Consider the following 202,511-nt stretch of genomic DNA (forward strand, 5'->3'; position numbering starts at 1 on the left):
CGGAAACGATCTCCTGTGTCATCGGGCTGCACTTCTACAGGATCGCCTGTGAATAGACCTCAAGATCGCCGAGGTTTGGTGATGTGTCAGGCGGGAACGTCGGGACGATGCGGGCACTGTTGATGAAGATCGAGCAGGCGACCGGGCTGGACCGGATCGGCGACCGGCTGCAACAAGGCGTCCAGCGGCGGATCAGCGACGAACGGGTCCGGGACCTGCTGCACGGGGTCTGGCTGGGGCATCCGCTGCACCCGGTGCTGATCCAGGTGCCGATGGGCGCCTGGCTGAGCGCCGCCGTACTCGACATGCTGCCCGGCCAGCGACGGGCCGCCACCACCCTGGTCGGCGTCGGCACCGCCGCCGCGCTGCCGGCGGCGGTCACCGGAGCGAACGACTGGGCGAGCCTGTCCCGCGAGCAGCGCCGGATCGGTCTGGTGCACGCGATCGCCAACACCATCGGCCTGGCCTGCTACACCGGATCGCTGGTCGCCCGGCTGCGCGGCCGGCACCAGACCGGCCGTACGCTCGGGTTCCTCGGCCTCGCCGCAGTCGGTGCCGGCGGCTTCCTCGGCGGTCATCTCGCCTACAAGCAGGCCGCCGGGGTCAACCACGCGGTACCCGAGCTGCACCGGATCTCCGCCGGCTGGCACCCGATCGCCGAGTTCGCCAACCTGCCCGAATCGGGAATGATAAGCCGGCAGGTGGACGACGTACCGGTGCTGGTCTACCGGCACGGCGAGGACGTCACGGTGCTGCTGGCCCACTGCGCCCACCAGAACGGACCCCTCGACCAGGGTGAGGTGATCAGCGCGGACGGCCACGCCTGTGTGGTCTGCCCGTGGCACGGCAGCGCGTTCCGGCTCACCGACGGCACCGTCGCCCACGGCCCGGCCGCCACCGATCAGCAGGTGCTGCGCAGCCGGGTGGTGGCCGGCGTCGTACAGGCCCAACTGCCCTGACCCGGCGGTGCCGGGGCGGCCGGCAGCCGTACGGTGAACCTCGCGCCGGCACCGGGGTGGCCGGTGGCCTCGATGGTGCCGCGGTGCGCGGTCACCACCTCCCGCAGCAGCGCCAGACCCAGGCCGATGTGCAGCCGGTCCGACCCGGCCCCCCGATGGAACCGGTCGAAGATGCGCTCGCCGGGGTCGAAGCCGTCGCCGGTGTCCGCGACGGTCAGTTCGACCGTGTCACCGACAGCGGCACGGCAGACGACGTCGATCCGGCCGCCCGGTCGGGAATGCCGCAACGCGTTGGTCAGCAGCTCGGACACCACCCTGCGCAGCGCCGAGGAGACCCCGGCCACCGGCAGCGGCCCGTCCGACCGGTCTAGGGCGATGACCACGCCGTACTCCTGTGCCCGGTCGCTCTCGGCGAGGACCGCGTTCTCGACGACGGCGGCCAGGTCGACCGGCACGTCCGACGCCCGGTCGGCCGGGGCGGCGCCGAGCCGGGCGGACAGCAGCAGGTCGTCGACCACCTCACCGAGTTGCCGGGTGGTGCCGACCAGCCGGTCCAGGTCGGCGGCGTAGTCGGAGGGGACGTTGCCGTTGCGGGCCCGGCGGGCGAGCACCTGCGCCCTGGTGTGCACCTGGGCGATGGGCGTACGCAGCTCGTGGCTGGCATCGGCGATGAACCGCCGCTGACGCACGAGCGCCTCGGCCAGTGGCGCGACCGTGAGCCAGCCGACGACCATCCCGCTGGCCAGCGCGGCCAGCAGCCCGATCCCCTCGGTGATGGACAGGGCCAGGAGCAGCTGGCGACGGTCGGCGAGGTGGTAACGGGCGTCGAAGACGGCCTGGATGGTGTCGTCGCCCCGGGGCTGCGTGAGTACGAAGTAGACGGTACCATTGCGCTCGATCTTGGTCACCTGCTCGGTTCCGGTCGCGGCGACCGTCTCCATCACCTGACTCAGCGGGAATCCCTCCGGGGCGGGGACTCCTGCTGTCTGCAGCGCGGGGACCGCCGCGTCCTGCGGTGCCGGGGCTCCTGCTGTCTGCTGCGCGGAGGCCGCCGCGCTCCGCGGCTCGCCGCCGCTGCGCAGGAACAACCAGGTGCAGCCCGGCGGGCCGGACGGGTCGCCGCGGCTGGCCGTGTAGCGCAGCTCCCGGTCGATCTGCTTCTCCTGCCCGTGGACGAGCATGCCGTAGGCGATCCCGCCGACCAGGGTGACCAGCGCGGTGACCGCGAGGCCGACCAGCGCGCCGACGCGCAGCCGGGCCCGCGCGATGACCTTGCGTTCGGCGGCGGCCCAGGAGGTGCCGAACGGCTCGGCCGACGATCGGGGCATCAGAGCTCACCGAGCCGGTAGCCGAGCCCGTGGACGGTCCGGATCACCGAACGACCAAGCTTGCGGCGCAGGTAGTAGACGTACGTGTCGACGATCGAGGTGGCGTGGGCGTCCTCGAAGACCTGCCGACGCAGCCCGGACCGGGAGTGCACCCTTGTCGGCGCCGTGGCGATCACCCGGAGCAGGTCGAACTCCCGCAGCGACAGCGCGACCCGGGACCCGTCGGGCAGCACCACGTCCCGCAGCCCCAGGTCGAGCCAGCCGTCGCCGACCCGTACCGTCTCGGCCGTGTGCAGGCTCCGCCGGCACAGTGCTCGCAGCCGGGCCGCCAGCTCGTCCAGTTCGAACGGTTTCACCAGATAGTCGTCGGCGCCCGCGTCGAGGCCGGCGACCCGGTCGTCGACCGTGCCGAGCGCGGTCAGGATCAACGCACGGGCCTGCACCGCACGCGATCGCAGCCGGGCTAGCAGGTGCAGCCCGTCGATCGCGGGTAGCATGCGGTCGATCACCATGACGTCGTACGGTCGGGTCAGCCCCAGATGCAGTCCGCGCTGTCCGTCATGGGCGGCGTCGACCCGGTAGCCTTCGTCGGCGAGCGTCTCGCTCAGCAGGCTCGCGAGGTCCGCGTCGTCCTCGATCAGGAGCAGGCGGTGTGCCGGTGGCGCCGCCACACTTGCCGTCATCACCCGTTGAGAATCGCACACCCCGACCCGGTTATCCCATAGACATTCGTCTATTCCTAGTAATCTCGGCGGGTCGCGGGCACGACTAAGCTGCGCCGGGCCGCGGCAGCGTCAGTGGTCGGCGTGCTGGAAGTGGTTCGCGCACAGTCGCAGCCGTCGCGCGTGGATCACCATCACGCTACCGAGGACCAGCTGGACCAGGCTGCGCCAGACATCGGCCCACCGGTCGCCGGTGCGCATCAACCACATCCGCAGCCGCCCCGGAACCCCAACCGCCGCCGACCCGGCATCGGGCGCCGGCCCGGCGTCAGTCGCCGGCCCGGCCGGGATGATGAAGCACGGACCCCGGCTCGGCAACGACCGGTCGTGACGCACCGAAGAGGCCAGCGCGTACCGGCGCAGCACCTCACGGGTCACGGCGCGCATCATCACCGGCGCGACGCCGCGCGCCGGACATGCCCGGTTCGCGGTGACGCCGAACGGCACGAAGTGTGCCTCCCGCCGGGACACCCGCAACCAGCGGTCCGGGTCGAATTCGTCATCGGCGGCCGGCCCGGTGCGCTGGTACGCGAGATAGTTGAACAGCAGCACCGATTTGGCGGGCAGCGTGGTACCGGCGTCCACCTCGATCGGCGCCGAGGTGATCCGGTGCGCCACCCCGAACAGCGGATGCACCCGCAACGTCTCGTCGATCACCCGGTCCAGCAGCCGGTCCGCGTCGGCCGCCGGCCCGTCCAGCGCCCGGCGTACCGCGAGCTGCGTCGGCGGATGCTGGGCGATGGCCAGCAGCAGATGCGCCATCGCCTCGGACATCTGCACCACCGCCGTGTTGAAGAACGCACCCTGCAGCCACCAGGCGGTCTCCTGCGCGGTGAACGGCTCCGGCAACACGACCGGGGCGGTACCCGCGTCGACCCGGGCCCGCAGGTAGCGGGTCAACCGGTCGCGCCGGTCCATGTGCCGCAACCCGCAACACTTCAACGCGGTCACCACGTCGTCGGCGTTCGCGACGATCAACGCCCGGGCGTCCGGCGGGCACGCCTCACCGAAGACCAGCTCGTAGTAGACCTCGGCCCAGACCGGCAGCATCATGTCCCGCAGCCGCACCCGGCTGACCTGGCCGGCCGGCAGCTTGTCCAGCTGTCGGCGGGCGGCGGCAGTGGCCAGCTCTGTCGACCGTTGCTGCGGCACGGCCAGCACCCGCCGGGTGGTACGGGCCACCGCAAGGTACCGCTCACCCGGTTCCAGATGCTCCTGGTGCATGTGCGGGCCCGGGGCCAGCCAGTACCAGAATAGGTCGGACAGCCCGGCACCACGGCTGCGGCCGTCCGCCGCCGGATGCGCGTACACCTTCTCGAAGTTTTCCGCGCCGACCAGCGGGCCAGGCACCGGGATCCCCTCGGTCCCGTTGACCCGGGCGAACACCCACTGCCGCAGGCCGATCACCGCCGGCGGCAGCCACCGGGGCAGCGTCCACAGCAGCACCGCCGCCGCGACAGCCAGCAGCACCGGAACGGCGAGCCCGGTCACCGCCGTACCGCCTGGGTGATCAGGTCGGCAGTGACCTCGGCCGGGCGGGCCGCCCCGGCCAGCGCAAGCGTCCGGTCCAGGTCGGCCCGCAGCAGCTCCAGCACCTGCCGCACGCCGGCCTCACCGGCGGCGGCCAGACCCCACAGGACCGGCCGGCCGACGCCGACGGCGGCGGCGCCCAACGCCAGCGCGGTGAGTACGTCGGTGCCGCGCCGCACCCCGCCGTCGAGCAGCACCGGTAGGCGACCCGCCACCGCGTCGACGACGGCGGGCAGTGCGGCGAGGCTGGCCGGTACGCCGTCGAGCTGCCGGCCACCGTGGTTGGACACCAGCACCGCGTCGGCGCCGTGTTCGACGGCCAGCGCGGCGTCGGCGGGATGCAGGATTCCTTTGAGTACGATCGGCAGCCGGGTGATGCCGCGCAGCCACTCGATCCGCCGCCAGTCCAGTCCGGCGTCCATCGTGATCGACCGGAGCTTCCCGGTCGCCGGGTCGCGCATGTTCTCACAGCACAACCCGTCCGGCAGGTCCAGGAAGCCGTTGCGCAGGTCCCTTTCGCGCCGGCCGAAAACCGGCGAGTCGACGGTGACCACCAGGGCGCCGCAGCCGGCGGCCTCCGCGCGCCGGATCAGCGACTCGGTGAACGCCAGATCCGGCTGCGGGTAGAGCTGGAACCACAGCTTCGGTGGCCGGCCCGTGCCGCTGCTCGCCGATGGCCGGGACGTCGCCGCTGCGGCCGCGGCCGCGATCTTCTCCACCGAGGTGGTGGCGGCCATGCTCACCACCATGATCGTGCCGGCCGCCGCAGTCGCGCGGGCGGAGCCCACCTCACCGTCCGGATGGGCGAGCCGGTGGAACGCCGTCGGTGCCACCAGCACCGGCATCGACAACGTCTCGCCGAACAGCTGCGTGCGCAGGTCACGGTCACCGACACCGCGCAGCACCCGAGGCAGTACGCGGTAGGCGTCGAAGGCGGCCTCGTTGTCCCGTACCGTCCGTTCGTCGCCGGCACCGCCAGCGAAGAAGTCGTCGTGTGCCGGGTCGAGCCGGCGACCGGCCGCCGCCCGCAGATCGGCAAGGTTCACCGGGGCAGGGCCGCCGGCCAGGGCGTACCCCTTCATCGGCGCACGGCGACCGGGTGACGGGACGGATGGTGACCCTGCACCCGGCCGCGTATCGCCGCAGTGACCTCGATGTGCACTGCGGCAGCCACGCGCCGTAGGTTGGCCGGGTGCAAGGAGCCAGTCAGATCGAAGATATCGATCCTGGTCGCCGTATGGCTGATCACCTCCCTGACCGTAGCCACGGATTCTCAGAACGGTCTCAGCCCGACCGTCCGGTGTGGTGCCACAGTCCGGGATCCGGCCTCCCGTAACAGAATCCGGATCTGAGTAATTTCTGATTTCGAGCCGCTAGCATCGCCGCATGCCGGCCGCGTCCATCAAGGAGCTCGTCGACCATGCCAGCAACTGAGCCGGGCACCCCGCCTGCAGCGTACCCACGGCAGATCCTGGACCTGCTGGCAGCCGCCGCCGACCGGACAGTGTTCGAGCACGGCACGCGCGAGGTCACCGGCGCCGAGCTGCTGGACGCCGTCGGGCGGATCAGCACCGGTCTGCGTACGGCGGGAATCGGGCCGGGCGACGGGGTGGCGATGACGCTCGGCGTCTCGCCGGAGGCGTTCGCGGCCATGATCGCCGCCCAGGTGGTCGGTGCCCGGGTCTCCGGGGTGCGATCGGGTCTGACCCCCAAGCAGTTGCGTCACGTCCTCACCGGTGCCGGTACCGCTACCACGCCGGCCAACCGGGCGGTGGTGGTCGACCGGTCGACGGCGACCGGCGAACTGCAGCTCGCAGCCGACGGGCTCGACCTACTCGCCGTCGGCGACCTGCTCGCCGGACCACCGTCGGCGACCGCGCTGGACTGCGCCGGCCGTCCGGCCGACGCCGGGCGCATCGTCTACACCAGCGGCAGCACCGGCGACCCGAAAGGCTGCGTCGAGACGTACGCCGGGCTCGGCGCGGGATGGGCGGCCTACCCCGACCGGTGGCCGACAGCCATCCGCGACCTGGCCACGAAGCTGGACCGCTTCCTGGTCTTCGGATCGCTGAGCAGCCTGGTGATGATGGAGTACACCGTGCTGACCCTGGCCGCCGGTGGTATCAACGTGATCGCCGAACCCACCGGCGGGCCGGAGCCGTTCCTGCCTTCGGCGATCACCCGGCTGCGGGCGACCGCCAGCGTGGCCGCCGTACCGCGACTGCACCAACTGGTCACCGGCCAGCGCACCGACCCGGTCGACCTCAGCACCTTGCGTGCCCTGCTGGTCTCCGGGTCGCCGCTGGAACCCGGCCGACTGGCGCAGGCCGAGGCGGTGCTGGGGCCGATCGTCTACAACGGGTACGGCCAGACCGAAGCCGGCCTGATCTCGATTCTGACCCCGGCCGAGACGGCCGGGGCACCGGCCCGGCTGGCCAGCGTCGGCCGGCCCGCCGAGATGGTCCAGACGCAGATCCGGGACGGTTCCGGCAACCCGGTGCCGGACGGCGGTGAGGGCGAACTGTTCGTCCGTAGCCCTGGCCAGGCCGCCGGCTACTGGGGCGACCCGGTCGAGACGGCGGACGTGTTCGCCGACGGCTGGGTACGGACCCGCGATCTCGCCCGCTTCGACGCTGACGGCTACCTGTACCTGCTCGGCCGGATCCGGGACGTGATCATCGTGCACGCCGACGTCCGGTACGCCGGCCCGATCGAGCGGGTCCTGGCCAGCCATCCCGGGGTGGCCGAGGCATGCGTCGTCGGGATGCCCGACGAGCAGAGCGGGGAGGCCGTGCACGCGTTCGTCGTGCCGACCACCGCCGATCGGCCGGACCCGACCGAGCTGGGCGAGCTGGTGGCCGACCGGCTCGGCCAGGCCAGCCGGCCCCGTACCGTCACCTTCATCGACGTGGTGCCGGTCGGGCCGAGCGGCAAGCCGGACAAGCGGCAGCTCCGGCCGGGCGGCGGCTGAACAGCCGGGTCAGCCCCGGTCGCGGCGGTGCCGGCCGGTCTCGCCGGAGGTTCCGGCGGTACGCCGCTTCAACCCGAGCATGGTGCCGATCTGCGCGCCGACGATGCTCGCTGCGGTGATCACCGCAGTCACCGCGAGCGGACGGTTCAGGTTCTGCTCCGGGCCGGAGCGGCCGGCGGAGACGCCGCCGCCAAGGTTGCCGGTGGCGTCGTTGTCCACCTGCCAGGCGGGGCGGTCGACATCTGACGGTACATCGACCGTCGGCGGGGTCTGTGGAGCCGCCGGCTGCTCCGGCGTCGGCTGCGACGGCGTGGGCGTCACCGCCGGGGTGACGACCGTGCCGGTGGCGTGCGGCCGTACACCGGTGTCCACCGCCTCGGCCGGCAACCGCAGCAGCTGTCCGGCCCGGATCCGGTCCGGATCGCCGATCTCGTTGAGGTCGGCCAACTCCCGGTAGTCACTGAACCCGCCGAGGTAGCGGTCGGCGATGTGGCCGAGGTAGTCACCCTTGGCGACCCGGTACACGGCCGGCTCCGCCGCCTCGTCCGGCTGATCCGTCGGCGCTGTGTCGCCGCCTTCCGGACCGGTGGGTGCCGACGCGAGCGTGTGCAACGCCGCTGGCGAGACCAGCGGGGCCGGCGAGCCTGCGGCGGCCGGTGTCGACGCGGCGGACCGCCCGGAGGCACCGACGAGCTGGTTTGGTGTCGCCTGCTGGCCGGCGGGCGCGGCAAGCTCAGGGGCGCTGCCGAACCCGGTGCCCACCACCGCCGCCGCCGAGGTCGCCTCGACCGGCCCCGGTGCGGCGTACGCCGCCGCCGGACCGGCCACCAGGATCAACGAGATCGCTCCGACCAGCGCGGCGGCGACCCGCTGCTGACGGCCCATGCCGGGCAGCTTCGGCGCCGGCCGCCGCAGCAGTCGGGCCGGCACCTCCACCAGCACCGACAGTAGGAACGTCGCCCAGCCCAACCAGCCGGCAACCGCCAACACCCGGATGAACAACTGTCCGTCGTCGCGGCTGGTCAGCGCGGTGCCGATCTCGTCGACGCCGGGCAGGTGGTCGGGCAGCGGGTTGCCGGCGAACGCGATCAATGCGACCGGTGCGCCGGCAAGCAGGATCAACAGGACGGTCAGCGCACCCAGGCCGGTGAGGACCTGCCCGAGCCGCCGGACGGGGGAAACGCGGGTCGCGCGCATTGTGCCGCTCCTCTCGAGGGGTCAGCTTCCCGTCACGGGTCGGTCCGGAGCACGGCAGTGGCCTGACCGGTCACCGCAATCCCCGGCGGGAAACCGAAGAGGCTGAGCATGGTGGTCTCGTAGGTCATGTCGACGGTTACCGTCATCTGCTGCTGATCGGGGGCGACCTCGACCGTGTACCCGGTCACCCCGGGCATGTCGTCGAAGTAGTGGTCTACCGCGGCGGTGGCCGCCGGGACGTCGATGAACTGGCCCTCCCCGCTGACTGCCAGACCGATGTCGATCTGCTGCCCGCCGGTGCGAGCCGCCTCAGCGGCCAGGTTGTCCGCCCGTTGTTTGGTGCGGTACTTGCCGGCGGCGTCCACGGTGATCCCGAGGACGGTCGCCACGGCGAGGAAGGCCACGGCGAGAAAGACACTCACCCGCCCCGCGTCGCGGTGACCGGACACGTCGCCGTCAATGCCCGGCCGCTGGCGGCTCATCCCCGCCCCCGGTAGCGGTCCAGTGGGGATCGGAAATCGGCGCTGAGCAGCCGGTCCTGCGCCACCCAGGGCAGCCCCAGATCACCGAACTGGACCGTGCAGCTGACCCGGACGTGGATCAGCGCGGTGGTGCTGCCCGGCGCGGTGGCGAACGCATTGGTCAGGGTGTCCACCCCGTTCGGGGCGAAGTCGGCCGCCGGCTCCCCGGTGCAGGCGATGCCCTCCCAGTCGAGGCGCTGCTGTGCGGCGTACTCGGCGTTGGTCTGCGCCTCGGCCACGGACCGGGAGATGGACGCGGCGCGGGCGGCGTCGTGCGCCGCCGCGTCCAGGGCGTTGCGGGCCAGCACCGTCCGCCCGGTCACCCAGGCGACGACGACCAGCAGCAGGAACGCCGGGGTGAGGATGGCCACCTCCACCGAGACCGATCCCCGGTCGCGGCACCGGTCGGAGCCCTGGTCGCGGCCCCGGCCGCCGCCCGCATGGCGTCGCCGCACGATCAGCCTCCCGCGACCTGCTCGAACCGCTCGATCTCGCCGTTGGCGGTCTCGCTGACGGTGAACGTCACCCCCGGCACCAGCGACAGCGCCTTGCCGCTGACGGTGTACGACACGTACCGCCCGTCCGGGCCGACCGACGGCTCCGGCAGCGGATCCGGGTCGAGCCAGTCGCCGGCGTCGGCGAGGAACGCGGCGGCGCGTTGCGCGCCCACCCCGGTGTCGGCGTTGCCGCTGCCCAACGCGTCGTAGCCGCGTTCGGCGGTGACCGCCTGCTGGGCGGCGCTCAACGCCACGGTGCGGGCCAGGAACAGCGCTGCGACCTGGATCGACGCGAACAGCAGCAGCAGGATCGCCGGCAGCAGGATGGCCAACTCGACCGGGGCCGCGCCCCGGTCCCGGGCATGCCGGACCACCGGGGTGGGTGCGGGCCGGACCACCGGGGTGGGAGTGGTCCGGCCCGCCCGGCCGGCCAGCAGTCGACGCATGTCGCCGATCAATCGCCGCCACCCGGGAAGTTGCCCGAGTCCGGCAGGTCGCTGGTCGGATCCGGGTTGGCGTTCATGAAGTCGAACGCCAGGTTCGACGCCCAGGCGAGGACGGCGATCGCAACCAGCGCCAGGCCGACGATGATCACCGCGGTGGGGACCGGGCTGTCGCCCCGGTCCCGTTCGTCGGCGGTGCGCAGCTCGCCGAGTCGGCCGGCCACCGCGAGGTAGAGGCGGGTGAATATCTGCATGATGGCGTGTCCTTTCGGGGGTCTGCCCGGCAGCCGCCGGGCGGTCAGATCCGGGCGGTCAGATCCGGGCCAGGAAGGGATAGAGGACGAATCCGATCAGGACGAAGACCAGGAACGCTCCCGGGATGTCGAGCCGGCCGGTGACCGCCTCCGCCCGAGCCAGGTTGTCGGTCCTGATCTGGTCGCGCAACGAGTCGGCACGGCTCCGCAACGTCTCGTGCACCTGGGCACCTTCGGTGCCCGACGACTGCATGATCGACCCGACGTCGCCGAGCTCCGGCACGCCGATCTGGTCGGACAGGTCCCGCAACTCGTCCCAGGGCGAATGCATCTGCAGCTGGGCCAGCCGCAGCGCCTCCCGGATCCGTTCGAAGACCCAGCCGTCGCACACCTTCGCCGCCCGTTCCAACGCCTGCACCGGCCCGTGCGCCGCGGACAGCTGCAACGCGACGAGATCCAGATAGGTGCAGACCGCCCGGCTGAACTCCCGCCGGGCCTGCCGGGCCTTGCTCACCACGTCCTGGTGAGCGATCAGCGCGGCCGCCGCCGCCAGCACCAGGCCGGCGGCCACCGGTACGGCGACCGGCAGCTCGATGCCGACCACACCGAGCGCCATCGCCAGCACCGGCGGCGCGACCAGCCCGATCAACGCCGACAGCAGCAGCGACAGGGCGTACTGCTCCGGGGTCCGGCCGAGCAGAGCGAGCTCCTTGTGCGGTGGCCGCAACCACCGGACCACACCGGTCAGCCAGGCCAGGTCACCGTCGGCGGCGACCACACCCGGCCGGCCCTGGGTGTGGTGCAGTCGGCGCAGCGCCGGCCCGAGCGCCGGCGTGGCCGGGCTGGTCTCCCGCAGCAGCAGGAAGACCCCGAGGCCGATCAGCGCCCCGCCGACCACCGCGACGGTCAACTGCCAGTTGAGGATCATGTCAGCACCTCGTCCGGGTCCGGGGCGGCGAGGAACCGGGCCGGTCGGGGCGGGATGCTCATCTGCCGCACCCAGACGAGCAGCGCGACGAACAGGCCGCCCAGCGAGACCATCACCAGTTGCCCGGTCGGCGTGCCGTACGGCGCCATGTAGTCCGGGTTGACCAGCCCGTACCCGAGAACCAGCAGGGTCATCACGGTCAGGAACCGCACCGCGAACCGGGGCTGGGTGCGTTTCGCCTCCACCTCGCGGCGGGTGGCGACCTCGGCGGCGGCCGCGTTCGCAATCGACGCCAGGACGTCACCGAGCCGCTCACCCCGGTCGGTGAGGTGCAGGATCAGCGCCGCCACCACCTGGTCGCAGACCGGGTCGCCGATCTCGTCGGCGAACGCCAGCAGTGCGGTCCGGCCCAACCAGCCGGCCTGCAACCGGGACGCCAGGTCCCGTACCTCCGGGTTGATCTGCTCAGGGGCGGTGCTGACCGTGCCGATGATCGCCTGCTGCAGCCCCTGGCCGGTGCCGGAGACGTCCTTGAGCCGGCGGGTCCATTCACCGACGGCCTCGATCCGGGCGATCGCCCGCCGCTCGGCCTTGCCGACGTTGAACAGCCACGGCGCCCCCGGCACGGCGACCGCGACCAGCACGCCGGCCACCGGCAGACCGGTGATCAGGAAGGCGAACGCGCCGACCAGCCCGGCGGCGACCAGCAGCGCCTGATGCTGGCGCTGTTCGCGGCGGCTGGGGCCGGAGCCCAGCCACAGCCGACGCACCAGCAGCCCGGCGCGCGACGGCGGACCAGGTGGTCGGCTGGTGCCGATCAGCGCGACGACGGCGAGGACCAGGCCGCCGATGCAGGCGGCGCCGGCGACGACCGCGATCACCTCGATGTTGGCGGGCAGGTTCACCGGTGCCCCCGCAGGACGGTGTGTCGTGGCCGACGCCAGGCGCCGACGCCGGCTTCGATGTAGCGGGACAGCATCCGGGCGTCGTAGCCGACCCGCAGCAACTGCTCCCGGATCCGTTCCGGCAGATGTCGGGGGATCGCCCGGCCGTCCGGGCCGGGGCCGAAGACGGTGGTGGTGGCGATCCGACCGCCCTCACCGACCCCGATCACCTCCTCGACGTGCGAGACGAACCGGTGCTTGCGCCCGCCGATGCCGGTCTCGTCCTCGACCGTGACGTAGACGATCAGGTCGAGGGCGTTGCCGGCCATCCGGCGGGCCTGGTCGACGGTCATCTCCCGGCCGTGTGACAGGGCCAGCTCGACGATCCGCTCGCCGACCCCGGACGGGGTACGGGCGTGGATGGTGCACATCGAGCCACGGCTGGTCGTCATCGCCTGCAGCATCGGCACGATCTCCCGGGACCGGACCTCACCGACGATGATCCGCAGTACGCCCATCCGCAGCGAGACCGGGATCAGGTCGGCGATGCTCACCTCACCGGCCGGACGGCCGTCGAAACCGCGTTCGCCGTGGCCCTCGCGGGCCTCGAAGCTCATCACCGCCCGGTGCCGATCGGTACGCCGGGCCGGCAGCAGCTCGCGGCTCTCCTCCAGCAGCACGTACGGCTCGTCGGGCGGGATCTCGTCCATCAGCGCCCGGATGATGGTGGTCTTGCCGGCCCCGGCCAGCCCGGCGACCATGATGTTCAGCCCGGCCCGCATCGACGCCCGCAGGAAGTCGCGGACCAGCACGTCGATCATCTCGTCCAGGTCGGGCCGGCCGCCGGCCACATCGTCGAGGCTGATGTCCAGGGTGTTGTGCTTGCGGATCACCGCGTACGGGCGGTGGCTGACCAGGTAGACGGCGGCCAGCCGGCTGCCGTCGGGCAGTTGCAGGTCCAGCGTCGGCTTCGAGGTGGACAGCGACCGTTCGGTGGCCCCGGCCCGGCGGGCGGCCGCCTGCAGGATCTCCACCAGCTCGTCGTCGCTGTCGGCGATCGGGTCGTGCCAGTCCACCTGCCCGTTGCGGCGGGTGATCCGCACCTGGTCACAACCGAGGATGTGGACCTCTTCGATGGTGTCGTCGACCAGCAGGGTCTGCAGCCGGCCGAGCCCGACGAGTTCGGCGGTGACCTGGTCGAGCAGCACCCGTTCCTCGTACGCGGTGAGCGGGGTGCCGGCCCGGCGGACCTGGTCGGCGTACTCGGCGACGACCGCGACGGCGAGCCGGGCCCGCTCGACGTCCTCCTCGTCGATGGTGAACTCGCGACCCCGTTGCCAGCGGGTGAGCCGGGTGCTGAGCTCCCGGCGCAGCTCGCGGACCAGTGCGAAGTCGGTACGCGGCCGGGCCAGCGCACCGGTGCCGGTGGTGTCGGGGGTGGCCGGCGGCGTGGCCGCTGGGGCCAGCGCGGTCGGCGGCGGGGCGACGAGGCGCGAGGCGACGGGTGGCGCGGCCGTCGGCGGCGGGGCGGTCGGCGGCGGGGTCACCGGGGGCAGGGTGGTCGGGGCGGCACCGGGCTGGATGCCGGGCCGGGGTGTGCCCGTGGGCCGGGCGGTGGGCGGCGCGGCCCACGCCGGACCGGACACCGGCGGAGCCGACACCGGCGGAGCGGCCGGTGTGTTGCCCGCCGGTGCCGCGCTGACCGGGACGACCAGCGGCCAACTGTGCCGCGCGCTGTGGCCGTGCTGCGCGGGACGCAGCGGCACGCCGCTGTGCCGCGTCGCGGCGGGCGGTACGGCGTCGCCCGGGGCGGCTTCGCCCGGGATGCCGTTCGGACCGAGCGGCGGGGTGATCGAGGTGAGCGGGTCCGGCCGGTCCCGGGCCGGTCGCGGCGGCTGGCCGGACTGACCAGGCCCGCCATGACCGGACCGACCGCGCTCGACGGGCCGGCCGGTGCCGTTCTCGGACTCGTCCCGGGGGTCGCTCAGCACTGGCTCAAATCGCATTCGGCACCCCTTCCGGCGTGGCCCACCGCAGCCGGGCCTGCCGTCGTTCGATCAGCGAACGGACCGGGACCTCCAACGCGCCGGCCGCCCGCAGCAGCGGCCGGTTGAGCTTGACGGTGCCGCCGTGGCTGAGCACCTCGGCGGTACGGGGGTCGGCCGGCAGCCGGGAGATCACCGGCAACTGCAGGGCCTTGCTGATCTCGGCTCGGCTGTGGCCGTCACCGACCAGCAGCAGCCGCAGTGAGCCGGGCGGCACCCGGTGCTCGGCGAAGTCCCGCTCGATGGTGGTCACCGCTGCGCGGGCGCTGGACAGGTCGGGCAGGTGCGCGGCGGCCACCACCAGGACGATGGTCGCCGCCCGCAGGATCGGCCACGGTGGATTCGCAACGTAGAGTCGGCCACAGTCGACGATCACGTCGTACGGTGGTCGGCCGTGTTCGAGACCGACGAAGAAGTCGGCGAACCGTTGCCACAGCGGCGTGACGCTGCCGATCTGCGTCGGGTCGACCACGCCGGGCAGCAGCAGCCGCTCCCGGTGGGGGGCGTCCAGGTCGACCAGCTGGCTCCAGAAGGCCTCCTCCAGGTTGCCGTCGCGCAACTCGCTGACCGCCAGTTCCCCGATCCCCCGCGGGCCCTCCAGGGCACCGCCGAGGTAACCGGCCATCAACGTCCCGCCGGCCGGATCGCACTCTGCCAGCACCACCCGGTGGTGCCAGGAGAGCGTGCAGGCGAGCGCGCTGGTGGTGACGCCGGGGGAACCCTTGGCGGAGACGAGCGCGACGATGGCCATCCGTCAGGCCGCCGGGGCCAGCACGACCGCGATCCTGTCCTCGGCGGCGAGCACCACCACCGCCGGCACGTCCCGGGCGGCGAGTGCCAGGTAGGCGATGACCCCGCTGCGGTCGTCGGCGGCCACGTCGATCACGGTCGCGTCGAACCGGGTGACCGCGTTCTCACTGGCGTTACGCGTCGGGGTGCCGACGAGGATCAGCTTGTCGCCGGGGTTCAGCTGCCGGGCCGGCACCTGGTCGGCCCGCAGCCCGACGGCGATCTGCTGCTGGTCCGGCCCGATCATCGGCTCGTTGGTCAGCTGCGCCGGGGTGAGCAGGCTGCCGGGGACCAGGGCGACCGCGGCCCGCAGCCCGACGACCTGGTCGAGCTGGCTGGCCGGCACCGGCTTGATCGCCTGCCCGCCGGCCACCTGCACGGTCACCAGGTCGTCGGCGGACAGGACCGTACCGACCGACACGTCCCGGGCGACCGCCAGGTAGGAGCCGGTGGCCCGGACCGAGGTGACCGCGAAGGCGGACCCGAGCCCGCCGAGGGCGATCAGCAGCACCGCCAGCCCGAGCAGGCCGGGCCGGACCCGTCGCTGCCGGACGATCTTCGGCGGGGTGACCGGGGCGTCGACGCCGCCTTGGCCGGTACGTGTCGTCGCCACGGTCATCGCCGTACCACCTGCAGTTCGTCGATCTCGATCTCGATGGGGTCGCTGCTGACCTGCGGGCTGGCGAAGATGTCCTGTTCCACATCGTTGATGAACCAGGTGACGTCCCAACTGACCGTGGCGGTGATCCGGTAGCTGCCCGGCGTCAGGTAGCCGTTGTCGTAGCCGCAGCCGGGGTTCCAGGGGTTGTCGACTGCCGGGTCGTACGCGTCGAAGACCTCGTCCCGTTCGCAGCTGAAACTGTCGCCGTTGCCCATGTTGAAGGTGATCTCGTCGACTTCGGCGACCACCCGGACGCTGACGTCGCGGTCCGCCTCGTCCTCATCAAGCGGCCCCCAGACGGCGTTGGACTCCTCGGACCACACCCAGACCGGCAGACCGACCAGGCCGGGCTTGTCCGGGTCGGGCGCGGTGTGGATGACCGGCGGTACGAACTGGATCCGGGCGTACGCGCGGCGACGCAGCTCGTACGGGTCCGGTGGTGCCTCGTAGCCCGACGGAGGTTCGGACAGCCACTCCACGTCTTCTGAGACCTGCCCGGCGACGCAACTGACGTTGTACGCGACCTGCCCCGGCTCGCCGCCCGACGGCTGCGGCTCGGCCCGCATGTAGTAGCACTCGTCCTCGCGATTGAACCAACCGACGATGTCGTCGTAGCAGTCCAACTCGACGCCGTCGCGGTAGCACGGGCCGGCCCCGCCGTCGCCGCCATTGTTGCCGCCGCCGTTGTTGCCGCCGCCGCCGTCGTGGCCGGGGCCGCCGGGCTGCTCGACCCAGCCCTCGCACTCGGCCTGGGTGACGCCGCCGCAGCCGCCGCCGGACGACTGTGCGGCAGCCGGCCCGGCGGCGGCCAGCCCGGCAGCGGCCAGCAGAGCGACTGCGGCCAGCCCGACGAACATACGGCGGCTGGCGGCAGCGACGCCGGTCAGCATGGCTGGTCCCGGTGTGCGACACCCCGGCTGATCAGCCAGCGACCGTCGTCGTAGCGGGTCGCGGTGGCGGTGGCCAGGTAACGACCCACCTCGGTGCCGGGAACGACCGTGTCGGTGTCGTTGGCGTAGACCATCCGGTAATTCGTGGCGTCCAGGCAGTCCTGGATCTCCACCGCCATCGGCACCGAATCCAGATTGATGTCGGTTATCGTGGGTTCGGAGGTTAGTGAGCCGATACGCACGGCGCCGTGCTCCTTCGCGTCTCGAATGCTCAGCCTGACCCGGGTCAGGAGTGGGTCGCCGAGATATTTCTTCAACTCGGGGTGATGGGGGTCGGCCGCGTGTTCGGCCTTCTCTGCAGCGGCGAGGTAGCCGTTGTACGCGGCGAGCGCGGCTTCGGCGGCCTCGGCGGCGGCCGGGTCGTCGGTCGCCGCCGGTACGCGCAGTGGTGGCAGGGTGGCGGACTGCTCGCTGGCGCAGCCGGCGAGTGCGGCAGCCGCGAGCACCGACGCGGCCAGCATTACCGCTGGCCAGGGGCGCTGACTAGGCCTCACGTCCGTCCTCCTCGGTGCCCGCCGGGCCGGCCAGGGTGGCGCAGGGCGACAAGCACTATTGCCAACATCGATGTGTTGGGGTGTTGCCGTACTGTCCGCTGGAATGATCCAGTGCTGCCTCCGGCTGGTCCGGCCAGGTGTCGACCGACGCATTTCCGCCGGTCGGTCGGATGTTTCCCGGCGGTAGTGCATCGCTCAAGGGGGGAGCATAGGCTGACGCCCGCGACAGCAACAGGGGCAATTCAGAACAATACTCAGGGTTACGATCTTCGAGTCCGGTCCCGATGGAGGGCGGTGCGATGCCCGGTCATTCCGATCACCGCCCTAAGACGCATCCGAGTACGTCTGTCAAGTGGGCAGCGGTGATCGAAAACCGACAGTCGCCATCGCGAATTGCCAGCCTGCGCCGGATTCTGTCCCATTTGGAAGTCGACGGTCGGCGCGACCGCTGCCAGCCGGCGAGCCGACCACGGTGCGCGCCGAAACCGGTCGACCGGACTCCGCCAGGCCGGTCGACACCGAGAGTAAGCGATCATGAAAACACGGACCGTGACCGGCGTCGCGGACGCCGGGAGGGGGCGCAGGGATGATCACCGGTAACGAGCGCCCGGTCGGGACCGAGTCGGCACCGGCCCCCGCCCGGCGACAGCCCGGCCAGGCCGGCAGGCTGCTCGGCGTACTGCTGGTGCTGCCCGTGCTGCGCCGGGCCGTCGCCGTCCACTCGGTGGCACCCGGCGAACCGTGGCGGACCGGCTGTCCACGGTGCGGCACGCCGTTCGGCGCGGCCGGCCCGGCGGGGTCGTTTTCCCCGCTGGCGTCGGTGTCCCCGCTGGCCAGATGCGGGGGCTGCGGCACCCGGGTCGGCCCGCCGCCGTTCGCCGTCGAGGCGGTCGCCGTCGCGGCGCTGGCGGCGTTGGTCTCCGCCGGCCATCCCTGGCCGGTCCTCCTGGCACTGATCTGGTGGGCGGCCTGGATGGTGCCGCTGGTCTTCGTCGACCTCGCGGTGCACCGGCTGCCGGACCGGCTCACCTACCCGGCCGCCGCCGGGACCTGGGCGCTGCTCGGCGCGGCGGTACTGCGGGGTGAGCCGTCCGATGCCTGGCTGCGGGCGGTCATCGCCGGTACGGGCGTCGCAGCGCTGTTCGCCGCCACCACCCTGGCGTTCGGCGCCAGAGGGTTCGGGCTGGGCGACGCCAAGCTGGCGCTCAGCGTCGGCGCGGTGCTCGGCTGGTTCGGTTGGCCGATGGTGCTGCTCGGGCTGCTGGTCGCCTTCGTCGGCTCGGGCGGTGTGGCGGTGGTCCTGCTGGTCGCCCGGCGGATCCGCTGGACCCAGCAGCTGCCGTTCGGGCCGTTCCTGGTGCTCGGAGCCGTCGTCGGGGTGCTGCTGGCCGGTCGACTGCCGACGGCCTGAGCCGTCCATCGCCCCAGACCCATCTACAGACGCCGCTGAAGCCCGACGGGCCCGCGTCGTGCCGACGGGTTCAGAGGCGGCGGATGACCAGCCCTGGCTTGACGTCCGAGGCAGCCGACAGGTGCGCGATGTCCTCCGGGTCGCTGGTGAAGACGATCGCGCCGCAGGCAAGCGCGATGGTGACCACGCTGGCATCGACCACGTCACGCGTACCGGCCTTCCCACACAGCACCCCGGCCGATTTTGCCAGTTCCAGACCGACTGGAACGATTTCGCAGCTGCTCAGGAACCGTCCGAGCTGGACCTGACGGCGGGCATCTCGCCAGGCCTGGCCGACCACGACGGAAGGGACGAGCAGACGTCGCCCTTCCTCCACGGCCAGGTGGTGTATCGCCCAGATCCGTCGGTCATTGCTGTCGATCGCCAGCAGCACCCCTGTGTCGTAGACGTAAGGGATGGTCACGCGGCCGCCCGGCCGGGCGCGCTGAGCGCCTGGGCGTCGGCGGCGGCCATCTCCGCGCGTGCCGCAGCGATCTCTTCTACGGTGAACGCCCCGTGCTCGGCCTGCCAGTCGGCGACCAACCGCCGCCCGACCCGCCGCCGGAGCTCACTTTCCGCAGCGCTCGCCACCAGCCGCGACAAGGGGACGCCATCCTCGCGAGCAGCCTCGCCGAGCGCCTCGACCAGTTCCTCGGGGAGAGTCACAGTCACCTTCTTCGCCGCCACACATACACCATACAGCGATATGGCGGCGCCTGAGGCGAGTGCTGCCGCCCTCCCGGCCCGTTCGCCACCTGCGAACCGGGGCAGGATGGGGTGCATGGGCAGGGCGAACGAGCGACGCACCGTACTGCGGATCGACGTCGGCAGTGGGTCGACCCGGCGGGTCCGTCGGATGGACACCATTTCCGGGGAGGAGCCGCTGGAGATTCGGGTCGGCTCCGCCGGTGCGGCGCGACGTCCCCCGCTGGCCGTCACCATGCGTACGCCGGGAAACGACATCGACCTCGCGATCGGTTTCCTGCTGACCGAGGGTCTGATCGGGGCCGCCGAGGACGTGGTGACCGCCCAGCTGTGCGCCGGCACCGACACACCCAACACCTACAACGTGGTCGACGTGACGCTCGCCGGGCACGTCCCGCCGCCGCAGACCGACCCGGCCCGCAACTTCTACACCACCAGCTCCTGCGGGGTCTGCGGCAAGGCGAGCATCGATGCCGTCCGCACCCGGTCCCGGTTCGACGTGGCCGCCGACCAGGCCACGTTCAGCCCGCAGACCCTGGTCGGTCTGCCGGACCAGCTGCGCGCCGCCCAGCAGGGCTTCGACCGCACCGGTGGGCTGCACGCCGCCGGCCTGTTCACCGCCGACGGGCAGCTCCAGGTGGTACGCGAGGACGTCGGCCGGCACAACGCCGTCGACAAGCTGATCGGCTGGGCAGCCCGAGAGGACCTGCTGCCGCTGCGCGGTCATCTGCTGCTGGTCTCCGGGCGGGCCAGCTTCGAGCTCACCCAGAAGGCGTGGATGGCCGGCATCCCGGTGCTCGCGGCGATCTCCGCGCCGAGCAATCTGGCGGTCGCCCTCGCCGAAGAGGCGGGGATGACCCTGGTCGGGTTCCTACGCGGATCGACGATGAACGTCTACGCGGGCGCCGACCGCCTCACCGACTGAACCGGACGTGTCCGACGCTGCCGTTCGCCGTACGGCTCGCCGGGCTCCGGCGTGCCCGATAAGTTCACGTCTATCGCCGGTTCTCCTGAATCCAGCGCTCGACATCCGACTTCAGCCACACCGAGCCCATCGCGAGGACCGCGACCGGGTCGGGGAAGCCCTTGCGCCGGCTGATGATGTGCACCCGCTGTCGACTCACACCGAGCATCTTGGCGATCTCCTGCGCCCCGACCAGCTCAAAGTCCACAGCGTTGATGTTGTGGGGTTACGACAGGGGTTGACGCAGGTAACCCTTGAGTCATCCTTCCCGCGTAGATGGGTCAAGACAGGCCGTGTCCGGGCGGGTCTCCCGGCCAGCTACAGGAAGGAGGTTCGATGCTCGGAGCGGTCTTCGCGGCGTTGCGGGGCTTCGGTGCGGGGCTGTGGTCGTTCAAGGTCAAGTCGAGGTGGTGCCCGGACTGCGGGCGTACGACGTACCCGATGGCGGATCGGCGTGGCGGGTAGCCGGCTACTCGCCACGCCGGAGCCAAAACCCGGTGACGTACTGGTCATCGGCCGGGAAGCCAGCGTCCAGTTCGCCGACGACCGCGCCATCCGACTCCGGGTCATCGCCGTCGACCGGAAGTGGACCTACGACGGCTGGATCTGGCCCACCGGATACGTCATCGACCGTTACGGCAACGCAGCCGAACGGCGGGAGATCTTCGTTCAGCGCCACGGACTCTACCGACTGCCCCGGAACACCGAAACCTGACTATCGATCAAGGGAGAAAAATGATCACCGAGATGATCCGTGACTGGTGGCTACGGCGGCTCGACTGGCGCTCCGGCCGGTCGACGGCCTCCCAGCGGCTGCACCACCTGCGCCGCGAGTTGCGCCAACAGCGGCAGACGACATCGGCCCGCCACCGCCGACTCGTCGGCAACCGGGGACACCACTGGACCACACAGGCGACCGAACTGGTCCCCACCCTGCGCCCACTGATGACATACGGCCAGCAACTCGGCTACCAGGTCCTCGCGCACGGCTCGCCCTGACCGGCTCGCGCGCCGATGTGAGGCTGAGATACCTATCGACCAAGGGATTACGTATCTCAGCCTCACATCGGCAAACAGCAGCTTCCGCGAATTGTCCGGAAAAGTGCGATTCTGTGCTCAAGCTCGTCGCCGGGGTGCCTTCCCCGGCCCGGCGAACCAACTGACCGTTGACACCGCAGTAGGCCCGGCGGCATGCGGGCGCGGCGACGGACCGAGTGGGCCGTCGGGCGATCCGACTCGAGCAAGACGCCGGGCACCCGGCCGGGAGGCCGAAGTATCCACGTAAGGCACCTGATGAGCCACTGCCACGCGTTGGCGAAGTGCACAGCCTGAGCAAGGCCGGCCGGGCGTACGGCGACCGTGTGGACGGCGGCGCGACCTCGGGACGCGCCCCGCGTACCCCCGCAAGATCCCTGCCGTGTCTATGCTCGGCCCTGAACAGCGCAGACAGCCTCAGATCGGAGACGGGGACATGCAGGTCGCCGAAGTCTTGGACGTGCTCGAAGCACTGTTCCAGACCAGCAAGCACCCGGACATCACCGACGTCCGTCGGTACGGGCAGGACACCGAGCCCGGCGGCAATTCGCCAGCCGGGGTACGGGTCTACTACTCGACGGGATCGACCGGGATGCTGTGGGCGGCCGTCGGCAAGCCCGCGCCGGCACCGGCGTCGTTGCCGGCCGGGATGCCCGCACCTCGCGAGCGTGCGCGTCGCACGCTCGCGTTCGCCGTCCAACTGCTGGACTTCGCCCGACCCGAGGAGTTCACCTCGTGGGAGCCGTGCGCTTTCACCGGGGTGCACAGCTCCCCGTCCGGGGTGAAGATCACCTGCCGGGACGGCGGCACCGTCTTCCTCCGGGCGACCGCCACCACCGGACCGGGCGGCATCGCAGGCGAACCGCAAGAAGACCCGTACCCGGACTATCAGATTCCGGAAGGAGTCCGTTCATGGCGCCAGGAGGTAGGTGCCCGGTCTGCGGTCAGCAGGTGACCACCGCCCCCGGCCAGCCCGCACCGCTGCACCAGGGCCGGGGAAGCCGGACCAGATGTGCCGGATCGGGGCAGCCTACGTCCTGACACCGGCGCGACCGCGGAAGACCCCGGGGCGAGCCCGGGGTCTTCCGCGTCATGCCCGCGCGGAGCGGGTTCACGGGCGGCGTCGGCCAGCGGGGCGGGCCCGGTCGAGCCGCTCGCCGTCGGGTCGACGGCGCGGGCGGGTGTCCGACCGGCCCTTACGCCCGTTGCGGTCCGGCTTGGGCCACGGACCCAGCGCCGCCGGTGGGATGCCGCGGACCAGCACGTCGTCCATCAGTTTGGCCATCGAGTAGCCGGGTTCGACGTCGAGTGCCCGGTCGAGGGCGACCCGGGCCAGGGCTCCGTTGCCGGCCCGCCAGGCGGCGAAGGCCAGCAGGCTGGCCGGCCCGGCGGCGAGCTCCGGCTCGGCCCGGCGGGCGATGTCCTGCCAGAAGGTGACCTGCCACAGCTCGTCGGTGACCCGCTCCCAGGCGTAGTCGCGCACCTCCAGGTCGGTCAGCAGCAGACTGAGCCAGGCGATGTCCTCGTCGGTCGGGGCGATGCCCCGGCCCTGCCGTTCCAGCAGCATCCGTACCGTCTTCTCCCCTGCCCGGCGCAGGGTGCGGGCACCGAGCAGGTCGGCCGGCGGAGCGTGGTCGACCAGCGCGGAGCGGCGGGTCCGGGCGCGTTCGGTGGCGGCCCGCATCGCCGCGCGGGCCGGGCCGGTGACCGGTTCCACCTGGCGACGCAGCGCGGCCCGGTCGGGCAGGGCGACCTGCCCGGCGACGGTGGCCGCGACCGCGACCGGATTGATCTCGGCGTCGAACCGGTGGCCCTCCGGCGGGCAGCAGGTCGGATCGTCGCAGAAGGAGGACCAGTAGCGACCGTCGGCCACCCGCAGCGCGTCAAGCAGCACGGTGCCCTGTCGGCGCAGCGCGTCGGTGGTGTCCCGCAGGACCGGGTCGACGGTGTCGGCCGGACCGTAGCCGAGCACGACGGCGGCGCTGACCTGCTGACGATCGACGATAGCGGTCAGCTGGGCGGTTGCCGCCGCGCGGACGTCGGCCGGGACCGTGGCGTCCGGCAGGTCGGCGCGGGCGGCGATGACGACCGTGTGGTCGCGCATCCCGACCACCACCACGCTGTCGGCGGGGTGGAAGCCGATCAGGTAGGGCACGGCGGCGATCAGGTCGGCGGGTTCGCGGACGGTGAGCGCGGCGCCCGGAGACGTCCCGGCAGCCAAATCAGCGGCCGGGTCGGGAACGGAATCGGGGGTGGGTACCGGTTCGGTAGGTGTCATGCCGGAAACTGTCGCGCCGGACGGTGACCGGTTGTGGCCGTCCCGTCCCGACCTGTGGACGACACGCCGGGTTATCCACAGGCACGCAGAGTAGTTTCCCTGGTGACGGCGTTTCTGCTCACCACTGGTTGCGCCACTGGATCGGGTGGCGGGTGGCGCGGGTTACCGTGCCGCCATGGATCTGGCGTACCTGCGGGCCCACCCGGAGCACCTGCCGACCTTCCTCACCCATCAGCGGATCCGGGAGACGCCGGTCTCCGGCGGGTCGATCTGCGCGGCGAGCCGGCTCACCCTCGACGACGGCAACTCGGTGTTCGCCAAGTCCTGGCCGGAGCGGTCCGCCAGGCCGCTGCCGGACGGCCTGTTCGTCGCCGAGGCGGCCGGGTTGCGTTGGCTGGCCGCCGCCGGCGGGGCACCGGTGCCGGAGGTGCTGGTGGCGCTGCCGCAACTGCTGGCCCTGGAGTGGGTCGAGCCGGGCGAGCCGGACCCGGCCGCCGCCGCGCAGTTCGGCCGGGAGCTGGCGATCACCCATCGGGCCGGCGCAACCGGGTTCGGGGCGGACTGGCCGGGGTTCGTCGGCGCGCTGCCGCAGGACAACGAACTAACGACCGACCGACCCTGGTCGGCCTGGTTCGGGCAGCGCCGGCTGCTGCCGTACCTGCGGATGTCGGTCGACAACGGCGCGCTCACCGCCGCCGAGACCGGCCTGGTCGAGCAGGTGGTCGACAACATCGACGGGTACGGCGGCGACGAGCCGCCCGCTCGGATCCACGGCGACCTGTGGCCCGGCAACCTGCTCTGGGGTGCGGACGGGCGCTGCCGGCTGGTCGACCCGGCGGCGCACGGCGGGCACCGGGAGACCGACCTGGCGCAGCTGGCGCTGTTCGGCGGCGCCCCGCACCTGGACCGGATCCTCGACGCCTACCAGGAGCAGTGGCCGCTGGCCGACGGGTGGGCGGCCCGGGTGCCGGTGCACCAGCTGCACCTGCTGCTGGTGCACACCGCCCTGTTCGGGGCGGCGTACCGCTCGGCCGTCGCGGACGCGGCACGCGACGCGCTGCGATCCTGACGCACCGGCGCGCTACGGTCGGCGCATGGCATCGAGCGCACGGCCCGCCGACGGCCGGCTCACCGATCGGTACGGGCGGGTCGCCACCGACCTCCGGGTGTCCCTGACCGACCGGTGCAACCTGCGCTGCTCCTACTGCATGCCGCCGGAGGGTCTGCCCTGGCTGCCCAGCCCGGACATCCTGACCGACGACGAGGTGACCCGGCTGATCGGGGTCGCGGTGTGCCAGCTCGGGGTGACCGAGGTGCGGTTCACCGGCGGCGAGCCGCTGCTGCGCCCCGGGCTGACCCGGATCCTCGCCGCCGCGGCGGCGCTGCGGCCCCGGCCGGTGCTGTCGCTGACCACCAACGGGATCGGTCTGGACCGGTTGGCGCCCGGCCTGCAGACCGCCGGCCTGGACCGGGTGAACGTGTCGTTGGACACTCTCGACCCGCAGCGGTTCGCCCAGTTGGCGTACCGCCGGCGGCTGCCGGACGTGCTCGCCGGGCTGGCCGGCGCGGCGGCGGCCGGGCTGACCCCGGTCAAGATCAACGCGGTGCTGCTGCGCGGGGTCAACGACGACGAGGCCCCGGCGCTGCTGCGGTACGCCCTGAGCCACGGCTACGAGCTGCGCTTCATCGAGCAGATGCCGCTGGACGCGCAGCAGTCCTGGGACCGCGACCGGATGGTCACCGCCGCCGAGATCCTCGACCGGCTGCGGTCCGAGTTCACCCTGCTGCCGGATCCCGCCGAACGGGGTGCCGCACCGGCCGAGACCTGGCTGGTGGCCGGCGCCGAGCGGTCGGACGGCAGCCCGGCCAAGGTCGGGGTGATCGGCACGGTGACCCGGCCGTTCTGCGGTGACTGTGACCGGACCCGGCTCACCGCCGACGGGCAGGTACGCGACTGCCTGTTCGCCCGGAAGGAGTCGGACCTGCGTGGCGCGTTGCGGTCCGGGGCCGACGACGAAGAGTTGGCGCAGCGGTGGCGGCGGGCGATGGCCGGGAAGCTGGCCGGGCACGGCATCGACGATCCGGCGTTCCTGCAGCCGGCCCGACCGATGTCGGCGATCGGCGGCTGACCGTGGGCGACCCGACACGGGATGGAGCCGAGCAATCGGTGACGGTGCGTTACTTCGCCGGGGCGCGGGCGGCGGCCGGGCGGACCACCGAGTCCGTTCCGGCCGGGCTGGACCGGGCCGGGCTGGTGATCGAGCTGACCGGTCGGCACGGCGACCGGCTGGGTCGGGTGCTGGCGGCGGCGAGTTTCCTGGTCGACGGCGTCGTCTGGCATGATCGTCACACACCGTTGCCGGCCGGTGCCACGGTCGACGTGCTGCCACCGTTCGCCGGCGGCTGAGGAGGACCGCGTCCGTGCTCGCCGTACTCGGGTTCGTCGCAACGCTGACCCTGATCACCGGCCTGATCCACGGTTACCTGTGGTGGCGGCTGGTCCGGGACACCACGCGGCCGGGGCGGTGGCGACGGGCCGGCACGCTGCTGGCCGTCGGGTTGGCGGTCCTGGTGCCGGTGACGATGGTGAGCACCCGGTCCGCCGGGATGTCCTGGCTGGCCTGGCCCGGCTACGTCTGGCTGGCGGTGATGTTCTACCTGCTGGTCGTCCTGCTGGTGCTGGAGCCGCCGATGCTGGTGGCCCGGCTGGTCGGCCGGGCCCGCAGCCGCCAACTGAGCAGGGTGGGCACGGTGCCGGTGACCGTACCGGCCGAGACGTCCGCCCCGCCGCCGGCCGAGCTGCCCGGCGGCCGGCCGGCCGACGACTCGGTGCCCGACCCCGGCCGACGGCTGCTGCTCGCCCGCAGTGCCGCGATCTTCGCCGGGCTGACCGCGACCGGCGTCACCGGCTACGGCATCCGGACCGCCCTCGGCCCGCCCCGGCTGGACCGGGTGCAGGTGCCGATCGCCCGGCTGCCCCGGGCCATGGACGGTCTGCGCATCGCCACCGTCTCGGACATCCACATCGGCCCGCTGACCGGGCCGGCGCACACCGCCCGGATCGTCGAGCTGATCAACAGTTTGGACGCCGACCTGGTCGCGGTCGTCGGCGACCTGGTCGACGGCACCGTCACCGAGCTCGGCGGCACCGCCGCCCCGCTGGCCGACCTGCGCGCCCGCTACGGCAGCTTCTTCGTCACCGGCAACCACGAGTACTACTCCGGCGTCGAGGAGTGGGTCGCCGAGGTGGACCGGCTCGGCCTGCGGGTGCTGGTCAACGAACGCCGGGAGATCGTCACCCCGGGCGGGGTGCTCGACCTGGCCGGCGTCAACGATCCGACCGCGGAGACCGCGCGGCCGGCCGGGCAGGCCGCCGCCGGGTCCGGGCCGCTGGCCGGTCCGGACTACGACCGGGCGCTCGGCGACCGGGACCCGGACCGCCCGGTGGTGCTGCTCGCCCACCAGCCGGTGCAGGCCCACGAGGCCGCCCGGTACGGCGTCGACCTGCAACTGTCCGGGCACACCCACGGCGGTCAGATCGCCCCGTTCAACCTGGCGGTACGGCTGGTGCAGCCGGTTGTCTCCGGCCTCGCCACGGTCGACGGCACCCAGGTGTACGTCACCAACGGCGCCGGGTTCTGGGGGCCGCCGGTGCGGGTCGGCGCACCACCACAGGTCTCCCTGGTCGAGCTGCGCAGCGAGTGAGGCTGCGCAGCGAGTGAGAGTCACGTCTCGCGGGTTTCCGCGCGTGGCGACACGCCGGGCGGCCCGGTCACGTGACAGGATGCGGCGTGCCCCCGTACCGCGCCGTGCCCTCTCCCGGCTCCGCCACGGGACCCGGGCCCTTCATCGCCGACCTGCACATCCACTCCCGGTACTCGCGTGCCTGCAGCCGGGACCTGAACATGTCGAACCTGGCCTGGTGGGCCCGGCGCAAGGGCGTCAGCCTGCTCGGCACCGGTGACTTCACCCACCCGGCGTGGTTCGAGCATCTGCGCGAGTCGCTGCGCCCGGCCGAGCCGGGGCTGTTCCGGCTCAGCCCGGAGGCCGAGCGGGACGTCGCCCGCCGGCTGCCGCCCCGGCTGGCCAGCGAGGCCGAGACCAACCCGGTGCGGTACATGCTCAGCGTCGAGATCTCGACGATCTACAAGCGCGGGGACCGGACCCGCAAGGTGCACCACCTGATCTACCTGCCGGACCTGGATGCGGTGGCCCGGTTCAACACGGCGCTGGGCCGGATCGGCAACCTCGGCTCCGACGGCCGGCCGATCCTCGGGCTGGACTCCCGCGACCTGCTGGAGATCACCCTGGAGGCGAGCGCGGACGGCTACCTGGTGCCGGCGCACATCTGGACGCCGTGGTTCTCCGCGCTCGGCTCCAAGTCCGGCTTCGACGCGATCGCCGACTGCTACGCCGACCTGGCCGGGCACATCTTCGCCGTCGAGACCGGGCTGTCGTCGGATCCGGCGATGAACTGGCGGGTGTCCAGCCTCGACGGCTACCAACTGGTGTCGAACTCCGACGCGCATTCGCCGCCGGCGTTGGCCCGGGAGGCCACCGTGCTGGACAGCCCGCTCGACTACTACGCGGTACGTGAGGCGCTGCGCACCGGCGACGGGCTGGTCGGCACCATCGAGTTCTTCCCCGAGGAGGGCAAGTACCACGCCGACGGGCACCGCAACTGCGGCGTCAGCTGGGCCCCGGAGCAGACCCGACAGGCTGCCGGTCGCTGCCCGCAGTGCGGCAAGCCGCTCACCGTCGGGGTGCTCAGCCGGGTCGAGGATCTCGCCGACCGGCCGGACGGGCACCGGCCGGCCAACGCCAAGCAGGTCACCCACCTGGTGGCGCTGCCGGAGATCGTCGGCGAGATCAACCGGGTCGGTGCCCGGTCGAAGACCGTCGAGGGCCAGGTGGTCAACCTGGTCGCCGCGCTCGGCCCCGAACTGGACATCCTGACCAAGGTGCCGGTGGACGACATCCGGCGGGCCGGTGGCGAACTGCTCGGTGAGGCGATCACCCGGCTGCGTCGCGGCGAGGTCCGTCGGGTGCCGGGCTACGACGGCGAGTACGGGGTGATCACCCTGTTCGCGCCCGGGGAACTGGCCACCGGTGGTGGTGCCGGTCAGCCGGAGGCGCTGTTCGACGTACCCGTGCCGGCGCAGCGCTCGGCCGACGGGCCAATGGCCGCCGACGAACCGGCACCGGCCGGTGTCCGACGCGGCGGACAGTCCAGGGCCGGGACCGGACAGTCCAAGGCCGGGGCCGGCCGGTCCGGTTCCGGTGGGCGGCCGACGCGGCCGGGCCGGGCCGGGCGGTCCGGGCAGGAGCCGGCGGCACCGCCGATCCCGCCGCCACCGACGCCGTCGCCGCACGAGCCGTTCGAGCCGATGCTGGCCGGCATGGAGGAGGTCGGCACCGGGCTGCTGGACCGACTCGACGCGATGCAGCGGGTCGCCGCGTCCGCGCCGGGCGGGCCGCTGCTGATCGTCGCCGGGCCGGGTACCGGCAAGACCCGGACGCTCACCCACCGGATCGCGTACCTGTGCGCCGAGCTGAACGTCTTCCCGGAGCGCTGCCTGGCGATCACCTTCACCCGTCGGGCCGCCGAGGAGCTGCGCCACCGGCTCGACGGGCTGCTCGGCCCGGTGGCCGAGGACGTCACCGTCGCCACCTTCCACTCGCTGGGGCTGACGATCCTGCGGGAGAACCCGAAGGCGGCCGGGTTGCCGGCCACGTTCCGCATCGCCGACGACGCCGAGCGGGAACGGGCCCGCGCCGAGGCCGGCGAGGACGACGCCACGTACGCCAAGCTGCTGCGCGCGGCCGGCCTGGTCGACCTGGACGAGCTGGTCGCCCTGCCGCTGCGGCTGCTGCGCGACGACCAGAAGCTGGTGGCCCGCTACCGGGACCGCTGGCGGTGGATCTTCGTCGACGAGTACCAGGACGTCGACGCCGACCAGTACGAGCTGCTGCGGCTGCTCAGCCCGGCGGACGGCAACCTGTGCGCGATCGGCGACCCGGATCAGGCAATCTACTCGTTCCGTGGCGCCGACGTGAGCTACTTCCTGCGCTTCTCGGAGGACTTCGTCGACGCCCGGCTGGTCCGACTGGCCCGCAACTACCGGTCGGCGGCGCCGATCCTGGCCGCCGCGGTGCAGGCCATCGCACCCGGCTCCCTGGTCCGCGGCCGGCGGCTGGAGCCGGCCAGACTCGATCCGCAGGCACCGCTGATCGGGCTCTACCCGGCCGGTACGGCCGCCGACGAGGCGGCGTTCGTGGTGCGTACGGTCGACGAACTGGTCGGCGGGATCTCGCACCGCTCGTTGGATTCCGGGCGGATCGACGGGCAGACCTCGTCGGTGTCGTTCTCCGACATCGCCGTGCTGTACCGCACCGACGCGCAGTCCGGTCCGATCGTGGACGCACTGACCCGGGCAGGTGTCCCGGTGCAGAAGCGGTCACACAACCGGCTGCGGGACCGGCCGGGGGTGGCGGCGATCGCCCGCGAGCTGCGACACGCCGGTGGTGGGCTGGACGGTTCACTGGCCGCCCGGGTCCGGCTCGCCGGGCAGGTGCTGGCCGACCGGCTCACCACGCCGACGCTGGACGTGCCGGCCGGTCCGCAGCTGTCACCGGCGGACGTCTGGTCGGCGGTGGAGTTGCTCACCCCGCTGGCCCGCCGCTGCGGCGACGACCTGCCGATGCTGCTGTCCCAGCTGGAGACCGGCGCCGAGGTGGACGCGCTGGACCCACGGGCCGAGGCGGTGACCCTGCTCACCCTGCACGCGGCGAAGGGCCTGGAGTTTCCGGTGGTCTTCCTGGTCGGCTGTGAGGACGGCCTGCTGCCGCTGCGCTTCCCCGGTACTACGCCGACCGACGACGACGTCGCCGAGGAGCGGCGGCTGTTCTTCGTCGGCCTGACCCGGGCCCAGGACCGGCTCTACCTCTCGCACGCCCGTCGTCGGGTCCGGCACGGCAGCGAGCGGGAGACCCGGCCGACGCCGTTCCTGGACGCGATCGACGCGGGGCTGTTCGACCGGCTCGGCGACGAAGGACCGCGCCGTCCCAAGGACCGTCAGCTCCGCCTGCTGTAGTGGATCTGCTGTCCTTTTGCTGGCGGGCCTGCGGTACGGACGAGGACAGCTGTCACGTGTCCGACAACGCCCTATCCGGACATTGACTCCCACCGTTGGAGTGGCACACGGTGTAATTACCGTGCGACTCGTACGGCGCACTCTCGGCATCCGCGACCTCGTCCGGATCCGGGTCTCCAGCAGCAGGGAGTCAGCGACCGGAGTCTGACCATCAACGACCGCGGTCAGGTCCTCGGATCCGCTACCGGGAACGGTTATCTCTGGCAGGCCGGGCAGGTGACGCGGCTGGACCCGCCGGCCGGCTTCGAGCGGTTCACAGCTTCCGTTATCAACGAGGCCGGCACCCCGTGGTGGGCACGGTGTGGGGCGGCGGCTCACACGCCGCGACCTAACACCGGGGCGACTTCACGGTGATCGACCGGCTGCACCCTCAGGCCACGGCCTCCTACGGGATCTCGATCAACGACCGGGGGTGGTGTTCGGCACCGGTGAGTCGACGTCGCCGGACCAGAGCTTCACGTGGCACCGGGGCACCCTGCCCCCCTGTGGCACAACAACCAGTACGCGGCGCAGATCGGCATCAACAACTGGGGCGACATCGTCGGCGAGTACGAGCCGACTCCCAGTGGCTTTCCCTGCTACTGCCGGGGCGCCCGCTGGCATCGGGGGGTGCTGACCGATCTCGGTGACCTGGGCAGCGACGGGGCATGGTCGAACCGGCCGGCGGACGTCAACAACCGGCGGGAGATGGTCGGTTCCTCGACCACGCACGACGGGAACTCACACGCGTGCCTGTGGCGGGCCGGCACCATGATCGACCTGACCACGCTAGGTCTGCGGGCGACAGACGAGGTCGTGGAGATCAACTCCTCCGGGCAGATCGTCGGCATCCGGGACGGTCGGGCGACCCTGTTCGTCCGGTGAGCCGGGCGGCGGCACACAGCTGAACCGGACGGCTCGGCTGAACCGGGCGGCTCGGCGGCGGTTGGCGCGCTTCGGGGAGGTGAGCAGTTGGGGTGCTCACGCTACGGTGACGTTTGTCATCGCCGACCCGAGCGGACAGCCGGGGCCGGAACCGCCGCGCAGGAGGACAGGAAATGTCGCAATACGGACCGCCCGGCGGGCCGTACCCGGGTGAGCAGCCAGACCGGTGGCCCGAGCATCGGCAGCCGTCCGAGCCGTACCGGGAGCCGTCCGATCCCTGGGGCCGGCCTCCCGGACCCTGGGGTGACGCGCCCAGCGAGGCACCGGGCCAGCAGTGGCACGGCGGGGCGCAGCCGGACTGGTCGACCGGGCAGCCTCCGCCCGCCGGCCCCGACTGGCAGGGGTACGGGCAGCACACGTCGGCCGGCGACCAGAATTGGCATCCGCCGACCCAACCGGCCCAGGGCTGGGCCGGGGCCGACGACCAGACGTGGCGGCAGTCCGGCGGTGACCAACCGTGGCAGCAGCCGGGCGGGGGCCAGCAGCCGTACCCCGACGGCGGCCAGCAGCAGCCGGGCGCGGCACCAGCGTGGGAGCCGGCGGCGGAACCACGCCGTTCCGGGCGCGGTGGGCTGAGCGGCGGGCTGCTCGCCGTGTTGATCGGTCTGACGGTGCTGCTCTGCGGGGGCGGCGCGGCCGGCATCTATGTTCTGACCCGCGACGAGACGCCGGACACCGGGACGGAGTTGACGGCACCGACCACCGCGCCGGACGACGCGCCGTCCGCGGCCCCGTCGGAGCAGCCCGAGCCGACGGTTGAGGCCGACCAGCCGAGCCCCACTCCGACACCGACGTCGTCGAACGACGCCCGGTTCGTCGACGTCGGGCAGTGTGTCCGCAACGAGGCCGAGGCGGAGGAGGAGACGCCGGTGCTGACGATCACGGATTGTGACTCCGGCGCGTACGAGGTGCTCGCCCGCTTCGATGGCGTCACCGATGGCGAAGAGGACGCGAAAACCAAGTGCGCGGACGTCGAGGGCTACACCAACTGGTACTTCTTCAACAGCCAGCTCGACGCCCTGGATTTCGTGCTCTGTCTCAGGCAGCGGTGAACTGACCGGTGAGGCTGCCGCCGGATGGCAGCCGTTGGTTACCGTTCCGATAGCACAGTTGATCCGCTGGACCCCTGCCCGGCGGGTGAGATCCGTGCCAGGCGGGCAGCGCCCCGCCTGATCCAGCGACGACGCTAGGGAGATCATGTCCAGCTACGGTCCGCCGGGCTACCCCGGTCCGGGACAGCCCGACGACCCCGCCGGTCAGTCCGGTTACCCGCCGCCGGGTTCCGGTTACCCACCCCCGGGCTCCGGTGCCCCTGATCCGACCACGCCCTACTCCTCGCCGTACCAGCCCGGCGGCTACCCACCGCCGCCCACTTCAGGTGGCGGCGGCTACCCGCCGCCGCCCGGATCGGGTGGTGGCTTCCCACCGCCACCGCCGCCAGGTTGGGGTCCGCCGCCGCCCGGGATGCCCGGTGCCCCACCGCCGAAGAAATCTCGCACCGGGCTCATCATCGGGCTGGTGATCGGCGCGGTGGTGTTGCTGCTGTTCTGCGGCTGCGGCGTGATCGGGTTGTTCGCGTTGGCCGACAGCGGCACCTCGACCGTCAGCGAGGAACTGCCGACGGTCGACGTTTCGACCGGGGCACCCGACGATCAGCAGGGCGAGGACCCCGGCTCGGCGCCGCTGCCCGGCGGCAGCGACGACCTGATCGTGGTCGGCGACTGTGTGGTCAACGACGGTTCGGACGAGGACGCCGTGCTGCGCAAGGTCGCCTGCGATCCGGGCACCTTCGAGGTGCTGGCCCGCATTCCGCTGACCACCGACACGGAACGCTGTGACGATCCGATCTTCGGCCACCCGGACACCGACACCACCTACACGCACGACACCGGTGAGCAGGTCCTCAACTACGTGCTCTGCATGAAGGAGCTCTGACCGGGGCGTTCTCGACCAATGACTAGGGCTCTCTAGCGTGACAGCTAGAGAGCCCTAGTCATTGGTCGAACGTCGGACAGACGCCCCCGGCGGGCGGGCCGGCCGAGGTGCCGACAGGACGTTGGCCGACACGATCGGGACCTATACCCGGTTCTAGCGCAGACGCTAGACGGCCCGATACGGTGCCAGACATGGATCCGATCCGGAATCCGTACGCTCCCGGCGCCGGCCAACGTCCGCCCGAACTCGCCGGCCGTGGCCGCGAGCTGGACGTCTTCGAGGTGGTCCTGGAACGCGTCGCCCGAGGCCGCCCGGAGCGCAGCCTTATGCTCACCGGCCTGCGCGGGGTGGGCAAGACCGTCCTGCTCAACGCGCTCCGTTCCCAGGCCATCGCCCGGCTCTGGGGCACCGGCAAGATCGAGGCCCGGCCGGACCAGTCGCTGCGCCGTCCGGTCGCCGCCGCACTGCACATGGCGGTACGCGAGCTCGCGCCCCGGCACCGGGCACCCGAGCGGATCGACGACTTTCTCGGCGTACTGAAGGCCTTCGCACTGCGCGCGAACCCGCCGGCCGCCGGCGGACGCGGCAACGCCCAGCCTCGGCTGCGCGACCGCTGGCAGCCGGGCATCGACGGGCCGGCGGCGACCGGGCGGGCCGACTCCGGCGACATCGAGATCGACCTGGTGGAGCTGTTCACCGACGCCGCCGCGGTGGCCACCGACGTCGGTACCGGGATCGCGCTTTTCATCGACGAGATGCAGGACGTCGACCCGACCGACGTCTCCGCGCTCTGTGCGGCCTGTCACGAGTTGTCGCAGCTCGGCGGGCCGCTGATCGTCGTCGGAGCCGGGCTGCCGCACCTGCCGGCGGTGCTCTCCGCCGCCAAGTCCTACTCCGAGCGGCTGTTCCGCTACCAGCGGATCGACCGGCTGGACCGGGTCGCCGCCGACCAGGCGCTCACCGCGCCAGCCGCCCGCGAGCAGGTCGAGTACGAGGCGAAGGCCCTCGACCTGCTCTACGACAAGTCCGGCGGATACCCGTACTTCGTGCAGGCCTACGGCAAGGCGACCTGGGACCATGCCCCGCGCTCGCCGATCACCGCCGCCGACGTGCGGGTCGCCGCGCCGGAGGCGGAAGCGGAACTCGCGGTCGGGTTCTTCGGGTCCCGGTTCGAACGCGCCACCCCGGCGGAGCGCGAGTACATGCGGGCGATGGCCGTGCTCGCCTCCGCGACCCCGCAGGACGGTCCGGTGCCGGGCGTCGAGGACGGATCGGGCGATGGACCGCCGGACCCGGCGGCGGCGGACATCGACCCAGCGGTCCCGACCGCCGAGATCGCCCGCTCTCTCGGCCGCAAACCGGCCAGCTTGTCGCCGGCCCGGGACGCCCTGATCAAGAAGGGGCTGATCTACTCGGGCGAGCGCGGCACGGTCGCGTTCACCGTGCCGCACTTCGGCCGGTACCTGCGCACCCAGCCCGGTTGACCACGCCCGGTGCGGCCCGGCAGCCCCGCCGCTACCCGACAGCTCACCGGTTTGCCGGGTAACAGACCGCCCAACCGGGTATGACAAGGAGCATGACACCCGTACGCACCACTGCCCGCGCTCTGCTCAGCGGCATCTTCATCGTCAGCGGCGCCCGTGCGGTGGCCAGCCCCGCGCAGTACGCCGACCGGGCGAAGACGGTCACCGACCGGGTCGCTCCGATGATCGAACGGGCCGCGCCCCGGCTGCCGACCGATACCGAGAGTCTGATCCGGCTGCACGGTGCCACCCAGCTCGCCGGTGGCCTGCTGCTGGCGACCGGTCGGCTGACCCGGCCGGCCGCGGCGGTGCTGGCGGCCTCGCTGGTGCCTACCACGGTGGCCGGTCATCCGTTCTGGTCGGCGACGGACCCGACCGAACGACAACTCCATCAGGTGCACTTTCTCAAGAATCTGGGCCTTCTGGGCGGGCTGCTGCTCGCTGCCGCGGATACTGAGGGCCGACCGGGTCTACGCTGGCGAACCACCCGGGCCGTCCGGCAGGGCCGGCGGTCGGTGCGGCGGGCGGTGCACTCGGCGCGGCGGGACGCCCGGATCGCCGTCCGGTCCGCCGCCACCGCCCGGCGACTGCCCGGCTGACCTGTGGATACGGCCGAACGATGACCCGAACGATGGGCGGTAAATATCGGACTTCAGTGCGTAGTTGGGCATCGAAAACCACGAAACAGATAGAACGCATCACACAGCGTTAACGCGGTGGAAATATCGCGAACTAGTGTGGGATCGGACACGGTAGGGTAACGCGCCCGCCTCCGGACGCCGCTGCGTTCTAGGCTCGGACGGGCACTGGGCAGACTCTGCAGTCAACGACCGGGGGTGGGTAGACCATGGTGACGGACGTCCGCTCCCGGGTCCGTCGTCTCGCCCCACTGGGTCGGCGCCGTCTCGCACCACTGCGTCGTCTCGCACCGCTGCGCCGCCTGGTTCGCGACGTCGAGCGCGGCACGCTCGTGCGGCTCGGCCTCGTCGCGCTGACCTGCTACGCCGCCTGGTACGCGATCGGCATGTTCGGCCGGCCGTACAACTTCTTCGACATGCGCATCTACCACGGCGCGATCATGTGGTGGGCCAACGGCGGCGACCTGTACGCCTTCATCGCACCGGAAACCACCCTGGGCTTCACCTACCCACCATTCGCCGGCCTCACCATGCTGCCGATGGCGGTGGTTCCGATGATCACCGCCGGCTGGCTGAACGTCGCATTCGGTATCGCCGCCCTCACCATCGTGCTGGCGGTGCTGCTCGGCCCGATCGCGGACCGCTGCGGCTGGCCGCGCTGGTTCACCGTCGGTCTCGCGGTGCCCCTCGCGGTGGCCATCGAACCGTCCCGGGAAACCCTCGGGTACGGGCAGGTCAACCTGCTGCTGTTCGGCCTGATCATCGCCGACCTGGTCGCGTTGCGCTGGCGCGCCGCGCCCACGCCGCACCGGCTGGCCACCGGCGGCCCACTGCGCCGAATCTTCTTCAGCGGCATCTGGGCCGGCGCCGGCATCGGCCTGGCCAGCTCGATCAAGCTGACTCCCGCCCTGTTCATCGTCTACCTGCTGATCACCAAGCAGTGGCGGGCGGCCACCACCGCGATCGGCACCGCCGCCGCGGTCACCGTCGGCGCGATGATCGTCGCCGCCGACGAGTCGGCCACCTACTTCACCTCGGTGCTGTGGGACACCGGCCGGGTCGGGGTGTCGGACATGACCCCGAACCAGTCGCTGGCCGGCCTGCTGGCCCGGCTCTACGACTCGATGGAGACCCCCGGACTGCTCTGGATCTCGTTCGCCCTGTTGCTGCTGGCGCTCGGGCTGTCCCGGGCCGCCCACGCCCACGCCGACGGCGACGAGTTGACCGCGTTCACCCTGATCGGCCTCACCGCCAACGTGATCAGCCCGATCAGCTGGTCGCACCACCTGGTCTTCGTGATCCCGGCGATCATCGTGCTGGCCGACGCGGCGCTACGTCGCCGCAGCGCCAGCAAGGGGCTGATTTCGCGGCGCACCTACCCGCCCACCGGCGCCGGTATCAGCGGCGTGGCCGGGCTACGGACCCCGATCTGGTTCCCCGCCCTCACCGGTATGCGGCACGCCACCGCCGCGATCGCGCTCTACCTGCTCTTCCTGGTGTCGCCGATCTGGCCGTACGAGCACCAGTTGCCGCAGGTCTCGCACTACCACGACGGACTGTTCGGCGTACTGATGGAGAACTCCCTCGCCTTGGCGCTGATCGCGCTCGTCGCGGCACTGCCCTGGCGCCCCGGAGCCGAACCGGCGTTCTACACCGACCCGCGACCGCAGATCCGGCACCGCCAGCCGGCCGGTCCGACCGGCACCGGCGTTACTGATGCCCGGACCGGCACCGGGCGGCCCGACCCTCGGACCCCCGGTCAGGTCAGGGGCAGTTGACCCACTCCTCGGTGCCGTCGGCGAAAATCTGCCGCTTCCAGATCGGCAGCCGGGCCTTCGCCTCGTCGACGAGCCGGGCGCAGGCGGCGAAGGCCGCCGCCCGGTGCGCGGTGCTGACCGCCGCCACCAGGGCCACCTCGCCGACGGCAAGCGGCCCCAGCCGGTGCGACACGGCGACGGCGTGCACCGCCGGATCGGCAGCCACCTCGTCGGCGACCTCCCCCAGCACGTCCTCGGCGCTGGGATGGCCCTCGTACTCCAGGCTGAGCACCGACCGGCCGTGATCGTGGTCGCGGACCACGCCCTGGAAGGACACCACCGCGCCGGCCCGAGGGTCGGCGACCGCCGCCTCGTGGGCGGCCAGGTCGAGCGGTTGCGCGGTCACCGACACCAAAACAACAGGTCGGGTGGTCGGAACGGTCACGGCAGATGCTCCCCAGGCAGCAGTGGCAACGGTACGACAGGCACCTCGTCGTCGGGGCGGCCGCTGCCGCCCGGTGGGATCACCGCGAAGCCGGCGGCAGCGGCCAGCCCGCGCAGCATCGCCGACCCGACGTGCCGCAACGGGTACGCGGTACCGGTCGCCGGATCGACACGTACCAGGGCAAGGTGGGTGAAGTCGCCACGGCCCGGCACCGCCGCCCCCAGCCGGTGCCGGGACAGGGTCGGCAACGGCCTGCCCTGCAACCCGGCGAGCAGCGGCGCGACCAGTGACACCAGGGCGACGATCGCGGACTGCGGGTTTCCGGGCAGCCCGGCGACGAACCGGTCCCGCCCGTCGGCGCCGGCCACCCGGGCGACCAGCATCGGGAACCCGGGTCGGACCGCGACCGTGTTGACCACGTACTCGGCCCCCAGCTCGGCCAGCGCCGGATGCAGGTGGTCCACCGGGCCGTGCATGGTGCCGCCCGTGGTGCAGACCAGATCGGCCCCGGCCAGCGCCGACCGCAGCCCGTCGACGTGCGCGGCGAGGGTGTCGGCGACCGGCCCGGTCACCGCCTCGGTGGGCAGTTCGCAGCCGTACCGGCGCAGCCATCCGGGCACCGCCGGGCCGAGCGCGTCGCGTACCCGGCCGGCGCCGGGTGGCCCGGTGGTCAGCAGTTCGTCGCCGAAGACCAGCAGGCCGGCCCGGATCCGCTGATACACCGGCAGGTCGTCGTAGCCACAGGAGGCGGCCAGGCCGATCACCCCGGGGTCGACCGGCGTACCGGCCGCCAGCAGCTCCTCGCCGGCCGACGCCTCTTCGCCGGGCGAGCGCCACTCCGGCTGCGGCCGCGGCTCGCCGCGTACCAGTCCGGTGTCGTCCAGCTTCGACTCCTCGACCCGCAGCACACTGGTGGCCCCGGCGGGGACCATCGCGCCGGTGGCGATCTGCACCGCGGTGCCGTCGTCGGACAGCTCCGGCGGCACTCCGCCGGCCAGCACCCGGCCCACCACCCGCCACGGGGCGCCGCCGCGCACCGCCCAGCCGTCGACGCTGGCGGTGCGGAAGGCCGGCAGGTCGGTCAGGGTGGTCAGCGGCGCGGCGAGGGTGGTCCCGTCGGCCTGCGGCAACGGCAGCCGGACCAGCGGGCGGCGGGCGGCCCGGCCGGCGGCGTATACCAGGGCGCGGGCCTGCCCCCAGTCGACGGGTGGGTGCCCGGCGGCCGGGGCGGCCGTGCCGGTCGTCGGTTCGGCGCTCACCGGCCGAGCCTATCCGCCCGCCGGATGCTGCCGGATGCTGCCGGGTGCGGTGGCGTCAGCCGCGCCGGGGTGCGGTCGTGCCGGGTGCGGTGGTATCAGGCGCGGGGGTGGTCGCCGCCGGCCAGCTGGTCGAGCGCGTGGCGCAGGATCGGCCCGAGCACGGCCAGGCCGTCGCGGGCACCGCCGGTGGAGCCGGGCAGGTTGACGATCAACGTACGACCGGCGACCCCGGCAATGCCCCGGGACAGCGCGGCGGTCGGCACCGCCGACCGGCTGACCGCCCGGATCGCCTCGGCGATCCCCGGGATCTCGTAGTCGAGCACCGAGCGGGTCGCCTCCGGGGTGCGGTCGGTAGGGGTGATCCCGGTACCGCCGCTGGTGACGACCAGCTGCACCCCGTCGGCCACCGCCCGGCGCAGCGCCTGCGTGACCGGTTCGCCGTCGGCGACCACCAACGGGTCGTCGACCCGGCAGCCGAGGTCACGCAGGCCGGACACCAGCAGCGGACCGCTGGTGTCGGAGTAGACACCGGCGGCGGCGCGGTTGGAGGCGACCACCACCCGGGCGTACGGGCTCACGACCGGTCCGCCGGACGCTGCCAGTCGCCGGTCTTGCCGCCTTCCTTGGACAGCACCCGGACGTCGTCCAGCGACGCGGCCGGGTCGACCGCCTTGATCATGTCGATCAGGGTCAGCCCGGCGGTGGCGACCGAGGTGAGGGCCTCCATCTCGACACCGGTCCGGTCGGCGGTCCGCACCGTGGCAGTGATCTCGATGGAGTCCGCGGTCAGCGCCAGGTCGACGACCACACCGTGCAGGGCGATCGGGTGGCACAGCGGGATCAGGTCGGGGGTGCGCTTGGCGCCCATGATGCCGGCGATCCGGGCGACGGCCAGCGCGTCGCCCTTGGGCAGGCCGTCGCGGCGCAGCAGTTCGACGACCTCGCCGGTGGTACGCAGTCGTCCCGCTGCCACGGCACGGCGGACGCTCGGCGGCTTGGCGGTGACGTCCACCATCCGCGCGGCGCCGGTCTCATCGACATGGGTCAGGTTCGGTACCTCGGTCACCTGAACGAGCCTATCGAGCAGACCAGTCGGCCCTGGCTCGACCGCCACGGTTGGCGGCAGAGTTGGCATCAGGCCGGTTGTACCGGCGACCCTGCCGGCCCGGATGTCACCTTCCACTTCTCCACCGACCCGCACTTCCCGGATCACCTTCGCGGATACCTACTACAGCCCCAAATCGTGCACGCCTAAGGAAACCATAAGGTTATGAGCGAACCTGTTCGAGTGCATTCCGTCGGCGATCAATAACCAACGGTGACAAAGCGCCGCCATCTTCACTAATCGTGCGCATATGGACATTTATCCGTATGCAAGTGGCATATCGCAACTCTATGGTTCTCCTGTCAGCAAGAGCCGGCAGCACCAACTGCCCAATCGAGTGGAGGGGAAGACCATGCGCAGCAACGAATGGTACTGATACTGTCGTCTACCGATGACGAGCAGTAGTTCTGCGGGCCACGCAGCGCAACAAGATCAGGAACGGGTGTGACCCGCACGGTTCGACGCGACAACGAGACCGATCGGCAGCTGGTGCTGCTCGTCGGTCTCGTCGCCGTTTGTGCGGTGGCCGTCGGCGTCTCGTCGCTCTACCTCGTCGCCGGGTCGCTGGACAGCACTGCCGACGAACTGGCGCTCGTCGCCGCCTTGGTCTTCCTCGCCGCGGTCGGGGTCACCGTCAAATGGTTCGTCCGTATCCGGTCGACGGCCCACGCCATCGCCTGGAGTGAAGTCGCCATCCTGGTCGGACTCGCGGTGGCACCCGCCACCCTGGTGGTGCTCTGCACCGGCCTGGGCGTCGGCCTCGCGATGATCGTGCAACGGATGGCCCGGATAAAGGCGACTTTCGCCGTCGCGAAGAACATGCTCGTCGCCGCCGCCGCTGGTGCCGTCCTGCACACGCTGAACTGGGATCCGGAGCTGGCGATCTACAGCACGGCGTTCTTCGGGCCACTCGTCACCGCCTATGTCGTAGCGGTCGTGCTCGACGAGGTACTCACCATCCCGGTCATCGCCCGCGCCACCGGAACCAGGCTATGTGCCATTTTTCGGCACAATCTCGGAGTTAGAATCTCCAGCGCGGTGATCCGGTTCCCGCTGATCGTCGCCATCCTGCTGATCCTCAAGGCGGACCAGTGGCTGCTGGTGACGATCCCACCCGTAGTGCTCTGCATCCACCTGGCCTACGCCGGACATGCCAGGGCCCGCGACGACCAGCAGGCCTGGCAGCGGCTCGCCCGGGCCACCGACGCGCTCAACGTCGTCGACCTCGACGCGGTGCTGTCCATCGCGGTGGTGCAGGCAGCCGACCTGTTCTCCACCGACCGGGTCGAGGTCGAGCTCAACGAACCTGCCCGGCTGGTCCAAGGCAACAGCGACGGTGTGCAGTACGACGGCCCCACCGGCAGCGCCCCCACCCCGCACATGCGGACCGTGATCGCCGTACCGCTCGCCGGTCCGGGCAGCACCCTCAGCGTAGGCACCCTGCGGCTCTGCCTGACCGGCCCGGTCAAGTTCTCCGACCGGGAGCGCTACACGCTGCGTACCTTCGCGTCCGCACTGTGCACGGCGGTCCGCAACGCCTCGCTCTACCGGCAGCTGAACCAGGTCGCCGAGCGACACGCCCGCGAAGCCGCACAGGACGAACTCACCGGGCTGGCGAACCGGCGCCGGCTGATAGAGCACGGCTCCGACCTGCTCGGCCGACGGCGCACCGGCGGGATCACCGCGCTGCTCCTCGTCGACCTCAACCATTTCAAGGAGATCAACGACACGCTCGGCCACGGCGCCGGCGACAAGGTGCTGATCCAGGTCGCCCGGCGGCTGTCCGCGAACGTACAGCCCGGTGACCTGGTGGCCCGGCTCGGCGGCGATGAGTTCGCCGTACTGCTGACCACACTGCCGGCTCCCGCGATCGCCGCGCACCGCGCGGACGCGCTACTCACCGCGATCTGCGAACCGATGGAACTCGACGGCATGCGGATAAACGTCGAGGCCAGTGGCGGCATCGCCGTCGCACCGGGCAGCGGTGGAATGGCCGAACTGCTGCGCCGCGCCGACGTGGCGATGTACCAGGCGAAGCGATCCGGCGGCCGGACCGCCGTCTACGCCCGCAGCCGGGACACCGCCGACGTCGGCCGGCTGGCGCTCGGCGGAGACCTGCGTCGGGCGGTCGCCCAGCACGAGTTCAACGTCGACTTCCAACCGATCGTCGACCTCGGCACCGGGGAGGTGATCGCTGCCGAGGCGCTCGCCCGCTGGCAGCACCCCGACCGGGGCCGTCTCGACCCGAAGCGCTTCCTGGAGACCGTCGAACGATCCGGTCTACTCCCCGCCTTCGCCGACGCGGTCCTGGAGCAGTCCCTGATCGCCGCCGCCACCTGGCACGAAGCCGGCTTCACGCTGCCGGTGGCGGTCAACCTGTCCCCGCGCAGCCTGCTCGACCGGCGGTTCCCCGGTGCCGTACTGGCTCGGTTGCAGGCCCACGACGTCCCGCCCGACCGACTCATCCTGGAGCTGACCGAGACTCTCACCCTCAGCCAACTCGAAGTGGTCGACCAGGTGCTCGGCCAGCTCCGCGACGCCGGGGTACGGCTCGCCTTGGACGAATTCGGCACCGGCTACTCGTCGCTGTCCATGCTGTCCCGGGTTCCGGTGCACGAGCTCAAGATCGCGCGTTCGTTCGTGATGAGCATGGAGACCTCCTCTGAGGCGGTCGCCGTCATCCGGTCGACCGTCGACCTCGGCCGCAGCCTCGGCTTGGCCGTCGTCGCCGAGGGGGTGGAGAGCGAGCCACAGCGCCGCGCGCTGTGGACGATCGGCTGCACCGCCGGCCAGGGACACCTGTTCGCCCGGCCGATGCCGGCCCACCGGCTGCTCACCGCGCTGCAGTGCGGTTCCGGCGGCCGACCCGGCAGCCTGGCCAACCCACTGCACGACGAAGGCGCCGTGGTCCGGATCGACCAGACCCGCCGGGCCGGCCAACGGCACCGGAACGAGAAGGTACCGCACCTGCCAGCCTGACCGTTCTGTCAGACTTGCCGGCGTGACCGTCACGGCGGCCGGACCCGCAGCTCGCCAGCGCCGCCCGGCTGACCCGGCCCGGCGGTGGTGGGCCGCCGCCGCCCGCCGCTGGATGCAACTGGACCGGGGCGCCGACGGCCTCGTCGGCGACCTGACCCTCTATCTGCTCTCCGCAGTCTTCGCGGCGGTCACCGCAGTCGCCTCCACGCTCGCCCCGCACCGAGCCTGGGGAGCCGTCGCGGTCGTCGGATACGCGGCGGCCGCCGCCGTCGTGGTCGGCCAACTCGTCGTCCGGCGCGCCACGGCCCACCAGCGGCTGACCGGTGGCGCCCCGGCCCATCAGCGGCTGACCGGCGGTGCCGCCCGCGCGTGGCTGACCGGGATCACCTGGGCTGCGGTGGTCGCGGTGCCCCTGGTCCTGCAGGCCGAGCAGCGGGCCAATGGACGCACCGACCGGGCCCAGGAAGAGGTAGTCGTGGTTGACGACGGCGGTGCCTCCCGGCTACTCGCCGACGGCAGCCCGTACCTGTCCGAACAGCAGATCGCGGCGCTGCCGGCGGACGAACGGCTGCTCGGCTACCTGCCGTACCAGCCTGGGATGGCAATCTTCGGGCTGCCCCGGGCGCTGGCCGGCACCGGTTGGTGGACCGACGCCCGGGTCTGGTTCGCCGTCGCCACCCTCGCCGCCCTGGCCGCGGCCCTCACCCTGGCCCGCCGCCGGGCCGGCCCGGCCGGCGATCGGGTACTCGTGCGCGCCGCTCAGCTCGGCACCGTACTGCCGATCGCCGCGCTGGCCATGAGCACCGGCGGCGACGACCTGCCGGTGCTGGCCCTCGCCCTGCTCGCCCTGGTGCTCTGCGCCAGCGGCCGGTACGCGTCCGCCGGGACGGCCATCGGCGCGGCGGCCGCGCTCAAGCTGTTCGCCTGGCCGATCCTGCTGGTGCTGCTCTGCCACGCCGCCACCCGTGGTCGACGGGTCGTGGGCCGGGTCGCGGCCGGTGGGATCACCCTGCCGCTGCTCGCCCTGCTGCCGGTGGCGGTGGTCGACCACGCCGCGCTGATCCACAACGTGCTCGGCTTCCCACTCGGTGCCGGCATGGTCTCCAGCCCGGCCGCCTCGCCGCTGCCCGGCATGCTGATCGCCACCTGGTTGCCCGGCGGACGGATCGTCGCCGGCGGGTTGCTGCTGCTCGCCGGGCTCGCCATCGCGGTGCGGCTGATCCGCCGGCCGCCGCGGACCGCCGCCACGGCGGCGCTGATCTGCGGCCTCGGCCTGCTGGCCGCGACGCTGCTGCTGCCGTCGACCCGGTTTGGCTATCTGCTCTACCCGGTCGCCCTGTTCAGCTGGGTCCCCGTGCTCCGGGTCGCCGAGGCACAGCCGCAGGCGTTCGCGCCGGGCCGTGACGGGCTGGTGCCGGCGTACCGGCCCGACCGGTGATGCCCCGGGGGTCGGCGGCACCGGCAGTCCTCACCGCGGTGGCTGTCGGCGGCGCGGCCGGGGCGGCCGCCCGCTACGGCATCGCCGCCGGCTGGCCGGGCCCGGCCGAAGGTGGACTGCCCTGGCCGACCCTGGTCACCAACCTCGTCGGATGCGCGTTGATCGGTGTCCTGATGCGGGTGGTCACCGCCGTGCCCCGGCCGCACCGGCTGCTCCGGCCGTTCCTCGGTGCGGGCGTACTCGGCGGCTTCACCACCTTCTCGGTCCAGACCCTGGAGGTCGCCGACCTGTTCGCCGCCGGACGGCCCTGGCTGGCCGCAGGCTACGCGCTCGGCACCCTGGCGAGCGCGCTGGTCGCGGTCTGGCTCGGCGGTGCGACGGCCCGACCGCTCGCCGACCGGATCGCGCGGCGGGTCCGGTGACCCGCCCCGATCATCCGGAAAATTCGGGAGGTACAGGATGAGTCTGCTCCTGGTGATGTGCGGCGGGGCGGTCGGCGCGCTGGGTCGCTACCTCACCGACCGGGTCGTGGTGGGACTCGGTCGGCCCAGCTTCTGGGGCACCTTCCTGGTCAACCTGGCCGGGGCCGCGCTGATCGGCCTGCTCGCCGGTGCCGGACTGGCCGGTGCCGGCTGGCTGGCCCGGCTGCTCGCCACCGGCCTCTGCGGCGCGCTGACCACGTACTCGACGTTCGCCTACGAGGTGGTCCAGTTGTCCGGCGGCTCCGCGCGGGATCGCTGGACGGCCGCCGGCTACGCCACCGGCACCCTGCTGGCCGGATTCGCCGCGCTGCTGGTCGGCCGCCTGGCCGGCGACGTCCTGGCAGGGTGACCGCGACCGTCGGTGCGGAAAGGGTGACCCGCGACCGTCGGTGTGGAATCCGCCGACCGCGCGGCGGGCGGGCGGGAAACGGCGTACACCTTGAGGACATGGAGATGGAATACCGGGACCGCCGCGACGCCGGGGAGCAGTTGGCCGGGCAGTTGGCGCAGCTGCGGGGGCGACCGGACGTCGTCGTCCTCGGACTGTTGCGGGGCGGGGCACCGGTCGCGGCGGTGGTCGCCGACCAGCTCGACGTGGCGTACGACGTGCTGGTCATCCGCAAACTCGGTCTGCCGTCGGCGGCCGAAGTCGCCTTCGGCGCGATCGGGCCGGGCGGGGTGCGGGTGCTGAACCGGGAAATCGCCGACCAGCTCGACCCGGGACAGATCGCCCAGATCACCACCGAGGAGACCACCGAGTTGCGCCGCCGCGAGCGGCTGTTCCGAGGCGACCGGCCGCCGCTGGACCTACGTGGCCGGACCGCCGTCCTGGTCGACGACGGGCTGGCCACCGGCGCGTCGGCCCGAGCGGCGGTCACGGTGAGTCGAAGCCTCGGCGCGGACCGGGTGGTGCTGGCGGTGCCGGTCGGCTCGGCCGAGGCCATCGGCACGCTCCAAGACGTGGTAGACGAGGTCGTCTGCCCGCTGCGGCCAACGGACTTTCGCGCCGTCGGTTGTTACTACCAGGATTTCCACCAGGTGTCCGACGACGAGGTCACCGCGTTGCCAGTCGGCAGGTGAGGATCCCAGCCGGTACCGTCGAGTCATGCAGATGAACTGTCCCAAGTGTCACGGCGCCATGCGGCAGTACGAGCGCAGTGGAATTACCGTCGACCAGTGCACCGAGTGTCGCGGCATTTTCCTGGATCGGGGCGAGCTGGAGCGCCTGCTGGACGCGGAGGCAGCCTGGAACGGTGGTGCCGGCGGCCAGCAGCCCGGTCAACCGCCCCGCCCGGCGCCAAGCCCGGCCGGCGGATACCCGCCGCCTCCGCCACCCCCGCCGACGCACCACCAGCCCGGCTACCCGCCGCCGGCCCCGGCCTACCCGCCGGCTCCCGCCTACGGGCACCACGGCTACCACGGGCACTACCGGCACAAGCGGCAGAAAAGCTTCCTCAACCAGCTCTTCGACTGAGCCTGTGCCCCCGGCGGTCCGGAACTCTGCGGTGGTCCGGGCCGCCACGCTACCCGGAGCGGACGGCCGTCCTGGCATGGTCGCTCAGATCGCCATGTCGACGAACCGGGAGAGGTGCAGCTGGGCGGCGACGGTCACCGTGTCGGTCGGCCCGTTACGGTGCTTGGCGACAATGAAGTCGGCCTCGCCCGCCCTGGGCGACTCCTTGTCGTAGTAGTCATCTCGGTGCAACAGAATGACCACGTCCGCGTCCTGCTCGATTGACCCCGACTCGCGCAAATCGGATAGTTGCGGCCGCTTGTCGGTACGCTGCTCAGGGCCACGGTTCAGCTGGCTGACCGCGATCACCGGGCACTCGACCTCCTTGGCCAGCAGCTTGAGCCCACGAGACAGGTCCGCGACCTCCTGCTGACGGCTCTCGGTGCGTTTCGGTGAGGTCATCAGCTGCAGGTAGTCGACGACGATCATCTTCAGGTCGTGCCGCTGCCGTAGCCGCCGCGCCTTGGCCCTGATCTCCATCAGGTTCATGTTGGGCGTGTCGTCGACGAAGAGCGGTGCCTCACTGATCTCGCCCATCCGCCGGGCCAGCTTCGTCCAGTCGTCGTCGGATAGCTGACCGGAGCGCAGGACGTGCAACGGCACCTTCGCCTCGGCGGAGAGCAGCCGCATGACGATCTCCACCTTGCTCATCTCCAGCGAGAAGATCGCGCTGGCATGGCCGGCCCGGATCGCCGCGTTGCGGGCGAAGTCCATCGACGCGGTCGAGTTGTGCGTCGGGATCATCGTCCGGCCGGCGAGATACAGGTGATCGGGGTTGTCCACCGTGACGCAGCGCACCGGCACGCTCCGGACCGGTCGGACCGAGGTGATCCGTCGCTGCTGGTCGTCGTCGGTGTGGATGGTCACCGTGTAGACGGTGGATGGCGAGGTCATCCGGCCCTGGACGGTGGCCGCCGACACCGTGCAGTGCAGCCCGAGGCTCGCCACCAACTCGCGTACCGTCTCGACCATCGGACGCGAAGTGGTCCGGTACTCGTCCAGCCCGCCCGGGTTGCGGGTGCCGGCGGTGTCCAACAGACCGGCCAGCAGCGCCCGCCGCTGCCGCTCGGAACTCCGCAGGTACGCGTCCGGGATCCGCCGGTCGACCTGGCGGTGGTCGGCAGCCGGGTCACCACCGGCAAGATCGACCCCCAACTGGTACGGCGGCACCGGCAGGTCGTCGCGGTCGGGCAGCACCAAGGCACGGCAGTTCGTGACGGTGACGTCGAGGTGCTCCGCCGGTGACCGGTCGAGTAGCTCCAGGATCTCTTCGGTGGTCAGTACCTGGGTGGACCGTGCAGGTGCGGACTGGGCCGGTCGTGGCCCGGACCGGCCGGCCGGTGCCGGGGCGACAGCGGCCAGCGCCGCGGTGGCCGCTGCCGGTGCCGGCACGGCGGGCCGGTGCGTCACCTGCCAGAGGTGATCGCCGTCGGCGACGATGGCCGAGCCGTCGGAGAACTCGACCCGGAAGGACCGTCCGCCGAGCAGGACGGCAGAGGTGCCGACGACCGTGGTGGGTCGACCGGCGGCGTCGAGTAGTCGGTCACCGACCACGACCTCACCCATCGTGGTCCAGCCGGTCGGGGTGGGCAGCGGGGTGTCCAGCGCCAGCGCCTTGCCGAGGCCGGGCCGGCCGGCGACGATGATCAACTGCCCGGGGTGCAGCCCGTTGAGCAACCGGTCCAGGTCGGTGAACCCGGTGGGCACCCCGGTCATCATGCCGGCCTGGGCACCGACCGCCTCGATCTCGTCGAGGGTCGGCTGCAGCATGTCGGCCAGGACCGCGAAGTCCTCGCTGACCCGCCGTTCCGTGACGTCGTATACCGCCTGCTGGGCAAGGTCGACGACGTCGTCGATGTCCCGGCCGCCGCCGGCGGCCGAACCGTACCCGAGCTGCACGATCTTGGTGCCGGCCTCGACGATGCGGCGCAGCACCGCGCGCTCGGCCACGATTCTGGCGTAGTAGGAGGCGTTGGCCGCGGTGGGCACGCTCGCGATCAGGGTGTGCAGGTACGGCGCGCCGCCGATCCGGCCGAGGTCACCCGAGTTGGCGAGCGCGGCGGAGACGGTGATGGCGTCCGCCGGCTCGCCTCGCCCGTACAGGTCCAGCACCGCGTCGAAGACCGTGGCGTGGATCGGGCGGTAGAAGTCGTTCGGTTTGAGGATCTCCACGACGTCGGCGATGGCGTCCTTGGAGAGCAGCATTCCGCCGAGGACGCACTGCTCAGCGGCGACGTCCTGGGGTGGCGTGCGGTCGAAGGGCTCACCGCCGGTGGGTGGACCGGGTGGCTTGGCCGGCGGGCCGGGCGGGCCGGACGGGCGGGTCGGTGGCCGGGGCTCGGTCTGCAGGTCGTCCGTGATGGACATCCGGGCACCCCCCTTCACTACATCACTGCCGCGAACTGCGCGGGTACGACATCGTCTGCTCGTGCGTCGTCGACGACCTGCGGTCGGGCCCACCAGGGACCGGGCGACCGGGGGACGTCGCATCGGCGTGGGAGGGCTCCGGGAAACGATACGGACTTGCGGCGGCATGCCCAAACACGGCGGTGGATGAACCTCTGGACAAGCTGTGGACAGGAGGGCACAGGCTGTGCACAACCTTGTGCACAGCCTGTGGAAAACTCGCCGCCAACCCGAAGAGATACCCGCTGAGCTGGGACTTCGCGATCCACAGCCGGTGGACAAAAATCTGCGCCGGGCTGCCCACCGGGCTACCGGCTACTATCGGGCGGGAACTGATTCGCCGGCCCAGCCGATCACGGCTCGATAGCGAAGGGGCGAGGCTCCGGCGGTGGACTACCGGGACTGGGAGTACGGCGACCGCCCTCCACGCGAGCGGCGGTCGGCTGCCCGGTGGCCCGACGACACCGATGCCGACCCGGCTCCACGCTCTCGTCGGTCACGGCGCTACGACCCGGCCGAGGATGACGCGGCGCCCCGCGGCCGGCGCCGCTACGAGGACCGACGTGGCCGCGACGAGGACCAGCGCGACGGTGCCCGGCACCAGGCAGACCGGGGCAGCCCGGCGTCGGGCCGGTGGGCGCTGCCCGCCGGCCCGACGCCGCCAGCGGGTGAGCCGATCCACCGGGATCCGCCGGCTGGCCGGGCCGGGCGGCACCGCGACGAATCGTGGCAGATCCCCGAACAGCCGGTACGGAGCCGCCGGTCCCGTGCCCGTCCGGCGCTGCCAGCGGCCGGGCCTGAGATGGACGCCCCCGCCTGGGACCGGCCCCGGCGGGCACCGGGCCGGCGCCGCGCGGCCGAGGACCCTATCTCGGGCAGCCCTATCTCAGGTAGCCCCATCTCCGGGAACCCGATCTCCGGCAGCCCGGTGTCCGGCGATCCGGCGGGCTGGCGGCGCGAACCGCCGGGAAGCCGTGCCGGGCCGGTGTCGGGCGCTGGTCCGCTCGACCCGGACGGTCCAGCCACTGCGCCACCCGCGACCTGGTCGACCGCGCCGGCTCGGTGGTCGGCAGCGCCCAGTGATTTGGGTGACCCCGGTGACCTGGAGGGGTACGGCGGCCGCAGCCGTCGGTCGTCTCGTCGTGCCGGCCAGCCGTCCGATGCTGACCGGCCCGGTCGCCGACGGCGCGACCGCGACGACATCCGGCGTCGCCTCGACGACGACCACGCGGCACAGTGGTTACGCGACGACGAGCCCGCCAGCGGGTGGTCCGGTGGATCGGACCACACCGGCCAGTGGTCGAGGCGTTCCGACCCCACCAGCGGATGGTCCGGCGCGACGGACCACACCAGCGAATGGTCCCGGGGTGCCGACTACACCAGCGAATGGTCCCGGGCCACCGAGCGCACCGGCGGGTGGCCGCGAGAGCCTGACCAGGCCGGGCGATGGGACCGGCCGGCCCGTCGCGAGATCGACCCGCCCCGGCGGGAGTTCACTGACGAGACCGGCACCTGGCCGCGTACCGCGTCCTCGCCGCGGGCGATCGGCGCGGGCCCGGCGCAGCCGCCCACCCGCCGGGCTGGGGAGCGCAGCCGCAGGGCGTACCGCCCGGAACCGGTCGACAGCTGGCGCGAGATCGGCGACCAGACCGATCAGTGGCACCGGGGCGACGATCCGGAGAGCTGGCCGGCCGGTAGCCGCACCGGGGCACGCAAGAGACGCGCGGCCGAGGTCGGCGATGTCGACGACGTCCTTCCGCCGGTCGACCCGTGGCCGCAGGTCGAGCCGGGCCGGGAAGGCACCTTCTGGTCGGGAACCCGGCTGGCCGCGGACGACCCAAGGTGGGTGGAGACGCCGGCTTCGGCACCCCGGTCACCGATCGCCCTGCCGAGCGCGCCCCGCTCCCGGGTGCTGCCCGAGCAACGACCACGGCCGAGGTACGAGCCGCCGTCTCAGCGTCGGCTGACGTACCGGATCGACGACGAACTGATCGACGCCGACCAGGGCGGCTACTTGTCGTCGCTGCTGTACACGGCTGCCTGGTACGCCCTGCCGGTGGTGGCGTTTCTGATCTGGAGCCTCACCCTGGACGGCACCCCGGCGACCACCGACTGCGTCCTCGGGGTGGACGGCGACTGCCTCTCCGCTCGGGCGCAGGCGATCAACTCGCTGCTGGCCGCCGCGCCGGACTTCGCGTACGCGCTGATGATCTCGCTGGTCCTGGCGGTGTCGATCAGGTGGGTCAGCGGCACGTGGCGCGCCTCAAGTGTCGGCCTGGCGTCGGCAGTGATCGGCGGCGGCATGTCGACCGTGCTCGCCAGCGCAATCACCGGCCAGCCGATCGGTTGACGCCGGACCTACCGGGCGGCCCCGGATCCCCGACTGTTCGTGCTGTTCGTCGCGGGTGCCGTGCTCCTAGGATCGACCAGTGTTCAGCCGCAGCCGAAGGATCAACCTGACCGTGGTTGGGCCGCTGCTCGCCGGGCTGGTGACCGGGCTGGTGACCGGGTGCGGCGCGGCCGGCGACGGCTCGGCGGTCGGTGACGGTCCTCCTCCCAGTGGGGCGCAGCCTGGGGCGTCGTCCGCTACCACCGCGCCGGCCGCTGTCCCGTCGGACGGCACACCACCACCGTCCGGCGCGGCCGGGCTGGGCGCGGCCCCGGTGCCGCCGGAGGCTCCCGACCGGACGACGGCGGCCGGTCCGGCGGCCGGCAACCCGGATGGACGAGCTCAGGTGCCGGCGCGGGCCCGCGCGGTGGACACCAGCCGGCCGACCCGCACGATCGGCGACGGTACGCCGGCCAGTTGCACCTCCCAGGCGGTCGTCGCGGCGGTCGCAGCCGGCGGGATCATCACCTTCGCCTGCGGGCCGGAACCGGTGGTGATCACGATGGACCGGACGGCGAAGGTCCGCAACGCGGCGAGTCGACAGGTGGTGCTGGACGGTGGTGGGCTGGTCACGCTCAGCGGTGGTGGTAGACGACGAATCCTGTACATGAACACCTGTGACGAAGCGCAGGGCTGGACGACCTCGCACTGCAATGATCAGGACCATCCCGAACTGGTCGTACAGAACCTGACCTTTGCCGACGGCGATTCCACCGGTGAGCAGGTCGACGGTGGTGGCGGTGGCGCGATTTTCGTCCGGGGTGGCCAGTTCCGGGTGGTCAACTCCCGATTCGTCGGTAACCGGTGCGACCCGACCGGACCGGATCTCGGGGGCGCGGCGATTCGGGTGCTGGACCAGTGGCAGGACCAGCCGGTGTACGTGGTGCAGAGCACCTTCGGCGGGGCACCCGGCGACGGTGGGGCGTGTGCCAACGGCGGTGCGTTGAGCAGCATCGGTGTCTCGTGGATCGTGCTGAACAGCGTACTGACGCACAACTCGGCAGTCGGAAACGGTGCGAATCCGGCCAAGCCCGGCACACCGGGCGGCGGTAGTGGTGGGGCGATCTACGCCGACGGCAACCGGTTCACCGTCTCGATCGCCGGCACCGTCATCGCCGACAACGAGGCACGGGAAGGTGGCGGGGCCATCTTCTTCGTCAGCAACGACCGGTCCGGCACGCTCGAACTGACCGACTCGGTGCTGCGCCGCAACACCAGTCACGGTTTCGCCACCGCCGGCTACCCGGGCATCTTCTACCTCGGGTCCGGGGATCCGGTCGTCGTCGACAGCACGCTGCGCTGAGCCTGGTTCAGGGGCCACACCGTCTGATGTGACCCCTGAGCCGGATGTCTCGCTCGCCGTGCCGGCCCGGAGCTACCTGGCCTGCAGCACGCTGAGGTCGAACTTGGCGGTGACGTCCGGGTGCAGCTTGACCTTCACCGGGTAGGTGCCGACCGACTTGATGTGGCCGGGCAGCTCCAGCCGCCGCCGGTCCAGGGCCGGACCGCCAGCGGTACGGACGGCGTCGACGACCTCGGCCGGGGTGACCGAGCCGAACAGTCGACCGCCTTCACCGGCCCGGGCGGTCAGGGTGACCTTCAGGCTCTCCAGCTGACCCTTGACCTCGTTGGCGTGCCCAAGGTCGCGGATCTCCCGGGCGGAACGGGCCCGCTTGATCGAGGTGACCTGCTTTTCGGCACCCTTGGTCCAGGAGATCGCGAACCCCTGGGGCAGCAGGTAGTTACGGCCGTAGCCGTCCTTCACCTCGACGATGTCCCCGGGGGAACCGAGCCCAGACACCTCCTGCGTGAGGATGATCTTCATATCGGTGCCTCCGCTCAGCGGGCCGTCGTGGTGTACGGCAGGAGCGCCATCTCGCGGGCGTTCTTGACCGCACGGGCGATCTGTCGCTGCTGCTGGGAGGTCACTCCGGTCACCCGCCGGGCACGGATCTTGCCCCGGTCGGAGATGAACTTGCGCAGCAGCGCGGTGTCCTTGTAATCGATGTAGGTGATCCCGTCCTTGTCGAGCGGGTTCACCTTCTTCTTCGGCTTGCGAAGTGCCGCAGCCTTGGCCATTGCTCGTGCTCCTGGTTTGCGATCGCGGGCGTTGGAAGCCATATCAGAATGGAGGTTCCTCGTCGAAGTTCCCGCCGCCCGAACGGGCGGACGAGGCGGCCGGCGCAGCCGGCGCGGCCGTGGCCCATGGGTCGTCGAAGCCGCCGCCCTGGTTGCCTCCGCCGCCGGAGCCGCCGAAGCCTCCGCCGCCGGAGCCGGAGCGGGACATCTTCTGCACCTTCGCCGTGGCGTACCGCAGCGACGGGCCGATCTCGTCGACTTCCAACTCGATGACGGTCCGCTTCTCGCCCTCACGGGTCTCGTACGACCGCTGCCGCAGCCGACCCGAGACGATCACCCGGGCACCCCGCTGGAGCGACTCGGCGACGTGCTCCGCCGCCTGGCGCCACACCGTGCAGGACAGGAAGAGCGGCTCGCCGTCCTTCCACTCGCCGGAGGCTCGGTCCATGTACCGGGGGGTGGAGGCCACCCGGAACTTGGCGACCGCCGCTCCCGACGGGGTAAAGCGCAACTCAGGGTCATCGGTCAGGTTGCCGATGACCGTAATGGTGGTATCTCCTGCCATGACCATCTCCTCGCGCACTCGGTCAACGTCCTCGTCACCAGGCTGCCAGAGCCGTGTGACAGGACCGACGAGGGCTGTCGGGTGGACCGGTGGGACGCGGTCAGCGCGTCTCCGGCCGAATGACCTTGGTGCGCAGCACCGACTCGTTGAGTCGCAGCTGGCGGTCCAGCTCGGCGACAGCATCCGGGGTGGCCTGCAGGTCGATGACCGCGTAGATGCCTTCCGCCTTCTTGTTGATCTCGAAGGAGAGGCGACGGCGGCCCCAGACGTCGAGCTTCTCGACCGAGCCTCCGGCGGTGCGGATCACGTTGAGGTACGTGTCGAGCGAGGGCGCGACCGTGCGCTCCTCGAGGCTGGGGTCGAGGATGACCATGATCTCGTAATGACGCAAGACGTACTCACCTCCTGTGGGCTGACGGCCACGGTCCTTCCGTGGCAGGAGGTCCAGCGTCGTGACGCCGACGACCAGTCAGGCAACTGACGCCAGCGCAACCGGACAAGGATAGCCGGCTGAGCGCACCAGCCGCGGGGCGCCCCCTGTCCGCATTCTTTGGGTGGGACCTGGGGAGGAACGACCACACCGACGAGGTTGGACGTGAGGCGCCCCGCGGAGCCTGTGCAGTTGTGCGCTGGTCAGGGCAGGTGTTTGAACTTCTGCCCGTGTTGCACAACTATAACCCTTATTGCTGCTACAGACACGCCAATCACAGCAATTAGCGCAAGGAGCGCTAATAGTCCGATTGGATGATCTTGTCCGGTCAGACCGGCGAGCCAGGGGGCCGCCACGCCCTCCGCGAGCGACAGTTCGATCGGCACGTCCTCTCCCAGCACGAACGGTGGCGCCGGTCCCGGCACGAAGACGAGGACGAAGACCTCGGTGTCTCCGCCGATCGGCGGAGACACCGAGCCGGTTCTCTACCGGGAGCAACGACCGCGATCGGTGACGGTGACGCGGCCGGCTCGCCGGGCGGCCGGCCCACGTCCACCGGTACGAACCGGTGGACGCACGAACCGCCGGTGTCCGGATCGTCAGGCTTGCCACGTAGGCTCGGCCCATGCGTATCGGAGCACACGTCGACCCCAGCGACCCGCTCACCGCAGCCGCCGACCGACGGGCAGACGCGGTCCAGTTCTTCCTCTCCGACCCGCAGGGCTGGAAGGCCCCGCAGCCACGCACCGACGCGGATCAGCTGACCAGCTCGGACGTGGACCGGTACGTGCATGCTCCGTACGTGATCAACGTCGCCACCTCGAACAACCGGATCCGGATTCCGAGTCGCAAGCTCCTGCTGAGCCATGCCACCGGTGCCAGCCAGGTAGGGGCGAAGGGTCTGATCGTGCACGGCGGCCACGTCAGCCGGGGCGACGACGCAGCGGTGGGTTTCGACAACTGGCGCAAGACCTTTGCCTACGCACGGGACCAGGGCGGATTCCCGGTGCCGGTGCTGATCGAGAACACCGCAGGCGGCGAGAACGCCTGCGCCCGACGGTTCGACGCGCTGGCCCGACTGTGGGACACGATCGGCGAGTTCGGGCCGGGTTTCTGTCTGGACACCTGCCACGCCCACGCCGCAGGTGAGGAGCTGCTCGGCATCGTCGACCGGGTCAAGGCGATCACCGGCCGGATCGACCTGATCCACGCCAACGGGTCCAAGGACGCCTTCGACAGCAGCCGGGACCGCCATGAGAACCTCCAGGCCGGCATGATCGACCCGGAACTGATCGTCGCGGTGATCCGATCCGCCGACGCACCGGTCATCGTCGAGACTCCGGGTGGCGCCGACGGCCAGGCTGCGGACATCGCCTTCCTGCGAGATCGGCTGGGGCAGCAGGATCGGGCCCGATGACCGGCAAGCGGGCAGCCGCCGACGGCGACCGGGCCAGCACGGCCGACCCGGTCCGCCCCGACCCGGCATCGACCAACGGCACCGAACAACAGCTCGACGAAACGACGGTGGGTCGGCCGGAGGCCGAGCCGGTCACGATTGACGACCCGCCGCAGACCAAGGTCGAGCCGACCGACGACCCGCCGGAAACGGAGGCCGAGCCGGCTGCCGATCCGTTCGCCGCGTTCGGTCCCGCGCCGGAGCATCGGCCGGGTCGGCTGGTGCGGGCCCGCCGGGCCGTCGTCCGGGTACTGATCCACGAATGGAGCCTGGCCACCGTCGCGGCGCTCGTCGTCGCGGTGGCGATGACCTGGCCCACGCTGCGCTACCCGCTCTACACAATCCCCCAGGACACCTGGGATCCGACCTTGCAGGCCTGGCAGATGGCCTGGTCCGGGCATATCCTGCTGACCGACCCTACCCAGCTGTGGCAGTCGAACACCTTCTACCCGCAGTCGTGGAGTTTCGCCTTCTCCGACACCCTGCTCGGCTACGCACCCGCCGGCATGATCGGAGACGGGCCGGTGGCGGCGGTCCTGCGCTACAACATCATCTTCGTGCTGGCCCACGCGCTGGCGGCGCTCGGCGCGTACGCGCTGATCCGGCAGCTCGGCGCCGGGCGGACCGCGGCAGCCGTCGGTGCGGCCGGCTACGCGTACGCGCCATGGCTGCTGTCCCAGGCCGGGCACCTGCACATCGTCTCCAACGGCGGCATCCCGTTGGCGCTGGCCATGCTCGCCCGGGGACACGGCTGGTCGCTCCGGTACGGCTACCGACCGCAGCGGCGCAGCGTCAGCTGGGCGTTGGCCGGCTGGCTGACCGCAGCATGGCAGGTCAGCCTCGGTTTCGGCATCGGACTGCCGTTCATCTACATCCTGGCCGTCACCTGCCTGGTCTCGCTGGCCATGTACCTGGTCCGGCGTACCTGGTTCTGGCCGCAGCGGAAGCCGTTCGGAGCCGTACTGCTGCTCACCGACCTGGCCGGCGGCGCGCTGTTCACCGCCGTCGGGGTGCTGCTGGCGATCCCGTACTTCCGGGTCGCCGAACTGCACCCGAACGCCGCCCGGACCATGGCCGACCTGGCCGCGTACTCGCCGCCGGTGTCCGGGTTCTTCACCGCGCCGGCGGAGTCGCTGATCTGGGGCGACCGGCACGCCGATGCCCGCGCGGCACTGCCCTGGCACCCGGAGATGACCCTGTTGCCCGGCTTCGTGCTGTACGCGCTGGCGCTCGCCGGGCTGGTGTTGTCCATCTGGACCTGGCGGCAACGGCTGTTGCTGCTCGCCGGGGTGCTGCTCACCGGGATCCTGGCGATGGGCAGCAGCTTCTTCGGCGGCACCTACAGCTACGGTCTGCTCTTCGAGTACGTACCCGGCTGGGACGGAATCCGCACACCGGGCCGGATGATGCTGTGGACCACGCTGCTGCTGGCGATCCTCGCCGCCGGCGCGGTGGCGGCGTTCGTCGGCCGAGTCGACGACATCGCCCGGCAACGGGTCACCGAACGGCCCGGCGCGCTGCTGCGGCTGGCTACCCTGCTGCCCCTGCTGCTGGTCCTGGTGGAGGGACTGAACGTCACCCCGCACCCGGTGGTGCCCGAGCAGCCGCAGATCATGCGGGTCGACGACGGTCCGATCCTGGTGCTGCCCAGCAGCCAGAATCTCGACCAGCACGTGATGCTCTGGTCGACGACCCGGTTCCAGCCGGTGGTGAACGGCGGCAGCGGCTTCACTCCGGACCAGTTGGCCGAGGTACGGGAGATCACCCGGACGTTCCCCGATCAGTCCAGCATCGGGTACCTGCGGGAGTTGGGCGTGCGTATCGTGGTGCTCCGGCGTGACGAGGTGCCCGGTACGCCGTGGCAGACCACCATCGACCTACCGGTTGACGGGCTCGGCATCGACCGAGTCGACATCGGCGACACCGTCGTCTACCGACTGTGATCCACCGGCGGCCGGCCGGGGTTCGCGTTCGTCGTTGAACCAGCGGCGGACCTTGGCCACCCAGTCGGCGTCCGGCGCGCCGTCGAAGACACCGCCGTCCGGGTCGTCGGAGTAGTTGCGGCGCACCACGTCCCGCTCCGGGTGAAGGATGTCGCGGATCACGAACACGCACAGCGCCACCACTGTCCCGAGCCGCAGCGTGGCGGCCAGCACGAAGACCCCGTCGGGAATGACCTGACTGCCGGTCGCGGTGCCGAGCAGCTGCCCGTAGAAAGCAAGGAAGTACCCGACCTCGGCGGCCTGCCAGGCGAGGAAGGCACCCCAGCGCGGCCGGGCCAGCACGATCAACGGCAACAGCCACAGGGTGAACTGCTGTGACCAGACCTTGCTGAAGATGAGGAACGCGGCGACCACCAGGAAGGCCAACGCGGCCAGCCGGGGTCGACGCGGCGCGAGCACGGCCAACGCGCCGACACCGAGGCAGGCCAGGCCGAACAGGACGTACGACAGGGTGTTCAGCGTCGGAATGTTGTCGCCGAGCCACTGGAACGGACCCTGACTGCCGGGCGCGCCGCCGGCCCACTTGCCGTCCAGGTAACGTCCGATGTACCACAGCGTTCCCCAGTCGATCGGCCGTTCGGAGTTGAGTTCGAAGAACCGCCGCCACCCGTCGTGGGCGAAGAGGTAGACCGGCAGGTTGACCGCGACCACGGTGCCGACCGCCGCGACGATCGCGGTGACGGTGGCCCGGATCCGGCCCGACCGCAGGCCGAGGACGAGGATCGGTCCGAGCAGGAACAGCGGCCACATCTTGGCGGCACCGCCGATGCCGAGCAGGACGCCGGCGAGCAGCGGACGCTGCCGAACCCAGGCGAACAGGCCGAACATCGCGAACCCGATCGGCAGCATGTCCCAGTTGACGGTGGCGGTCAGCACCAGCGCAGGGGCGAGGGCGAACATCGCGGCGTCCCACGGCCGGCGGCGGCGCAGGGCGAGGATCGCCGCCACGGCGGCCACCCCCAGCGCGCAGAGCACCAGGGCGTTGGCGTTGTAGAACCACATCGCCTGGTTGAGCTCGGGTCGGTCTGTGCCGAGCGCGTGCACCGGCAGCCCGATCGCCCCCATGAAGTAGCCGGTCACCACCGGGTACTCGACGGGATGGTCGAGGTAGGGGACCTTGCCTTCGTTGAGCCCCTCGGCGTAGTAGAGGGCGAGCACGTCGGTGTAGCAGAACCGGGTGTACTGGATGTTGTCCTGCCAGGCGCCGTCCATGCAGGGCGACTTCTGTACCCAGTGCGCGGCGAGACTGAGGCAGATCAGGGCGAGGACGATCCGGGCGGCGGTCCAGAACCGACCGGGCCGACCAGCGGCACGGTCCTGCCCGGCGGCGTGCCCGCCCAGCGGGCCACCGATTGCTTCGGAGAGGCCGCGGACGAACCGGTCAGCGCGCGACGGGTGGTCGACGGGCGGCCGCTCGACCGTCTCGCCCTCGGCTGCGGTGGCCGGTCCAGGTTGCTTGGCCCGCTCAACTCCATCGATACCGTTCGGCCGCTGCACGCTCATGAACAGGCATCCTGCCGTACTCGACCTGCTTTCGTCTGCCCAGGACCGGCATGTCGAGTTCACCGATGTACCGCGCCGGCCGGTGACCAGGTCAGTTGACCTGGTCACCGGCCGGCGCGGTGGTTGGTGATCTACGTCCGTCGATCAGCGTGTCGGCGGCGGCAGCGTCGGCGGCACCGTGGTGCCGCCGGCACCACCGCCGAAGTCGAACCCGATGCCGCCGTCGCCACCCTGGTCGTCACCGTCGTTCGGGTCAGCCCCGTTACCAGGAGTTCTGGTGGGGTTACCGGCGCCGTCGTCGCCCTGGTCGCCGTCGTTGTTCCCGTCGTTGTTCCCGCCGCCCGGGCAGAACAGGTCGCCCAGCGGACCGTCACAGATCCCGCCCTGTCCCGGCTGTCGCGGATCCGGCGGCGGCGGGGCCGGAGACTTGCCGTTGCCGGCGTCGACGCTGCCGATCTCCCGGGCAGCCGGGAACTGTTCGACGTCCATCCCCTTGTGTGCCTCGTTCATAAAGCGCTGCCAAATGGTGGCGGGCAGTCCGCTACCACCGATCTTGTTGTTGTTCTTGTCGCGGATCGCCTTGCGGTCTCCGACGTTGCCGACCCACACCGCCGTCGCGATCTGCGGGGTGTAGCCGACCATCCAGGCGTCGCCGTTCTCGCCGCTGGACTCGTTGAGCTCCCAGGTGCCGGTCTTGCCGGCGACCGGACGCCCGCCGTTGAGGTCCTTGCCGATGTTGTCCGGGATCTGGGTCAGCACGTCGGTCAGGTCCGCCACGACCTCCTGCCGGATCCGCTGCTCCGGCTTGAGCTGCTCGCCTCCGGCCGTCACCCATTCGCCGCTGACCAGGTTCTTCTTCTCGACCGATATCACGAAGTGGGCCTTGTTGTAGACCCCACGGTTGGCGAACGTCGCCACCCCGTTGGCGTGGTCGAGCACCGTCACCGGGTACTGCCCGTACCCGACCACGTTGAAGAACGGCGACGGGGCGACCTCCTTCGGGTCGGCCGTGGTCAGGTCGTACGGCTTGTTGTCGGCGGTGTTCCACATGGTGGCGACGCCGGCCGCCTTGGCCATGCCGACCACCTTGTCGGCGCCGATCTGCTCGGTGACGTGGTAGAAGGGCACGTTGTAGGACTGGACGGTGGAGAAGTCCAGCGAGCACCACTCGCCGCAGCTGGCGTTCCGGCCGGCGTTCTGCACCTGAATCTCGGTGCCCTCGACCTTGAACGGCTTGGCCGTCCAGTGCGAGTCGACCGAAATGTCGTTGTCCAGGGCGGCGGCCAATGTGTAGATCTTGAATGTCGAGCCGGGCGAGTGGCCGCCGGTCCACTGGCCGTTCTCGTAGTTGCGGCCGGCGTAGTCGTGCCCGGTGCCGTTGTCGCCGCCGAAGTAGGCGAGCACCCGGCCGGTCTCCGGATCGATCGCGACCATCGCCGCCATCAGGTTCTCCGGCTGGCCCTCCATGGCCGACCCCTTGGCCTTACGCCAGATCGCCTTCTCCGCGGCGTCCTGCATCTTCGGGTCGATCGTCGTGACGACCCGGTAGCCGCCCTGCCGCAGCTCCTGTGAGCAGGTGTCCGGTGTGCAGATGCCCATCTGCACCATCTCGTCGCGGACGTAGTTGATGACGTTGCCCTCGGGGGTGTTGATCCCGCAGTCGATGATGCAGCTGTTCGGGTCGATTTCCCGAATCTCCGGATACTCGGTCGGTCGCTCGGCCTCGGGCAGCCAGCCCATCTCGACCATGCCACCGATCACGTACTCCCAGCGGGCCTTGGCCTCGCCCTCGTTGACCGCCGGGTCGTAGCCCTGGTGCCCGGTCGACGCGTCCGGCTCCGGCTGCTTGATCACCGCTGCGATCACCGCGCCCTCGGCGACCGACAGGTCGGCGACCGACTTGCCGAAGTACTGCTGCGCGGCGGCCTCGATGCCGTAGGCACCGCGGCCGAAGTAGATGGTGTTCAGGTAGAAGCCCATGATCTCGGACTTGTCGTACCGGTCGGTGAGTTTCGAGGCCAGCACCGCCTCGCGGACCTTCCGGGCGTAGGAGACCTCCTGCAGGTCCATCGCGTTGCGGGCGTACTGCTGGGTGATCGTCGAGGCACCTTGCCGGGTGCCGCCGGTGAAGTTGTTCCAGGCCGCCCGGGCGATGCCGACGTAGTCGACGCCGGAGTGCTCGTAAAACTTGCGGTCCTCGGCGGAGGCCACCGCCCGCTGCACGTGCTCCGGGATCTGGTCGACGGTGACGAACACCCGGTTGAACTCGCCCAGCTTGGCGATCCGGGTGGTGCCGTCGCTGGCGTACATCGTGCTGGCCAGCGGCAGCGGCAGCTCCTCGGGCAGGGTGACCGTCGTCGAGTAGTAGGTGCCGCCAACGACCGCACCGCCGGTGAGCATGATCAGGACCGCGAACGACGCGATCAGCAGGTTGATCCGCCGACGCTGCTTGGCCCGTTTCGCCGCGGCAGGGTCGCCGCTGCGCCCGCCCCGGCCACGGCGTCCCGGTCCGGACGGGCCACCCGGACCGCCGGGACCACCCGGACCGCCGGGACTACCCGGACCGCCGCCGAACCCACCGGCCGGCGAGACCGGTCGTACGCTGGCCCGCCCGACGGTCGCCCGGCCGACTCCGGCGCGGCCAGCGGCACCACCGACCGAGGCGCTGCCACCGACCGGGGCGCCGCCGCTGACCGGAGCACGGCCACCGACCGAGGCCCGACCGGCTGGGCCGCCGCTGACCGATGCGCTGCCCACCGACGCTCGTCCGGCGGAGGCCCGTCCGGCGGAGGCGCCGCTGACCGGAGCACGGCCACCGACCGAGGCTCGACCGGTACCGGGGTTGGCCGGTCCGCCGTGCCAACCTGCTTCGGAGTCGTCCCGCGCGGAGTGGCCGCGGGCCGGCCCGGCGTCGTCCGCCCCGGCCCAGTGGTAGTCATCCGGCTCGGATCCGTATCCGCCACCGCTGCCTGGACTGTAGGCACGCCCGTGGGCGGAGTTGGGGTCGCCGTACGAGTTCATGTGTCACACCCTGCCGGTTGCGGTGGTGCGCTCCAGCGCCACCACCGGTCTGCCGTGAGTTGGCCCACTACCGGTGCCGGAGCGACACCAGCAGCCGAAAGCCACTTCATCAGAAATATCGTGACTTGTCCGGTTAACCAGTAACGTTGCCCTGCCTACTCTCTGGTGCCTACGCAGCGACCGGGCAATCAGGTTCACCGTTGGGCCTCTCGCCTTCGTTTGGTCATCGATGGACGGCCGCCGCCGGACACGGCGACCGCGTCGTCAGCCTCGCCGTCGCCGCCGGCGGCGCCTAGTCCGTCCCGGCCGAGAAGATACTGCTCCACCAGGTGGTTCCAGTTGCAGACGCGACACACCTCGACGACGTACACCTGGAACTCACGCAGCGTCATCGCCAGCAGCGACAACTCGGCCCGGTTTCGGGCCTGTCCGGCAGACTGCTTCAGCTCATCGCCATAGATGTAGTGCACGTGGGTCAGGTTCTCGCGGTGACAGATCGGGCAGCTCTCGTCGGTCGGCTCGCCGTGGAACCGGGCAGCGCTCTTCAGGTAAGGCGAGGCATCACAGACCTCGTGGCTGCTCACCCGGCCGGAGAACACCTCGCGCAGCACGGCTCGCCGCTGAAGCGAGTAGTCGACGACCTGACGCTGCGAACGCATGGCCACGAGCGTACGCGGTCCCCGCTGACCTTGGCGACCACGGTCACGATCAGTAGCCGACCGTACGCAAGGAACCATTTGCCCGGTGTCTGGTTTCCGTCTACCGTGTCGATGTATCGGCTCGATACATCGAGTCGACGAAGCCGGGTAGACCACGAGGTAGGAGGGGCAGCGTGCTCGAACTCGCCATCCTCGGCCTGCTTCAGGAGTCCCCTATGCACGGTTACGAGCTCCGCAAGGAACTCACCGCCAAACTCGGGGCGATCCGTGCCGCGATCAGCTACGGCTCGCTCTACCCCACCCTGCGCAGGCTGCAGGCCAACGGCCTGATCGCCGAAGCCGACGACCCCACGACCGCCGACGCGGAGATCCCGGCGCTGACCAGCCGCCGCGGCCGGGTCGTCTACACCATCACCGCCGAAGGCAAGGAACGGTTCGCCGACCTGATCGCCCAGACCGGCCCGGAGACCTACGAGGACACCGGGTTCGGCGTGCACTTCGCCTTCTTCTCCCGGACCGACCGGGCCACCCGGCTGCGGATCCTGGAGGGGCGGCGGCGCAAGATCGAGGAGCGCCGGGAAGGGCTCCGCGAGGTGCTCGGCCGAGCCGCGGAGCGGCTCGACGCGTACACCCTCGAACTCCAGCGGCACGGACTCGACGCCTGCGAACGCGAGGTCCGGTGGCTGGAGGAGCTGATCGCCAGCGAGCGGTCCGGCCGGGCCCCACGCACCGGCCACCCTGATCCCATGAAGTTCGAACCCGCAGAGAACGATCCGCCCCCGCCTGGACAGACCAGGGAGGCTCCGCCCGGACAGCCCGGAGACGAGCCGGAGCGGCCGTGAAGAACAAGAAGGAGGCAAACGCGATGGGCTCCGTCCGCGTCGCCATCGTCGGTGTCGGAAACTGCGCCTCGTCCCTGGTCCAGGGCGTGGAGTACTACCGCAACGCCGACCCCAACGACCGCGTCCCGGGTCTCATGCACGTCACCTTCGGCGACTACCACGTCTCGGACGTGGAGTTCGTCGCGGCGTTCGACGTGGACGCCAAGAAGGTCGGCATGGACCTCGCCGAGGCGATCAACGCCAGCGAGAACAACACCATCACCTTCTGCGACGTACCGCCCACCGGGGTGCTGGTGCAGCGTGGCCCCACCCTCGACGGTGTCGGCGAGTACTACCAGGAGGTCATCCAGGAATCCGACCAGCAGCCGGTCGACATCGCCCAGGCGCTGCGCGACGCGCGCGCCGAGGTAGTCGTCTGCTATCTGCCGGTCGGCTCCGAGCAGGCCGCCCGGCACTACGCGCAGGCCGCCATCGACGCCGGTTGCGCCTTCGTCAACGCCCTGCCGGTGTTCATCGCCTCGGACCCGACCTGGGCGCAGAAGTTCACCGACGCCGGGCTGCCGATCGTCGGCGACGACATCAAGAGCCAGGTCGGCGCGACCATCGTGCACCGGGCACTGGCCAAGCTGTTCGAGGACCGGGGCGTCGAGCTGCTGCGCACGTACCAGCTGAACTTCGGCGGCAACATGGACTTCATGAACATGCTGGAGCGCACCCGGCTGGTCTCCAAGAAGATCTCCAAGACCCAGTCGGTGACCTCCCAGGTGCCGCACGAGATGGCCAAGAGCGACGTGCACATCGGCCCGTCCGACCACGTGCCGTGGCTCGACGACCGCAAGTGGGCGTACATCCGGCTGGAGGGCCGCTCGTTCGGCGACACCCCGCTGAACGCCGAACTCAAGCTGGAAGTCTGGGACTCGCCCAACTCCGCCGGCGTGATCATCGACGCGCTGCGCGCCGCGAAGATCGCCCTCGACCGGGGCGTCGGCGGGCCGGTCCTGTCGGCCTCGTCCTACTTCATGAAGTCGCCGCCGGAGCAGTACGCCGACCACGACGCCCGCCAGGCCGTCGAGGACTTCATCGTCAACAAGATCGAGCGCTGATCCCGGCAGATCGCCGACAGATCGGCACCTCGCGTCACCGGGCGGTCCCGCTGTAGCGGGGCCGCCCGCGCCGCGTCGGGCAGGTGCTGTCCGACGCCGCTCAGGTCCATGCCTGGCGCAGCGCTACCGCCGCCTCCAGCTCCAGCAGGTGCCGTTTGCGGGGCAGCCCACCGCCGAAGCCGACCAGCTTGCCGCCGGCTCCGACGATCCGGTGGCAGGGCACGATCACCGGGATCGGGTTGCGGTTGCAGGCCACCCCGACCGCCCGCGCCGCCTGCGGGTCGCCCACCGCCGCGGCGACCGCGCCATAGGTCTCGGTCTGGCCGTACGGGATGTCGGTCATCCGCCGCCACACGGCCCGCTCGAACTCCGTGCCGCGCCGCACCGACAGCGGCACCGTGAACCCGGTGGACGCACCGGCGAAGTAGCCGCCCAGCTGGTCGAGCGCCGTGCGCAGCATCGGGTCCGTCGGCGCGGTGTCGACCACCTCGTCGGTACGCCCGAACAGCACCCGGCACACGCCGACGTCGTCCACCGCCACCGAAAGCTCACCGATCGGTGAGTCCAGCACCGCCCATCGCATCCGCCGATTGTCCGCCCGTCGGCTGTCGAGCCGGGTCACCGGGTGCGGGCGGCACCGCAGCCGACATGAACAGGGCCACCTCGTCGGCGTACGGCGGCGGGTAGCGGGTGGTGTCGATACCGGTCAGGGTGAAACCGAGCCGGCGGTACGCGCGTACCGCCGCGACGTTGACGTTCTGGGTCTCCAGCCAGATCTCCCGGGCACCGTTCTCCCGGGCGGTGACCTGTGCGATGCCGATCAGTTCCCGGGCCACCCCGCGCCGACGGTACGTCGGGGCCACGTGCAGCTCGTTGACCACCTGCCGCCCGTTCCACCGCTGGTAGGTGGTCGCCATGAAGCCGGCCGGCTGGTCGTCGGCGATCGCGAGCGCGTACAGGTCCCACGGCCGACCGCCCTCGGTGACTCCTTCGGTCAGGTCGTACCGTTTGCGCACCGGCGGCGACACCGGGACCTCCCGCAGCGTAAACCCGTTGTCACGGGCGACGACGTGGTACATCGAGGTGGCGACGAACGATGTGTCGAGTAGCCGGATCGCGGCCAAATCGGCGGTGGTCAGCACCGAGCGGACGAGCACCTGCACCCACCGATTGTCCCACCGGGCCGGCGGCTGGACGGCCCGTCCGGTCCCCGCCGTCGTCACCTGGCACGCAGCGCGACCGGCATTCGGACCTGCGCTCGGTAAGATCTTTTTCAGCCGATGAACCGCAACCGCTCCCGGGTGCCGTCCGGGTAGGTGATGTGCAGGGCACCGCCCTCACGTTCGACCGCATCGAGGATCGCGTCGTAGAGCAGCACCGACCGGTTGAGGATGTCGGTCTTGGAATCGCCGGTCTCACCTGCGATCCTCTCTAAGGCCGAGATCGCCCTCGGAGTGAAGTTCGCCGTCACGCGGGTCAGCGCTCCGACTGCAGCGGTCCCGCCTGCGGATGATTCTTCGCGGCGGCCTCCAGTACCGGTGTGGTCGGTCGAACCGTTCGAGGGCCGATCCGATCCGGCCGACCGCACTCCGTCAGGAGCATTTGGTAGTGGACTCATGACTGCTTGTCTCCTTTGCGCGACGAGCTGGTCACGGACGTCGTCCCGACAATCAGGACACTGGGCCCTGCGCACGACACTACTCAGGGTAACCGAACGGGCGTACGTTGTAGATGATGCCACATCTGCATCGAATATGTGCCCCTCTTACGTACGAGTGATGCACCTCAGACACACGATCTGACATCCGCCAACCTGCTAGATCTTGGTCTGGTCAAGTTAGCGCCTCCTGAGTTGCGAATCAATCTCGAGTTCTACATCCCACAGCCCGTGACCACGACAGGTGGACCTCCGGCTTCACCCAGAGCGGTTGAGTGCGCTCCACAGCGGGCCAGCAGGGATCGACTCGATGGTCACTCAGGAAGAAGACTACGGTGCGTGATGTTGAGATCACCTCGGGATCGAACGGATTGTGGCAGCAAGATACGTGCTTCATGCGTGTATCGTCAGCGTGTCGCGCGCCTCAGGGAGCACTCTCAGTTGCATAGACTGCTACACGAAGACCGATCACGTTCAGTTCACTTCTGCTACGAGGATGCGAGAAGTACGGATGGCAGACGGAGCCCAGCGGGACACCCGGGAGATCGACCTCGCACACGAGGAGCCCAGCGCCAAGGCTGAACAGGTCCCGATACAGCCCGACAAGATGATGGTCACCGCTCGCAATCACTTACTGACCCTGAGTGGCGCTGTTGAAGTCAAGGGACAACTCCACCAAACGATCAACCTGGCGATTGTCTGCGCGTCGACTCTGCTCACCACGGTCGTGGCGGCCGTAGTGTGCCGCGCGGCATCCGTGCCGTACTGGTGGCTGACCCTGGCAGCGGCGGCTCTGGCCGGGGTCTGCGTCTTCCTCGTCGGGCTGCGTCTCCTGGCACCGACGCCCCACCCGCGCGCAGGAGCCGGCCGGCGCTCCGGCCGACCAGGCTGACCGCCCTCGGCGCCCGCCATCTGTCGACGGCGTCCCCGATTCCATCAGGAAGGATCCCACTAATGTCCCAGACCCGGGTACTTGACCTGAAATTGGACCGACGGTGGCGGCTCCAGGTCACCTGGGGCCCACGACGGCTCCTCCGTGAGGACTACGTCGAGAGCATCATCGTGGACAGCGACCACGAGCTGCGGTCACAGCTGATGTCACTTGCGTCCGACCCGTGGGTGCAGGACATCCATTGCGAGCGCTACTACGGAACCTGGCCGGCGCGGCGCTACCGGACAGCGGACTGCTGAGCGGATCGGTCACCCGACGGTCAGCGCTTGGACATCTCTGCGGTGTAGAGCGTCGTACGCTGCGTCATGGTGTCGCCGTCGCACTGGTAGCTGGCCGGGTCGAACTCGACGACCAGGGCCTGGCTCTCCGAGTCGACACCCGAGGCGCTCAACGTGACCGTGCCGTCCGCGTCGACGTCGCTGAAGGAAACCGTGCCGTCCAGGGCACGGAAGCTGTAGGTGATCCGTCCGCTGATGGTGAGGGTGACGACGGTCCCGGCTACGAATCCTTCGAAGGTGGTGCCGTCGCCGTAGTCGGTGGTGCCCGACCCGTCCTCGCGCAACTCGACCCGGGCACCGGTGCCGACGCCGCTGAACCTGGTCTTGCCGAACGGCTCTTCCAGCGCGATGTCCTCCTCGTACGAGTCCACCTGCCAGGTGCCGACCACGCAGGGGTCGACCAGCGGCGAGGCTTTCCTCGGAGTCGGCAAGGCGCTGGAAGTCGCGGACGCGCTGGGGCTCGGATCGGCTGTGACCCGGTTGCCGTCGCCAATGCCGCGGACCGCGATCACCACGCCGATCGCCGCCACCAGCACGACGAACGTCGCGCCGAGGGCCACCAGCGGGACCAGGTAGGACCGACCGCGGTCGGGCGGCTGCGGCGCCATCGGGTAGCCCGGATAGCCCGGCGCGCCGCTGCCCGGGTAGCCGGGCGGCGCACTGCCGGGGTAGCTGGGTCCCCCACTGCCGGGATAGCTCGGCGCACCGCTGCCGGGGTAGACCGGTGCCGGCGGCTGCTGCGGCGGGTGTCCGGGGTAGCCGGCCGGGCTGGACGGAACGCCGCGGAACGTGCCGCACTGGAGGCAGTAGCCGGCCTGGTTGACGGACGTACCGCCGCAGACCGCACACGGCTGCATCTGGGCCCTCCCGGTTGATCAGCTGTCGGTGGCGCGCGACCGCCAGCAAGATCGCCGCACCCGTCCGTCCTGCGACGGTAGTCGAGCGGCACAACGCCCGGTAACCACCGGTCCGGGCGCGACGGATGGCTAACCGGCGTCGGGCAGGATCCCTTCGGCCCGTGCCCACCGCAGCAACTCCGCCTCGGCCTCGTCGCGGTCCAGCGGCCCGCGCTCCAGCCGGATCTCCTTGAGGTGCCGCCAGGCCCGACCGACGACCGGTCCCGGCGGTACGCCGAGCAGCTCCATGATCGCGTTGCCGTCCAGGTCCGGCCGGACCCGGGCCAGATCCTCCTCCGCCTGGATCCGGGCGATCCGCTCCTCCAGCGCGTCGTAGTCGGCGGCCAGCGCAGCGGCCTTGCGCCGGTTGCGGGTGGTGCAGTCGGACCGGGTCAGCTTGTGCAGTCGGGGCAGCAGATCCTCGGCGTCGGTGACGTAGCGGCGGACCGCCGAGTCGGTCCACTCGCCCCGGCCGTACCCGTAGAACCGCAGGTGCAGGCCGACCAGCTTGGCCACCTGGGTGGTGACCTCCTTGGGGTAGCGCAGCGCCTTCATCCGGTGCCGGGTCATCCGGGCACCGACCACCTCGTGGTGGTGGAAGCTGACCCGGCCGTCCGACCCGACCGCCTTGGTCGCCGGCTTGCCGACGTCGTGCATCAGTGCCGCCATCCGCAGGACGAAGTCGCAGCCGTCGCTTTCCAGCCGGACGGCGTTGCTCACCACGGTCAACGTGTGTTCGTACACGTCCTTGTGCTGGGCGTGCTCGTCGATCTCCAGCCGCAGCCCGGACAGCTCGGGCAGGAACCGGTCGGCCAGCCCGGAGTCGACCAGCAGCCGCAACCCGGCGACCGGGTCGGCGCCGCACAGCAGCTTGCTGAACTCGTCCCGGATCCGCTCGGCGGTGATCCGGTCCAGGTCGGCCGCCATGGCGGCCATCGCCGCACGGACGTCCGGATGCACGGCGAACCGCAGCTGCGCGGCGAACCGGGCGGCCCGCAGCATCCGTAGCGGGTCGTCGCCGAACGAGTCCTGCGGTGTCCCCGGGGTACGGATGATCTTCGCGGCCAGATCGCTGACCCCGCCGTACGGATCGGTGAACCGGTGCTCGGGAAGGCTGACCGCCATCGCGTTGATAGTGAAGTCGCGCCGCCGCAGGTCGTCGGCGAGGCTGGTGCCGTAGGCGACCACCGGGTTGCGGGTCACCCCGTCGTAGGCTTCCGCCCGGTAGGTGGTGATCTCCAGGGTCAGCCCGCCCCGCCGGGCACCGATGGTGCCGAACTCGCGACCGGTCTCCCAGATCGCCTCCGCCCAGCCCTTGAGCACCCCCAGGGTCTGGTCCGGGTGCGCGTCGGTGCAGAAGTCCAGGTCGCTGCCGAGTCGGCCGAGCAGCGCGTCGCGGACCGAGCCGCCGACCAGGTGCAGCTCGTGGCCGGCTGCGGCGAACCGGTTGCCCAGTTCGTCGGCGACCGGTGAGACCCGGAGCAGTTCGGCGACGGCGTTGCGTTGCACGGCGGTCAGGTCACCCGGGGTCGCCGCAGTGGGCGACTCGACGGTGGCGCGAGCATCGGTGGCGCGAGGCGCGGAGGTTTCGGACATGGGATCGCCAGAGTAGCCGCTGTGGCCGTCGCCGCCCCCGCCGGGCAGGATGAGTCACCGTGCCGATTCCCGAACCGTTGGCCAGCCTGACCACCGATCCGACCTTCTGGGCGGCGTACCTGCCGCCGGTGGACGGACCCGTACCGGCCCATCACGCGCAGACCCGGGTCATGGTGCCCGTCGCCGACGGCTACGGCCTGGTGCTGGAGATCGACCTCGGGTACGGCGAATGCCTGCTCGGTCTGCGCCAGCCGGGAGCGACCGAGCCGCTGCCGCTGGCCCGGCTGGATCCGGGCCGGCCGTACGCGGCGGTGCTGCGCTGGGCGGAGCTGGACCTGATCGGCCGGCTGCTCGCCCTGGACGATCCGGCGTGGCCACATCCCGGTCTGCTGGTAGCGCTGCTGCACCGGTACGCACCACCGGCCGGTGACCCGCCGGAAGCGGACCGGGCAGCTACCATGCTGGCCACCGCGCTGCGCGCGCTACGCCGCGACGACCCGCCGGTTACCGATGGCGCGGCGGCACCTCATGGCCCGGCGATCACTGGCGACGGTCCGGCGGGCGACCCGGACGGCACCGATACGGCGGCCCGGGCGACGACGGGTCCGGTGCAGCCGCCGCTGGAGCTGTTCGCCGACCCGTCCTGGTGGCCGGCACCGGCCACGGTCGACCCCCGGATCTTCGACGACGAGTCGGTGGCCCGGCTGGTGCGTGACCATCTCGACCACGGTGCCCGGACGCGCTGGCGGTACGCCGCCGGCTGGGGCTGGGTGGCCGCCGGGCAGCCGGACGGCCCCGGCACACCGGCGCGCGTCCTAGGCGCCGAGTCTTTCCCGTTCGACGAGGTCACCGAGTTGGTACGCCGGGCGGCGTCCCGGCACCGCCGGCTGCTCGACACTCCGTGGCTGCGTACTCCGGCCGTGGCCGAACTGGCCCGGCGGGCCCGCGACACCGGTGACCTGGCGGCGGTGCCGGTGCTCGGTCGGACGCTGGCCGACGCCGGCTGCGACCATCCGACCGTGCTGGACGCGCTGACCGAGCCGGTGGTGCCGGCCGAGGCCGCCTGGGTGGTCGACGCACTGGCGGGCATCGTCCCGGCCGACGACGACGGCCGATAGGCTCGAGCCTGCGTCCGGCGCGGCGGTTCCGGCGTACCGGCGGGGTGGAGGTCCGATGAGTGGCGGGTTGTACCGGAGCACGAACGCCGACCCCGGTCGGGGCGGCCCGGAGCCGGACGGCGCGACGCTGATCTCTGTCGGACCGGGCGGTCAGCCGGTGGTGGAGTCGACCGCGCCACCGTCCGAGCCGCCGGCGGCCATGCCGGACCCGGCGGGGCAGGAACCGCAGGAGGGCGGCAGCGCCGCCACCAACAGCGCGGTCATGGCGCTGGGTAGCCTGGTCAGCCGGGGCACCGGTTTTCTGCGGACGCTGGTGCTGGCGGCGGCGCTCGGCGGATCGTTGGTCGGCAACGCTTACACCACGGCGCAGATCTTCCCCGGCATGGTCTACGAGTTCCTGCTCGGCGGGATTCTGACCAGCGTCCTGGTGCCGGTGCTGGTCCGGCGGCGCAAGTCGGACCCGGACCGCGGTCAGGCGTACGCGCAGCGGCTGCTGTCGCTGGCGGTGCTGGCGTTGGCCGTCGCCACCCTGGTCGCGATGGCCGCAGCGCCACTGCTGACGCTGCTCTACTCCAGTGACCGCACCACGGAGGAGTTCCGTGACCTGGTCACTCTGCTGTCGTACCTGATGCTGCCGATGATCTTCTTCACCGGGTTGTCGGCGCTGGTCAGTGCGTTGTTGAACACCCGGGGGCACTTCGCGGCGCCGATGTGGGCGCCGATCCTCAACAACCTGGTGGTGATCGCCACCCTGGGCACGTACATCGCGATCTTCGGTGCCCGGGTCATCGAACCGGGCGAGATGACCCCCGGCCGGATCGTGCTGCTCGGCGGCGGCACCCTGCTCGGCGTGGTGGTGCAGGCCGCCGGCCTGGTCCCGGCGCTGCGCAAGGTCGGTTTCCGGTGGCGCTGGCGGTTCGACTTCGGCCAATTGGGCCTCGCCGAACTGGGTCGGCTCGGGGTCTGGATGTTCTGCTACGTGGCGGTCAGCCAGCTGGGCCTGGTAGTGGTGTTCAACCTGCTGAACCGGGCGGGCGACGAGGACGAAGCCGGCCCGCTGATCTACAACAACGTGTTCCTGCTGTTGATGATGGCGCACGGCATCATCGCCGTCTCGGTGATCACCGCGCTGATGCCGCGGATGAGCTCGGCCGCTGCCGACGGCCGCTACTCGGACATGGCCGTCGACCTGGCGCGCGGCACCCGGACGGTGACGGCGGTACTCGCGCCGATCGCCGTCTGCTACGCGGTGCTGGCCACCCCGGTTTCCTTTTCTCTGTTCCGGTACGGCGCGTTCGACACCGAAGCCGCCGACGCCACCGCCGTGGTGCTGCTGGCGGCGGCGGTTGCCCTGGTGCCGTTCGCGGTCAGTCAGCTTTTCACCTTCGGCTTCTACGCCCTGCCGGACACCCGCACCCCGGCGTTGATCAACATTCCGGTGGTGGCGCTGCGGATTCTCGTCCAGATCGGGCTGTTCGTCGCCCTGTCGGTGCAGTTCGCGGCGGCCGGCCTGATGATCGGCAACGGGGTCTCGTACCTGGCGGCGGCGGTGCTGTCGGCCTGGTTGCTGCGCCGCCGAGTCGGTCGGATCGGGTTCGGCGGCATCATGGTCACCTTCGGCAAGGTGGCGCTGGCGGCCGGCGGTGCCGCCCTGGCCGGCTGGCTGGTCGTCACGCTGCTGCCCGGTGGCGACACGCCGAGCCAGCCGTTGGCGATCCTGCAGCTCGTGGTCGGCGGGACCGCAGTCGGGCTGGTCTACCTCGGGTTGGCGGTGGTCCTGCGGATCCGCGAGATCGTCGACGTGCTGGCGATGGTGCGCCGTCGCCTCGGCCGCTGACCGGCGAGATCAGCCTGTGGACCGACCTGTGGATAACCGGGTCGGACACGCTCGACACCAGGTCAGCGCCTGTGGATAACTCAGAACCGGGATCCTCGTTACGGGCGGTGTCGGAGCCGTGGTGATGCTGTCGGAACGGGCTGTCGCGGCGGGCTGGGAGCGGCACCCGGGCGGTACAACGTATATTTGCGATGGAGGTTATGCGTCCGGGCCAGTGTCACGCCCGGTAGCTACTCACCGGCCGGGCGTGGGGCTGGCCGTACGGGCAGGGCGGCATTGACCGGATCCGGTCGGCGCGGGTCCGCCTGACGGCAGGTCGACCCCCGGTCGGCATTGCGGGAGCTGCGGGAAGCTGAGATGTTGGTGTTGCCGCAACGCAGGTAAGGTCGTTCTGGACGGATACGTGCGACACCGGGTCGTGAACGCTGGCGTCCCATCGATGCGGAGCCGGCCGGTGTCGGCAGCACGACGACCAGCACGGCAAAGGGCAACCAGCAGGACAACCGAACAACCGGCAGAACCGGACGACCAGCACCAGGGTTCGACCGAGACGAGCAACAGGGAGGACGGGTGACCCAGGTCGGCGAAGGCCAGGAGGCGGACGAGGTCAGTCCGCCGATGATGGCCTTCGATGCGCCCTCCGCCGGCGAGATCCTCGCCGAGCGATACCAGCTGGCTCAGCACGTCAACAACGACAGTGCGGGCCGGCAGGTCTGGCGTGGGGTCGACGTGGTGCTGCGCCGTCCGGTCGCGGTGGTGCTGCGCTACCCCGGTGGCGATTCCGCCATGGAGATGCTGCAGGCCGCGGTACGGGCCAGTCGGGTCATCCACTCCAACCTGGTCGGCGTCTACGACGCCATCGACGAGGGGCAGCGGGCCTACGTGGTCCGCGAGTGGGTGGAGGGTGACTCGCTGCGCGAGGTGATCGCCGCCGCCGGTCCGTTGGACGCGGCCCGGGCCACCATGATCGCCCACTCGGTCGCCTCCGCTATCGCTGCGGTGCACGCCACCGGGATGGTGCACGGCAACATCCACCCGGGAACGGTGATGATCGGCCATGACGGCCGGGTGGTGCTGGCCGACGCGCGGGCCGACAGCTCCGACACCTACGAAACCGACATCCGGGCGATCGGCGGGGTCCTCTACTTCGCCATGACCGGCCACTGGCCGCAGCACGAGGCCGGCAGCACCGCGCTGCCGGACGCGGTCCGGGACGCGACCGGGGCGGTCGCCGCGCCCCGCCAGGTGCGCTCCGGGGTGCCGGCGTACCTCGACGACCTGACCATGGACCTGCTCGACCCGCGACTCGCGCTGCCCACCTCCGAGGTGCTCGCCGCCGAACTGGGCCGGCTCGACGCCAGCACCGAGGAGCACTACCTCGACAGCGTCGGGCCGCTGCGGTTCTCGGCGGCCGACGACGACGAGCCGGCCGGCACCCCGCTCGCGTCCCGCCGCAAGATCGCCGCTGGTGTCGCCGGCCTGCTGGTCATCGCGGTGACCGGGCTGTTCTTCGGGATCAGCGCGCTCGGCAACGACGGTGACGGCGAGGACGGTCAGCCGACACCGCCGCAGACCCAGGTGACCTCGACCCCGGGCCCCACCGAGACCAGTGCCCCGGCCCAGCCACAGCCGATCGCCCTCTCCGGCGACCAGGTCCGCATCGTCGACGCCGACGGTGCCCGCGACGAGCTCGACGGGGCGGAGGCCGCCGTCGACGGCGACACCAACACCGGCTGGGAGACCGACGCCTACGAGCGCAACCCCAACTTCGGCAACCTGAAGCGGGGCATGGGGGTGCTGATCGACCTGCAGGAGCCCCGGGCCGTCACCAGCGTGAAGGTCGAGCTCTCCGCGTCCGGTGCCACCGCCGAGCTGTTGGCCGGTCCGAACGACCCGGGCGCAACCCGGGAAGGTGACGACGAGATCCTCGAGACGTTCACCGACCGGATCGGCGCCCGATTCGAGAACGCCGACGGTGCGACCCTCACCTTCAGCGGGTTCTCGCCCGACGAGACCTACCAGTACCTGCTGGTGTGGATCACCAAACTGCCTCCGATCGGCAACGACAAGTACCAGATCGGCGTTCAGGAGATCACGGTCGAGGGGCCATGACCGGACGCCGGGCCGACCTCGGCGACGAGGAACTGCTCCGGGCACACGTCGACGGCGACCCGGAGGCGTTCGGCGAGTTGGTACGGCGGCACCAGGACCGGCTCTGGGCGGTTGCCCTGCGTACCCTCAGCGACCGCGAGGAGGCCGCCGACGCGCTGCAGGACGCACTGCTGTCGGCGCACCGCGCGGCCGCCCGGTTCCGGGGCGACGCGGCGGTCACCACCTGGCTGCACCGGATCGTGGTCAACGCCTGCCTGGACCGGGTGCGCCGCCGCAAATCCCACCCCACGGTGCCGCTGCCCGACGGCGGCCGGGACGACGACGGCGTACGCGGCACCGAGCCGGCGGCACCCCCGGTCGATCACGACACCGCCCTGGTCGTCCGCCAGGCGCTGGCCGAGCTGCCGGCGGAACAGCGGGCCGCGCTGATCCTGGTCGACGTGCAGGGCTACCCGGTCGCCGACGCGGCGGTGATGCTCGGCGTCGCCGAGGGCACAGTGAAGAGCCGCTGCGCCCGGGGGCGGGCCCGGTTGGCCGGGCTTCTCGGGCATCTGCGGCCGCAGCGGGCGAACGCGCAGGTGGCACCGCCACGCGCCGAGGTGTCGTCGCTCACCCCACGGAACCCGCAGCGGCTCGACGACGTCCCATCAGGGTCCGCACGTGGCGACGGTGGCAAGGAGGAACGGTGACCGCCGACCGGTTCCAGGAGGTCGATCGAGAGCTGCTCGCCGACTACGTCGGTGGGGCGCTCGACGGCACCCCGGACGAGGTCGCCGTGGCCCGGCTGATCGCGGAACGGCCGTCCTGGCGGGCGGCCCACGACGAGCTGGTCGAGGCCACCCAGCTGGTCCAGACGATGCTCGCCGAGTGGGGCAGCGTCGTCGAGCCGATTCCACCCGACGTCGCCGACCGGGTGCACGCCGCCCTGGCCGCCGAGCCGCTACCGCAGCCGGCCCCGGATCCGGCGACCGTCGCGGCTCCGGTGCCGCTGGCGGTGGCCCGCACGCGGCGGGACCGCCGCCGCTGGCAGCGGTACGCCGCTCCGATCACCGTCGCGGCGGCCGCCGTGGCGTTCGCCGTGGCGTTCGCCGGCCTCGGGGTCGGCCAGCTGCTCGGTGCCGGGTCCGCCGACGACTCGAGCACCACGGCGGGTAGCGCGCCGGACGGTGCCGGCAGCGCCGAAAGCCAGCAGAGCGCCGAGACCCGGCAGGAGGACCAGCCCGGCACGATGATGGACGCCTCCGCACCGCGGCTGCTGGCCAGCGGCAACGACTACCAGCGGGCGACGATCGTTCCAGCGTTCGAGGCCGTCGGACGCAGCGGTGTCGACGGGGGGGAACCGGCGGCCGGCGAGGACACCGTACTGCAGGAGCTGCCCGCCTCGACCGCGCTGGCCAGGCTCGCCGACCCGGCCGCGCTGGCCGACTGCGTGGCCGCGGTGACCGCCGAGCACAGCAACGGCGTCCTCGGCGTCGACCTGGTGGACTTCGCGGCGTTCGAAGGTGAACCGGCGCTGGTCCTCTCGTTCAGCGACAGCTTCGGTGCCAGCTGGATCTGGGTGAGCGGCACCGGCTGCGGTACGCCCGTGGCCGGCGCGGACACCAGGTACTCGACACAGGTAGGGTGACCCTGCCGGCCGCGTGACATGGGACACGCGGCACCGGAGCGGGATTACCCACCGGCCCCGCGGCGTTGTCGTCAACGGTCGCCGTTGGGCAGAAATCAGACTTTGGGAGTCGGCAGTGGACGAGGTCCGCAACCTGATCATCATCGGCTCGGGGCCGGCCGGTTACACCGCCGCGGTGTACGCCGCACGCGCCAACCTGCGCCCACTCGTCATCGAGGGGGTGCAGTCCGGCGGGGCGCTGATGACCACCACCGAGGTGGAGAACTTCCCGGGCTTCCCCGACGGCATCATGGGTCCGGAGTTGATGGACTCGATCCGCAAGCAGGCCGAGCGCTTCGGTGCCGAGTTCATCACCGACGACGTGACGCGGGTCGAGTTGGCCGACACCGGAACCCCGGGTACCACCGAGGCCAGCACCGTCTACGTGGGCGAAACCAGCTACCGGGCCAAGGCGATCATCCTGGCCACCGGCTCCGCGTGGCGTCCCTTGAACGTCCCAGGTGAGCAGGAGTTCCTCGGCCACGGGGTCTCCTCCTGTGCGACCTGTGACGGCTTCTTCTTCCGCGGGCAGCACGTCGTGGTGGTCGGCGGTGGCGACTCGGCGATGGAGGAGGCCACCTTCCTCACCCGGTTCGCCGAATCAGTGACCATCGTGCACCGCCGCGACGAGTTCCGGGCCAGCCAGATCATGGCGGCCCGCGCGCTCGGCAACGAGAAGATCCGGGTCGAGTGGAACAGTGTCGTCGAGGAGATCCTCGGCGCCGACGGTAAGGTTTCCGGAATCCGGCTGCGCAACACGCACACCGGCGAGTCCCGGACACTCGACGTCACCGGGGTCTTCGTCGCGATCGGTCACGATCCGCGGAGCGAAATGTTCCGCGGCCAGGTGGAGCTCGACGAGAACGGCTACGTGCTGGTCGACTCGCCGAGCACCCGGACCAGCGTGCCGGGCGTGTTCGCCGCCGGTGACCTGGTCGACCATACCTACCAGCAGGCGATCACCGCTGCCGGCAGCGGTTGCGCGGCGGCGCTCGACGCCGAGCGTTACCTCGCCACACTCGAAGAGGTCTGACCGCCGGCGCACCGGCGGTCGAGGAGGAGGATTTTCCGTGGGAGCTACCCGAGCGGTCACCGAGGCCAGCTTCGCCACCGACGTACTCATGTCCGACAAGCCGGTGCTGGTGGACTTCTGGGCCGAGTGGTGCCAGCCGTGCCGCAAGGTCGCACCGCTGCTCGAGGAGATCGCCACCGAGATGGGTGACAAGGTGTCGATCGTCAAACTCAACATCGATGAGAACCCGGAGATTGCCCGCCGGTACCGGGTGATGTCGGTTCCCACGCTCACCGTGTTCAAGGCCGGTGAGCCGGTGCAGTCAGTGGCCGGTGCCCGGCCCAAGGGCGACCTGGTCAAGCTGATCGAGTCGGCCTTCTGAACCTCAGCGGGGCAGCCCCGCGCGGCACGGCGACCAGCCGGTCCTACCCCGTCGGGTGGGACCGGCTGGTCGGCTTTTGGGCCGCCGGCTGGTCCGTCTCCGGACTGATCGTCCGGGCACCGGGCGCTCCCCGTACGGTCCGCTTCGCCGCAACCCGGGTACGGGCACCTGCCGGCCGGGTTACGCTCCGGATCGTCCGCGCCTGCAGGGGGGAGGTCCACGTCCCGTGCGCCCGATCCGCCGTGACGATCAGGGTCCCGCCGTGGCCGAGATCCGCTCCATCCTGGTCAACCTGGAGCTGCTCGAGCCAACCCCGGGGGCCGACGTCTTCGACGCCCGCACCGAGCACGCCGTACGCGCCTTCCAGCAACTCCGTGGCCTGAGCATCGACGGCCGGGTGGGCGCGGAGACCTGGCGGGCGCTGGACGCCGCCCGCTGGCGGCTCGGCGACCGGGCGCTCTACCACTCGATACCGCAGCCGCTGGTCGGCGAGGACGTCCGGGCGTTGCAGGAACGACTGCTGGAGATGGGCTACGACGTGGGCCGCGCCGACGGCGTGTACGGCGGACGCACCGCCCGTGCCGTCACCCAGTTCCAGCGGGAGGTGGGACTGACCGCCGACGGCAGCTGCGGGCCGTACACCATGCACGCGATGCGTAGGTTGGGCCGCAAGGTGGTGGGCGGGCGCCCGCAGTGGCTGCGGGAAGCGGACGCGTTCCGCGAGTCCGGCCCCAACCTGGTCGGCAAGACGATCGTCATCGACCCTGGTCACGGGGGACCCGATCCCGGCGTGGTGGTCATCGACAGCGGCCGACGCTGGTCCGAGGCGGAGCTGGCGTACGACCTCGCCGCCCGGTTGGAGGGGCGGCTGGCGGCAGCCGGGATGCGGGTGCACCTCACCCGTGGTCCGGCCACCACCTCGGTGCTCAGCGACCCGGCGCGGACCCAGCTGGCCAACGACGTCGGCGCGGACCTGTTCATCTCCCTGCACGTCGACGGGCATGCCAACCCGGCCGCCGACGGGGTGGCCACCTACCACTACGGCACCGGCAACGGGGTCACGTCGACGGTCGGCGAGCGGCTGGCCGGGCTGGTGCAACGGGAGATCGCGGTGCGTACCGGCCTGCGCGACTGCCGGGTCCACGCGAAGAGCTGGGAGTTGCTACGGCTCACCCGGATGCCGGCGGTACGGGTGGACGTGGGTTATCTGACCTGCTCAGCCGATCGGGCCCGGCTGATCCGGCCCGGATTCCGCGACCAGGTGGCCGAGGCGCTGGTCGCCGCGGTGCAGCGGATGTACTACCCGGTGGAGCTGGACGTGCCGACCGGGTCGATCGACGTACACACGCTGCGGGCGGTGGTCGACGCGACGGCGGAGGCCTGAACCTCGGCAGTCAGTTCGTCGCCGCGCGGGTGGCCGGGCGCAGCAGGCTCTCCGGCGTCATCGAGCCGAGCAGCTTCTCCAGGGCGTACTCGACGTCCGACTTCCACGACAACGCGGTCCGCAACTCCAGCCGTAGCCGGGGGAACCGAGGGTGCGGCCGGACCGTCTTGAAGCCGACCGACAGGTAGAAGTCGGCTGGGGCGAGACAGCCCCGACCGGCCGTCTCCTCCGGGTCGGCGGTGGTGTCGCCGAACGCCTCGATCGCCTTGATGCCCCGTTTGGTGAGATCCCGGGCCACGCCCTGCACCAGCATCCGCCCGAGGCCACCGCCAGCGAACGGCTGCACCACGTGCGCCGTGGTCAGCAGTACCGCGTCGGCGGAGACCGGGGACGTCGGGAACGCCATCGACCTCGGCAGGTAGGCCGGCGGAGCGTACATCACGAAGCCGGCCGGCATGCCGTCGACGTAGGCGAGCTTCCCGCAGGAACCCCATTCCAGAAGGGTCTGGGAGACCCATGCCTCCTTCTCCAGCGCCGGGTCGCCGGAGGCCCGGGCGCGGTCGGCCGCCACCGGATCGAGCTCCCAGAAGACGCACCGCCGGCAGGATCTGGGTAGCTCCTCCAGCGTGTCCAGCGTCAGACTGACCAGACGTCGCGACATTGACGATCCCCCACCGAACCGGTCAAGCGTTGAAACCCGCCGAGCTTCACCACGCGCCGTCTCCTGTCCCCAACGAGCGATCGTACGCCGCAACCTCGCGTCCGGGGAGAGGTCGGGCACCCATCTGCGGGCGTTCGCAGGCCAATCCGGGTTCGCTGGTCCGACATGTGGTCGGTGTGGTAATGCCCACGCCGGACGGCGACACGCCGGACTACCATCAGACGATCAGTGCGTGTCGCGGCCCGACCCGGCACCACCGGTGCGACGCGTTTCGAGGTGAGGTCATGACCGGCACGACGCTCGACGACTACACCGACCGCTATGCCCGCCGGGTCCGGGGGATGACCGCCTCGGAGATCCGGGCGCTGTTCGCCGTCGCCAGTCGGCCGGAGGTGGTGTCGCTCGCCGGCGGAGCGCCGTACGTCGCCGCGCTGCCGCTGGACGCGGTCGGCGAGATGCTCGGCCGCCTGGCCGCTGAGACCGGTACCTCGACCCTGCAGTACGGCATCGGCCAGGGCACCCTCGACCTGCGGGAACGGATCTGCGAAGTGATGTCGCTGTCCGGGATCGACGTCTCGTCGGGGGCATCCCCCGAGGACGTGGTGGTGACCGTCGGCGGGCAGCAGGCCCTCGATCTGGTCGCCCGGCTCTTCCTGGATCCGGGCGACGTGGTCCTCGCCGAGGGCCCCACCTACGTCGGCGCTCTCGGCGTCTTCCAGGCGGCGCAGGCCCAGGTGGTGCACGTGCCGATGGACGCCGACGGGCTGGTCCCCGAGGCGCTGGAGCAGGCGATCACCGACGTGGCCCGGTCCGGCCGACGGGCGAAGTTCCTGTACACCATCCCGACGTTCCAGAACCCGGCCGGCGTGACGCTGACCGACGAGCGCCGCGACCGGGTACTCGACATCTGCGAGCGCGCCGGCCTGCTGGTCGTGGAGGACGACCCGTACGGCCAGTTGAGCTTCGACGGTGAAGCGCCGGCGCCGCTGCGGGCCCGGCGCCGGCACGGCGTCTTCTACCTGAGCACCTTCTCCAAGACCTTTGCGCCAGGGCTGCGGGTCGGTTGGATTCTCGCTCCGCACGCGGTACGCGAGAAGCTGGTCATCGCCAGTGAGGCGCAGATCCTCTGCCCCAGTGCCTACGCCCAGGCCGCGGTCGCCACCTACCTGGCCACCATGCCGTGGCGGGAGCAGCTCAAGACGTACCGGGAGGTCTACCGGGAGCGGCGGGACACACTGCTGTCCGCGCTGACCGACCTGATGCCAGCGGGGACGACCTGGACCCGACCGAGCGGCGGCCTGTTCGTCTGGGCGTCGCTGCCGGACGGGTTGGACGCCAAAGCCATGGTCCCCCGGGCCATCGCCGCCCGGGTGGCCTACGTTCCCGGCACCGGCTTCTACGCTGACGGCTCCGGGGCCGGCAACATGCGGCTCAACTTCTCCTACCCCCCGCCGGAGCGGATCCGGGAAGGCGTCCGGCGGCTGGCCGGCGTAATGGAGCGGGAGTCGGCGATGCGCGAGGTCTTCGGACCGGTCGCCGGCGGATCCGGCCGACGCCAGCGCCCCGGCGCGGACGCGCCCGGGCCTGACTTGGCATGATTCGGGCATGAGCCCAGCGCTGGACCCCACCGCAACCGAATCCTCGTCGTCGTCCGCCGCCCCGGATCCGCGCGTGCTCGTTCTCGCCGGCGGGTTGTCGTACGAACGCGACGTCTCGCTCAAGTCCGGTCGCCGGGTGCTGGACGCGCTCCGCTCGGTCGGCGTCGAGGCCGAGATGCGCGACGCCGACGTCTCGCTGATTCCAGCGCTGCGCTCCGACCCGCCGGACGCGGTGGTCATCGCGCTGCACGGGGCGACCGGTGAGGACGGCTCGCTGCGCGGCGTACTGGATCTCTGCGGCGTGCCGTACATCGGCTGCGACGCCCGCGCCGCCCGCCTGGCCTGGGACAAGCCGTCGGCCAAGGCGGTGCTGCGCGAGGCGGGCATCCCGACTCCGGACTGGGTCGCACTGCCCCACGACCGGTTCTCCGAACTGGGTGCGGTCGCCGTGCTGGAGCGGATCGTCGAACGGCTCGGCCTGCCACTGATGGTCAAGCCGGCGCAGGGTGGCTCCGGGCTGGGAGCGGCAGTGGTACGCGAGGCGGCAGAGCTCTCCGCGGCGATGGTCGGCTGCTTCGCGTACGACTCGACGGCGTTGGTGGAGCGCTATGTCACCGGGATGGACGTCGCCGTGTCGGTCGTCGACCGGGGCGCCGGCCCGGAGGCACTACCTGCCGTCGAGATCGTGCCGCGCAACGGTGTCTACGACTACGCTGCCCGCTACACCGCTGGACTGACGACCTGGCACGCGCCGGCCCGGCTGGACGAGCCGGCTGCCGAGCAGGTGGCGGCGACCGCCGTCGCCGCTCACCAGGCACTCGGGCTCCGGGACCTCTCCCGCGTCGACATGATCGTCGATGCCGACGCCCGGCCGCACGTCCTGGAGGTCAACGTCTCGCCCGGGATGACCGAGACCTCGCTGTTGCCGCTGGCGGTCCAGGCTGGCGGACTGGACCTCGGCGAGCTGCTCGCCACGCTGGTGGTCCGGGCCGCAGCCCGGACCTACGATCCGGCAAACTGATCACCGGGCGCTGCCAGTCGGCGACACCGTCGAATCGCCCGCAGTTGGGACCTCGGACCCGCCCTGGCCGGTAGCGCCGTTCTGGTCCGGGTCGTCGTCCTTCTTCGCCTCCGTACCGGCATCCGCGTCGGCGCTGTCGTCGGCGTCGACGGCGGCATCCTCGGCACCGTCGGCGTCGGCGGTGCTGGCCGGGTCGGCCGGGTCGGCAGCAGGAGGTTCCCCCTGCTGGGTCGTAGCGACGTCGCTGGCGAGTTCACCGAGATCAGCAGCTGGTTCGATGCTTTCCATCGGCACCAGGAGCTCGGCTACGGCCGGCCCTGCACCGTCGATCTCGTCGAAGTCGTCGACGTTGACCGGATGGCTCGCCTGTTCGGTGAGGTTCGACGGCGCCCGCCACTGAATCCGCGGTGGCTCAGCGAGCTGACGACCGCCAAACTCCGCCAGCCACGCGGCGACCAGGGCCAGGTTCTCCCGCCAGCGCGACTCGGAGATCGGCGGCAGGATGCTGTCCCATAGTGAGAGGAACGTGCCACGGAGCTGCAGTTGCCCGTACGGCCGGGCCAGGAACCACAGGTGCAGGTGCGCCGAGCCGTCGCCCCACCGGTTCACGTGAACCCGGGCCACGCCGTCGAGCGACCGGATCGCCCGCTCGAGCCGGACGGTCATCACGCCGAGCTCGGCCGCGAGCAGGTTCGGCAGATCGCCGAGGTCGAAGTGGGACCGGGACTCCAGGATGAGGACCATCGGTAGTCCAGTCGGGCGGTCCATCGCGCGGACCCGCCAGCGTTCGCTGACCCAGATGTACGCGTCGTCCGGGGCGGAACAGGACGAGCACTCCGCCGTGCCCTCACCCTTGCGAGGCGGCTCGACGTCAACCGGGTCGTCGAGTCGCTTGACCCGCAGGTCGCCCTCGAAGGGGAAGGATGGCCATCGCGCGAAGTCGGGAACCGAGGCAGGGGTGTCTGGCACGACGCTGACCCTAACCGAGTCTGCGCCGCCTGTCGTTCCCCGTTTCGGCCGGCCCGGAACTCTCGTCCGGAGGGACGATCTGTCTCTGGTCAGCGGCCGGACACGGCCCACCGCCCCAGTTTTCCACAGGAGTTATCCACAGGGCGACAACCCGGTCTACCCGCTGTTTCACGTGAAACGAGGCTCCCTGTGGAAAACGCCTGTGGAAAACTCGGCCCCGTACCGGATCGATCACCGGGAGCGCTCGGGGCCCGCTCGGTCCGGCGGCGGATGGTCTTGGTGCCTCCGGGGGGCCCGGTCTTCTCAACGATCCACTCGCCGAGCGGTAACCGGGCTCGGTGAGCCGTCCGGCACCGCCCGGAACAGTCGCAGGGTGCCTCGGCGGCCGGGCGGGGTCCGCGTTCTGGTTTCACGTGGAACATCGCGCCCGGCCCGCGACCGGCCCCTACCGGTTTCACGTGAAACGGCCCGCCCGGTCGCCTCCGCCCGCCCGGTCGACCGCCCGGCGAGAAGCGGGTGGCGCTCCCGGCCGACCGCCCGGCGGGGGTGGACCATCGGCAACGGCAGAAGGGCCGGGGGCCGTTGGGCGGCACGGCCAGGGGCCACAGCCAAAATGGGCTGGTGTTTCACGTGAAACACCAGCCCTTGCCAGATGTGTCAGCCGGATTGACGGACCGGCCCGGCAGATCAGTCGACGGCTCCTTGAGCGTCGTCCCCGTCGCCCACCCCGATGATCCCGACGATCCGCTCCAGGTCGTCGACCGTGGCGAACTCGATCGTGATCTTGCCCTTGCTCCGCCCGATGTCGACCTTGACCCGGGTGTCGAATCGGTCGGACAAGCGATCGGCGAGATCGGTGAGAGCCGGGGCGTGGGCCTTCGGGCGTCGCTGCGGACTGGTCGTACGCTTCGCCGAGTCCTCGGTCCCGGCGAGCGCCACCAGTTCCTCGGTGGCCCGGACCGAGAGCCCTTCGGCGACGATGCGTAGCGCCAGGGCGTCCTGGGCGTCGGAATCGTCGAGGCTCAGCAGCGCCCGGGCGTGGCCGGCCGACAGCACGCCAGCGGCCACCCTCCGCTGCACCTGAGCCGGCAGATTCAACAGCCGAATCGTGTTGGAGATCTGTGGCCGGCTCCGGCCGATGCGCTTGGCGAGTTCCTCGTGGGTCGCCCCGAACTCGTCGAGCAACTGCTGGTACGCGGCCGCTTCCTCGAGCGGGTTGAGGTTGGCCCGGTGGATGTTCTCCAGCAGCGCGTCCCGGAGCATCGCGTCGTCCTTGGTGTCCCGGACGATCGCGGGGATGGATTCTCGGCCGATCGCCTGCGCGGCACGCCAGCGGCGTTCCCCCATCACCAGCTCGTACTGCTCACCGTCGTCCAGCTGGCGTACGACGATCGGCTGCAGGAACCCGACCTGCTCGATCGAGACCTTCAGCTCCTCGAGCGCCTCGTCGTCGAAGACCTGCCGGGGCTGCTTTGGGTTCGGGACGATCGCGGCGACCGGCAGCTCGGCGAACCGGGCACCGGGCACCGGCGACAGGTCGGCGGGCAGCGCCCCAGCCGGTTCCGTGGCGACGGCAGCAGAGGTTCCGACGCTGCCGGAGACGGCCGCGGTGGCGGGGGACGGAGTCACCGGAGCCGGGGCCGGGGCCGGCTGTGCGGCACCCGGCTGAACCGGAGCGGTGGTAGGGATGAGGGCACCGAGCCCGCGCCCGAGCCCGCCCTTCGGACGGTTCTTCATGCCCTGCCTCCCGATCCAACCACCGTGTCAGACATTGCGACCGAGCCGAGCGACTCCGCGCTCGGCGATTTCCTGGGCCGCCTCGAAGTAGCTTGTCGCACCCCGCGATCCGGGATCGTAGGTCATCACCGACTGGCCGTAGCTCGGTGCCTCCGACACCCGGACGTTGCGGGGGATGACCGACTGGAGGACCTTGTCCCCGAAGTGGTTTCGCACGTCCTGCTCGACAGCGTCGGCCAGCCGGGTCCGGCGGTCGTACATCGTGAGCAGGATGGTGGAGACGTCCAGGGTCGGGTTGAGATGCTGCCGGACCAGGTTGATGTTGTTGATCAACTGGTTGAGTCCTTCCAGCGCGTAGTACTCGCACTGGATCGGGATCAGCACCTCTTGCGCGGCGACCAGCGCGTTGACCGTCAGCAGACCCAACGACGGTGGGCAGTCGATGAACACGTAGTCCAGCTCGACCGGGTACGCCGTGATGGCCCGGGACAGCCGGGACTCCCGGGCCACCACGGAGACCAGCTCGATCTCGGCGCCGGCCAGGTCGATCGTCGCGGGAACACACCAGAGGTCGGGTATCCCCTCGACGGGCTGCGCCACCTCGGTCAGCGGCACGTTGTCGATCAGGCAGTCGTAGACGTCCGGCACGCCTGCGTGATGCGGGACGTTGAGTCCGGTCGAGGCGTTCCCCTGGGGGTCGAGGTCGACGACCATCACCCGGTTCCCGTGCAGCGCCAGCGCTACCGCGAGGTTCACCGTGGTGGTCGTCTTACCGACGCCCCCCTTCTGGTTGGCCACGCACATCACCCGGGGCCGGTCCGGCCGGGGCATGGTCACCTCGCCGCTGGGGTTCAGAATCTGCACGGCGCGCAAAGCCTCCATTGCCAAGGGGGGATCATCCTCTTCCCGATTCGGTGTTTCACGTGAAACGTACGGCTCGTCGGCGGCCGGGGAGGTCGGGTTGGGTGCCGGTTGCTCCGGCGGCGGGGCGGTGCCGACCGACGTGTCCGCTACCGGCGGCACGCCGGCCAAGGTCGGGGTGCCCGGCATAGGCACCGGCGCCGTCGTGGGTGGCTGAAGTGCCCCACTGACCGGCGCCGTCCCACCCTCCGACCAACCCGGGGGGTACGCCGTTTCACGTGAAACCAACGTGGGGTCGCCGACACCGTGGCGCTCGCCGGTCAACCGCGGATCCTCGTAACTACCGTTGTCATGCACCGTGTCATCCCTGCCCGCGTTGGATGGATCGGCACCGCCAGCGCTCACGACCGCGCTTCGGGCGTGGCGTGCGGACCGGCATGGGGCGGCAGGAGTCGTGCAACTTCGCGTTGCCGCCCGGTCCAGACTATCGACGCGCGGCCAGCCTACGGGGATCAGGGCCGGTGTGGCCACGGCCGACTGTCCGACGTGTCGCAGCCTTCGCGTCGTTCCACCCCGCCATCAGGGCGGGTCCGGCGGTCACCCCCGAGTCCGCCGCGACGAACGCGACCGTACTCGGTCACCGCGCTCCGCCCGGCGTCGACCACCCGCCCCGGGCACCGGAGCAGACCGCTCGATCTCCACCACGGTGGTCGGCGGATCGAGCCATCGTTCACCGCAGCGACGCAGCACCGGATCACCGCCACCCGACCGGATCACCGCCGCTCGGTGCTCGGTGATCTCCGCCCCGGCCGAATCACCCTTCATGGCGAGCAGCCGCCCACCGGGCTCGACCAGCGGTAGACACCAGCCGGCCAGCCGGTCGAGTGGTGCCACCGCCCGCGCGGTGACCACCGGTGCCGCCCCGGCGGGAAAATCCCGGCGCACCTCCTCCGCCCGGCCACGAATCACCTCGACCCGGTCGGTGAGACCAAGGACCGACACCGCCTCGACGAGAAAGGCGGTGCGCCGGGCCAACGGCTCGACCAGGATGACGGTGAGATCCGGCCGCGCCACGGCCAGGACCAGCCCGGGGAGACCGGCCCCGGAGCCGACGTCCAGCACCGTCGCTCCGTCGGAAAGGAGCTCGCCGACGACCGCACAGTTCAGCAGGTGCCGCTCCCAGAGCCGGGGCACCTCACGCGGCCCGATGAGTCCACGGAGCAGTCCTTCCGAGGCCAGCAGGCCGGCGTACCGGACCGCTAGCCGCAGCTGCTCGGCGCCGAAAATCTCGCGGGCGGAGTCGGGAGGCGACGCCAGCATGGCCGGTCCTGACGGAGCCGGCGCTCCCGACGGAACCGGCCCGGACGGGTTCCCGTCCGGGCCGGTGGCCACCCGATCGGTCTGCTCGGGCAGATCAGTCATCGTGTTCAGTCGGCCGGACGGACGACGATCCGCCGGGTCGGTTCGACACCCTCGGACTCGCTCAGCACGCCGTCGAGCGCGTTCACCACGTCGTGTACGCACTTGCGCTCGAAGGCGGACATCGGCTCCAGCCGCACCGGCTCGCCGTACTCCTTGACCTTCTCCACCGCGTTCTTCGCCACCGCGGCCAACTCCTTGCGCCGGTTGTTGCGGTAGCCGCCGACGTCCAGCAGCAGCCGGCTGGGCGATCCGGTCTGCCGGAAGACCGCGAGCCTGGTCAGCTCCTGGAGCGCCTCCAGGGTCGCACCCCGCTGCCCGACCAGGGCACTGAGCTGCCCGCCGACCACCTCCACTACGGGACGGCCGCCGGAGACCAGCTCGTCGATGTCGCCGTCGTAGTCGAGGATGTCCAGCAGTCCCTCGACGTAGTCGGCGGCGATTTCGCTCTGCTGGAACAAGTCGTTGTCGGTGGCGGCGGAAGCGGGCGCTGACGCGTCCTTGCCGGCCGCGTCCTCGTCAGCCTCGTCGGTGCCCGCGTCGTCGGCGTCACCGGGACGGTCGTCGGCGCTGTCGGCCGCCCGGGCCGGGACAACCTCCTCGTCGACAGACGGGTCGGCACTGGGCAGGCTGGTATCGGTCACGGTGTCATCTCCGTACTCGCTCGGCGGAACCGGTCGGTCCGCTGGTTACCGAGGACCGGCGGACGGGCGCCGTGCCCTCGGGGAGGTCTACGTTGCCGCCGCTGCGGCCGTGCGGGACGCCCCGCCAGCAGCCGGGCACGCCCGCCAGCGGCAGCCGGCCACCGAAACGCCTGCCCGGTCAACCCGGACGCTTCGCCGGCCGCCGCTTCTTCGGGTTGACCGGCTTGGCGCCGGGCTTGGGCTTGAGACCCTCGCGGACCGGGGCCGGCTCCGGTGCGGCGGCCTCGGCGCCGTTGCCGCGTCGGGCGAAGACACCGGCCGACTTGGGCTTGGCGTCGGTCGTGCCGGGCTTGCGCGACTGGGCGGCACCGGACTTCGCCGCCGGCCGTCCGGTCGATTTCGAGGTCGAGGTCGACTTCGCAGCCGGCTTCCCCTTGCCGGCCGGCATCGGCGGGGGCGGGAACTTGCGCAGTACCCACTGCTGCTGTCCAAGCGTGACCATGTTGTTCACCACCCAGTAGATGATGACGCCGATCGGGAAGATCGCGCCGGAGATGAGCAGCGAGGCCGGGATGCCGTAGAGCATCAGCCGCTGGATCATCTTCTGCTGCGGGTCCTCCGCCCAGCCGGTCTTGAGGATCATCTGTCGGCTGGTCAGGTAGGTGGTCACGATCATGACGATCACCAGGATCCCGGCGATCACCTTGACCGTGGTGCCGCTGGCACCCATCGCCGCCAGCTCGTCGGCCGTGGATCCGAACCGCCCGGCGAGCGGCGCGGTGAAGAGACTGGCCCGGGAAGCCTCGTAGAACTGGTCCGCGGTCCAGCCGTAGAGGTCGACGTTGCGGGTCTGCTCCGGGTTCAGCCGGCGCAGGATGTGGAACAGGCCGAGGAAGACCGGGATCTGCAGGAACATCGGAAGGCAACCCATCAGCGGGTTGGCCTTCTCCTTCCGGTAGAGCTCCATCATTTCCTTCTGGAGCGTCTCCCGGTCACCCTTGTGCTTCTCCTGCAGCTCCTTGACCTTCGGCTGCAGCGCCTGCATGGCCCGCTGTGACTTGATCTGCTTGACGAAGACCGGGAACAGGATCACCCGGACCGTGACCACCAGGAAGATGATGGCCAGGATCCACGACCAGTTGGTGCCGAGCACCTCGGTCGACGGCACACCGATCCGGTCCCAGGCCGAGTGCCAGAACAGGAGGATCCACGAGATGGCCCAGTAGATCCAGTCGAGACTCAATTCGGGGCTCCAGTCGCATCGGCACGGCGGCCGCCCGGCATCGGTACCGGGTCATATCCACCGGGGTGGAAGGGATGACAGCGCAGCAGGCGCCAACCCGCCAACAGCACCCCCCGAAGTGCTCCGCGCCGGGCGATCGCCTCCTGGGCGTACGCACTGCACGACGGGTAGAACCGACAGCGGGCCGGCAGAGCCGGGCTTATCCAACGACGGTACGCGACGATCGCACCTGTCAGCAGGCGGCCACCCGGTGTCGTGGCGCGAGGTAGATCGTCGGAAGCGGTCATCAGGCGTCCCCCGCTCTGGCCCGGGTCCGGCCTCCGGTGCGCCGCACCCCGGACGGGCGATCACCGGCGGTGCCGCGGGACCGTCGGTCGGCGGCGCGGACAGCGGCGGACAGCGCGGCGTCAAGGTCGGCGGCGAGCCCCGCCGAGGACGCCCCAGCGGCCAGCGGCAGGGCTCGGACGACCAGCAGGGCGCCGCCCGGCACCGCTGCCAGCCGGGACCGGACCAGGTGTCGGAGCCGACGACGCACCCGGTTGCGGGTAACCGCGTTGCCGACCGCCTTGGAGACGATGAAGCCGGCCCGGGCACCGGAGCCACCGGTCGGTTCCGGTCGGTCGCCCGGCACCGGTGACGGCAGCAACAGGTGCACGACAAGCGAGCCACGGCCGGCCCGCCGACCCATGCGTACGACCTCGGTGAAGTCGGCACGATTCCGTACGCGCTCAGCGGCGGCCAGCATGGCGGTTAAATCTCCACGACGCCCGCGAAGACCATCAGGCGGACAGGCGGGCGCGGCCCTTGGCGCGGCGGGTGGAGAGGATGGCACGGCCGGCACGCGTACGCATCCGCAGCCGGAAGCCGTGGGTCTTGGCACGCCGGCGGTTGTTCGGCTGGAAGGTGCGCTTGCTCACGTCAGACTCTCCGTCAGGTGTGGCTCCCGGCCGTCGGCCCGGAGTCAGATGATCAGACCGGCTGTTGGTCAGGCCGGCGGTTGGTCAGAACCGGAGGTGCAGATCTGATCCGTCCGTTGGTCAGGCCGGAGGTGCAGGTCTGCGCCAGTGCGTCGTGAGGGCACAACGCGCCCGACTAGCTTATCAGAGCGGACCAGCGCCGACGGCTCACCCGCCGCCGGCCACCGCCGGGGATCCTGCCGTGGAGCGACGCGGCCAGTGCCGCTACACGGTTTTCACCGGAACCGACAACGGGGACCGGCGACCGCCGGTTGAACGGTTGTGGACAACGCTGTTAGCGTGCCCGATTGCCGGTCAAGCATCAGGCAGCACCTGGCACCGCTTCATCGGTACGAACCAGGCAGCCGGGCCGGTCGCCCGCAACGGTGATCGACACCGGGCGCCGAGCCGGCAGGGGGCAGGTTCGGCGGACGACGGGGAGCCGCAGTCAGCAGTACACACAGGTTGTGGATAACTTGTGGATGACGGTCAGTTCAGCGGCCCGCAGCATGGCTCGTCGTACCTGTTCGAGAGCGGGACCGATCCCGACCGGCGGCCGACACAGAGACAGTGCCGGCGGCCGGGTACTCGGATGCGATGGGGGTGGCGCTACGGTGGCCGAGACGATAGACCTCGGCGCGGTCTGGTTGGCGACCACGGACGAGCTGGCGGACGAGATCGTCTCCGCCCAGCAGCGGGCCTATCTGCGGCTCACCCGGCTGCGCGCCATCGTCGAGGAAACCGCGCTGTTGTCCGTACCCGACGCGTTCACCCGCGACGTCATCGAATCGCGACTGCGCCCGGCGATCACCGAGGCGCTGTCGCGGCGGCTCGGTCGGCCGATCCAGGTGGCGGTCACCGTCCGTCCGCCGGAGGACGGTCAGGGTCGACCGGTCGGCACGGTGTACGGCACCGCGACCGTCGAGACCCGGCTGCACCACCCGGACGAGCCCGACCCACGGCTGGGCCCACCCCCGCCCGGACCGGACCACCGCGACACCGACAACCACCGCTGGGACCGCGAGGGCATCGTGGGGCCCGACGCGCCGGAGCCGATCAGCGGCGCACCGGGCGCGCCCGACGGCCCCCATCCGCCGGAGCACCGCGTCGGCGTACCCGACGCATTGGATGGCGCCACCGGCCGGCTGCCGGTCGTGCCGGCGGCCCGGACCGGCGACCAGGGCGCGCTCTTCGGCGACGACTACGCCGCCGGACCACCGGGTCCGCAACGGCTGGACCACGACCTCGAACTGCCAGCGCAGCAACGCTCGGCCCGGCCGCCGACGGACTACCACCCACCGGACCAACGGTACGGCGGCGTCGGCGACGGCCTGCCGACCAGCCCGCCCGACAGCGGCCCGGGACGGGGTGGGCTGGACCACCGCGGCACCGGCCGGGACGACCGCCGGCTGACCGGACCGGGTGTGGACACCGGCGGAAACCGGCTCAACCCGAAGTACATGTTCGAAACGTTCGTCATCGGCTCCTCGAACCGGTTCGCGCACGCCGCGTCGGTGGCGGTGGCTGAGTCACCGGCGAAGGCGTACAACCCACTGTTCATCTACGGCAGCTCGGGGTTGGGCAAGACCCACCTGCTGCACGCCATTGGTCACTACGCCACCACCCTCGGACACGCCCGGTCGGTGCGGTACGTGTCGACCGAGGAGTTCACCAACGACTTCATCAACTCGCTGCGTGACGACAAGACCAGCGCCTTCCAGCGCCGCTACCGTGACGTGGACATCCTCCTGATCGACGACATCCAGTTCCTGGAGAACCGGGAGCGGACCCAGGAGGAGTTCTTCCACACCTTCAACACGCTGCACAACGCGAACAAGCAGATCGTGATCACCTCGGACCGGTCACCCAAGCAGCTGGCCACCCTTGAGGACCGGCTGCGGACCCGCTTCGAGTGGGGGCTGCTCGCCGACATCCAGCCGCCCGACCTGGAGACCCGGATCGCCATCCTGCAGAAAAAGGCGGCCCAGGAGCGGCTGTACGCGCCTCCGGACGTGCTGGAGTTCATCGCGTCCCGGATCGCCAACTCGATCCGGGAGTTGGAGGGCGCGTTGATCCGGGTCACCGCGTTCGCCAGTCTCACCCGGTCACCGGTCGAGCTGAGCCTGGCCGAGGAGGTCCTGCGGGACTTCATCCCGGACGGCGCCGGCCCGGAGATCACCGCCGACCAGATCATGGTCGCCACCGCCGACTACTTCGGGGTCAGCCTGGAGGACCTGCGCGGTCACTCACGTTCCCGAGTGCTGGTCAACGCCCGCCAGGTCGCCATGTACCTGTGCCGTGAGCTGACCGACCTGTCGCTGCCCCGGATCGGACAGGCGTTCGGTGGCCGGGACCACACCACGGTGATGCACGCCGACCGCAAGATCCGGCAGCAGATGGCGGAACGCCGGTCCCTCTACAACCAGATCGCCGAGCTGACCAACCGGATCAAGCAGATCGCCTGACGGCCTGACGGCCTGACTGCCCGGCCGCTGCTTCGTCCGCCGGGCAGTCCGCCCTTTCGTCCGCCGGGTGATCCGGCGAATCACCCACAGGTTCGTCCACAGGGTTTTCCACCGCGGCCGCCGCCGACGGTGGATGACACCTGAATCCCGCCCGCCGCGTTGTCCACAGGCTGTGGACAACTCCTGGGGAAACCGCTGTGGACAATCACTCTCAGTCACGGCTCGTCCCCAGGTTCACCACCCCCTGTGGGGTTCCTGTTGAAGGTTCTGTGGACAACCGACCGACATGGTGCCGGCCACTTGTCCACAGCTGGGGACGAACCCTCGGGATAACCGGTGGACAACCGGTGGACAACTCGGCACGGCTGTGGGCGGCCGGGCAGCCTGTGGATGAAGACCCCGGTTGTACCCAGCCTCCTCCACAGGTAATCCACCGCCATCGAACCCATCTGACCTGCGTAAACGCGAGATGTCCACAGAGTGCACAGCCCCGATGAAGACGATGAGATTTATCTTCTAGACAACAAAAACCAATCACCGGCGTTGGGGATAGGTGTGGATGCAGCCGCCGTGCCGCACCTGCCGGTCCGGTCGACCGGCAGAAGTCCGGGGCCGGACGCACGGGCCCGGCGGTCTGGCCTATCGTTCGGTGAGGTCCGTCGACCGATGACGGTCGAGCCGCCCAGGGACCGCCTCGGGTCCGGCACCACCGAAGATCGTTCGATCGAGTCGACGCGGAGGCACGGCATGAAGTGCGGAGGCATGGGATGAAGTTCCGGGTGGAGCGCGACGCGCTCGCCGACGCGGTGGCCTGGACGGCCAAGAGCCTGCCGAACCGGCCGTCGGTGCCGGTGCTGGCCGGCGCGATGCTCCGGGTCACCGACGGCTCCCTGCAGGTCTCAGGATTCGACTACGAGGTTTCCAGCCAGGTGACCGTCGACGTGCAGGGCGACGCCGACGGCTCGGCTCTGGTCTCCGGACGGCTGCTCGCCGAGATCACCAAGTCGCTTCCGGCCAAGCCGGTCGACATCGCGGCCGTCGGTGCGCATCTGGAACTGGTCTGCGGTAGTGCCCGGTTCACGCTGCCGACCATGCCGGTGGAGGACTATCCGACCCTGCCCGAGATGCCGGCCAGCGCCGGCCGGGTCGACGCCCCGACGTTCGCTGCGGCGGTCGCCCAGGTCGCGGTGGCCGCCGGCCGCGACGAGACGCTGCCGATGATGACCGGGGTCCGGGTCGAACTCGAGGGCACCCGGCTCGCCATGCTCGCCACCGACCGGTACCGACTGGCCATCCGGGAGATCGACTGGCAGCCGGACGACCCGGAGATCAGCCTGAACGCGCTGGTGCCCGCCCGTACCCTGGCCGACACGGCCAAGACGCTCGGTCCGATCGGCGGCGAGGTCACCATCGCGTTGGCGCACGGCGGAGCCGGCGAAGGCATGATCGGGTTCGCCGGCGGCACCCGCCGGACCACCAGCCGGCTGCTCGACGGTGCAAACTACCCGCCGGTCCGGTCGCTCTTCCCGAGCAGCCACAACGCCGAGGCCCGGGTGAGCGTGAGCACTCTCGTCGAGGTGGTACGCCGGGTCGCCCTGGTCGCCGAACGCACCACCCCGGTGCTGCTCAGTTTCAGCGCGGACGGGCTCGTGGTGGAGGCCGGCAACACCGAGGAGGCGCGGGCCAGCGAGGCGATGGAGGCCGCGTTCACCGGTGAGCCGCTGACCATCGGCTTCAACCCGCAGTACCTGATCGACGGCCTGCAGAACCTCGGCTCGGCCACGGCGGTGTTCACCTTCGTCGACGCGTTCAAGCCCGCAGTGATCTCGCCGGCCGGCGAGGACGATCAGATCATCCCCGGCTACCGCTATCTGATCATGCCGATCCGGGTAACCCGGTAACACCGGTACACCCGGTGGGCGACGATCGGGCAGCGACGAAGGGGGCACACCGTGCAGTTGGGCATCATCGGCCTGGGTCGAATGGGCGGCAACATGCGGGACCGGCTACGCGACGCCGGTCACCAGGCGTACGGCTATGACCGGGACCCGGCGGTCAGTGACGTGGCCAGCCTCGCCGAGCTGGTCGACCGGCTCGCCACCGCGCGGGCCGTCTGGATGATGGTCCCGGCCCAGGTGACGTCGTCGGTCGTCGACGAGCTGTGCGGCCTGCTCGACCCCGGGGACCTGGTGATCGACGGCGGCAACTCCCGGTTCAGCGACGACGGGCCGCGCGCGGCCCGGCTGGCCGAGCACGGTGTCGGCTACCTCGACGTCGGGGTGTCCGGCGGGGTGTGGGGCCGGCAGGCCGGCTACGGGCTGATGGTCGGCGGCGACGCCGAGCACGTCCAGCGGATGATGCCGATCTTCGAGGCGCTCAAGCCGCCGGCGGAGCACGGCTTCGTCCACGCCGGCCCGGTCGGTGCCGGACACTACGCGAAGATGGTGCACAACGGTGTGGAGTACGCGTTGATGCACGCCTACGCCGAGGGCTACGAGTTGATGCTGCAGAGCGAGCTGATCACTGACGTCCCCGGGGTGATCAAGTCCTGGCGGGACGGCACCGTGGTCCGGTCCTGGCTGCTGGATCTGCTGGACGCCGCGCTCGACGAGGACCCGCAACTGGCGGCGCTGCGCGGGTACGCCGAGGACACCGGCGAAGGGCGCTGGACGGTCGACGAGGCGATCCGGCTCGGGGTGCCGATGAACGTGATCGCGGCGTCGCTGTTCGCCCGGTTCACCTCGCGGCAGGACGACTCCCCGGCGATGAAGGCGGTCGCCGCGCTGCGCAACCAGTTCGGCGGGCACGCCGTGCAGTCCAGCCCCTGACCTCCGTGTACGTCCGCCGTCTCGAACTGATCGACTTCCGCTCGTACCAGCGGGTCGAGCTCACCTTCGAACCGGGTGGCAGCGTGCTGGTCGGGCCGAACGGGGTCGGCAAGACCAACCTCGTCGAGGCGCTCGGCTACCTGGCGACGCTGGGCAGCCACCGGGTCGCCACCGACGCGCCGCTGGTCCGGGTCGGCGCCGACTCGGCGATCATCCGCTGCCTGGTCGTGCACGACCAACGGGAACTGCTGGTCGAACTGGAGATCGTGCCGGGTCGGGCCAACCGGGCCAGGCTGGGCCGGTCGCCGACCCGCCGGGCGCGGGAGGTGATCGGTGCGCTGCGGCTGGTGCTGTTCGCCCCCGAGGATCTGGAGATCGTCCGGGGCGACCCGGCCGAACGCCGCCGCTACCTGGACGAGCTGCTGGTCACCCGGCTGCCCCGGTTCGCCGGCGTACGGGCCGACTACGACCGGGTGGTCAAGCAGCGCAACGCGTTGCTGCGCAGCGCGTACCTGGCCCGCAAGACCGGTGGTGACCGGGGCGGTGACCTGAGCACGCTGGACGTCTGGGACGCCCATCTGGCCCGGCACGGAGCCGAGCTGCTCGCCGGCCGGTTGGAGTTGGTTACCGCCCTGGCCCCGCACGTGGCCAAGGCGTACGACGCGGTGGCGGCCACCAGCGCGGCGGCCGGCATCAGCTACCGGCCGTCGATCGATCTGCCGGATGCCGGCTTGGCACCCGCCGCCGGTTCTGCGGGAGCCGGTTCTGCCGGTGCCGGGACGGTGCCGCCGGCGGCGGACCGGTCCGCGCTGGAGTCGGCGCTGCTGGCCGCGCTGGGCGAAGCCCGCCGCAGCGAGGTCGACCGCGGTGTCACCCTGGTCGGCCCGCACCGCGACGACCTGCATCTGACGATCGGCAGCCTGCCGGTGAAGGGGTACGCCAGCCACGGCGAATCCTGGTCCTGTGCGCTGGCGCTGCGGCTGGCCGCGTACGACCTGCTCCGCGCGGAAGGCATCGAGCCGGTACTGGTCCTCGACGACGTGTTCGCCGAACTGGACAGCGGCCGCCGGGAACGGCTCGCCGAGCTGGTCGCCGAGGCCAGCCAACTGCTGGTGACCTGCGCGGTGGCCGAGGACGTCCCGGTAGCGTTGCGCGGGGCACGCTTCGAGGTCAGCCGCGGGGAGGTACGCCATGCCGGGTGAGCCGCAGCACGGTGAGCCGGCACAGGCTGCCGACCAGCCACCGATCCTGCCCCCGCCGTCGACCGGCCCGCAGCTGGCCAGGGCGGTGCTGGACGCGGCCCGCGCCCGTCGGGAGGCGAACCGGCCCCGCCGCCGGACCGGTGGCGGCGGCGACGCGGGCGGAGCCGGGTCGGGCGGCCGACGACTGCGCGGCTACTCGGGTCCAGGGCCGGACCCCCGCGATCCACAGCTGTTCGGCGACGTGTTGGCCCGCCTGGTCAAGGCGCGCGGCTGGCAACGGCCGGCCGCCGAGGCGACCGTCTTCGGTGCCTGGGAACGGGTGGTCGGGCCGGAGGTGGCCAAGCACAGCCGCCCGGTCAAGTTGGAGAACGGCGAGTTGACGGTCGAGGCGGAGTCGACCGCTTGGGCGACCCAGCTACGTCTGCTCGCTCGCTCGTTGCTGCGCCAGATCGCCGCCGAGGTCGGGCACAACGTGGTGACGAAGCTGCACATTCACGGCCCGGCCGCGCCATCCTGGTCGAAGGGTCCGCGGCGGGTCCGTGGTCGTGGCCCGCGGGACACGTACGGTTGATCCCCACCCGGCCGGTCCGCTCCCTGGCCGACGCCGGCCGCCCGGAAGTTGCCGGCCGCCCAGGATCAGGCTTCCGCGTCGGCGTAGACGGCGAAGCCGCGGTCGGCGCAGCGGCGGTAGAAGCGGGACAGCACCGCCAGCTCCGACCGGGGGAAGCTCCACTGCGGTGCGTCACCGGCGTCGTCGCGGAGCGCGTCGAGCCGGCTGTCCAGCCAGCGCAGCTGCTGTTCGGCGAGCCGGGCCCCGGCGAGGGCGTCGCGCAGCACCGCTCCGACCGTGTCGAAGGTGACGGTGTCGCCGTACCGGTCGTGGCCGTCGACGAACCGCTCCAGGCCGCCGGCGATCCAGGCACAGCCGTCCGGGTCGATCACCGGGTCCTCGTCCTCGGCGGCCGCCTCGGTGGCGTACAGCACTCCGGTCAGTCCCAGCAGCAGGTCCACCAGCTCGGTGTAGGCGGTGGCCCGGACACTGCCGGTCTTGGCGATGTAACCGGCGAGCGCGGCGGTCGGCGCCGCGACATCGGCCTGCTCCGCCAGCTTGTCGAAGTCGACGAACTCGGCCGGTGCGACCGGTTCGTAGAACTCGCCGACCCGTGGCCATTGCACCGCGACGTTGTCCAGCCCCATCGCAAGCGTCACCCTTCTCCAGCTGGTGGCCCGGGTCGGGTGCGCATCCGCGATGCTGCTGCCCGGTACGAGCCTGTGCGGTAGCGGCACTGTAGCGGCATCCGGGTAGTCGTTTCACCTTCAGGTGGCCCAGCGGGCCGGCTGACCGACGGTGCGGTGCCCCGTGGCCGTCCGAATGACGGATCTGGTGCGTGTGGGGGTGGTCGCGGTGGGTGGGGTGCGGCCGGCTACGAACCTCTCAGCCGCTTTACGGGGGTGCCGCGTCCCGGTTATGTCGGCTCGGCACAGTAGGATCGGAGACAGAGACGAGGGAGACCCGCGCGGCGCGACGATCCGGAGCCCGCCCGGCAGGATCACCGACGAGGTGACCGCCGGCAGCCGTGATCGCCGGACCGTACGGGGCCCGGCCGTTCGTGATCCGCGGGTCCTCTGCGGCGTACGGCGCGTTTCGCCACCCGTCGGCGATCCACCCGGAAGATGCGGGTTGTCGGCCATGGTGCCGGTTCGCGCCTGTCCGCCGTCGGAAGATTCGCCGAACCCCGCGTCCCTGTGCCGTCGCGGCCCAGGTGTGCGAGAAAGTGGCTGAGGGTGTCAGCGGAGAACAACCAGGAGTACGGCGCCGAGTCGATCACCGTGCTGGAGGGCCTCGAGGCGGTCCGCAAGCGACCGGGCATGTACATCGGTTCGACCGGTGAGCGCGGCCTGCACCACCTGGTCTGGGAGGTCGTGGACAACGCGGTCGACGAGGCGCTGGCCGGGCACTGCGACACCATCGAGGTGGTGCTGCTCGCCGACGGCGGGGTGCGGGTCACCGACAACGGCCGCGGTTTCCCGGTGGACCTGCATCCGAAGCTGAAGAAGCCGGGTGTCGAGGTCGCCCTGACCGTGCTGCACGCCGGCGGCAAGTTCGACGGCAAGGCGTACGCGGTCTCCGGTGGCCTGCACGGCGTCGGTGTCTCGGTGGTCAACGCGCTCTCCGTGAAGATGGAGGTCGAGATCCACAAGGACGGCCACGTCTGGCGGCAGCAGTACGCCAACTCGAAGCCGACGCCGCTGGACAAGGGCGAGGCGACGAACCGGACCGGGTCCGCGGTAGCCTTCTGGCCGGATCCGTCGATCTTCGAGACCACCGAGTACGCGTTCGAGACGATCTACCGCCGGTTGCAGGAGATGGCCTTCCTCAACCGTGGGCTGACCATCCAGCTGCGCGACGAGCGGGTGGCCGACGACGACGGAAAGCACCGCGAGATCACTTTCTGCTACAAGGGGGGTATCTCGGACTTCGTCCGCCACCTCAACGCCTCGAAGAACCCGATCCACAAGAGCGTGGTCGAGTTCGGCGCGGAAGAGGAGGGCATGTCGGTCGAGATCGCCATGCAGTGGAACGAATCGTACGGCGAGTCGGTCTACACCTTCGCCAACACCATCAACACTCACGAGGGCGGCACCCACGAGGAGGGCTTCCGGTCCGCGTTGACCAGCGTGGTCAACAAGTACGCCATGGACAAGAAGCTGCTCAAGGGCGACGAGAAGCTCTCCGGCGAGGACATCCGGGAAGGGCTCGCCGCGATCATCTCGGTCAAGCTGGCCAACCCGCAGTTCGAGGGCCAGACCAAGACCAAGCTGGGCAACACTCCGGTGAAGAGCTTCGTCCAGCGGGTCTGCAACGAGTGGCTGGTCGACTGGCTGGACCGCAACCCGGCCGAAGGCAAGATGATCATCACGAAGGCCACCCAGGCGGCCCGCGCCCGGATCGCCGCCCAGCAGGCCCGCAAGCTGGCCCGGCGCAAGTCGTTGCTGGAGTCCGGATCGATGCCGGGCAAGCTGGCCGACTGCCAGTCCACCGACCCGCGCGAGTCGGAGGTCTTCATCGTCGAGGGCGACTCGGCCGGCGGCTCGGCCAAGCAGGGGCGGGATCCGCGTACCCAGGCGATCCTGCCGATCCGGGGCAAGATCCTCAACGTGGAGAAGGCCCGGATCGACCGGGTGCTGAAGAACAACGAGGTCCAGGCGCTGATCACCGCGCTGGGCACTGGCATCCACGACGACTTCGACATCGACAAGCTGCGCTACCACAAGATCGTGCTGATGGCCGACGCGGACGTGGACGGCCAGCACATCCAGACCCTGCTGCTGACCCTGCTGTTCCGGTTCATGCGTCCGTTGGTCGAGTTGGGCCACGTCTACCTCGCGGCCCCGCCGCTGTACAAGATCAAGTGGAACCGGAAGGGCGACGACGCGCAGTACGCGTACTCGGACCGGGAGCGCGACGGACTGATCGTGCTGCGCCAGCAGAAGAAGCCCAACGCCAAGCCGGACGACATCCAGCGGTTCAAGGGCCTGGGAGAGATGAACTACCCCGAGTTGTGGGAGACGACGATGAACCCGGCGACGCGTACGCTGCGTCAGGTGACCCTGGACGACGCAGCAACCGCCGACGAGCTGTTCAGCGTTCTGATGGGTGAGGACGTCGAGGCGAGGCGCTCCTTTATCCAGCGCAACGCCAAGGACGTCCGCTTCCTGGACATCTAGCGCCGACGCGGCCGGGCGACCCCGAACCGGGGCCGGCCCGGCCGCGTCATCAGCAACTTCGCCAGCTTCCACCGCCGTTGTCCAGCACAGGTACGACGGTTTTAGGCTTGATAAGGGTTAACTGTGACGGATACTCCCGAGCCCTTCGGCAGCGAGCCGGATCCCGTGGCGGCCGCCGCGGCGGCAGTCGCCCGCCACGACCGCATCGAGCCGGTCGGGCTGGAAGTCGAGATGCAGCGGTCGTACCTCGACTACGCGATGAGCGTGATCGTCGGGCGGGCGTTGCCGGACGTACGGGACGGGCTCAAGCCCGTACACCGCAAGATCCTCTATGCCATGTTCGACTCGGGCTACCGACCGGACCGAGGCTACGTCAAGTGCTCCCGGGTCGTCGGCGACGTGATGGGCCAGTTCCACCCGCACGGCGACTCGGCCATCTACGACGCGCTGGTCCGGATGGCCCAGCCCTGGTCGCTGCGCTACCCGCTGGTCGACGGCAACGGCAACTTCGGCTCCCCGGGCAACGATCCGGCAGCCGCGATGCGCTACACAGAGTGCAAGCTCGACCCGTTGGCGATGGAGATGCTGCGGGACATCGACGAGGACACCGTCGACTTCCAGGACAACTACGACGGTCGGGCCAAGGAACCGGTGATCCTGCCGGCCCGGATCCCCAACCTGCTGATCAACGGCTCCGAGGGCATCGCGGTGGGCATGGCCACCAAGATCCCGCCGCACAACCTGCGGGAGATCGCGGCGGCGGTGCAGTGGTGTCTGGAGAACCCGGAGGTCGACGAGCCCACCACGCTCGACGCGCTGATCGAGATCGTCAAGGGCCCGGACTTCCCGACCGCCGGTCTGATCGTCGGCACCACCCCGATCCAGGACGCGTACCGCACCGGTCGCGGGTCGATCCGGATGCGCGCCGTAGTCGAGGTCGAGGAGGACAAGAAAGGCCGGACGTCGCTGGTCGTCACCGAGCTGCCGTACCAGGTCAACCCGGACAACCTCGCCGAGCGGGTCGCCGAGCTGATCAAGGAAGGCAAGATCGGCGGGATCGCCGACATCCGCGACGAGTCGTCCGGGCGTACCGGCATGCGGCTGGTGCTGGTGCTCAAGCGCGACGCCGTCGCCAAGGTGGTGCTCAACAACCTCTACAAGCACACCCAGCTGCAGGAGACGTTCGGCGCCAACATGCTGGCGCTGGTTGACGGGGTGCCACGCACGCTGAACCTGGCGCAGTTCATCCGGTTCTACGTCGCGCACCAGATCGACGTGATCCGGCGGCGTACCGCGTACCGGCTGCGCAAGGCCGAGGAGCGGGCGCATATTCTGCGCGGTCTGGTCAAGGCGCTGGACATGCTCGACGAGGTGATCGCCCTGATCCGGCGGTCGCCGACGGTCGAGGACTCCCGGCAGGGCCTGATGCGGCTGCTCGACGTCGACGAGATCCAGGCCACCGCGATCCTGGACATGCAGCTGCGCCGGCTGGCCGCACTCGAACGTCAGAAGATCATCGACGAGCTCGCCCGAATCGAGCTGGAGATCACCGACCTCAAGGACATCCTGGCCAAGCCCGAGCGGCAGCGGCGGATCGTCTCAGAGGAGCTCGGCGAAATCGTCGCCAAGTGGGGCGACGAGCGGCGGACGAAGATCGTGCCGTTCGACGGCGAGGTCTCGATGGAGGACCTGATCGCCCGCGAGGACGTGGTGGTCACCATCACCCGCACCGGGTATGCCAAGCGGACCAAGGTCGACCTTTACCGCTCGCAGCGCCGGGGCGGCAAGGGCGTCAGCGGTGCGACCCTGCGCCAGGACGACATCGTCAGTCACTTCTTCATCGCGTCCACCCATGACTGGATGCTGTTCTTCACCAACAAGGGCCGGGTCTACCGGGCGAAGGCGTACGAGTTGCCGGAGGCGTCGCGTACCGCCCGTGGCCAGCACGTGGCCAACCTGCTGGCCTTCCAGCCGGACGAACACATCGCCCAGGTCATCCGGATCCCGAACTACCAGGTAGCCCCCTACCTGGTGTTGGCGACCCGCAACGGCCTGGTCAAGAAGACCCGGCTGGAGGAGTTCGACTCGAACCGCTCTGGTGGGATCATCGGCATCAACCTGCGGGACGCCGACGAGCTGGTCGGGGCGGCCCTCGCTGGCGGGGCCGACGATTTGCTGCTGGTCTCCAAGAACGCCCAGGCGATCCGGTTCACCGCGACCGATGAGGCGCTGCGTCCGATGGGGCGGGCCACGTCGGGGGTGATCGGGATGCGGTTCACCGATACCGACGAGCTGCTCGCCATGGCGGTCGTCCGGGAGGGGATGGACCTGGATGTTTTGGTCGCCACCAACGGCGGGTACGCGAAACGTACTCCGATCGAGGAGTATCCGGTGCAGGGCCGGGGAGGCAAGGGCGTGCTGACTGCCAAGATCACCGAGCGCCGCGGTGGTCTCGTCGGTGCGGTCGTCATCAGTCCGGACGACGAGCTCTTCGCGATCACCAGCAACGGTGGCGTGATCCGGACTCCGGTGAAGCCTGTACGACGTACCCGGGACCGGAACACAATGGGGGTCAAGCTCATGGACCTCCCAGACGGCGTGACCATCGTGGCCATTGCTCGCAATGCCGACGAGCCTGACGAACAGGACTAGTTGATGACGGAGACCCAGGCGAAGTCGGGGGGGACAGGATCCTCGGCGGCTCCGGTCGACGAGGAATCCGCCGCCGGAGGCACATCAACGGCCACCGGCCGCGCTGCTGTCGGCCGGGCCAGCGTGCCCGGTGATTCGCCGTCGCCTAAGTTCACCCGGGCGCCAGGGATGCCTCCCCCGCCCGACAGACCCGCCGACGACTCAGCCGGTGGCACCGGTGACAGCGCCGACGGTTCGACCCGCGCCGGCGGCACCGGCGACAGCGCTACCCAGCTCGGCGGCATCTCCGCCTCTTCCGGAAGGTCGGCACCTCCTGTGACGTCGGCACCTCCTGTTTCATCCGCTCCGCCGGCCAGCTCCGGCAGCGGATTCACCGCTGGAGCGCTCGGCGCCACCGCGGCGAGTGGCACCCGACCGGGTGGTGGGCTCGGGCCCACCGGGCAGTTCGGCACCATCGGCGGCACGGCCCGGGTCGGTACGGCCACCCCCGGCTCCCGGACCGGGCTGGGTTCACCGACCGTACGCACGATCGGTGGTGCCGGTGTTGGCGCGGTCGGCGCGGCGCGAGTCGGCCCGGACGGTGCCCGGACCGCGCGGCCGGGGGTCAGCTCGGCCGCCTCGCGGGGGCCGCGTCGAGCTCGACTGAATCTGAAGCGGATCGACCCCTGGTCGGTCATGAAGTTCTCGTTCGCGGTCTCGCTGGTGCTGTTCATCGTGGTGATCGTCGCGACCTCGGTGCTCTACCTGGCGCTGGACGCGATGGGGGTGTTCCAGAGCGTCAACGCCAGCCTCGGTGACCTGATCGGTACCGGTACCGGGGACGGTCCGAGCCTGCGGATCACCGCTCAGGGCGTGATCGGCACGGCCGCGCTGTTCGGGCTGATCAACGTGGTGCTCTACACCGCGCTTGCCACGCTCGGCGCGTTCATCTACAACGTCTGCGCCGACCTGGTCGGCGGGATCGAACTGACCCTGGCCGAGCGGGACTGACCTGGCCCGCGCAGGGAAGTGGCGGACGGCCGGGCGGGTCGATACCCATTGGCCCCGGCCGTCCGCGATCCGGTAGTCTCCCCATGGTCCGGCGCTCCGCTCGCCGGATGCCGGTGGCTTTCGCCCCGAGTTGGGGTGTAGGACACGGGTGCGGTAACCTTGCTCGTCGCGTACGGGGCTATAGCTCAGTCGGTTAGAGCGCAGAGCTGATAACTCTGAGGTCGCTGGTTCGATTCCAGCTAGCCCCACTCCACGACAGTCGAGCGTAAGGGGACACGCCCCATGGTCAAGAAGATCCTCATCATCGCCGGCGTCATCGGCGTGGCCGCGCTGATCGCCAAGAAGGTCAAGGAGACCAGCGACGAGCGTGCCCTCTGGCACGAGGCGACCACCGCTCCTGATCTCCGCTGATCCACTCCTGTCCCCGGACCGCGGTTGTCACCGCTGCGGCGGGGACCGCTAGGGGCCATAGCTCAACTGGCAGAGCACTGCCTTTGCAAGGCAGGGGTTAGGGGTTCGAGTCCCCTTGGCTCCACAGGTTGGTCGCCAGCATTGCAAGCAGACGATCGCACCAGGCGGCGAACGGGGCACGAACGTCGCGCCGTGGATGGACACGGTTGCTTAGGATGACCACACCGTAGCCACGGCTGGGTTCGAGCCACACCCGGTTGCCGACGAAACCCGAGCAGCCGTAGCCGTCCGGTCCGGCGACCGGCCCGCCCAGGCCTCTGGTCGGAGCGAGCCACCAGCCCAGGCCGAATCGCTCGGAGTCGCGGCCGGCAGCCCAGCACGACCGGGCCGCCGCATGCAGTTCGCGGCTTACGGCTTGCTCGGCCAGCCAGCTCCGTGCCGCCGAACTGACCAGCTGCAGCGTGCCGAACGCGCCAGCGTGCCCGGCGACACCGCCCATCGTCCAGGCGTTCTCGTCGTGGACCTCTCCGGCGATGAGTCGTCGACGCCACGGGCAGTGTTCGGTGGCGGCGGCCTGGCCGGGGGCCCGCCCCATGCGCAGCCCGGTCCGGCGTCGGGCAAGTGCGGTCAGCGATTCGTCAGCGAGATCCTCGACCATGGCACCGAGCAGTAGAAAGCCCAGGTCGCTGTAGACCACTCTCGGTTGGTCCGTCAGCTCGGCGCGTAGCGCCGCGTCCACGACCGCCGTGCGTCCGGTGATGGTCCGGAAAAAGGGCACGGTGGCGGGTAGTCCGGACCGGTGACTGAGCAGGTCAGCGATGGTGGCCCTGCCGACCGGTCGGCCGACCGCCCGGTGCCAGCATTCGGCGAGTGGCTGCTCCAGTGCCAACCGACCGTCGTCCACCAGTCTGAGAACTTCAGGCAGCGTGACCAGCGTCTTGGTGAGGCTCGCCAGGTCCCACCACTCGTCGGCAGTCACCGGACGGCCGGCCGACAAGTCTGCGACGCCGTGCACCGCTCGGGCCAGTACGCCCTGCCGGTCGAAGACGCACACCGCGACGGCGGGCATCGGAGCGGCCCGCGCCAGCGCGGTTACCTGCTCCGCGAGGGACGTCACGGCGCTATGTTATTCACTGCCGAGGCGTCCCGACTGTGGTCGTCTGGCGTCTCGGTACCGTGACAGCCCTAGTCGCGGTTTCTGGTGGCATCCGAGGAGCGCCCGTGCATCTGGAGGACTTGACAGGTCGGCATGTCGCCGTCTGGGGTACCGGCCGGGAGGCGATCGCCGCCGCCGAGGCCATCGCCCCGTACGGTCCTGCCCGGATGATCGCGGTACAGGACCGGACGACCTTCCTCGCGACCGGTTGGGACGGCCAGCTCGCCGAGATCGCGCCACTGTACGAGGGAGAAGCGGCCCACGACCAGCTCCGCTCGATCGACGTGATCGTCCGGTCGCCGATCATCGGCCAGACGCATCCCTGGATCGTGGAGCACCGTGCCCGGGGCGGTGTGGTGACCGGCGGCACCGCCCTGTGGATGGCCGACCACGCCGCGCGTACCGTCGGGGTCACCGGTAGCAAGGGCAAGAGCACGACGACGACCCTGATCCACCAGATGTTGGCGGCCGTCGGCCGGCAGGCCACCCTCGGCGGAAACATCGGAGTGGCGGCGCTCGCCCTGCCCGAGTCGGAGCGGTACGTGCTGGAACTGAGCGTCTACCAGTGTGCCGACCTCGAGGACTCGCCCCGGGTGGTTGCGTTGACTTCGCTGTTCCAGGAGCATCTCGACTGGTCGGGCAGTGAAAGTGGCTACTACCGCGACAAGCTCAATGTGGCGATGCACGGTGCCGAGGTGGTCGTCTACAACGGCCAGGACGAGCGGCTGGCCGCCGAGCTGCGCCAGCTGGGCGCCGGGCTCGAACTGCCGCTGGTCGCCGGGAACCGGCCGGATTCGTTCCATGTGACCGAGCATCCCGACGGCCGGCGCTGGGTCTTCCTGGCCGGCGAGCCGCTGTTCCCACGCGACCTGTTCGCGCCGGTCGGGCGGCACAACGAGGGCAACCTCTGCGTGGCGCTGGCCGCGGTGCAGGGGGAAGGCGTCGACTGCCTGACCCACCGCGACGACCTGGCCCGCGCCGTCGGAGAGTACGCGCCGCTGACGTACCGGATGACCGAGCTGCCCGACCCGTCCGGGCTCACTTTCGTGGACGACTCACTGTCGACCATTCCGCAGTCGGCGATGTACGCGATCGAGGCGTACGCGGACCGCCCACTGACCGTCATCGTCGGCGGAAGTCTGGACCGGGCGGTGGACTACACCCCGCTGCGGGACTACCTGGAGCAGCGCAAGATCACGGCGACGTTGATCGGCCTGCCGGACAACGGTGACGTGATCCTCGACCTGCTGCGCGACCTACCGGGCATCACCACATTGTCCACCGGCGACCTGGTGCACGCCGTGCGGTTGAGCCGCGAGGTCACCCCGGCGGGCGGCGTGGTGCTGCTGTCCCCCGCAGCACCCAGCTACGGACGGTACGACAACTGGGAACACAAGTCGCGGGTGTTCCGCGAGGCGATTCAGTCCACGGCGGCGTAGAGCAGTTGCATGGAGCGGATCGCCGAGCGGACCTCCTGCAGCACCTCGAACGTGTCGGCGGGTTGCACCCACTGGCTGGTCGCGGTCGCGAACCCGATCGTCTCGATCGCGGCACCGTAGCCGAGGCCGAGCACCCGTACCGCGTCACAGTGCTGGAACGGCACGAACATGTCGGTCGTGACCAGCAGCAGCCGGGCTCCGCGGGCGGCTCCGGGCAGCAGTTCGGCCCACCCGACGAACGTGTCGGCCGTGTTGGCGCGCATTCCTGGCCGCGTCGACGGCGAGGCGAGCACCGACACCGGTGGCCGAACGTCGACATGCTCCCGTACCCACCAGCCGTCGCCGTCCCGGCAACTGGTTGGTTCACCGAGGCCGAACTCGCGGCGTAGCGACTCTGCCACCGCGTCGCCTTCGGTGGGACACGGCCGCAGCCCCAGCGCGCGGGTTGTCTCGGCCTGACCCACGAGCGGCCGGGTGCTGCCCAGCCCGGCCACGGCGGACACTCCGATCCCGTCCTGCAGGACCGTCGTCGCGGCCAGGTTAGCCCGGGCCAGCATGGTGCGGACTCCGCCACCGAGGACGAGAACGTGGTCGTACCGTCGTGCCGCGGGCGTCGCGCAGTCAGCCAGGCCGAGCGCGGTGGTGGCCCGTCTGATCAGCGCGTCGAGTTCCGGCTCGAACTTCTCGCCGACCGCCTGGTGCCGTTCCTTTCCCCTGCGGTAGTCCCATCGGTTGGAAAAGCGCGCGGCGTCGGCGAGCCGGTCGCCGAGCGGGGCGGCAGCCGGCAGGCGAAACCCGAACGCGGCAAGCAAGGCGGTCATCGCGGCCGAGCCCAGCCACGCGGCGATCCCCTCGGCCACACTGGCCCGGTCACCGCCCGACCGGCACGACGGCAGTGGCACGCGGGCAAAGTCGCTGGTCATCGTACGGCTGCGGGTGCGGCGGCGGCCTGGTACAACCGCATCATGGACAGCAGCCCAGAGCGGATCTCCTGCAGGTAGCGGTCCGGGTTGGTGGCGCCGGGTGCGAGCGGCACGCTCACCCTGTCTGGATCGAAGCCGATGGTGTCGATTCCGCAGCCGTACCGCAGCGCGAGCATGCGCAGGGCATCGGCGTGTTGGAACGGCACGTAGATCGGGGAGGTGACCACCAGGATCCGGTCGGTGGCGCGTAGGTCGACCCGCCGGGCCCAGAACTCGTAGGTGTCCGGGGTGTTGGCCCGGCGGGCGGCCGGTTCACGGGACGGTGCGGCGAGCACCCGCACAGCCGTACCGGCCGGTGACCGGTAGGTGCGCACCGACCAGGAGCTGTGGTCGACCGGGCCGTCCGACGATTCGAGCCGCCCGGGTCCGTCGAGGCGGAACGCGGCCCGCACCCCGGCGTCCATCGCGTCCACCTCGTACCCGCTGTCAGCGAGGCCGGGCAGCTCCCGTTCCGCCGTGGTCAGTGGCCGGAAACTGCCCAACGCGGCCAGTTCGGCAACGGCGACTGTACCCTGGTCGATCAGCCGCGCGGCGTACTCGGTTCGCTGCAGGCAGGCCCGGCCCAGGCCGCCGAGAACGAGCAGATGATCGTACGCCCGGTGGGCCGGCATCCGGGGCTCGACCAGTTGGAGGGCGGTTGCCGCGTCAGTCACCAACTGGGCGGTCGCTGCGTCGAACTCGGGGGGTTTGACCTGGTCGCGTTCCACCCCGGCGGCCTTCCTCCGAAAGTCCCAGTGCTCGCCGGAGAAGCCGTCCAACCAGCTCAGCAGCGGGCCGACGGCGGTCGCCGGCAGGGTGCCGCCGAACCTGTCGACGAGCGCCCGTATCGGCTCCGCAGCGACCCAGGTCTCGATCTCGGCGGCGACCGTATCCGGCTGGAAGTTCGGCTCGCAGGCGGGAAGTGGGACGGGTGCGAAGCCGGACATGAATCCTCCACGCGGCATCGGGCGAGGCGCTCGGTCGCCACCGATGATAGGTGTCCCAGAGCGGCGCCTGGCCGCAGCCGAATCGCCGCGTTCGAAAAGTGGACGCCGTGGACGTCGACCGGCGGCCGAGCCGGTTCGGCTGCTCGCCGGTCCGTCAGTAGACGTTGAACATAGACGTCACCTGGGAGGTCGGCGGTCCATGACCGAGATCGATGTTCTCCGAGAACTCTGCTCAGGCGTCCGTCGGAAGAGGATCCCCGTCGACGAGGCGTTGGTCGCCCGGATCGAGCATGACGTGGCGGCGTACCGCGACCGCCTGCGCGTCGCGCCCACCCAGTCGCCGCCGGCGGAGCTGAGGACCGCTCTGCGGCTGACCGGCTGGTTGATCTACGAGACGTCGCTGATGCTGCTGTGGAACGTTCCAGCCGAGATCGATGGGCTGTCGGAGCAGGCACGGCGGGCGGCTGAGGCTGACGCGATGCTGATCATGCGGCTCGCTACCGCCGCCAGATCGCTGCCGTGGCCGGAGTTCGCGCCCCGTGCCCTGGGCGCCATCCGCGCCCTGGCGCTGGTCAGGTCGAAGTGGAACGACTATGACGGCGCATGGCTGCTGCACGAGGAAGTACGGACCAAGCATCAGTCGTACCGGGACAGTCTCGGCGGCGACCCTGCGGATGCGCGTCTGGTCCTCGACCTCGACGAGGTCTTGCTGCAACTGGCTCTCGCCGAGACCGGCACCGCCTGCCGTACCGCTGAACAGACGATCGGCCGTTGGCTCGAGAACTGGGGCGGCGCGGACGTGGCGACCGAGCGGCGGGAGGCCGACCGCTGGGTGCCTCGCATGTTCCGGCAGCTCTCCGACGGTGCCGAGGTCGGGAGACGGGCGCTGGACATCGCCGACCGGATCCACCAGGAGCACGGCTTCGTGGAGTCGATCACCGAGGACCGGCTCATCCTGCGCACCGGTTTCCGCAACCCGGCGATCATGACGTGCCGGGCGTTGCTGCTGATGTACTCGCTCTGTCCGGCGATGCAGCGGCTCGGCATGCGCCCGCGCGGCTACGAGACTTGGCCGGATTTCATGTCCTCACTGCGCCAGCGCTTCCACGAGACACTGGCGTACCTGGTCCGTCCGGCCGAACGGGCCGACGGCACCCTCATCCCGCTGCTCGACGACCACGCCCGCACGATCGTGCAGTTCTGCCTGCACCTGGCGTTGCTGACCGCCTCGGAGACGCTCGAGGAGCCGCTGGTCTTGGATGACACGCTGACGCTGCGCCGGCTCGACGACGCCGCCGCCCAGGCGATGTCGCGCTGGCTGGCGGAACCGGTCGGCGGCGACGGCAGGGTACGCGGCGACGCGAGCGTCGTCGGCTCCGCGTCGATGCCCCATTTTGTCCGCTCGGTCGAGGCGTGCCGGGACGACGCCGGCGCAACCGCCAACTATCAACAGTGGCGGCGGGAATGGACCGTGCTCGACCGGTACGGCCCGGACCGCTGGACCAGCGTCGAGGCGCTGCTGGACCGGGATCCGGACGGCGGGATCTGGTGAACCGGCTTGCCCTGCTGATCGGCTCCGACTATGGCGGCCTGCGTGGTGTGCGGCACGATCTCGCGGCGATGACGCAGGCTCTGCGGGCACGCGGGTTCGACGTGCGTGAGTGCCCACCGGCAGCGGCGACGCGAGCCGGGATCATCGCCGCGTTCGAAGGGATCATCGCCGACGCCGGGCCGGGCGACGCGGTGGTCGTCTACTACTCCGGCCACGGCGGCTCGACCGGGCCAGCACAGGCCGGTCCGTGGCGGGCGGCCGATCTGCAGTACATCGTGCCGACCGACTACGACCAGTCCACCGCCGACGACTTCCGGGGCATCACTGCCGCAGAGTTGTCCGTCCTGCAGTCGCAGCTGGTCACGGTGACCCGCAACGTCACGGTGATCCTCGACTGCTGCCACTCCGGGCTGATGTCCCGCGACGTGAACCTGCGGCTGCGGGCGCTGCGCGGACCGGCACCGTATGCCTGGGTCCGCGCCCACCTCGACCGGATCCGGCTGCGAACCGATCTGGTGCCCCTGGAGAGCAACCCGCACGCGGTACGCGTCGTGGCCTGCGCCCCCGGCCAGCGTGCGTTCGAGCGGCCGGACGACGACGGGCGCTGGCGTGGCGTCCTCACCACGCAGCTGTGCCGGGCCCTCGCCGAGGCCGGCGACGCCCCGGTGACCTGGTCCGGGCTGCTCGACCAGATCCGCTACCGGGTGACCGGGCTGATGTTCGAGCAGCGTCCCGAAGCGGAAGGACCGGCCGACCGGGTGCTGTTCACCACCGAGCGCGCGGACCTGCTGAACTCCCTGCCGGTGACTCCGCTGGACGCCCCCAACCGGGTCCGGCTCGACGCCGCCGCCCTGCTGCGGGTCCAGCACGGCGACGACTTCATGATCATGCCACCGGGTCGGGCAGCCGACGACCGGGCGCATCGCGTCGGCGACCTGACGATCGACCAGGTGGCGCCGACGTCGGTCGCGGGCCTGGTGACCTTCACCGGCGGCTGGTCGGCGGTGCCGGCCGGCGCGCGGGCGGTACGCACCAGGGTGACCGCACCGCAGATCGCGGTCCGGGTGCCGGCCGGCGACCCGCGCGGTGAGCAGGTGCTGGCGGCGGTGGAGTCGACGGTGCTGGCCCGCCCGGCCCGGCGCGGCGAGGAGTGGACGGCCGAAATCCGGTTCGACGACTCCGGCGGGGTGATGCTCCATGACCGGATCGGGCCGCTGCATCCGCCGTACCCGGATGATGCCCGAGGGTACGCCGACCTCGCCCGCGCGGTGCTGGTCCACGCCCAGGCGACCCAGCTGCGGCGGCTGATCGGTGACCCGTCCTACCCGCTGGGCACCGAGGTCACGGTGGACTGGGGCCTGGTGGTGGACGGTGCCGAGCACCCGCCGCCGCCCGCCGGTAGGCCGCTGACCCCGGCCAGCCGGATCTACGTGACCGTTCACAACCGGGGTGCCCTGCCGGTGTACGTGTCGATCCTGGACATCGGGCTGTCCGGACGGGTCTCGTTGCTGATGCGGGGCACCCCGAGTGGCCGCCTGCTACCGCCACGCAGCGTCTACACGTACGGCCGTGACGACGTTCGGCGGGAGCTGACCGGGGTGGGACTTGCCTGGCCGGCCGGGCTCGACCCGGCACATGCCCGGACCGACACGATCCTGGTGGTGATCAGCTCCGCGCCGCAGAGCCTCGCCGCGCTGGAGCAGCCCGAGATCGTCCAGACTCGGGCGCCCGACCGCGATCACCCCGGACCCGTCAGCGGTTCCCGGCTGCGGGACCTGATCGACCAGATTGCCACCGGCGGCTCCCGCGAGATCGATCCGAATCGGCCGGACGGGGTGCGGTACGAAGTCCACGGCATCGACTTCGAGATGACACCGGACTGTGGAGGAGCGCCCACGATGATGACCCCGCAGGAGCTGCGCGACCTGTGCACCGCGCTGCGCGCCAGGAAGCGCCGCACCGACAGCGAGCTGGTTGACCGGATCGAGGCGGATGTCCAGGCGTACCGCGACATCCTGGCCGCCCGGGCGACTCCGCTGCCGCCCGCCGAGCTGGCTGAGCGGCTCCCGCTGATGGGCTGGCTGATCTACGAGACGAGTTGGGACTGCGTCCAGCGGATCCCGGCGTCGTTCGATAGCGACGTCACCGCGCCGGATGTCCGACAACGGAGCGAGGCGGAGTTCGTCCTGGTCCGACGGATCACGGACGGTGCCCGTGGACTCCCGTGGCCGGAGTTCGCCCCACGGGCTCTCGGCGCGCTGCGCGCCCTCGCCCTGGCCGAGTCCAAGCGGGACACGGAGCGCGGCTACGACGTGGCCTGGACGCTGCACGCCGAGGCACAGGAGAAATACGCGGAGTTCCGCGGAAGTCTCGGCACCGGCGAGGACACCCGACCGTTACGGCTCCAGCTGGACGAGGTGTTTCTCCAGCTGGCGCTCGCCGAGACCGGCACGGCCTGCCGCACCGCCGAGCGGGTGATCGCCCGCTGGTCGGATCCGTCCGACGAGCCGGCGGCCTCGGGCCGGTCACCCGCCGAGGAGCGGCGGTGGATTCAGCGAATGTTCCGCGAGCTGACCGACGGCGTCGCCGTCGGGGAGCGGGCGATCGACACGGCCTACCAGATCGAAGCCGAGTTCGGGTTCGCCGACCAGGTCGACGAGCACCGGCTCACCCGGCAGACCGCGTTGCAGAATCCGGGGATCATGACGGCCCGGGCGGCGTCGCTGCTGCTGGCGATCCGGCCGGCGATGCAGCGCTGCGGCCGTAGCCAGCCACCAGACTTCGACTCCTGGGAGCTGTGGGAGAAGGACCTGCTGGACCGGTTCACCCGGGCGTACGCGGCCATTGAGAAGGACGTGCCGGGTGAATCGAAGATGGACGAAGGATTCCAGCGGCAGCTGGTGCACGTCCGACTCAACCTGGCGCTGCTCAAACCCGGGTTCGACCTTCCGTCACGGCGGACCGACGGCCCGGCCTGTCTCGCACTCAACCCGCTCGACGACGCAGCCGTGGAGGCCATGTCCAGCTGGCTCGGTGGCCCGAGCGGGTCCGGTCGCGAACGGGCGCTCGGCGCGGCGACCATGCCGATGTTCATCTGGTCGTTGATCCGGTGTCGGGGACTGGGGCCGGCCGACCAGGGCTATCAGACCTGGCGGATCCGGTGGTTCTCGCTGGATCAGCACGCTAAGGAGCCGGGTCGCCTCGACCGGGTGCGCTGGGCGCTGGAGCAGGCCCGACGGCTGGCGGACGACGAGGACAGCTGAGAAACGTTCATCGCACGTACGCGCTGAGCAGCGCCCAGCCGGGCTCCGGGGTGCCCGCCCGGATCTCGGCCAGCTGGGCGTCGCGCAACGCGACGTCGATGGAGACCGGGTCGGGGGACCGAGCGGCGCGCACCATCGCGGCGGCGATCCGCCCGGTGCCGGCGTCGTCGACGCTGTCGATCCCGGCCACCACGCACCGGGCACCCCCGGTCAGCAGCGCCATCACCAGGCTCAGCGGCTCGGCGCCGTGATCGTTGCGGACCAGGCCGACATGGCACGACGCCATCAGGACCGACTCCGGCCAGCGCAGCCCGAGCGCCCGGGCCGCCGACAGCCGCTCGCCGGGCAGGGCCAGATACTGGCCGAAGCCCCGGCCGCCGCCGTGCGCGGCGATGTGCAGGAAATGCCAGCGGCCGCGTCGTCGCAACGCGTCCGCGAACCGGCCGCCGTACGGGGTCGGGACACCATCGTCCAGGTCACAGCTGCTGAGCGCGACGCCGACGGTGTCCCGGGGCAGACCCACAGTCTCCGGCGGCGGCAGACCCCACGCGGCCCGTTCCTGTGCGATGTCGAGGTCGGAAAGGCGCTGTCCGTCGATTTCCACCGGCTCGTCGGAGCCGACCAGGCGGACCAGTGCGGCACCCGAGACCGGCGGTGGCAGTTCACCGGACAGGCAGGTGAGCACCGGGCTCTGCGAGATGACGGCGCGCTCGACCAGCCGGGTGTCGGGGCCGGTCCACAGGGCGGCCCACGGGACGAGGCTCAGCCACGAGTGCGCCGAGATCAGCAGCTGGGCGGGCGCCTCCACGGTGCAGCCGGGCAGGATCTGTTCGGTCAGCCGTGGTGGCAGGACCTTGTCGGCCAGCGCCCGGAAGTCGAGCAGCCCGTCGTCGCGCAGACCCGCCACCGGCGGGTCGACGACGTCCCGGCTGCCGGTCAGCTGACCGACCCGGGCGTGCTCGAACAGGACGCGGAAATCGTCGCCCGGATCGAATTGGTCGAAAGTCATCCGGCCACCCGGCTCGATGAGCGTGCGGAAGAACGCCCGGACCGCCAGATTGTCGGTCAACTCGACATAGTCGAGGGCGTACCGTGGCCCGATCTCGCACACGACTTCGTCAAGGTCGGTGGGCGGCGGGAGCACGGTGTCGGCGAGCATCGGCGAGACGGCGTCCTCCAGGTCCTTACGCAGCGCGTCCAACTGCGCCTGGCGGCTGGCAACCGTGCTGGTCATGACACCAGGGCTGGGGTTTTCGACCTCGAGAATCTGGGTCAGCAAGTTGTTGATCAGCGGATTGTCGTCGAAGGTCAGCCCGTCGCGGACCCGCGCGGCGAAACCGGTCGACTTCGCGGACAGCGCCGCCCGGAGCCCGAGCCTGGCGGCCCGAGCGGTGCCTAGCCGGTGGGCCAGCAGACAGACGTCGGCGTAGACCCGGTGGAACGCCTCGGCCAGCGGCGCCCGGGACCGGGCGATGACCCGCCAGCGCGCCCGGACCCGCTCGGCGGCGTCCAGCGCCCGCGACGCCAGGTCCACTGCCCGGTCGAGGTCGCCACCGGGGCGGACGAGGTGCTCGGCGGCGGCGAGCAGCAGCGACAGTTCGCGTACGCTCTGGTGGTCCACCCCGTCGTGGCTGCTGACGTCTGCGGCGTTGCGGCCGGCGTCCAGCAGGTCGATGGCGGCGGCGAAGCACTCGCCGGCCCGGTCGCGGCCGGGATCGGCGTACCAGGAGACCAATGCCTCGATGAACTCGAACCGGTAACGGGTGGGGAACGCCTTGGCCCGGTCACCTTCCCAGTACGGGCGCAGCTCCCTCAGCTGGCGCAGGAACGGCCGGGGATCGCCCTGCTCGATGTAGGTGGCACCGAGTTCGAACTGGTAGTGCGCGAGGTGTGGCTCGGCACCGGTGCCGTACAGGTCCTGCGGTGATCGGCGGGCCAGGTCGCGGGCCGCCTGGATGCGGCCGTCCAGTCGCAGGTCGCGGGCGGCATGGTAGCGGTTGAAGGCACCCAGCGTGAGGTCCCGGTCGAGCGGGCGCAGACCGGGCCGGGTCTGGTTTTCCTCGAGCAGGCTAAGCGACCGGGCGTGCATGTCGACTGCGGTGAACTCGCTGGTCAGTGCGGTGCCGACCAGCTCGCAGTACCGAACGAGGACCGCAGCGTGATCCCAGGCCTGTGCCCGCTCCGCCCAGCCGGCGTCCCCGGTCGCCAACTTGATGTGCCGGTGCAGCGCGAGGTCGAACAGAGTGCTGCCGTCGACCCCGGTCAGCGCCTCCGCCTCGCGCATCCGGACGATGCCCACGGCGGTGTCGGCGGCGGCGGCGAGCGTCAGCAGGTCGTCACGTCGCATGATCCGCCGCACCGCGACGTCGTGTGCTTCGAGGTCACGCATTGGTGACGACCTTCGCCAGGTTCCGCAGCGCCAGGTAGTCGTGGCAGCCCACCACCCGGGTGGCCGACTCCTGCGCCTGGGCGATGCGGTGGTCCTTCGAACGCTCGCCGTCGGTGTGGCAGTCGGGACTGGCCCAGATCAGCACCTTGGCGAGGGCCGCGAGCCGCTGGACCTGCCGGATCAGCGGTGCCATCTCCGCGTGTTCGAGCCCGTCCGAGCCGAAGACCACGATCGCCGAGCGGACGACGTCGGTGCCACCCCAGCGCTGCAGGAGACCGTTCAGCGCATCGCCGAGCGTCGTGCCGCCGGACCAGCCGGTGCGCACCCGTCCAGCGGCGGGCAACGCGTCCCGGGGGCGGAGCCCGCGCATCGACCGGGTGAGACGGGTGTGGTCGGTGCCGACAGCGAAGACCTCGGTGGTACGCGGGTTCGCAGCCAGCGCGGCGGCCGCGAACCGCAACAGCATGTCACTGTACGGGCTCGTCGACGCGCTGACGTCGACGAGCAGGAGCAGCCGGCGGGTGCGTACCGCTGGGCGGCGATGGCGCAGCCGTACCAGCTCGCCGTCGGTGCGCAGCATGAGCCGCATCGTCCGGGCCGGATCGATCGTGCCGGTGCGGGTCGAGCGGCGGTGCATCGTGCGCCGGGTCGGCATCGCCCGCAGCAGGTCGACCCAGGTCGCCACCTCCCGCAGCTCATCCTCGGTCATGTCGTCGAAGTCGCGGCTGGCCAGCCGGCTGGTGTTGCCGGCCCCGCCGCCGGCAGCCGGCGGCGACGGTACGTCGGCGTCCAGCGGTGCCGGTGCGCCGGCGCCCGGCCGGCCGTCGGTGGGGCGGGACTGGGCTGGGACCAGCGTCGGTCGAGGGCGACCGACGCCGTCCGGCGGTGCGCCGAACCAATCGTGGTACACCACGTCGAAGACGGGTACGTCGGTCCTGTCGCGGCACAGGGCCACCCGCAGCGGCCAGTACGGTTGCACGCCAGCGGCGACGCCCCAGTGCCCCAGCGCCTCGGCGGCGGCGACGACCCGGTCGACGCTGACGGCCAACCCGGCGGTACGCAGCGCGTCGGCGAACCGGATCAGCGGGGCCAGCGGGTCGGCGGTCATCGGACGTTCCGTTGACTCGCCAGCACCCGACGTACCTGCGCTTCGTCGTCGTGGTGCTTGACCAGGGTGCAGATCGCCGCGTCCGCTGCCGGGTCGTCTGGCGTGGTGGCGCCGAGCCGGTGCATCGCCCGCGCGTAGTCGATCGTCTCGGCCAGGCTGGGCTGCTTGACCAGGTCCAGCCGGCGGAGCTGGGCCATCGCCTCGGTGATGGCGACGGCCAGACCCGGCGCGAGCCCTTCGACGTGGCGGTGGAGGATACGGGCCTCCAGCTCGGGACCGGGATGGTCGATCCAGTGGTAGAAACAGCGCCGTTTGATGGCGTCGTGCGGCTCCCGGGTGCGGTTGGAGGTGAGGACCACGAACGGCGCGACATCCGCGCGGACCGTCCCCAGCTCCGGGATGGTGACCTCGAACTTGTCCAGCACCTGGAGCAGCAGGGCTTCGAAGTCCTCCTCCGCCCGGTCGACCTCGTCGATGAGCAGCACCGCCGGTCCGTTCCGCAACGCCCGCAGGATCGGGCGCTCGACCAGGTACTTCTCGTCCCACAGCTCGGGCAGCCGGTCGGTGTGGTCACCGGTCCCGGCCGCCCGCAGCGCCAGCATCTGTGCCGGGAAGTTCCAGTCGTAGAGGACCTGGCTCGCGTCCAGACCCGGATAACACTGGACTCGTTCGATCGGTCGATCGAGGACGGCAGCCATCGCTTCGGCGAACGCGGTCTTCCCGACCCCCGGCGCACCTTCCAGCAGCAGCGGCCGGTTCCCATGAAATGCGAGGAAGGCGGCTGCCGCCAACCCGGTTCCGGCCAGATAGCCGGCGCGTTGGTCCAACTGCGTGACAAGATGCGTAGCGTCTCCGAACGTCATGCGGTCCCCACCTCAGCGCACCAGAGTCCTGTCGATGCTCAACCCTGACGGACAGGGCGGGCGTCGGTGGCTGGGCGGAACAGCTCACCGCCGCTTTGACGAACTTGGCGACCGCCTTCTCACCATTGGCGTAGGCCGGTTGCCCGTACCAGAACCTCGGCGTCAGTTCTGGTCCAGCGGCGGTGATGACGGCGTGCAGCCGCTCCGCCAGCTCTCGGTCCGGTTGCGGCATGCCGGGATCGGGCGCACCTGGGCTCGATCACTCCTTACTGGACGTGCCTGATCCGCTGCTCCGCCTGCGTGAGTAGGGTAGTGCGAACAGGTAGAGCCCGGTGAGTAGCAGCAGAGTCAGTGGGAGCAGCGGCGAAAGGTAGACCAGCTCGGCCGGCTCTTCCTGAGTAAGTACGGTCACTGTCACGATGATCATTGAGGCGGTGAAGGCGACGGACAGCCAACGGTGGGTCTGCCGAAACCACTTGTGCCGGTTCATCGGGACTCCTGCGATGTCGATCGGTCGAGCGATGGTGACCAGTGCGGGCATTCAGCTGGAAGGAACGTTGACCTTCCGGCTCTTGGGCGATCGGTAATGCTCATGGCGGTCACGCTAGGCCGGATCAGCAGGCTTGCGCTTCTTGATTCCTGATCGATGGTGCCCGTGGGGCTGCCGATAACGCTGTGCCCACCGCGCGGTTGAGCGCGGTGGGCACAGCTGTGCGGTATGGAGGTTGTGGAGGTCAGCGCTCCCGGTTCGGGTAGCGGCGTCGTTGGGTCAGGTGGACGAGAATCACTCCGCCGACGATCAGCACCAGGCCGACGACCAGGAAGTTCATGGTGTTCGCGCCGGTCAGTGCCAGCGGACTGTCTGACTCGTCACCGTCCGCGTCATTGGCAAGATTGTCCACGGCTGGCGCATTGATTCCACCGGCGGCGGCAGTCGGACTCGGGTCCGCGCTCGGTTCTGCGATCGGGCTTGGCTCGGCGGTCGGGCTCGGGTCCACGGTCGGCTCCGGTTCTGCGGTCGGCTCCGGTTCTGCGGTCGGGCTTGGCTCGGCGGTCGGCTCCGGGTCCGTGGTCGGGCTCGGCTCGGCGGTCGGGCTCGGCTCCGGGTCCGCGGTCGGGCTTGGCTCCGGCGTCTCCTCGACGTCCGGAGAAGGCTCGGGGCTTTCTGGGACCTCCGGCTCGGGGCTTTCCGGAACCTCTGGTTCCTCGACCGGAGGTTCCTCAGCTCCGCCGGTTCGCACCTCGATACGGACGGCGTCGATCGCCGGGGTCTGGTTGGCCCGCTGCATCATCGGGATCCGGTGCGATCCGTCACCGGCCCACGACGCGCATTGGGCGATCCCCTCCTGGGGCAGCCCGGGCACCTGGATGGTGACCACATCCGGCTCGGCACCGCCGCCACCGTCCTCGGTCGCGACGAAGAAGGCCGGCACCGGCTCCGGGTCGAGCGCCTCGGTGGTGCTGGTCAGCATCCGGCAGGCGGTGTGAAAGTGGCCGCGGGTCAGCCCGTCTCCGGTCAGCAGCGCGGACTCCACGTAGTACCCGCCCTGAGCAGCCGGTAGGAAGCGGTCCCGGACCAGATTGCGGGTGCTGACCCGCAGTTGGAACGGCTCGCTGACGCCGACCGATTCCGGCGACTCGGTGATCAGCAGTGTCGGGTTTTGCTCCGCTGCACCGACCTCGCCGAACGCCGTCGAGACGCAGCGGCTGCCTACCTGGAAACCGTCGTGCGGCTCCAATGAGCTGTCGTCACAGCCGGTGCCGAGTACATCGAGTCCGTTGACCTGCTCGCTGGCCTTGCGATCCGTTCCTGCACTGGAGATCTGGCTGACAGCGATCAGGACCCCGAAGGCGGACAGGGTCGCGACCGCGATGACGGCGCGGCGCGCCCGTCCGCCCTTCGCGGTTCTGGCGGCGCGTCTGTGAGCCGGTTGTCCCATGTGCACACCTTCCGAACACTCACCGTACTGGGATGTCTGTATTAGGCTCGGGCACGACGGTGCCGGCGGGGGTTCACCGGTAACGGACGACTGGTCGTCCCGGGCCATACGCACACGTTAGGGAGCGGTTCAATCAAGAATCAACTTCAGCGCCAGAAATGATGATTTCTTGAGCCGCAAGTAAAGAAAACTTATGGCACCGATCTTGAACGGTCGACATCAGCCGTTCGGCTGATGTCGATGCGGTGACTGTCGGTAGTGGCCGGATGTCACCGGTGGTCGTCGTGCAGTAGCTTCTTCTGCACCTTACCCATCGCGTTGCGTGGCAGGTCGTCCACGATGCGCACGTCGCGTGGCCGCTTGTGGGTGGCGAGTTCGGTGGCCACGAAGTCGATCAGCGACTGCGGGGACACGCGCTCAGCCACCACGTACGCGACGACCCGTTGCCCGAGGTCGGCGTCGGGTGCGCCGATGACCGCCGCCTCGCGTACCGCCGGATGGGTCAGCAGCACGTTCTCCACCTCGCCGGCACCGATCCGGTAGCCACCGCTCTTGATCAGATCGGTCGAGGCGCGGCCGACGATACGGTGCCAGCCGGCCTGGTCGATTGCCGCTACGTCGCCGGTGCGGAACCAGCCGTCCGGGGTGAAGTCGCCGCGCCCTGCGGCGCCGAGGTAGCCGTCGAACACCATCGGGCCGCGAACCTGCAGCTCGCCGACGGTCTCGCCGTCCGTCGGCAACTGCTCGCCGGCCTCACCGGCCAGCCGGGTGTGTACGCCGGCGAGCGGCGTACCGACCCAGCCGGGTCGCCGCTCGCCATCGGCCCGACTGCTTACCGTGATCAAGGTTTCGGTCATCCCGTACCGCTCGACCGGTGCCTGCCCGGTGAGCTCGGCCAAGCTGTGGAAGACCGGGGCGGGCAGGGCCGCCGAACCGGAGACGAGGAGCCGGGCGGCGCGCAACGCCCGGGCGGAGGGGCGGTCGGCGCAGATTCGGGACCAGATCGTCGGTACGCCGAAGTAGAGCGTGCCACCGGCGGCGGCGTACGCCCCGGGGGTGGGCCGGCCGGTGTGCACCAGCCGGCAGCCGACACGCAGCGCGCCGATGACACCGAGCACCAGACCGTGTACGTGGAACAGCGGTAGGCCGTGGACCAGGGTGTCGTCCGGCGTCCACGCCCAGGCCTCGGCGAGGGCGTCGAGGTCGGCGGCGATGTTGGCGCTGGTCACCGGTACGCCCTTCGGTGCGCCGGTGGTGCCGCTGGTGTAAAGGATCAGGGCGGGGGTGTCAGGCCCGGACCCGCTGGGTGCCGGGCCGGTCGATTGGCCCGGCTGATCGACCGGAGCAACGGTCAGCCGCTGGCCGGGCCTGGCCCGGTCGGAGCCGCCCCCGGGCGGCAACGTCGGGTCGGGGCCGAGCAGGAGCTGGGCGCCGGAGTCGCGCAGGATGTGGCCGCGTTCGACCGGGCCGGAGTCCGGCGGTACGGGAACCATTGTGGTGCCCGCCAGTAGGCAACCGGTGAGCGCGACGACCGTGTCGAGGCTGGCGGTGGCGTCGACCGCGACGGTGTCGGCGCCGGCGACCTGCCCGGCGACGGCGGTCGCGGCTTCGAGCAGGTCGTCGCCGGACATCGACCGGTCGCCGACGGTGACCGCCGCTGGCCGGCCGGTCAGTCGCGGGAGGCTCAGCAACGCCATCTTCCCGACTCTCCTCCTGCCGGTGGGTGGACCGGCTCCGGACCATTGTCGGCTCTGTGGTTCAGCGGTGCCGAACCACGGTGGCCCGGAGCCTGCCGACGCCCGGGGTCGGGGCGGTCGCCCTCCTCGGCACCGATGGTCCAGCCGACCAAGCGGTTGACCAAACAGATGACTGATGCGTAAGCAAATCGGGTAGGCCGGACGCCGATTGTTTGCGATCCCCGGTCCGTTCGGTGTTGGTACTTGTGATCCGGGTCACTATGCCGTCGGATGCTCTTGTTTCGGGGCGGTACGGTGACGAGCCGGGGTTCCTAAAGGGTCAGGATTCCTGGTGACCGAGTGATTCGTGGGGGTCGGAAAATATGCGTTCCAGCAAGCTGTTGTGTGCTGCTTTTGCGATAGCAATGGGGTTGTCCCTGGCCGGCTGCGGCCTCATCGGTGCTGGTGGGGTCAACAGCGAGGCGGAGCGCGACGATTTCGTGCAGGCGTTGACCGACGCGGGCTACGCGGGTCTCGGCGAGCCGGTCGATGTGGACGGGCAGTGGAAGGTGCAGGCTGACATGGCCTTCACGAAGTGCTACCTCTGGTTGGAATGGGACGGGAAAACTTTCTTCGTTTCGCATGCGACGGGAAACGGGGCCCCGGTGACTCCTGAAGGACGCGACGATTTGCCGAATCCGGAACCCACCGCCGCGCTGGACCTGGTGAACGAGAGCCCCGCCGGCCAGGAACGCGGATCGCGGGTCTGCTGATGGCGGCGACGAATTCATCAGGGACCGCGGTCCGGTACCGGTCGGCGGCCGTACTCGCCGCGGCCGCGCTCGGTCTGCTCGCCGGCTGCGGCGGCGGCCCGGCCGCCGACGAAGGTCAGGCGGCGCCGACGGAGGCCGCTGCGGACGCCACCGCCACCGCGTCGGCGGAGCCGTCACCGTCCGTGTCACCCGAGCCGGTGTCGTTCGCCGAAGGCGGCGCGGCGGCCGCCCGCAGCACCCTTGCCCCCGGCGCGGTGTTCGCCCAGACCCTGACCGACGAGGAGATCGTCGTCTACAGCGTCACCACCGACGGCACGGTGACCGAGAACTGGCGGTTCACCCCCAAGATGTACGCCGACCATCCCGTCCAGGACGTACTGAGCAGCCTGCTGCGGCAGGAGGACTTCACCCCCGACTATCAGCAGCTGGTGGTGGTCCGCAAGGAACGCGCCGAACCGATCGGCTTCGAAACCCGGGTCGGGCTGCACGCACTGGACGGATCCTTCACCGACCTGTCCGGCTACGGCGAGTCCGTACCGGACAAGGCCGTGCAGTCCCAGCCGGCCGTGCACCACGGCACCGGGCGGTTCTGGTACTGGCAGTACCAGAACCGTGAGACCCGACTGATGTCGGTCGGGCTGGACGGCGAGGACCGTCGCCATGAGCAGCAGATCCAGGAGAAGATGCCCCGTACGGTCGTCGGCCAGCCGTTCTACTTTCCCGACTCGGACGTGCCGGTGCCCACCTACGAGGACGGCAAGATACTGGTGGTCACCCCTGATGGGACCGTCGGCGCCAAGTACGTCCTGGCCGGGGCGGGTGCGCAGATCGGCGACCCGTATGAGATCGCCGACGCGCCGAAGTTCGAGTCGCCCGGCTACGAGTTGGTCAGCTGGATCGACGAGGAAACCCTGCTGGCCACCGGCCAGGACCAGATCTACCGGCTCACCATCACCGGCCAGCGGCTGGCCGAGCAGCCGCTGATCGCCGAACAGACGCCGCCCTGGCGGCGGGCGATCGGGCAGATCGGGTTGGCGTCTACGTCGCGCTGTTCGGTGCGTTGCTCGTCCTCGTCGCGGCCGGGACGGCACCCCGCGACGTCGAGCACGACCTGCGGGTACTGGCGCGCCGCGCCGAGCGGCTGGCTCAGCGGGGTCTGGGCTTCGAGGCGATCGAGAAGCAGCAGCAGTTGCTGCGTCGGGCCCGCAGCCGTCCGGGCTGGCAGGATCCGCGGCTCACCTTCGAGGCGTTGTTCCTGGCCCGGCTGTACCTGGCCGTCGGCCACGTGGACCGGGCGGTCCAGCTGGTGCACGACGTGATGGGTGATGCGCAGTGCCGGTTCGCCGACGACGAGGAGGGCTTGGCGGCGGCGACGGCGGAGGCGTCGGAACTCATCGGGGAGGCGAATGCCCAGCTCGCCGCCGTGCAACAGCTCGCCCACCAGCAGTACGGCTACCCGCCGGCCCGGTGAGGCGTGGTCGACCAGTCATGGCTGACCAGCTCGTGGCAGTCTGGTCGGTGATCGGGACCGGTTCGTCGAAGCGGGGAGGCCGGCAGTGCGGCAGCAGGTTCACTTCGTCACCGTGGCCACCGCCGACCTGGCCGCCGCACGGCGCTTCTACCGGGACGGGCTGGGCTGGCGTCCGACGCTCGACGTACCGGGCGAGATCATCTTTTTTCAGATCGGGCCGGGCCTGATGCTCGGCCTGTTCGACGTGGACGCCTTCGGCCGGGACATCGACCCGGCTGCGGCGGTTCAGACCCGGCCGGGCGGCTTCACGCTGGCGCACAACGTGCCGACGCCGGACGACGTCGACCGAGTGCTGACCGAGGCACAGGCGGCCGGCGGGACGATCCTCAAGCCGGGCCAGCCGGCTGACTTCGGCGGCTACCACGGGCACTTCGCCGACCCGAACGGCACGGTCTGGGAGGTCGCCTGTAACCCGGGCTGGCGGGTCGAGCCGGATGGCACCGTCGTGCTCGGCCCGGTCACCCCGGACAGCCCGGTCAACCAGATCAGCTAGCTAGGCCGACCAGGTCGACCAGGTCGGCCTGGTTCGCCTGTTCCCTCCGTTGTCGACGGGCTTTCTTCTGACTGCTACCGGTCAGCTCTGAAACACGCCGTCTGATTCCTGCCACAAATGTTCGTCGCTAGGTCCGGAAAATCACATGGCTTGTATTTCGGATGTATTTCGCGATGCTATGAGATAAATGAGACGTGAAATCTCTGCTTCTCGGTGGTGCTCCCTGCTCACATGACGTCGAAGCGTTTGGTGAAGTTGGATCCAATGATTCTGGTGGACATCTACCCAGCTCAAGCGGCGGGTTTTGGGAGTGTCCGTGATCAGTCATTCCACTTCCATTGTGATCAATGGAAATTTTCCAATACGCTGCTAGCGCCCAGATGGGTACCAAGACAAGGGAGGGTCTCTTGAAATCCACACTGCGCTGGTCGGCGATGGCCGGCCTGGCACTCGCGCTGGTCGTCACCGGCGCGCCGGCCGCCCAGGCGGACTCATCGCCGTTCAAGTCGGACGGCAACACGAGCGCCATCGCCCGCACTCTCGACGGCCGGGCGATCACCAACGCCAAGATCGCGAAGGAGGTCACCGACTTCTGGACCGAGGAGCGGATGGCATCGGCGGTCGACCTGACCTTCGCGAGGTCGGCGAAGGGTGCCGAATCGACGATCGCCGACGCCAAGCCCAACGGGCCGGCGGGTGCGGTGGCGCCGGTCGCGCCGAGCCTCGGCAACCGCGGTGACGTCGGACTGATGCTCAACGAGTCGCAGGCCGTCGGCAAGGTTTACTTCACCACCCCCACCGGCGGCACCGCCTCCTGCTCGGCCAGCACCGTCGCCAGCGGCAAACGCCGGCTGGTCATGACGGCCGGGCACTGCGTCCACCAGGGCCCCGGCGGACAGTGGTACAGCAACTGGCAGTTTGTCCCGCGGTACCGCAACGGCTCGCGGCCGTACGGCACGTTCGTGGCGTCGAGCCTCAACACCCGTACCGCCTGGATCAACAGCGGCAGCTACGCCGAGGACATGGGCATCGCCATCATGAACAACGGCGGCATCTACGGTGCCAAGGTCGTCGACACGGTCGGTGGCCACGGGCTGCGCTGGAACTACAGCTACAGCGTCTATGTCACCGCTCTCGGTTACCCGTCCAACCTGGGTGGCGGCGAGAGTCAGTACTACTGCCAGGGAACCACGTGGAACCCCGGCGGCCAGCAGATCCGGATGTACTGCAACATGACCTACGGTTCCAGCGGCGGACCTTGGCTGCAGGAATACGACGACTCGACCGGCTACGGGTACATCAACAGCGTGGTAAGCCACGGTGACAACCCGGGCAACGGTCAGTTCGACGGCCCGTACTTCGACAACGACATCAAGAGCCTGTACGACTTCGCCGAAGGTATCTCTCCGGCCTGATCCGTCCGTTCACCTGATCCGTACCGTTCAGAGGTAGCCTCGGCCGATATGGCCGGGGCTACCCCCGCTGTGGACGCCTCGTCGAGGTGAGGCTGAGATACCTCACGTGTCGGTTTCAGGGTGCGTACGCCTCACCTCGGTGACACTTGGGCCGCCGTTGGGTCGCTGTGTGAGGCTGAATGCGACCGATGATCGCTCCCGTTCGCCGCTGCTGAGGTCTTCATGCGACGTCGGAACAGCGAGTATCGTCCCACGTCGCGGTGGAGGGCTCGCCGAGGTGCGTCACGGGCGGTCGGCAGACTGGCCGGCCTTTCGGGCTGGGGAGGCGTCGTATCCGGCGGCTCGGCAGTGGTGGCGATCATCCTGATCGCCCTTGGCGGGCAGCGTTCTGCCCGTAAGTAAGCAACCCGGTGAACTGGAGTGGATCAACCGGGTGGCGTGGTCGACTCGGATGATCGGGTCGGGAATGCACCAGATGACGGGACTTACCGTGCGTACCCGGCCAGTGATTGAATCGACGGACTGTCAGTGGTGCCGGGCCGGGGAGCAGTGGTGGACGTCTTCGATGTACGCGACAAGCTCATCGAGGACTACAAGGAGTTCACGTCCAGCTTCGTCGACCCCCGCGACCCGAAGATCGCCGAACACATCGCGGAGTTGACCGCCCAGGGCTACCAGTGGCCGGCACCGTTCCTGTCGCTCAATCCCAACTTCGCCTCCGGCGGCAAGGTCGACGAGCTGGTCCAGCAGGGCCTGCTGCACCCCGACAACGAGCGGATTTTCCGGATCAAGCGCCGGCCGGACGACCCGGGGACGCGGCCGCTGCGGCTGCACCAGCACCAACGGGAAGCGATCGAGATCGCCCGGGACCGGCGCAGCTACGTGCTGACCACCGGCACCGGTTCCGGCAAGAGCCTGTCGTACATCGTGCCGATCGTCGACCGGGTGCTGCGGGCCAAGGCCGACGGCACCTACCGGCCCGGGGTGAAGGCGATCATCGTCTATCCGATGAACGCGCTGGCCAACAGCCAGCTCAACGAGCTGACGAAGTTTCTCAGCTGGGGCCTGCCGGGCGGGACCCCGCCGGTGCGGTTCGCCCGCTACACCGGGCAGGAGAACACCGAGGAGCGGCGGCGGATCCTCGCCGACCCGCCGGACATCCTGCTCACCAACTACGTGATGCTGGAGCTGGTGCTGACCCGGCACGCCGAACGCGGCCCGTTGACCCGGGCCGCCCGGGGCCTGTGGTTCCTGGTCCTCGACGAGCTGCACACCTATCGCGGCCGGCAGGGTGCCGACGTGGCGTTCCTGGTCCGCCGGGCCCGGGACGCCTTCGCCGCACCGCAGGTGCAGTGCGTCGGCACCTCGGCGACGATGGCCTCCGACACCACCGGCGCAGACCAGCGGATCAAGGTGGCCGAGGTGGCGAGCCGGCTGTTCGGCACCACCGTCGAACCCGGCCACGTGATCGTCGAGACGCTGGAGCGGGCCACCAGCGCACCGGCCACCGGGGTGCAGGCCGGTTCCGGCGCGGACCCCGCCGGTCTGCGCGACCGGGTCCTGCGGTGGGCCGCCGTCGAGCCGCCACAGCCGGACGTCGACGGGTTGCGCAACGATCCGTTGGCGGCGTGGGTCGAGGGTGCGTTCGGGGTGGAGCCCGACCCGGTCACCGGCCGGCCGGTGCGGCTGCGCCGGCCCCGGACGGTCCCGCAGGCCGCGGACCTGCTCGCCGAGCTGACCGGGGTGCCGGGCCGGGAGTGCGCCACCGCGATCGAGGCGGTGCTGGCCGCCGGTGCGGGGCTCGACGACCCGGGGACCGGGCGGCCGTTCTTCGCGTTTCGGCTGCACCAGTTCCTGTCCAAGGGCGACAACGCCTACACCACGATCGAGCCGCCATCGGTGCGGCATGTGACCAGCCGCTACCAGGCGCTCTCCCCGACCAGCACGGTCGACCAGGCGAAGGCGCTGGTGCCGTTGGCCTTCTGCCGCGAATGCGGCCAGGACTATCTGATCGTCCGGCGCGCCGACCACGGCTTCGAAGCGGGCAGCGAGGTGGAGTCGGCTACCGGTGACGCAGGTTACCTCTACATCAGCGACGACCAGCCGTGGCCGGCAGATCTCGACACGGTGCTCAGCGACGCCCGGCTGCCGTACTCGTGGACGCTGCTGGCCGACGACGGGCGTACCATCGTGGCCCCGACAAAGGAACGCCACCTGCCGGAGCTGGTGCATCTCGACCCGATGGGCACCGAGCAGGCACCGGGGCAGGGGGTGCCGGCGGCCTGGATCTCGTCGCCGTTCCGGTTCTGCCTGCGCTGCCAGGTGTCCTACGAACGGCAGCGGGGCAAGGACTTCGCCCAGCTGGCGAAGCTGTCCGTCGAGGGCCGCAGCTCGGCGTTGTCGGTGGTCGGGGCGAGCGTGGTACGCGCGTTGCGGGCCGCCCCGCAGCTGCCGGCGGAGGCCCGCAAGCTGCTCGCCTTCGTCGACAACCGGCAGGACGCTTCGCTGCAGGCCGGGCACTTCAACGACTTCGTCCAGGTGGTGCAGCTGCGCGGCGCGCTGTACCGGGCGGTGGCGGCGGCCCCGGACGGGTTGACCCACGAGCGGGTGGCGCAGCAGGTCACCGAGGCGTTGCGGCTGGAGTTGGGGCAGTTTGCCCGGACCCCGGAGGTGCGGTACGGCAAGGACGAGATCTGGCGGGCGCTGCGCGAGGTGGTCAACTACCGGCTCTACCTCGATCTGGAACGCGGCTGGCGGGTCACCATGCCGAACCTGGAGCAGACCGGCCTGCTGCGGATCGGCTACCGCTACCTCGACGAGGTCGCCGTCGACGAGGAGATCTGGTCGCGCAGCCACCATCTGCTGCGCGACGACAAACCGGAACGCCGCCACGATGTGGCCTCGACGCTGCTGGACGAGCTGCGTCGCAACCTGGCGATCGACGTACGGTGCCTGACCCAGGATGGTTTCGACGAGATCGACCGGCTGTCCCGCCAGCAGCTGGCCGAGCCGTGGAAGCTGGGTGAACGGGAGCGGGCGGTCGTCGCGGGGGTCGCCTTCCCGAAGCCGAGTGGCAAGGGTGAGCGGCGCAAACTGCTGCACCTGCACCTGTCCGGCCGGGGCGCGTTCGGCAAGTACCTGATCCGCCAGTACGGCAAGGACGGCTGTACGGTCGCCGACGCGCAGGACATGATCCGCGACCTGCTGGCGGTGCTGGCCGAGGCGACCCTGGTCATCGAGGTGCCACCGGAGGGCGACGACCTGGTCAGCGGCTACCGGCTGAAGTCGGACGCGCTGATCTGGCAGGCCGGGGACGGCACGGTGGGCGCGGAGGACCGGGTCCGCAAGGTGCTCTCCGGTGAGGCCGGTGCCCGGGTCAACACCTTCTTCCGGGACCTGTACCGGGACACTTCGCATCTGCTGGCCGGGTTGCAGGCGAAGGAACACACCGCCCAGGTGGAGGCGGCGGACCGGCAGAAGCGGGAGAAGCAGTTCCAGGAGGCGGCGCTGCCGCTGCTGTTCTGCTCGCCGACGATGGAGCTGGGCGTCGACATCAAGGACCTCAACGCGGTGGCGATGCGTAACGTGCCGCCGACGCCGGCCAACTACGCCCAGCGGGCCGGGCGGGCCGGCCGGTCCGGGCAGCCGGCGCTGGTGGTCACCTACTGTTCGACGGGCAACGCGCACGACCAGTTCTATTTCCGACGCCCGCAGCTGATGGTCGGCGGTGCGGTGCAGGCGCCCCGGCTCGATCTGGCCAACGAGGATCTGGTGCGGTCGCACGTGCAGGCGATCTGGCTGGCCGAGACCGGGGCCGAGCTGCCCAGTTCGCTGGTTCGGCTGTTGGAGACCGGCGGGGAGGCTCCGTCGCTGCGGATCCGGCCGGAGTTCGTCCGCAAGCTGCGCGACGACGACGCCCGCAAGCGGGCGTTGGCCCGCGCGGAAGCGGTCCTGGCCGGCGACGTCGACGGGGCGTCCGGCGGGACCCCAGGCGGGGCGCTTGGCGGGGCTCCCTGGTGGCGGGACCGCTGGGTCGCCGACACGGTGGAGCAGGCGTACGACGAGTTCGACGCGGCGTTGGGCCGCTGGCGGCAGCTCTACCAGGCGGCGCTGCGCGAGTACGAGGTGCAGAACCGCCGGGCGGTGGACACCAACGTGACCGGCAAGGCCCGGGACGAGGCGAGCCGGCGGGCCAACGACGCCCGGGTGCAGCTGAATCTGCTGGCCAACGAGAACTCCGATGAGCCGCAGACCGACTTCTACACGTTCCGCTATCTGGCGTCGGAGGGCTTTCTGCCCGGCTACTCGTTCCCTCGGTTGCCGCTGGCCGCGTACGTGCCGGGGCTGGCCGGTGGCCGCAAGGGCGACTACATCCACCGGCCCCGGTTCATCGGGATCAGCGAGTTCGGCCCGGGTGCGTTGATCTACCACGAGGGCGCCCGCTACCTGGTGCGCGGCGTGCAGCTGCATCAGGTGGCGTCGAACGCCGACGGGGTGTTGACCTCGTCGGCGCGGCGGTGCGCCGAGTGTGGGCATCTGCACGACGACGAGGTCGGCTGGGACGTGTGTGTGAACTGCGGGCAGGGGCTGGGGGCGACGGACACCAATCTGCTGCGCCTGTACACGGTCCGTACGCAGCGGCGGGAGCGGATCTCGTCGGACGAGGAGGAGCGGCGTCGGTCGCTGTTCGAGATCGAGACGTCGTACCGCTTCCATGATCATGGTCGACGGCCGGGCCGGTTGACGGCGACGGTGACTACCACCGACGGCGGCCCGCTGGCGGAGCTGGTCTACGGCGACGCGGCGACGGTGCGGCGGGCCAATCTGGGGTTGCGTCGCCGCAAGGAGGCCAGCGTCCGGGGCTTCTTCCTGGATCCGGCGACCGGTGACTGGCTGTCCGAGCGTAAGGCGACGGAGAAGAACCGGGCCGACGACGAGGAGCTGACCTCGGACGAGGCGGCGATCACGGGGATCGACAAGGTGGCCGCGCCGGAGCGGGTGATTCCGTACGTGCAGGACCGGCGCAACATCCTGGTGCTGCGATTGGCCGAGCGGGTGTCCGACGACATGGCGGTGACCCTGCTGTACGCGGTGGAACGCGGCATCGAGGCGCATTTCCAGTTGGAGGATTCGGAGCTGACCGGTGAGCTGCTGCCGGATCCGGATGACCGTGGCCGGATGCTGTTCATCGAGAGCGCCGAGGGCGGGGCGGGGGTGCTGCGTCGGCTGGTCGAGGAGCCGCACGCGGTCGCCCGGGTGGCGGCGAAGGCGTTGGAGATCGCGCACTTCGACTCGACCGGGGTCGACGTGGACCAGCCGGATGCCGGTGCCGACCACTGTGTCCAGGGCTGCTACGACTGTCTGTTGTCGTACTCGAATCAGGGGTTTCACCGGCGGATCAACCGGCACCTGGTGGCGCAGTTGTTGGTGTCGTTCGCGTCGGCGGCGGCGGCCGAGCGGCCGGCGACCGGCCAGCCGCCGGCCGGCGACTGCCCACCAGTGGGCAGCGAAGGGGCGGCTGATGCCGGTAGCGTCGGCGGGCCGGTTGCCGAGTTCGTGGCCTGGCTGGCGCGCGAGTCGTACCGGGGGCCGGATCCGGTGGCGGAACAGGTGGCCGGGGCCCGGCCGGATCTGACCTACCGGCAGCAGCGGGCGGTGGTCTTCGTCGATGAGCCGGGCGCGCAGCCGGGTGCCGGGCGGGACGTGGACGCCGAGGAGAGTGTGATCGACGCCGGCTGGACCCCGATCCGGGTGACCGCCGGTGACTGGCAGAGCGTGGTGAACCGGTATCCCGGCGTGTTCGGGCGGCGGCAGGGAGGCAGTGCGTGACGGTGGCGGCGCAGCGGTTCGAGCCGGGGACGTTGGTCACGGCGCGGGGCCGGGAGTGGGTGGTGCTGCCCGAGTCGGAGCCGGAGGTGCTGGTGCTGCGCCCGCTCGGCGGGGCGGACGACGAACGCGCGGCGGTGCTGCCGGATGTCGAGGAGGTCCGGTCGGCGACGTTCGCGTACCCGGATCCGACCGATGCCGGCAACGCCAGCCGGGCCGGCCTGCTGCGGACGGCGCTGCGGATCGGGTTCCGCTCCTCCGGCGGGCCGTTCCGGTCGTTGGGCGCGGTGGCGGTGGAGCCCCGGCCGTACCAGCTGGTGCCGCTGCTGATGGCGTTGCGTCAGGACCCGGTGCGGATGCTGATCGCCGATGACGTCGGCATCGGCAAGACCGTCGAAAGTGGGTTGATCGCGGCCGAGCTGCTGGCCCAGGGCGACGCGGACGGGTTGGCGGTGCTGTGCAGCCCGGCGTTGGCCGAGCAGTGGCAGCGGGAGCTGGCGGCCAAGTTCGGCATCGCCGCCGAGTTGGTGCTGCCGGGCACCGTACGCCGGTTGCAGGCGTCGCTGGTCGGCTCGACCGATTCGGTGTTCGACCGCTACCGGCACGTGGTGGTCTCCACTGATTTCATCAAGCGGCCGGAGCTGCGCGAGCAGTTCGTCCGCGGCTGTCCCAACCTGGTCATCGTCGACGAGGCGCACGGCTGCGTGCCGGACGACGATCGCCGGGCCGGCAAGTCCCGGATGTTGCGCTACGAGTTGGTACGCCGGTTGGCCGCCGACCCGGCCCGGCAGTTGATCCTGGTGACGGCGACGCCGCACAGCGGCAAGGACACCGGGTTCCGCAACCTGCTGGGGCTGCTGGATCCGGAGTTGGCCACAGTAGACCTTAACCAGGTGGCGGGTCGGGAACGGCTGGCCCGGCATTTCGTGCAGCGTCGCCGTGCCGACATCCGGGGTTTCCTGGAGGACACCCCGTTCCCGGAGGACCGGCACACCACCGAGCGCGCCTACCGGCTGTCCGGCGAGTACCGCGACCTGTTCGACGACGTGGTGGCGTACGCCCGGCAGGTGGTGCGGGATCCGCTCGGCGGGCAGGTGCACCAGCGGGTGCGCTACTGGTCGGCGTTGGCGCTGCTGCGGGCGTTGGCGTCGTCGCCGGCCGCTGCGGCGGCGACGCTGCGGACCCGGGCGGCGAACGCCGACGCCGACAGCGCCGAGGACGCGGACAACCTGGGCCGGGCGGCGGTGCTGGACCTGCCCGACGACGAGACCCAGGAGTCGGCGGACGCGACCCCGGGCGCGGACCCAGGAGCAGAAAGTGGCGGCGGCAGCGCCGAGCAGCGCCGGCTGCGGGAGTTCGCCCGGCGCGCCGAGGCGCTGGCCGGAGCCGGCGACGCCAAACTGACCTTGCTGGTCAAGGAGGTCAAGACGCTGCTCGGCGACGGCTTCAACCCGGTGGTGTTCTGCCGCTACATCGACACCGCCGAGTATGTCGCGCAGCGGCTGGAGGCGGCGTTGGGCCGTAACTTCGCGGTCGGCTGCGTCACCGGGGCGCTGCCACCGGAGGAGCGGGCCGCCCGGATCGCCGAGTTGACCGCCGACACCAGCCGCCGCCCGGTGCTGGTCGCCACCGACTGCCTGTCCGAGGGGGTCAACCTGCAGGAACGGTTCCAGGCGGTGGTGCACTACGACCTGGCGTGGAATCCGACCCGGCACGAGCAGCGGGAAGGCCGGGTCGACCGGTTCGGCCAGGTCGCCCCGACGGTACGCGCGGTGATGATCTACGGCGCGGACAACCGGATCGACGAGATCGTGTTGAAGGTGCTGCTGCGCAAGCACAACCGGATCCGCGAAACGTTGGGCATTTCGGTGCCGGTGCCGGACGCCAGCGACGACGTGTTGCAGACGATCGCCCACGAGCTGCTGGTGGCGCCGGAGCAGCCGGAGCAGTTGACCATCGACGCGCTGGCCGCCGGCCCTCGGGAGGAGCTGCACCGGCAGTGGGACTCAGCGGCCGAGCGGGAGAAGGAGTCGCGCACCAAGTACGCCCAGCGGGCGATCAAACCGGCCGAGGTGGCCGACGAGTTGGCCGAGATCCGGGCCAGTCTGGGCACTCCGGCCGAGGTGGCCGAGTTCGCGGCGACCGCGCTGGCCGCGTTCGGCGCCGACGTGGTCGAGCGGCCGTACGGGTTCGACGCCGACCTGGCCGGGCTGCCCGGCCAGGTCACTGACGCCTTCCCGTCCCGGCCGACGAAGGCGGGGCAGGGCAAGGCCGGGGTGTTGCAGCTGCGCCGTGAGCTGCCGACGCCGCCGGGCGCGGCGCATCTGGACCGGACCGACCCGTACGTGTCGGCGCTGGCCCGGCAGGTGCTGGAGTCGGCGCTGAATCCGTCGCTGCCGGCGGACAAGCTGTCGGCGGAGAAGCGGCCGGCGCGGCGGGCCGGGGTGATGCGTACGGCTGCGGTGTCGAAACGCACGACGCTGCTGCTGGTGCGGTTCCGGCTGCATCTGACGTTGCCGGCGGGCGCGGCGGCGGGCGGTGAGCCGCGTCCGATGGTCGCCGAGGAGGCGCGGGTGCTGGCGTTCCGGGGTGCCCCGCGGGCGGCCGAGTGGCTGACCGAGGAGGAGACGGCGGCGCTGCTGTCGGCGACCCCGACCGGCAACGTGCTGCCGGACACGGCGACACCGCTGCTGACCCGGGTCGTCGGCCAGCTCGACGCGGTCACCGACCATCTGTCGGCCACCGCCGACGAGCTCGCCGACCGGCTGCGGGCCGCGCATCTGCGGGTCCGGGAGGCAGTCGGGCAGCGGGTCCGCCGGCAGGTCACGGTGACCGCGCAGAAACCGGCCGACGTGCTCGGCGTCTACCTCTACCTTCCCGAAGGGCAGCAGTGATGAGCGGCGCGGTCATCTATCCGGCGGTACGGGTCGACGGCGGTCTGCTGCCCGGTGGTCTGCTGCAGCGCATCGGCCACGGCGACCGGGAGCTGCCGGGGATGGATCCGGCCGCGTACGGCCTGCAGTCGGGTGAGTCGGTGCGCCGCTATGCCAACCGGTCGTTCGCCTACCTGCAGGATGTGTGGCGGGACTTCAGCCGGCAGCGGGAGCGGGCCGGCGACGGCGCACCGGCCCGGCTGACCCGGGAACGCTGGCTGCTGGTGCTGCTGCGGGAGCTGGGTTTCGACCCGTTGACGCCGGTGACCGGTGGGATCGCCGTCGACGAGTTGACGTTCCCGGTGTCGCACCGGTGGGACGCCGTACCGGTGCATCTGCTCGGCTGGGGGGTGGACCTGGACCGGCGGACGGCGCGGGTGCGCGGCGCGGCCGGCGCCGCCCCGCATTCGATGGTGCAGCAGCTGCTGAACCGCAGCGACCGGCACCTGTGGGCGGTGCTGTCCAACGGGCAGAAGCTGCGGCTGCTGCGGGATTCGACGACGCTGGTCGGCTCGGCGTCGATCGAGTTCGACCTGGAAGCGATCTTCGACGGGGAGCTGTTCGCCGATTTCGTGCTGCTGTACCGGCTGGCGCACGCGTCCCGGATGCGTCCGGCCGATCCGGCGGCCGGGCCGGCGTCGTGTGTGCTGGAGCAGTGGCGGGCGGCCGGTGCCAAGCAGGGCGAACGCGCGTTGGAGCAGCTGCGCGACGGGGTGGAACGGGCGCTGGAGATCCTCGGCACCGGGTTGCTGACCCATCCGGAGAACGCCGCGCTGCGCGGCCAGGTCGCCGACGCGACGCTGCGCCTGGAGGACGTGAAACGGTCTCTGCTGCGGATGATCTACCGGTTGTTGTTCTGGTTCGTCGCCGAGGACCGGGATTCGCTGCTGGATCCGCAGGCGGACGCGGCGACCCGGCGCCGCTACGCGACGTTCTTCTCGGCGGCCCGGCTGCGGGACCTGGCGGTGCGGCGGCGGCATTCCCGCCACGGCGACCTGTGGGAGGCGGTCCGCCTGGTCTTCGACTCGCTGGGCCGGGAGGCGGGCCAGCCCCGGCTGGGTCTGCCGGGCATCGGCGGGCTGTTCGAGCCGGGTCCGCTGGACCGGCCGTTGGCGGCGGCGAAGCTGTCGAACCGGCATCTGCTGGAGGCGGTGGAGGCGCTGGCGGTGCTGCCGCAGCGGCGCGGCGGCGGCCGGCAGCGGGTCGACTTCCGCCACCTGGGCGCGGAGGAGCTGGGCAGCGTCTACGAGTCGCTGCTGGAGCTGCGGCCCCGCTGGGACGCGTCGGCGTGGCGGTTCGGCACGGAACGGCTGGCCGGCAACGAACGCAAGACCACCGGCTCCTACTACACCCCGTCGTCGCTGGTGGAGTCGCTGCTGGAGTCGTCGCTGGATCCGCTGATCGACGAGGCGTGCGACCGGCCGACCGCGCCGGAGCGGGTGGCGGCGCTGCTGGAGTTGACGGTCTGCGACCCGGCGTGTGGGTCGGGGCATTTCCTGATCGCGGCGGCCCGGCGGATCGCGAAGCGGGTCGCCGCGGAGGAGACCGACGAGTTGGAGCCGACGCCGCTGGCGGTCCGCTCGGCGCTGCGCCGGGTGATCGGCCGCTGCATCTACGGCGTCGACGTCAACGAGATGGCCGCCGAGTTGGCGAAGGTGTCGCTGTGGCTGGAGGCGATGGAGCCGGGCCGGCCGCTGGGCTACCTGGACGCCAACATCCGGGTCGGCAACTCGCTGCTCGGGGTGACGCCCCGGCTGCTGGCCGACGGCATCCCGGACGCGGCGTTCACCGCGCTGACCGGCGACGACAAGAAGGTCGCCACCGCGTTGAAGAAGCAGAACGCGGCGGAGGCCGGCGGCCAGACGGAGCTGTTGTGGAGCGGCGGTGTCCAGGTCGGCAACGCCACGCTCGCCGAGGAGGCCGCCCAGCTGACGCGGGTCGAGCCGGGGTCGCTGGCCGACGTGCACGTGCAGGCGAAGCGGGCGCAGGTCCTGGAGCAGGAGCGACGCCACGCCCGGCTGGTCGCGGACGCCTGGTGCGCCGCGTTCGTGCAGGCCAAGACCCCAGATTCCCGGGGTACGGCGATCACGCAGGCGGTGTTGGAGCGGCTTGGCAAGGGTGAGGCGTCACTGGAGCTGGCCGCGGTCGAGGAGCAGGTGGAGCGGCTGCACCGGCAGTTCCGCTTCTTCCACTGGCACATCGAGTTCCCGCACATCTTCCGGGTGCCCGACCACGGCCCGGTCAACGACGCCACCGGCTGGCAGGGCGGCTTCTCCTGCGTCCTCGGCAACCCCCCGTGGGAAAAAGTCGAGTTCAAGGAGCAGGAGTTCTTCGCGGCACCAGCGCCACACATCGCGAACGCGGCCCACGCCTCAGCGCGGAAGAAGGCGATCGCCGCACTGGAGCACGCCGAAGAGCCCTCGTATCAGTCGCTGTACCGGGACTACCTGACCGCTGTCCGCGAGGTCGAGGCGATCAGCCACATGATCCGCAGCTCCGGACGCTATCCACTGACCGGCCAGGGCAGGCTCAACACCTACGCGATGTTCGCGGAGTCATCTCGCATCATCCTCGCACCTGCCGGTCAGCTCGGCATGATCGTGCCGACCGGGATCGCCACCGATGCGACCACCCAGGACTTCTTCAAGGACCTGGTGCGTCGGCGGAGTCTGGTGTCGTTGTTCGACTTCGAAAACGAGGACCGGGTTTTCCAGGGGGTCGATCATCGGGTCCGGTTTTCGTTGTTGACGGTGGCGGGTGTGCGGCGGTCGGTCGATCGGGTGTCGTTGGTGTTTCGGGTGCGGCAGGTGGATCAGATCGCGCGGCGGGCGTACGTGTTGTCGCCGGAGGAGATCAGCTTGTTGAACCCGAACACGGGGACGTGTCCGGTGTTTCTGTCCCGGCGGGACGCGGAGATCACGTTAGGGATTTACCGGCGGGTTCCGGTCCTGTGGGACGAGGCCAAAGTGGGCGGCAACCCGTGGGGTGTCTCGTTCAGTCAAGGCCTGTTCAACATGGCCACGGACTCGGGGCTTTTCCGAACGAGGGAGGTCTTGGAGCCAGACGGCTGGACGTTGGAGGGCAACCACTTCGTCCGAGGCGACGAGCGGATGTTGCCGTTGTACGAGGCGAAGATGGCGCACTTCTATGACCACCGGCTGGGTACGTACGAGAGTGCGACGCAGGCGCAGTTGAACGTCGGGACGCTGCCCCGCTTCACCGACGCCGATCATGACGATCCGGCGCGGCTGCCACTGCCTCGCTACTGGGTGTCGAAACAGGCGGTGGACGATCGGTTGGCCGGGCGCTGGTCGCATGACTGGCTGCTGGGTTGGCGTGACATCGCCCGCAGCACCGACGAGCGCACCCTGATCCCAGCCGTGCTTCCGCGGGTTGCCGCAGGAGACAAATTGCTGCTGGCCATGGCGTCTAAAAGCGCCGCTTGTCTGCAGGCAAATATGAGTGCCTTCGTTGCCGATTATGTGGTGCGTCAAAAATTTGCCGGCACTTCACTGAAGTATTTTCTGATGAAACAGATTGCGCTGCTGCCGCCGGGTGAATATGAGAACCGAACTCCTTGGATGCGCGATGACATCGAGTTGAGTAAGTGGATAGGTGCCCGTGTTCTGGAGTTGACATATTCGGCTCACGACATGTCAAGATATGCTGCCGACCTGGGTGACGACGGGTTGCCTTTCCGGTGGATTCCGGGTCGGCGGGAGCTGATCCGAGCCGAGTTGGACGCTTCCTACTTCCACCTGTACGGGGTGGACCGTGACGACGTCGACTACATCATGGAGACCTTCAAGGTCGTCCGGGAGAAGGACGAGAGGGCACACGGCGAGTTCCGCACGAAGCGCCTGATCCTGGAGCGCTACGACGCGATGGCCGACGCCATCCGCACCGGTACACCGTACCAAACCCCGCTCGACCCCCCACCGGGCCAAGGCCCGCGCCACTCCGCAGAGGGAGCCAATCACTGATGAGGCTGGGCCGTTGTGCCACGGTCGTATGCGGGGACGTGGCTGCCTATCCTACAAGGACCAGACCGGCTTACTGCGTGTCGTGCATCGACGACAGGTTTCAGGCCGTCGGTTTGAAGCCGATTGGGAGCTTTGTGGGAACAAGATTTCGTTTTTCTCGCCGATTTCTCCAGTGCGGCCAATAAGTATTTACTGTGAATCTTGTTCTATTGAATCAGGCGTCTAATGATTCCCACTGGACGTCGGTCGGAGTGGCGTTGGGATCGACGCCTTCATCCCAATCCACACCGGCTGGGCGACTGTCCGTAGCGACCAACTGGCGGACGAGCGCAATAGCCCGACCAGGCGTGATCCGCGTCTCGGAGGGATCGTAGCCGGTGGGCTGGCCGCCATAGCTGAACTCGATGTCACAACCCCAGGGCTCAATACCAGGCTCGACCGCGTACCCTCCGTCTGGCTCGCCAAAGTAGAGCACGAACGACCGGTGCGCATGACCTACCCCGACTTGGACGCCACCCTCCGGCCTGCCGTCACGGTAACGAAAAACATCGACCACGCAGGGCTGTCCGGCCTCTTGTAGTGGACCAAGCACCTCGTCTATCTGCGAGGGGTCGGTCACGACGGCGTGGCCCGTCCCCAGCCAGGTAACCTCGTACGTCGTCACGTGACTGTTCCTTCCCCGGTGCCGATATAGGTCTTCCAGAGCCGGGCCTGGCCATCCGCACTCGCGAGGTAGACGGTTAGACGAGAGTTTACGGGTAGGAGGGCCGGCAGGACCGCGTTGCAGCCGTACGGCCCAGGGCAAGGCGGCTGGCTGACGACCAAGACCGCCTCCGTTGGTGCGCCCGCGCGGCGCATGAAAGCTGCAGCGTGGCCCTCGACATGCTCGACCGCTGACTTCAACCGCGGCCACTGGTTGATCTTGTCATCCCGCCGGAGACCCGGCGCGCCCGCGCCCGGACCCTGTCGTCCGCTCCAGATCGGCTTGCTTCGGGTACGCCCATCGGGAAGTGCGAGGACACCGGCGGTCTTGCCACCGCCGGGCATGAGCGCGTGAACGGTACTGGCGACATCGTGCACCCAGGTGGGCACAGCATCCGGGCGAAGGTACTCGGGCTGCTGTAGCGGGCGACCGCTGCCGTCGGCGGATAGCGGGAATCCCAGCACCGTTGTGGAGAAGTACGCGAGGTTCTCGGTCGTGTGGATGACGAGGGAAGCGCCATGATCGACCCGCACCGAGCAGCGGACCAGCTCCGCGATCGCCTGCGAGAGGCCCGCATCATCAGTGCCGCGCGTAGCGGCGGCCATCTGCCAATGTGCCCGCTCGATTTTTGAGCGAGCGGTGTACAGCTCACCGATAGCCACGTTGAGATCAGCGACTCGGGCTCGCACGATCGCGGCGACGTCAGCAAGGATGCTCATGACCTTCACCCATCGAGCAGACGCTCACGGTCTGGCGGCCTACTCGCGCTGTGGGAGGATGAGGACGTCGTAGGTGGGGGAGTTGTCCCAGTTGGGCGGAGCTGGGCGACGGTGCGCCAGCCCCAGGAGGCGTACGCTGCCTGTGCCGGGACGTTCTTCGGGTCGGCGAGCAGGGTGGCCCGGGACTCTTCCCGGTTGCCGAGCAACTCGTCGTGCAGCGCGCGGGCGATGCCCTGCCGCCGCCACGACTCGCGGACCATGAGTTCGCTGATCGCGAAGGTGCGCTGCCCGTCCTCCTCGGTGAAGCCAGCCGGTACGGGCGTGAGCAGCCCGGCCCACCAGCGGTCCGACGACAGCGGGAAGCCGTACGCGTAGCCGACGAGTTCGTTGCCGACTGTGCCGGTGACGAGCTTCCAGCCCGGCAGCGTCATGTGCCCGTTGATCTGCCGGCGGTAGCGGTCCTCGCCGTGGAACGCGTCGGCCGGCTCGTCATAGATCTCGATGTAGACGGCGACCAGGTCTTCAAGGATTGCCTTCGCCTGGTCAGCGTCGTAGACGTCGAGCTTGAGACCGTCAACCGCCATCAGGCGACCTTGGCGGTGTCGTACGCCTCGATGAAGTCACGAGCTGCCGGCACGTGAGGAGCCGTCCGGCCGAGGTCGGCTCGCAGGGTTGCCAGACGCTTCCGAGTCCGCCGAGATTTGAGCGACGCGACGGCGGGCAGAACGTTGAGCGCGATCGAGCCGGATCCCGCATGGTCGCCCTGTTGGTACAGGGCCGTAGCCATGTTGAGCTTGCCCAGGTACTCATTCCGCTTGAAGGCCGGATCGGGGCGTTCGAGTCGGCCGATGAAGCTGGCTGCGGCTCGGTCGGGGCGGTCGAGCGCCAGATGCGACAGACCTTCGGTTGCGTTGACCTCGTGGATGGTGACGAACCCGATGTAGTCCGGATCGTCGTCGTGTAGGCCACGGTCGAATTGGATCTTGGCGTTCACCAACTCCCGGCCGAAGCTTGAGGCGTCTTTGCCCTTGGCGTGGGCGAGGCTGGATCGGAGATGCAGCAGCGTCTTCAAACGAGGAGTGGCCCACGGCGCTGCAATCCGCTGAGCTGCCTCGGCGTACCGCAGGGCTTCGCGTGGATTCGTATCGCGCACCAGCATCGAGAGTTGCTGGAGCGCTTGCACTTCAAGGCGCGGGTCGTCGCGGAGCCGGGCACGGATGACGGCTTCGTTCAGGTAGTGACGGGACTCTTGGTGGCGCTCGGCGTCGAGAGCAAGCCAGCCCACCTGCGATTCCAAGTCCCCAAGGCAGTCTTGCAGAGCCTCGCTGACCTGATGGTTATAGCTGGCTTCGCGCTCCCAGCGGGCCAGGCGGCGGTACATGGCGAGGGCAATGTCGCACAGGCTGTCGCCGCCTACAACAGCGTCAGCTCGCTCGAAGGCCATGATTGTCTCGGAGACCTGCCGCATGTGCTCCATGCCGAGGTGCTGCGGCACCTGCGGCGATGTGATCCAGTCGCGCAGTGGTGTGGCGATGCCGAGGCCGGTGAGAGCGGTGTTGATCGCGAACGCGCGGCGGTCCACAAGATCACCTCCATCGGGATCCCCGAATGCCACGGTACCGCCGGAATCGGTGCTGTCCAGGGCGAGATTCGTCGGCTCGGCGCTGAGCAGCGCGTCGAGCTGATCAATTGGCAGGTCAAGGGCCTCGGCGAGCCGTGCCCGTACCGCTGGGTGTGGGTCTGTCTCGCCGCGCTCCCATCGGGCGACGGTGGTGCGGTCGATGTACAGGTGGGCAGCCAGCCCTTCCTGAGTGAAACCGATGGCCTTGCGGTGTTGGATGAACCGGTGTCGCCGTGTCGTCACCTGGACGCCCTCCCGTCGCGTCGGATCAATGTCCACGGTGCACGTAGTACACACAGAGAAACAAGATCAATGCAACGGGCTGTGGACAACCTTCTGCTGCTGTGGATTCCGTGGAAGTTCCACAGCTCGACGCCGAGAAAGTAAGATAGTGCAGCTCGGCACTGGTGCCGCTACAAACGTGCATCACGGGCTTCGCGCAGCGTGCACCAAACATGCGCTGTTCTCGGGCCGCGTACGCCCGGCATTGTGGTGGCACGGCCCGGGGCGGGTGCCCGGCAACGCGGCTCCCAGGTCTGCAAACTCGGTTGGCGTGATCCCGCCCGCCCCGGCGCCTCTCCACGATCTTCTCCCCACAGGAGGCACAACGTGTTCAGGCGCAACGCGGCGACCGTACAGCACCGGCTGACGGCGGCGACCGGCGGCGACTACCAGAGCAACAGCGGACGCAACGGCGTACGGCGATCGCGGCTGACCGGGCCGGCGGTGCGCGCCATGCGGTTCCTGCCGCTCCGTTGGCGCGGCGGCCTCGACCCCGACGAGGTGTACGGCTACCTGGAGCGGGTCGCCGACGAGGTCGACGAGCTGCGCCGTGAGTTGCGGATGGCCTGGACCGAAGCCGACCGGGTGCGCAACGCGTTGCGCGAATGGCAGACCGAGCAGTTCGAGGCACGGTTCGACCCGCCGCGGCAGGCCAACGGCCAGCACCACCACTACGCGGGTGCGCGGTGAGCAGCGGGCCGCCCGTCGGGGAGGCGGTGCCGGTCCGCGAGGACCTCGTCGCCGTCTACCGGGACGTGCTGGCCGCCCACACCGACTCGCCGACGCTCAAGGTCTGCGTGTCCTGCCTGCGAAGCCGCTGCGACGACTGGCGCTGGGCGTACGAGCGGCTCGCCACCGCCGGCCGGCTGCCCGACGGAGTCACCGACGACGGGCCCGTACTTCCTCTTCTCGACGAGGAGGAGTAGCTCCCATGAGCTTGTACGACGGCGCGACGTACCCCGGCATCCTGCTGCGCGACGGGCCGACCGGGCAGCGGGCCGCGCTGGCCGGCGGCCCCGACGTGTGGGAGGTCATCGCCGCGCGACACGCGCTCAAGGCCGCATCCCCGGAGCTGGACGGCGACGAGCTGGTCACCGAGATGATGGCCAGCACCGGGCTGACCCGGCACAGCGTCAACGTCGCGCTGCGCTACTACGCCGACCACCGGGCCGAGATCGACGAATGGATCGCCGCCAACGAGGCAGCCGCCGAGCAGGGCGAACTGCTGTGGCGAGCCGAACAGGCCCGACGAACCGTCAGGTGAGTCGGCCGGTCTCAACCGCAGCGCCGTCGCCGTTCATCGGCTTGAGATAGTCACGCAGGGTCTGCCACCCTGCCGCGTCGTCGACCGAGCCGGTGTGCGGGCGGCGTACCGCGCGTACGGCCCGGTCTGCGGGCGTCAACACCCCGCCCACGGTAGAGCTCCCACCCACCCCGGCAACCGAATTCGGCTCGTCGTCGGTCGGTCAGGGGACCACGACCCTGCGTGGTTCCTTCTAGACTGCATGGCGAGGCACCAGGTCCTCGACGACAGGGATCAGATGTAGGAGTCGCGGCTCATGAGGATCGTCCGGGCGAAGCTGGAAGGCGTCAACGCCGAGCCCGGCCGCGTCGCGGCGGCCGACGTCGCCCGCATGATTCTTGGTCTTGAACGTGCCATAGCCCACGCGGCGTACCTGGTCCTCGGAAAGGCCCGGCGTGGGACCGGTCGGCACGTCCAGGCTATCGAAAGCGCGGCGCGCCTTCGCATGGTAGATATCCAGAGCGGAAGCTTTGTCGGAGTCTTCGCCTTGCCGGAAGCGGCAGAGCCAAACGACGACGAGCTGCCTATCTCCGTCGCGGACCTGAGTTCTCTTGCTTTTGATCGGCTGCTAGCCGTGATCACCGGCGGTGGCCCGGAAACAGACGCGGAGCTGGCCGCCGCGGTCGCTCGGTTAGCCGCAGATCTAGGGATCGGCGACCGAAACACAGCGATGACCTTGATCGATGACTCCCCGATGTCGACGGGACAGGATTCACGCCAAGCGACTATCGATGCTGCAGTTCGGGAACGCCTGCAGCGCATCGGTGACCGGGTGCCCACGAGCAGGGATGAGACCCTGACCGGGGTGCTTTTCGAGGCAGATTTCGAAAGCCACACCGCTCGGTTGCGTCTTGCCAGCGGCGACGCTGTAGCAGTCAACTTCTCCTCCGAGCTTGCTGACCAGATTCAGGAGGCACTGCGCTCCCGCGCGAATCTTGAGGGCTACGTGCGTTACCACCCTCGGACAGCGCAGGCTACCAGCGTCGACCTGCGCGCAGTCTCCCGAAGCACCCAACTGGAGCTTGACGTTGACTCGTTCTGGGAGCCCCAGACCTTTGCTGGACTCCAGACAGCACAAGGAACGAACGGCTGGGTCAACGCGGCCGAGCTAGGGATGACCGATTTGACGGACGATGAGCGAGCCGCATTCCTCGCGGCTCTCGCCGAATGAGGCCGGAGGACGTCCCCAATGGGCCACTGCTCATTGACACGGACGTTGTGAGCTACTGGCTGATGGGAGCCGATCATGGCAGGGCGTTCATTAGCCTCACGGCAGGTCACGAGCAGGCCGTGAGTTTCGCTACGTACGGTGAGCTGCTCGCCAACGCCTATCGTCGACGGTGGGGTGCTCGTCGCATAGAGGACCTGCGCAGCCGGCTCAAGTCCTTCGTCGTGGTTCCCTACACGTCCCAGGTCGTAGAGCTTTGGGCAGAGATGCACGCGAAGCTCTCCGGGCATCTACAGAAGGGCGGCACGAACGACCTTTGGACCGCTGCGTGTGCCCTGGCGCTTCGCCCGCAACTGCCGGTCGCCACGAACAACCTGAGCGACTTCGGGACGATCTCGAAATCTTTCCCTGACCTGAGACTCATTCACCCTGATCTGTGAGGTTGCGATCTCCGGACGGTCTGTGTGGGGTGTGGCAGGGTCAGCAAGGACTGTGAGACTTGTTCGTTTTAGCCACCGCTCCCTGCTGCAAAATTTCGCTGCCTTCTGCAATATTAGTCGTACAGGCAAGTTTTGCAGTAGCTGAGCCAAATATCGCAGCCCTCGCGGTGGCTGTGCCGCCATGTTCACGCCTGAGATAACCTGGATGTTACTAACATCAGTGTTACTAACATGGGAGTTAGCGTGGCGAGCTTCGTTGGGCGTACCCGGGAACTCGGCACCCTCGCTGCCGAGCTGGACCGCATCGCCTCGGCCCGGGACGACCGGCCCGGCCGCTGCCTGCTCATCCGAGGGCGGCGGCGGGTCGGCAAGTCCCGCCTGGTCGAGCGGTTCGTCGACGACGCGCAGGTGCCGTACCTCTACTTCACCGCCGCCGGTGCCGGCACCGCCACCGAACTGCGGCAACTCGTCGCCGACGCGGCCGAATCCACCCTGCCCGGCCGGGACCTGATCGCCGCCGCCAACCCGTCGGACTGGGACGCCGCGTTCCGGCTGCTGGCAGCGGCGCTGCCCGACGACACTCCCAGCGTCGTCGTCCTCGATGAAGTGCCCTATCTGATGGATCCCGAGCAGCAGTTCGAAGGCGTCCTGCAGCGGGCCTGGGACCGGCTGCTGTCCCGCAAGCCGGTGCTGCTCGTCCTCATCGGCTCCGACCTGGCGATGATGGAGGCGCTCAACGACTACCGTCGGCCGTTCCACCAGCGTGGCCGCGAGATGGTGCTCGGCCCGCTCAACCCGGCCGACCTCGCCACCATGCTCGACCTGCCACCCGCCGACGCGATCGACGCCGCCCTGATCACCGGTGGACTGCCGCTGGTCGCCGCCGAATGGCCGCCCGGCGCCAGCGAATGGGACTTCCTCGGCGCGGCACTGGCCGACCCGACATCGGCGCTGCTGGTCTCCGCGGAACGGTCACTCGCCGCCGAGTTCCCCGCCCAGCTCCAGGCCCGCAAGGTGCTGACCGCGATCGGCTCCGGCGAACGGACGTTCACCAACATCGCCCGTACGGCCGGCGAAATGTCGGCTACGTCGCTGCAACGATCCCTGGAAACCCTGCAGGCCAAGCGGCTCGTCACCGGTGAACTACCGCTGTCCACCCGCCCGTCGAAGGACCGCCGCTACCGGATCGTCGACCCGTACCTGCGCTTCTGGCTGCGGTTTCTCGCCCCCGCGATGCCGGAGATCGAACGCGGCCGGGGTGACCTGACCCTGACCCGCATCCGGACGAGCTTTCCGAGCTGGCGGGGCCGGGCCGTCGAGCCACTGATCCGCGACGCGCTCGCCCGGCTGCTGCCCGACGACTCGCTGCCGGCGGCACCCGCCATCGGCGCGTACTGGACCAGATCCAACGACGTCGAGATCGACATCGTCGGTGCCGACCGGGCACCGATCGCCCGCGAGTTGTACTTCGTCGGCTCGATCAAATGGCACGACCAGTCGCCGTTCGACGGGCACGACCTGTCCGCGCTGTTCCAGCACCGGGCATCGCTGACCGACGAGCCGGTGCCGACCGTCGCCGTCTCCCGCAGCGGCGCGTCCTGCCGTGGCCTCGACGTGCTCTACCAGCCCACCGACCTACTTGCCGCCTGGCAGGACCGGTAGCACGCGGTGATCTGTCGGCTACTCGACAGCGAAAGATTGCTGATCGTGACTGAATGATCGCCACATGTAGACGCGGGGGCTCGGCCTGGGGAGGGCGAGCATGGCGCTGGCGCACTCGGCGGTCAACCTGGTCGGCAGCCTGCTGCCCGGCGGCGTCCTGGGCCGCATCCGCGACGGCGACCCGACCGTGCCCGGCATCGACGCCCGCTCATACCACCTGACCGCCGGCGAATCCGTCCGCCGGATCGCCAACCGCGACTTCGGCTACCTGCGCGACGAATTCAACCGGTACGCCGACCAGCAGGCCGGCACCGGCAGCCGCCGAAACCGGCGGCGCACCGCCGACGACTGGCGGCACACCCTGCTGCGTACCCTCGACTTCGACGGCATCGAACGCCTACCCGGCGGCATCGTCGTCGACGAACAGCCGTTCCCGGTCAGCCACCGATGGCAGCAGGCCCTGCCGGTGCACCTGGCCCCCTGGGGTGCCGACCTCGACCGGCGGGCCGCCGGAGTGCCGCGCGGCACCCGCTCCCCGGCCGACGCGGCACCACACGTCATGGTGCAACGGCTGCTCAACCAGAGCGACCAGCACCTGTGGGCGGTGCTGTGCAACGGGCCGCAGCTGCGACTACTGCGCGACTCCACCAACCTCGCCGGCAGCGCGTACCTCGAATTCGACCTGGCGGCGATCTTCCAGGGCGAACTGTTCGCCGACTTCCTGCTGTTCTACCGGATCGCCCACGCCAGCCGGTTCGAGATCAGCGACCCGCAGGCCGGCGCCGCCTCCTGCCCGCTGGAAAAGTGGCGCACCTACGGCGCTCGGCAGGGCGAACGCGCCCTCACCAGCCTGCGGTACGGCGTTCACGAAGCGTTGGAAACCCTCGGACAAGGCTTCCTCAGCCACCCGCACAACCGGCAACTGCGCGACGACGTCGCCGCCGGCCGGCTGACCCTGGCCGACCTGAAACGCTCCCTGCTGCGACTCGTCTACAAGCTGATCTTCTGGATGGTCGTCGAGGACCGCGGCGTCCTGCTCGACCCGCACGCCAGCCGGGCCGCCCGCGACCGCTACGACACCTACTTCTCCTCCCGCCGGTTGCGCCGCCTCGCCGACACCCGCCGCCACTCCTGGCACGGCGACCTGTGGCAGAGCACCGCCCTGGTGTTCCAGCTGCTCGGCTCGGAAGCCGGCGGCCAGGTGATCGGCCTGCCCGCCCTCGGTGGCGTCTTCGAAACCAGCGAACTCGACCTGCCGCTACGCCGCGCCCAGCTCACCAACTCAGCACTGCTCACCGCCGTCACCCAGCTCAGCGTCCTCACCGGCCGGCGGGCCGACCGCCGGCAGTGGGTCGACTGGGCGCGGCTCGGCGCGGATGAACTCGGCAGCGTGTACGAGGCACTGCTGGAGCTGCACCCCTGCTGGGACGCCCACACCGGCAGGTTCTGCTTCGTCAAGGTCAAAGGCAGCGACCGGAAGAAGACCGGCGCCTACTACACCCCGCCGTCCCTCGTCGACGAACTCCTCGACTCCACGTTGGAGCCGCTGCTCGACGAGGCCTGCGACGCCGACACCCCCGCCGAACGCGTCGCCGCCCTCGAACGCATCACCGTCTGCGACCCGGCCTGCGGATCCGGGCACTTCCTCATCGGCGCGGCCCGCCGCATCGCCCGCCGCATCGCCATCGAGGAAACCGACGACCTGGAACCCCACCCCGACGCCGTCCAGGCCGCGATGCGCAAGGTCACCACCCGCTGCCTGTACGGCGTCGACAGCAACGAAATGGCCGTCGAACTGGCCAAACTCTCCCTCTGGCTGGAAGCGGTCGAACCCGGCAAACCCCTCGGCTACCTCGACGCGCACCTGCGGGTCGGCAACTCGCTGCTCGGTGCCACCCCGGCGCAACTCGCCGCCGGCATCCCCGACGCCGCGTACACCGCCCTCGACGGCGACAGCAGAGCCGTCGTCACCGCCCTGCGCCGGGAAAACGCCAGTCAGTCGCCCGGTGTCCGACCACTGACCGCCGGCAGCGCCGGCAACCTCGACCTCGCCGCCGAAGCCGCCGCCATCGCCCACCTGGCACCCTGCGAAACCCTCGCCGACGTACACATCCAAGCCCAGCGGGACCGCACCCTCGACCCGCACCGGCGCCGACGGCGGCAAATCGCCGACGCCTGGTGCGCCGCGTTCGTCGCCCCGAAGATCCCCAGAAACCGGGCGTACGGCCTCACCAACGCGATGCTGGCCCGCATCGCCACCGACGAGCGCAGCGACGACGTCGAGCGCGCCCGGCAGCTCGTCGAGACGATGGTCCGGCAGTACGGCTTCTTCCACTGGCACATCGAGTTCCCGCACATCTTCGAAGTCCCCGCCGACGGGGTTCCCGCCGCCAGGGCCGGCGTCGACCCGGCCACCGGCTGGCGCGGCGGCTTCAGCTGCGTACTGACCAACCCGCCCTGGGAGCGGGTCAAACTCCAGGAGCAGGAGTTCTTCGACGGCCAGCACGAAGCGGTCGCCGGTGCGCCGAACGCCGCCGCCCGCAAGAAGCTGATCGCCGCACTCGCCGACAGCAAGCAGCCCGCCGAGCGTGACCTGCACCTGAGCTGGACGAAGGCTTTGCGCACCGCCAGCGGGATCAGCCACCTGCTGCGGACCGCCGGCCGGCACCGGCTCACCGGCCGCGGCGACATCAACACGTACGCCGTCTTCGCCGAAACCAGCCGGACGCTGCTCGCCACCACCGGCCAGCTCGGCATGATCGTGCCGACGGGTATCGCCACCGATGCGACCACGCAGGACTTTTTCAAGGACCTGGTGCGTCGTCGGAGTCTGGTGTCGTTGTTCGACTTCGAGAACGAGGACCGGGTCTTCTCGGAGGTGCATCACTCGTTCCGGTTCGTTCTGTTGACGGTGGCGGGTGTGCGGCGGCCGGTTGATCGGGTGGCGTTGGTGTTCCGGGTGCGGCAGGTGGATCAGATTGCGCGGCGGGCGTACGTGTTGTCGCCGGAGGAGATTAGCTTGTTGAACCCGAACACGGGGACGTGTCCGGTGTTTCTGTCCCGGCGGGATGCGGAGATCACGTTGGGGATCTACCGGCGGGTGCCGGTGTTGTGGCGGGACGACGCTCCGGACGGTAACCCGTGGGGTGTGTCGTTCCTGGCGATGCTGCACATGGCCAACGACTCGGGGTTGTTCCGTGGCTACGACGACCTGGTCCAGGATGGCTGGGCGTTGGAGGGCAACCACTTCGTGCGGGGCGACGCGCGGATGGTGCCGTTGTACGAGGCGAAGATGGTCCACTTCTACGACCACCGGCTGGGTACGTACGAGGGGGCGACGCAGGCGCAGTTGAACGTCGGGACGCTACCCCGCTTCACCGACGCCGATCATGACGATCCGGCGCGGCTGCCACTGCCACGCTACTGGGTGTCGAAACAGGCGGTCGACGAGCGGCTGGCCGGCCGCTGGCCTCATGACTGGCTCCTGGGTTGGCGCGACATCGCCCGCAGCACCGACGAACGCACCCTGATCTCGACCGTTATCCCGTTCGCGGCCGTCGGGGACACCTACCTGCTCGCGATGCCCAGCATCGTTTCGGCTGGACTGCAGGCCAACATGAGTTCGTTCGTCTTGGACTACGTGGTGCGCCAGAAGGCATCCGGGACTCACCTGAAGTACTACGTCATGAAGCAGCTACCTGTCCTCGCGCCCGACGGCTACCGTGACGGTGGCCGGCTGGCCTCTTGCCTCGGATCGTTGGATTCGTGGATCGCTGACCGCGTTGTCGAGTTGGCCTACACCGCTGACGATCTGGCCGGTTATGCCGAGAGCCTCGGCGACGACGGCCCGCCGTTCCGGTGGGACCCGCAGCGACGTGAACTCATCCGCGCCGAACTCGACGCCGCCTACTTCCACCTGTACGGGGTGGACCGTGACGACGTCGACCACATCATGGAGACCTTCAAGGTCGTCCGGGACAAGGACGAGAACGCGCACGGCGAGTACCGCACCAAACGCCTGATTCTGGAGCGCTACGACGCGATGGCCGCTGCCGTCCGCACCGGTACGCCGTACCGTTGCCCGCTCGACCCGCCCCCTGGGCGTGGCCGGCGGTCCGATCAGGCCGCGGAGACGAGGCGCTGACGGTAAGCCTGAAGCTGGTCACCGTCGCGGGTGTGCCAGCACGGTCCGAGCTCCCAGCCGAGCCGTTCGTAGAAGCCGGTCGCTCCGGCCGACCCGACCGGCGTGACCAACTCGGCCTCGGCCGCCCCGGAGCGCCGGGCGTCCTCGACGAACCGGCGGACGAGTTCCGCCCCGACTCCGCTGCCCCGCCACTGCGGCTGCACCGCCACCGCGACCATCACCGCGACCTGCGGATTCTCGGACGGCGCGTCCGCCGGGGTCGGCTGGCCGGACCGGCGCCGCGCGATCTGCCGGGCCCACGGTCCAACCCGGGAGGACAGCTGGCGGGCCAACCATGGACGGCGGACCACCGCACCTACGCCGGAAACTGACAGTGCGGCCAGCGCCCGCCGGTCGGCGAACAGCGCCGCCATGTGGGCGGCCTGGTCGGTGGTGCCCAGCAGGAATCCGACAACGTCGCCGTCGGGCGTCGTCGGGTTGGTGACCACGTAGCCGACGCCGTGCCGGGAGTCGAGGTAGGTACGGTGCCAGCGGCGGACGAAGCCTGCCCCGAGAGACGGAAACAGCCCGACCGGCAGGAACTCCACATGCGTGCGAGCCGTCGTCGCCAGGTCGGCGTGCTCGGCTGGCCGCACGAGGGCTCCGCTGCGGCCCGACCCCGTCACCGGGGTGCGGGACCGCGTAAGAGTGTTGGCGCTGCCCATCATGGCCTACGAGTACCCGCCGTCAGGGTGGACATGCGAGGGCTGGATTTGCCGCCCGACGGGGTCAGGCCCGCAGGTCGAGAAGCAGGGCGCGGTGGTCGGAGACTTCCGGCTGACGCACGATTTCGAACCGTTCGACGGCGGCGACGTCGGAGACGAGCAGATAGCTCGCGTGCCGAACCGGCTTCGGATAATGCGACGTACGGGTGTCCGCCGTGCCGACCAGCTCAGTCAGCCCGATACCGCCCAGCACGTCGAACGTCTCGCTGTCGGGCAGCACGTTGAAATCCCCGCACACCACCACCAGATCGTCCGGCTCGCGTATCCGCTGGACCAGATCGGCCAGCCGTACCGCCTGGGCCCGGCGCGCCGGGGTGTCCGCCTTGCCGGCCGGGTCGCGCAGCCCGTGCACCTGCACCACCCACACCCGCCGGCCGTCCGTGCGCCCGACGACGCCGACGGCGAGCGCCACCCGTGGACGGTCCGCGACGGTCCACTCGCGATGGGCGACAAACTCCCCGTGTACGAAGGCCGAGTCGACACCGACGACAGGCAGCCGTTCGGCGACCATCGTCGCCACGCCGAAGTCCTGCCGGTGCCGGGCACCCGTCGCGTCGGTCACCGGCCCGGAGTCACTGGTCAGGAAGAACCCCTGGTGGCGGGGCAGTACGGCGCGGACATCGTCGAACAGGTTCGCGCGCTGCGGCAGGGCGCGGTCGCCATCGTCGAAGCGGGTCCACCCGGTCAGACCAGGCGTCCGGGTCACCTCCTGCAGGCAGACGACGCCCGCCGGGCAGTCGGCCAGCCAGGGCAGCAGCCCGTCGGCCAGCGCCCCACCCCAGGCGTTCACACTCACGATCCGCATCGTCCCCCCGGACCCCATGGGATCACGGGATTCCGCTCTCCGACAACCGAGTTTCGAGTCGGTGGCTCGTTGGTCGTAGGCTGCGAGGTCACCTGAGATCAAGGAAGGGTGACGCTCGTGGCTGACGGTGTGCGGTACGGGCTGCTGGTGCGTACCTGCCTGGAAGTGCTCCGCGACAGCGGGCAGCGGCTGCATGGCAGGGACGTGCTCGACCAAGTCGCGGAGCGGATCGATCTCAACGAGGCCGAGATGCGACCGCACCGCAACGGTTCACCGGCCTGGGCGGTCGCGGCCCGCTTCTACGCCGGCGACGCTGCCACCATCGGCTGGCTGATCAAACGGGACGCGCTGTGGTGGATCACCGACGACGGCTTGGCCGCCCTAGACATGTTTCCCGACCCGGACACCCTCTTGAGTGAGATCAACAAGCGATACAACGGCATCGTCCGAGATCGAAAGGCCGCACGGAAGAAGTACGACGACCGGCTCGAGAAGATCACCAGCACCCTGGAGCTCGTACCGGCCGGCTCCTGGACGGCGTACGACGATCTGGCCGAGCTGGTCGACGGCACGCCGGACGACATCGCCCACCTACTGGCCGACACCTACGTCGACAACGCGCACCGCGTACTCAACGCTTCCGGGCGGGTTCCCGATGCCAGGCACCAGCATGCCCGGCTACGCGGTAGCGACCTGGCGGCCCGGCTCAGCGAGGAAGGTGTCGAGTTCGTCGACGGTCGGGCGAACGCCGAACAGCGGATCACCGCTGACTTCCTCGCCGAGCGACTCGCCGAGACCGCCACCCTCGCGGCTGAACCCGTCGCGCGGCGGGCCTGGCTGGTCCGGGGCAGCAACGTCGACGGCGCCGACCTGGTGCCGCAGTGGCTAGCCGAAGGTTGGGTGTCGCTGGCCGCCTCCCAACTGCCGCAACTCGGCCCCGGCATCGACGAGCAGCAGCTGACCCAGGCCGTCGCCGACGCCTACCGGCACAAAAGCTATTCGGTACGGGAGAAGCTGACCGGCGAGTTCAACGCCTTCCTGCGGCTGATGCGCGACGGGGACTTCGTGGCGACCGCGCACCACGGCGACGTACACCTCGGGTTGGTCACTGGCCCGCCCAGCTTCACCGGCGCCGGGGAGCTGCCGTCCCACCTGCGCCGGCCGGTGCGCTGGCTGGAGCTCGACCCGCCGGTGGACCTGTCGGCGCTGCCCGCCGCCCTGTCCAACCTGTTGCAGAGCCAGGACGACGTGGTCGACCTGACCGACGGGCTGGCCGCGCTGGAACACCTCGCTGCGCCGCTGCTGCGCGAACCGGCGCCGACCGCGGCACCGGCCACCCCCGCGACGCCGCCGCCAGGTCCGGTGGCGACCCCGACCCCGACCCCGCCGCCGGCGGCCGAAGCGCGACTCGGTGACGTCCCCGCCGACCTGGCCGACACGCTGCTGCTCGACCTCGACTGGCTGCGGGAGCTGCGGGAGCTGCTGGCCAGGCGGCGGCAGATCATCCTGTACGGTCCACCCGGGACCGGCAAGACGTACGTCGCCCGCGCCCTCGCCGCCCGGCTCACCGAACCCCACGCGGTACGGCTGATCCAGTTCCACCCGTCGTACACCTACGAGGACTTCTTCGAAGGATTCCGGCCCGAGGCCGGCGACGACGGCACCCTGCGATTCAAACTCACCTCCGGACCGCTGCGCCGGCTCGCCGACGCCGCCCGGGAACACCCGTCCACGGCGTACGTGCTGATCATCGACGAAATCAACCGGGGGAACCTGGCGAAGGTCTTCGGGGAGCTGTACTTCCTGCTCGAATACCGTGACCAGCCGATCGCGCTGCAGTACTCGGCGAAGGACTTCACCCTGCCGGCCAACCTCTACCTGATCGGCACCATGAACACCGCCGACCGGTCGATCGCCCAGATCGACGTCGCGATGCGCCGCCGCTTCGCGTTCGTCGAGATGCACCCCGACCGGCCGCCGGTGGCCGGCCTGCTGCATCGCTGGCTCACCGCCCGCGACCTGCCCACCGAGGCCGCCGACCTGCTCGACGCGCTCAACGCCCGGCTCGCCGACGCCGACTACGCCGTCGGGCCGACGTACCTGCTGGACGAGGCCGACCACCGCGACCCGGACGGCCTCGACCGGGTCTGGCGCCATGACATCCTGCCGCTGCTCGCCGACCACCACTACGCCGACGACCTGGACGTACCCGACCGGTACGGGCTCGACGCGCTGCGGACCGCCCTGGCTGATCGGCAGCCCGCACCGTGATCCGGGCGATCCAGCTGCGGGAGGCCGGTCCGGCGCTGAACGTGGCACTGACCGGCGAGCAGGCCCGGCAGCTGGCGGCGGCCCGCGCGGGCCGGCAACCGGTCGTCGAGGTACGCCCGGGCCCGTCAGCCGGGCGTTGGCTGCTGCGCGCCACCCGGCTCGTCGGCGCCGCCCGCATCGGCGACCTCGATGTGTACGTCGCGCCGAAGGTGCCGGTGGCGCGGCTGTTGTTCCTGTTCGGCTACGCGCGGAACCCGCACCGGTGGCAGCCGGCGAGCCTGCCGTTGGGTGCCAGCGACGAGCTGGCTCCGGCGCTCGCCGAGGCGCTGTGTCGGCAGGTCGACCGGGCGATCCGGGGCGGGCTGCGACACGGCTACCAGGAGGTCGACGCCGCATCGACGGTTTTGCGCGGGCGGATGCTGCCGGCCCGGCAGTTGACCCGTCGGCTCGGCCAGCCGCTGCCGCTGGAAGTCCGCTACGACGAGTTCACCGCCGACACGCCGGAGAACCGCATCCTGGTCAGCGCGGTCGAACGGATGCTGCGCGTGCCCGGGCTGGTGCCGTCGGTACGTCGCCGGCTCAGCCAGCTGGCTGAGCGGTTCCCCGGTGTCGCTCGGCTGCGTCCCGGTGCCCCGGTGCCGATCTGGCGTCCGGGCCGCAGCAACGCCCAGCTGCACACCGCCCTGTGGCTGGCCGAGCTGGTCCTCGCCGGATCGTCGCTCGACGCTCGCGTCGGTGACCGGGCCGCGAACGGCCTGCTGCTCGACATGGCGCGGGTCTTCGAGTCGTTCGTCGCCGCCGCGCTGCGGGCCGTGCTGCCCGCCGGCCAGCTGCGCACCCAGACGGCCGGTCACCTCGACGAGGCCGGCCTGATCGACATCCGCCCCGATTTGACCTGGTGGGACGAGGGCCGGGTAGCTGCGGTGGCCGACACCAAGTACAAGACCCGGACGCCCGTCGACGACTTGTATCAGATGCTGGCCTACTGCGTCGCGTACGGTCTGGACACCGGTCATCTCATCTACGCCGGGGAGGGCGGTCCGACCGCGCACGTGGTCCGCCGGACCGGGATCCGGCTCGTCTGCCACCGGATCGACCTGGACGGGTCCACTGGCGACCTGCTGGAGCAGGTACGGCGGGTCGGTGCCGGGATGACGCTGGGCCGACGCCCGGGACGCGGGTCGATAGAGTCAGCGGCGTGAACGCGGCGTACCTGGTGGTGCTCGGTGAGCGGGCAGCGATCCGCTGGGTGCTGGAGCAGCAGCGGATGGCGTTCCCGGCGACCCCGCGGGCTGAGGTGGCCGCGTTGGCCGCCGGCGACCAGCTGCTGCTGTACGCGACCCGGGGCGCCTGGCACAACCCGACCCGGGACCGGGGCCGGGTGATCGGTACGGCGACCGCGACCAGCGCGGTCCGCGCCTTCGGCGAGCCGGTCGAGATCGCCGGGATGCGGTTCGTCTCCGGCTGTACGTTGGACGTCGACGGGGTGGTGCCGTACCCGGGCGGGGTGGAGTTGCAGCCGCTGGTGCACCAGTTGGCGGCGTTCCCGAAGCCGCATGCGTGGAGCATCTACCTGCGCCGCCCGCTGCTGCGGCTCGCCGCCGCCGACGTCGAGTTGCTGGCCGGCGCGCTCCGGCCGATGCTGGCTGCCCGGCCGGCGGCGCTGTCGACCTATCCGACGCAGCCGAGCTGAGGCGCGGGCTGACGCCCGCCCTCTCGAGCGGCTGCCAGCCGCCCTTGTCGATCTTGTCGCGACAACAGCGCCGATGCCGGGTTTGCGGCTGACATCGCCTACTTAACGGCAAAGATGACAACGAGTCGTTGTTACGCCCAGGTAGGGCGGTAATAATTCGGCCTGTGGGCATAGCTTCATTTGCGGGACGATTATCCTCAAGTTCGGATTGAACGAGCCGCTGGTTCCTCCCGGGCTAACTTGAAGTATTGACATGCTTGCGCTCCGGTTGGGGCGCTGTTAGCCTTCTGTCCGTGGCCCGGTCAGGGGCCGGTAGGTCGATCTATTTCACCTGAGTTACGCCCGCCAAGACAGTCTCAATCAACCACCCCTTGGGACGTTCATGTCGACGATGTGGCCGAAGTGATGACCGCTGCCTCAACCGCTGATTCAACGCCGACTGATGGAGATCGTAAGAGGGATTTCCGGCTGTACTGGATAGCCGGGGCCGTCGACCAACTCGGGTCGCAGACCTCCGGCATCGTCTTTCCGCTGGTCACCCTCGCGATAACCGGTTCGCCCGCCGCCGCCGGTCTGGTGGGCGCGCTGGCCCTGGCCGGTCGACTTGTCGCCGCGCCTGCGGCCGGCGTACTGGCCGACCGGTTGCCCCGCAAGCGGATGATGGTGGCGTCACTACTGCTGGCTGCCGCCACGATGGCGGTGCTCTTCGTCGCGGTCGCCAGCGGTACAGCGACCCTGGTGGTGCTCGCTGCCGCTGCCTTCGTCGAAGGGCTGGCTCAGAGCGGCTACGAGGCGGCCGGCGCGGGCTCGATCCGTCGGGTGCTGCCGGCTGACGACAAGAAGGCGCTGTCCCGGCTGGAGGCGCGCAATCACGCCGTACAGATCGTCGGTCCGGTTTTCGGTGGTGCACTCTACCAGATAGGCCGGTGGGTGCCATTCCTGGTGGACGCTGTGTCATATGTGGTGTCCGCATTCCTGGTCGGTGCGATCCGCACCGATCTCACCCCGGACCGTGTCGAACGCACGTCGTTCCTCACTGATCTGCGGGACGGCTTGCGCTTCGTATGGCGGCAGCCGTTTCTACGATTCGTGACCATCTGGGCTGCCGGGATCAATTTCACCTTCGGCGCACTCATCTACTACGCGATTCTGACCGCCGGGCAGCAGGGCGCGGCCGCGTCGTCGATCGGCCTGGTGCTGACCGTGGCCAGCGTAGGCGGGTTGACCGGCGCGTTGTTGGCGCCCGCCGTGTTCAGCCGGGTCCGGCCGATGACCGTCATCGTCGTCGCCTCCTGGGCGATGGTCGCCCTGGTCGCGGCCATGTCGCAGGCCCGGCAGACCTGGACGTACGGCCTGCTCTTCGGCCTGGTCTTCCTGCTCAGCCCGTTGCTCGGGGTCATCTTCCAGTCGCGGGTCATCGCATTGACGCCGGACGAGCTGCAGGGCCGGGTCGGCACCGTGATGGGCACCGCCGGCGAGGTGCTGCAGACCCCGGCGCCGCTGCTCGCCGGCCTGCTCGTCGCCTGGTACAGCCCGACCGCCGTCGCGCTGATCTTCGCCGCCGCACTGGCCGGGCTGGCCGTCTACACGACGGTCAACCTGCGCCAACTGCGCGCCGGGGCGGAGGACCCACCAGACGACGCGACGTCGACCGAACCCGACGCGACGTCGACCGGATCCGTGGCAGAGGAGGCACGCCGATGAGCCGTGAATACCGACTGTTCTACCCGGCACTTCCAGCGGTCGCCGAGCACGCGCCGCACCGGGTGGTCTACGTCGGCGACGCCGACGGTCGGTGCCAGATCCTGGCTTGGGACCGCCGGACCGACACGGTCACCCAGCTGACCGACCGGGCGACCGGAACGATCCGGGCCGCGTTGGACCCGGACGGCGAGACGGTGTGGTGGTTCGACGACGACCTCGCCGGGGTGGGTGTCTGGCGTACCCGCGACTTCCCGAACAGCGCCACTGACCAGGTCACCTCGCCGGTCTCGGCTCCGGCGCTGCCCGGGGTGACGCCGGCGCGGCACGCCGGGATCGCGATGGCCGACGACGGAACCGCCCTGGTCGGGCTCGCCGACGACGACGGCCTGACCCTGCATCGGCGCGACCCGCACGGACGAATCACCGAGGTCACCCGGACCGCCGGGTACGCGTACCTGGTCGACCTGGACCCGACCGGTGAGCTGGCAGCGGTCGGCACCGACCCGGCCGCCGCGGACGCCGTGACCGTGGTCGGCCGCGACGGGGCCACGGTCGGGGTGGTGTCCGGCCAGCCGGATCGGCGGGTCTGGGCGCTCGGCTTCGCCCCCGGCGGCGGTCAACCCCGGCTGCTGCTCGTGCTGGAGCAGGACGACCGGTACTTCCCGGCGACCTGGACCCGGGCCGACGGACTACAGCCGCACAGCTGGTGCTGGTTCGACACCGAGATCACCGCGAGCTGGTACCCCGACGGCCGGCGGATCCTGATTCGTCAGGATCGGCACGCCCATACGATCCTGCACGAGGCCGACCTGACGGTGCGGGCCAGCGCGGTGCTGCCGACTCCGCCGGGCAGTGTGCTGGACGCGGCGGTCTGGCCGGACGGCGACGTCGTCTACATCTGGACCGACTCGCTGACCCCGCCGCAGCTACGGTCGGGCCGTGACGTCCGGCTGCCGGACAGTGGCGCCGGTCCGGACCCGGCGGCGTCCGCCACGGTCGACGACTACCAGCGGCAGGAGCTGTGGGTGCCGGGGCCGGGCGGGCCGATCCACGTGCTGCTGACCACACCGAACGACGACCGGCGTACCCGTCCCGCCGTTTTCCTGGTCCACGGCGGACCGTCGCAGCACGCGCGGGACGCGTACGACCCGCTGGTGGAGATCCTGGCCAGCACCGGCTGCGCGGTGGTGCGGGCCAACTACCGGGGGTCCAGCGGCTACGGCTCCGCCTGGCGTAACGACTTCAGCTCCGGCGTCGGGCTGACCCAGGTCGCCGATCTGGCGGCGGTCCGCGAGCATCTGGTGACCGAGGGGTTGATCGAGGCGGGACGGGCCGCCCTGTGGGGCACCTCGTGGGGTGGCTATCTGACCCTGCTCGCCCTCGGTGTGCAGCCACGGCTGTGGCGTCTCGGGGTGGCGATCAGCCCGATCGCCGACTACGCCGCCGCGTTCCATGCGGCGTCCCCGGCGGTCCAAGCGCTCGACGTGATGCTGTTCGGCGGCACCCCGGAGCAGGTTCCCGAGGCGTACGCCCGGTCGTCGCCGGCCAGCTACGTCGACCAGGTCACCGCGCCGGTGCTGCTCGCCGTCTCCAGCGACGACGTGCGTTGCCCGCCGGCTCCGGTGGAGCGGTACGCCGGCCTGCTGGCCGCCCGCCGCGTTCCGCATCAGCTGGTCCGCCGCCGGGCCGGGCACGACGACTTCGACGCCCGCAGCCATCTGTCGCTGATGCAGACCGTGCTGCTGTTCATGCAGCGGCACTTCGACGGCGTGCAGGAGGAGGGTACGGCGGTCGCGCTCGCCATGGCGCGGCCAGTGGCCTGACCCTGTTCCCCGCACGTTGGCAGGTTCGGTCCGATCGGGAGAGGAGGTGAACGGCATGCGGAAGAACGTTGTCGAGAACGACCCGATCAACGGCAACCGCGACCAGCTTCGCAGCGCGAACGTCACGGTCACGGTCTCGGTCAAGATCAAGTTCTGATCCGGGTCGTACGGGGTGGAGGCGGGCGGGTCGCGCCCTGGCCGGCATCGCCTGACCGCCTCCATCCCATCGCCGTGGCCGTCACCACCCCACCGGGTCCTGACCGCCTCACTGCACCGGTCCCGACCGCCTCCGTACCTCCGGCACACCTGTCCACCTCCGACACCCGCGCTGACCGGGTTCGTCGGTAGCGGCTCGCATAGAAGGGAAGGGCACATGCGGATCCTGCTGGTCAACATGCCGTGGTCATCGATCGATGTCCCGTCGCTGGCGCTGGGCATCCTCACCAACAGCGTCCGCCAGAAGATGCCGGACGCCGAGGTCGAGGTGATGCACGCCAACCTCGACTTCGTCGACTGGGTGGTCGACCGACGTGAGTTCGGCCTCGGCGACTACTACTACTATTCGCTGTTCACCTACTTCTCCGGCTGCGGTGACTGGGTCTTCTCCTCCGCCCTCTACGACGACCCTGAATGGCGGGTCAGCGAGTTCACCCGCGTCGTCCAGGGCCAGATGTCCGAACGCGACCTGAGCCGCAACATGGACCTGCACCGGGCCGCGCCGGAGTTCATCGACGAGATCGCCGCCCGGATCGTCGACCGGGCACCCGACCTCGTCGGATTCACCTCGACGTTCCAGCAGAACACCGCAGCGCTGGCGACTGCCCGGGCGGTGAAGAAACTCGACCCCCGGATCCGTACCGCCCTCGGTGGGGCGAACTGCGACGGCGAGCAGGGCGCGGCGCTGCACCGCAACTTCTCCTTCATCGACTTCGTGGTACGCGGCGAAGGCGAAGCGGCTTTTCCCCAGCTGCTCACCGCGCTTGCGGCCGCGCCAGCGGACAACCAGGGCGACTTTTCCAGCATCGAGGGCCTGTGCTGGGCCACCCCGGACGGCCGGCACGTGGCCAACCCGATGAGCACCGCACCGCTGCCGCCGGCTGAGATCGTCAGCCCGGACTACACCGGCTACTTCGAGCGGCTGGCCGGCTCCAAGGCGAACAACTGGGTCGAGCCCCGGCTGGTGGTGGAAGGCGCCCGCGGCTGCTGGTGGGGCGAGAAGCACCACTGCACCTTCTGCGGGCTCAACGGCTCGTTCATGCAGTTCCGCAGCAAGCATCCCGGCCGGTTCTACGACGAGATCATCGGGCTGGTCGAGCGGCACCAGGTGCTGGACATGTTCGTCGTCGACAACATCCTCGACATGAGCTACGTCAACTCGCTGCTGCCCCGGCTGGCCGAATCCGACTACGACCTGCGGCTGCAGTACGAGATCAAGTCGAACATGCGTGGCCCGCAGGTACAGGCCCTGGCCGACGCCGGCCTGGTCAGCGTCCAGCCAGGCATCGAGAACCTGAACAGCCGGGTGCTGAAGATCATGGACAAGGGGGTGACCGGCTGCCTCAACGTGCGGATGCTGCGCGACGCGGAGACCAGCGGCATCACCATCGCCTGGAACTACCTGTACGGCTTCCCCGGCGAGACCGACGCCGACTACCAGTCGATCATCGACCAGATGCCGGCCCTGCACCACCTCTGCCCACCCGACGGCAGCACCCGGATCGCCATCGAACGGTTCAGCCCGTACTTCGTCAAGCCGGAGCTCGGCTTCACCGACCTGCGGCCGGCCGCCCAGTACCGGCTCATCTACGACCTGCCCGAGTCGGAGCTGATGGACCTGGCGTACATCTTCGACACCCCGACCCAGGGCATCGACGAGGACCTCGCCGAGACACTCGACCGGGCCGTTACCAGCTGGCAGCACGAGTACGCCCGCAGCCGGCTGACCCACCACGATCTCGGCACCGAGATCGTGCTGGTCAGCGAGCGGCGGCAGTTCGACTGGCATGTGCTGCGGTTGACGGATCCGATTGAGATCGCCGCCTTCCGGCAGCTGGACCAGCCGCACAGCGTCGCCTCACTGGCCCGGCGGATCTCCGCGTCGGAGGAAGCGGTGGCCACGCTGCTCGCCCGCTGGAGCGACCTCGGCCTGCTGTTCAGCGACGCCGACCAGTTCATTCAGATCGCACCGCAGGCGATGAACCAGGACCTGCTCCGCATCGACCACCTGCACCAGGAGCGGGCCGCCGCGCAGGCGGAAGCCGCGTCGACGGACCCGGCCACGTCCGCCGGGCACCCCACGCCCGAGCCCGCGCTCACCGCCGTCTGACAGGAGCACCGCGTTGATCAGCACCGACATCGAGGCACCGCCGACCGGGCCGGTCGTGGCCCGACTGCACCGGGACCACGATCCGGCGGTCGCCGACATTCCCGGCATCGACCTGGGCACGGCCGAGTTCACCGGGTCCGCCGCCGACACCGTCGCGGACTGGCTCGACCGGGGGGTACGCAAGGTGGCGCTGCCCGGCGGCGTCGACCTCACCGCCGCCGGCTCGGTGGCGGCGGCCGACGCGGTCCGCCGGCTCGTCCTGGTCCGTGAGTTGACCAGCTACGCCATCGAGGTGGACTGGTCGATACGGCTGCCGGGCGGCGACGGCGACCTGTGGCGGGTGTACGGGCATCTGCGTCCGCCAGCGACGGTCGAGATCGTCGGCGCAGCCGGCTCCGTTGACGCGGCTGGCTCCGCCGGCGCCGACCCTGAATCCGACCCGGGTACGGTGGCCGCTGCCGCCTGGCGGGACGCGTTCTACTTCGACAAGTGCACCTACCGGCGTGGCCCTGGGTTCGTCCAGGTCCGGGATCGGCGGGCTGGTCGGCTCAACCTGCTGACCATCGACGACCCGGCCTACCTGGCGGTGCTGGAGCAGTTGCTCGACGGTGCCGAGATGACCACTGTCGACCTGGACATCGCCCGCGAATTCGGCGAGGAAGGGCTGGTCACGAAGGTGGGCGACCGGCTGGTCTGGTTGCCGCACCGGCTGCGCCGCTGGCCGCTGCCGTCGATGGTGGTGTGACCTCGTCGCCCATCGCCTCCGCCGGGACGCCGGTCCAGCGGGAGTACGCGCTGTCCACGAAGTACGCCTCGCCCGGATCCCAGGTGTGCCCGGTGGGCCGCCGATGGTAGAGGTAGCCGAGCGGATGGGTGCGGTAGATGGTGGCGCCCTCCGCCCGGAGCCGCTCGATCAGCCCGAGGTCGACCGAGCGGGGCACCGGGCGCCAGCCGCCGACCGCCTCCAGATCGCTCTTCGCGAGCAGCATCGTGCCACCGGCGACCACTCCGCCGTACGCCTCCGGGATGCCCGACCGTCGGCGGAGGGTGACGCCCTGATCGTCCAGGTGGACGAACTCGGCACCCTTGCCGACCAGGGTGGCCCCGGAGTAGTGCCGGGCCAGCACCAGATCCCAGACGTGTTCGACGCCGTAGCTGTCGTCGTCGTCGAACTTGGTGATCAGGGTGCCGCGGGCGCGCCGGGTGGCCGCTGCGAGCCCGGCGCCGAAGTCGACCGACTCCGGCAGGTGCAGCACCTCGAACGGGCGGCCCGCGTCGGACAACGCCCGGCGGGCCGACTCCGGCAACTCGATGCCGTGCAGTCCCAGGATGATCTCCATCTCCGGATAGGTCTGCGTGATGATCGCGGCCAGCGCGGAGGTGACCAGCTCCGGCCGCCGGGTGATCAGGACCGCGCTGACCGACGGCGGTCGGCCGAGTGCCGGCAGCCCGCCGTCGGCGAGGCCGGGCAGCCGCAACCCTGCGGCGTGGCCGCGCATCGCGGCCCGGCGCTGCCGTACGCTGCGCGCCTCGACGGTCAACGGGCCGTCCCGCCCGGCTGATCCGGCTGATCCGGGCAGTTGCCCGGTGACGAGTGCGCGTAGCTGCGGGTCGAGCAGGTCGGCCACGGCCGGCGGCAGGACCGGGGCGTGCACGAGCACCCCGGTCGCGGCGAGCTGCACCAGCAGCCCGGCGGTCTGCTCGGGATGTTCACCGGGCACCAGCCGACAGCGCACCGCGCGGACCTGCCGCAGCGCGGCCAGTGCCGCCGCGTCCAGCCCGGGGCCGGTCAGTGACCCGTACCGGGTCGACCCGCTGATCGGTCCGCGGAACCTGCTGGCCCCGGACCGGTCGGCGCGGGCGAACTCCAGGGAGATCTCTGCCGCCTCCGGCCGGTACGCGACCGCCAGCCGGCCACGCGGGTTGATCCGCTCGGCGTCGATCAGCACGAGCCGTTCGCCAGCGGGCGTGGTGACCGCGTGCCCGGTGCCGGCCAACCGGACACCGTACGCCGCGCCGCGCTCGCCCTGCGGGCCGGTGGCATCCCGGCCGTCCAGCACCAGGTCGTGGGCGCGGATCTCGTCGCGCTCCGGCAGCGGTCCGGCGGTCAGCACGGTCGCCCCCGCCGGCAGGTACGCCGGCGGAGCACCGAGGGCGGTGACGTCGGCGGTGCCGGGGGACGGCATCGGCCGAGACCCGTCCAACGCGCGCAGCGCCGCCCGTACCGCCGACCGCAGCGGCACCGGGGCGGCGAGCGCCAGCCGGACGGTGGCCGCGCCCCGGCGCAGCCTGGGCAGCCCGACCCGGTGCCGACGCAGCTGCGGCAACGTGCCGACGCTGCCGGACCAACCGAGCCCCGGGTACCGCCACCAGACGACGACCACGGTGGCAGCACGTACCGGCTGACCTGCTGCCGGGTGGTGGGGCAGGTCGCGTAGCCGGTCCACGGTGCCGGCGATCACCAACGCGCGCCGGATGCCGGGTAGCCGCAGTACCCGCAACCCCACCGCACGGCCGAGTCGTTCGGCCGGGCGGGGTGCCGGTAGTCCGGTGAGGCGCCAGGTGATCCGGCTGCCGGCCGGCGCGGAGGCGTCGGAGCCGGCGTCGCGCCTCACCTGATCGCCCCCTCCTCGGCTTCGTCGTCGACCGCACCACCCCGGGCGGGTACGGTGCCGGGCCGCGCCGCCGCTGACGGCGGTGTTTGACCGGCCCGGCCGGGCATCCGCTTGCGCAGTGACCAGACGGCCACCAGCGTCTGATAGAGAGAATAGGCGTTCGCCGCGACGAGTCGGTGCTTGACCGTCTCGTTGCCGTTGCCCGGCACCGGGTACCCGCCGGCCGGCCGATGCCGGCGGTAGAGCTCGCAGGTGCGCCGGAAATAGCGCCGCCGGTGGGACCTGGGGACCCGGTGCGGGTGCCCGAGTACCTGCAGGCAGTGCCAGATCATCCGACCAAAGATCAACGGGCGTACGCCGGCGGCCCGGCCCGGGTGGGCGTCAAGGTAGGTGAAGACCCGCTGCCACTGGTCGAAGACATCGAAGTGCCGGTCGCTGACCGTCCGGGTGATCGCGCCGTCGTCATGTTGCCGGTACGCGTAGCAGTCGCGATCCAGCACGGCGATCCGGTCCGTGGCGACCAGCAGCGGGATCACGAACGAGACATCTTCGTACCAGCCGGACTGGAAGGTGATCCCGGTGTCGATCAACCGGTCCCGCTTGATGACCTTGTTGCAGGCGATCCACAGCACGTCGAGCAGCCCTGGCTCGTCGGCGAAGCGGAAGACCTCCGGAAGTTGGCGGCCCGGGGCGATGCCGGTGACCGGATGTTCCTCAGCCCGGCCGTCGGGATAGACCCGGGAGTACCCGGTGATCAAGATGTCCGGGTCGGTTCGGTCGAGCCGGTCGGCGACCGCGTCCAGCGAGCCGTCCGGCAACCAGTCGTCGCTGTCCACACACCATACGTAGCGACCGCTGGCGTGGGCGATACCCGCGTTGCGGGCGGCGCCCAGCCCGCCGTTGCGGTCCAGGGTGACCACGGTGATCTCGGGGTGTCGCTGTGCGTAGCTGGCCAGAATGGCGCTGGACCCGTCATCGGAGGCGTCGTCCACCGCCACGATCTCCACGTCCGCCCGACGCTGCGCCAGGACCGAGTCGAGGCACGCTGCGAGGTACTTCTCGACCCGGAACACCGGGATGATCAAGCTCAGCAGTGCCATCGGTGCAGCGCGCCTTCCACGTACGTCGGTGCGTCGGTCCGGCGGCGGGGGTCAACCGTCGGTCCGACATCGTCCGTCGGGTAGGGGAAGGGGGCCCTGGCAAAAGGCTAACAGCTGGTGACCAGTTGGCGAACGTCCGGGACTTTCCCGCCCATGTCACCGATCGCCGCCCACGCGACGTCTGTGTCAGCAGGGGTCGGACACCGGCAGGTCCACACCGGGGAGGGTGCCCAGGCATGGGAGTGCAGTGTGTACGGCGCGGCTGAGATCATCCTGCCCGGGCATGTGGTGGGCAAGCCGCGACCCGCCGTCGACCAGGCGGTATCCGCGTCCACGGCCCTGGACGGGTCGAGGGCGGCGGACCGCGCCCCGTCCGGGGCGGTGGAGGAGGAGTTCGTCGCGTTCGCCTCGGCTGCCGCGCCACGGTTGCGCCGCACCGCCTACCTGATGTGCCGAGACTGGCATCTGGCCCAGGATTTCACCCAGACGGCACTGGCCAAGATGTACGCCGCGTGGCAGCGGGTGTCCCGGTTCGACAATCTGGAGGCGTACAGCCGCAAGGTGCTGCTACGGGTGGTGCTCGACCACCGCCGCCGGCTGAGCGCCCGGGAGCTGCCGATCGCCAGCCCTGGTGAGGACGGGGATCCGGCCCGGTCCGCCCGGCCCGATCTGCGGGTCACCATGATCGACGCGCTCGGCTGTCTGCCGCCCCGCGACCGGGCGATCGTGGTGCTGCGCTACTGGGAGGACCAGAGCGTCGAGACCGTCGCCGAGACGCTCGGCGTCTCGGTGTCGGTGGTCAAGACTCAGAGCCGGCGTTCCCTGGCTCGGCTGCGGGAACTGCTCGGCGACAGCCGCGCCGACCTGCTGGCCGAGGACCCCTGACCGGCCGCCGGCCAGTCGACGCCAGTCGACGTCAGCGATCGGTCGGTATCAGCGGGCGGCCAGGCGGCGCAGCCGTTGGCGGCCCTGGCGGGCCACCCGGACCCCGCGCCGCGCCGCGCGTCCGGCCTGGTAGCGGGCCATCCGGCTCCACCTTGCCGGTGTCGCGGCGGCGGTGACCAGCGGGTCCGAGACCACCAGACGCAGCCCGCGGCGGCCGGGTGCGACCCACACGGCACGGCCCCGGGCGGTCAGCGTCGCCCGGGTGCCGGGCGCACCCGGGGCCGGCGGGAGCACCAGTTCGGCGCCGTCGTCGCGGGCGACGACCCGCAGCGCGTATCGGCCGCGGGGCAGTGTGGCCAGCGGTACGTCGACCCGCCAACGGAGCCGGCCGCCGCTGCCGTCGGCCACGGTCAGCGGCAGTCGCAGCCGGGTGTCGCCGATCTCCAGCACCAGGTCGTCCCGCTGGTCGCCGGGCGCGCCGCCGGGGCCGGGCAGGCCGCACCACCCGGTCAACCGGACCACCTCGTCGCCGGCCGGGCCACTGCGGCGGACGCTGTGCACACCGACGGTCGGCGCGGGTACCCGCAGCAGGTCCCGGTACCGGTCCCAGCGCGGATGGTCGAGGTAGAGCTGCCCACCGCACAGCCGGACCGGGCCGGCGTGCCGGGGCTGGCGTACTCCGTCCGGGTCCTGCTCGTAGAGGGCCACCGCGCGTAGCCCGGCGTGCGGGTTCCGGCTGAACTCGGCGGCGACCGGCACCGGTACGTCGGCCAGCAGCGCCGCCATCCGGCGGGTGAAATCGGCCAGCTGCCCGTCGTCGAGGACGTCGGCGGCCCGCCCAGCGTAGTGCAGCTGCATGTACGCGACCCACCGTCGGACCGCTCCGGCCACCTCGGGCGCGACGTGGGAGCTGCCGGCGACCAGCCGTTCGATGATGGTCAGATGCTGCATGATCTTCGCCGGCCGGAACCGGCCTTCCATGATCGACGAGCCGTTGCCGCGCTGCCGGTAGAGGTAGACCAGTCGCGGGCTGAGCGCGGTCAGCGGGGAGCGGACCAGCAGCGGGACGGTGAACAGGACATCCTCGAACGCGCTGCCCTCGGTGAACTCGGCCCCGACCTGGTCGACCAGGTCGCGGGCGAACACCTTGTTGCAGGCCGACGGGTTGCCGATCAGCAGCGGTGCCTCGGCGACGGACCCGATGGTGCGGGCCGGGCCGACGATCTCCGCCCGCCAGGGCGGGCTGGGCCGGGGTGGGAAGCCGTGCATGTCGCCAACCGCCACCTGCGCTCCGTCCCGCTCGGCGATGTCGATCAGGTGGTCCAGCCCGCCGTCGGGGTAGAGGTCGTCGGAGTCGAGGAAACCCAGGTAGTTGCCGGTGGCCAGGCGTACCCCATGGTTGCGGGCGGCACCGAGACCGGCGTTGTCCTGCCGGACGTAGCGGACCCCCGGCGCCCGCCGGGCGTAGTCGCGGGCGATCTCGCTCGACGAGTCGGTGGAGCCGTCGTCGATGACGACGACCTCGATCTCGGGCCGCCGCGGCTGACGGTCGATCGACGCCAGAGCCGCGCCGAGCCAGGCCTCGGTGTTGTAGACGGGTACGACGACGCTCGCCCTTGGGGCAGCCACGATCACCTCTCGGCGGGTTGTCCGGCGGTGCCGCGCCGCTCCCGGCGGCGGGCCGGGTACGCGGTGGCGGCGGCGGTCAATCTACCGCGCCCGGGTGGCCGGTGCCCCTCGGCACGGCTCGCCGGCCGCCGGGTGCATGATGGCGGACGTGCTGGGGAAACTGCAGACCGAACCGGTCCGGAGCCGACTCGACCTGGTGGCCGCGCCGGTGGCCGCCGCCGTCGAGCAGTGGTCGGCCGAGGTGCCGGTCGACGTGGATGACGTGGCGGTGGCGCCGATCGATCCCGAGCTCGCCGATACGGCGGCCTTCTGCGCCGCGTACGGGGTCGCGCTCGACGAGTCGGCCAACTGCGTGGTGATCGCCGGCAAGCGGGGCGGTGTCGTCCGGTACGCCGCCTGCATGGTGCTGGCCACCACCCGGGCGGACGTCAACGGGACGGTCCGCCGGCTGCTCGACGCCCGTAAGGCGAGCTTCGCTCCGATGGCCGACGCGGTGCAGACGACCGGGATGGAGTACGGCGGGATCACCCCGATCGGGCTGCCGCCGGAGTGGCCCATCCTGGTCGACGCGCGGGTGGTGGCGGTGCCGCACGTGGTGATCGGTTCCGGGGTGCGGGGCAGCAAGATCGTGCTTCCCGGTCCGGCGCTGGGGGTACTGCCCAACGCACGGGTCGTCGACGGGCTCGCGCTTCCAGCCGGCACCTGACCGGGCTCGCGCTTCCAGCCGGCACCTGACCGGGCTCGCGCTTCCAGCCGGCACCTGGCGGGGCTCCGCCGGGGTGAGACTTCGGCGTCGGTGACGGTACGGTGATCGGCGGGCGTCGGGTCAGCGTGGACACCGGAGAATCAGTCGGCGGCATCTCGGTGACTGAACGGTCGTTCAATTCGGCTCGACACACGGTTAGGCTGGCCAGGTGACGGTAGATCAGCAGGCGGCAACGACGGACGGGGCGGACCCGGGCGCGCCACGGCGACGCTCACGTCGCGACGAGATTCTCCAGATCGCGGTCGGGCTCTTCGCGGCCCGCGGCTACCACGGCGTGTCGATGGACGACATCGGTGCCGCCGCCGGGGTCACCGGCCCCGCTCTCTACCACCACTTCGCCGGCAAGGAGGCGATGCTCGCCGCCGCGCTCATCCCGGTCAGCGAGGAGTTGCTCGACGGCGGCCGCGCCCGGGTCGCGGCGCGGCCCGGCGACGCCACCGCCGCGCTCGCCTCGCTGATCGAGTTCCACGTCGAGTTCGCCCTGGCCAACCCGGCGGTCATCGCCCTGCACCTGCACGAACTCGACCGGCTGCCGGAGGAGCCGCGTCGGCGGATCCGGCGGCTGCAGCGGCTCTACGTCGAGGAGTGGGTGGCGGTGCTCACCGCGCTGCGCCACGATCTCGACGCGGCCGAGGCCCGGGTGCTGGCGCACGCCGCGTTCGGCCTGATGAACTCCACCCCCTTCCTCGGCGGCGAGGTCGACCGGGAACGGCGGGCCACCCTGCTGCGGGCCGCCACCCTCGCCGCCCTGCACGGCTGAGCAGCACCCCGGGCCCATCCCCGCGCCCGGCAGCGGGCGCCGCACCCCGCGAGGAGAGGCATGATCGAGTCGTTGCTGGTGGCCAACCGGGGCGAGATCGCCCGGCGGATCATCCGAACCGCCCGACGGTTGGGGGTCCGGACCGTCGCCGTGCACTCCGAGGCCGACGCCGGTATGCCCTTCGTCGCCGAGGCCGACCAGGCGATCTGTGTGGGTCCGGCCAACCCGGCGCAGAGCTACCGCGACACCGGGGCGATCCTGGCCGCCGCCAAGAGCAGCGGCGCCCAGGCGGTCCACCCCGGCTACGGGTTCCTGTCGGAGAACGCCGAGTTCGCTCGCGCGGTCGAGTCCGCCGGGCTGATCTGGGTCGGCCCGGGCGGCGACGCGATCGAGGCGATGGGCGACAAGATTAACGCACGGAACCTGATGTCCGCCGCTGGCGTACCAGTCGCCGCGGGCAGCACCGAGCCCGCCGAAACCGTCGACGCCGCACTCGCCGCCGCCGCCACCATCGGCTACCCGGTGATGGTCAAGGCCGCCGCCGGCGGCGGCGGGATGGGCATGGGCGTCGCGGCCGACGCCGCCGCGCTGCGGACCGAGTACGACAAGGTCCGGGCGTTCGCCGCCCGCATGTTCGGCGACGGGTCCGTGCTGATCGAGCGCTACTTCCCCCGGGTACGCCACGTGGAGGTGCAGATTCTCGGCTGGCGGGCGCCGGACGGCACCGACGGGGTCGTCGCCCTCGGCGAGCGGGAGTGCTCGGTGCAGCGGCGCAACCAGAAACTCGCCGAGGAGTCGCCGTCGCCGGCGGTGACCGACGAGATCCGGGCCGGACTACTTGCCGCCGCCGTCCGGGCCGGGGAAGCGGTCGGCTACCGCAACGCCGGCACGGTGGAATGCCTGCTCGACCCGACCACCGGCGAGTTCTTCTTCCTGGAGATGAACACCCGGCTGCAGGTCGAGCACCCGGTCACCGAGCTGGTTTACGGCGTGGACCTGGTCGAGGAGCAGTTGCGGGTGGCCGCCGGTCTGGAACCGACGTTCGACCCGGACGCCCTCGCGCCGCGCGGGCACGCGATCGAGCTGCGGATCAACGCCGAGGACCCGAAACGCTTCCTGCCCGGACCGGGCGCGGTCACCGCCTGGTCGGAGCCGACCGGCGACGGGGTCCGGGTCGATTCCGGGTACGCCGCCGGCACCACCGTGACGCCGTTCTACGACTCGCTGATGGCCAAATTGATCGTCTCCGGCGCCGACCGGGCCGAGGCGATCACCCGGGCCCGTGCCGCAGTCGCCGGCTTCGAGGTGGCCGGACCGAAGTGCAACCTGCCGTTCTTCGCCGAGCTGCTGGAACACCCGGAGTTCGTCTCCGGCGACTACGACACCGGCATCGTCGGCCGGATGCGGGCGCGGTGACCTTCACCGGATCCCATTGAGTGGACGGCGCTGGCGCGGGATGCTGGACGGATGGTAGCGACGCCCCTTCCCGAGTCCGTGTCGATCCGCGAGGTCGGGCCGCGTGACGGTCTGCAGAACGAGCAGCCGATCCCGACCGAGGGCAAGGTCCGCCTGCTGGACGCGCTGTCCGGCACCGGCGTACGCCGGATCGAGGCGGTCTCGTTCGTCCATCCGAAGGCGATCCCGCAGATGGCCGACGCCGACGAGGTGTGGCGGCGGACCCGGCGGGTGCCCGGGGTGCGCTACTCGGCGTTGGTGCCGAACCTGCGAGGTGCCCGGCGGGCGATCGACGCCGGCTTCTCCGAGATCGAAGTGGTGGTGTCGGCCAGCGACACGCACAACCGGCGCAACGTCAACCGGTCCACCGCCGAGTCGTTGGACGACATCGCCGAGCTGATTCCGCTGCTGCACGCCGCCGGGGCGCACGTCGAGGTGATCGTGGCGACCAGCTTCGGCTGCCCGTACGAAGGGGACGTCTACCCGCACCGGGTCGCCGGGATCGTCGACCGGGTGGTGGCCGACGGCGCGGACCGGGTTGCGTTCGGAGACACCACCGGGATGGCCACCCCGCGCCGGGTCCGCGAGCTGGTCACGGCGGTGCGCGACCGGCAGGCCGCCGTGCCGGTGCTGCTGCATTTCCACGACACCCGGGGTACGGCGTTGGCGAACCTGCTGGCCGCGCTGGAGCTGGGGGTCACCGAGTTCGACGCCAGCGTCGGTGGCCTGGGCGGCTGCCCGTACGCGCCCGGGGCCAGCGGAAACGTGGCCACCGAGGAGGTGGTGCACATGCTGCACGACATGGACGTCGAGACCGGGATCGACCTGGATGCCCTGCTGGCCGCCGCCGAACTGGCCGAGGAACTGGTCGGCCGGCAACTTCCCTCCGGGGTGCTGCGCGCCGGCCCCCGTACCCGGCTCACCCCGACCAGCTGACCCGCTGGCGGGGGGTCGCGAGGGTGACCGCCGTACGGTAGCCTAACGATCGTTTAGTACGGGCTGGTGCGAGGGGGCGGCGTGACGCTGGACGGTGAGGCGCTGGATCGGCTCGACAAGCGGATTCGGGCCGGCGGTGCGGAGAAGTACCATGCGGCCAACGCCGCCCGGGGCAAGATGTTCGCCCGGGAACGGGTCGACCGGCTGGTCGACGCGGGCTCCTTTGTGGAGGACGGCCGGTACGCCAACGCCCTCGCCGACGGGCTGCCCGCCGACGGCGTGATCACCGGTACCGCCACCATCGACGGTCGACAGGTCTGCCTGATGGCCAACGACTCCACGGTCAAGGCCGGCTCGTGGGGTGCCCGTACCGTCGAGAAGATCATCCGGATCATCGAGCGGGCGTACGAAACCGGCCTACCGATGGTCTATCTGGTCGACTCCGCCGGGGCCCGGATCACCGACCAGGTCGACCTGTTCCCCGGCCGGCGCGGTGCCGGCAAGATCTTCTGGAACCAGGTCCGAGCCTCCGGTGCGATCCCGCAGGTCTGCGCCCTGTTCGGGCCGTCGGCCGCCGGCGGCGCCTACATTCCGGCGTTCTGTGACGTGGTGGCTATGGTCGAGGGCAACGCCAGTATGTACCTCGGCTCGGACCGGATGGTCGAGATGGTCACCGGCGAGAAGACCACCCTGGAGGCGATGGGCGGTGCCCGGGTGCACTGCGCCGAGTCCGGCGTCGGGCACTTCCTCTGCAAGACCGAGGACGACGCGCTCGACGTGGTCCGCCGCTATCTGTCCTACCTGCCGGACAACTGGCGGCAGCCGCCACCGGTGGCGGCTGCCGGCGACCCGCCGGCCGGGGTCGACCTGGCCGCGCTGGTACCGGCGAGCGAACGGCAGGCGTTCGACATGCGCCGGTTCGTCAAGGGGCTGCTCGACGAGGGTAGCTTCCTGGAGATCCAGGCGCTGTGGGCCCGCGAGCTGACCGTCGGCTTCGGCCGGCTGGCCGGCCAGGTGGTCGGCGTGGTCGCCAACAACTCGATGTTCAAGGGTGGGGTGCTGTTCGTCGACTCCGCCGACAAGGCGACCAGGTTCGTGCAGCTGTGCGACGCGTTCAACGTACCGCTGCTGTTCCTGGCCGACGTGCCCGGCTTCATGGTTGGCAGCGCGGTGGAGAAGCAGGGCATCATCCGGCACGGCGCGAAGATGATCAGCGCGATCTCGGAGGCCACCGTACCCAAGATCTGCGTCGTGGTCCGCAAGGCGTACGGTGCCGGGCTGTACGCGATGGCCGGACCCGGATTCGAGCCGGACGCCACGCTGGCCCTGCCCACCGCGAAGATCGCGGTGATGGGTGCGGAGGCCGCGGTCAATGCGGTCTACGCCAACAAGATCGCGGCGATCGACGACCCCGACGAGCGGGCCGGCTTCGTCGCCGCCCGCCGTGCCGAGTACGAGCGCGACATCGATCTCACCCGGCTCGCCAGCGAACTCGTCGTCGACGACATCGTCCGACCCGAACAGTTGCGTGCCGAACTGGTCCGGCGGTACGCGGCGGCCGCCGGCCGGGACCGGCACTTCTCCCACCGCCGGCACGGCGTCACCCCGGTCTAGCGGCTCCTCCAGGAAGGATCTGGACATGGACTTCAGGCTGACCGACGAGCAGGAAGCGCTGCGGGAGAGCGTCCGTGAGTTCGCCCGCGAGGCGATCGCGCCGGTGATCGGTGACTACTACCAGCGGCACGCCTTTCCGTACGACATCGTCCGTCAGATGGGCAAGATGGGGCTGTTCGGGCTGCCGTTCCCGGAGGAGTACGGCGGGATGGGCGGCGACTACTTCGCCCTCTGTCTGGTGCTGGAGGAGCTGGCCCGGGTCGATTCCAGTGTGGCCATCACGCTGGAGGCGGCGGTGTCGCTCGGCGCGATGCCGATCTACCGGTTCGGCACCCCAGAGCAGCGCGAGCGATGGCTGCCGGAGCTGGTCAGCGGGGCGGCGTTGGCCGGTTTCGGGTTGACCGAGCCGGGGTTCGGCTCCGATGCCGGGGGGACCGCCACCCGGGCGGTGCGCGACGGCGACCATTGGGTGATCAACGGTTCGAAGGCGTTCATCACCAACTCGGGTACCGACATCACCTCGCTGGTGACGGTCACCGCGGTGACCGGGACCAGACCGGACGGGTCGAAGGAACTGTCCACCATCATCGTCCCGGCCGGGACGCCGGGGTTCACCGTCGCGCCCGGCTACTCGAAGGTCGGCTGGTGTGCCTCGGACACCCACGAGTTGACGTTCGACGATTGTCGGGTTCCGGCCGATAATCTGCTGGGTGAGCGGGGTCGGGGGTTCGCGCAATTCCTCCAGATTCTGGACGAGGGGCGGATCGCGATCGCCGCCCTCGCGGTCGGCCTCGCGCAGGGGTGTGTCGACGAGTCCGTCCGGTACGCGGGTCAGCGCCGCGCATTCGGCCAGCTCATCGGCGGGTATCAGGCGATTCAATTCAAGATCGCGGACATGGAGGTACGGGCGCACACCGCCCGGCTGGCCTACTACGACGCGGCCGCCCGGATGCTCGCCGGTGACCAGTTCAAACGTCAGGCCGCGGTGGCGAAGTTGCACGCCAGCGAGTGTGCTGTGCAGAACGCCCGGGAGGCGACCCAGATTCACGGTGGTTACGGCTTCATGAACGAGTTCCCGGTCGCGCGATTCTGGCGCGACGCGAAGATTCTCGAGATCGGCGAGGGCACCTCGGAGATCCAGCGGATGATCATCGCTCGTGATCTTGGGCTGGCCGACGCTTGATGAGCTTGTAAGGGTGCCCCGGAGGGCACCGCACCTCACCGGTTGTGTCGGAAATCCGTTCCTTTCGGGTCGTCAGCCGGACGGAAAGCTGACCCGGGCACCCTGCAATGCGTACCCTCTCCTGCCATGAGTCCGGATCATGCTCCTGACCAGAGCAGGGTCGGGTTCGACGAACTACTCCGCAGCCGTCGGCTGGCCGTCGGCCTGACCCAGGCGGAGCTCGCCGCGGTGGCCGGGGTCGGCGTGCGTACCGTCCGGGACCTGGAGCGGGCCCGTACGGTCCGGCCGCAGCGGACCACGGTCGATCTGCTCGTCGCCGCGCTCGGCCTGACCGGCGAGGACCGGACGGAGTTTCATGCGGCGGCGCGGGGCCGCCCGGCCGAGCCGCGTGCGACGATTCCGCGCCAGCTGACTCCGGCACTCGCCACCGCAGCGTTATCGGCCGGGTCGCGCAGCGAGGCTGCCGGCGACATCGAAACATTGGTCGGGCCCGGCCGTAGCCGGGGTGTCCCACTGCCCGGCGAACTGATCGGCCGCGACTGTGACGTGGCCGACCTGGCCGGCCTGCTGACTGCGGGACCCGGTGCCGGGGCAGGGCTGGTCAGCCTGGTCGGACTGGCCGGAGTCGGCAAGACCAGCCTGGCGCTCGCGGTCGCCGCCGAGGTGACCGACCGGTATCCGGGCGGCACCGGTGGCATCGTCGTCACCGAAGGTTCCACCGTCAGTGACGTACTGACCGCCTCCGCCACCGTCTTCGGCGTCGGGCGGGTCAACGATCTGGCGGCCCGGCTCGCCGACGGCCCGGCACTGCTGCTGGTCGACGCGGTGGAACGGGCGCCGGTGGCGATAGCCGACGCGCTGCACTGGCTGACCCGTACCGCGCCGTCGCTGCAGGTAGTGGCGACCGGCCGGCACCCGGTCGGGCTCCCCGGTGAACGGGTCTGGCCGGTCACGCCGCTTGAGGTGCCGCCGGCCGACACCGAGACCGACCTGGCCACGGTCGCCGGCTACCCGGCGGCGCGGCTCTTCCTGGCCCGGCTGCGGCAGGTACGCCGGGAACCGGTGCACCCCGGCGAAGTCGGCGCGCTGGTCGGGCTGGTCCGGCGGCTCGGCGGGCTGCCGCTGGCCATCGAGCTGGCCGCCGCCCGGGGGCGGGCGCTCGACCTGAACGAGATCTTCAACCGGTACGGCGACCGGCTGCTCGATCTGGCGGTGCCACCACCCAGCAGGGAAGCCGTGGCGGTAACCCTGCGCGACGCGGTCGCGGCCAGCTACGCGCTGCTCACCCCCGCCGAGCGGCGCGGCGTACGTCGGCTCTCGGCGTTCCGCAACCGGTGGTCGGTCGAGCTGGCCGAGGGGATGCTCGCCGAGGATCCGATCCAGCCGGATGTCGGCCAACTCGACATCGGCCAACCCGACATCGGCCAGTCGGATCACGACGGTCGGGTCGACCCGGTGCCGTTCCTCGACCGGCTCATGTCGTTGGGGCTGCTCGGTGCCCGGGGCGCGGGTCCGTACCGGTTCCGGCTGATCGACGTGGTGCGGGATCTGGCCACCGAGCGGGCCGCCGCACACGGCGAACTTTCGGCGATCCGGCGTCGGCACGCCGTGCTGTTCGCGCGGCTCGCCGAACGGGCGGCGGTCGACCTGGCCGGGCCGAAGCTGGTCACCGTCGTCAGTCGGCTCGACGAGGTGGCCAGTGACCTGTGGGCCGCGCTCGCCCACTCGGCCAACGACGACCCGCACACCGCACTGCGCCTGGCCGCCGCCCTGCCCCGATGGTGGCGGTTCCGGGGACGCGACGTGGCCGGACGGCGCTGGCTGCGCCGGCTGCTCGACGACCCGCGGTCGGCCGACGCGGACCCGGCGATCCGGGCCTGGGCGCAGATCGGCGTGGCTCAGCTCGCGCTGGAGCACGACGCCGGTCCGCAGGAACTTCCGGCGGTCCGGTCGGCGCTGGCCAGCTTCATCGAGCTCGGGGAGACGTCGGGTGAGCTGGCCGCGCGTACGGTGCTCAGTTCTGCCTGCCTGGCCGCCGGTCGGTTCGACGAGGCGCGGGCGCACTCCGAGGCGGTGCTCGCTCTGGCTGGCCGGATCGGCCGGATCCGGGAGATGACGCTCGCCCAGCACGCGTTGGCCCGGCACGAGATCCGTTCGGGTGACCTGCGGGCCGCCCGGCGCCGGCTGGCGGCGGTCGACCGGCTCGCGGCCAGGTCCGGCGAGGACCGGTTGCGGCTGCTGGCCCGGGCCAACCTGGCTGAGGTGGCCAGGCTGGAGGGCCGGTACGCGCGGGCGGCCGACCTGGGACGCCGGGTGCTGGCGGCGTTGACCGCCGTCGGTGATCCGAGTCACCGGCGGCAGGTGTTGGGCATCGTCGGGCTGGCGCTGGCCCAGGACGGCCGCCTCGCGGAAGCGGCCGACGCCCTGACCGAGCTCCGTGGCCAGGTGATGCCGGTGGAGATGGTGGACCGGCCGGTCCACCACGCCGACCACGCCGGGCCGGGCGACGATCCCCGGTGCGCGTTGATCGAGGCGACCCTTGCGGCGCGGCGCGGGGAACGGGAGCTGGCGATGGAGTGGTACGCCGTGGCGGCCCGTTCGCTGGGCAACGGCCCGGAGCCGCGGGACGCGGTGGAGGCGATGGTGGGGCTGGTGGTGCACGCCGAGACGGCGGTGTCGCGGGCGGCGGCCCAGGACCGGTTGGCGGCGGCCTGCCGCAGCGCCGGGATCACGCTGCTGCCCCGGGAACGAGAAGCGGTGGGTCAGGGCTGAATCAGGTCAGGACGCTGAATCAGGTCGGGGCTGAATCAGGTCAGGACGCGGACGTCCGGCGGGGCCATCACTGGCCACCCGCCGGACGTCGACACGCCCCCCGGGTTGGCGCGGAATCGCCCCCCGGCCTGGACCATCGTCCTGGCCTTCGCGCCGCACCCCCCGTTACGCTCCCGGTCGCCAGTACGCTATCCGGCCCATCCGAGCTGTTTGCGGCTTTCAGAGCCTTATGTCGTTGATCGAGGGTGCTTTCTGCCGGTCCTTCTGCCGGTGCCGGCGTCGGTCAACGGGCCGGCGCGGTCGCTTCGTCACTGCCGGCGGTTGCCTGCGGATGCACCGCGTCACGAAGGCGCCGGAGGGTGTCGAGTAGCGTCGTCAACTCCGTAGGCGCGAACTGACCGGTGAACCACTGGTCGATCAGCTGCAGGTGACCGGGGAGGGTGTCGTCGAGGCGTTGCTGACCGGCCCGGGTGAGCACCGCGTACGAGCTGCGCCGGTCGGACGGGCAGGCGCGCCGGCAGACCAGCCCGTCGCGCACCATCCGGTCGACCACCCGGGTCGCGCCACTGGTGGACAGCGCCGCCTGCGCGGCCAGGTCGGTCATCCGCAGTTGGTGACCTGCGGAACGACGTAGCCGCATCAGCACCTCGAACTCGACCGTCGACAGGCCGTGCTCCTCGAACTGCGCCGCGAAGCGGGCCGCGAGCCCGGTGTGGACTTCGAAGAGGAGGCCGATCGCGGTGATCCGGGGATCGTCGGCGAGGTTCTCGGTCACCAGGTCATCGTAGCAGTACTTGACATGAGGAATATTGCCTAGTCTATTGTTGCTGTCGCACATGTTCCCCGTTCAACCGGATGTCCCGCGAGAGGCAGCAGCCATGAGCACCGACCAGACCACCCGCGAGTGGAACGGCATCACCATCCCCACCGCCGGCACCTACGAACTCGACCAGGCCCACCGGCGGGTCGGGTTCGTCGCCCGCCACATGATGGTCAGCAAGGTCCGAGGTGAGTTCACCGACGCCACCGCCACCATCACCGTCGCCGAGGACCCGCTGCAGTCGTCGGTCACCGCGGTGCTGCAGGCGGCCAGCATCAACACCGGGCAGGCCGACCGGGACGCCCACCTGCGCGGCGGCGACTTCCTCGACGTCGAGAAGTTTGCCACCATCGAGTTCCGCAGCACCGAAATCGTCTCGCACAGCGGCAACGAGTTCGTGCTCGCCGGTGACCTGACGGTCAAGGACGTGACCCGGCCGGTGGAGCTCGCCGTCGAGTTCGAGGGCGCCGGCCGCAGCCCGTTCGGCCAGGACATCTTCGGCTTCACCGCCAGCACCGAGATCGACCGTGAGGAGTTCGGCCTGACCTGGAACGTCGCCCTGGAGACCGGCGGCGTGCTGGTCGGCAAGAAGATCAAGATCGAGATCGAGGGCGAGGCCATCCGTCAGGGGTGAATCCTGGCGCCCGTACCCGGCGTGACACAGCGGCACCCCGGCCACCTCCTCGGTGACCGGGGTGCCGCTGTCTGTAGTAACCCCAGTAGAAGACGCCCGTCGGATGTGAAAAGGTGAAACCGAGCGCTTCGGTCCGCTCACTTTGGGGCGATCAACGCCTGTCCCGGCTGGGGGAGCCGACGACAGCTGCGGTCGAGCAGGGTTGCACCACCACACAGTCGGAACAGTTCTGCCGCGCCGCTCGGCCAGCGAGCGTGGCGGCAGTCGTTCGGGGCGCGCCGGGGAGGGCATTATGGGCAGGGATGTCGGTTCACGCGCGTCGTTCAGTCGGGAGGATCGCGTTCGTTACCGGCAAAAGGTCCGGCGCTGCCTCGACGTCTTCGCGCTGATGCTCGACGACTTCAAGTTCGACGCCGACCGGCCGACCACCGGGCTGGAGATCGAGCTGAACCTGGTGGATCCGTACGCGGAGCCGGCGATGCGCAACGCGGAGATCCTGGCCAACCTCGCGGACCCCACCTTCCAGACCGAACTGGGGCAGTTCAACCTGGAGCTCAACGCGCGCCCTCGGCTGATCGAGGCCGACGGATTCGCCGACTACGAAGCCGACCTGCAGGCCAGCCTGGCTCGCGCCGGCGACCGGGCGGCGAAGGCCGAGGCGGCCATCATCCTGATCGGCATCCTGCCCACCCTCACCCCACAGCACCTGGTGCTGAACAACATCTCCACCAACGGGCGCTACCGGGTGCTCAACGAGCAGATCGTCGCCGCCCGCGGGGAGGACATCCGGCTGGACATCCGGGGTGTGGAGCGGCTGCAGGCGTACACCGACTCGATCGCCCCGGAGGCCGGCTGCACCAGTGTTCAGTTCCACCTGCAGGTCTCCCCGGACAACTTCGCGAACTACTGGAACGCGTCCCAGGCCATCGCGGCGGTCCAGGTGGCGCTCGGGGCCAATGCGCCGTACTTCTACAGCAAACAGCTCTGGGCGGAGACCCGCATCGTGCTGTTCGAGCAGGCCACCGACACCCGGCCGGACGAGCTGAAGGCGCAGGGCGTACGGCCTCGGGTGTGGTTCGGTGAACGGTGGATCACCTCGATCTTCGACCTGTTCGAGGAGAATGTCCGGTACTTCCCGCCGTTGCTGCCGATCTGCGCCGACGAGGATCCGGTCGAGGTGCTGCAGGCCGGCGGCGTTCCCGAGCTCAGCGAGCTACGGCTGCACAACGGCACCGTCTACCGGTGGAACCGGCCGGTGTACGACATCATGCACGGTCGACCGCACCTGCGGGTGGAGAACCGGGTGCTGCCCGCCGGGCCGACCGTCGTCGACATGCTCGCCAACGCCGCCTTCTACTTCGGCCTGGCCAGGGAGCTTGCCGAGGCGGACCGCCCGGTGTGGAGCCAGCTGAGCTTCGGCGCGGCCGAGGAGAACTTCCACCAGGCGGCGCGGCGCGGGATCGCCGCACAGATGCACTGGCCGCAGCTCGGCGAGATTCCGGTCACCGATCTGGTGTTGGACGTCCTGCTCCCCAAGGCGTACGCCGGTCTGGACCGGTTCGGGGTCTCGCCACAGCAGCGCGACCGGCTGCTCGGCATCATCGAACAACGCTGTCGGTTGAGACGCAACGGCGCGGTCTGGCAGACCGAGTCGGTCTGGCGGGCCGAGCGGGAGCAGGGCCTGGCCCGACCCGACGCGCTGCACCAGATGCTGCAGCGCTACGCCGAACTGCAACGCAGCAACGAACCGGTGCACACCTGGCCGGTCGACTGAGTCGCGTTGTTCAGCTGCCGTCGGGGGTGGTCGGCGCGGGCCGGCCCCCGCCGGTGACCGAAGCCGTGCCCCGGGCCGGCGGGTCGGCCACCTGGCCACTGGTCGGCTGCTCCGGCACCGGTGCGTCGCGGCCTTCAGCGGAGCCGGTGGCGTCGTCCCGGCCGTCGGCGGACCCGCCGGTAGCCGGGGCATCGGCGGCCGAAGCACCGTCGCGGTCGGTGCCGCTGGCGGGCTGCCGGCGGGACATCTCCAGCCGCTGCGCGATCGCGGTGACCAGCACCGACCCGGCCAGGCCGGCGATCACCGCGTACGGGGCGAGCAGATGCGCCGAGAGTTGCTCCGCCCGCGGCCCCACCAGCCGGGGGGCGGCCAGGAAGTACGCGGCGGCGATCAGCACCGGGCCGACGCCGCCGGAGATCGCGGCGCCCACCCGGCGCCGGGCGTCGCGGGCGGCCGGCCAGGCGGAGACCGCACCGATGATGAACGCCGAACCCAGCGACAGCGCCGCCCCGGGCAGGTAGATGTTGCGGAACCAGTACTGTTCGCTGTCCGCGGTGATCTGCCAGACGCCGAGTTGGGCGCTGGTCAGCCCGGTGCCGGAGACCACCGAGTCGATCACGGCGACCACCGCCAGCAGCCAGAGCCAGCCGACAGTGGCGATGGCGTTCGCCGCCGCCGCCCGGGAGGCGACCGCCCAGATCGCCATCAGCAGTCCGACGACCGCGCCCACCATCGCGTACCCGGCGGCGATGGTCTGTGGGGAGAAGGTGTCGGCCCGGGTCGCACTGCGCGCGGGTACGGCGATCAGGGCGACCGTGAGCATCCCGCCGATCGCGGCCGCTGCGGCGAGGGCGAGTCGCCACAGGCTTGCGGTCAGCAGGCTGTCCGGCGTTCGATCCGGATCGGCGCCGGCCGACAGTTCCGAATTGGGAGGTGACGGCGCGAGCCGGTCCGCGACGACGGCACCGATCACCACTGAGGTCGCCGTGATCCACGTCGCCCAGGCGAGGCTGGCGACCCAGGAAGCCTCTCCTCCGCCGTCGACTGACGGTAACCAGGCAACTATGCCGAGGCCGTAGCCCAGACCGAGCTGCGCGGCACCTGCGCCCGCAGCGATGCCGGTCGCCGTCGCGACCGATCTTCCCCAGCCTCGTACGGCCATGCCGGGCACTGTAGCGGTAGTGGCGAACTCCGGCGACTCGTGGGCGTGGGGCGCGCTGTCCGGCGGCCGGGTCGATATCTTGAGCCCTACCGAAAGTCACGCCCGGTGGTACGGAGAGGACGAGTCATGGCCGACAGACCGAGGGATCCTGCGCAGGACGGCTCGGCGGGGCGTGACGCCGGGGACTACACCAGCCAGCTGCCCCGGCCGGTCGACCCCTGGGCGACCAGGGCCGGTGGGCCAGGTGACCAGGCCGGCGAGCCGACCGGTGGGTCCGACCAGCCGGCGGGTTCCGCCGCCGGTGGTGCCCGCGAGCCGGCGTGGTCCGGCCGGGCCGGAGTCCCGGTGCGCCCGGCGACGGGTGGCGGCGGCACCGGCGACTGGCCGGGACCGGGCGGTTCGGAAGGCGGCGGCCGGCCGTGGTGGCTGCCGATCCTGATCGGTGTCCTGGCGCTGCTGCTGGTCGCGTTGGTCGGCCTGGTGATCTGGTGGGCCAGCACGCTGGACGACTCCACGGATCCGGGCGGGCCGACGCCGACGGCGGCGCCGACCGCGACGGTGCCGACCGCGCAGCCGGAGACGGAGCAGCCCGAGCCGACCGAGGAGCAGCCGGAGCCGACCGAGGAGCAGACCACCGAGGCGCCGGTCGTGGTCGTACCGACGCTGACCGGGCTGCCGCTGGCGGACGCCCGTGCCGAGCTCGACGAGCGCGACCTGGTCTACCGGCTGGAACAGCGCGGCTCGGACCAGCCTGCCGGCACGGTGCTCGAGACCGATCCGCCGGCCGGGACGGAGGTGCCGCCCGGCACCGAGATCCTGTTGGTGATCGCCGCGACCAACACCGAGCCGACGGGTCCGGCTGAACCGACCGGGGCGGCCGAGCCGACCGGGGACCCGGGCGACGGAGACGAGGACTGAGTCGCGGTCAGCTGGCCCGCGCCGACATCACCGTCGAAGCCGGCCGCCGGGCGGCTGCCCGACCCGGCCGGTCGGCCACCACCCGGAGCTGGCGTAGGCCGTCGATCTGGACGAAGATGGAGCGTCGGTCGACGGCATCGCCGCTGGCGTTGAGTTCGTAGCCGTCCAGCCAGACCCAACCGTGGTAGGTCGGCCAGTCGTGGACCCGGATCACCCGGAAGAGGAGCGGCTCGAGGAACTGCACGCTTGCCGCACGGGTCACGTGGAGGACGTCTCCTGAGCGGGGTAGTAGCACCGCTACTCCTGTTCCGAGCTGCCGTTGTCCGATTGCTGCCAGGCATGCGGATCCGCACCGGGCACTGTCGGATGTTCCACCGGTTGCCGGTGGTCAGACGGGCACGGCGTTGCCGGTGTCCGGGCAGCAGGCACCGTCGCGGTACGGCGCAACCGCGGCGGATACGATCTTGTATGAACGCTGAGTGACCTGTGGCCTACGCAAAGAGTGCACCACCGTCGCCCTCGATGCAAGTTGCAAAGTGGTTTTGGCGTTATGCGAAAATCACTCGGTCGATTGCTGCTTGAAGTCCTACATGTACGGGCGGCAGACTGAACAGGCTTTCTTTCCGCGTCGGCTTTCCTCCCCGTCCACGCACGACCGCTCGCGACGTGACCCCGTCGCCCCTCAACCGCGTGCGCGGGGCCGGCCGACTGCCCCTGCACCCCTGACCGGAGGTGACCGGTGACCGAGCGTCGAAGCCCAACCGTCCGTCGCCGCCGTCTCGGCGCCGAACTGCGCCGGCGGCGGGAAGCCGCGAAAGTCACGATCGATGCGGTGGCCGAACGACTGGAGTGCTCCGCCTCCAAGGTTTCCCGGATCGAGACGGGACACACCACCGCGACTCCGCGGGACGTTCGCGACATGCTGGGGATCTACGGCGTGACCGGTGTCGAGGCCGAGGAGCTGGTGCAGATCGCCCGGGAGGCTCGGCAGAAGGGCTGGTGGCATCCGTACTCCACGGTGCTCACCGGCGCGTACGTCGGCTTCGAGGCGGCGGCCCGGTCGGTCCGGGCGTACGAGCAGCAGGTGGTTCCCGGTCTGCTGCAGACCTCCGATTACGCCCAGGCGATGATCCGCTCGGCCCGGCCCGACATCACCGACGAAGAAGTTGCCCACCGCGTCCATGTCCGACTGAAGCGTCAGTCGTTACTGACTCAGGAAGATCAGATCGATGTATGGGCGGTGCTCGATGAGGCGGTTTTGAGTCGGCCGGTCGGCGGCGACGCGGTGATGCGCGCCCAACTGCACCGCCTTGTCGAGGCGGCGGATCTGCCGAACGTGACCCTGCAGGTCCTTCCGTTCGAGGTGGGGGCACACGCGGGGATGGACGGGACGTTCACCATCCTCGACTTCCCGGAGCCCAGCGACGCGGACGTCGTCTACGCGGAGAACGCCACCGGTGGGCTCTTCCTGGAGAAGACCGAAGAACTACGCAAATACATATTTATCTTCGATCACATACGCGCGGCGGCACTCACTCCCGAGGAGTCCGTCGCGATGATCGCTGAACGCGCAAAGGAGCCATTGTGGACATCGAGGTCAAGGGGCTTCGGGTAGACCTGACCCGTGCGGCCTGGCGAAAGAGCTCGCGCAGCGGGCCGAACTGCGACAACTGCGTGGAGATCGCGTTCGTCGACCAGGCCATCGCGGTTCGCGACTCGAAGAACCCGACCGGGCCGGTCCTGATCTTCACCTCCGACGAGTGGGACGCCTTCCTCGGCGGTGCCCGAGACGGCGAATTCGACCTGGACTGACCCACGGTTGAGCCCCGGGCGCGTCCCGGGGCTCAACCGTGCCCAACCTCGACCGTCCCCCGGCGTGGCCGCTGGGCCAGCCCAGCTCAGCCCCTGGGTAGCCGCCCGACCAAAGCATGCTCAGCGAGCGCGCTGTGCCGCAGTGCATGTCGCACCCCGATGGCGACCAGCAGGATCACCGCCACCGTCAGTACCAGCCCGTCGGCGACCATCCCCAGCTCCGGCACGCCACCGAAGTACCGCGCTGCCACCGCCACCAGCGCCAGCGCCGTCACCTGCACCGGCAACGCCACCAACGGGTGCGCCGCGCGGGCCAGCAGCCCTGGCGGACTCGGCGCGGCGGGCGCGGTGACGAACGCCGCCGATCCGCCGTACAGCCGCCGCAGGCGCGGCAGGGTCACCACCGCGACCGCCGCCGCCGGGACGGCGACCAGCAGTACCTGGGCGCTGGCCGCCCCGCCACCGATCAACCCGGCGATCCCGCCCAGACCGGCCAGCACGAACGCGGTCAGCCAGCCGACCCGGCGCCGTAGCGTCGCGGGGCTGCCCGCCGACGGCAGCGACTCGGCGATCACGGCGGCGACGAGCCAGCCACCAGCCAACGCCAGCCAGCAGACCAGAGCGATGTCCATGCACCGAATCCTGCCGGCCGGTCGATGTCGGCACCTCCGGGCGTAGCCCTGGTCGACCCCCCAACGGTCACCCGTAAGGGCGCCGGCAGGTTGGGCGTCCGCTGGCTACTACAGCGTCCGTACGTGGAAGCCACCGTCGACGTCGAGCACCTGGCCGGTGCTGAACGGCAGCAGGTCGGTGGCGACCGCCACCACCGCCCGCCCGACGTCGTCCGGCTGGCCCCACCGCCGGATCGGCGTCAGACCCTGGTTGAGAATCAGATCGTCGTACTTCGCCTGGACCGGACCGGTCATGTCGGTTGCGATGATGCCGGGCCGGATCTCGTAGACGTTGATGCCGTGCTCAGCGAGGCGGGCGGCGTACAACTGGGTGGTCATCGCCAGGCCGGCCTTGGCCACGCAGTAGTCGCCCCGGTTGACGCTCGCCGTGTAGGCGCTGATCGACGAGACGATGACGATCTTGGGCGCGGTGACGGTGCCGGCCGCCATCATGTCGATCATGGCTCGGCTGACCTGCTGGGTCAGAAAAAAGGGACCCTTCAGATTGATGTCGATCAGCCGATCGAAGGACTCCTCCGTCGCGTCGAGCAGGTCCGCCCGCACGTCCGGGGCGACGCCGGCGTTGTTGACCAGCAGATCGATCCGGCCGAAGATCGCCACGGTCTGATCGACCAGCCGTTGCCGGTCCGCGCTGACCGACACATCCGCGCCGACCAGCAGTGCCCGGCGGCCCATCGCCTCGACCTCGTCGCCGACCTGCTGGGCCGCCGTCGCGTTCCGGGCATAGTTGACCACGACGTCGTACCCGGCGGCGGCCAGCGACAGCACGATCCCGCGCCCGATCCCCCGGGAACCGCCGGTGACGATGGCGACCCGCGCGGCGGTCACCGTCCGCCCCCGACGGTGTCCGCGCTGTCGGCGCTGTCGGCGTCGGCCGGGCCGAAGAACGTGTAGTACGGTTCGTCGCGCGCCATCCGCTGCAGGTAGAGCGCCAGTTCGCGGGCGTGGTAGTCGCCCCACATGCTCGACTCGCCGTGCGGCACCCGGCTGCCGGCCGGCACGTGGTCCCAGCCGTTCGGTCGGTGGTAGATCGAGTGCAGGATCAGTCCCTGGTGACGGGTGTCGGTGCTCAGGTACGGCTCGTCGAACAGGGTGCCGGCCACGGTCAGCCCGGCCTGCCAGTAGCGGCGACCAGCGTCGGGCTGCCCGGCACCGGTCAGGTAGCGGCCGAGTCGCAGCAGCCCCTGTGCGCCGATGCAGGCGGCTGACGAATCGACCGGCTCATGATCGTTGTACGGGTCCGCCGGGCGATCCAGGTAGTCGCCGAGCGCGGCCAGGCCGGGTGCGCCGGTGTCCCAGTACGGGATGCCGTCGGTCGGGGTGTGTTCGAGGTAGAAGTCGCAGGTGGCGGTGGCGGCCTTCAGCAGCATCGCGGTCACCTCGGCCCGCCCGCCGTACGGTTCGAGGTCGCTGTCCGGCAGCACCGCCAGGTATTCGAGCTGCTCCGGGAAGCCGAGCATCGCCCAGGCCAAGCCTCGGGTCCAGGTGGTAAACGGCGAGTAGCCCTGCTGGGTGCTCGGGCAGCGGAACCGGCCGTCATTGACGTTGAAAATCGACTCGTGGGCGGTGCGACCCCGGATGTCGTAGCTGTCCCGCCCCTCGCCGTAGAAGACGTTGTGCCGGGCGGTGTTGGTGGCATGCTCGATCAGCCGGCCGAGCAGCGAGATCCGCTCGTCCTGTTCACCCATGAGCGCGTGGCCGAGCAGGTGGGACACCGCCAGCGCACGGCAGGAGCGGATGGTGTCGACGAACAGCGACTGCGGCCCGTTGAACGAGTAGACGTAGCCGGTACCGTCGGCGGTGTCCCGCCAGCGGGCTGCCTGGACCGCCCCGGTCAGCTTCAACGCCAGCTCGTAGAAGTCGCGCTCGGCCCGGTCGTGCGGGAGCCGCCCCTCGGCCATCAGCCGCCACAGGTTGCCGTACGTGCTGACATTGTTGAAGCCGTGGTCGTGCACGCCGATGTGGCTGACGTGGCTGGCCATCACGGCGACGGTCAACTCGCGGGCGGAGTCCAGAAACCGCTGCTCGCCGGTGGCGTCGAACTGCAACAGGGCCGAACCGTACTGGAAGCCCTGGGTCCACTCGGTCCAGCCGCGCGCGGCGTACCGGCCGTCGACGGTGAAGACCGGCGACGCCGAGCCGGGCGGGCAGCTCTTCTCGATCGAGTCGATCTTGTGGGCGGAGGCTTCCCAGAGGCGGTCGATCCTGGGTTGCAGGCTGGCCGGGGTCAGCGAGTCGTCGATCCGAATCATCGGATCAGCATAGGAAAGCGCTTGCCTGGGCGGAAGGCCTCGGCCGTGGCGGAAGACCAGGCCGCCGAACCCGCGTCCCGCTACGCGACGAGTTCGACCCGGCAGTACGCGCTCGCCGCGCGGGCGAGTTTGCCGTCGGCGGTCACCAACGTCAGTGCGCGGCGTTCCGCGAGGGCGACGTAGGGGGCGTCGTACGCGCTGATGTTCGCCTTGACCTGCCACATGCGGGTGAGCAGGTCGTCGATCGGGACGGTGTCGACGCCGAGGCGGCTGATCCGGTCGACCGCCCGCGCCGCCGTCTCGTTGGTGATCTTTCCGCCGAGGGCGAGCCCTCGCATGACAGAGAAGACCTCGACCTTCCAGTGCTCCGGTGCCGCCCACTCGGGATCGCGGCCCAGGACGGCGCGGGCCTTGCGACCGCGGTCGTCGCTGTAGACGAGCACGCTCGCGATGACCGAGGCGTCGACGACGATCACCCGACGTCCCGCCCGGATGGTGCGGAGTCCGGGAAATCCCGTTCAGCGCGGGAACGGGCGAGCAGATCGGAGGCGTTGGGCGCGGTCGGTCCGGCTCCGCTGCTGCCGCCGTCGAGTTCGTCGCTGAGCTCGGCGAGGAGCTGCCGGTTGCGGCAGAAGTCAGCCTGCCGATTGAGGACGGCCAGTAGGTACGCCTGCAGCGACTGGCCGCGTTCGCGGGCCTGCTGGGCCAGGAGGTCCCGCACCTCTTCGGGTACGTCGCGGATGGTGAGCACCACAGTCATGACTGCATTTTGCCTGCACAGTGACTACACGGTCAAGTCATCTCTTCGGCTGGGCCGTGGTGGTGGCGTGGGCGCCGTCGGGGTGGAACCGGGCAGCGGCGGGTTGGCCGAGCTGGTCGGCGGGGATGGTGGCGCGCAGCGCCCCGTGCAGGTAGCGGTAGCAGAGCACGACGGCTTCGGGCAGGCTCGCGCTGGTGGGGACGGGGTCGACGGCGAGCGGGGTGGCGGGGTCGGACGACGGCGACGTCCAGGGCGAGACCGAAGCCGCGCACGGCTGCGGCAAGGTACGCGTCGATCGGGTCTCTACCACCTGGTCACAGATGCGGTACGCCTCCGGTGCGGGATGAACTCAATCTCGCGCTCGTGCATAGAGATTGCAGAGGGAAGCCGACAGGAAGGACACGCGATCGTGAATCTACCGTCAACGCTGGGCTCCGGGTGAGGGGCGTCTCGGCACAGCCGACAGATGACGCAGCCACCATCATCGCGTCGCTGGACGACCCTGATCGCTTCGCACAGGTCTACGAGAAGCACGCCGGGATGCTTTACGGCTACGCGTACCGGCGGGTGGGTCGGGAAATCGCCGAGGACGTCGTCGCGGATGCGTTTGTGGCAGCGTTCCGGGCACGGCACACCTATGACCCAGGTTACCCGAACGCGTTCCCGTGGCTGCTCTCGATCGTGCATCGCGAGTTGGCCCGCCATCACCGCGCCGAAAACGCCCGATACCGGGCGTACCTGCGAGTCAAGCCCGACAGCGGCGAGGAGGCGCTCGCGGACCGAGTGGTGGCGGCCGCTACCGCCCAGGCATGGCGTAGGCCGCTCGCCACGGCGCTCGCCCGGCTCGGCCAAAAGGAGCGAGATGTGCTCTTGATGGTTGCCTGGGGCGGCCTGAGCTATGAGGAAGTCGCCCGGTCCCTGAATATCCCGATCGGCACGGTCCGATCTCGGCTCAACCGGGCCCGTCGCAGGATGCGTGACGCGTTGGACGGCGGTACGACTCAAAGCACCCTGACAGACACTGCGATCGAGAAACGATGGTGGAGAAGATGGAGCGACGCATGAGTGAGATGGACCGGATCCGGGAGCTCGGTGCTGCTTTGGCTCCACGTGCCGGGGAGACCCCTACCGCCTGGCGCAGCCGGCAGCTGGGTGAACCCGACACGCAGCCGACAGCACACCGCAGTAGCGCAGCATCGCCAGCTAGGCGTTGGAATCTTGCCTTGACCAGCGGAGCTCTGGCAGCCTTCCTCACCATAGTTGCCGTCGGCACCACGATTCACGTCGGTCGGTCTGATGGCGGAACGGCGCCGCTCCCCGACACAGCCGAGGCCGCCTCGATCCTCCGAAACGCTGCGTTGGTGGCGCAGGAGGCAGACCTCGCCGCGCCGCAAGCCGGGCAGTTCGTGTTCACCGAGACAGTGGCGAGCCCTATCAATCAGGTGCAGCAACCAGACGGCAGCTTTGCCACAAGTCATGGACCTCGGGTGTTGCGGCAGACCTGGCTTTCGGCCGACGGCACTGAGGATGGGTTGATCCGCGATCGGGTCTATCAGCAGGACTCGGCCCCATTCGACGACCTGGTGCTGCCGGCATGTCCCTCAGGTCGGTCAAGCCCGTCCGTCGATCCCAAGGCGGACCAGACATGTGTGCCACAGCAGGGCTACGACGCCGGGATGCCAGACAGCCCAGCGGCGGTGCTCGACTGGCTCCGAGCCGACGTGAGTTCAGCGGAGAGCTTGCAACCAGATCCGCAGGCGAGGTCATCCGCCTCCTCTGATGGCAGCGCCGTTGATGCCCTCTTGTTTCAACGGGCGGGCGAGTTGCTCGTCGGCGGTAGGTACCTCTCCTCGCGCCAACGAAGTGCCCTGTTTGACGCGCTGGCCTCGCTGCAAGGCGTAACCCTCCGGCAGCAGGTGCGGGACCTTGCCGACCGCGAAGGGGTAGGGATCGGTATGACCGAGGGCACGACACTCATCTTCGACGCGACGTCGTACGTGTTCCTCGGCACCGCCAACAGTGCCCTGATACGCCAGGCCATCGTGGACAGCTCAGGCAGCTAGCCGCCTTGACTCAGATCAGAGCACTGCCAACTTTGTTATCAGTTAGTTACCCGATCACTCAAGGTCATCTGATCACTCCAGCCATACCCGTTGACGTCGACACCCGAACAACCATCCAGTCACCTTCGGTGATCTCCCATGCTCGCGGAGCACGCAAGACCTCTCGGAACACCACGCAGGCTCGTGGGCATCGGCAACCTCCGATGCAATCGGCTGAAGGTCGACCAGCATGGATCGTTCCCACGGGGGATACCGGTTCATCTTGGCCAGCAGGCGTGCCGGGGTGCCGGGGTGCCGCTTCCTGTTGTGGGGAACAACAACCAGGAGGGACGTCTTGGCAAAGCAACGGGTTACACACACGCTCTTGACCTTAACAACTGCGTCAGTCTTGACCCTGACCCTAACAGCCTCGCCAGCGCAGGCAGAAGACCTTCCAGAAGTTCCCCAGCACTCGGTGGCACTGCAATCCCTGCTGGACTTTTATCCTGAATCCATCGCCATCGACGAGAACACTGTCCGAGTAGCACCGGGCGTACTCGTCACGCTGCCCAAGGATTACCCGCGAGATAAGGTTTTCGCCAACACCGCTTCATCCGAGGTGCCAGCCGCGATCACCCGAACCGCTCCGCCGGCGCAACCTACAACGTCTCCCGCGAAGGCCCAGGAGCCGGTAACCCCCGCCGCGGATGACTACTTCTACGGCTGTTACTACGAACATCTCCGTCTGTACACTGAGCCAAACCTTCACCCCGGTAGTGCAATAATTTCTTTCTACTACTGCCAGTTCAAGGACCTCGGAGCAATTCCATTCCCAGGCGGCGGGCACTGGAATGATCGCATCTCATCCTGGGTAAACAATCAGGCACCAAACACCGCGAGCCACTTCTACAATTGGAACGGCACCAACCAGTGGACCCTTCTTTTCAGCTCCAACGCATTCAGCTACAACACAGGAATGGGTCCGTATGACAATATTCTCGATGCTGTCCGCGTGTGCTAGCTGAGTGGCATAGGCAGTCCGTTTAACAGTTTCTACTTGCCGTCGGCGATGCGAGCTGCGCGCAGTTTGCGCAAAGCTCTCAGCGTCGCCGGCGGCCTGATTAGTGCGATGGAATATCTCCATGCGCATTCGGCACCCGTCACCCATCAGATATGGCAGCCGGTCTCCTCGTTGCACGTCATTGGGATCGGGTGGTGCCGTCGGGGTGGAGCCGGAGGGTGGCGGGCTGGCCGGGGTGGGTGGCGGCTTGGTGGCGTACCTCGGTGATGAAGCTGGTGGTGTCGGGTGCTGGGCCGGGGGTCGCGGGCCGGTGGGGGACGGACATGGGCTTTTCGGGGTCGGTGGGGATGGTCGCGCGCAGCGCGCCGTAGAGGTAGCGGTGGCAGAGGGCGACGGCTTCGGGTAGGGCGGCGCTGGTGGGGACCGGGTCGACGGTCGGCGGGGTGGCCGGGTCGGCGACTTGGACCGACCAGGTGTGGCCCTGCATCAGCTCCGGTCGGCCGGTGCTGTCGCGGTGGTCGACGACGGTGATGTCGAGGGCGAGGCCGAGGCCGGTGACGAGGCGGGCCAGCTGGTCGAGGGTAGGGCCGGGCCAGTCGGTGGCGCGGACCAGGATGCGGGCGCCGTCGTGGGCGGCGGCGGCTTCGGCGAGGTACGCGGCGAGCGGGTCCCCGCCGGTGTGGGGGATCTGGCTGATGCCGTTGCGCAGGTGCTGGTCGATGACGTGTTCGCCGTCGATGTCGGTCAGGTCGGTCGGCTGTACGCCGAACTGGGCGGAGAGGGTGCCGATCCGGTAGTGCTCGGGCAGCTGCCACACGCTGGTGCCGGACGCATGGTCGGTGTGCACCAGCGTTGGGGAGGTCGGGCCGTCGTCGGGTCGCCAGTTGCGGTGCACGGTCCGGCCGCGCAGGTCGGTGACGGTGGCGACGGCGCCATGCCGGACCCGGCGGGTGCCGTAGCAGTCGGTGCAGTACGGCGGATCTGCCGCGTTGGTGCATCGTGGGCAGGGGTGGGTGGGGATCGGCTCGCCCCAGTATCTCGGCGCTGGCGGCTCCCATCCGCGCCGGAACCTGCCGCCGCCCTCGCCCGGCTCGGTGTCGTCGGGTCGCAGGCTGGTGTGCCACCAGTGCCGGTTACGCCAGATCGCCTGCGCGCCGCCGTGCTGCTCGGCGTCGGCGATCATGCGTCGTTCGAGTTGGTCGAGGTCGTGGCCGCCGGGGTGCCCGTCGAGCCCGACCGGCATCGGGTGCGGGGTGAGCGCGGCCTCGGTGAGGTAGTGGGCGGGCAGGTTCCAGTCGGCCACGGCCAGCCCGGAGGCGGCCCGTTCCGGGCTGATCGAGGTGACCGCCGCCGGCAGGTCGGCTACCCAGCGGTGCGGGTAGTCGGGCACTTTCCCGCCGGCGAGTTCGTACCGGATGTCCCAGCTCAGCCCACTCGGAGTCGATGCTGGTCGGGCTTCGAGGACCAGGTCGACGTGAAGTTGGTCGGCGAGCGCGCACAGCCGGCCGAGTAGCCGACCCGGGTCGCCCGGTGGCGGCGGTTCGCTGCTGCGGCCGATCAGGACCAGCCACGGCGTGGTGAGCCGGTTGGCGAGCGCAGACGCCTCACACCGGTGGCGGTCCCGCTCCGGGATGCCGGGCTGCCACTGGATCGGCAGGGTCAGCCCGGACGACGGGAGCCGGCCGGGTTCGTCGGGGAAGTCCGGGTCGCACAGTGTCGCGGCGGCCACGCCGGCACGCTGGGCGAGGTCGGTGACGATCGGTGCGTACGGCAGCCACCAGGTGCCGTTTGGGGTCGGCAGCGGCGTGAACGAGCCGGGGACGAGGCTGGTAGAGGCCACCGCCCCGGTGTCGAGGTTGGCGACGGTGACCACGAGTTGCGCCCGCCGCCGCTCGGACCCGAACCCGACGACGTGGACCGGGCCGGCCGGCACCCCGTTGACCCCGGTCACCCGGTCACCCCCGTCCCTGCCTGGAACTGTTGGAACTGCTGTGACTGCCAGTCCCGCAACGCCTGCTTGACCCGCATGTTCTCGTCGCGGGTGGCGGCCAGTTCGGCGCGCAGGGCGGTCAGCTCGTCGGCGACCAGGTGCAGGAACGTGCGTACCTCGGTGGGGTCGCAGCCGCGCCGGACGCGGTCGCCGAACCGGCGGTCGCGGACCAGGCCGGGACTGATCGACGGTCGCACCGGCCTGCCGTACAGGTGGCCGACGGCGTTCGGGGCACGTCGCACCGGCCGGCGCTGGCCGGCCGCAGCGTCGATCGGCCGCTGGTTGTGGCGCGCGATCTCGGCGAGCAACCGCCGGTTGCGCCGGCTCCGCACCGGCGGTCGACGGAACAGGTCAAAGAACCTACGCACAGCAGGAACCACCTTCCAAGAGTCGGAAACCTTCAGGGGTACGGGTCGAGAGGGCGCGGCTGATGTCGCAGTTGTGCCGCCGCCCTGGTCAGCGGTGTCGGCGGGGGCGCGGTGCCCAGCGGAGACCGTCACGCTGGACGAAGATCTCCCGCCGTTCGCGGGCTTCACCGTCCGGCGCCAACACGTACCCGGACAACCAAACCCAGTCCTGATACGTCCACCGCTTGTCCACTGTTGTCACCCGGAACCGGAAGCCTCGACCGGCGGCGAACTGCACACTCGCCCTGCCGTCGATGATCAACTCGTCGCCGGGCCGGGGGTCCGCCGGCGACCGGTCGGCCGGCACGCTACCGATCAGCCGCCGGCATCTTCACGCGGAGGAAGTCGAGGAGTCTGCGCACGGTAGGTCGCCTTTCAAGCTCGCGGGTCGGGCATGGTCTTCGGGGTAGAGCGGGTGGAAGGGCGGCCCGACCCCGAACGGGGGTGCGGAGGTCGGGCCGCCTGCCCTGCGCACGCAGCCTCAATCGGCGGTACGCACGCAGGGCCGCGTGGGTGAGGGCCGTCAGGACGACAGAGCTGGAGCCGCCCTGACGGGGTCGACCGCCGGGTTTGCCGAACCAAGGGGCTGACCGAGCACCAACCTACGTCAACAGCTGACGTAGGTAAACCCTCCGAGGCAGGTTTCTTGCATCACTTGCTGACCAAGGTTGTGCGTGATCGAATAGTGGTGCCGAACCAAGGGGATGTGCCATGCCCTCAGCACCAGCCGATTACCGACGGATCGCAGACGAACTGACCGCGAAGATCAACAGCGGCGAACTACCGCCTGGCACGAAGCTGCCCAGTACCGCCCAGCTTGCTGACCAGTACGACGTCAGCCCAGCGACCGTGTACCGCGCCGTCTCACTCCTGCACGACCGAGACCTCGTCGTCGGACATTCCGGTCGCGGTGTGTACGTAGCGGAGAAGTAGCTGCCGTCCTACATGCAGCTCTCCGGCAGTTCAAGGTCAGCGTCTCCACCGCCCAAGCCCAGATCAGCCGCACCGAGAACGGGCCGCCTGTTCGACACCTCGACAGCCTGACGCACTGGGCCTGCACGCTTTGGATGCCCGAGCATCTACTGTGGTTCAAGCTGCCCAGCACATCGTCTGCGAGCGACGACTCTCGTATGGCCGTCACAAGCGTGGCGGCTGTACCGAGACAGGCCGTGCCGGCACCGGTCCCACTTCAGTCTCCGTCGTTCGGACTGCCGCTGGGTGACGGCAATGGGTATGCCTCCGCGATGCAGTCGTTCCGGGCGGCGGACCGCCAAGTCGGCGGCGGCCACCTCTACGCCACGGTCGTGCAGTACCTGCAAGCCGAAGTCGCCCCATGCACGTTCGGAGTCGACCAGAGCAGCGATCGGCAGCTCGGCACGCATATCCTCGCCAGCCTGAGCCACCTCGCGCACCACCGGGGCAAGCCAACCGACGCTCTCCGGTACGCCCGGCAAGGCAGCGAGGGTGCTGGCGCGTGGTCCGCGGTTGTCTGAACTCGAAGCTCGCCTGCTTGCCATGCAGGCTCGTGCCTTCGCCACACTGAGACAACCCGACGACTGCGCACAGCACCTTATCGAGGTAGAGCGAGTGCTTGAAGCAGAACCGGCCGAAGAACGGTCGCCGTGGGTCAGTCACTTCGATGAAGGCTCGCTGGCCAACGAGGCCGCCCGGTGTTTGCGCCAACTCGGTGACCTAGGCCAGGCGAAACGGCAGGCCGAGCGGGTCGTCCAACTGCGACCGGGAGACCGCACGCGAAGCCGGGCATTCGGACAGCTCATCCTCGTGACTGTGCTCGTGGCCCAGGGCAGGCCCGAGGAGGCCTGTACCGTAGCTCAAGAGGTGCTGGACGCGACCCATCAGCTCGGTTCCTATCTCGTCATCCAGCAACTCCTTGGTCTCAGGCGCTTGCTGGAGCCGCACCGGGGGTACTCGGGTGGTGGCCGAGTTCCTGAGTTTCCTTGATGAGGCGCTACGTGAGCGGGCGTGGCTCTACCAGCGGCTTGCGCAGGACGGACGTAGCGGTACAACGGCGTTGGGGAGAAACCGTGAACTCTGACGCTCCGCTGTATGAACGTGACCCGGAGGCGTGGCAGGCGCACCTGGCAGAAGGCAACGCCAAGCAGCCCCGCAAGCGCGTCAGTGCCGATGTTCTCGTACGTGACCGTGCCGGACGGATCCTCCTTGTTGACCCGCAGTACAAGCCGGATTGGGACATGCCCGGCGGCATGGCGGAAGCCAACGAGCCGCCTCAGGATGCCGTTCGCCGCGAGCTTCGAGAAGAACTCGGGCTGGACGTGCACGTAGCCGGGCTGCTGGTGGTCGATTGGGTGTCACCACACGGACCCTGGGACGACCCGCTCTCGTTCATCTTTGACGGCGGCGAGCTGACCGATGAGCAGATTGCCGGGCTCAAGATTTCGGATACTGAGCTGTCTGAGTTCGAGTTTTGTACGGCGGAGAAGGCGCAGCAGCGGCTCCGTCCCTATGTATGGCGGCGCGTTGCCGTGGCGCTTGACGTACTGAAGACTGGAAATGTGCGATACTTGCATGATGGGCACATGAGGTGAAGTTGCGAGGAGTACCTTGAAATGCCCAGTCGACCTGCCGACTACCTACGTGTCGTCGATGACATCACCGAACAGATTCGGTCCGGTGAGCTGTCGCCGGGCGACAAGCTGCCGACATACGCCCAGCTCTCCGACACGTACAAGGTCAGCGTCTCCACAGCCCAAGCGGCCCTGCGGCTGCTGCGCGACCGTGGCTTGGTCGAAGGCCACCAGGGCAAGGGCACGTACGTCGCCGGGCAAGCCACGAAGATGTGATCCCCGCTGCCGAGTTCGTGGCAAGGCCCCACGCCGCCGGCGAAGCCCACAGCCCAGAGAACTGCGAAACGCATTGCCGAGTACGCTCCCCAGCAGCTGGGTTAGGCGCTTGCACAGGGTCGCGGCAGATCCGGATGGCGCTGGCGGGCAGCAGGTAGGCAGCCACGGATATGGATAGGCGACGTCTTATGGCAGCCCAGTCGCGTAGACGCGTTCGGCGGGTGGGAGGAAGCCCGGCGTGATCTTGTGGTGCAGGGCGTGGTGGGCGGTGGCCCGTTCAGCGGGGTGGGGCGGTTGCCTGGGCGGTGATCGCGATGTTCCAGGGGACGACGCGTCCATCGCTGGATGCGGGCTGCCAGGGTCGTAGGTTGGTGTCCAACTCTTCGACGGCCGTCAGGCGGAGGGTGGGTGGTGCGAGGAACGCTCCGAGGAATGTTGTCAGGGTCGGGTAGCGGACGCCGATCCGGCTGCGCATCGGGTACGTGCCGGTGGGGTCACGGTGGATCCGTTCGTCGCCGTAGCCGGCGCTGATGCGTACCTCCCGGTCGGTGGCCTCGGTGCGCCGGTCGCAGAACGCTCCGGTGTAGGCCGGGTGCACACCGAGGTAGATCAGCCGGCCGCCGGGCCGCAGGATGCGTGCCGCTTCGCTGATGGCGGTGGGGAAGTTGTCGATGTCGGTGTGGGTGTAGGTCATGACCACGGTGGGGACCGAGGCGTCCGCCAGTGGTAGCCGTCGTGCGTCGGCTCGGATGAGACTGGTGTTGCGGGTCGCGGCGATGCGGAGTTGGTCGGCGGAGAGGTCGATGCCGATGATCGTGTAACCGTGTGCATCGACCGTGGCGAAGTGCAACCCGGTGCCGCAGCCGACGTCAACGCAGATGGCGCCGGTCGGGTTGGCCGGACCGAGAAGGCGGGCCAGCAGCCCGGCTGAACCGTGCTCGTCACGGTAGGCGCGGAACGTGCTGTCGTACCAGTCGGCGTGTCCGTCGTAGCGGGCGTCCGTGTCCATTCCGCCATTGTGGCTCCGTGTCGACCATCAGCCTCGGCCGCCGCCGCTCTGGTCGGGTCGCACCGCTCGTCAAGCATGGCCCGAACGTTCGACGTATCCTGCGCCCGTCACCCGACTTGAAGCACGCTCGGCGGCAGATCCGTACGTTGGCCTACCCCGAGCCGACGAGGATGCAGAACGGATGTCCCTCCGGATCGGCGAGAACGTAGAGAGGCTCCTCTGAATTCTGGGTGCGGTCGTGAAGCAAGCTGGCTCCGAGCTGCTCGGCTCGTCGACGGTGTCGCTCCAACTCGTTGACGGTGGGTACGCGGAGATCCAGGTGCATCTGCTTCGGAACGTCGTGTGACGGCCAGGTCGGCCGCATCAATATGGGCACCTGTTGAAAGGCAAGCTTGCGGTTGCCGTTCCCGTCGACCAGGACGAGCCAATCTTCGTCATCGGTCGTTCCGTCAGCCGGAGGTTCGTCACCAGGGCGGTATTGCAGTCCGAGGAACTCGCGGTAGAACTCAGCGAGGGCCCGGGCGTCGGTGGCGTCCAGGGCGGTGTGCATGAGAACCGGATAGTCGGACACTGACGACGCCTCCTCACGGTCTTGGCCCTGTCATCACACCACGAAGTCGCCGAGCGAACATCCTGACATCGGCAGATCCAGACGCTTCACCCGGCGGTGGCCGACTACGCTCCGTCACGCCTGGTTCGCGGCATGTGCGCGCACTAGGTTTGGCCTTGGTGAAACGTGCTGGGGCTCGGATCGTCGCCTCGGCTTGCCAATCTTGTTCGAGCACGAGACGTCTTGATCGCGCAGTTTTGTGCCCGACTACGCCTCGGTCGGCTGGTAGTAGAGCCTGGTCAGGCGCGGCAGGCGTCGTCGCATTTCGGCCTCGTCGTCGAAGTCGAAGTCCCAGTCGCGGTCGAGTTGGGGATACCGGATGCTGTAAGCGTTGGACGGTAGCTCTTGTCCGGTTGCTGCCAGGTGCGCGTTCCAGGCGACGGCGAGGATGTCCTCACACCACAGGTCCTCGCCGTTCGCAGCGGCCTGGACGACGATGGGGTGACCGGCGAGCCGGTCCGGGTCGGCGAGTGCTTCGTGAAACACGGTCTCCCCCTGGGCGATCAGCCAACCGCGGAAGTAGTCGAAGCCGTCGTCGGAGGCACCACCGTTGATTACGTAAGCAGCCGCCCAGAGGTCGGCGCGGTAGGACCGGGCGAGCAGATCCCACAGCGGTTGAGCGAAGGCGACGATCTCAGCTGGTTCGCGTTGACCCAGCAGCGCGACCATCCGTTGTGCCACCTCGTCGGCGTCCAGCGCTGCCTGGTCCAACTCGCTCCGCGCCTGTTCGACCAGGCGCCACACGCCACTGACGTTCATGATCAACGATCATCGCACGCAGCGACTCACCGCGCGACGACGGCCGCGATTCCAGGTTTGTCGAACGGAGCAGTGCCCACACGATTCGAAGGAGTGACGTTGCGTAGCGATCGTTTCACGGCAGATGAGTGCGCCGGCTAGACGGTGTCGATCTCAACCGTAGGCGATTCCAGCGCGGTCGAGCAGGCGGCACATGTCGTGAAAACCCTCGACACACGCATCGACGACAGCGCCATGGCTGCCGGCCGACTTGGCGTACTGCAACAGAAAGTACGGGTCGACGGCATCGGGGACATAGATGTTGGCCTCGACAACCTCGCCGCTCGCCACGTTCTCGAACCGGCAGTGCTCCCCGTGCAGGTGCAGGTACCAGGTCGCGCCGTCGTACCGTACGGACTCCGGGTAGTCCGTGTCGTCGTCGCTCCCCGGCGGCATACCAGCCCTCATCTGCTCGACGAGCGCTGCGGCTGTTCGGCGGAACACGGCGACGAGGCTTTCCAGGACCGGGCGTAGCCTCGTGGCTTCTTCGTCATCGACGAGCCGCAGCACGGTAAGGACCGGCCCTCGACTCCGCGGCGAGGCGAAGACAACCACATCAGACCCGAGCGAGGCCTGCAAGGCGCGGGCAGTGACGGTGGCGGTTGGCATCGTCACGGCCTCGTCGAGCGAGATGAACAGACCGCGGCCACGAGCGACCCGCTGACGAACTTCGGAAGGATCCGGCACGCCTGCGGCAATCACAGGACCTACCTTTCCGTGTAGCAACTGGTATCTGGAAACGTACCCAACTCGGCACGTCCGGACAGCTCTCCCGGCGGTGTTTGGATACGTTCCGTGACGAGCGGTTCGCGGCAGTTAAGGATGGCGAATGGCTAGGCTCTGCACCCATGGCGCGCCACGAACTCAAGGAAGTCAGCTGCGTCAAGTTCAGGTTTACCGGCATCGTGGGAGCGGAACCAGACCTCGTCGTGACAACGGCTGCTGGTGACCGGGAAACCCCAGTGATCCCCGGTGCCGACCGGGGCGACGGCGATGAAGGTTCGGTCGGGGAACTCGCGGTCGTTGACTGATCTGAGGTTTTCGTCGCCTGAGTCGTGGCTCACGATCGGGAAGAGCTCGACGGACCCGAACATCCCGCCGCCATAATGGATCATGAAGGCCTTGTACAGCTCCGGGAGAATGACGTCCAGGTGGGTCTCGACCTCGGAGATATCCCTCTCGGTGACTGTGTACCCCTCGATGAGTGGGAAACCGTACTCGGCCAGCGAAGCGGCCGACTCATGGCGCAGGGATTCGGCCAGCACGTCGAACTGCATGATGTCCATGCTGCTCAGCATATGTATCCCGACGGCAGATCGGCGGGGACGGGCGCACCGAATCGGCTGCACAGCTTGCCGCCCCGGCTCTGCCGCCGACCAGCCTCTGGACGCGGACAGCGATAGACGGTGCGACGCGCGTATGTCGCCCGTCCGGACGCCTCGCCCGTCACACGGGTTCGCGGCAGGTCATGCCCCTCACCGTGGTGGCAGATCCCGGGCGGCGTCACCACGTTCCACTGGTTCAACGGGCCGGATCGGGCGTGCTGTCGGTTCCTGGGAACGGTCGACGCCGTCGAGCAGGTCATCCCAAAACTTCTCTGCAGCCTCGCGAACCTCAGGGTAGAGGTTGCGATGTACGACCCACTTCGCGTCGCCCAAACTCATGCCAGTCGCGTCGGCAACGGCCTTGATCGCCGAGATAGGGGAATCGGTGCGCTGGAGCAGTTCCTTAGCTACCTGATCCGCGTCGGTACCGGATGTCAGCATCGTCCGTGCTATATCCGTCAAGGCTCGGATCCGCGCTATTCGCTCCGCCTTCCCGGCCTCCGTCACAGACGGAGGATATCGCCAGACCGTTCGGATCTCAATCGGCAAGCCAGGTGCACACTGTTCTCGGCAGATCCGGACGCCAAGGGAGCGGTCGGCTCTACGCCACCCGTCACCCCACGCCACCGACCTTGACCTCCCGCAGGCCTGGGGCCAGCCGTCGGATGTAGGCCGAGTTGAGTGCGGCTTGCCGCGTCTACCTCAGGGCCGGTGCGTCGACTGTCGGCGGCCAGTGAATACTCCCCGTAGGCGGTCATTTATCGCCCCGTTGGTGGCCAGGG

Annotated in this window: 182 protein-coding genes, 2 tRNA genes and 1 pseudogene; 100 read left to right on the forward strand and 85 right to left on the reverse strand. The window is 70.4% G+C overall.

The window, feature by feature from the left end:
* The first annotated feature begins 107 nt into the window (after positions 1 to 107).
* Complete coding sequence (locus tag ACFHWT_RS04850; RefSeq protein WP_416593349.1) at positions 108 to 959, forward strand: Rieske 2Fe-2S domain-containing protein; 852 nt, start codon at positions 108 to 110, stop codon at positions 957 to 959.
* On the opposite strand, the gene ACFHWT_RS04855 is transcribed toward ACFHWT_RS04850, so the two are convergent.
* The 4 genes from ACFHWT_RS04855 to ACFHWT_RS04870 all read right to left on the reverse strand — a co-directional run bounded on the left by ACFHWT_RS04855 (position 902) and on the right by ACFHWT_RS04870 (position 5,621).
* A complete protein-coding gene (locus tag ACFHWT_RS04855; RefSeq protein ID WP_416593350.1) occupies positions 902 to 2,287 on the reverse strand; it encodes a sensor histidine kinase in 1,386 nt (461 codons plus the stop codon). The two genes, ACFHWT_RS04850 and ACFHWT_RS04855, sit on opposite strands and share 58 nt — an antisense overlap.
* Entirely contained in the window at positions 2,287 to 2,970 is a 684-nt protein-coding gene (locus ACFHWT_RS04860) for a response regulator transcription factor (protein ID WP_416593514.1), read from the reverse strand. Before ACFHWT_RS04860 ends, ACFHWT_RS04855 begins: the two co-directional genes overlap by 1 nt.
* Positions 2,971 to 3,081: 111 nt before the next feature.
* The gene (locus ACFHWT_RS04865) at positions 3,082 to 4,500 is read right to left on the reverse strand and encodes a cytochrome P450 (RefSeq protein ID WP_416593351.1); all 1,419 of its coding nucleotides are present in this window, start codon (positions 4,498 to 4,500) and stop codon (positions 3,082 to 3,084) included.
* Positions 4,497 to 5,621: an alpha-hydroxy acid oxidase gene (locus ACFHWT_RS04870; protein ID WP_416593352.1), complete on the reverse strand. Its 1,125-nt coding sequence runs from the start codon at positions 5,619 to 5,621 to the stop codon at positions 4,497 to 4,499. The genes ACFHWT_RS04865 and ACFHWT_RS04870 overlap by 4 nt, the downstream gene beginning before the upstream one ends.
* A gap of 338 nt (positions 5,622 to 5,959) precedes the next feature.
* On the opposite strand from ACFHWT_RS04870, the gene ACFHWT_RS04875 reads away from it, so the two are divergent.
* Positions 5,960 to 7,510 (forward strand): class I adenylate-forming enzyme family protein, encoded by a 1,551-nt coding sequence (locus tag ACFHWT_RS04875; protein ID WP_416593353.1) that lies wholly within the window; start codon positions 5,960 to 5,962, stop codon positions 7,508 to 7,510.
* 9 nt (positions 7,511 to 7,519) lie between these two features.
* Here ACFHWT_RS04875 and ACFHWT_RS04880 read toward each other — a convergent pair whose 3' ends face one another.
* The 12 genes from ACFHWT_RS04880 to ACFHWT_RS04935 all read right to left on the reverse strand — a co-directional run bounded on the left by ACFHWT_RS04880 (position 7,520) and on the right by ACFHWT_RS04935 (position 17,140).
* Positions 7,520 to 8,707, reverse strand: a complete 1,188-nt coding sequence (locus tag ACFHWT_RS04880) for a LysM peptidoglycan-binding domain-containing protein (protein WP_416593354.1) — start codon at positions 8,705 to 8,707, stop codon at positions 7,520 to 7,522.
* A 32-nt stretch (positions 8,708 to 8,739) separates the two neighbouring features.
* Positions 8,740 to 9,189, reverse strand: a complete 450-nt coding sequence (locus ACFHWT_RS04885) for a pilus assembly protein TadG-related protein (RefSeq protein WP_416593355.1) — start codon at positions 9,187 to 9,189, stop codon at positions 8,740 to 8,742.
* Positions 9,186 to 9,683, reverse strand: coding sequence for a TadE/TadG family type IV pilus assembly protein (locus ACFHWT_RS04890; protein ID WP_416593356.1), 498 nt, complete (start codon positions 9,681 to 9,683; stop codon positions 9,186 to 9,188). Before ACFHWT_RS04890 ends, ACFHWT_RS04885 begins: the two co-directional genes overlap by 4 nt.
* 2 nt (positions 9,684 to 9,685) lie before the next feature.
* On the reverse strand, positions 9,686 to 10,183 hold the full coding sequence (locus ACFHWT_RS04895; RefSeq protein ID WP_416593357.1) for a TadE/TadG family type IV pilus assembly protein: 498 nt from the start codon (positions 10,181 to 10,183) through the stop codon (positions 9,686 to 9,688).
* Positions 10,180 to 10,422, reverse strand: a complete 243-nt coding sequence (locus ACFHWT_RS04900; RefSeq protein WP_416593358.1) for a hypothetical protein — start codon at positions 10,420 to 10,422, stop codon at positions 10,180 to 10,182. Before ACFHWT_RS04900 ends, ACFHWT_RS04895 begins: the two co-directional genes overlap by 4 nt.
* 58 nt (positions 10,423 to 10,480) lie before the next feature.
* Positions 10,481 to 11,347: a type II secretion system F family protein gene (locus ACFHWT_RS04905; RefSeq protein WP_416593515.1), complete on the reverse strand. Its 867-nt coding sequence runs from the start codon at positions 11,345 to 11,347 to the stop codon at positions 10,481 to 10,483.
* Positions 11,347 to 12,249 (reverse strand): type II secretion system F family protein, encoded by a 903-nt coding sequence (locus tag ACFHWT_RS04910; RefSeq protein ID WP_416593516.1) that lies wholly within the window; start codon positions 12,247 to 12,249, stop codon positions 11,347 to 11,349. Before ACFHWT_RS04910 ends, ACFHWT_RS04905 begins: the two co-directional genes overlap by 1 nt.
* 2 nt (positions 12,250 to 12,251) lie before the next feature.
* Complete coding sequence (locus tag ACFHWT_RS04915; RefSeq protein WP_416593517.1) at positions 12,252 to 13,781, reverse strand: CpaF family protein; 1,530 nt, start codon at positions 13,779 to 13,781, stop codon at positions 12,252 to 12,254.
* A 448-nt stretch (positions 13,782 to 14,229) separates the two neighbouring features.
* Positions 14,230 to 15,030, reverse strand: coding sequence for a ParA family protein (locus ACFHWT_RS04920; RefSeq protein WP_416593359.1), 801 nt, complete (start codon positions 15,028 to 15,030; stop codon positions 14,230 to 14,232).
* 3 nt (positions 15,031 to 15,033) lie between these two features.
* Entirely contained in the window at positions 15,034 to 15,687 is a 654-nt protein-coding gene (locus tag ACFHWT_RS04925) for an SAF domain-containing protein (protein ID WP_416593360.1), read from the reverse strand.
* Positions 15,684 to 16,619: a hypothetical protein gene (locus ACFHWT_RS04930; RefSeq protein ID WP_416593361.1), complete on the reverse strand. Its 936-nt coding sequence runs from the start codon at positions 16,617 to 16,619 to the stop codon at positions 15,684 to 15,686. Before ACFHWT_RS04930 ends, ACFHWT_RS04925 begins: the two co-directional genes overlap by 4 nt.
* The gene (locus tag ACFHWT_RS04935) at positions 16,613 to 17,140 is read right to left on the reverse strand and encodes a hypothetical protein (RefSeq protein ID WP_278174707.1); all 528 of its coding nucleotides are present in this window, start codon (positions 17,138 to 17,140) and stop codon (positions 16,613 to 16,615) included. Before ACFHWT_RS04935 ends, ACFHWT_RS04930 begins: the two co-directional genes overlap by 7 nt.
* A 619-nt stretch (positions 17,141 to 17,759) precedes the next feature.
* Between ACFHWT_RS04935 and ACFHWT_RS04940 the strand changes: the two genes are divergently transcribed.
* Positions 17,760 to 18,584, forward strand: coding sequence for a prepilin peptidase (locus ACFHWT_RS04940; protein ID WP_416593362.1), 825 nt, complete (start codon positions 17,760 to 17,762; stop codon positions 18,582 to 18,584).
* Between the two features lie 70 nt (positions 18,585 to 18,654).
* Here ACFHWT_RS04940 and ACFHWT_RS04945 read toward each other — a convergent pair whose 3' ends face one another.
* Positions 18,655 to 19,017 (reverse strand): type II toxin-antitoxin system VapC family toxin, encoded by a 363-nt coding sequence (locus ACFHWT_RS04945; protein WP_281552299.1) that lies wholly within the window; start codon positions 19,015 to 19,017, stop codon positions 18,655 to 18,657.
* Between the two features lie 26 nt (positions 19,018 to 19,043).
* Positions 19,044 to 19,289, reverse strand: a complete 246-nt coding sequence (locus tag ACFHWT_RS04950) for a hypothetical protein (RefSeq protein WP_416593363.1) — start codon at positions 19,287 to 19,289, stop codon at positions 19,044 to 19,046.
* 115 nt (positions 19,290 to 19,404) lie between these two features.
* Here ACFHWT_RS04950 and fdhD point away from each other — a divergent pair, with 115 nt between their 5' ends.
* On the forward strand, positions 19,405 to 20,253 hold the full coding sequence (fdhD, locus tag ACFHWT_RS04955; RefSeq protein ID WP_416593364.1) for a formate dehydrogenase accessory sulfurtransferase FdhD: 849 nt from the start codon (positions 19,405 to 19,407) through the stop codon (positions 20,251 to 20,253).
* A gap of 70 nt (positions 20,254 to 20,323) precedes the next feature.
* Here the strand turns inward: fdhD and ACFHWT_RS04960 are convergent, their stop codons facing one another.
* Positions 20,324 to 20,500 carry a helix-turn-helix transcriptional regulator gene (locus ACFHWT_RS04960; RefSeq protein WP_416593365.1) on the reverse strand — a complete coding sequence of 59 codons (177 nt, stop codon included), beginning with the start codon at positions 20,498 to 20,500 and terminating at the stop codon, positions 20,324 to 20,326.
* Between the two features lie 128 nt (positions 20,501 to 20,628).
* On the opposite strand from ACFHWT_RS04960, the gene ACFHWT_RS04965 reads away from it, so the two are divergent.
* The 4 genes from ACFHWT_RS04965 (at position 20,629) to ACFHWT_RS04980 (ending at position 22,282) form a co-directional block, all read left to right on the forward strand.
* Positions 20,629 to 20,757: a hypothetical protein gene (locus tag ACFHWT_RS04965; RefSeq protein WP_416593366.1), complete on the forward strand. Its 129-nt coding sequence runs from the start codon at positions 20,629 to 20,631 to the stop codon at positions 20,755 to 20,757.
* Positions 20,747 to 21,007: a hypothetical protein gene (locus ACFHWT_RS04970; protein WP_416593367.1), complete on the forward strand. Its 261-nt coding sequence runs from the start codon at positions 20,747 to 20,749 to the stop codon at positions 21,005 to 21,007. Before ACFHWT_RS04965 ends, ACFHWT_RS04970 begins: the two co-directional genes overlap by 11 nt.
* A gap of 20 nt (positions 21,008 to 21,027) precedes the next feature.
* Complete coding sequence (locus ACFHWT_RS04975; RefSeq protein WP_416593368.1) at positions 21,028 to 21,291, forward strand: hypothetical protein; 264 nt, start codon at positions 21,028 to 21,030, stop codon at positions 21,289 to 21,291.
* Between the two features lie 472 nt (positions 21,292 to 21,763).
* Entirely contained in the window at positions 21,764 to 22,282 is a 519-nt protein-coding gene (locus tag ACFHWT_RS04980) for a hypothetical protein (RefSeq protein WP_416593369.1), read from the forward strand.
* A gap of 156 nt (positions 22,283 to 22,438) precedes the next feature.
* Here ACFHWT_RS04980 and ACFHWT_RS04985 read toward each other — a convergent pair whose 3' ends face one another.
* On the reverse strand, positions 22,439 to 23,605 hold the full coding sequence (locus ACFHWT_RS04985; RefSeq protein WP_416593370.1) for a DUF4192 domain-containing protein: 1,167 nt from the start codon (positions 23,603 to 23,605) through the stop codon (positions 22,439 to 22,441).
* A gap of 175 nt (positions 23,606 to 23,780) precedes the next feature.
* On the opposite strand from ACFHWT_RS04985, the gene ACFHWT_RS04990 reads away from it, so the two are divergent.
* From ACFHWT_RS04990 to ACFHWT_RS05040, 11 genes are all read left to right on the forward strand, one after another.
* Positions 23,781 to 24,674, forward strand: coding sequence for a fructosamine kinase family protein (locus ACFHWT_RS04990; protein WP_416593371.1), 894 nt, complete (start codon positions 23,781 to 23,783; stop codon positions 24,672 to 24,674).
* Positions 24,675 to 24,699: 25 nt separating this feature from the next.
* Positions 24,700 to 25,734, forward strand: a complete 1,035-nt coding sequence (gene moaA / locus ACFHWT_RS04995; protein ID WP_416593372.1) for a GTP 3',8-cyclase MoaA — start codon at positions 24,700 to 24,702, stop codon at positions 25,732 to 25,734.
* Positions 25,731 to 26,012, forward strand: coding sequence for a MoaD/ThiS family protein (locus ACFHWT_RS05000; RefSeq protein WP_416593518.1), 282 nt, complete (start codon positions 25,731 to 25,733; stop codon positions 26,010 to 26,012). Before moaA ends, ACFHWT_RS05000 begins: the two co-directional genes overlap by 4 nt.
* A gap of 14 nt (positions 26,013 to 26,026) precedes the next feature.
* On the forward strand, positions 26,027 to 27,310 hold the full coding sequence (locus ACFHWT_RS05005) for a metallophosphoesterase (RefSeq protein ID WP_416593373.1): 1,284 nt from the start codon (positions 26,027 to 26,029) through the stop codon (positions 27,308 to 27,310).
* Positions 27,311 to 27,396: 86 nt separating this feature from the next.
* Positions 27,397 to 30,699, forward strand: coding sequence for a UvrD-helicase domain-containing protein (locus ACFHWT_RS05010; protein WP_416593374.1), 3,303 nt, complete (start codon positions 27,397 to 27,399; stop codon positions 30,697 to 30,699).
* Positions 30,700 to 31,218: 519 nt separating this feature from the next.
* Positions 31,219 to 31,623, forward strand: coding sequence for a hypothetical protein (locus tag ACFHWT_RS05015; RefSeq protein WP_416593375.1), 405 nt, complete (start codon positions 31,219 to 31,221; stop codon positions 31,621 to 31,623).
* Positions 31,624 to 31,796: 173 nt separating this feature from the next.
* Positions 31,797 to 32,735, forward strand: coding sequence for an LppU/SCO3897 family protein (locus ACFHWT_RS05020; RefSeq protein WP_416593376.1), 939 nt, complete (start codon positions 31,797 to 31,799; stop codon positions 32,733 to 32,735).
* Between the two features lie 145 nt (positions 32,736 to 32,880).
* Positions 32,881 to 33,618 carry an LppU/SCO3897 family protein gene (locus ACFHWT_RS05025; RefSeq protein ID WP_416593377.1) on the forward strand — a complete coding sequence of 246 codons (738 nt, stop codon included), beginning with the start codon at positions 32,881 to 32,883 and terminating at the stop codon, positions 33,616 to 33,618.
* A gap of 191 nt (positions 33,619 to 33,809) precedes the next feature.
* A complete protein-coding gene (locus ACFHWT_RS05030) occupies positions 33,810 to 35,102 on the forward strand; it encodes an ATP-binding protein (RefSeq protein ID WP_416593378.1) in 1,293 nt (430 codons plus the stop codon).
* 92 nt (positions 35,103 to 35,194) lie between these two features.
* A complete protein-coding gene (locus tag ACFHWT_RS05035; RefSeq protein ID WP_416593379.1) occupies positions 35,195 to 35,740 on the forward strand; it encodes a DoxX family membrane protein in 546 nt (181 codons plus the stop codon).
* A gap of 248 nt (positions 35,741 to 35,988) precedes the next feature.
* Positions 35,989 to 37,557 (forward strand): glycosyltransferase 87 family protein, encoded by a 1,569-nt coding sequence (locus ACFHWT_RS05040; protein ID WP_416593380.1) that lies wholly within the window; start codon positions 35,989 to 35,991, stop codon positions 37,555 to 37,557.
* Here ACFHWT_RS05040 and ACFHWT_RS05045 read toward each other — a convergent pair.
* From ACFHWT_RS05045 to moaC, 4 genes are all read right to left on the reverse strand, one after another.
* Complete coding sequence (locus tag ACFHWT_RS05045; protein WP_416593381.1) at positions 37,544 to 37,981, reverse strand: molybdenum cofactor biosynthesis protein MoaE; 438 nt, start codon at positions 37,979 to 37,981, stop codon at positions 37,544 to 37,546. The genes ACFHWT_RS05040 and ACFHWT_RS05045 overlap by 14 nt on opposite strands.
* Positions 37,978 to 39,240 carry a molybdopterin molybdotransferase MoeA gene (locus ACFHWT_RS05050; protein ID WP_416593382.1) on the reverse strand — a complete coding sequence of 421 codons (1,263 nt, stop codon included), beginning with the start codon at positions 39,238 to 39,240 and terminating at the stop codon, positions 37,978 to 37,980. Before ACFHWT_RS05050 ends, ACFHWT_RS05045 begins: the two co-directional genes overlap by 4 nt.
* Positions 39,241 to 39,335: 95 nt before the next feature.
* Complete coding sequence (locus ACFHWT_RS05055; protein WP_416593383.1) at positions 39,336 to 39,818, reverse strand: MogA/MoaB family molybdenum cofactor biosynthesis protein; 483 nt, start codon at positions 39,816 to 39,818, stop codon at positions 39,336 to 39,338.
* Positions 39,815 to 40,306: a cyclic pyranopterin monophosphate synthase MoaC gene (gene moaC / locus ACFHWT_RS05060; protein ID WP_416593384.1), complete on the reverse strand. Its 492-nt coding sequence runs from the start codon at positions 40,304 to 40,306 to the stop codon at positions 39,815 to 39,817. The genes ACFHWT_RS05055 and moaC overlap by 4 nt, the downstream gene beginning before the upstream one ends.
* Before the next feature lie 483 nt (positions 40,307 to 40,789).
* On the opposite strand from moaC, the gene ACFHWT_RS05065 reads away from it, so the two are divergent.
* From ACFHWT_RS05065 to ACFHWT_RS05090, 6 genes are all read left to right on the forward strand, one after another.
* The gene (locus ACFHWT_RS05065; protein ID WP_416593385.1) at positions 40,790 to 43,324 is read left to right on the forward strand and encodes a putative bifunctional diguanylate cyclase/phosphodiesterase; all 2,535 of its coding nucleotides are present in this window, start codon (positions 40,790 to 40,792) and stop codon (positions 43,322 to 43,324) included.
* Positions 43,325 to 43,436: 112 nt separating this feature from the next.
* On the forward strand, positions 43,437 to 44,762 hold the full coding sequence (locus ACFHWT_RS05070; RefSeq protein WP_416593519.1) for a glycosyltransferase 87 family protein: 1,326 nt from the start codon (positions 43,437 to 43,439) through the stop codon (positions 44,760 to 44,762).
* Complete coding sequence (locus ACFHWT_RS05075) at positions 44,762 to 45,184, forward strand: fluoride efflux transporter FluC (protein ID WP_416593520.1); 423 nt, start codon at positions 44,762 to 44,764, stop codon at positions 45,182 to 45,184. Before ACFHWT_RS05070 ends, ACFHWT_RS05075 begins: the two co-directional genes overlap by 1 nt.
* 37 nt (positions 45,185 to 45,221) lie before the next feature.
* A complete protein-coding gene (locus ACFHWT_RS05080) occupies positions 45,222 to 45,593 on the forward strand; it encodes a fluoride efflux transporter FluC (RefSeq protein ID WP_416593386.1) in 372 nt (123 codons plus the stop codon).
* A 98-nt stretch (positions 45,594 to 45,691) separates the two neighbouring features.
* On the forward strand, positions 45,692 to 46,324 hold the full coding sequence (locus ACFHWT_RS05085; protein ID WP_416593387.1) for a phosphoribosyltransferase: 633 nt from the start codon (positions 45,692 to 45,694) through the stop codon (positions 46,322 to 46,324).
* A 25-nt stretch (positions 46,325 to 46,349) separates the two neighbouring features.
* Entirely contained in the window at positions 46,350 to 46,718 is a 369-nt protein-coding gene (locus ACFHWT_RS05090) for a zf-TFIIB domain-containing protein (protein WP_278172929.1), read from the forward strand.
* Positions 46,719 to 46,802: 84 nt separating this feature from the next.
* Here ACFHWT_RS05090 and dnaB read toward each other — a convergent pair whose 3' ends face one another.
* Positions 46,803 to 49,292 (reverse strand): replicative DNA helicase, encoded by a 2,490-nt coding sequence (gene dnaB, locus ACFHWT_RS05095; RefSeq protein WP_416593388.1) that lies wholly within the window; start codon positions 49,290 to 49,292, stop codon positions 46,803 to 46,805.
* Positions 49,293 to 49,551: 259 nt separating this feature from the next.
* Here dnaB and ACFHWT_RS05100 point away from each other — a divergent pair, with 259 nt between their 5' ends.
* Together ACFHWT_RS05100 and ACFHWT_RS05105 are read left to right on the forward strand one after the other, a co-directional pair.
* Positions 49,552 to 51,513 carry a hypothetical protein gene (locus tag ACFHWT_RS05100; RefSeq protein WP_416593389.1) on the forward strand — a complete coding sequence of 654 codons (1,962 nt, stop codon included), beginning with the start codon at positions 49,552 to 49,554 and terminating at the stop codon, positions 51,511 to 51,513.
* A 151-nt stretch (positions 51,514 to 51,664) separates the two neighbouring features.
* Positions 51,665 to 52,855 carry a hypothetical protein gene (locus ACFHWT_RS05105; protein ID WP_416593522.1) on the forward strand — a complete coding sequence of 397 codons (1,191 nt, stop codon included), beginning with the start codon at positions 51,665 to 51,667 and terminating at the stop codon, positions 52,853 to 52,855.
* A gap of 72 nt (positions 52,856 to 52,927) precedes the next feature.
* On the opposite strand, the gene rplI is transcribed toward ACFHWT_RS05105, so the two are convergent.
* From rplI to ACFHWT_RS05130, 5 genes are all read right to left on the reverse strand, one after another.
* Positions 52,928 to 53,377 carry a 50S ribosomal protein L9 gene (gene rplI, locus ACFHWT_RS05110; RefSeq protein WP_278172926.1) on the reverse strand — a complete coding sequence of 150 codons (450 nt, stop codon included), beginning with the start codon at positions 53,375 to 53,377 and terminating at the stop codon, positions 52,928 to 52,930.
* 14 nt (positions 53,378 to 53,391) lie between these two features.
* Complete coding sequence (gene rpsR, locus ACFHWT_RS05115) at positions 53,392 to 53,631, reverse strand: 30S ribosomal protein S18 (RefSeq protein ID WP_091551811.1); 240 nt, start codon at positions 53,629 to 53,631, stop codon at positions 53,392 to 53,394.
* Between the two features lie 43 nt (positions 53,632 to 53,674).
* Positions 53,675 to 54,214, reverse strand: coding sequence for a single-stranded DNA-binding protein (locus ACFHWT_RS05120; protein ID WP_278172925.1), 540 nt, complete (start codon positions 54,212 to 54,214; stop codon positions 53,675 to 53,677).
* Positions 54,215 to 54,296: 82 nt separating this feature from the next.
* The gene (gene rpsF, locus ACFHWT_RS05125; RefSeq protein WP_363851323.1) at positions 54,297 to 54,587 is read right to left on the reverse strand and encodes a 30S ribosomal protein S6; all 291 of its coding nucleotides are present in this window, start codon (positions 54,585 to 54,587) and stop codon (positions 54,297 to 54,299) included.
* 242 nt (positions 54,588 to 54,829) lie between these two features.
* Positions 54,830 to 55,099 carry a hypothetical protein gene (locus ACFHWT_RS05130; protein ID WP_416593390.1) on the reverse strand — a complete coding sequence of 90 codons (270 nt, stop codon included), beginning with the start codon at positions 55,097 to 55,099 and terminating at the stop codon, positions 54,830 to 54,832.
* 152 nt (positions 55,100 to 55,251) lie between these two features.
* Here ACFHWT_RS05130 and ACFHWT_RS05135 point away from each other — a divergent pair, with 152 nt between their 5' ends.
* Together ACFHWT_RS05135 and ACFHWT_RS05140 are read left to right on the forward strand one after the other, a co-directional pair.
* Positions 55,252 to 56,043: a deoxyribonuclease IV gene (locus ACFHWT_RS05135; protein ID WP_416593391.1), complete on the forward strand. Its 792-nt coding sequence runs from the start codon at positions 55,252 to 55,254 to the stop codon at positions 56,041 to 56,043.
* Positions 56,040 to 58,025 carry a hypothetical protein gene (locus ACFHWT_RS05140; RefSeq protein ID WP_416593392.1) on the forward strand — a complete coding sequence of 662 codons (1,986 nt, stop codon included), beginning with the start codon at positions 56,040 to 56,042 and terminating at the stop codon, positions 58,023 to 58,025. The genes ACFHWT_RS05135 and ACFHWT_RS05140 overlap by 4 nt, the downstream gene beginning before the upstream one ends.
* Here ACFHWT_RS05140 and ACFHWT_RS05145 read toward each other — a convergent pair.
* The 3 genes from ACFHWT_RS05145 to ACFHWT_RS05155 all read right to left on the reverse strand — a co-directional run bounded on the left by ACFHWT_RS05145 (position 57,960) and on the right by ACFHWT_RS05155 (position 63,268).
* Entirely contained in the window at positions 57,960 to 59,588 is a 1,629-nt protein-coding gene (locus ACFHWT_RS05145) for a glycosyltransferase family 87 protein (RefSeq protein ID WP_416593393.1), read from the reverse strand. The two genes, ACFHWT_RS05140 and ACFHWT_RS05145, sit on opposite strands and share 66 nt — an antisense overlap.
* 144 nt (positions 59,589 to 59,732) lie before the next feature.
* The gene (locus ACFHWT_RS05150; protein WP_416593394.1) at positions 59,733 to 62,609 is read right to left on the reverse strand and encodes a transglycosylase domain-containing protein; all 2,877 of its coding nucleotides are present in this window, start codon (positions 62,607 to 62,609) and stop codon (positions 59,733 to 59,735) included.
* 194 nt (positions 62,610 to 62,803) lie between these two features.
* On the reverse strand, positions 62,804 to 63,268 hold the full coding sequence (locus ACFHWT_RS05155) for a DUF5318 domain-containing protein (RefSeq protein WP_416593395.1): 465 nt from the start codon (positions 63,266 to 63,268) through the stop codon (positions 62,804 to 62,806).
* Positions 63,269 to 63,441: 173 nt separating this feature from the next.
* Here ACFHWT_RS05155 and ACFHWT_RS05160 point away from each other — a divergent pair, with 173 nt between their 5' ends.
* Positions 63,442 to 64,110, forward strand: a complete 669-nt coding sequence (locus ACFHWT_RS05160) for a PadR family transcriptional regulator (protein WP_416593396.1) — start codon at positions 63,442 to 63,444, stop codon at positions 64,108 to 64,110.
* Between the two features lie 23 nt (positions 64,111 to 64,133).
* Positions 64,134 to 65,213, forward strand: coding sequence for an inositol-3-phosphate synthase (locus ACFHWT_RS05165; protein WP_123607432.1), 1,080 nt, complete (start codon positions 64,134 to 64,136; stop codon positions 65,211 to 65,213).
* A 100-nt stretch (positions 65,214 to 65,313) separates the two neighbouring features.
* Here the strand turns inward: ACFHWT_RS05165 and ACFHWT_RS05170 are convergent, their stop codons facing one another.
* Together ACFHWT_RS05170 and ACFHWT_RS05175 are read right to left on the reverse strand one after the other, a co-directional pair.
* A complete protein-coding gene (locus tag ACFHWT_RS05170) occupies positions 65,314 to 65,796 on the reverse strand; it encodes a methylated-DNA--[protein]-cysteine S-methyltransferase (protein ID WP_416593397.1) in 483 nt (160 codons plus the stop codon).
* Positions 65,762 to 66,376 carry a GNAT family N-acetyltransferase gene (locus ACFHWT_RS05175; protein WP_416593398.1) on the reverse strand — a complete coding sequence of 205 codons (615 nt, stop codon included), beginning with the start codon at positions 66,374 to 66,376 and terminating at the stop codon, positions 65,762 to 65,764. Before ACFHWT_RS05175 ends, ACFHWT_RS05170 begins: the two co-directional genes overlap by 35 nt.
* Positions 66,377 to 67,381: 1,005 nt before the next feature.
* On the opposite strand from ACFHWT_RS05175, the gene ACFHWT_RS05180 reads away from it, so the two are divergent.
* Both ACFHWT_RS05180 and ACFHWT_RS05185 read left to right on the forward strand, forming a co-directional pair.
* Positions 67,382 to 67,762 (forward strand): hypothetical protein, encoded by a 381-nt coding sequence (locus ACFHWT_RS05180; RefSeq protein WP_416593399.1) that lies wholly within the window; start codon positions 67,382 to 67,384, stop codon positions 67,760 to 67,762.
* A gap of 62 nt (positions 67,763 to 67,824) precedes the next feature.
* On the forward strand, positions 67,825 to 68,061 hold the full coding sequence (locus tag ACFHWT_RS05185; RefSeq protein WP_416593400.1) for a hypothetical protein: 237 nt from the start codon (positions 67,825 to 67,827) through the stop codon (positions 68,059 to 68,061).
* 20 nt (positions 68,062 to 68,081) lie between these two features.
* On the opposite strand, the gene ACFHWT_RS05190 is transcribed toward ACFHWT_RS05185, so the two are convergent.
* Together ACFHWT_RS05190 and ACFHWT_RS05195 are read right to left on the reverse strand one after the other, a co-directional pair.
* Positions 68,082 to 68,957 (reverse strand): hypothetical protein, encoded by an 876-nt coding sequence (locus tag ACFHWT_RS05190; protein WP_416593401.1) that lies wholly within the window; start codon positions 68,955 to 68,957, stop codon positions 68,082 to 68,084.
* A 129-nt stretch (positions 68,958 to 69,086) separates the two neighbouring features.
* Positions 69,087 to 70,592: a CCA tRNA nucleotidyltransferase gene (locus ACFHWT_RS05195; protein ID WP_416593402.1), complete on the reverse strand. Its 1,506-nt coding sequence runs from the start codon at positions 70,590 to 70,592 to the stop codon at positions 69,087 to 69,089.
* 59 nt (positions 70,593 to 70,651) lie between these two features.
* On the opposite strand from ACFHWT_RS05195, the gene ACFHWT_RS05200 reads away from it, so the two are divergent.
* The 8 genes from ACFHWT_RS05200 (at position 70,652) to ACFHWT_RS05235 (ending at position 80,103) form a co-directional block, all read left to right on the forward strand.
* A complete protein-coding gene (locus ACFHWT_RS05200) occupies positions 70,652 to 71,710 on the forward strand; it encodes a hypothetical protein (RefSeq protein ID WP_416593403.1) in 1,059 nt (352 codons plus the stop codon).
* Between the two features lie 55 nt (positions 71,711 to 71,765).
* Entirely contained in the window at positions 71,766 to 73,547 is a 1,782-nt protein-coding gene (gene murJ / locus ACFHWT_RS05205) for a murein biosynthesis integral membrane protein MurJ (RefSeq protein WP_416593404.1), read from the forward strand.
* Positions 73,548 to 74,117: 570 nt separating this feature from the next.
* On the forward strand, positions 74,118 to 75,659 hold the full coding sequence (locus ACFHWT_RS05210) for a protein kinase domain-containing protein (protein ID WP_416593405.1): 1,542 nt from the start codon (positions 74,118 to 74,120) through the stop codon (positions 75,657 to 75,659).
* Positions 75,656 to 76,348, forward strand: a complete 693-nt coding sequence (gene sigM, locus ACFHWT_RS05215; protein WP_416593406.1) for an RNA polymerase sigma factor SigM — start codon at positions 75,656 to 75,658, stop codon at positions 76,346 to 76,348. Before ACFHWT_RS05210 ends, sigM begins: the two co-directional genes overlap by 4 nt.
* Entirely contained in the window at positions 76,345 to 77,286 is a 942-nt protein-coding gene (locus ACFHWT_RS05220; RefSeq protein WP_416593407.1) for a hypothetical protein, read from the forward strand. Before sigM ends, ACFHWT_RS05220 begins: the two co-directional genes overlap by 4 nt.
* A gap of 115 nt (positions 77,287 to 77,401) precedes the next feature.
* The gene (gene trxB / locus ACFHWT_RS05225; protein WP_416593408.1) at positions 77,402 to 78,358 is read left to right on the forward strand and encodes a thioredoxin-disulfide reductase; all 957 of its coding nucleotides are present in this window, start codon (positions 77,402 to 77,404) and stop codon (positions 78,356 to 78,358) included.
* A 37-nt stretch (positions 78,359 to 78,395) separates the two neighbouring features.
* Positions 78,396 to 78,719: a thioredoxin gene (trxA, locus tag ACFHWT_RS05230; protein WP_123606654.1), complete on the forward strand. Its 324-nt coding sequence runs from the start codon at positions 78,396 to 78,398 to the stop codon at positions 78,717 to 78,719.
* Positions 78,720 to 78,945: 226 nt separating this feature from the next.
* Complete coding sequence (locus ACFHWT_RS05235) at positions 78,946 to 80,103, forward strand: N-acetylmuramoyl-L-alanine amidase (protein ID WP_416593409.1); 1,158 nt, start codon at positions 78,946 to 78,948, stop codon at positions 80,101 to 80,103.
* 10 nt (positions 80,104 to 80,113) lie between these two features.
* On the opposite strand, the gene ACFHWT_RS05240 is transcribed toward ACFHWT_RS05235, so the two are convergent.
* Positions 80,114 to 80,764, reverse strand: coding sequence for a GNAT family N-acetyltransferase (locus tag ACFHWT_RS05240; protein ID WP_416593410.1), 651 nt, complete (start codon positions 80,762 to 80,764; stop codon positions 80,114 to 80,116).
* Between the two features lie 284 nt (positions 80,765 to 81,048).
* On the opposite strand from ACFHWT_RS05240, the gene ACFHWT_RS05245 reads away from it, so the two are divergent.
* Complete coding sequence (locus tag ACFHWT_RS05245) at positions 81,049 to 82,362, forward strand: PLP-dependent aminotransferase family protein (RefSeq protein ID WP_416593411.1); 1,314 nt, start codon at positions 81,049 to 81,051, stop codon at positions 82,360 to 82,362.
* 7 nt (positions 82,363 to 82,369) lie between these two features.
* Complete coding sequence (locus ACFHWT_RS05250) at positions 82,370 to 83,383, forward strand: D-alanine--D-alanine ligase family protein (RefSeq protein ID WP_416593412.1); 1,014 nt, start codon at positions 82,370 to 82,372, stop codon at positions 83,381 to 83,383.
* On the opposite strand, the gene ACFHWT_RS05255 is transcribed toward ACFHWT_RS05250, so the two are convergent.
* The 9 genes and pseudogenes from ACFHWT_RS05255 to rpmH all read right to left on the reverse strand — a co-directional run bounded on the left by ACFHWT_RS05255 (position 83,384) and on the right by rpmH (position 91,173).
* Positions 83,384 to 84,352, reverse strand: a complete 969-nt coding sequence (locus ACFHWT_RS05255) for a hypothetical protein (RefSeq protein ID WP_416593413.1) — start codon at positions 84,350 to 84,352, stop codon at positions 83,384 to 83,386.
* 687 nt (positions 84,353 to 85,039) lie between these two features.
* A complete protein-coding gene (locus ACFHWT_RS05260) occupies positions 85,040 to 86,089 on the reverse strand; it encodes a ParB/RepB/Spo0J family partition protein (protein ID WP_416593414.1) in 1,050 nt (349 codons plus the stop codon).
* Between the two features lie 27 nt (positions 86,090 to 86,116).
* Entirely contained in the window at positions 86,117 to 87,307 is a 1,191-nt protein-coding gene (locus ACFHWT_RS05265; protein ID WP_416593415.1) for a ParA family protein, read from the reverse strand.
* Positions 87,308 to 87,547: 240 nt separating this feature from the next.
* Positions 87,548 to 88,270, reverse strand: coding sequence for a 16S rRNA (guanine(527)-N(7))-methyltransferase RsmG (rsmG, locus tag ACFHWT_RS05270; protein WP_416593416.1), 723 nt, complete (start codon positions 88,268 to 88,270; stop codon positions 87,548 to 87,550).
* A gap of 107 nt (positions 88,271 to 88,377) precedes the next feature.
* The gene (locus ACFHWT_RS05275) at positions 88,378 to 89,013 is read right to left on the reverse strand and encodes a protein jag (protein ID WP_416593417.1); all 636 of its coding nucleotides are present in this window, start codon (positions 89,011 to 89,013) and stop codon (positions 88,378 to 88,380) included.
* Between the two features lie 178 nt (positions 89,014 to 89,191).
* A complete protein-coding gene (gene yidC, locus ACFHWT_RS05280; protein WP_416593418.1) occupies positions 89,192 to 90,256 on the reverse strand; it encodes a membrane protein insertase YidC in 1,065 nt (354 codons plus the stop codon).
* Positions 90,253 to 90,543 carry a membrane protein insertion efficiency factor YidD gene (gene yidD / locus ACFHWT_RS05285; RefSeq protein ID WP_416593419.1) on the reverse strand — a complete coding sequence of 97 codons (291 nt, stop codon included), beginning with the start codon at positions 90,541 to 90,543 and terminating at the stop codon, positions 90,253 to 90,255. The genes yidC and yidD overlap by 4 nt, the downstream gene beginning before the upstream one ends.
* Before the next feature lie 74 nt (positions 90,544 to 90,617).
* Positions 90,618 to 91,001 (reverse strand): annotated as a pseudogene (rnpA, locus tag ACFHWT_RS05290) (ribonuclease P protein component); the annotation flags it as partial.
* Between the two features lie 34 nt (positions 91,002 to 91,035).
* A complete protein-coding gene (rpmH, locus tag ACFHWT_RS05295) occupies positions 91,036 to 91,173 on the reverse strand; it encodes a 50S ribosomal protein L34 (protein ID WP_123606641.1) in 138 nt (45 codons plus the stop codon).
* A gap of 653 nt (positions 91,174 to 91,826) precedes the next feature.
* Here rpmH and dnaA point away from each other — a divergent pair.
* The 5 genes from dnaA (at position 91,827) to ACFHWT_RS05320 (ending at position 98,278) form a co-directional block, all read left to right on the forward strand.
* Positions 91,827 to 93,677 carry a chromosomal replication initiator protein DnaA gene (gene dnaA / locus ACFHWT_RS05300; protein ID WP_416593420.1) on the forward strand — a complete coding sequence of 617 codons (1,851 nt, stop codon included), beginning with the start codon at positions 91,827 to 91,829 and terminating at the stop codon, positions 93,675 to 93,677.
* A gap of 767 nt (positions 93,678 to 94,444) precedes the next feature.
* Positions 94,445 to 95,578 carry a DNA polymerase III subunit beta gene (gene dnaN / locus ACFHWT_RS05305; RefSeq protein ID WP_416593422.1) on the forward strand — a complete coding sequence of 378 codons (1,134 nt, stop codon included), beginning with the start codon at positions 94,445 to 94,447 and terminating at the stop codon, positions 95,576 to 95,578.
* 51 nt (positions 95,579 to 95,629) lie between these two features.
* Positions 95,630 to 96,505 carry a phosphogluconate dehydrogenase (NAD(+)-dependent, decarboxylating) gene (gene gnd, locus ACFHWT_RS05310; protein WP_416593423.1) on the forward strand — a complete coding sequence of 292 codons (876 nt, stop codon included), beginning with the start codon at positions 95,630 to 95,632 and terminating at the stop codon, positions 96,503 to 96,505.
* A gap of 5 nt (positions 96,506 to 96,510) precedes the next feature.
* Positions 96,511 to 97,707 (forward strand): DNA replication/repair protein RecF, encoded by a 1,197-nt coding sequence (recF, locus tag ACFHWT_RS05315; protein WP_416593424.1) that lies wholly within the window; start codon positions 96,511 to 96,513, stop codon positions 97,705 to 97,707.
* On the forward strand, positions 97,697 to 98,278 hold the full coding sequence (locus tag ACFHWT_RS05320; protein WP_416593425.1) for a DUF721 domain-containing protein: 582 nt from the start codon (positions 97,697 to 97,699) through the stop codon (positions 98,276 to 98,278). The genes recF and ACFHWT_RS05320 overlap by 11 nt, the downstream gene beginning before the upstream one ends.
* Positions 98,279 to 98,343: 65 nt before the next feature.
* Here ACFHWT_RS05320 and ACFHWT_RS05325 read toward each other — a convergent pair whose 3' ends face one another.
* A complete protein-coding gene (locus tag ACFHWT_RS05325; RefSeq protein WP_123606635.1) occupies positions 98,344 to 98,904 on the reverse strand; it encodes a hypothetical protein in 561 nt (186 codons plus the stop codon).
* A gap of 588 nt (positions 98,905 to 99,492) precedes the next feature.
* Here ACFHWT_RS05325 and gyrB point away from each other — a divergent pair.
* From gyrB to ACFHWT_RS05355, 6 genes are all read left to right on the forward strand, one after another.
* Positions 99,493 to 101,436, forward strand: coding sequence for a DNA topoisomerase (ATP-hydrolyzing) subunit B (gene gyrB, locus ACFHWT_RS05330; RefSeq protein ID WP_416593426.1), 1,944 nt, complete (start codon positions 99,493 to 99,495; stop codon positions 101,434 to 101,436).
* Positions 101,437 to 101,559: 123 nt separating this feature from the next.
* A complete protein-coding gene (gyrA, locus tag ACFHWT_RS05335; RefSeq protein ID WP_416593427.1) occupies positions 101,560 to 104,088 on the forward strand; it encodes a DNA gyrase subunit A in 2,529 nt (842 codons plus the stop codon).
* 3 nt (positions 104,089 to 104,091) lie between these two features.
* Positions 104,092 to 105,078: a DUF3566 domain-containing protein gene (locus ACFHWT_RS05340; RefSeq protein ID WP_416593428.1), complete on the forward strand. Its 987-nt coding sequence runs from the start codon at positions 104,092 to 104,094 to the stop codon at positions 105,076 to 105,078.
* A gap of 174 nt (positions 105,079 to 105,252) precedes the next feature.
* Positions 105,253 to 105,326: transfer RNA gene (locus ACFHWT_RS05345), tRNA-Ile, on the forward strand.
* A gap of 34 nt (positions 105,327 to 105,360) precedes the next feature.
* Entirely contained in the window at positions 105,361 to 105,489 is a 129-nt protein-coding gene (locus tag ACFHWT_RS05350) for a DLW-39 family protein (protein WP_233606623.1), read from the forward strand.
* A gap of 51 nt (positions 105,490 to 105,540) precedes the next feature.
* Positions 105,541 to 105,613, forward strand: a tRNA-Ala gene (locus ACFHWT_RS05355).
* On the opposite strand, the gene ACFHWT_RS05360 is transcribed toward ACFHWT_RS05355, so the two are convergent.
* Positions 105,587 to 106,606 (reverse strand): serine hydrolase domain-containing protein, encoded by a 1,020-nt coding sequence (locus ACFHWT_RS05360; protein ID WP_416593429.1) that lies wholly within the window; start codon positions 106,604 to 106,606, stop codon positions 105,587 to 105,589. The genes ACFHWT_RS05355 and ACFHWT_RS05360 overlap by 27 nt on opposite strands.
* A gap of 104 nt (positions 106,607 to 106,710) precedes the next feature.
* On the opposite strand from ACFHWT_RS05360, the gene murD reads away from it, so the two are divergent.
* The gene (murD, locus tag ACFHWT_RS05365; RefSeq protein ID WP_416593430.1) at positions 106,711 to 108,084 is read left to right on the forward strand and encodes a UDP-N-acetylmuramoyl-L-alanine--D-glutamate ligase; all 1,374 of its coding nucleotides are present in this window, start codon (positions 106,711 to 106,713) and stop codon (positions 108,082 to 108,084) included.
* Here murD and ACFHWT_RS05370 read toward each other — a convergent pair.
* Both ACFHWT_RS05370 and ACFHWT_RS05375 read right to left on the reverse strand, forming a co-directional pair.
* On the reverse strand, positions 108,066 to 109,007 hold the full coding sequence (locus ACFHWT_RS05370; RefSeq protein WP_416593431.1) for a hypothetical protein: 942 nt from the start codon (positions 109,005 to 109,007) through the stop codon (positions 108,066 to 108,068). The two genes, murD and ACFHWT_RS05370, sit on opposite strands and share 19 nt — an antisense overlap.
* Complete coding sequence (locus tag ACFHWT_RS05375) at positions 109,004 to 109,993, reverse strand: hypothetical protein (protein WP_416593432.1); 990 nt, start codon at positions 109,991 to 109,993, stop codon at positions 109,004 to 109,006. Before ACFHWT_RS05375 ends, ACFHWT_RS05370 begins: the two co-directional genes overlap by 4 nt.
* A gap of 199 nt (positions 109,994 to 110,192) precedes the next feature.
* Between ACFHWT_RS05375 and ACFHWT_RS05380 the strand changes: the two genes are divergently transcribed.
* Together ACFHWT_RS05380 and ACFHWT_RS05385 are read left to right on the forward strand one after the other, a co-directional pair.
* Positions 110,193 to 111,545, forward strand: a complete 1,353-nt coding sequence (locus ACFHWT_RS05380; RefSeq protein WP_416593433.1) for a hypothetical protein — start codon at positions 110,193 to 110,195, stop codon at positions 111,543 to 111,545.
* Positions 111,542 to 114,808, forward strand: a complete 3,267-nt coding sequence (locus ACFHWT_RS05385; RefSeq protein ID WP_416593434.1) for a caspase family protein — start codon at positions 111,542 to 111,544, stop codon at positions 114,806 to 114,808. Before ACFHWT_RS05380 ends, ACFHWT_RS05385 begins: the two co-directional genes overlap by 4 nt.
* Before the next feature lie 7 nt (positions 114,809 to 114,815).
* Here the strand turns inward: ACFHWT_RS05385 and ACFHWT_RS05390 are convergent, their stop codons facing one another.
* The 6 genes from ACFHWT_RS05390 to ACFHWT_RS05415 all read right to left on the reverse strand — a co-directional run bounded on the left by ACFHWT_RS05390 (position 114,816) and on the right by ACFHWT_RS05415 (position 122,805).
* Positions 114,816 to 117,197 carry a CHAT domain-containing protein gene (locus ACFHWT_RS05390; protein ID WP_416593435.1) on the reverse strand — a complete coding sequence of 794 codons (2,382 nt, stop codon included), beginning with the start codon at positions 117,195 to 117,197 and terminating at the stop codon, positions 114,816 to 114,818.
* Positions 117,190 to 118,305: a vWA domain-containing protein gene (locus ACFHWT_RS05395; RefSeq protein WP_416593436.1), complete on the reverse strand. Its 1,116-nt coding sequence runs from the start codon at positions 118,303 to 118,305 to the stop codon at positions 117,190 to 117,192. The genes ACFHWT_RS05390 and ACFHWT_RS05395 overlap by 8 nt, the downstream gene beginning before the upstream one ends.
* Positions 118,302 to 119,168, reverse strand: coding sequence for an AAA family ATPase (locus tag ACFHWT_RS05400; RefSeq protein ID WP_416593437.1), 867 nt, complete (start codon positions 119,166 to 119,168; stop codon positions 118,302 to 118,304). Before ACFHWT_RS05400 ends, ACFHWT_RS05395 begins: the two co-directional genes overlap by 4 nt.
* 259 nt (positions 119,169 to 119,427) lie before the next feature.
* Positions 119,428 to 119,658: a hypothetical protein gene (locus tag ACFHWT_RS05405; protein ID WP_416593438.1), complete on the reverse strand. Its 231-nt coding sequence runs from the start codon at positions 119,656 to 119,658 to the stop codon at positions 119,428 to 119,430.
* Positions 119,659 to 119,902: 244 nt separating this feature from the next.
* On the reverse strand, positions 119,903 to 121,108 hold the full coding sequence (locus ACFHWT_RS05410) for a hypothetical protein (protein ID WP_416593439.1): 1,206 nt from the start codon (positions 121,106 to 121,108) through the stop codon (positions 119,903 to 119,905).
* Between the two features lie 269 nt (positions 121,109 to 121,377).
* Entirely contained in the window at positions 121,378 to 122,805 is a 1,428-nt protein-coding gene (locus tag ACFHWT_RS05415; protein WP_416593440.1) for an acyl-CoA synthetase, read from the reverse strand.
* Positions 122,806 to 123,167: 362 nt separating this feature from the next.
* Between ACFHWT_RS05415 and ACFHWT_RS05420 the strand changes: the two genes are divergently transcribed.
* The 8 genes from ACFHWT_RS05420 to ACFHWT_RS05455 all read left to right on the forward strand — a co-directional run bounded on the left by ACFHWT_RS05420 (position 123,168) and on the right by ACFHWT_RS05455 (position 139,738).
* Positions 123,168 to 123,557 (forward strand): hypothetical protein, encoded by a 390-nt coding sequence (locus ACFHWT_RS05420; protein ID WP_416593441.1) that lies wholly within the window; start codon positions 123,168 to 123,170, stop codon positions 123,555 to 123,557.
* Positions 123,557 to 124,876, forward strand: coding sequence for a hypothetical protein (locus ACFHWT_RS05425; RefSeq protein WP_416593442.1), 1,320 nt, complete (start codon positions 123,557 to 123,559; stop codon positions 124,874 to 124,876). Before ACFHWT_RS05420 ends, ACFHWT_RS05425 begins: the two co-directional genes overlap by 1 nt.
* Complete coding sequence (locus tag ACFHWT_RS05430; protein ID WP_416593443.1) at positions 124,876 to 125,028, forward strand: hypothetical protein; 153 nt, start codon at positions 124,876 to 124,878, stop codon at positions 125,026 to 125,028. The genes ACFHWT_RS05425 and ACFHWT_RS05430 overlap by 1 nt, the downstream gene beginning before the upstream one ends.
* Before the next feature lie 85 nt (positions 125,029 to 125,113).
* The gene (locus tag ACFHWT_RS05435; RefSeq protein ID WP_416593445.1) at positions 125,114 to 125,581 is read left to right on the forward strand and encodes a VOC family protein; all 468 of its coding nucleotides are present in this window, start codon (positions 125,114 to 125,116) and stop codon (positions 125,579 to 125,581) included.
* Positions 125,582 to 125,961: 380 nt separating this feature from the next.
* Positions 125,962 to 126,996 carry a trypsin-like serine peptidase gene (locus ACFHWT_RS05440; RefSeq protein WP_416593446.1) on the forward strand — a complete coding sequence of 345 codons (1,035 nt, stop codon included), beginning with the start codon at positions 125,962 to 125,964 and terminating at the stop codon, positions 126,994 to 126,996.
* Positions 126,997 to 127,548: 552 nt separating this feature from the next.
* Positions 127,549 to 132,825, forward strand: coding sequence for a DEAD/DEAH box helicase (locus ACFHWT_RS05445; RefSeq protein WP_416593447.1), 5,277 nt, complete (start codon positions 127,549 to 127,551; stop codon positions 132,823 to 132,825).
* A complete protein-coding gene (locus ACFHWT_RS05450) occupies positions 132,822 to 135,716 on the forward strand; it encodes a helicase-related protein (RefSeq protein ID WP_416593448.1) in 2,895 nt (964 codons plus the stop codon). The genes ACFHWT_RS05445 and ACFHWT_RS05450 overlap by 4 nt, the downstream gene beginning before the upstream one ends.
* Positions 135,716 to 139,738, forward strand: a complete 4,023-nt coding sequence (locus tag ACFHWT_RS05455) for an Eco57I restriction-modification methylase domain-containing protein (RefSeq protein WP_416593449.1) — start codon at positions 135,716 to 135,718, stop codon at positions 139,736 to 139,738. The genes ACFHWT_RS05450 and ACFHWT_RS05455 overlap by 1 nt, the downstream gene beginning before the upstream one ends.
* Positions 139,739 to 139,952: 214 nt before the next feature.
* Here the strand turns inward: ACFHWT_RS05455 and ACFHWT_RS05460 are convergent, their stop codons facing one another.
* Genes ACFHWT_RS05460 through ACFHWT_RS05475 form a run of 4 tightly spaced genes read right to left on the reverse strand, consistent with a single transcriptional unit; the run spans position 139,953 to position 143,060 of the window.
* Positions 139,953 to 140,402 carry an Imm1 family immunity protein gene (locus tag ACFHWT_RS05460; RefSeq protein ID WP_416593450.1) on the reverse strand — a complete coding sequence of 150 codons (450 nt, stop codon included), beginning with the start codon at positions 140,400 to 140,402 and terminating at the stop codon, positions 139,953 to 139,955.
* Positions 140,399 to 141,160: a DddA-like double-stranded DNA deaminase toxin gene (locus ACFHWT_RS05465; protein WP_416593451.1), complete on the reverse strand. Its 762-nt coding sequence runs from the start codon at positions 141,158 to 141,160 to the stop codon at positions 140,399 to 140,401. The genes ACFHWT_RS05460 and ACFHWT_RS05465 overlap by 4 nt, the downstream gene beginning before the upstream one ends.
* A gap of 5 nt (positions 141,161 to 141,165) precedes the next feature.
* Positions 141,166 to 141,744, reverse strand: coding sequence for a GNAT family N-acetyltransferase (locus ACFHWT_RS05470; RefSeq protein WP_416593452.1), 579 nt, complete (start codon positions 141,742 to 141,744; stop codon positions 141,166 to 141,168).
* Positions 141,744 to 143,060, reverse strand: coding sequence for a helix-turn-helix domain-containing protein (locus tag ACFHWT_RS05475; protein ID WP_416593453.1), 1,317 nt, complete (start codon positions 143,058 to 143,060; stop codon positions 141,744 to 141,746). The genes ACFHWT_RS05470 and ACFHWT_RS05475 overlap by 1 nt, the downstream gene beginning before the upstream one ends.
* Before the next feature lie 330 nt (positions 143,061 to 143,390).
* Here ACFHWT_RS05475 and ACFHWT_RS05480 point away from each other — a divergent pair, with 330 nt between their 5' ends.
* From ACFHWT_RS05480 to ACFHWT_RS05490, 3 genes are read left to right on the forward strand one after another with little or no spacing between them, the layout of a single operon-like run.
* On the forward strand, positions 143,391 to 143,753 hold the full coding sequence (locus ACFHWT_RS05480; RefSeq protein ID WP_416593454.1) for a hypothetical protein: 363 nt from the start codon (positions 143,391 to 143,393) through the stop codon (positions 143,751 to 143,753).
* Positions 143,750 to 143,989, forward strand: a complete 240-nt coding sequence (locus ACFHWT_RS05485; RefSeq protein WP_416593455.1) for a hypothetical protein — start codon at positions 143,750 to 143,752, stop codon at positions 143,987 to 143,989. Before ACFHWT_RS05480 ends, ACFHWT_RS05485 begins: the two co-directional genes overlap by 4 nt.
* 5 nt (positions 143,990 to 143,994) lie before the next feature.
* Complete coding sequence (locus ACFHWT_RS05490; protein WP_416593456.1) at positions 143,995 to 144,327, forward strand: hypothetical protein; 333 nt, start codon at positions 143,995 to 143,997, stop codon at positions 144,325 to 144,327.
* Here ACFHWT_RS05490 and ACFHWT_RS05495 read toward each other — a convergent pair.
* Complete coding sequence (locus ACFHWT_RS05495) at positions 144,320 to 144,469, reverse strand: hypothetical protein (protein ID WP_416593457.1); 150 nt, start codon at positions 144,467 to 144,469, stop codon at positions 144,320 to 144,322. The genes ACFHWT_RS05490 and ACFHWT_RS05495 overlap by 8 nt on opposite strands.
* A gap of 153 nt (positions 144,470 to 144,622) precedes the next feature.
* On the opposite strand from ACFHWT_RS05495, the gene ACFHWT_RS05500 reads away from it, so the two are divergent.
* From ACFHWT_RS05500 to ACFHWT_RS05515, 4 genes are all read left to right on the forward strand, one after another.
* Positions 144,623 to 145,537, forward strand: coding sequence for a hypothetical protein (locus ACFHWT_RS05500; RefSeq protein ID WP_416593458.1), 915 nt, complete (start codon positions 144,623 to 144,625; stop codon positions 145,535 to 145,537).
* On the forward strand, positions 145,534 to 145,974 hold the full coding sequence (locus ACFHWT_RS05505) for a PIN domain-containing protein (protein ID WP_416593459.1): 441 nt from the start codon (positions 145,534 to 145,536) through the stop codon (positions 145,972 to 145,974). The genes ACFHWT_RS05500 and ACFHWT_RS05505 overlap by 4 nt, the downstream gene beginning before the upstream one ends.
* 243 nt (positions 145,975 to 146,217) lie before the next feature.
* On the forward strand, positions 146,218 to 147,636 hold the full coding sequence (locus ACFHWT_RS05510) for an ATP-binding protein (protein ID WP_416593460.1): 1,419 nt from the start codon (positions 146,218 to 146,220) through the stop codon (positions 147,634 to 147,636).
* Between the two features lie 100 nt (positions 147,637 to 147,736).
* The gene (locus tag ACFHWT_RS05515; protein WP_416593461.1) at positions 147,737 to 151,780 is read left to right on the forward strand and encodes an Eco57I restriction-modification methylase domain-containing protein; all 4,044 of its coding nucleotides are present in this window, start codon (positions 147,737 to 147,739) and stop codon (positions 151,778 to 151,780) included.
* Here ACFHWT_RS05515 and ACFHWT_RS05520 read toward each other — a convergent pair.
* Positions 151,756 to 152,415, reverse strand: a complete 660-nt coding sequence (locus ACFHWT_RS05520; RefSeq protein WP_416593462.1) for a GNAT family N-acetyltransferase — start codon at positions 152,413 to 152,415, stop codon at positions 151,756 to 151,758. The two genes, ACFHWT_RS05515 and ACFHWT_RS05520, sit on opposite strands and share 25 nt — an antisense overlap.
* A 133-nt stretch (positions 152,416 to 152,548) precedes the next feature.
* A complete protein-coding gene (locus ACFHWT_RS05525; protein WP_416593463.1) occupies positions 152,549 to 153,349 on the reverse strand; it encodes an endonuclease/exonuclease/phosphatase family protein in 801 nt (266 codons plus the stop codon).
* A 117-nt stretch (positions 153,350 to 153,466) separates the two neighbouring features.
* Here ACFHWT_RS05525 and ACFHWT_RS05530 point away from each other — a divergent pair, with 117 nt between their 5' ends.
* From ACFHWT_RS05530 to ACFHWT_RS05560, 7 genes are all read left to right on the forward strand, one after another.
* On the forward strand, positions 153,467 to 155,620 hold the full coding sequence (locus tag ACFHWT_RS05530) for an AAA family ATPase (protein ID WP_416593464.1): 2,154 nt from the start codon (positions 153,467 to 153,469) through the stop codon (positions 155,618 to 155,620).
* Positions 155,617 to 156,822 carry an McrC family protein gene (locus ACFHWT_RS05535; RefSeq protein ID WP_416593465.1) on the forward strand — a complete coding sequence of 402 codons (1,206 nt, stop codon included), beginning with the start codon at positions 155,617 to 155,619 and terminating at the stop codon, positions 156,820 to 156,822. The genes ACFHWT_RS05530 and ACFHWT_RS05535 overlap by 4 nt, the downstream gene beginning before the upstream one ends.
* Positions 156,819 to 157,313, forward strand: a complete 495-nt coding sequence (locus ACFHWT_RS05540) for a hypothetical protein (protein ID WP_282232983.1) — start codon at positions 156,819 to 156,821, stop codon at positions 157,311 to 157,313. Before ACFHWT_RS05535 ends, ACFHWT_RS05540 begins: the two co-directional genes overlap by 4 nt.
* A gap of 405 nt (positions 157,314 to 157,718) precedes the next feature.
* A complete protein-coding gene (locus ACFHWT_RS05545) occupies positions 157,719 to 159,017 on the forward strand; it encodes an MFS transporter (protein WP_416593466.1) in 1,299 nt (432 codons plus the stop codon).
* Positions 159,014 to 160,840 (forward strand): prolyl oligopeptidase family serine peptidase, encoded by a 1,827-nt coding sequence (locus ACFHWT_RS05550; RefSeq protein WP_416593467.1) that lies wholly within the window; start codon positions 159,014 to 159,016, stop codon positions 160,838 to 160,840. The genes ACFHWT_RS05545 and ACFHWT_RS05550 overlap by 4 nt, the downstream gene beginning before the upstream one ends.
* 373 nt (positions 160,841 to 161,213) lie before the next feature.
* Positions 161,214 to 163,166 carry a RiPP maturation radical SAM C-methyltransferase gene (locus tag ACFHWT_RS05555; RefSeq protein WP_416593468.1) on the forward strand — a complete coding sequence of 651 codons (1,953 nt, stop codon included), beginning with the start codon at positions 161,214 to 161,216 and terminating at the stop codon, positions 163,164 to 163,166.
* A 13-nt stretch (positions 163,167 to 163,179) separates the two neighbouring features.
* A complete protein-coding gene (locus ACFHWT_RS05560; protein WP_416593469.1) occupies positions 163,180 to 163,911 on the forward strand; it encodes a DUF5825 family protein in 732 nt (243 codons plus the stop codon).
* Here ACFHWT_RS05560 and ACFHWT_RS05565 read toward each other — a convergent pair.
* Both ACFHWT_RS05565 and ACFHWT_RS05570 read right to left on the reverse strand, forming a co-directional pair.
* Positions 163,835 to 165,781, reverse strand: coding sequence for a hypothetical protein (locus ACFHWT_RS05565; RefSeq protein ID WP_416593470.1), 1,947 nt, complete (start codon positions 165,779 to 165,781; stop codon positions 163,835 to 163,837). The two genes, ACFHWT_RS05560 and ACFHWT_RS05565, sit on opposite strands and share 77 nt — an antisense overlap.
* Positions 165,778 to 166,881, reverse strand: a complete 1,104-nt coding sequence (locus tag ACFHWT_RS05570; RefSeq protein WP_416593471.1) for a glycosyltransferase family 2 protein — start codon at positions 166,879 to 166,881, stop codon at positions 165,778 to 165,780. Before ACFHWT_RS05570 ends, ACFHWT_RS05565 begins: the two co-directional genes overlap by 4 nt.
* 249 nt (positions 166,882 to 167,130) lie before the next feature.
* On the opposite strand from ACFHWT_RS05570, the gene ACFHWT_RS05575 reads away from it, so the two are divergent.
* On the forward strand, positions 167,131 to 167,766 hold the full coding sequence (locus ACFHWT_RS05575; RefSeq protein WP_416593472.1) for a SigE family RNA polymerase sigma factor: 636 nt from the start codon (positions 167,131 to 167,133) through the stop codon (positions 167,764 to 167,766).
* A 48-nt stretch (positions 167,767 to 167,814) separates the two neighbouring features.
* On the opposite strand, the gene ACFHWT_RS05580 is transcribed toward ACFHWT_RS05575, so the two are convergent.
* Positions 167,815 to 169,395 (reverse strand): glycosyltransferase family 2 protein, encoded by a 1,581-nt coding sequence (locus ACFHWT_RS05580; RefSeq protein WP_416593474.1) that lies wholly within the window; start codon positions 169,393 to 169,395, stop codon positions 167,815 to 167,817.
* A 151-nt stretch (positions 169,396 to 169,546) separates the two neighbouring features.
* On the opposite strand from ACFHWT_RS05580, the gene ACFHWT_RS05585 reads away from it, so the two are divergent.
* The 7 genes from ACFHWT_RS05585 to ACFHWT_RS05615 all read left to right on the forward strand — a co-directional run bounded on the left by ACFHWT_RS05585 (position 169,547) and on the right by ACFHWT_RS05615 (position 178,881).
* The gene (locus ACFHWT_RS05585) at positions 169,547 to 170,101 is read left to right on the forward strand and encodes a YbaK/EbsC family protein (protein ID WP_416593523.1); all 555 of its coding nucleotides are present in this window, start codon (positions 169,547 to 169,549) and stop codon (positions 170,099 to 170,101) included.
* A 208-nt stretch (positions 170,102 to 170,309) separates the two neighbouring features.
* Positions 170,310 to 170,921 carry a TetR/AcrR family transcriptional regulator gene (locus ACFHWT_RS05590; protein ID WP_416593475.1) on the forward strand — a complete coding sequence of 204 codons (612 nt, stop codon included), beginning with the start codon at positions 170,310 to 170,312 and terminating at the stop codon, positions 170,919 to 170,921.
* A gap of 60 nt (positions 170,922 to 170,981) precedes the next feature.
* Positions 170,982 to 172,337, forward strand: coding sequence for an acetyl-CoA carboxylase biotin carboxylase subunit (locus tag ACFHWT_RS05595; RefSeq protein WP_416593476.1), 1,356 nt, complete (start codon positions 170,982 to 170,984; stop codon positions 172,335 to 172,337).
* 51 nt (positions 172,338 to 172,388) lie between these two features.
* Positions 172,389 to 173,312 (forward strand): hydroxymethylglutaryl-CoA lyase, encoded by a 924-nt coding sequence (locus ACFHWT_RS05600; RefSeq protein ID WP_416593477.1) that lies wholly within the window; start codon positions 172,389 to 172,391, stop codon positions 173,310 to 173,312.
* An 81-nt stretch (positions 173,313 to 173,393) separates the two neighbouring features.
* Positions 173,394 to 174,926 (forward strand): acyl-CoA carboxylase subunit beta, encoded by a 1,533-nt coding sequence (locus tag ACFHWT_RS05605; protein ID WP_416593479.1) that lies wholly within the window; start codon positions 173,394 to 173,396, stop codon positions 174,924 to 174,926.
* Between the two features lie 25 nt (positions 174,927 to 174,951).
* A complete protein-coding gene (locus ACFHWT_RS05610; RefSeq protein ID WP_416593480.1) occupies positions 174,952 to 176,109 on the forward strand; it encodes an acyl-CoA dehydrogenase family protein in 1,158 nt (385 codons plus the stop codon).
* 126 nt (positions 176,110 to 176,235) lie between these two features.
* A complete protein-coding gene (locus ACFHWT_RS05615) occupies positions 176,236 to 178,881 on the forward strand; it encodes an ATP-binding protein (protein ID WP_416593482.1) in 2,646 nt (881 codons plus the stop codon).
* 283 nt (positions 178,882 to 179,164) lie between these two features.
* Here ACFHWT_RS05615 and ACFHWT_RS05620 read toward each other — a convergent pair whose 3' ends face one another.
* Positions 179,165 to 179,656 carry a MarR family winged helix-turn-helix transcriptional regulator gene (locus tag ACFHWT_RS05620; protein WP_416593484.1) on the reverse strand — a complete coding sequence of 164 codons (492 nt, stop codon included), beginning with the start codon at positions 179,654 to 179,656 and terminating at the stop codon, positions 179,165 to 179,167.
* 103 nt (positions 179,657 to 179,759) lie between these two features.
* Between ACFHWT_RS05620 and ACFHWT_RS05625 the strand changes: the two genes are divergently transcribed.
* Together ACFHWT_RS05625 and ACFHWT_RS05630 are read left to right on the forward strand one after the other, a co-directional pair.
* Positions 179,760 to 180,335: a YceI family protein gene (locus ACFHWT_RS05625; protein ID WP_416593486.1), complete on the forward strand. Its 576-nt coding sequence runs from the start codon at positions 179,760 to 179,762 to the stop codon at positions 180,333 to 180,335.
* Between the two features lie 292 nt (positions 180,336 to 180,627).
* Complete coding sequence (locus ACFHWT_RS05630; protein WP_282232966.1) at positions 180,628 to 182,109, forward strand: glutamate--cysteine ligase; 1,482 nt, start codon at positions 180,628 to 180,630, stop codon at positions 182,107 to 182,109.
* A gap of 10 nt (positions 182,110 to 182,119) precedes the next feature.
* On the opposite strand, the gene ACFHWT_RS05635 is transcribed toward ACFHWT_RS05630, so the two are convergent.
* Positions 182,120 to 183,271 carry a hypothetical protein gene (locus tag ACFHWT_RS05635; protein WP_416593487.1) on the reverse strand — a complete coding sequence of 384 codons (1,152 nt, stop codon included), beginning with the start codon at positions 183,269 to 183,271 and terminating at the stop codon, positions 182,120 to 182,122.
* 126 nt (positions 183,272 to 183,397) lie between these two features.
* Here ACFHWT_RS05635 and ACFHWT_RS05640 point away from each other — a divergent pair, with 126 nt between their 5' ends.
* Positions 183,398 to 184,189: a PASTA domain-containing protein gene (locus ACFHWT_RS05640; protein WP_416593489.1), complete on the forward strand. Its 792-nt coding sequence runs from the start codon at positions 183,398 to 183,400 to the stop codon at positions 184,187 to 184,189.
* 7 nt (positions 184,190 to 184,196) lie between these two features.
* Here the strand turns inward: ACFHWT_RS05640 and ACFHWT_RS05645 are convergent, their stop codons facing one another.
* Positions 184,197 to 184,484: a hypothetical protein gene (locus ACFHWT_RS05645; RefSeq protein WP_278172766.1), complete on the reverse strand. Its 288-nt coding sequence runs from the start codon at positions 184,482 to 184,484 to the stop codon at positions 184,197 to 184,199.
* Between the two features lie 444 nt (positions 184,485 to 184,928).
* Between ACFHWT_RS05645 and ACFHWT_RS05650 the strand changes: the two genes are divergently transcribed.
* Positions 184,929 to 185,804, forward strand: coding sequence for a helix-turn-helix domain-containing protein (locus ACFHWT_RS05650; protein WP_416593490.1), 876 nt, complete (start codon positions 184,929 to 184,931; stop codon positions 185,802 to 185,804).
* Complete coding sequence (locus ACFHWT_RS05655) at positions 185,780 to 186,001, forward strand: DUF397 domain-containing protein (protein WP_370461626.1); 222 nt, start codon at positions 185,780 to 185,782, stop codon at positions 185,999 to 186,001. Before ACFHWT_RS05650 ends, ACFHWT_RS05655 begins: the two co-directional genes overlap by 25 nt.
* A gap of 86 nt (positions 186,002 to 186,087) precedes the next feature.
* Here ACFHWT_RS05655 and ACFHWT_RS05660 read toward each other — a convergent pair whose 3' ends face one another.
* The 6 genes from ACFHWT_RS05660 to ACFHWT_RS05685 form a co-directional block, all read right to left on the reverse strand.
* Positions 186,088 to 186,633, reverse strand: a complete 546-nt coding sequence (locus tag ACFHWT_RS05660) for a hypothetical protein (RefSeq protein ID WP_416593491.1) — start codon at positions 186,631 to 186,633, stop codon at positions 186,088 to 186,090.
* Positions 186,634 to 186,741: 108 nt separating this feature from the next.
* A complete protein-coding gene (locus ACFHWT_RS05665) occupies positions 186,742 to 187,521 on the reverse strand; it encodes a 3-ketoacyl-ACP reductase (RefSeq protein WP_416593492.1) in 780 nt (259 codons plus the stop codon).
* Complete coding sequence (locus ACFHWT_RS05670) at positions 187,518 to 188,945, reverse strand: hypothetical protein (protein ID WP_416593493.1); 1,428 nt, start codon at positions 188,943 to 188,945, stop codon at positions 187,518 to 187,520. The genes ACFHWT_RS05665 and ACFHWT_RS05670 overlap by 4 nt, the downstream gene beginning before the upstream one ends.
* 80 nt (positions 188,946 to 189,025) lie before the next feature.
* The gene (locus ACFHWT_RS05675) at positions 189,026 to 189,421 is read right to left on the reverse strand and encodes a type II toxin-antitoxin system VapC family toxin (protein WP_416593494.1); all 396 of its coding nucleotides are present in this window, start codon (positions 189,419 to 189,421) and stop codon (positions 189,026 to 189,028) included.
* Positions 189,418 to 189,705 carry a FitA-like ribbon-helix-helix domain-containing protein gene (locus tag ACFHWT_RS05680; RefSeq protein ID WP_416593495.1) on the reverse strand — a complete coding sequence of 96 codons (288 nt, stop codon included), beginning with the start codon at positions 189,703 to 189,705 and terminating at the stop codon, positions 189,418 to 189,420. Before ACFHWT_RS05680 ends, ACFHWT_RS05675 begins: the two co-directional genes overlap by 4 nt.
* A gap of 37 nt (positions 189,706 to 189,742) precedes the next feature.
* The gene (locus ACFHWT_RS05685; RefSeq protein WP_416593497.1) at positions 189,743 to 190,015 is read right to left on the reverse strand and encodes a hypothetical protein; all 273 of its coding nucleotides are present in this window, start codon (positions 190,013 to 190,015) and stop codon (positions 189,743 to 189,745) included.
* Positions 190,016 to 190,143: 128 nt separating this feature from the next.
* On the opposite strand from ACFHWT_RS05685, the gene ACFHWT_RS05690 reads away from it, so the two are divergent.
* From ACFHWT_RS05690 to ACFHWT_RS05700, 3 genes are all read left to right on the forward strand, one after another.
* Entirely contained in the window at positions 190,144 to 190,770 is a 627-nt protein-coding gene (locus ACFHWT_RS05690; RefSeq protein ID WP_416593498.1) for an RNA polymerase sigma factor, read from the forward strand.
* 5 nt (positions 190,771 to 190,775) lie between these two features.
* Positions 190,776 to 191,768, forward strand: a complete 993-nt coding sequence (locus tag ACFHWT_RS05695; RefSeq protein ID WP_416593524.1) for a CU044_5270 family protein — start codon at positions 190,776 to 190,778, stop codon at positions 191,766 to 191,768.
* A 334-nt stretch (positions 191,769 to 192,102) separates the two neighbouring features.
* Positions 192,103 to 192,768: a hypothetical protein gene (locus ACFHWT_RS05700; RefSeq protein WP_416593499.1), complete on the forward strand. Its 666-nt coding sequence runs from the start codon at positions 192,103 to 192,105 to the stop codon at positions 192,766 to 192,768.
* A gap of 178 nt (positions 192,769 to 192,946) precedes the next feature.
* Here the strand turns inward: ACFHWT_RS05700 and ACFHWT_RS05705 are convergent, their stop codons facing one another.
* The 3 genes from ACFHWT_RS05705 to ACFHWT_RS05715 all read right to left on the reverse strand — a co-directional run bounded on the left by ACFHWT_RS05705 (position 192,947) and on the right by ACFHWT_RS05715 (position 195,472).
* The gene (locus ACFHWT_RS05705; RefSeq protein WP_416593500.1) at positions 192,947 to 194,719 is read right to left on the reverse strand and encodes a hypothetical protein; all 1,773 of its coding nucleotides are present in this window, start codon (positions 194,717 to 194,719) and stop codon (positions 192,947 to 192,949) included.
* A complete protein-coding gene (locus ACFHWT_RS05710) occupies positions 194,716 to 195,126 on the reverse strand; it encodes a DivIVA domain-containing protein (protein ID WP_416593501.1) in 411 nt (136 codons plus the stop codon). The genes ACFHWT_RS05705 and ACFHWT_RS05710 overlap by 4 nt, the downstream gene beginning before the upstream one ends.
* An 88-nt stretch (positions 195,127 to 195,214) precedes the next feature.
* Positions 195,215 to 195,472, reverse strand: a complete 258-nt coding sequence (locus tag ACFHWT_RS05715) for a hypothetical protein (protein ID WP_416593502.1) — start codon at positions 195,470 to 195,472, stop codon at positions 195,215 to 195,217.
* Between the two features lie 404 nt (positions 195,473 to 195,876).
* On the opposite strand from ACFHWT_RS05715, the gene ACFHWT_RS05720 reads away from it, so the two are divergent.
* The 5 genes from ACFHWT_RS05720 (at position 195,877) to ACFHWT_RS05740 (ending at position 197,987) form a co-directional block, all read left to right on the forward strand.
* Entirely contained in the window at positions 195,877 to 196,098 is a 222-nt protein-coding gene (locus ACFHWT_RS05720) for a GntR family transcriptional regulator (protein WP_416593503.1), read from the forward strand.
* A gap of 311 nt (positions 196,099 to 196,409) precedes the next feature.
* Entirely contained in the window at positions 196,410 to 196,658 is a 249-nt protein-coding gene (locus ACFHWT_RS05725; RefSeq protein WP_416593504.1) for a hypothetical protein, read from the forward strand.
* A complete protein-coding gene (locus ACFHWT_RS05730) occupies positions 196,651 to 197,127 on the forward strand; it encodes a hypothetical protein (RefSeq protein ID WP_416593505.1) in 477 nt (158 codons plus the stop codon). The genes ACFHWT_RS05725 and ACFHWT_RS05730 overlap by 8 nt, the downstream gene beginning before the upstream one ends.
* An 83-nt stretch (positions 197,128 to 197,210) precedes the next feature.
* Complete coding sequence (locus ACFHWT_RS05735; protein ID WP_416593506.1) at positions 197,211 to 197,732, forward strand: NUDIX domain-containing protein; 522 nt, start codon at positions 197,211 to 197,213, stop codon at positions 197,730 to 197,732.
* 21 nt (positions 197,733 to 197,753) lie between these two features.
* On the forward strand, positions 197,754 to 197,987 hold the full coding sequence (locus ACFHWT_RS05740; RefSeq protein WP_416593507.1) for a winged helix-turn-helix domain-containing protein: 234 nt from the start codon (positions 197,754 to 197,756) through the stop codon (positions 197,985 to 197,987).
* A gap of 277 nt (positions 197,988 to 198,264) precedes the next feature.
* Here ACFHWT_RS05740 and ACFHWT_RS05745 read toward each other — a convergent pair whose 3' ends face one another.
* The 6 genes from ACFHWT_RS05745 to ACFHWT_RS05770 form a co-directional block, all read right to left on the reverse strand.
* The gene (locus tag ACFHWT_RS05745) at positions 198,265 to 198,996 is read right to left on the reverse strand and encodes a class I SAM-dependent methyltransferase (RefSeq protein ID WP_416593508.1); all 732 of its coding nucleotides are present in this window, start codon (positions 198,994 to 198,996) and stop codon (positions 198,265 to 198,267) included.
* A gap of 151 nt (positions 198,997 to 199,147) precedes the next feature.
* A complete protein-coding gene (locus ACFHWT_RS05750; protein ID WP_416593509.1) occupies positions 199,148 to 199,567 on the reverse strand; it encodes a VOC family protein in 420 nt (139 codons plus the stop codon).
* Positions 199,568 to 199,813: 246 nt separating this feature from the next.
* Positions 199,814 to 200,365: a DUF4240 domain-containing protein gene (locus ACFHWT_RS05755; RefSeq protein ID WP_416593510.1), complete on the reverse strand. Its 552-nt coding sequence runs from the start codon at positions 200,363 to 200,365 to the stop codon at positions 199,814 to 199,816.
* Between the two features lie 153 nt (positions 200,366 to 200,518).
* Positions 200,519 to 201,106: a hypothetical protein gene (locus tag ACFHWT_RS05760; protein WP_416593511.1), complete on the reverse strand. Its 588-nt coding sequence runs from the start codon at positions 201,104 to 201,106 to the stop codon at positions 200,519 to 200,521.
* Between the two features lie 131 nt (positions 201,107 to 201,237).
* Entirely contained in the window at positions 201,238 to 201,690 is a 453-nt protein-coding gene (locus tag ACFHWT_RS05765) for an SMI1/KNR4 family protein (RefSeq protein WP_416593512.1), read from the reverse strand.
* 189 nt (positions 201,691 to 201,879) lie between these two features.
* The gene (locus ACFHWT_RS05770; protein WP_416593513.1) at positions 201,880 to 202,170 is read right to left on the reverse strand and encodes a hypothetical protein; all 291 of its coding nucleotides are present in this window, start codon (positions 202,168 to 202,170) and stop codon (positions 201,880 to 201,882) included.
* Positions 202,171 to 202,511: the final 341 nt, after the last annotated feature.

This window comes from Micromonospora sp. LOL_021, assembly GCF_048060215.1.
Classification (GTDB): Bacteria; Actinomycetota; Actinomycetes; order Mycobacteriales; family Micromonosporaceae; genus Micromonospora_E.

What these genes read in the sequence shown, in the direction of transcription:
- ACFHWT_RS04850 (WP_416593349.1), top strand. Translation starts at nt 108, where the DNA reads ATGCGGGCACTGTTGATGAAGATCGAGCAGGCGACCGGGCTGGACCGG.
- ACFHWT_RS04855 (WP_416593350.1), bottom strand. Translation starts at nt 2,287, where the DNA reads ATGCCCCGATCGTCGGCCGAGCCGTTCGGCACCTCCTGGGCCGCCGCC.
- ACFHWT_RS04860 (WP_416593514.1), bottom strand. Translation starts at nt 2,970, where the DNA reads ATGACGGCAAGTGTGGCGGCGCCACCGGCACACCGCCTGCTCCTGATC.
- ACFHWT_RS04870 (WP_416593352.1), bottom strand. Translation starts at nt 5,621, where the DNA reads ATGAAGGGGTACGCCCTGGCCGGCGGCCCTGCCCCGGTGAACCTTGCC.
- ACFHWT_RS04875 (WP_416593353.1), top strand. Translation starts at nt 5,960, where the DNA reads ATGCCAGCAACTGAGCCGGGCACCCCGCCTGCAGCGTACCCACGGCAG.
- ACFHWT_RS04880 (WP_416593354.1), bottom strand. Translation starts at nt 8,707, where the DNA reads ATGCGCGCGACCCGCGTTTCCCCCGTCCGGCGGCTCGGGCAGGTCCTC.
- ACFHWT_RS04885 (WP_416593355.1), bottom strand. Translation starts at nt 9,189, where the DNA reads ATGAGCCGCCAGCGGCCGGGCATTGACGGCGACGTGTCCGGTCACCGC.
- ACFHWT_RS04900 (WP_416593358.1), bottom strand. Translation starts at nt 10,422, where the DNA reads ATGCAGATATTCACCCGCCTCTACCTCGCGGTGGCCGGCCGACTCGGC.
- ACFHWT_RS04920 (WP_416593359.1), bottom strand. Translation starts at nt 15,030, where the DNA reads ATGGCCATCGTCGCGCTCGTCTCCGCCAAGGGTTCCCCCGGCGTCACC.
- ACFHWT_RS04925 (WP_416593360.1), bottom strand. Translation starts at nt 15,687, where the DNA reads ATGACCGTGGCGACGACACGTACCGGCCAAGGCGGCGTCGACGCCCCG.
- ACFHWT_RS04930 (WP_416593361.1), bottom strand. Translation starts at nt 16,619, where the DNA reads ATGCTGACCGGCGTCGCTGCCGCCAGCCGCCGTATGTTCGTCGGGCTG.
- ACFHWT_RS04935 (WP_278174707.1), bottom strand. Translation starts at nt 17,140, where the DNA reads ATGCTGGCCGCGTCGGTGCTCGCGGCTGCCGCACTCGCCGGCTGCGCC.
- ACFHWT_RS04940 (WP_416593362.1), top strand. Translation starts at nt 17,760, where the DNA reads ATGATCACCGGTAACGAGCGCCCGGTCGGGACCGAGTCGGCACCGGCC.
- fdhD (WP_416593364.1), top strand. Translation starts at nt 19,405, where the DNA reads ATGGGCAGGGCGAACGAGCGACGCACCGTACTGCGGATCGACGTCGGC.
- ACFHWT_RS04965 (WP_416593366.1), top strand. Translation starts at nt 20,629, where the DNA reads ATGCTCGGAGCGGTCTTCGCGGCGTTGCGGGGCTTCGGTGCGGGGCTG.
- ACFHWT_RS04975 (WP_416593368.1), top strand. Translation starts at nt 21,028, where the DNA reads ATGATCACCGAGATGATCCGTGACTGGTGGCTACGGCGGCTCGACTGG.
- ACFHWT_RS04980 (WP_416593369.1), top strand. Translation starts at nt 21,764, where the DNA reads ATGCAGGTCGCCGAAGTCTTGGACGTGCTCGAAGCACTGTTCCAGACC.
- ACFHWT_RS04985 (WP_416593370.1), bottom strand. Translation starts at nt 23,605, where the DNA reads ATGACACCTACCGAACCGGTACCCACCCCCGATTCCGTTCCCGACCCG.
- ACFHWT_RS04990 (WP_416593371.1), top strand. Translation starts at nt 23,781, where the DNA reads ATGGATCTGGCGTACCTGCGGGCCCACCCGGAGCACCTGCCGACCTTC.
- moaA (WP_416593372.1), top strand. Translation starts at nt 24,700, where the DNA reads ATGGCATCGAGCGCACGGCCCGCCGACGGCCGGCTCACCGATCGGTAC.
- ACFHWT_RS05020 (WP_416593376.1), top strand. Translation starts at nt 31,797, where the DNA reads ATGTCGCAATACGGACCGCCCGGCGGGCCGTACCCGGGTGAGCAGCCA.
- ACFHWT_RS05025 (WP_416593377.1), top strand. Translation starts at nt 32,881, where the DNA reads ATGTCCAGCTACGGTCCGCCGGGCTACCCCGGTCCGGGACAGCCCGAC.
- ACFHWT_RS05030 (WP_416593378.1), top strand. Translation starts at nt 33,810, where the DNA reads ATGGATCCGATCCGGAATCCGTACGCTCCCGGCGCCGGCCAACGTCCG.
- ACFHWT_RS05035 (WP_416593379.1), top strand. Translation starts at nt 35,195, where the DNA reads ATGACACCCGTACGCACCACTGCCCGCGCTCTGCTCAGCGGCATCTTC.
- ACFHWT_RS05040 (WP_416593380.1), top strand. Translation starts at nt 35,989, where the DNA reads ATGGTGACGGACGTCCGCTCCCGGGTCCGTCGTCTCGCCCCACTGGGT.
- ACFHWT_RS05070 (WP_416593519.1), top strand. Translation starts at nt 43,437, where the DNA reads ATGCAACTGGACCGGGGCGCCGACGGCCTCGTCGGCGACCTGACCCTC.
- ACFHWT_RS05075 (WP_416593520.1), top strand. Translation starts at nt 44,762, where the DNA reads ATGCCCCGGGGGTCGGCGGCACCGGCAGTCCTCACCGCGGTGGCTGTC.
- ACFHWT_RS05080 (WP_416593386.1), top strand. Translation starts at nt 45,222, where the DNA reads ATGAGTCTGCTCCTGGTGATGTGCGGCGGGGCGGTCGGCGCGCTGGGT.
- ACFHWT_RS05085 (WP_416593387.1), top strand. Translation starts at nt 45,692, where the DNA reads ATGGAGATGGAATACCGGGACCGCCGCGACGCCGGGGAGCAGTTGGCC.
- ACFHWT_RS05090 (WP_278172929.1), top strand. Translation starts at nt 46,350, where the DNA reads ATGCAGATGAACTGTCCCAAGTGTCACGGCGCCATGCGGCAGTACGAG.
- dnaB (WP_416593388.1), bottom strand. Translation starts at nt 49,292, where the DNA reads ATGCCGCCGCAAGTCCGTATCGTTTCCCGGAGCCCTCCCACGCCGATG.
- rplI (WP_278172926.1), bottom strand. Translation starts at nt 53,377, where the DNA reads ATGAAGATCATCCTCACGCAGGAGGTGTCTGGGCTCGGTTCCCCCGGG.
- rpsR (WP_091551811.1), bottom strand. Translation starts at nt 53,631, where the DNA reads ATGGCCAAGGCTGCGGCACTTCGCAAGCCGAAGAAGAAGGTGAACCCG.
- ACFHWT_RS05135 (WP_416593391.1), top strand. Translation starts at nt 55,252, where the DNA reads ATGCGTATCGGAGCACACGTCGACCCCAGCGACCCGCTCACCGCAGCC.
- ACFHWT_RS05140 (WP_416593392.1), top strand. Translation starts at nt 56,040, where the DNA reads ATGACCGGCAAGCGGGCAGCCGCCGACGGCGACCGGGCCAGCACGGCC.
- ACFHWT_RS05145 (WP_416593393.1), bottom strand. Translation starts at nt 59,588, where the DNA reads ATGAGCGTGCAGCGGCCGAACGGTATCGATGGAGTTGAGCGGGCCAAG.
- ACFHWT_RS05150 (WP_416593394.1), bottom strand. Translation starts at nt 62,609, where the DNA reads ATGAACTCGTACGGCGACCCCAACTCCGCCCACGGGCGTGCCTACAGT.
- ACFHWT_RS05155 (WP_416593395.1), bottom strand. Translation starts at nt 63,268, where the DNA reads ATGCGTTCGCAGCGTCAGGTCGTCGACTACTCGCTTCAGCGGCGAGCC.
- ACFHWT_RS05165 (WP_123607432.1), top strand. Translation starts at nt 64,134, where the DNA reads ATGGGCTCCGTCCGCGTCGCCATCGTCGGTGTCGGAAACTGCGCCTCG.
- ACFHWT_RS05170 (WP_416593397.1), bottom strand. Translation starts at nt 65,796, where the DNA reads ATGCGATGGGCGGTGCTGGACTCACCGATCGGTGAGCTTTCGGTGGCG.
- ACFHWT_RS05180 (WP_416593399.1), top strand. Translation starts at nt 67,382, where the DNA reads ATGGCAGACGGAGCCCAGCGGGACACCCGGGAGATCGACCTCGCACAC.
- ACFHWT_RS05185 (WP_416593400.1), top strand. Translation starts at nt 67,825, where the DNA reads ATGTCCCAGACCCGGGTACTTGACCTGAAATTGGACCGACGGTGGCGG.
- ACFHWT_RS05190 (WP_416593401.1), bottom strand. Translation starts at nt 68,957, where the DNA reads ATGCAGCCGTGTGCGGTCTGCGGCGGTACGTCCGTCAACCAGGCCGGC.
- ACFHWT_RS05195 (WP_416593402.1), bottom strand. Translation starts at nt 70,592, where the DNA reads ATGTCCGAAACCTCCGCGCCTCGCGCCACCGATGCTCGCGCCACCGTC.
- murJ (WP_416593404.1), top strand. Translation starts at nt 71,766, where the DNA reads ATGAGTGGCGGGTTGTACCGGAGCACGAACGCCGACCCCGGTCGGGGC.
- sigM (WP_416593406.1), top strand. Translation starts at nt 75,656, where the DNA reads ATGACCGGACGCCGGGCCGACCTCGGCGACGAGGAACTGCTCCGGGCA.
- ACFHWT_RS05240 (WP_416593410.1), bottom strand. Translation starts at nt 80,764, where the DNA reads ATGTCGCGACGTCTGGTCAGTCTGACGCTGGACACGCTGGAGGAGCTA.
- ACFHWT_RS05245 (WP_416593411.1), top strand. Translation starts at nt 81,049, where the DNA reads ATGACCGGCACGACGCTCGACGACTACACCGACCGCTATGCCCGCCGG.
- ACFHWT_RS05250 (WP_416593412.1), top strand. Translation starts at nt 82,370, where the DNA reads ATGAGCCCAGCGCTGGACCCCACCGCAACCGAATCCTCGTCGTCGTCC.
- ACFHWT_RS05260 (WP_416593414.1), bottom strand. Translation starts at nt 86,089, where the DNA reads ATGAAGAACCGTCCGAAGGGCGGGCTCGGGCGCGGGCTCGGTGCCCTC.
- rsmG (WP_416593416.1), bottom strand. Translation starts at nt 88,270, where the DNA reads ATGCTGGCGTCGCCTCCCGACTCCGCCCGCGAGATTTTCGGCGCCGAG.
- yidD (WP_416593419.1), bottom strand. Translation starts at nt 90,543, where the DNA reads ATGACCGCTTCCGACGATCTACCTCGCGCCACGACACCGGGTGGCCGC.
- dnaN (WP_416593422.1), top strand. Translation starts at nt 94,445, where the DNA reads ATGAAGTTCCGGGTGGAGCGCGACGCGCTCGCCGACGCGGTGGCCTGG.
- ACFHWT_RS05320 (WP_416593425.1), top strand. Translation starts at nt 97,697, where the DNA reads ATGCCGGGTGAGCCGCAGCACGGTGAGCCGGCACAGGCTGCCGACCAG.
- ACFHWT_RS05325 (WP_123606635.1), bottom strand. Translation starts at nt 98,904, where the DNA reads ATGGGGCTGGACAACGTCGCGGTGCAATGGCCACGGGTCGGCGAGTTC.
- ACFHWT_RS05340 (WP_416593428.1), top strand. Translation starts at nt 104,092, where the DNA reads ATGACGGAGACCCAGGCGAAGTCGGGGGGGACAGGATCCTCGGCGGCT.
- ACFHWT_RS05350 (WP_233606623.1), top strand. Translation starts at nt 105,361, where the DNA reads ATGGTCAAGAAGATCCTCATCATCGCCGGCGTCATCGGCGTGGCCGCG.
- ACFHWT_RS05370 (WP_416593431.1), bottom strand. Translation starts at nt 109,007, where the DNA reads ATGACCAGCGACTTTGCCCGCGTGCCACTGCCGTCGTGCCGGTCGGGC.
- ACFHWT_RS05375 (WP_416593432.1), bottom strand. Translation starts at nt 109,993, where the DNA reads ATGTCCGGCTTCGCACCCGTCCCACTTCCCGCCTGCGAGCCGAACTTC.
- ACFHWT_RS05380 (WP_416593433.1), top strand. Translation starts at nt 110,193, where the DNA reads ATGACCGAGATCGATGTTCTCCGAGAACTCTGCTCAGGCGTCCGTCGG.
- ACFHWT_RS05390 (WP_416593435.1), bottom strand. Translation starts at nt 117,197, where the DNA reads ATGCGTGACCTCGAAGCACACGACGTCGCGGTGCGGCGGATCATGCGA.
- ACFHWT_RS05395 (WP_416593436.1), bottom strand. Translation starts at nt 118,305, where the DNA reads ATGACCGCCGACCCGCTGGCCCCGCTGATCCGGTTCGCCGACGCGCTG.
- ACFHWT_RS05400 (WP_416593437.1), bottom strand. Translation starts at nt 119,168, where the DNA reads ATGACGTTCGGAGACGCTACGCATCTTGTCACGCAGTTGGACCAACGC.
- ACFHWT_RS05405 (WP_416593438.1), bottom strand. Translation starts at nt 119,658, where the DNA reads ATGAACCGGCACAAGTGGTTTCGGCAGACCCACCGTTGGCTGTCCGTC.
- ACFHWT_RS05410 (WP_416593439.1), bottom strand. Translation starts at nt 121,108, where the DNA reads ATGGGACAACCGGCTCACAGACGCGCCGCCAGAACCGCGAAGGGCGGA.
- ACFHWT_RS05415 (WP_416593440.1), bottom strand. Translation starts at nt 122,805, where the DNA reads ATGGCGTTGCTGAGCCTCCCGCGACTGACCGGCCGGCCAGCGGCGGTC.
- ACFHWT_RS05420 (WP_416593441.1), top strand. Translation starts at nt 123,168, where the DNA reads ATGCGTTCCAGCAAGCTGTTGTGTGCTGCTTTTGCGATAGCAATGGGG.
- ACFHWT_RS05425 (WP_416593442.1), top strand. Translation starts at nt 123,557, where the DNA reads ATGGCGGCGACGAATTCATCAGGGACCGCGGTCCGGTACCGGTCGGCG.
- ACFHWT_RS05430 (WP_416593443.1), top strand. Translation starts at nt 124,876, where the DNA reads ATGGGTGATGCGCAGTGCCGGTTCGCCGACGACGAGGAGGGCTTGGCG.
- ACFHWT_RS05440 (WP_416593446.1), top strand. Translation starts at nt 125,962, where the DNA reads ATGGGTACCAAGACAAGGGAGGGTCTCTTGAAATCCACACTGCGCTGG.
- ACFHWT_RS05455 (WP_416593449.1), top strand. Translation starts at nt 135,716, where the DNA reads ATGAGCGGCGCGGTCATCTATCCGGCGGTACGGGTCGACGGCGGTCTG.
- ACFHWT_RS05465 (WP_416593451.1), bottom strand. Translation starts at nt 141,160, where the DNA reads ATGAGCATCCTTGCTGACGTCGCCGCGATCGTGCGAGCCCGAGTCGCT.
- ACFHWT_RS05470 (WP_416593452.1), bottom strand. Translation starts at nt 141,744, where the DNA reads ATGGCGGTTGACGGTCTCAAGCTCGACGTCTACGACGCTGACCAGGCG.
- ACFHWT_RS05490 (WP_416593456.1), top strand. Translation starts at nt 143,995, where the DNA reads ATGAGCTTGTACGACGGCGCGACGTACCCCGGCATCCTGCTGCGCGAC.
- ACFHWT_RS05500 (WP_416593458.1), top strand. Translation starts at nt 144,623, where the DNA reads ATGAGGATCGTCCGGGCGAAGCTGGAAGGCGTCAACGCCGAGCCCGGC.
- ACFHWT_RS05505 (WP_416593459.1), top strand. Translation starts at nt 145,534, where the DNA reads ATGAGGCCGGAGGACGTCCCCAATGGGCCACTGCTCATTGACACGGAC.
- ACFHWT_RS05515 (WP_416593461.1), top strand. Translation starts at nt 147,737, where the DNA reads ATGGCGCTGGCGCACTCGGCGGTCAACCTGGTCGGCAGCCTGCTGCCC.
- ACFHWT_RS05525 (WP_416593463.1), bottom strand. Translation starts at nt 153,349, where the DNA reads ATGCGGATCGTGAGTGTGAACGCCTGGGGTGGGGCGCTGGCCGACGGG.
- ACFHWT_RS05545 (WP_416593466.1), top strand. Translation starts at nt 157,719, where the DNA reads ATGACCGCTGCCTCAACCGCTGATTCAACGCCGACTGATGGAGATCGT.
- ACFHWT_RS05550 (WP_416593467.1), top strand. Translation starts at nt 159,014, where the DNA reads ATGAGCCGTGAATACCGACTGTTCTACCCGGCACTTCCAGCGGTCGCC.
- ACFHWT_RS05555 (WP_416593468.1), top strand. Translation starts at nt 161,214, where the DNA reads ATGCGGATCCTGCTGGTCAACATGCCGTGGTCATCGATCGATGTCCCG.
- ACFHWT_RS05570 (WP_416593471.1), bottom strand. Translation starts at nt 166,881, where the DNA reads ATGGCACTGCTGAGCTTGATCATCCCGGTGTTCCGGGTCGAGAAGTAC.
- ACFHWT_RS05595 (WP_416593476.1), top strand. Translation starts at nt 170,982, where the DNA reads ATGATCGAGTCGTTGCTGGTGGCCAACCGGGGCGAGATCGCCCGGCGG.
- ACFHWT_RS05600 (WP_416593477.1), top strand. Translation starts at nt 172,389, where the DNA reads ATGGTAGCGACGCCCCTTCCCGAGTCCGTGTCGATCCGCGAGGTCGGG.
- ACFHWT_RS05610 (WP_416593480.1), top strand. Translation starts at nt 174,952, where the DNA reads ATGGACTTCAGGCTGACCGACGAGCAGGAAGCGCTGCGGGAGAGCGTC.
- ACFHWT_RS05615 (WP_416593482.1), top strand. Translation starts at nt 176,236, where the DNA reads ATGAGTCCGGATCATGCTCCTGACCAGAGCAGGGTCGGGTTCGACGAA.
- ACFHWT_RS05625 (WP_416593486.1), top strand. Translation starts at nt 179,760, where the DNA reads ATGAGCACCGACCAGACCACCCGCGAGTGGAACGGCATCACCATCCCC.
- ACFHWT_RS05630 (WP_282232966.1), top strand. Translation starts at nt 180,628, where the DNA reads ATGGGCAGGGATGTCGGTTCACGCGCGTCGTTCAGTCGGGAGGATCGC.
- ACFHWT_RS05635 (WP_416593487.1), bottom strand. Translation starts at nt 183,271, where the DNA reads ATGGCCGTACGAGGCTGGGGAAGATCGGTCGCGACGGCGACCGGCATC.
- ACFHWT_RS05640 (WP_416593489.1), top strand. Translation starts at nt 183,398, where the DNA reads ATGGCCGACAGACCGAGGGATCCTGCGCAGGACGGCTCGGCGGGGCGT.
- ACFHWT_RS05660 (WP_416593491.1), bottom strand. Translation starts at nt 186,633, where the DNA reads ATGGACATCGCTCTGGTCTGCTGGCTGGCGTTGGCTGGTGGCTGGCTC.
- ACFHWT_RS05670 (WP_416593493.1), bottom strand. Translation starts at nt 188,945, where the DNA reads ATGATTCGGATCGACGACTCGCTGACCCCGGCCAGCCTGCAACCCAGG.
- ACFHWT_RS05680 (WP_416593495.1), bottom strand. Translation starts at nt 189,705, where the DNA reads ATGACTGTGGTGCTCACCATCCGCGACGTACCCGAAGAGGTGCGGGAC.
- ACFHWT_RS05695 (WP_416593524.1), top strand. Translation starts at nt 190,776, where the DNA reads ATGGACCGGATCCGGGAGCTCGGTGCTGCTTTGGCTCCACGTGCCGGG.
- ACFHWT_RS05720 (WP_416593503.1), top strand. Translation starts at nt 195,877, where the DNA reads ATGCCCTCAGCACCAGCCGATTACCGACGGATCGCAGACGAACTGACC.
- ACFHWT_RS05725 (WP_416593504.1), top strand. Translation starts at nt 196,410, where the DNA reads ATGCAGTCGTTCCGGGCGGCGGACCGCCAAGTCGGCGGCGGCCACCTC.
- ACFHWT_RS05740 (WP_416593507.1), top strand. Translation starts at nt 197,754, where the DNA reads ATGCCCAGTCGACCTGCCGACTACCTACGTGTCGTCGATGACATCACC.
- ACFHWT_RS05745 (WP_416593508.1), bottom strand. Translation starts at nt 198,996, where the DNA reads ATGGACACGGACGCCCGCTACGACGGACACGCCGACTGGTACGACAGC.
- ACFHWT_RS05755 (WP_416593510.1), bottom strand. Translation starts at nt 200,365, where the DNA reads ATGAACGTCAGTGGCGTGTGGCGCCTGGTCGAACAGGCGCGGAGCGAG.
- ACFHWT_RS05765 (WP_416593512.1), bottom strand. Translation starts at nt 201,690, where the DNA reads ATGGACATCATGCAGTTCGACGTGCTGGCCGAATCCCTGCGCCATGAG.
- ACFHWT_RS05770 (WP_416593513.1), bottom strand. Translation starts at nt 202,170, where the DNA reads ATGCTGACATCCGGTACCGACGCGGATCAGGTAGCTAAGGAACTGCTC.